The sequence below is a fragment of the Rudaea sp. 3F27F6 genome, from assembly GCF_005503555.1.
Taxonomy (GTDB): Bacteria; Pseudomonadota; Gammaproteobacteria; order Xanthomonadales; family Rhodanobacteraceae; genus Rudaea.
Window position 1 is genome coordinate 57672 of record NZ_SCNG01000004.1, and the last position, 230018, is coordinate 287689.

Here is a 230018-nt window from a genome sequence, read left to right on the forward strand (position 1 = left end):
CCTCTTCCGCAGGCTGGCCGATAAACATCAAGGTGCCGTGCCAGCGATCCTTCATCGCGAGCAGCGCCCTCGCCGTGCCGACCCAGGTAGCCATATGCGTGTCGTGGCCGCAGCCGTGGAAGACGAAGGACTCCCTGCCGGTGCGCGTGATCTGCTTGACGTGGCTTGCGTACGGCAAGCCGGTTTCTTCCTGGATCGGCAGCGCGTCAATGTCGGTGCGCACGAGCACGACCGGACCCGCGCCGTTCTTGTAAAGCGCCACGATACCGGTTTTGCCGACGCCCTCAGTGACGGTGAAGCCGAGCGCGCGCATTTCCTTGGCCAGCAGCGCCGCGGTGCGTTTTTCCTGATAGCCGAGTTCGGGATGTTCGTGCAGGTCTTTGTACAGAGCGAACAATTGCGATGCGTCCTTGTTCGCCTGCGCTTCGGCCGCGGCCCGCGTCGCCGCGACGTCGAACGCGAAACCGAGACACGGCGCCAGGCCGGCCGCGAGCGTGGCGAAGAACAGGGTGAGAGGTTTTTTGCGAATCATTCGGTATCTCCAGATGGACGGTCGGGCCGGCGCAGGCTCAGAAGCGGTAGTGGACCTTGCCGTAGACGTAGCGGCCGTTGGAGCCGAACGGCGAGAGCGCGGAATACGGAATGCCGAACGAGCCCAATTCGTGCGAGTTGGTGACGGCGTTCTTCTGCGGATACACATTGGTCAGGTTGTCCGCGCCGACGATGAACTTCCACGCGTTCCAGTCGTAGCTCGCGGACACGTCGAGCAGCCAGCGCGCCGCGTAGGTCTGGTCGGCCTTGCCCACCGCGAGTTCCTCCGGATTCATCAGATCGGCGACCGAGCCGTAGCGCGTGAGATTGGCATGCAGGCCGAGCCCTGCGCGCGACCAGTCGCCGCTGAGGATGTATTTCTGGTGCGGCGTCGCCACGGTGAAATTGCCCGAGGCATTGCGGCCAAACGCCGACTTGACGACGCCGCCGGAAACATAAGTCGGCGGGTTCAGCGACAGGAAGGTCGTCGAGTTCCAGTTGGCATTGAGGCCAAGCTTCAATTCACCGTAGTCGCCGAGGTCCAGGTTGTAACTGTTGACCCAGTCCACGCCGCGCGTGCGCGTCGTCGCGCCGTTGAAGAAGTACTGCACCGAGGTGATGCCGCGGCTCAAATCGGTCAGCGGCAGCGGACTTGAATAGAGAATGCGATTGCCGATGCGGATTTGATAGGCATCGATGGTCGAAGTGAAGTTGTCGATCGGATTCCAGACCAGGCCGAGACCGAAGTTCGTCGACTTCTCCGGCTTCAGCGGCTTCGCGCCGAGCGCCTGCGCGACCGCGCTGGTCGGCGGGAACGTGCCGGTGTAGAGCAGTTGTCCGCTCGACACGATCGAGCTGACCGAGGTGAAATATTCCTGCGCGAGCGCCGGCGCACGGAAGCCGTTGGACACGGTGCCGCGCAAGGCCAGCGTATCGGTCAGCTTGTAGCGCGCGGAGAATTTTCCGGCGAGCGCTGAGCCCGCGTCGCTGTAGTCTTCGTAGCGCGCGGTGAAACCCGTCGAGAGGCGGTCGGACAGATTGGTTTCAATGCCCGCGTACACGGCATGGTCGTGGCGGCTCCAGTCACCCGCCGAGGCCGGCTGGATACCCGTGGTGCCCTGGGAGGAACCGGGCGGCGTCGCGCCGCTCGGCGTTCTGGCCTTCGGATCGTAGTAATACGACGCCGCATCGCCCGGCGAGATCGAGTAGGTCTCGCGGCGGAATTCGTAACCCCACGACACCGTCGCGGCATTCGGCAAAAAGCCGAACTGGAAATCCTTCGACATGTCGAAGTTGATCACCTGCTGCGTATATTCGTACGCACCCGCATAGAACCGCGTCGGCGAACGGCCGAGCGAGTAGTACATATTGGTGTTGAGCGTGTCGATCGAGTCGTAGCTGAGACGGCTTTTGCCGTAGTCCACGGACGCGTCCCAGTGCCAGCCGCCCTCGGTCGTGCCGCGCAGCCCGAACACGCCGTTGAGATCGTTCGGATGCGACACCGACTGCGGCAGGAATCCGTTCGGATACAGCGCCGGCACGTTCTTGGCATCGTTGTACGTGCGGTAGAGCGAACTCGTGATGCCTTTGCGCCGGCTCGCGGTGAGATAGCCGTAGGCCTCGACCGCGGGCGAGAAGGTGTAGCCGAAACTGACCAAGCCCTGGTAGCTGACGATCGCCGGCAAGCCGTAGCGCTGATACGAAAACTTTCCGGCCGGCAGTGCGCCGGGCGCCGTCGTCGCGCGATCGGTGTTGTAGGCGCGGTTGGTCTTCATCGCGTTCTGATAGTCGAGCGACACGCGCACCCAACCCGGCGCCTTGCCGTCTTCGTCTCTCGCGCCGAACGAGAATCCGTACGAACCACCGAGGCCGTTCTGCGCGCCGTCGCCCTTGCTGCGCTGGCCCGCGTTGACGCTGATACCGTTGCTGCCTTCGCGCGCGCCGTGCTTGAGCACGATATTGATCACGCCGGCGATCGCGTCGGAGCCGTATTGCGCCGAAGCGCCGTCGCGCAGCACTTCGATATGGTCGATCGCCGACATCGGAATCGAATTGATGTCGACCGGTGCGGAGCCGTAGGTCGGGCCGCCGTTGAGCTGGATGTACGACGAGGTGTGATAGCGCTTGCCGTCGACGAGAATCATGACCTGGTCGGGCGACAAGCCGCGCAGCACCACCGGACGGATCGTCGCGGCGCTGCCGCCGATCGGCGTGATCGGAAAGTCGAGCGAAGGCAGCAGCGAACTCAGCGCGCTGCCGAGATCGCTGCTGCCGGTCGAATCGAGATCTTTCGGCGTGAGCACATCGATCGGCGACAGCGATTCGGCTTCGGTGCGATTCACTGCACGCGTGCCGGTCACGATCACCGTGTCGAGACTCGACGCCGGCTGCTGAGATTTTTCGGCGCTCTGCGCCGCCGCCAGCGTGGAAACGCCGGCGGCGACGGCGGCAGCGAGCCAATGCACTCCCCGTTGTTTGTTGCAAATCATCCAACTCCCCTTTTTCATTGGACCCCCGATTGGAAAAACGACTCGCTGCCCCCGAGTCAGAAGCGGAAATTCACCTTGCCGTACATGTAGCGGCCGTTGAAGCCGAACGGCGAGATCGGCGCATACGGAATGCCGAGGAAGCCGAGTTCGTGTGGATTGGTCGCCGCGTTCTTGGTCGGATAGACATTGGTCACGTTGTCCACGCCGACGGTGAAGTTCCAGGCCTTGTAGTTGTAGCTCGCCGACAGATTGAGCAACCAACGCGCGGCGTAAGTCTGGTCCTCGTTGCCCGGCGTGCCGATTTCGCTCACGTCGAGCAGATCGCCGACCGAACCGTAGCGGGTCAGGTTCGCGTGCAGATCGAAACCGCTGTAGACCCAGTCGCCGCCGAGGATGTACTTGGTGCGCGGCACGTTGTTGGTGAACATGCCCATCGCGTTGCGGCCGAACGTGGTCTTGACCTGACCGTTGGAGACGTAGGTCGGCGGATACAGCGAGAGGAACGTGGTCGCATTCCAGTTCGCGCTCAGGGTGAGCTTGAGTTCGCCGTAGTTGCCGAGATCCATGTTGTAGGCATTGATCCAGTCCACGCCGCGTGTGCGCGTGTCGGCGCCGTTGAAGAAGTAGCTCACGCCGGTGATGCCCTTGCTCGGGATGTTGGCCGGGATCGTGCTCGAATAAAGAATGCGGTCGTCGATGCGGATCTGGTACGCGTCGAGCGTCGAGGTGAAGTTGTCGGTCGGATTCCAGACCAGGCCGAGGCTGAAGTTGGTCGATTTCTCCGGCTTGAGGGGCTTGGCACCGTAGGCCGCGGCGATGTCGCTCGTCGCCGGGAAAGTGCCGCTGTAGGCGAGCTGGCGGTTCTGCACGATTGCGCTGACTGCGGTGTAGTACTCCTGCGCGAGCGAAGGCGCACGGAAGCCGTTCGACAAGGTGCCGCGCAGCGCCAACGTATCGGTCAGCTTGTAGCGCAGCGAGAGCTTGCCGGAGAGCACGGAGCCTGCATCGCTGTAGTCCTCGTAGCGCGCGGCGATACCGCCCGAGAGACGATCGCTGAGATCGGTTTCGAAGTCCGCATAGAGGGCGTAGTTGTGACGGCTCCAGTCGCCGGCCGATTGCGGCGCGAGGCCCGGGAACACCTGGGAACCGCCCGGACGCGCGCTGCCGTTCGCATCGACCGTGTTCGGATTGAAGTAGTACGAGGCCGGCTCGCCGGGCTGGATCGAATACGTCTCGCGGCGGAATTCCGCGCCCCAGGCGAAGGTGCCCGAGTTCGGCAGGAAATCGAACTTGATGTCCTTCGACATATCGAAGTTTACCGCCTGCTGCGAATAGGCGAACGTGCCCGCGTAGAAATACGTCGGCGAATAGCCGAGCGAGTAATACATGTTGACGTTGAACGAGTTGTTGACGTCGAACACGAGATGGTTCTTGCCGTAGTTGACCGACGCATCCCAGTGCCAGCCGCCTTCGGTCGTGCCGCGCAGGCCGACGACCGTATTGATGTCGTTGGTGTGGTTCTTGATCTGCGGCAGATATCCGTTCGGATTGATCGAGGTGACGTTGCGCGAGTCGTCCCACTTGCGATAGAAGCCGTTCGAGGTGGCGTCGCGGCGCGTCGCGGTGATGTAGCCGTAAGCTTCCACCGCCGGCGAAAACGTGTAGCCGAAATTGAGCAGGCCCTGATAAGTGACGACGGCGGGGTCGCCGTAGCGCTGATAGCCCCACGCGCCCGGCGGCAGCGCACCCGGCGCCGTCGTCGAGCGATCGGTGTTGTAGGCGCGGTTCGTGTTCATCTCGTTCTGGTAGTTCAACGACAGGCGCACCCAGCCCGGCGACTTGCCGTTCTCGTCCTGCGCACCGAAGGCGTAGCCGTAGGAGCCTGAGGCCGAGTTCTGCGCGCCGTCACCCTTGCTGTACTTGCCGCCGCCGAGAGTGACTTCGTTGCTGCCTTCCTTCGCACCGTGCTTGAGCACGATGTTGATCACGCCGGCAATCGCGTCCGAGCCGTATTGCGCCGAAGCGCCGTCGCGCAGCACTTCGATGTGGTCGATCGCCGACATCGGCAGCGAATTCAGATCGACCGGCGAAGAGCCGAACGCCGGACCCGCGTTGTAGTTGAGCAGCGCCGAGGTGTGATAGCGCTTGCCGTCGACGAGCACGAGCACCTGGTCGGGCGAGAGGCCGCGCAGAATCGCCGGACGCACGGCGTCATTGCCGTCGTTGATCGCCGGGCGCGGGAAATCCAGCGACGGCAGCAGCGTGTTCAGCGCGCTGCCGAGATCGTTGTAGCCCGACGCACCGAGATCCTTCGGGCTCAGCACGTCGATCGGCGACAACGATTCGGCCTCGGTGCGGTTGGTGGCGCGCGTGCCGGTGACGATCACCGCATTCAGAGTCTGCTGGTCCGACTTGGATTTCGTCGTGGCGTCCGTGCCTGCCTGGGGTTCGTCCGCGGACGCCATGAGCGGAATGCTCACGGCGATGAGCGCGGCCAACAGATTCGGAACGCAACGCAAACGGTTCGACATGTCTTGTAGTCTCCGGTAATGGATTGAGCGTGACTTGCGGACGAAAGCGGGATGAAGCGGGTGCGCAGTGCGGCGGCCGGCTACTCGAATTTTCGATCGCGCACGCGGCGCGCAACGAAGGCGTAGAGAACCGCCGCGAGCCCGGTGCACAGGCAGTACAAGGTGACGATGCCGTAGCGCAGTGCATGCGGATCGTCGCCGTAGAGATGCGCGAGCAGGGTCGCCATGGTCGGCCCGATCGCAAGGCCGAGCAGGTTCTGCACGAGGAAGAACACCGAAGTGAGGCGGCCCATGAGCCGGCTCGGCGTGATCTGCGCCATCGTCGCGCCGGCCGAGGACGGCACCGGGCTGGCGAAAAAGGCGTGGCAGGCATACAGCGCCGCGGCGGTGAGCTGGTCGCCGATGAAAGCGAGTGCGAGCGTGGCGACATTGGCGACGATCACCGTCACCATCGCGACTTCGAGCGGCGCTGCGTTGCGTCCGCGCTTGGACATACGGTCCATGACCGCGCCGAACACGAACAGGCCGAGCGGCACCGACGCCATCATCAGCGGACCGAGGCTGCGGCCGACGCTCGACAAAGGCATCTGCCAGGTCTGCGCGACCACGGTCGGCGCCCAGGCATTGAAGCCGGAGATCGCCATTGCGTACAGCGTCGCCGCGCCCCACAAGGGCGCATACAGACGCCATTCCTTGCCGACGAAACCGAGCGCTTCACGATACGCCGACCAGCCGCCGGTCGGCGCGCTCTTTTGCGCAGCGACGCGCGCAGGCTCGCGCAGGCTCAGCATCAGTGCCGCGAACGGCAGGCCGATCAATCCCGGCACGACGATGACGAACTGCCACGGCTTGAGCGTACCGAGCCACGGCAAGCCGGCGACCGCGCCGCTTTCCGAAAGCTGCAGCAGCCAGCCGCCGATGAACAGCGAGAAGCCGACGCCGACCATCGGCCCCATCTGGTAAATACCGAAGGCGCGGCCACGGCGGTCGGGCGGGAACGCGTCGCGGATCATCGAGTACGCCGCGGGCTGCAGCGCGGCTTCGCCGATGCCGATGCCGGCACGGCAGAGGAACAGTTGCACGTAGTTCTTCGCCACGCCGCAGAGCACGGTCATGGCCGACCAGGCGAACACGGCCCAGCCGATCACGCCGCGCCGGCTGAAACGGTCGACGAGGTAACCGGCCGGAATGCTGATCGTGCTGTAGAACAGCACGAACGACACGCCGAGCAGCAGGCTCATCTGGAAATCGCCGACGCCGAACTCGCGCTTGATCGGACCAACGACAAGCGACAGCGACGAGCGGTCGATGAACGAAAGCACGAAGATCGCGGTAAGGATCGCGAGCATGTACCAGGCATGCGGCGCGACTTCGCCGCGCACGGCTGGAGCCGCGTCGGCGGGTGCCTGCACGGCCTGCGTCGTTAGCTCCGCGCGCGCTGCCGGTTGCGCGCCATCGCTGTGTGATGGATTCACTTGTCCTCCCGCGCGTCCTTCTCCCTGGACGACTTTTTGTTTGCGCCGTTCGCTGCGCTTGCGCGGCGATTTCGGCTTCGTCGCCGGTCACTGCCAGCGTGGACATATAACGCGCATACAATATGTTCTTTGTCAATAGCCGTTCGTCATTGACAGAAAAAATCCTTGGATTTATAACACGCATACTGTTATTCAGATTCGATCTGCGCTCGCCCGATGCGCGCGCTGATCGCCACGCATCGCTCGGGCGGCACGCAGCCGCGAAGGAGTTTCGGATGGCAACCTTGGTCGGCGCTTTCGCCTGCTCGCATGGCCCGATGCTGGCGACGCCGCCGGACATGTGGCACTTGCGCGCCGGCGCGGACCGCAACAATCCGCGCCACTGGTTCCGCGGCGAAGCGCTGTCCTACCACGCGCTGATCGCCAAGCGTGCCGGCGACGTCGCGGCGTTCACCGCGGCGATCAGCGACGCCGAGAAGCAGGCGCGCCACGCCGCCTGCCAGCGCGCGCTCGACCAACTCGCCGAGCGCTTCGCCGCGGCGCGCGCCGACCTCGTGATCCTGCTCGGCAACGATCAGCGCGAGGTGTTCCAGGACGACCTCACGCCGATGCTCACGGTCTACGCGGGCGAGCGCATCGAGAACGTGCCGCTCAACGAGGCGCAGGTCGCGCGCCTGCCGCCCGGCGTGGCGATCGCGGAGAACGGCCACTGCCCGCCCGGCGGCGCGACCTATGCGGGCGCGCCCGAGATCGCCGACGCGCTCGTCACTGCGCTCGCCGATGCGCAGTTCGACGTCGCGCGCTCGGCGCGCCTGCCCGGCGGCGACGACCGCCAGCACGGCATCCCGCACGCGTTCGGTTTTCTCTACCGCCGCATCATGCGCGACGCACCGCCGCCGAGCGTGCCGATTTTCCTCAACGTCGGCGTCGCGCCGAACCAGATCCGCGCAGCGCGCAGTCTCGCTTTCGGTCATGCCTTGCGCAAGGCGATCGAGTCGCTGCCCGCCGGGCTGCGCGTGGCCGTGCTCGCTTCGGGCGGCATGACCCATTTCGTCATCGACGAGGCGCTCGACCGGCGCGTGCTCGATGCGATGGCCGCGCACGACGAAGCCGCGCTGGCCGGAGAACCCGAAAATTTTTTCAACGGCAACACGGCCGAGATCAAGAGCTGGTATCCGCTCGCCGCGATGATGGCCGATCTCGGCTGGAAGATGGACTTGATCGATTACGTGCCGTGCTACCGCACCGAAGCCGGCACGGGCAATGCGATGGCGTTTGCGTCGTGGGCGCCGCACGAACCGCGTACGGACTGAGTACCCGATCCGTTCGCGGTGAGGTAACGAACCACGAACGGTATAGCAATTGTGCCGCTCGCCCTTCGATACCTCGGGGCGAACGGGTTTGAGTTTCGACTGAAGAAATTTCCTGTGCCAAGGAAACCGGAAAGGAGCAACGCGATGAGTGGAGTACATGACTACGTTGAACGCCTGCGCAAGCTCGATGCCTGCGCCGTGTCCGACGCACTCGACAAGCTCGGCCTCGCCGGCGCGGTGAACGGCTTGCCGCAACGCGCGTCGGCGCGCCGCATCGCCGGCCGCGCCGTCACGGTGAAGCTGGTCAAGGCGGGTGACGCGCCCGCAGCCGCCGGACCGCCGCGCCACCTCGGCACGACCGCGGTCGAAACCGCGGGGCCGGACGACGTGATCGTCGTCGAGCAGCGCACGGGTATCGAGGCTGGCAGTTGGGGCGGCATCCTTTCGCTCGGCGCAAAACTGCGCGGCATCGCCGGCGTCGTCGCCGACGGCCCGGTGCGCGATATCGACGAAGCGCGCCAATACGACCTGCCGGTGTTCTGCGCGGCGCTGACTGCGCGCACCGCGCGCGGCCGCGTCGCCGAAGCGGGCACGAACGTGCCGGTGACGATCCGCGACCATGCCGTAGCGCCGGGCGACTACGTCATTGCCGACAACAGTGCGGTGGTGTTTATCGCGGCGGCCGACATCGAGCGCGTGCTCGCCGCGGCCGAACAGGTCGCCGCACGCGAGGCCGCGATGGCGAAGGCGCTGCAAGCCGGCAAGCCGATCACCGAGGTGATGGGCGCCAACTACGAAAACATGCTGCGCGATCGAGGGGAGCGGGGCAGCGGTGAGCGGTGAGCGGAAAGAGCTTTTCCCGCTCACCGCTTACCGCTAACGCTTTCCAAACGCTTCGCACTGACACTCCCCTCACTCTCTCCGAGACCTCCCATGACTGAAGCACTTCAAGACAAGAACGTCGCCCGCGCGGGCGCGCTCGATACCGCAACGCTCAGCGACGCGCTCGACCGCCTCGGCATCGCCGGACAATGCCACCGCATCAAGGGCCGCGACCCGGGCATGCATCTCGCCGGCCGCGCCTACACGATCAAGTACGGCCCGGCCTCGACGCCGCCCGGCACAGTCGGCGACTACATCGACGACATCGCGCCGGGCACCGTGCTCGTGCTCGACAACGACGGCCGCGAGGACTGCACCGTGTGGGGCGACATCCTCACCGAGATCGCGCATCGGCGCGAGATCGGCGGCACGGTGATCGACGGCATCTGCCGCGACGTCGCCCTCGCCTTGAAACTCGGCTACCCGATCTTCAGCCGCGACCACTGGATGCGCACCGGCAAGGATCGCGTGCAGGTCGAAGCGGTGCAGGTCACGGTCAACATCGGCCAAGCGCGCGTGCAGCCGGGCGACATCCTGCGCGGCGATACCGACGGCGTCATCGTGATTCCGGCGGCGCAAGAAAACGCCGTGCTCGATGCCGCCGAGGAAATCCATGCGGCCGAGATGCACATCCGCGACGCCGTGCGCAGCGGCAAGCGCCTCGACGAAGCGCGGCGCGAACTCGGCTATCACCAGTTGCAGACGCGCCGGCGCTGAAAGGAATCGATGAGATGACCACCGCAAGCTATCCGTTCCTCGACCTGCCGACCGTGCGCGCCGACTTCGAGCGCCCGGCCGCCGCACTCGTCGCCGCAGCCGCCGCCATTCCGGTCGCGACCCTGCATGAAGCTGCCGGCAAGATCGGCGCCCTCCCCGCCGCGATCAAGCCGGTCGCACTGTCGTTCAAGATCTGCGGCCCGGCGCTGACCGTGCAGTCGCCGCCCGCGGACAATCTCTGGCTGCATCGCGCACTCGTCGTCGCCAAACCCGGCGACGTGCTCGTCGTCAGCGTCAGCGGCCACTACGACGCCGGCTACTGGGGTGAGGTGATGTCGACGATGGGGCGCGTGCGCGGCCTCGGCGGCCTGGTCATCGACGGCTGCGTACGCGACGGCGCGATCCTCGAACAGTTCGGCTTCCCGGTATTCGCACGCGGCCTCTGCATCCGCGGCACCGGCAAGGACTTCGCCGCACGCGGCTGGATCAACCATCCGCTGATGCTCGACGACCTCGTCGTGCACGCCGGCGACCTGATCGTCGGTGACACCGACGGCGTCGTCGCCCTGCCACGCACGCGCATCGGCGAGATCGTCACCGCATCGCACGACCGCGAAGCCAAGGAACAGGAAATCATCCGCCGCCTCGAAGCCGGCGAGGCCTCGCTCGATATCTACGGCTGGAATCGCGGCTGAGCGTTGCGACGGAGCTTTGTTGAAGTCCCGCGCACTGGATTCGCAGCGCATACGTTGTCGGTCGGCGCTGTAGTAATGGACCGCCGCGAGTAGAGCCGAGCGCGAACGGTTTCAACCGCTTTCGCGCGAGACGCGCGAAATTTTCGCGCCCTACAAACGCAGAGTGCCTGCGCGCCAGCGCTGGCCCCGGCGCGCACGATGCGCGCTGCTCCGGCTCTTCCGGGTCCCCATTACATTGCGGCGGCAGCGGACGAAAAGGCCCGCAGGGTGCGCGCGATGGATCGCGCGCATTCCGCTATTGCACATGGATGTGCAATTAGCGGAACCCGGCCGCTGACGCGGACCCTTCGGGCAGGATGCCCGAAGGGCGCAATGTTCTGGGGCGGCGTTTCTTTGGTTACTTTCTTGTCGCTGCTGACAAGAAAGTGACCCGCTCGCCCGCAGGGCGAGTGGAAGCTCTGCTCTACAAGTCAGACGTCAAACGTCGATTCCATACCATCGAATCGACAACAGCAAACGACTCGCCCACGATCGAATGCCAAAGACAAGCCACGTCTCGGCAACGTCTCAGTCAAACAAACCCCAATAGACAAACCGTCAGCGACTACGCGCCGGCACTGCGCGCTTAGCCGCCTTCGCCGGCTTGGCCGACGCCTTGGCCGCTTCGTCGCGCGCCGCGAGATACTTTTTGCGCAACAGCATATTGTTCTGGCGCACCACGTCCTGCGCGGCGTCGGCGTTGCCGTCGCGGATCGCCTCGTACAGCGCACGGTGACGGCTGATCACGCTCTTCGCCACGGCGCCGGTCGTGTACGGCGACAGCGAGCGGTAGAGCACGTGCACGACGGCCTGCATCATCGCTTCGAGGAAATGGTTGTGCGAGGCGCGCGCGACGGCGTTGCGGAAGGTCATCGACGCCTGGGTGAATTCCTGCTGCGTGCCGACCAGGCCTTCGGCCTTTTCCAGCGCCGCTTCGAGCGCGACCAGATCTTCGGGCGTGGCCGCCTGGGCGGCGAATCCCGCGACTGCGGTCTCGACCGTAAGCAGCGCGTCGAAGATTTCCTCCTCGCGCACGCCGATCAGCTTGAGCTGGATCGCCAGCGCTTCGGAGAAGCGTTCGGGATTGCCCTGGGCGATGCGTGCGCCGCCGCCTGCACCCGTGCGGATGTCGACCACGCCGAGCGCTTCGAGCCGGCCCAGCGCTTCGCGGATCGGCAGGCGGCTGACCCCGAACTGCTGGGTCAGGTCGCTTTCCGAACCGAGGAAATCGCCGGCGACGAAATGCCCGTCGAGCAAAGCCTCCTTGATCTGTCGCTCGACGCGAATCGCGGTCGATTCAGAACGGCCTAGCTTCCATACCGGCGTTTCGCTTTTCTGGCGCTGCATATCGTCTCCTGACAGGGGCTCTCGGCTATCGCACTGCCGCGGTATCGGCAAAAGCGGACGCTGCGATCGAGGCACGTCCATTCTTAGACAAATCCGGCGGATCGGCAACGTGGGCGTCGGCGGGGTCGCCGCTGCGCGCTTCGAATTGGGCTGCGGCGAGCGCATCGGTCAACGCGGCGCGCGGCAGGTCGCGCACGATGAAGACGAAGCGCGAACCGCGGTCGGCGTCGGGCCACGCCGGCAGCGGCTCGGCCTCGTGCAGCCAGCGCTGCACGCCGTGCATCGCCACGGGCAGGGCTTCGCCACGCACGTGGACGACGGCCTTGAGTCGCAGCAGTTTGTCGCCGTGATGGTAGGCGACGCTGCCGAGCCAGCTGCTCAGCACGTCCCAGTCCATCGGCGTCTCGACGCGGATGCAATGCGCGCGGATGCCGCCGTCGTGCGCTGGCCGCGCACAGTCCGGGCCGTGCCGATGATCCGCATCGCAATGCGTGTGATCGTGGTCGTGCGCAGTCGAAGAGCGCGCATGCCAATGCGCAACGTCAACCGAAGCGTCCGCCGCGGCGCGGTCGCGCAGGCCGATCAGTTCGGCCGCATCGATCTCGCCGTAATGACAGTTCAGGCGCGCCGCGGCCGGGTTGAGCGCATGCAGGCGCGCGGCGAGTTTCCAGTAGTCGTCCTCGCCGATCAGGTCGGTCTTGGTCAGCAGCAGGCGATCGGCGAGCATGACCTGACGCACCGCTTCGGCCTGTGTATCGAGCTGACTCGACGCGTGCAGGGCGTCGACCGTGACGATGACCGCGTCGAGCGCGAAGCGCTTGGCCAACGCCGCATCGCGCAGCAGCAGCGCGGCAATCGCGGTCGGATCGGCCAGCCCGCTCGTTTCGATAACGACGCGGTTGAAGGCCGGGATGTCGCCGCGCGCGCGCCGCGCATGCAGCGCGAGTAAGGTCGCGGCGAGATCGTCACGCACCGCACAGCAGACACAGCCGCCATCGAGCAGCACGGTCTGCGCATCGACCGCGGCGACAAGCAGATGGTCGAGCGCGATCTCGCCGAACTCGTTGATGACGACGGCCGTGTCACGCATACGCTCCTGGCGCAGCAGGCGCGACAGCAAGGTGGTCTTGCCGCTGCCTAGGAAGCCGCTGATCAGAGTGACGGGCAGCCGTGCCGCGGCGCGCTCGGCGCTGCCGGCGTCGCGTCCGTCGGGATTCGCTGTGGGGGACATGCTGCCTGCGATCTATCCGGGAAGGGCCGCGCGGGAATGGCGAAGAGGCGCACGGATTTGCGTTTGCTCTAATTGACATACAGTATGTCATTCAATTCGGACGCGTCAAGGCGCCTTCTCCCCGTGCCGAACGCATGCGGCAAAGTGCCGCCCGCATCTTGACAATCCGTTATATCGCATACAGTATGCGTGATGTTGATTCCGATAACACGACAAACGACGGAAGTACGGGAGGCCTATGCTCGCCGAGGCAAAGAACAGCCTGCTGACCCAGGTATCCGCGGGTACGCCGATGGGCGACCTGCTGCGTCGCTACTGGCACCCGATCGGCGCCGCGACCGAATTCGACAAAATGCCGGTGCGCGCGGTGCGCGTGCTCGGCGAGGATCTCGTCCTTTATAAGGACCTGTCCGGCAACTTCGGCCTGGTCGATCGCCAGTGCCCGCATCGCCGCGCCGATCTGTCCTACGGCTTCGTCGAGCAATGCGGCCTGCGCTGCAACTATCACGGCTGGCTCTACGACGAGAACGGCAACTGCATCGAGCAGCCTTACGAAGACATCGCCAATCCGCAGGCCAAGCTCAAGGACCGGATCAAGATCAAGTCGTATCCGGTGCAGGTGCACGCCGGCATGATCTGGGCCTATCTCGGCCCGGCGCCCGCGCCGCTCGTGCCGAACTGGGAACCGTTCACCTGGCAGAACGGCTTCCGCCAGATCGTCATCTCCGAAGTGCCGTGCAACTGGTTCCAGTGCCAGGAGAACTCGATCGATCCCGTGCATTTCGAGTGGATGCACTCGAACTGGAGCGTGCGCCTGCGCGGCCAGACCGGCCCGTACGGCCCGACGCATACGCGGCTGAACTTCGAAGAATTCGAATACGGCCTGATCTACAAGCGCATCCGCAGCGATACCGACGAGAAGCATCCGCTGTGGACGACGGGCCGCCTCGCGCTGTGGCCGAACGTGTTCTGCCTCGGCGATCATTTCGAATGGCGCGTGCCGATCGACGACGAGAACACGCTCAGCGTGACCTGGGCGTTCAACCGCGTGCCACGCGAGCGCGAACCCTACGTACAGGAACGCATCCCGGCATGGCGCGGCCCGGTCAAAGACGAAACCACCGGACGCTGGATCACGAGCCATGTGATGAACCAGGACTTCGTCGCCTGGGTCGGCCAGGGCCGCGTCGCCGATCGCACTCAGGAGAACCTCGGCAGTAGCGACCGCGGCATCGCCATGCTGCGCCGGCATTTCTTCGACGATCTCGACGCGATCGCCCAAGGCAAAGACCCGAAGGGCCTCGTGCGCGATCCGGACAAGAACGCCTGCCTCGCCCTGCCCGTAGCCGGCCGCCATCTTTTCGTCGACGGCCTGACCCGCGAACAGCTCAAGGCGCACCCGATCCTCGGCCGCCACTTGAACGACTACGCGTTCCAGTACGGACAGCCCGACAGCGTCAAGGCGGAGTTCCGCGACGCGATGGGCATCCGCATCGACGAGCAGGGCAACGTCGTCGATCTCTGACGTATTCAGCTCGTTCCGGCACGCTGCGGCAACAGCCGCGGCGGCCATGAAGCGCCTCGCTTGCGACGAGCGTCGCCAAAGCACGATGCGGATTCCACTCCGCTCAGTCTAGCCACTATGATCCGCGTCGATGCCTGAGAACGGCTTCCGGTAGCGGATCATTGATGACCTCTCCCCTGCTCTCTTCCGTCGGCTCACTGGCCCCCGGCCTTTGCCTGCTGCTGGCGTTGTTCCTGCTCGCCGCGGGCGGCCCGCTGCAACACGCGAATCGCTACCTCGCCGGCTTTCTGCTCGTGCTCGCCGTTGATATGGCCGGCTGGGCCGCGGATCTGTTGCCGGCGCCGCTGCGCGAGATCCTGATCTTCCGCCTGCCACTGTGCTTTCTCGAAGCGCCGCTTTTATATGTGTATGCCTCGAAGCTGTGTTTCCCAACCCGGCGCGCGAGGCCTCACGTCGCGGCGGCGCTCGCGACGGTTGCGTTCAGCGCGATCTCGTTGCTGCCGCGCGCAGGCGCCTGGTGGTCCGGCGCGGCACCCGCACTGGATTCGCTGTCGAGCCGCGAAGTCGATCTCGTCGTCAACGCGGCCGCACTGCACGTCCAGCACTATGTTTATCTCGCCCTGATGATCCATCTTCTATGGACCTATCGACGCGCCTACCGCGCCGCATATTCCAATCCCGACGGCATCACCTTCGCCTGGCTCGCGACGGTGGTCGGTGTTTCGTTGCTGTCCCACATCTTCGCTCTGCTCAAAAGCCTCGCCTGGATCAGCGATCACGCGGCGACCTATTACGCGCTCGAACGGATCATCGCGGTGATCGCCGCGTTGGTGATCTGTGCCCTTACCCTCGCCGCGCTGCTGCGCCAGCACTTATTTCTCGGCGTGACGATCGATGCTAGCGGCGCCGATGACTCCGCCGCACCGGCCTTGGCCGCAGAGCGAGAAAAAACCTTTGCCGAACAGGCCCCCGCGCTCAATGAGGCGGCGCTCGCAAAACTCAAGGCGTACATGGAACGCGAACGGCCGTTCCTCGACCCGGGACTGACCATCCGCAGCCTCGCGCGCCGCATGGGCATGGGGCAGCGCGAGCTGTCACAGCTCGTCAACCGGCAACTCGGCGTGCATTTCTTCGACTTCGTCAATCGCCACCGCGTCGAGACGGCGGCGGCCTTGCTGGCCGATCCCGCGCACCGCGACACCACCATTCTCGACATCGCCCATCGTTCGGGCTTCAACACGAAATCGTCGTTCAACGCGGCTTTCGCCAAGCATCTCGGCGTGACGCCGACTGCGTTGCGCGTGCGTGCGGCTGCCGCAACAGTGCCGGCCTAAGAGGCCGCGCTGCTTCCCTCTCTCGGCTGTGCGCGATGAAATGCTTCGGGCAAGCTGGTCGCATCAAGGGAAATGCCTCTTGGCGAGCACAACCAAATCAATGGCCATGTGCTCCCATGCAAAAATCGAGGCGCCGCCCTGACTAATCGCCAGACAGTTCGGCCAGTTCGCGCACCCGGTTATTCGCTCAAGCGAATCCCCGCAATGGCTTGCGGTATGCTGACGCCCTCGCGGCAACGACCGCTTAGCTCAAGCGTCAGGAGTCTGCATCTTGTCAGAATCGGACAGTCATAAGACCGAATCCATGGGCGGCTTCGCGTACGTCGTTGGTGGCCTTGCGTTTATCCCCTTGATTGGAGTGCTTTTTGGGATAGCAGCCATCGTATGGGGCCTAACAACAGACAAATCTGGTCGCAAGCTGCTGATTGCTCTTGGCGCAAGTGGCATCGCCTTCACGGTGATCCTGTATGGATCTCTCTTCTACTTTGCGTTTGGGCAGCGAGGCGGTGTCTACGACGACCTACGAGCCAAGCTTGCTCAAACCTCGTTAAACTCGCTTGTTCCAATGGTTGAGTTTTACAAAATCCAGAACGGCCGCTATCCCGAGTCCCTGGACGAGCTGCAGAAGTCTCTTCCTAAAGAAAGCTTCGTGTCGGTATACGACCCAAGTGTAGGAGCGTTCGGCACTCAACCTCCGCAGTTCTACTACCAACGCACCGATGCTGACCACTACTACCTAAGGTCTGTCGGCCCGGACGGAAAACCTTTCACACAGGACGACATCGTTCCGCAGATTGCTCCGACTCCCGGCGGCAAAATTGGACTACTCGTCAAACAGCCACCCGGCTCCTAGCCATTTGCTCAAGCGGACCGCTGTGGTGGATTGCGGTATTCTGACCTGCGTCGCAGCCGCGGCCACCCAATCCAAGCGCTAGGCTGTATGTCGAAGACGTCCCAAGAACTCCGAGAAGATTCACCTGCATTTCTTATCGTGTTTTGGTGCGATCGTTGCGCATGCGCAATCAACTCGAACAACGAACGCGATCACTTTCACCACGAACAATGTGGCGGCTGCCTCAAATTCAAAGCGATCGACGGCGATTGGGGTTACTGTCGCAGTCACGAGTCAGTCTATAGCGGCCGCAAGATGTTCGAGCACGACACATGCTCCAAATGGGTCGAAGGCAGATGGTAGGGCATGCCGCCTAACTCTTCGCTCAAGCGGATCGCTGTGACGGCTTGCGGTATCCTGCTGCCCCCAGCGGCAGTGGCCGCCTAGCTCAAGCACCAGCCACTATCTGATGGACACGAAAATAGTCGACGGGGATCTGCTTGACCAACAGGTCGAGGTTATCGTCAACACCTGGAACCGCAACATCATTCCTTGGTGGCTTCTCATACCCCAGGGTGTTTCGGGAGCCATCAAGCGGCGAAGTGGCTACAGACCTTTTCAAGAAGTTGGCAGGTTGGGTGCCATTCCTCTAGGCGGAGCCGCCCTAACTTCAGCGGGCCGGCTGCCATACAAGGGCACCATCCATGTCGCCGGCATCAACATGCTGTGGCGTGCGTCAGCAATGTCCATTCAAGGCTCGGTACGCTCTGCCATGGCTCTCGCCGCCAAGCATGAGTTTCGTTCCGTGGCATTCCCGGTTATCGGCGCAGGTTCCGGTGGGTTTAAGGAGCCTGCCGCTTTCGCGCTCATGCTGGAGGCCCTCAAAGATATCCGCAGCACCGCACACGTTGTCATTGTTCGCTATCGGCGCAATGGTGGCTAGCTATTTGCTCAACCGGATCGCTGTGACGGATTGCGATATGCTGGTACTGATGCAGTAGTGGCCGCTTAGCTCAAGCAGTAAATCGCTTTGGAGACCTTCACGTTGCCAAGAATCCTTTATTCCGGAACCAAGAACGCCTCCAGCTGGGCCTTTCGCGCATGGTTGGCACTAAAAGAAGCCAATGCTGAATTTGAGGAAATCGTCGTCGACATCCGGCCTCCTCAAAGATTCTCAAACCTGAAAAAAATTGCCGAATTTTCTCCGCCTGGAGCGGTGCCCGTGCTTGTGGATGGGGCAACCGTCATTTTCGACTCATTGGCAATCATGGAATACGCGAATGAGCTCTGTGATGGGGCTTTGCTTCCTCAAGAAGTTCTGACCCGGGCAAGAGCTCGCTCATTTGTATCGTGGCAACATGCCGGACTCTCATCCATATGTCCCCGCCTCTCATTTGAAAGCTTCTTCTACCCCGATAAGCGTGCCATGTCGCTCGATGAGCGCCATCAAGCAACTGGAATTTTCTCAGTGTGGGAGCAGCAACTTGAGTCCAGCGGTGGCCCATACTTGTTTGGAGCCCTCTCTCTGGCAGATCTGGCTATGCTGCCGTCTGCGTTGCGTTTGACTTCGCATATGGAAGACCTGAAGCAGTGGCCCGGTGTTTCCGCATGGACTGCTGCTCTGCTTTCAAGAAGCACAGTAAAGGAATGGCTCTTGGACGCCAAACAACAACCTGTCGTGCCACTAGGCGACTACATGCCCTAAGACCTGAGCGGTCCAACCGCTCGACCAAGCGGACCACGGCGGAGAGGTTGTGACATGCTACTCAACGCGGCAACGGCCGCTTACCTAAAGCGTTAGAACTTATGGGCAGCACTGAAAATTTGGAGGTTCAATCCTTACTCATCGAGGCACTCCAAGGGTTGCTCGACTCTCGGATCGGCATTGTTGAGGCAGCTCGCGCAATTTCCCGAGCCTGCTTCGCACTGCGACAAGACAAGAATCCTTTGTTCATTCCGTTCATCCGCATCGATTCGGAGACGGACAAGTTTCCGGTTGGCAAAGTGCGTGAATTGTGGGCAGCTGAAGCTCTCGCTCACTACGATCAAGAGCGAGCTCTCACAGAACAGCGCTACAGCTCTCTTGCCATGCAATCGGCCACAGCGTTGCTTGATTGGGCACGTTCGCAAGAGTACTAACTATTCACTTAATCGAACTACTGCGAGAGATTGCGGTATCTTGACGCTCATCGCGATAGCTACTGCTTACCGCAGAATGATCTGACGCCCGCTGTGGCAGCGACCTCCTATCTCCAGCGATACACACCTATGCCGACGAGATCAGCATATTCCTTTTTTCTAACGTCGCTCTTCTTGGTGAGTCATGCAGCCGAGGCACAAAGCATGAACGCTCGAGACAGCACGTGCCGAAACATTGTCGTAACCGCAGAACTGGTCCAGTGCTTGAACCAGGCGTTGAAAGCATCCGACACCAAGCTCAATCAGACCTATGCTCAAGTGAAAAGCTTGCTGTCCCCGGAAGACAGAAGAGCGCTGACGCATGCACAACAACTGTGGATTCAGTACCGCGATGCCAACTGCAAAGCGGAGTACAACCTCTATGGGGGTGGCTCTGGCGGACCGCCGACGCACCTAGCCTGTCTCGAAGCAGAGACTCGCGCCAGAGATGCTAGCTTGAAACGCTCATTTGGTTGGCTTCAGGAGAAAGCTGGCAGTTGAGGCGACGCCCAACTATTCGACCAAGTGGATCGCGGCGACATGTCGCGGTAACCTGGCACGCGCCGTGGCAGCCGCCATTTACCTCATGTGTTACCCGTCATGTTCACGCGTCATGCCAACTCGCTGGAAATCAACGTCAGTGATGTGCGCTCGCCCGAAGAGCTCCACGAGCTTTTGTATCAAGCCTTCGAGTTCCCCGAATACTACGGCCGAAACTGGGACGCCTTCGACGAGTGCATGCGTAACGTCGTTGCACCTCGCGCAATTCGCGTATCAGGCTTGATGAATATGCGTTTCCGTATGCCAAAAGAGGCAAAACTTTTCGTCGCGTGCTTGCAAGATTTCGTCGCCAAGGACACCGAGCATCGAATACCCTTGCATGTCGACTAGCTATTCGCTCCAGCAGACCGCTATGGCCGGCTGAGGTTGCATAGTAGTCATCGTGGTAGCGGCCGCTCAGCTCAAGTATTAGCTTGCAATGAAACTCATTCCTAAGCTTTCGACACTATTCCACTTTTCAGACGCATTCGCGTGGCTGATATTTATCGTCGCTACGGGCGCGGCTCTAGCTATGCCATTGGTAGAATTTGCACCCCGATCAGGGATTGGGCGCGCCACAGAAATTCCCTTATATTTCCCCTTGCTTTTCGCCCTCGTAGCCTTCGGTGCGCTCAGCCTTACGCGGCGTCATTTGCTTGGGTTGCCGCTAGTTATGCTACTACCCTTCGCTTTCGATTTCTTCACCGACTGGTTCGCCGCAGTTTCATATTCGCTGTTCGCGTCGTTAGTCTTCGGCGCACCATTCATGCTCGCGTTCGTTGAAGCTCGCCGAAAAGTCCGTCAGGTAGCAAGCTAACTATTCGCTCGAGCGGATTGCCCCGACAGATTTCAGCATCCTGACACTCACCGCGGTCGCAGGCACTTAGCTCAAGGGTTAGATCGCATATGCCATGGACACAATCTTCATTTCGACACCAAATAACGTAGCAACATTGAAGGCCGTTGCGTCCATCGTTTTTGCTAGCCTCGGCCTCACTGAAACCGAAGAACGCTTCAGCGCAAACCATCCTCCCGACGAGCACTACTTTGTTGGCTATGCTGCAAATGTCGCCGTAGTGGTTTCAGACATAGACGATGATCGCTTGCTCAATTATCCATTCGCTCTCACGCTCAAACGTCCAACCTATCGCAAGGGCAGCACGCCTATCAGCACAGAAGTCGGCGCCATCGCTACAACATTGTCGCGCGCGGGCTTACGAGCCTTTGTTCCAACTGGTGCCTGGCATCTCGAGGGCTGGAATGGGCAGGGTGTTGAATATGCAGGCTAATTATTCGCTCAAGCGAACCGCCGTGACGGCTTCCGGTATCCTGATACTCCTCGCGGCAACCGCCGCCTAGCCTAAGCGTTGAACCCTGTAACGGATTTTGCACATGCTTCGATTTTTCGAGGAATACGCCAAACACTTCGCGCTCAATGGCGGGCAAGCCCTGCAAGGTGTACGTTATTTATTGTCGCACCCGGACTTTGACCGTGTGGCATCACGGGGCACGGCAAAGCATATGTACCTCTCTTTAGCGCTTCGTTCTAAGCGTGTTCTCAACGACACGTTTTTTGCTTTGATGCCGCCACACTGGCATCACTCCAAGGCTGAGCTGGCTCAGATGACACGCGTCCCGTTTTCGCGTTGGTTTCAGTACGGCTACTGCGCATGGCGGTTCACCGATACAGGGGAGCCGAAAGCCTGCTTACCTCCCGACATTGATCGGCGATGGGATCCGCGATGCAAAGAGTAGGGTCTATTCAACCGCTCAGCGCGATTTTTTTGCTTTCGCCCCGCCACGACAAGTCCGTGGTTGAGTTTCGGCGTTTGCCGAAATGAGAACAATGCGCTCGTGTTTAACCGCCATTTTTTTGCTTTTGTTGGCTTCCTGCATGCGAAGCGCTTCGCCGGAACAATCCGTGTATGAAGCAATCTGGTCGGGGATATCGGTAAACCGTCCAACGAAGCCCATAGCCGCAACGACAGACAGTCGTTGGTTCCTGGAGAACGAGCTGAGCAACGTTGTAGCCAACGGTATGCAAGCACGTGGCGGCGAAGAGGCTTGGCTGAAACCAGAGTACGTGCCTCTCCTTGAGGAACTGTATCGCGTAAATAAGAGAAATGAGCCACTCGGCTGGCGCCCGACCGATAAATCCGCAACAGTTCTTGAAGGAAATTTTCTTTCTAAACCACGCGATGAGGAAGTCCAGGCGATGTGCCTAGTCCCCACTGGAAAGAAGACAGTTGGTGTCGCTGACGCGAGCCTTAGTCGGTCTTATAGACCATACTACAGTTTCTCCCGAGTAGCTTTTAGCCGTGATGGATCACTTGCCATGGTGAAGTATGGGCTTGCTTGCGCGCCACTATCGGGTGGTCATGAGGCATTCGCAATACTCAAGCATGTAGGAGATGATTGGGTGCTTGTTGTGAGCCGACTGCTCTGGATCTCGTGACGTCTAACTATTCAATCAGGCGGTTCGCTATGACGAGTTGCTGCACCCTTACATTTTTCGCTGCAGCGACCGCCGAACTCAAGCGTTAGGTTGAAAATGCGTAAAACGCTGGCCCTCATCATTGCCTGGACAGCAATCGCTCCCCCGCTAGGCGGCTGTCAATTTCTCGACAGCTGCGGACCATCCAGCAGCGCTATTTCTGGCGCAAAGAAATTTGGCCGAGAATACTGGTCCAATCTCTTCGAAGAAGTCGAGCACACCAGTTGCGAGTTCAATTGCTTCTTACCTAGCTTCAAGCAATTGGAATCTATCGCGACAAGAAGGCCTGTCATCCCTCACCTTCCCAAAGGCGCATCGGACGTTGCCGTGGTACTGCGCTTTTGCTTTGACCATGGCATTAAGCTCATCCTGAGAGACCTGCATACTCCGCAAGGAAAGATTTATATCGCCTGGGGTTTTGATCCACCACAGTATGGCGAAGTGCTTTTGTGGTCACGAAACTGACGTTAGCTTGGCAATTCATGCCTGGACTCCTTTGGGAAGCAGTCGGGCAGGAGGCTGATTGGCAATAAGCGAGGTGCAGTCGAGCACACGACCTTTCGGCGAGCTGCACATGTTGCCGCCGGGATGTTCACGCGAAGCACGTTTCAGAGGCTAGCGAACAGCCGCCGGCGAGCGAACCGATACCATCCACAGATCAAGACATTCAATGTAGCGACATTGATGAGGCCAATGCGGCCTGCACACTGTAGTCGCTCGGCGCGCAAATCCACCAGGCATCTCCAAGTCCGCGGTATTTCGGCCAGAATGGGTCCCGGAATGAATCGAATTAAGCATCCAACGACCGACTTCGCGTAGTCGGTCGCCGGCTGCCCGGCGTTCAGCGATTCTGCCGCGATCGTCCTCGACCGCATGCCGGAGCAAGCCGTGACTTTTGAAGAAATGCAGAAAGATTTCATCGTGCGCCGCAAGGGTTCGCTCGCACTGCCGCTTACCGGCGTGATCGTCTATTCGACCGCCGCCCTGCTCAGTCTGTGCGTCGATCCCGTGCGCCACAATCTGGTCCTCGCGCTGTGCTTCTGGGCGATCATGCCGGTCGGGCTGTTCGTCGGCCGGTTGCGCGGCGAGGAGATGCGCAACGTCGAGACCAATCCACTGTTCGACCTTTCGGCGAAAGCGCGCGTGATGGCGCTGGCGACCTGGGCGATTCATATCCCGGTGTGGATTTACGCGCCGACGCTGTTTCCGATTACGGTCGGAATCGGCTTCGCGCTGCACTGGATCGTCTTTTCGTGGACGACGGGGCACCCGGTCGGATTCATCCATCTCGGCATGCGCATCGTTTTCGTGTTGTGTACATGGCATCTGTTCCCGGCGAACCGAATGGGCGCAGTCGCGGCCGGCGTCGCCTTGGCCTATGCGATCTCGCTCGCCCAGCTCTGCACGATCGACTGGCGCGTACGTTTCAACTTGGATCGCGATCCGCGCTGGGCATAGGCACCCCTGCGCACATGCACAGACGCCCGCCCGGATTAGCGAGCGGGGCGTCGATACGCGTGAATCGGAAGCGGCGCGGTGCGCCGCGTCCGCCTACTTGCGCATCGCGGTGACTTCGATCTCGACCAGCCAGCCCGGATTGGCAAGACCTGCGACTTTGACGACCGAGCGCGCAGGCAGGTTCGGCTGTTCCTTCGTACCGAAGAACTGGCGGTAGCCTTCCATCATGCCGCCGAAGTCCATCTTGCCTTCGTGCGCGGGATCGCCGACGAGGAAGATCTGCATCTTCACCACGTCGCCCATGCCGAGGTTCATCGACTTCAGCGACGCTTCGATCTTTTTCAGAATGCTGACCGTCTGCGTCTTGGTGTCGCCGTACGACTGCAGGCTGTCCTTCGGCGCGGCCTTGTCGGCGACGTCGGGCACCGAGCCGCTGAGGAAGACGATGGCCTGGCCGGCCGGCACTTCGACCGCCTGTGCGATCGGCATGCCCGGGGGTCCGTTGTAGCGGATCGCGTCCTTCGCGGTCGCTGCGGACGCACCGAGAACCGCGGCGGCGGCGAGCACGGGCGCGGCGATCTTTTCGTGGATTTTCTTCATGCTGGTTTCTCCTCTATGACCCCGTACGAATGATGCAGATTTGCGCTTTCCGCGCTCAGCGGAATTTCGCGATGTCGGCGGCGCTGAGCGCGTCGCTGTACTGATTGCCGAAATGCGTGCGCACGTAGTTGACGATCGCCGCGACCTGCGCGTCGGAAAGGAACGTCCCGAACTCGGGCATCGCCTTGCGGCCCTTGAGCACGGTCAGCGCGATGTAGAGCGAACTCGCCAGCTTCGGATCGGCGGCGAGCGCAGGATAGTGTCCTGCGCCTTCGGCGCCCTTTGCGTCCGGCATGTGGCAGCCTTGACAGACGGCATGGTAGAGCACCGCCCCGTCTTCGCCGACGAACTTGCCGCCGCTGACCAGTTTCTCGGGCGGAGGAACCTTGTCGGTGTCGGCCGCCGACGCGAATCCGCTCGCGCAGAGCGCAATCACAGCGACGACGGCGGCAACGCGTCGCGAGAGACGAAACAGAATTTCCTTAGCCATTCTTCTTCTCCGATGCGTTGGAAACGATGCGCGCGTGCAGACGCGAGATCGCATCGAGCGAAGACAGAATCGCGCCTTCCTGCCAGGCCGGCAGGCGCGAGGCATGTTCGCCGGCGAGCGCGATGCGGCCGTCGATCTGGCACAGATTGTCGTAGTGTTTGTCGCGCGTATCGCCGCGCCACGGCGCAAAGCAGCCGAGCGTGAACGGCGACCGGTGCCAGGCGACGGATACGCCGTTTTCGAATTCTTTCGTGTACTGCGGATGGATCTGCGCGCCGAGGCGCACCGCCTCGCGCACGCGCTCGGCCGGATCGAGCGAGGCGAACGTGTAGGAGTTCGGTCCGAACGCATAGGCGCCGAGCAGCACGCCCTTGCCGGGCAGGTTCTGTCCCTGCATCGGATAGCTGATCATCGTGATCGGCAGATCGGTATAGGTCACGCCGCCGTAGATGCGCTCGTCCTCTTCCCAGAAGCGGCGCTTGAACTGCAGGCCGACCTTGGTCGATGCGACGTAGGCCGCCGCCGCGCTGATCGCCGAGAGCATCGGCTCGCCCGCGCGCATGGGAATCTGCGAGAGGATAGACAGCGGAATCGTGCACAGGCACCAGTCGGCTTTGGCCACGACCGGATCGCCGCCCTTGGCCGCGTCGATGTAAGACACGGCCACGCCGTGGTCGTCCTGATCGATCTTCACCACCTTGGCGCCGAACTGCACGAGCGGCTTGATCTCGCTATAGATCGCCTGCGGGATGCGGTCCATGCCACCGGCTGGCTCGAACATCGCCTGACCCATCTCGTAGTCGTGATCGGTCACGAGGTATTTCCACAGGCCCGAATCGACCAGCGTCTTCGGATCGATCGGCGTCGACGACTCGGGCTTGGCCATCAGGCCGCCGCCCGGATCGATCTGGTAGCCGCGGCTGCCGTCGACTGCGTGCGAGGCGACGTAACGGTACTGCTTGTCGAGCACGCCCCAGCTGCGCATCGCCGCAAGCATTTTTTCTCGGTCCTCGCCGGTCAGCTCGGCATCGAGGCCGCCCTGGTTGAGCGATTTCGCGAGCAGCTCGGCAACGTGGCCCTTGAAGTCGCTGCGCACGTGGCGAAAGCGCTGCGGCTTGCCGTCGAACGCCTTGGTCGAATGCAGATAAGCATTCTCGTTGACCTGGTTGAACGACTGCATCGGCACCTTGAAGCGGCGCGCATAATCGAGGATGCCGTGATGATGGTACGGAATACGCCACGCGCCCGGATTGAAATGCAGGCCGGCGTCGAATTCGCATTTCTGCTTGAAGCCGCCGAGTTCGGTGAATTCATCGCCGCCGCGCAGAGTCCAGGCGCGGCCGCCGACGCGATGACTGTATTCGAGCACTTTGACCTTGTAGCCGGCGCGGCTCAGCTCGTACGCGGCGACGAGGCCGGCATAGCCGGCACCGAGGATGAGCACCGAGGTACCGCGCGGCGCGCCTTTGAGTTCGATCGGACCGGCATAGCTCGACTCGGCGGCGAAGCCGAGCGCGCTCATGGCCTGGTACATCACGGCCGCGCCGGACACGGCGCCGATGCGACCGAGGAATGCGCGTCGGGTGATCGATGACGTTGGGTTGTCGGACATTCTTTCTCTCGCTTTCTTTGCTCGTCATCCCCGCTCAGTCGGGGTGATTACAGTCGTGGGACTGGTACGGGTCATCCAGTTGTTTTTCTTGGCTCGTCATTCCCGCGTGCTTTTGGCGGGAATCCAGCGCCTTTGCTTTTGATGTCGCTGATTTATTCTGACCATACCCCTTCGCTCTCCTGTCGCAAGAGCTTCCACTCGTCCTACGGACGAGCGGGTTACTTTCTTTGCTTGCCCAAAGAAAGTAACCAAAGAAATGCCCCCCGGGAGCCGCGCCCTCCGCGCTGCGCGCTGCGGGTTCGCGAGGGCATGCCGGGGTTTGCTCGATGGACATCCTGTCCATTCGCAAACTCGCGCGCTTCCTGCGCGCGATCCTGCGGACAGTTCCGTCATGCCCTCGCCGCGACTGACGGGGACCCGACGATCAAGGGCCGAAGCAGAAGCGAGAGCGAAAGATGTCCGCAGGTGCTGGCACATCACAAAAACTTCGTCGGCCAAATGATCGTGCGCCACATATGCGCAACGGGTGAACCGTCGAAACCCAGGCCCTCTTTCGGCTGCTTGAAGTGGCGGCCGATGATGTCGACGAACGGGTCCCAGGTCACCTGCGCGTTCGGGTCGAACGAATAGATGTCGTTGAGCGTGATAAGGCGGCTGGTCATGTACCACTTGTGGTTGCGCGCGTACTCGTAGTCGGCGCGGATGTAGTCGTCGACCTGGTAGTCCGGGCCGAAGTAGCGGATGTACGCGTCGGGATATTTGTAGCCGACCGATTCGTCCGGGAAGAAACGCAGCGCCTGGTGGTAGCGGATCGCCCAGCTCACCTGTTCGTCCACGTAAGGCGCGATCAATTGCGCGCCCCAGTAGCCGTGATCGGAGCGGATGAAGCCGCCGACGGCGATGTCGTGCAGCAGGCAGGCGAGCACGGTCTTCTCGTCGTGACCGCCCTTGAGCGCATGCGTCGCGCTCTGCAGTACGTGGTTCGGCGAGCCGAAACGGTTGCGGAAGAAATCGAGCAGGGTCGGCGCTTCCGGCATCTTCGGCAGGCGCGGGTCGTCGCCCATGAGGAACTTGCGCTTGTCCGGCTTGCTGCCCGGCGGCGGCGGCTGGTTCATCGTGCGCGGGTCTTTGTCGCCCGAGACGAACAGTACCGATTTGACGATGCGCTGTTCGAGTTCGTCGATCATGCGGTGTTCGAGTTCGTCGGCGCGCTCGGATAGGCTTTTCGCGGGCTGCCCCGCGGCTTGCGGATTCGGCGTACTCATGGCTTTGCTCCGGGCGCCGCGGCAGGGCGCGGCGGAATATTCGGTTTGCTGACCGCGCGGATCTCGGTGTAGTGCCGGAGTCCGTCGACGCCGTACTCGCGGCCGATGCCCGATTCCTTGAAGCCGCCGAACGGCACGTCGGGCTCGACGCCGAGATGATGGTTGATCCAGGCCGTGCCGACTTCGAGCTGCTCGGCCGCGGCCTTCGCGCGCGCCGGATCGGCGCTCCACACCGAACCGGCGAGGCCGAAGCGCGAATCGTTGGCGCGACGGATCGCGTCGTCGACGTGGCTGAAACGGATCACCGGCAGCACCGGGCCGAACGGTTCTTCGTCGACCAGGCGCGTACCTTCGGCGATGTCGGCGACGATCGTCGGCGCGATGAAATAGCCGGGCCGGGGCAGCGCGTCGCCGCCGCAGAGGATGCGCACGCCGTTCTGTTTCTTCGTGTCGGCAAGCAGTTCGAGTACGCGCTCGTACTGCATCTTGTTCTGCACCGGGCCGACCAGCACGCCTTCCTCGAAGCCTTCGCCGACCTTGACCGTGTTCGCGACCGCGACGAGCGCCGCGCACAGTTCCTCGTAGATGCTGTCGTGCACGTACAGCCGCTTGATCGCCTGGCAGATCTGGCCGCTGTTGCCGAAACTCGCCCAGAACAGTTTCGGCGCGACCGCCTTGACGTCGACGTCGTCGAGCACGATCGCCGCGTCGTTGCCGCCGAGTTCCAGGGTGACGCGCTTGAGCGTGTTCGCCGCACTCGCCATCACGCGCTTGCCGGTGGCGACCGAGCCGGTGAACGAAATCTTGTCGATACCCGGATGCTCGGTCATCCAAGCGCCGAGCGCATTGCCGCCGGCGACGATGTTGACCACGCCGGGCGGGAAATGCGCGCGCGCGATCTCGCCGAGCAACAGCGTGGTCAGCGGCGTGTACGGCGACGGCTTAAGCACGATCGTGTTGCCCGTGTAGAGCGCCTGCGCGATTTTCGGCATCGCTAGCAGTACCGGCACGTTCCACGGCGTGATCGCGCCGATCACGCCAAGCGGATGATGCTGCAGCTCGACGCGGCCGCGCGCGTCGTCGCGCAGCAGTTCGGTTTCGAGTTTGGTCGCGAGGATGCCGTCGAGATTGACCAGTGCGCGCTGGATTTCCTCCCGCGCGCGCTGCAGCGGCTTGCCCTGCTCGCGCGTCAGCAGCGTCGCGATCTCTTCCGTGCGCGCCTTGACCGCGTCGCCGAACGCACGCAGCGCCTCGCGGCGCCGGTCCTGCGGCGTGCGCCGCCATTCGGGAAACGCGCGCCGCGCCGCGGCGACGGCGCGGTCGAGCTGTTCGCGCGTCGCATCGGGGCACAGCGCGAACGCCTCGCCCGAGGCCGGATTGATCACTTCGAACGCCGTTGCGCCGGCTTCGGCCTTGCCGTCGATCGTGTGCGTGAAACCTTGCTGCATATTCTTCTCCGAACTCATCGCGGCCTTGCCGCAAGCACTGTGCAACGAACGCCGGCACGTTCGCGAAAACGGCACTTCCGTGTGCCGGAGCGGACTCCGATGCCGCTCTGTCCCGAACCGGAATGCCGCGCTCCTGCGACGCAAGCCGCCTACATATCCAGAACCAGTTTTTTGCCCTTGCAACCCGACACGCAGATCATCATGACCTTGCCCGATTCGTGCTCGGACTTGCTCAGCACGAGATCGCGATGATCGGGAACGCCTTCGAGCACACGCGTCTCGCACGTGCCGCACACGCCTTCATGGCAGGAGTACGGTGCATCGACGCCGGCTTCGAGCAGGGCGTCGAGAATGGACTTTCCCGCGGGCACGGTCACGCTGCGCTGCGCCTTGGCAAGTACGACTTCATACCCTCCGTCGGTCGCGGCCTCCTGCGTGTTGGCGAAATATTCGACATGGCCGACGCAGTCGGGCCGGCGCTGCACGGCGCGCTCGAACGCGGCGAGCATCGGCGTCGGCCCGCAGCAGTACAGATGCGTGCCGGCCTCGGCGCCGGCGGCGAGCGCGTCGAGATCGAGCATGACCGCTCCGGGCTCCTGATCGAAACGCAGGATCACTTCGCCGTGCCTGAATGCGCCGGGCGCACTCAGATAGTCGAGGAACGCGGCATGCGCGCGCGTGCGCGTGCAGTAGTGCAAGGTCCATGCGCGGCCGAGCGCTTCGAGGCGCCGCGTCATCGACAGGATCGGCGTGATGCCGATGCCGCCGGCGACGAAGACCGAGCGCGACGCGTTTTCGTCGAGCTCGAAGTTGTTGCGCGGATGGCCGATCGTCAGCACCGTGCCGGCCTGCACGTGATCGTGCACGTACTGCGAGCCGCCGCGGCTGGCCGCGTCGCGGCTCACTCCGATCGCGTAACGGTCGCGCTCGTTCTGGTCGTTGATCAGCGAGTAGCTGCGCACCAGACCGTTCGGCAGATACAGATCGACGTGCGCGCCGGCCGTGAACGGCGGCAGTTCGCCGCCGTCTTGCGCACGCAGCTCGAACGTCGCGATCGCCTCCGTTTCGCGGCGGCGTGCGCTGACGATCGCTTGCAGAGTCTGGGTCATGGCGGCGGCGGCTCGCGTTACCGGATCAGGCTGCTTTCTTCGCCGGCAGGCGGAAGACCTTGCGCGCGTTGTCTTCGTAAATCTTCTGCTTGTCTTCGGCGCTGAGGAAATCGAGTTTGTCGATCAGCGATTTTACGTCGTCCATCGAACGGCCGCTCTTCGGATCGACTGCCGAGCCGACGCCCGGGCATTCGGTGCCGAACAGGCAGCGGTCGACGCCCACGGTCTTGATCAGCAAACGCAGCGCTTCCTCGGTGTAGAGCACGGTGTCGAAGTACAGCTTCGACATGCGCTCGGAGAAGCGCTGCCCAGCAGGACGGCGCAGCGACGGCGCCTCGAAGCGGCCGAGCTGATACGGGATCGCGCCGCCGCCGTGGCTGACCACGACCTTGAGATTCGGGAAGTCTTTGTACACTTCGGAATTGAGCAGGCCGTAGACGGCGACGGTCTCTTCGTTGATGAAATGCAGCGAGTACGGCACGCGCTCCGAGCGCGAGCCGGTGCCGTGGATATGCGCCGGCACATCGAGTTCGCAGAGCTTCTCGTAGAGCGGGTACCAGTAGCGGTCGCCGAGCGGCGGCGCTTCGACCCCGCCGTTTTCGTACGGATCGGGATTGAGCAGGCAGCCGGCGAAGCCGAGTTCCTTGATGCAGCGCTCCAGTTCCGGCAGCGCGCGCTCGATCGGATCGCCCGCGGTCTGCGGCAGCCCGGCGATGCCGGCGAACGTGTCGGGGAAAAGCTGGGTCTGCCGGTAGATGATGTTGTTGCACTCTTCGGTGAACCAGTGAACGATCTTCGCCGGCTTCTCCGACTGCATGAGCTGGAACGGACGCGGCGAGACGAGCTGCAGGTCGGTGCCGTGATCGCGAACGTAGTCGAGATGGCCCTTCGGCCAGGTCTCGGCCTTGTTCGCCGCGGCGCGGATCTCGTCGTCCGTCACCTTGACGCCGCCGCGCCCGTGCGAGCCGCGGCTGGCGATCAGGGAGGCTTTATACGCCCACAGCTCGGTCGGTGCGCTGACGTGGGCATGGCAATCGATGATCATGCAAAACTCCAGGAAAGATTCGAAACGGAACGAGCGGTAAGAGTCACGGCGCAGCCCCGGCGAGCAGTGGTGCCGCGCCCGTGGCGACGGGCATATCGTCGGGAAGCAGCAGCGAGGCCGAGCGCACGTTGTAGAAACTGCCGTCGCCCGCGCAGGCCGGCGCCTTGCCTTCTTCAAGCTCGCGCGCAAGGCGCAGCATCAGCCTGCGGAACTGGACGACGCCGCGGTCGGACGCACCGAGGCGCTCCTTGGTGCGGTCGACGATCGGCCCCATGCTTTCCTGCACCGCGGCGTCCTGATTCGGGATGCCGTCGATGCCGGTGAAGTTCGCCGCGCGCTGGCGCACGCGGTCGATCTGGTAATCGTTGTCACGGTTGAGCAGCGGTTTGTATTCGTGATCGACCGGACCCCAGAAACCGTCGCGGCCACCGCGGAAAGCCAGTTCCTTGTCGTCGTAGGCGCGCGCAGGGCTTGCGCTGAACGACCAGGTCCAGGTGTTCTCGTCGTCGATCGGCACCCAGGCGTGGCCGTCGTACGGCTCCCTGCTCGACTCGGCGAAATCGCCGACTGGCGGAATCATCGAGTAGAACGGCAGCAGAAACTGAGTGACGCGCCAGTAGTACGTGCCCGGTTCGGCATTGCGCCGCGCCGCGATCAGCAGGCCGTAGCCGGTTTCCTGCACTTCGAATACCGGATGTTTGTCGGACGCGTGGTACTTGTTGCTCGGGCCGCCCGACTTTTCGCTGCGGCTGTGCAGAAACGAAATGTGGCTCGAATCGATGCCGCCCTCGACCGCCTGCGCCCAGTTGCACTGCTGCAGACGCTTGGTCGAGGTGTGCTGGCGTTCGGGCAGGCGCGACCACTCGAAATCGGGCAGCGCGGGTTCGTGCTCGGGCGCGCCCATGTAGACCCAGATCACGCCGTTGCGCTCGGCCGTCTTGTACGCCTTGATGCGCACCTTGGTCGCCGCCGACATGCCCTGCGGTTCGGCCGGCATGTCGACGCAGATGCCGTCGACGTCGAATTTCCAGCCGTGATAGACGCAGCGCAGACCACAGTCCTCGTTGCGGCCGAAGAACAACCCCGCGCGCCGGTGTGCGCAATAAGCATCGACGATGCCGACGCGGCCTTGCGTGTCGCGGAACGCGACGAGATCTTCGCCGAGCAGACGCAGACGCACGGGCGCGCCGTCGCGTTCGGCGATTTCTTCCGAGAGCAGCGCGGGCATCCAGAAGCGGCGAAACAGCTCGCCCATCGGCGTTCCCGGTCCCACGCGGGTCAGTTTCTCGTTGTCGGCCTTCGACAGCATGCTTTCTCGTTTCCTTCTAGAACATCTAAAAAATGCTCGTCATTCCCGCGCGCTTTTGGCGGGAATCCAGCGCCTTTGCTTCATTCAAACCATTCGAAAGGCACTGGATTCCCGCTTTCGCGGGAATGACAAGGCATGTTCTTCATCCATCTTCATTCCGCTGAAAACTCCTCAAACTTCCTGCGTATCGACAAGTCGATGCGCGCGCTGTGGCTGCCAGACGACGAAGCCCATCGCGTTGCCCGTGCCCGCCTCTGAGCGGTAGCACGGCACGTAGTCGACGACGCGCATCGCCATGCCTGCGGCGCTTGCCGCGGCGATCACCGGCAACCAGTTCTTCACTTCCGACGTGCCCGACTGCAACTGCGCTTCGTCGATCGCGCGCAGCCACGCGAGGTCGCGTTTCTGCGCGGCGTCGATCAGCGCATGGTCGAACGCCTCGTCGATGACGAAATGGCTCAAGCCGCCCGACGCGATCAGTACGACGCGCAGATCTTCGGGCCACGCCGCGATCGCTTCGCACAGCGCGAGACCGAGATCGACGCAGCGCGTCGCGCGCGGCTGGTTCGGCGGATAGAACGTGTTGAGCATGATCGGCACGTGCGGCGGCACCTTGCCGGCCATCAGACGCTGATAAACGAAGCCGAACGCGTGCGGCATGCCGGTCGGGCCATCGCTGCCGCGCTGCGGCACTTCGGTCGACACGGTGACGTCGTGGCCTTTGCCGACGAACGCTTCGATCAAATGACGCGCGAGCGGCGCGTGCACCGGATAGACCGCGTGCTCGGCCGGCTTGATCGCCACCGAAGAAATCGAAATTCCCGGCGGCATCTTCGCCAGACGTTCCGCACTGACCGGCTCGTCGAACACCGCTTCGCCGCCGAACACCCATAGCGCCGGCGTGATCGCTGGGCCGAATACTTCGCGCTGGTCGTTGCCGACGATAACGACGACGTCGGCCTTCGCCTCGTCGAGTACGCGCGTGAGTTCGTTCAGCGCGGCCGTGCAGCGCTCGGCGCGTACGCCGCGTTCGTCGAGCGTGTTCTGCGCGGCGAGATTTTCCGCGGCGCGCAGCGTGACGAGTTCGTCGAATGTGTAGGTGCGGCCGCGGAACGGATGCGCCGGATCGGCGCGGTCGGCGCGCACGCGCAGATCCCACTTTTCCGGCGGGGTCGACAGCATCGGCCCGTGCGAGGTGCCGATCGCGAGCACGATCTCAGCCACGCCGACCCGCTCCGTCGCCGGCGCAAAGGTGTTGCGGTTTTCCGCTCCGAATCGATGCCGCGGTCTGCATAACGCGCCTCCCGTCGCCCCGGTCGTTTGCCGGTGCCTTGTTCGAATTTAATCATACTGTATGCGTGTTATGCGACAAAAGTCAACACAGGCGAAAACCGCCGAATCGGCGCGGCGCAACCGCGCTGCGGCCGTGCGCCACGAGCGCCTCGGCACAGCGAAATGCACACCGCCGTTTTGCCGCAGCCGGCGCAGCCGCTACCATGCCGGACAAGCCCCAGCCGACCAAGTCCATGACGCTTTCCGCAAAACCTCATACCCTGCGCGAAACCCCGTCCGCGGCGCGCGGCCACCGTTCCGCCTGAGGCGCCACGCGGCGACCGGAGCGAATATGCATCTGCTGCTCGTCGAGGATGAGGCCGACACGGCGCGCTATATCCGCAACGGCCTCAAGGAAAGCGGCTACACGGTGACGTGGTCCGGGCAGGCCGCCGAGGGCCGCCATCTCGCGCTCAACGAGCGTTGGGACCTGATCATCCTCGACCGCATGCTCGCCGACGGCGCCGACGGTTTGTCGATCGTCGCCGCGGTGCGCGAGGCCGGCGTGAAGACGCCGGTGCTGATCCTCAGCGCGCTCGCCACGCTCGACGAGCGCGTGCGCGGCCTGCGCGGCGGCGGCGACGACTATCTGACCAAACCGTTCGCTTTTTCCGAACTGATGGCGCGCATCGAAGCGCTGCTGCGCCGCTCGGGCCTGCGCGATGACGCGCGCCAGCTCGCCGTCGCTGACCTGAAACTCGACCTGAGCACGCGCCGCGTCGAGCGCGCCGGCCAGCCGATCGCTCTGCAGCCGCGCGAGTTCCGCCTGCTCGAATATCTTGTCCGCCATCAGGAACAAGTCGTCACGCGCACCATGCTGCTCGAAGCGGTATGGGACTATCACTTCGCTCCGCAGACCAATGTCATCGACGTGCAGATCAGCCGCCTGCGCAACAAGATCGACAAGGGCCATACGCTGTCGCTGCTGCGCACCGTGCGCGGCGCCGGCTACATGATCAGCGCGCATGATTAGGCTCTCGCGCTCGGTCGCGTTCCGCCTCGCGCTGACCAGCGGCCTGCTCGTCGTCGGCGCGATCGTCGTCGTCAGCGTCGTCTTCTACTTCGGCACGGTCGGCATCGAGGCGCGGCGCATCGACCGCAAGATCGCGCTCATCGCCGACCGCTTCAGCGACTCGGCCAAGACGAATGCCCTCGCCGCTCTCGCCCAGCGCGTCGACCAGGCGCTGACCGACGGCATCGATTCGGATACCGAGATCTACTATCTCGCCGATGCCGACGGGCATCGGCTGACCGGCAACATCGCCGTCACCGACGCCGACACGCGCACGCTCGACAAGATCGTCAACCGCACCGTGGTGCGCGCCGGCCGCCCGTCGTTCGCGCGCCTGCTTATGCGCCGCCTGCCCGACGGCGCCCTGCTCATCATCGGCCGCGACATGGGCGACCTCAACGAGGTGCGCAATCTCGCCTGGCGCTCGATCATCACGGGCAGCCTGCTCGCGATCCTGCTCGCAATCGGCGGCAGCCTGCTGTTCCGGCGCCAGATCGAACGGCGCATCTTCGCCATCCGCCACACCGCCGCGGACATCGAAGCCGGCAATCTGAGCCGGCGCATTCCGCTTTCGGGCGACAGCGACGAGTTCACGCGTCTGGCGCAGGACATCAATCGCATGCTCGACCGCATCGAGCATCTGATGGACGGCGTACGCCACGTCTCCAACACCATCGCGCACAATCTGCGCACGCCACTCGGCCGCATCCGCGGCCAGCTCGACGAAGCACTGCGCGGGCTGAGCACGGAATCGGGATTCGCCGCGGTCGGCGGCTCGGCGATCCGCCAGATCGACGATCTGATCGTCGTGCTGGAAAAGCTCCTGCAGATCGCCGAGGCCGAATCGGGTACGCGCCGCCAGCCGTTCGAGCCGGTGTCGCTCAAGGACGTGATCGTCGACGTGGTCGAACTCTACGATGCCGCGGCGGAGTCCGAAGGCGCCACGCTGACCTGGCATGCGGACGAAGAAGCGATCGTGCTCGGCGACAGGGACCTGCTCGGCAGCGTGCTCGCCAACCTGCTCGACAACGCGCTCAAGTACGCCGGCAAGCCGGCGCACATCGAAGTGACCGCCGAAAGCACAGCCGATGCAGTCGTCCTCAGCGTCGGCGACGACGGCCCCGGCATTCCGGCCACGGAACGCACGCGCGTGCTCGAGCGTTTCTACCGCTCGCACCACGGCGAATCGGGCAGCGGCCTCGGCCTGTCGATCGTTGCCGCGATCGCCTACCTGCACGGCGCCAGCCTGCGCCTCGAAGACACCGCACCGGGCCTATGCGTGCGCCTGTCTTTTGCGCGCACCGAATCGGCAACCTTTCCGAATGGCAATGATTCGTCCATGTCGACGACAGGTGAGCGTATCTAAAGTCCGGGCAAAAGCGGACTTTGGATCATGCGCAATTCCTTATTCACCTGGCTCGCAACGGGAGCGATCGGCTCGCTCGCGTGCATACTCTGTGCCTGCGGCAGCGCCCACGATGCGCAGACCAAGACGGCCGGCGCACCCGCGGCGGCCGACGGCTGCGTCGTCCTGACGCCCGCGCAGGCCAAGCAGGTCGCCGTCCACGCCGCCGCGCTGCATGAGTTCGTCGCCCATGTCGACGCAGTCGGCTACGTCGATTTCGATCAAGACGCGACCGTGCAGGTGTTCACGCCGTATCAGGGCCGCGTGCGCCAGGTTTTCGCCGCGCTCGGCGACAAGGTGAAGAAAGGCCAGCCGCTGTTTTCCGTGGACAGCCCCGATCTGGTCCAGGCGCAATCGAGCTTGATCACTGCGGCAGGCGTGCTCGCACTGACCACGCGCACGCTCGAACGCGCCAAGCAGATGCTCGGCGTGCAGGCGAGCGCGCAGAAGGACGTCGAGCAGGCCACGTCCGATCAGCAGACCGCCGAAGGCAATTTCAAGGCCGCGCGCAATGCCCTGCGCATCTTCGGCAAGACCGATGCACAGATCGACGCCGTCGTCGCCTCGCGCAAGACCGACGGCGAGCTGGTCGTGGCGAGTCCATTCGACGGCGAGGTCACCGCGCGCAACGCCGCGGTCGGCCTGCTGCTGCAACCAGGCAGCGCGCCCGCGCCATTCACGATTTCGCGCACGTCGGTCGTCTGGCTCACTGCGAACGCGCAGGAAACCGATCTGCCCGCGCTGCGCGTCGGCCAAGCGGTGACCGCGCGCGTCAATGCGTTTCGCGATCGCGCTTTCGAGGGCAAGGTCGCCGCGATCGGCGCGTCGCTCGACCCGAACACGCACCGCGCCTCGGTACGCGTGCAGATCGACAACCCGCAGAACGAACTGCGCCCGCAGATGCTTGCGACCTTCGTTATCCGCACGGGCGAGCCGCTGCAGGCGGTCGCGGTGCCGTCGGCGGGCCTCGTGCGCGAAGGCGACGGCACGATGACCGTATTCGTCACCGAGGACGGCAAGCGCTTCAGCCGGCGCGCGGTCGTGCTCGGCATGGACGACGGCAGCCTGCACCAGGTGATCTCGGGCCTAGCACCGGGCGAAAAGGTCGCGAGCGAAGGTGCGCTGTTCGTCAGCAATGCGCTGGCGGTGCAGACGCGGTGAGCGGTGAGCGGTGAGCGGTGAGCGGTGAGCGGTGAGCGGTGAGCGGTGAGCGGTGAGCGGTGAGCGGTGAGCGGTGAGCGGTGAAAGCATTTGCATCGGCTGCTTCTTGTCAAGCTCTTTCCGCTGACCGCTCCCCGCTCCCCGCTCCCCGCTCCCCGCTCCCCGCTGCCCGCTGCCCGCTGCCCGCTCCCCGCTGACATATTCAGATTCTTACGGACGAACACAGGTGTTCAGAGGACTCATCGCATTCGCGCTCACACGCAGGCCGATCATTCTGCTCGGCCTCGTCGTCTTCGTCGTCGCCGGCCTGCTCGCATTCTCCAAGCTCAATATCGAGGCGTATCCGAATCCGGCGCCGGTGATTCTCGAAATCACCGCGCAGGCGCCCGGCCTGTCGGCCGAGGAGATGGAGCGTTACTACACGCGGCCGATGGAAGTCGGGCTGGCGACGACGCCGGGCGTTGAGAACATCCGCTCGACCTCGTTCTACGGCCTCTCGTTCGTGCGCGTCACATTCAAGTACGGCGTCGATTACTACTTCGCCTACACCCAGGCCGCGCTGAGCTTGCAGCAGAACGTCAGCCTGCCGAACGCCGTGCAGCCGCAGATCCAGGCGTCGAGTCTGGTCGGCGAAATCCTGCGCTACCAGTTGAAAGCGCCGCCGCATTTCGGCCTGACCAATCTGCGCACGCTGCAGGACTGGACCGTGGAGCGGCGCCTGCTGACCGTACCCGGCGTGCTCCAGGTCGTCACCTGGGGCGGGACGACCAAGGACTATGAAGTCAACGTCGATCCGGCCAAGCTGGAAAGCCGTGGCGTCACCCTGCCGCAGCTGATCACCGCGATCGGCAACGCCAATTCGAACGTCGGCGGGCGCACGGTCAACTTCGGCCAGCAGTCGATCAATATTCGCGGCGTCGGCCTGATCCGCGACGGCACGGACATCGGCAACATCGTGCTGTCGCAGACCAACGCCACGCCAGTACTGGTCAAAGACGTCGCCGAGGTGACGGTCGGCAATCTGCCGCGCCTCGGCAAGGCCGGACGCGATGACGAGAACGACGTCGTCACCGCGATCGTGGTGATGAACCGCACCCTGCAGACCAACGAAGTGCTCGCGCGGGTCAAGGCCGAGATCAACAAGATCAACCACGACGGCAGCCTGCCCCCGGGCGTGCACCTTGATCCGTTCTACGATCGCTCGACCCTGGTCAACACGACCACGCACACGGTCGTGCACAACCTGATCTTCGGCTGCCTGCTGGTGTTCTTGATCCAGTGGATCTTCCTCGGCGACCTGCGCAGCGCGATCATCGTCAGCGCCAACATTCCGGTCGCGCTGTTCTTCAGCATCATCGTCCTCGTCGCGATGGGCGACTCGGCCAACCTGCTCTCGGTCGGCGCGGTCGATTTCGGCATCATCGTCGACTCGGCCGTGATCCTGGTCGAGAACATCTTCCGCAACTTCCAGCGCGCCGAGCACGAGCAGCGCGAGATGCTCGAAGTGCACAACGCGTCGACGACCGAAGTGCATCTGCGCAGCAAGGCCAGCGGCTGGACCGACCGCATGCGCCTGCTGCTGCTCAGCGCAAGCCAGGTCGATCGCGCCGTGCTGTTCTCCTCGGCGATCACGGTCGCCGCATTCACTCCGCTGTTCACCATGCAGGGTGTCGAAGGCCAGATCTTCAGCCCGATGGCGCGCACCTATGCCTATGCGCTGACCGGCGCGCTGCTCGCGACCTTCACGATCACGCCGGTGCTCGCTTCCTTGCTGCTGCCGGCGCACATCGACGAAACCGAAACCCTCCTCGTGCGCCATATCCGCAGGCTGTACACGCCGCTGCTGCAATGGGCGCTCGCACGGCGCCGCATCACCGTGGCGATCGGCGTCGCCTTCCTCGCCGTCGCCGCGCTGCTGTTGCCGCGCATCGGCACCGAGTTCCTGCCGGCGCTCGAAGAAGGCAATCTGTGGATCCGCGCGACGATGCCGACGACCATTTCGCTCGATGCGGGCATGGAGAAGGTCGATCGCGTGCGCCGCATCCTCAAGTCGCATCCGGAAGTGCTCACCGTCGTCTCGCAGCACGGCCGCCCGGACGACGGCAGCGACGCGTCGGGCTTCTACAACGCCGAGTTCTTCGTCCCGCTCAAGCCGTTCAACCAATGGCCGAGCGGCTATACCAAGGACAAGCTCATCGAAGATCTGCAGAAGGAATTTTCCGACGAGTTCGCCGGCATCGAATTCAATTTCTCGCAGTACATCCAGGACAACGTCGAGGAAGGCCTGTCGGGCGTCAAAGGCGCGAATTCGGTGAAGATCGTCGGCCCCGATCTCGCCAAGCTCGAAACCCTCGCCGACCAGGTGCTGCACGAGATGAACCAGGTCAAGGGCGTGACCGACCTCGGCGTGTTCCGCGTGCTCGGCCAGCCCAACCTCAACATCACCGTCGATCGTGCCAAGGCCGCGCGCTACGGACTCAATACCGGCGACGTCAATGCCGTCGTACAGGCCGCGGGTGCCGGCACGACGGCGACGACTGTGCTCGAAGACGACCGCCAGTTCGCGCTCAACGTGCGTCTCGCCCCGGCCTACCGCTCCGATCTCGAAGCGATCCGGCGCATCAAGGTCGGCTACGTCAGCGCGAGCGGCGCGGCCGCATACATTCCGCTGAGCGAGGTGGCGAACATCTCTCTCGATACCGGCGCGTCGTACATCTATCACGAGCGCAACCAGCGCTATATCCCGGTCAAGTTCAGCGTGCGCGGACGCGACCTCGGCGGCACTGTCGCCGAAGCGCAGGAACGCATCGCGAAGAACGTCGAACTGCCGCCGGGCTACCGCATCGACTGGGCCGGCGAGTTCGAGGAACTGCAGCAGGCCAAGGACCGCATGGCCGTGATCCTGCCGATCACGCTCGGCATCATCCTCGTCCTGCTCTATATCCTGTTCGGCTCGCTGCGCGACAGCCTGCTTTCGCTCGCGGCGATTCCGTTCTCGATCGCCGGCGGCATCATCGCGCTGTACGTGTCGGGCCAGGTGATGAGCGTTTCGGCAGCGATCGGTTTCGTTTCGCTGTTCGGCGTCTCGGTGATGAACGGCATCCTCATCATCACGTACTTCAACCATCTCGTCGTCGAAGGCCACGAGCCGCTCGAAGCGATGCTGCTCGCCGCCGAGCAGCGCATGCGCCCGCTGCTGATGACCGCGTTCTCCGCCTGCATCGGCCTGCTGCCCGCAGCCATATCGACCGGCATCGGCAGCCAGGTGCAGCGCCCGCTCGCCACGGTCGTGGTCGGCGGCATGCTGCTCGGCCCGATCATGCTGCTCGTCGTCGCGCCGGCGCTGCAGGTGATGGCGATGGGGCGTTCGCGCGGCGCCGTAGCAAAACCGTCCGCACTGGAGCGCGCACCATGATGCCGTGGAAAAACGCAGCGCTGCGCGAAGACGCAAAGAGTGTTCTCGCCCGCGCCTATGCGCGTTCGCGCGAAAGTCTGCTGTGCTGCACGCTCGCCGCGATCGCCGGCTGCGCCGCCGGACCCGACTACCGTCGGCCGGAGCTGCATACGCCGCAGCGGGTCACGCGCGAAACCCTGACCGAAACCGTCGCCTCGCAGGGTGCGCAAGGCAACGCGCAGCACTTCGATGCGGAAGCGACGATCGCGCGCGAATGGTGGTCGGCGTTCGGCTCGCCCACGCTCGATGCCCTGATCAAAGAAGCGTTCGAGCACAATCCGAATATCGACGCCGCGGCCGCAGCCCTGCGCGCGGCGCAGGAGAACGTTGCCGCCCAGCGCAGCACGTTCTTCCCGAGCGCGCAGCTCAATTACTCGCCGAGCCGCCAGCAGAATGCGGTCGGCACGATCTCGCCGACGCTGACCTCGGGCGCGCCGCAATACACTCTGCACACCGCACAGTTGTCGATCGCCTACGTGCCGGATGTGTTCGGCCTCAACCGGCGCACGGTCGAATCGCTCGCGGCGCAGGAAGACCAGCAGCGCTACGAACTCGACGCCGTCTATCTCACCCTGGCTTCGAATGTCGTCGCCGCGAGCGTGCAGGAAGCCTCGCTGCGCGCGCAGGTCGACGCGACCAACGAGATCATCGCGGCCGAGACCAAGGCGCTCGAACTGCTGCGCTTCCAGGCCAAGGCCGGTTATGCCAACGGCCTCGATGTCGCCGCGCAGGACAGCGCGCTCGCCGCGGTGCAGGCAAGCCTGCCGCCGCTGCAGAAGCAGCTCGAACAGACGCGCGACCTGATCGCGATACTCGCCGGAAAATATCCCGCCGAGGCCGGCGCGGACCGCTTCGATCTCGATGAGCTGCGGCTGCCTTCGACCCTGCCGCCGGCACTGCCCGCGCAAATCGTCGAGCGTCGTCCCGACGTGCGCGCGGCCGAGGCGCAGGTGCGCAGTGCGAGCGCGCAGGTCGGCGTCGCCGTCGCCAATCGCCTGCCGCAGTTTTCCCTGAGCGCCAACTACGGCGGCAGCTCCGAGAAATTCACCAAGATGTTCTCCGACCACAACGTGTTCTGGGCCGTCGTCGGCAGCGCCACCCAGACCGTGTTCGACTTCGGCGCGCTCAAGCACAAGCAGAAATCTGCCGAAGCCGCGCTCGACCAGGCCGCGGCGCAATATCGCGGCGTCGTGCTCAGCGCATTCCAGAACGTCGCCGACGCGCTCTATGCGCTCGATGCGGATGCCAAGGCGCTCGCGGCCGCGGAACGCGCCGAGGCGAGCGCAAAGAAAACACTTGACCTCACGCGCAAGCAACTCGACGCCGGCTTCATCAACGCCATCGCGCTGCTCGGCGCGCAGCAGTCGTACCAGCAGGCGCGGATCGCGCTGATCCAAGCGCGCGCCGCACGTCTCAACGATACGGCGGCGCTGTTCCAGGCACTCGGCGGAAGCTGGCTCGACAAGTAGCTCGGGCGCGCGCACCCCGCTCGGCTTTGCAACGAAGATTCGGTGGCGCAGGCGCTTCGTGCCTCGCGCGGTGCTCACCGAATTCCGATACGGAATCGCTTAGCGTTGCGCGCGCCCGAGGCCGGAATTCCATTTCCGCGCCGCGCATCAGATCAATAAATCTTCGTAGAACGCGCCGAATGATTTGCTCGGATGAGCGATCTGGATTTCGAGTATCCACACGCCCGGTGTCGGAATGCCGTCGAACTTGCCGAGATCCCCGGCCTTGTAAATCGAATGCGGGAAGTCGCTGACGCGATGGCCCTGGATATCGAGATTGAGCACCCAGCCCATTTCTTTGGCGCGGCGATCGGCGTAGTCGTACAACGCGGGGCCGGTGAGCTTGTCATCGCGCCACACACGACTCACGTCCTCGAACAAGGTCTTGGCCGCTACGGCACAAGCGGCCTTTTCCGGATCGCCGCCGGTCGTGTACGTCGCGCCGACGTCGCCTTCGTGTCCGCCAAACACCGGACCGATGTCGATGAAGAAGATGTCGTCGTCGCCGAGTTCGACATCGCCTTCGGATTGCTCGTTGAATTTCTTCGTCGTGTTCGTGCCGAAACGAATATGCAGTGGATGCCAAATCCGTTCCATGCCGAGATCGTCGAGAATCTTGCGGCCGAGCGCGGTCGCTTCGGATTCACGCATGCCCGGCTTGAACGCCGCGACCATCTGTTCGACGCCGCGCCAGGATTGTTTGCTCGCGTAGCGCATCGCTTCGAGATCGAAGGCGGCGCCGACGGCTTCTTTCGCATACTGCATAAATTTCCCTCAAGTGGATGGACATGTGGCGCCTCGTTGCACGGCGCCGAAGGTCCGGGTCATCGACGGCGCTCGGCATGGGCCGGCGCAGGGCGTCGATTGCGATTCTGCGTATAAAGCGGGAATGAAGTTAGCGAGTTGGGGCGATGGGCATTCCAAATCCTCCGAGAACGGAGGGCGCCCTTGCCTTGATGATCGAAAGCGAGCGTGGCGGATAAGATCCGTCGCAGCACCCCTCGTTCTCGATTGTGCGATGACTTGCATTCACACACTGGGACGCCATCCAATCGATGGCGCACGAAGAGTCTTCCCGATGCACCGCCTTCGTGTCAACACCTTGTCCGCGAGCCCGATCGAATCGCCACGATGCGCGCCGCGCCGAAGCGAATGATCAAAGATTCTCGCCGCTGAACTCGCTACGAGCGATCAGCGCAACACTCGCCGCCCGCTACCGTGCCCAGGTGCGCGACGTCTTCGTCGACGGCTGGAATTCCTCGACGCGGTGATTGCCCGTATCGACAAGCAGTATGCGATCGGGCGTGGCGACCGCAATGCCGGCCGGCTCACGCGTCGGATAGCAGATCGGATCGGTGCATGTGTACTTTCCGCCGTCGAATTCGCTGACCGTCTTTTGTTTGAGATCGAGTGTACGCACGCGGCTGTTGTAGGTGTCCGCGACGAGCAGACGCTCGCCGTCGACGGCGACGCCGAGCGGGTGTTGCAGACGCGCAATGCTGAACGCACCGTCGACGCGGCCGAAGTCGAACAGGCCGGTGCCGACCACGGTCCAGGTGCGATCCCTCGCTTCGAGGTTTATCGCGCGAATCGCCGAGCTTTCCGCATCGGCGACATAGAGCGTCGCGCCGTCCTTGCTCAGCGCCAGCCCGCTCGGCTGCGCGAAGGCGGCCTCGGCGGGCAGCCCGGTTTGCAACGCTTCATCGCCGCTGCCGGCAAAGCGCGCGACCGTGCCGCCGGCGAGATCGACTACGCCGATTTGATGCGTGCCGGCATTGGCGAAGAACAGTTGATCGCCCTTCTTTTCCAGATCCCACGGCGAAGCCAGCGCGCTCGTCTTGCCCGATTGCGCGGAGGTCGGCAACAGACTGCCGCGTTTGCCGGTGCCGGCAAGCGTGGTCACCGCGCCGGTTTTCAGATCGATGCGGCGAATCGCATGATTGCCGGTGTCGGCGACGAAGATCGCCTCGTTCGACGCGATCAGTCCCTGCGGATGATCGAAGCTTGCAACATCCGCCGCACCGTCTTTGAAACCGGCTTGACCGCTGCCGAAACGGCGCAGATCGCGGCCGGCATCGTCGAGCAACACGATTTGGTTGTGGCCGGCGTCGGCCAGTGCCCACTGCGCGTTCGCGCCCCGCACGCTCTTGAGCTTGCCCGGAAAAAGAAAGCGGCCTTTCGTCGTTTCTTCGAGCTGCAGCGCAAGCTTCGCCGGCTTCAGATCGCCGGATTGGCTGGCCTGCGCGACGAGATCGCCGATCGCCTTGCCGAAACGTTCCGGATCGGGCTCGCCAGGAATCCGCCCGAGGATGCTGCCGTCCGGCCCGATGATCGCGAGCGTCGGCCACGCCTTCACGTCATAGGCGTTCCAGATCGTCATCTTCGGATCGTGCACGATCGGATGGCGGATTTCGTAGCGGGCGATCGCGTCCTTCACGCTCGACGCGTCCTTCTCTTCCGCGAACTTGGGCGAATGCACGCCGATCACCACGACTTGCTCGGGATACTTCTGCTCGATGCTGCGCAGGATCGGAATGATGTGGATGCAGTTGATGCAGCCCTCGGTCCAGAAGTCGAGAATCACGACGCGCCCGCGCAAGGACGCGATCGGTAGCGGATTGGCGACGTTGAACCACTGCAGGCCGGGCCGCGCGATTTCCGGCGCCGATGCGCCGCTCGCCGCATGCACGGCGCGCAGATGCGCGAGGCCGGCAACCGCGATAAGGGCAAGACCAGCCACGCTGGCGAATAGGCGGCGATACGAAAATGTCTGCATTTGTATACTTCTATGTTGGTTTACGCGGCCGGTTTGAAATTCAACGCAACGCCGTTCATGCAATAGCGCAAGCCGGTCGGCGCGGGACCGTCGTCGAAAACGTGGCCGAGGTGGCCGCCGCAGCGCCGGCAATGCACTTCGTCACGCTGCATCCCGAGAGAATAGTCCTTGCGCTCACCGACCGCGTTGGGCAGTGGGCGGAAAAAACTCGGCCAGCCGGTGCCGCTGTCGAACTTCGTCGCCGAAGAGAATAGATCGAGATCGCAGCCGGCGCAGGCGAAAACCCCGCGGCGCTTCTCATGATCAAGGGGACTGGAGAACGGGCGCTCGGTGCCTTCGCGGCGCAGCACGTCATACTGCGCCGGAGTCAGCAACGACCGCCACTCGCTGTCGCTGTGATTTATCTCGAACGATTCATGCTCCGCCGCATGGGCGTCGCTCACACCAGAAAAACGCAAGCGCGCCCACAGCGCGGCAACGCCGAACATACCCGCGGCGGTAAGGAATGCCCGTCGACTGAACGTACCCGATTCGCCTTTGCTCATTGCACCCTCCGCAATCCGCATCGTCGGCGCGCCGGCAAATCGTCGCGCCTGCCATAAAGACGGGCGCCGGCGCTGAAACCTTACACGGCGAAGTGCGCAGGAGGGTTTGGCGGAGGGCTGAACGTCGGCTATCGAACCGAAGCCGCCGGTCGCAAAGGCCCGCTATCGAGTTCAATAATGCTTGAGCTAAACGGCCGCTGTCGCGAGGCAACCGTCTTCGCGCCTAGCGCTTTTTCCCTCCGACACCGGGCACGGCCGCGATCTGAATCATCCATGCGGCGATTTGGCGTTCGTCGAGGTCGTCCACCGATTTAAGCTCCACGCCCCGAGTAGATTTGCCCATTGCTACCGGCGTCACTGGCGGTACCGGCTGGAGCGTTGCACCGTTCACGAACATCAGCTTGACGTGGTCCGCGAATCCGCCGCAACAGAAGCACCAGCCGTCGCCAACGCCGTAGTACGACATGCCCCATTTCACGGAGCGCTGCAGGCCGGGAAGCGTCCCGGCCGCAAGAGCATCGACGCGTTCCGCAATGCTGCGCTGCGGCTGCGGCAGACTGGCAATGTATGCGAGGACCGGCTTGTCGCCGACCGCAGCCTTTGCAGGGCTGGCCTTGCCGGTCACCATGGAGTCGGGCAGAGCCGTAGCAGCGTTGCCTTTTGCCGCTGCGCGCTTGGCCGGCTTCTGGTCTATGAGCTTGGGAGTCTTATCCGTCTTAGGGGCGGGCATGTCGGTCACCTTAGCGCAGAAGTGTCGATGTAACGCTTGAGCTGAGCGGCCGCTGCCGCGAGGACTAAGAGCTTACCGTAACCGCCAGCCAGCGGCCCGCTTGAGCGAACAGTCAGGTAGGTCCACGAGCTGGCTGCGCTTACTTGGCAAGGCCAGGCCCAGACAGTTCGCGTCCATTGGTTTTGAAAAAGCCAATCCAGGTGAATCCAAGCGGGATGGCCACGGCATCTAAGGGATCAATGCGGCCGCATCGGCCGGCGACCCAGAGACCATCCTCCATGATCAACCGCACCTCCATCTTCACGACCACGGCTCACGCGTTCCGGCGCGTCTCATTGTGGGCCTCCATTTCGCTGCTTTGTGCCACGACGTCGTCCATGGCCGCTGCCCCTATGCAGACACAATTGCCCGACACGCCGGTGGGCCGGCTTGGCGGCGAACTGATCCGCCATGCCAATGCCGACGGTCCCGAGCGAATCCGGCAATGGGCGCCCAGCGTACTGTCGGCATCCATCGCCGCCGACGACAAGGCCGCATTCATCACCGACTTGGCCTCGGCGGCACGCGACAGCGGCGGCTTGGACGTGTTCGACGTGCGCAACGATCCGCACCAGCCGGGGCTGCTCGAAGTCGCCGTCAAGGGACGTCGCAATGGGCAGGCCGCACTGTTCTGGCTGACCGCCGAACCCGCGAGTCCCGATCGGCTCGCGCAGGCGACGCTGGTCCCGATGGACAATCCGCTTTATGCCGACTGGCCCAAGGGGGCGGTGTCGCATGCGGAGCTGGCGAAGCAGATACGCATCGTACTGGACCGGCTGGTAAGCGTGTCCGACTTCTCCGGCTGCGTAACGATTGTCGACGGCAGCGAAACCGTGTTCGACGAATGCCGCGGCATGGCCGACCGCAGTTTCAACGTGCCGATCGATCACGAGACGAAGTTCCGCATCGCTTCGGTCGGCAAGATGTTCACCGCGGTGGCCGTGGCGCAGTTGATCGAGGCCGGCAAGCTGTCGTGGAACGACACGCTGGCGAAGAGAGTCCCGGAATATCCCGATCAGGCGACGGCGAAGAAGATCACCGTGTGGGACCTCCTGCACCATACTGCAGGCCTCGGCGATTTCATGGTGCCGGAATACTTCGAGCACTCCGAGCGCTACGTCAATCCGATGGACTATCTGCAACTGATCGCTCGCCAGCCGAAGGTCGCCGAACCGGGCAAGGGGTTGAACTACAGCAATGCCGGCTATGTCTTGCTTGGCCGCATCATCGAGAACGTTTCTGGTGAAAATTACTTCGACTATATCCAGCACCACATCTTCGAACCCGCGCAGATGACGTCCAGCGGCTTCCGCAGTGAGGACGAGATCGTGCCCGGGCTTGCGGTCGGCTACTACCACGACGACGGGGTGTTCTCTCGTACCTGGAAGGCAAACTGGCTGAGGGGCATCTACAAGGGCAGCCCCGCAGGCGGCGGTTACTCCACCAACACCGATCTGCTGAGATTCGCCGCCGCCTTGAACGGGAACAAGCTGCTCAAGTCTGCAACACTGGCGAAGATGTTCGACGGCGGAGTGCCGGCCGGTCCCGGTTTCATCGGCGCCGGAATCGATGAGCGGCTCTCACACGGTCGCCACATTCGCGGCCATCAAGGAGGCATAGAGGGCACCACAGCCAACCTGCAGATGGTTTGGGAAACCGGCGCGGCCGTAGCGCTGACCAGCAACCAAGGGCCGTCGCAACACTGGTTGCTGGCCGAGCACATCGCCGACTTGCTTGCCGCCGAAGGGGCCAAAAATTGAGCCGCGGCAGGCGCATTGCCTCTTCTTCTGTTACCAAAGCCTTTCGGCTCGACACTTCTTCTGGAGCAAAACCATGGAATACCTTTTCCTAGTCATTCCTTTCCTAGTGATGTCGGCCCCGGTGGCCATCGTGCTGATCGTGATGCGCTACGGTTATCGACGGACACAGGCCCGTTACAACGTCTTGCTGCAACTCGCCGACAAGGGCGTGGAGCTGCCGCCGCAATTGCTGTTGGAACCGCAGGTGGCCTACTCCGAGCGACGTCGGGCGCTGGTATTGATCGGTGCCGGCCTGGGGCTGATCACGATGTTCCTGACCTTGCCGGGTCAGCTCGACAACGGCCTCGGCATCGACCGCCTGTGGGGCATCGGCTTGCTGCCGCTGATGACCGGCTTGGGCTATCTCGCCAGTTGGTGGTTGAACCGGCGAGGCGATCTGCGTGACTGATAGCGCCGCCGAGGCGCGCATCGATCGGGCTTTGGTCACACGCATACGATTGAACGGCGACCGCCGGGCCTTCGAGCAACTGGTGCGTCGGAATCAAGGCATGGTGCGCGCGCAACTGCGTCGACTGCTGCACGGCGATGAGTCTGCGGCGGACGACCTGGCGCAAGAAACTTTTATCTTGGCCTGGCGGAATCTGGCTCAGTTTCGCGGCGAAGCGCGGTTTTCCAGTTGGCTGTATCGAATCGCCTATACCTGTTTTCTTCAGGCACGCCGTATTCCCGCACGATATGACGATGTCGACGACGAAACGATGGGGCAACTGCCGGCACCGAACCGTGCGATCGATCTGCAGCTTGATCTTGAACACGCAATGCAACGATTGTCGGTGGCCGAGCAGGCAGTGCTATTGCATTGCATACAACTCGGCCTCAGCCACGAGGAGGCGTCCTATGTATTGGGGATGCCGCTCGGCACAGTGAAGACTCATGCAATGCGGGGCAAGGCAAAATTGAAGGCGTGGCTGACCGACTGGCAAGATGGCGGCACGGAGAAGACATCATGAATGAATCGAACGACGACACAATCGAGACGCTGCTTCGGCGACAGTTCGAAGGTCCCGTGCTGGACGATGGTTTCAGCGAACGCGTGATGCGGCATTTGCCGTTGCGTCGCCGACGCATCGCTTGGCCGATATGGTTGGGTGTCCTGATCGGGGCGGCAGCATGCTGGATCTGCCTGACCAATGTGCCTCTGCTGTATGTCGGCTGGAGAGACAGCCTGGCCGGAGTTCTGTCGCCGGCCGTGATCGGTTTGTGGCTGGCGATGGCCGCGTTGTCGTTGCTGGCTTTAGGGTGGGGCTTGGTGGAAAGCAGAGATCGCTAAAGCGTTTCTTTGCATGGCAAGGTAGCTTTTCCGGCGGAATCAGCCGTCCAGAATTGGCTGAATACAGTCGTCCGGAAGAGACCCAAAGTCATCAGTGCAGAAACACGGGGACGATGATCGTCCCGCCAACCATGGCAGCCGCGATACGCGGCATGATTTCACAGCCGGCCGCCATCCCAAACATGATCGACGCTAGGCTGACTACGAGGCAGCGACGACTGTGGCTATCTGTATTTTCTCGTGCAAAGGCAGGGATCAGCGTTTCGTCGCAGAATCCCAATGCTCCACAATCCTCCCATTCTCGATACGAAACATGTCGAACCAAGTGGTCGTATATTTCTTGGTCGGGTCTTTCGGGTCCGTATTTTCGTGCACAAAGGCAAGGATGACCATATCACCCTCGCCGACAATAGCGACCAGCGGTGCCTTGATTCTCGATTCGATCGTTTTCTGCTTGGCTAGTTTGCCGAAGAATTCGACAAACCCTGCACGCCCCGTTGGCACGTTGGGGTTGTGCTGAATATACGATACGGCCAAGTACTTATCGGCCAACTCCAAGTGTCCACCTTCGAGCACCTCACGCCAGAAGTCATAAACTAGCCGTTTGTTCGTGACCACCTTAGCGTCCTGGCCTGCAAGCATTTGTTCGTGATTTGGGTTTGCCATCACCGGCAACTGCGCCCAGAGCGACGAGGCCACGAACAGCATGGATAGGAATAGCAACGGACGGAACATTGACTTCACGTGCGATCTCCAAAAATTGTTGGGGCGCCCCGCATGAGGCACAAAGCCGGGCAGCGGAAAAGTGGGGCTTTGCCCGGTGGTTTCACAACCAATTTGTTCTCTCTGCCCAACGTGGCCGCGGCGCACCCAAAGAGCCGTCCTCGAAGTGGGACGGGATATACGTCGCACAAATAGTGACCCGACATGCCGGCATGTTCTTTCAGCAGCGAAAAGGAGACGCTCCCATTCTGCTTGAGCAGGTCAGCGAACGCGCCATTGGTGAACCGCCGGCCAAGTCGGTGTCGAGTAGCTCAGCAGCCTGAAGACACTCCCATAGCGGCTATCGAATGGCCGCAAGGAAGCAGACTGCCCAAATGATTGTGAGTCTGCTTTTGGCCGAACTCGGCCGCCGGGAAACGACCCCAAGCCGTCATTCGCCCATATCCGTGCGAGCGAGCAGTTGAGCAGCGCTTTGAAACTCTACTCGTTGACGCTGATGATTGTGAGAGCGACCGATTCGCAGAACAAGTTGATTACCGCCTTTCGACGAGCGCCCACACAGCCGCGATCGTAAAGGCGATCGTGCGCACCAAATGGAATGTCTGGAGTTGTCGATATGCCGCTTCGGTATATCCGTGTGCCTGCATGTCGTCGTGCGCGAATGCGGCCCACGGAGTGCTGAGAATCGAAACGACGCACAGCGTTGCAATCCCCCAGACGGCCCATCGTGAAATTCGCACCGGTGTGCCCCACAGTGCGAGAGTCCACGCCAAGCAAGCGGCGCCGAACGGCAGTACGACGATCGGCAGGCGTCGCGTGTATCCGCGACTGAAAGCCTGGAGCGCGGCGTCCCCTACCGCGCTCATGTCGACGTGGATGCGATAGACATTGAAGAACAATAGCCAGGCGATGCCGACGCTGAACCAGAGCAAGGCCAGTCCGGCCGCCTGCAGCCAGACCATCGCATGCTCGGGAATGAAAGCCGAAGCCGGCTTGCGCGTGAACGCCGCCTGCGCGGTGGCTCCCAGATAGAGCAGCAGCGCGGCAACCAGCGTACCGAGGAAGATCATGAAATAGAGCGGCATGACGGCAGAATATGGCCTAGAAAGGAAGGTGACCGACTCCAGCGTTCGTCGCGAACGCCGCGCGGAAGCTCATTCGCCGCGCTTCCCGTTCGCGCGGTAACGGATTCGCCAAACCGTCGCCATCATGCAAACGCCCAGCAATAGCAAGGCCCATGCACTGAGCGCGGGTGCCGGCGTCGCCGGAGTCGAGGGAGGCGCCGCATTGACGGTGACGACAATACTGGTGCTGCTGCCGCTGTAAGTCGTATCGCCGGAATAAGTCGCGGTGATCGCGTGGGTGCCTGCACTCAGGCCGGCGGACGCAAACGTGGCGACGCTGCCGTTCAACGCGACGTTGCTGGCGAGAGAGGCTGCCCCTTCGCTGAAACTCACCGTGCCGGTCGGCGAAGCGGAAGGCAACTGCAATGCGGATTGCGTCGCCGCAGCGCCAACGGAATCGGGAAGGCGGTCGACGCTCACCGCGGCCGAGAACGTAATGAGCTGGCCGACGAAGGCGGGGTTGGGTGACGCGTCCAATGTCGTCGTCGTGCCGATCGACTGCACCCCACCGACAGAGCCGTTCACCGTCAGCCCCTGCCCCGAGCCGCCGGTGCCGCGGATACCTCGCTGCAATGGGTTGGTGGCACCGGAATTGTTGAATGTATAAATGCGGAACTGGGTCGTTCCGCTTTGTACACCGAGCGCACTGACGTCGGCCGTAATCAGTTGCCCGCCAAAAAAAATTCCCGAGAACGTCCCCGAACTCAGCGTGGCCGCATAGTTGTCGACGCTGGAACGGATTTCCCAGTTTCCGCTTCCGTCATAGTTGTTGTAGAGAGAGAAAGCGACGGACGAATAAGTGACGTTGGTGCCCGTCATCGAGAAGGCGAGATAGTCGGTCGCGTCGAAAGCGCCGCCGCTCCAGTTGTCGAATTCGTAGGCGTTGGCGAACGGGCCCGGACTCGTCAAGCCGGGACCGCCGCTCAAGTTTCCTGCAGAAGCGAGGTTGGGCGATACGCTCGTCGGCGGCAGCGGCACGCTGCTGTCGACGGTTCCCGACGGATTCCAATACGCGAGAACCTCGGCGCAAGCCGGCGCCGAGACAGTGGCGATCAGCACGAAGGCGAGGCCGCTGCAGAGCAAGCGCAGATTTTGGATACGGGATTTGAGCAAGCAGATCATGGAGGTCTCCGGCATCGTGGCGAATCGACGCCACGTCGTTTGTGGCATTCAGAACACGAGCAGGTAGTACGCCTCGTCTTCGTCCTTGTCGTTGTCTATGTAGTACGTCGATACGCTCACCGACGTGTTCGATGCGCTGAAGACGCTGACGGCGCTTCGATAACTTCCGTCGATCGTCGCGGACAGGAATCGGCTGCTCACGGGAAAACCGAAATCGATCCGAGTGTCTCCTGCGCCCTGGCGCGAATAGCCGAAACCGCATGGCGGGGCGGACGCTGCGCTTGCGCCAAGTTGCGAGTTGAAGCAACGCACGATGCCGCCGCCTCCGGGGATGACGTATGCCATTGCCTTGACCCAACCGCCCTGGTTGGGATTCTGCTGCGCCGCCCCGTCGGCGACGAAGGCGTAGTTCGAGTCACTATGACCGAACACGCCGAAGCCGCTCGTGCTGATTCCGCTCGCCCCCGTGCCGGAGGTGCTGACGCCGGCCACGCCCGAGCCGGCCTTGCCGACGCCGAGCACGCCCGATGAATTGCCCTGGTCGGCGAAGCCGGCGACACCGACTGCCGACGTGCTGCTGGTGTAGCCGTGCACACCGTCGAACGAAGCACTTTCGCCGAGCACGCCGGCGGCGCCTTTCGCACCGGTACTCTTGCCGTAGACGCCGGTGAAGCTGACGCTGAAACCCTGCACGCCATCTCCATTCGCGCTTTCCGCGTGAACGGCGGCGCCGGTGCCGCTGACGGCCTGCACGCCATAGCCGCTGAAACTCGTGCCGAGCACCCCGGTGCCGCCGGTGCTGGCGCCCTGCACGCCGGAGTTCCGCGCGCTCGTGCCAAGCACTCCGACCGCATCGGTCGATTCGCCCCAGACCCCGGAAGCGGGAACATTCGGATTGGTGCTGGTGCCGTTGATGCCGTGCACGCCGGCGTTGCCCGAGGTGTTCGCGACCGAAAACGCTGCGTTCGGTGTCGCCGTGCTGCCGGTATAAGGCAAGGTAAAGCTGCCGGTGCCGGCGGAACCTTGTGGACCGGTTGCGCCGGCGGGTCCGGTGGCGCCGGTCGGTCCGACCGGGCCTTGCGGACCGACGCTGCCGACCGCACCGGGCGCGCACGGACCGAGCTGTCCGGTCGCGCTCACACAAGCCGGCAAGTTGCGCGCCGCGCCGTTCACGAGCACCGGAATGATGACTTCGCCGTCTTCGTTGACGCGCAGGCGAATCTGCGATCCGCTTGCGTCGGTCACGACGAGGCCGTTGCCCGCGTTCGGTTGAACGACGACGTCGGCAGCGCTCGCGGACGTCACGCCAAGACTGAGCGAGGCAAGTGCCGATGCGATTGCCCGCATCATGCGGGTATGGCGAATAGTCACGAAAATTTCCTGTTGCGTCGAAATAAGCTGTATGCGGCGACAAACAGCATGGCGGCCAGCAGCACCCAGCGGCCCGCTCCGAGCATCGGCGCAGGCACCGTGCCGCCGGAGACATCGAGAAACCAGTTGACGAGATTGCCGCCGTCAACCGAGTTGAATTGCGTGGGCAATCCCGGTGCGATATGCGCGATGCTGGCGTTGTTGTCGCGTGCGTGCACATAGGCGATCGTTTGCGCCGCGCCTTCGGCGAGGGCAAGCGCGCCGCGCTGGCCGGCAACGCTGCTGCGGACATCGAGCAGATGCCCCGCGGCACCTTGCAAAGTCAGCGAGTGCGCGACGCTTTGCGCCGCGGCGACGGGAAAGAGGATTTGCTTTCCGGAAACGGTGGCGACGACGAAATCGTAGAAATTCGTCGCGCCGGACATCTCGCTCGTACCGTTGCCGCAGGCATCGACGATCGCGACGCGGCTGGCGCCGGGGTCGAAGTTGCCGGCATTGGCGAAGTTGCCGCCAAGCGAGATCCGACTCGCACCGGCAGCGAAACTGCTGCCGCCGCTGAGATCGAGATTCGCGATCGAAGTGAGGTTGGCGGCACTCGCCATGAGCGAGCCCGCAACCGTCAAATCCGAGCAGCCTAGATCGACGTTGTTGTCGGCGACATTCAGCGACGAGCCTGCGCCGACGATGATCGTCGCGAAGGCGTTTCGCATCGCCAGGATCAGCAGCGCGCAGCCGAGTAAGCGTAATGCTCTCGGCGCGCCCATCGACCTCGCGCGAACGAATATCGTGACTGGCATGCGTGCTACCCAAAGAAAACGTTTCTTCCGCGCCAAAGCCGCCGTGCGGCTGGAGCGCCAATCTGGACGAAAAACTAACGAAGAAACGCGGGCGTCGCCATGACATGATCATGCCGTTGCGGCATGTACGCTGCGCGAGATTTTCTTTCCCGCGTCCCTGCAGAAAGCGGCTCTACACCAAGCCGTGCCGCAATGCGTAGCTCACCGCCTCGGCGACGTTGTGCACTTGCAGGGTGGAATAGATTTGGCGGATATGGTTGCGCACCGTGTCGGTGGCGATGCCGTGGCGCTCGCCGATTTCGCGGTAGGACAGTCCGTCGACCAGGCCGCGCAGCACATCGAGTTGGCGCACACTCAAGCCGAGATCGCGCGGCAAGCCCGCGTTGCCGAACGCGCCCCTGTGGCTTTCGCGCACAAGGCGCATGAGGGTGCCGGCAAGAGCGCTGCTCAGCGGCGATCGTCCCTCGCGTATCTGCTCCAGCTTGGCGATCATTTCGTCGCCGGTGACGCCTTTGAGCAGATAGCCGTCGGCGCCCGCACAAATGGCGGCGAGGACGTTGGCCGGGTCCTCGAATACCGATAATACGACCACGCGCAGTTGCGGGAAGAGAGTTTTGAGTTCGCGCGTGAGATCGATGCCGCTGATCTCCGGCAGGCCAAGATCGGTGATGACCAGATCCCAGGGCATCGGCATGCTCAGTTCGCGGACTTTCCGCGCAGCGGAAAGCAAGGGCGCCGCACTCGCGTAGCTCGCCACCAGCGTAAAGCCGGGGAGACTGCTCAAGAGCAGAGCAAGACTGCGGCGAAAACGGGGATCGTCTTCGACCGTAGCGAGACGCATCGCGGCAATGTCGTTCATTCGCGCACGCTGCACGGCTTTGCCGATGCTGGCAATGACATGTTCATGCGTGCGGCGAGATATCGGGCCAGGTCAGTTCTATCTGGGTGCCCGCCGCCGCCGCACTCGCGATATCAAACCGCGCGCCGATCGCTTTGGCCCGGCGCCGCATGCTTTCGATGCCATTGCCCGGCGTATCCCGACGGGGATCGAAGCCGATGCCGTCGTCGCGGATGCCCAAGGAAAATCCCTTGCCGACGTTCGCCTGCAGACGGACCTCGACCGACCGAGCACGAGCATGGCGCGACGCGTTGTGGAGCGCTTCGAGCGCGAACAGCAGTACATGCCGGCGCACCTCGACGGGCAACGAAATCTCCTGCGCTGGCGTGGACAGCTTCAACGACAGACGCGGCTCTTCGTCCGGGAAGAGACGGCGGGCATGATCGGCAATCTGCTCGCCGAGTTCGGCAAGCCCGGCCTTGCCGCTGCGCAGCGACCACACCAGGGAGCGCAAACCGTTGCTGAGCAGGCCGGCGACGCTGCCGATCTCGCGCACGATGCGCGTCTGCTCGGCGGCATCGGTTCGCGCCGCGGCGCCGGCAAGCATGCCGATGCTGCCGAGACCGGCGCCGATCTCGTCGTGCAGGTCGAGCGCGATGCGCGTGCGCTCCGATTCCACGCGCAACAACGCCGCAACGCGCAGGCGGTAGATCAGCACGAGCAGCGCCAAAGCCGCAAGGCCGAACAGAGTCTGCGCCCAACCGGTTCGGTACCACGGCGGGAGTACGCTGAATTCGACGCTCGCGGGAGGATCGGACCAGTGCTCGCCGTCGAGGCTCGCGCTCATTTCGACGCGATAACCCCCAGGTTCCAGCGCGGCGAACTGCAGCCTCGGGTCGCGCATCGGCAGCGACCAATCGCCTTCGCCGCCGATGCGCGAACGGTATCGCAAGAGATTGCGATCGCGATAGCTCAAGCTGGCGAATTCGAGTTCCAAACGACGATCGCCCGGTTTGAGCTGGAGCGGCGCACCCGGATCGCGGAGTTCGGCATCGACCTGGCTGCGCACGAGTACGGTTTTAGGGATGCCGAGAGCTTGGCTGCGCACCGCCTTGGGCACGCGCCAGATGCCGTGGAAACCGGACGTCCACAGATCACCCTCGGCGGTTTCGAGCGTGTAGTTGGTGCTGTTGCCGGGCAAGCCGTGCCATGCGCTGAGACGTTCTGTGATTCTCCAGCCGTCCTCGCAATCGGCGCACGCCTGCACGCGCACCGGCTGTCCGTGACTGAGCCAAATCTGTCCGTTTTGCGCAGGCGCGGTGCTGCTGATTTCGCCGCCGCCGATACTGCGATTGCCCGGCAGAAGGCGAAGCTCGTTATGTCCATCGAGGGCATATAGACCGCCGACCGCGACGAGCCAGATGTGCTCGGCATCGACGCGTTGCACGGATTGGACGGTGCGCAAACCGTCGCCGGCGACGCAGTCTTCCGCCGTCGCGTGGTCGTCGGGAAAAACGTGCAATCGGCATACGCGCCCATCGACCCAGGCCAGCGGACGATCGTCGCGATCGTCGAACCAAAGAACCGCCACATGCTGCGCGCCGGCCGTGCGGATCGGCACCGGGCGGGACGCGCCCGGCGCGAGGCGGAGCAGATCTTTCTCCGTATAAATCCACACCGCACCGGTACCGTCGGTGCGGCAGGTGTTCACGAATTCCGTCCCCGCGGGCATGTCGGCCACCGGCTCGAATGCTCCGTCCTTGAACGTGCTGCCGCGCCATGCGTACACCTTGGACTCGGAAACGGCCCATATGTGCTGTGGCGGCTGGATGCACAGATCGGCATCAAGCTGTTCCTTGGCGACGACACCGGTCGCGGTTTCGATGCGAAGGATGTTTCTCGGATCGCCCTGCACCCAAGTGGTGTCGCCGGCCTGCCAAAACCTTTTCAGATTGTTCTTGGAAAACCAATTCCACGTATCCGGTTCGGGAAATTGAATGAGACCAACGGAGGTGCCCAGCCAAACACTGCCTTCGCGATCGACCAAGATCGGGCCGCCGGTCGGAAGTATGGTGGCGTCGACGTTCAAATTGCGGAGGTGTCCATTTGCTTCGAGCGCGGTCAGTCCCTGGGTCACGATCCACAACGTCGAACCGCGCTGGGTCATGTCGCGCACGTACTGGTATCTGCCGAGACTTACGATCTGCTTCGCGCCATGCGCATCGACTCGCCATATGTCGACGTCGGTGCCGGTGCGCTTGCTCAACCACAGTACGTCGTCGTCGCCGGCGACTCTGTCGAACACGCCTCCGCGCAGCACGAGTTCTGCGGCCGTGTTGTCTCGCAAGCGCCAGACTGCTTCGTCGGTTACCGCGACCATCGATTGTCCCGCCGCACGCAGGCCTCGGAACTTTTCCGTTGCCGGCATGCCTTGCCCGGCGCGCTGCCATTGCATCGCGCGGTCGCGCCGCCACAATTCTTTGCCGAGCACGATCCACAGATTGCCTCGTGCGTCGAAAGCCAGCGCAACCGAATTGTCGATCGGCTTGCCTTCGGGGCCGAGCACAGGCTCGACGGCATCGCGCGTACGCCGCCACAAGCGTCCGGAACGCGCGCTTCGCGTTCGGATCAGCAACTCGTCGTCTGCGCCGACAACGAGACCGAGAGTGGCGACCGGATCGTTGAGCTGGTTCGCAGCCCATGGGACGAAATTGCTCCCGTCGAAACGAACCAGACCGCGTTGCGTACCGATCCAGATGAAACCCGCTTTGTCCTGTGCGAGCGCTTTGGTTTCGCCGGAACTGAATCCGACGTTTTCATCGTAGATGCGGAAATAACTCTCTTGCGATTGCACCGCCTTGAACGGCGCAATGAGTAGAAAAAGAAACGGGAAGTAGCGGCAGATATTGGCCATGAGCGGATTACTCGATCTGTCCGTCACCGTCGGCGTTGATGCGCGCAAGCTGCATTTTTCGCAAGCACCCGGGTGCGGGCACCGTCCCGTTTCTTCTTCACAAGAATATTGCGCTCGACCAATTGACTGCGCTCTCCCTGATGGAGAAGCAGAAGCAACAGGCCCGTCGGCAATCGATCCTATCCTCGCCGCCGACGTCGATGCAATCTCTCACGATGACGGCGAAAGCTCTTGCCGCGAGTTTCCATTGGCGCACGCAGCTCAACCTGCTTTCAGATGGAGTCTTCGAATTTGAGTTTGCCAGAAGCAGTGCGTTGGGAGATGCCTGAAGCCTAGGTTCCACGCCACGGAGCGCTTATCGCGCGGATGAAGAACATCCATCGGTCCGCGGCAAGCGCTCGCGAGCGATGCTTGAGGGAATTTCGCTGCAGCGAAATTTCAGGTAAGACGTCCCTTCAAGACTTCCGTGATCCAGTTCATCACGAGCCGCACATGCCGCGGCACGCTTCGTCCGTGGGCATGCACGATAGAGACGGGCATCGGTTGGCAGGTGTGCTGCGGCAGGATTTCGACCAGGTCGCCGGCCATCACGCTGGGCATCAGGCCGATGCGCGGCGATTGGACGATACCGAGTCCCGCCAGGCATGCCGCGTTGTACGAGTCGGTGCTGTTCACCGTGATCAAGCTGCGCATGGGGTATTCGCGATACACGTTTCCGTCGCGATATTCGAAACCCGGCGTGTCGGCGCCGAAGCCGATCGAATAGTGGACGACGAGATGGTCCTTGAGATCCTCGAGCGTCCGCGGAGTCCCGTGTTTGCGCAAATAAGCGGGACTCGCGCAATTGATCATCGAGAATTCGCCGAGCCGGCGCGCGACCAGGGCCGAGTCCTGCAGATTGCCGACGCGCAGGACGCAATCGAAGCCTTCGCGAATGACGTCGACGCGGCGGTCGGTCGTCGATAGCTGCACTTCGATATTCGGGTGCGCCGCGAGCCACTCGGGCAGGCGCGGAATGAAGGTCGATCGCGCAAGGCTCTGCGGCATGTCCACGCGCACGCGTCCGCGCAACGAGGTCGGCGTCTGAAACAACGAGGCGAGTTCATCGGCATCGTTGACGAGTTGGCGCGCGCGCAAAAGGAATGTTTCGCCGTCCGGCGTCAAGCGCACGGCGCGCGTGGAACGCTGCAGGAGATGACTGCCGACATCGGCCTCCAAAGCACGCACGGCCATCGACACGCGCGCCTTGGACAAACCGAGATGCTCGGCGGCACGAGTGAAGCTGCCGAGTTCGGCAACCTTGACGAACATTTTCAGCGTATCGGTTTCCACGATGCCATTGTTCAGTAATAGTTGACGGTATGTCGAGCCTTCACGGGCTTTTCTCCGCGCTCGGTCGCCATTATCGTTTCGATCACCTAAACAATACCAGCCAGGAGACAACCATGACGACTTCCCGCAACAACCCGATCGCGCTGATCACCGGCGGCAGCCGCGGCCTCGGCCGCAGCATGGCCTTGCACCTCGCCGAGCGCGGCACCGACATCCTCTTCACGTACCGCGCCGCGGTGGCCGAAGCGAACGATCTGATTGGACGCATCCACGCGCTTGGCCGCAAAGCCGTTGCGCTGCAGCTCGACGTCGCCGACTCCGCGTCATTCGACGCGTTCGGCCACGCTGTTGCGACGGAACTCGAGCGCAGTTTCGGCAGGAAGAATTTCGATTACCTCGTCAACAATGCGGGAACCTCGCTGCATGCGAGCATCGCCGAAACCACGGCAGCCCAACTCGACGAGATCTATAGCGTGCATTTCAAGGCGCCGTTCCTGTTGACCCAGCGCCTGTTGCCGCTGATCGCCGACGGCGGCCGCATCGTCAATATTTCCAGCGGGCTCGCGCGCATGACGCTGCCGGGCTCATCGGCCTACGGCGCGATGAAAGCCGCCGTCGAAACGCTGACGCGGTACATGGCAAAAGAGCTGGGCGAGCGCCGGATCACCGCGAATGTGATTGCCCCCGGCGCGATCGAGACCGACTTCAGCGGCGGCATGGTCCGCGACAATCCCGAGGTGAACCAACGGATCGCATCGATGACCGCACTCGGCCGCGTTGGCTTGCCCGACGATGTCGGCGGCGCGGTAGCGATGCTGCTTGCCCCCGAAAGCGGTTGGATCAATGCGCAGAGGATCGAAGTTTCCGGCGGCATGGGTTTGTAAGCGAATCCTAAAGCGTGAGGGTCGACACTGCCGACCCTCACGCGATTGATCGCTCTGACTCTGACGATATGCGGTCCGAAAGGGCTTCTTATGCCTTGGCTATTGCTAGCCGAGGAACCAAAAGACAGCCAAGCAAATTCCGTCCACAGCAGGCCAATTCGGCAACGTCGCGCAGAAGCGAATAGTCGGTACCCGGACTATCGAAATGCTCCGTCGAGCATGAGAAATACGACAAACAGGATAAGAAACGGTGCCGCGAAGAATAGAAGTTTTCGCGCGACACCAACTAATTGCGCGCCACGCTCCTGAAGCTTTTCGGCCCGCCCCTGAATGCGTTCCGCTTTTTCCATATTCTTTTGAAAGGCGGTGAATTGCACTCGCTGCATCTGAAGCGCTTCCTCTTGATGAGCGAGCTGTTTTTTTCCCTTCACGAATTTCCGTGAGAATTCGGACTACCAATTCGTCATTCATAAGTGCCGACGCCTGAGCTAAGCGAGCGCTGCCGCCAAGGCCGTCAGAATATCGCAAGCCGTCACTGCGATCCGCTTGAGCGAATAGTCCGACCTCGTCGATTCACATCCCAAGCGCAGCCCCTGCGAGCAACGATCACGCCGCGGCCCGCAATTCGGCAACCGGGTTACCGGGTAGACGCGGCGGTTCGGCAGCGCTGGAGTCCCGAACAGATCGTCGGATTGTCCCGAGCCCAAGGCCTGCTCGCCCCCAGCCGCTAAACCCTCTACGACCGTTTGCGGCACGACAAACGCAATGGAGAAGCTTGCGGCGATTCACCCGAATCCTGCCGAAGATGGGCCGCAAACGCCGTCAGATGCCCCTCGCACACTGAGAAAGCCCTGCGCGAGCCACTTTTCAAGCATAAGAGGCCGCGGTATCCACTGTAAGCATCCAAACGCACTGCTTGCGCGTTTCCACCTACGACCCGACATGACAATCCCTTGACATGGAGTCTGCCGCCCCAACCAAGTATAATGCGAACCATTCTTATTTAGATGCGAATCGGCGTGCTGCTTTCGGAACTGGCGATGGGTGCATCGGCCACAGTCATTGAGGTCACGGACAACGGAACGAACGACGTGATCGCGCGACGTCTGCGCGATCTCGGCTTCGTCGCCGGAGAGCCGGTGCGCCTCGTTGCGCGCGGGCCGCTCGGCGCCGATCCGCTGCTCGTGCAGATCGGCTATACGCGCTTCGCCCTGCGCCGCGCCGAAGCCGCGCGCGTGACGATTACCGTGGACTCGACGCCATGACCGGCGCGGCCGACACCTTGCAGATCGCCCTCGTCGGCAATCCGAACTGCGGCAAGACGGCGCTGTTCAATCTGCTGACCGGCACGCGCCAAAAAGTGGCGAACTACGCCGGCGTGACGATCGAGCGCAAGGAAGGCCATTACATTGCGCCGTCCGGACGCAGCGTGCGCGTGCTCGACCTGCCCGGCGCGTACAGTCTCGCCGCGACGAGTCCCGACGAGGCGATCACGCGCGACGTCATTACCGGCCGCTATCCGGGCGAGGCCGTGCCCGATCTGATCGTCTGCGTCGCCGATGCGACCAATCTGCGCCTGCATCTGCGCTTCGTGCTCGAAATCGCCAGGCTCGGCCGACCGATGCTGCTCGCACTCAATATGATGGACGCGGCCAAGCGCCGCGGCATCCGCATCGACACAGCGGCACTCGCGCAGAAGCTCGGCATGCCCGTGGTGGAAACCGTGGCGATCAAGCACGGCGGCGCGAAGGCGCTGATCGAACACATCGACGCCGCGCCGCAAGTCCATCCCTATCCGCCATCGTCTGAGCCGGCCGCGGATTTGCACGCCGAAGTTCGCGCGATCCTCGCCGCCACGGTGAGCATTCCGCGCCGCACCGCCGCCGTCGACGACGCCATCGACCGCGTCGTGCTGCATCCCGTGCTTGGGCTCGCGATCCTCGCGCTGGTGATGTTCCTGATCTTCCAGGCGGTGTTCTCGTGGGCGACGCCGCTGCACGACGGCATCGATGCCGGCATCAACGCCGCCGGCGAATGGCTCGGCGCGAGCCTGCCCGACGGCGCGCTGCGCAGCCTCGTTGTCGACGGCGTATTCGCCGGCCTAGGCACGGTGCTCGCCTTCCTGCCGCAGATTCTGATCCTGTTCCTGTTCATTCTTTGCCTCGAAGAGTCGGGCTATCTGCCGCGCGCGGCGTTCCTGCTCGACCGCATGATGCTCGCCGCGGGACTTACAGGCCGCTCGTTCATTCCGCTGCTGTCGAGTTTCGCCTGCGCGATTCCGGGAATCATGGCGACGCGCAGCATCCCCGATCCGCGCGACCGGTTGACTACGATTCTGATCGCGCCGCTGATGACCTGCTCGGCCCGCCTGCCGGTCTACGCGCTGCTGATTGCGGCGTTCATTCCGCAGCGTACCGTCGCCGGCATATTCAATCTGCAGGGCATCGTGCTGTTCACGCTCTATGTCGCCGGCATCGTCAGCGCGCTGCTCGTCGCCTGGGTGATCAAGCGCATCCGCAAGGACAAGAGCGAACATGCGCTGATGATGGAATTGCCGTCGTATCGCATGCCGCATCCGCGCGACATCCTGATCGGCCTCTATGAGCGCGGCATGATCTTCGTCAAGCGCGTCGGCGGCATCATCCTCGCCCTGACCGTGCTGCTGTGGTTCCTCTCGAGTTTCCCAGGCGCACCGGCCGGCGCGACCGATCCGGCGATCGACTACAGCCTCGCCGGCATGATCGGCCGCATGCTGCATACTGTGTTCGCCCCGCTCGGCTTCAACTGGCAGATCTGCATCGCCCTGGTTCCGGGACTTGCCGCGCGCGAAGTCGCGGTGTCGTCGCTCGCTACGGTCTACGCACTCGCCGGCAATGAAGACGGTTTGCAGGCGATCGTCGCTTCGCAATGGTCGCTGGCGACGGCGCTGTCGCTGCTCGCCTGGTATGTGTTCGCGCCAATGTGCATCTCCACGCTCGCCACGGTCAAGCGCGAAACAGGCTCCGTGCGCAACGTCGTCGTGCTCGCTGGCTATCTGTTCGGCCTCGCCTATCTCGCGTCGTTCGCGACCTATCAGATCGCCAAGGCGCTGTCGTGAGCTACGCGATCTTCCAGACCGCGGTGATCGCGCTCCTCGTCGCCTGGAGTCTCTGGTTCGCGTTCCTGCGCCTGTTCCCGCGCAGCTACCGCGCCGTGCAGGCGCAAATCGCGCATCGGCTTTCGGCTTCGTCCAACGCCACGCTGCGCACGCTCGGCGCGAAGTTCGCACCGCAGCAAGTTACGAGCGGTGCCGGCTGCGGCAGCGGCGGCGGCTGTTCGAGCTGCGGCACCTGCGCGCCGTCACCGCCGCCGGCCGACGACGTGCATCCACTCGTCTTCCATCCGCGCGCAAAACGCTAGTCTTTTCCGCGCTGCAAGGTGCGCGGACCGCGCAGACTCATTTCCCGACGGCGCCCGGTTCTCGCGCCTGCGCGAATCTGCGAAGATGCGGAGGTGCGCACCCAGGCGGACAATCAGGTCGACGTACTCGTCGTCGGCGGCGGCATCAACGGCGCGGCGATCGCGCGCGATGCAGCCGGGCGCGGCCTGTCCGTTCTGCTCGTCGAGCAGGACGATCTCGCCGCGCACACGTCCAGCGCAAGCAGCAAGCTGATCCACGGCGGCCTGCGCTATCTCGAACAATACGAAATCTCGCTCGTCGCCAAAGCACTCGCCGAGCGCGACGTCGTTCTCAATTCGGCGCCGCACAACGTCAAACCGCTGCGCTTCGTACTGCCGCACGAGCCGCATCTGCGCCCCGCGTGGATGATCCGCGCCGGCCTGATGATGTACGACCGCCTCGGCAAGCGCCGCGCACACACCTTCCCGCACTCGCGCCGCGCCAAGCTGCGCGACCACGTTGCCGGCCGCGCGCTGCAGCCGCAGTTCGACACGGGCTTCATCTATTCCGACGCCTGGTGCGACGACGCGCGCCTTGTCGTGCTCAATGCACTCGACGCGCAGCAACGCGGTGCCGAGATCGCGACTCGCACGCGCTGCGAAGCGGCACAGCGCAGCGCGCAAACTTGGACGGCGCAACTGCGCGGCACCGACGGCGCAGCGCGGCAGGTCGAAGCGCGCGTTCTCGTCAACGCAGCCGGGCCGTGGGCGGTCAGCTTTCTCGACGGCATCGCACGCGTGACGCATTCGCATACGCTGCGCCTGGTCAAAGGCAGCCACATCGTCGTGCCGAAGCTCTACGACCACACCTACGCCTACACCTTCCAGCAAGTCGACCGGCGCATCGTGTTCGCGATCCCGTTCGAGCGCGACTACACCCTGATCGGCACGACCGACCTCGAATTCGCCGGTGCGCCCGGTACGCCGCGCATCGACGCCGACGAGATCGTCTATCTCTGCGCCGCCGCCAACCGCTACTTCGCGCGCTCGATCGCGCCGAGCGACGTGGTCTGGAGCTATTCGGGCGTGCGCCCGCTGCTCGAAGAAGCCGGCGTGTCGGCGTCCGAGGTGACGCGCGACTATCTGCTCGACTTCGACAACGGCGAGGCCGACAAAGACCGGCGTGCACCGCTGCTCAACGTGTTCGGCGGCAAGATCACCACACACCGCAAGCTCGGCGAGGAAGCGCTCGACTTGATCGCACCCGCGCTCGGCAACACGCACGGCGCGTGGACCGCGGATGAGCATGCGCGCCTGCCCGGCGGCGAGTTCGCCGAGGACGCGCACGAAGGCGAGAACCCGTTCGACAAATTCCTGCATGCGACCGTGCTGCGCTATCCGTGGCTCAATGCCGGCCAGGCGCTGCGCTATGCGCGCGCCTACGGTTCGCGCATCGACCGCGTGATCGGCAGCGCGCGCAGTCTCGGCGAACTCGGCGAGAATTTCGGCGCCGACCTGTACGCGGCGGAAATCGATTATCTGCTGCGCGAGGAATGGGCGCGTTCGAGCGACGACATACTCTGGCGCCGCAGCAAGCTCGGCCTGCGCTTGAACGCAGACCAGCGCGCGCGGCTCGACACCTATATGGCAACCAAGGTGAATGGATGAATCCTTATCTCGGCGAATTCGTCGGCACGGCGACCTTGATGCTGCTCGGTAGCGGCGTGGTCGCGGGCGTGCTGCTGCCGCAGTCGAAATCGCAGAACGGCGGCTGGCTCGTGATCGCCGTCGCCTGGGGTTTCGCCGTGTTGTTCGGTATCTACGCCGCAGCGCCGAGCGGCAGCGGCGCGCATATGAATCCCGCACTGACGATCGGCCTCGCCACCCTCGGCAAGTTTTCCTGGGCGCAGGTGCCGGGCTATGTCGCCGCGCAAATTTCCGGCGCGGCGCTCGGTTCCACACTCGCCTATCTCGCTTACTTGCCGCATTGGAAGCTCGATCTCGATCCGCTCGCCAAGCGCGCGGTGTTCTGCACGGCGCCGGCAATCCGCGACTTTCCTGCGGCGATCCTCTGCGAAGCGATCGGCAGCTTCGTCCTCATGTTCGGCGTGCTGATCATCGGCGCGAACAAGATGACCGAAGGGCTGGCGCCGTTCGCGGTCGCCGGCCTCGTCGTTGCGATCGGCCTTTCGCTCGGCGGTCCGACCGGTTATGCGATCAATCCGGCGCGCGACCTCGGCCCGCGCATCGCGCATGCGCTGCTGCCGATCCCGGGCAAGGCCGGCTCGGACTGGAGCTACGCCTGGGTGCCGGTGTTCGCGCCGATCGCCGGCATGCTGCTCGCGGCCGCCTGCTATCGCGCGCTGTACGGCTAAGCCGCCGCCGCGCGCAACGAACGACGCAATCATCGGGAGCAAGATCATGAGTCAGTCCTACGTTCTCGCGATCGATCAAGGCACGACGAGTTCGCGCGCGCTGCTGTTCGACCATGCCGGCAACATCGCCGCGAGCGCGCAGCGCGAGTTCGCGCAGAAGTTTCCGCAGCCCGGCTGGGTCGAGCACGATCCGGTGGAGATACTCGCCAGCGTCGAGGCCACGGTCGCCCAGGCGATCGCGACCGAACGCAAGCTCGGCCAGATCGACATCGCCGCGATCGGCATCACCAACCAGCGCGAGACCACGGTGGTGTGGGAGCGCGCGACCGGTAAGCCGATCCACAATGCGATCGTCTGGCAGTCGCGGCAGACGCGCGCGATCTGCGACGAACTGATCGCCGCCGGCCACGACGCGCTCGTGCGCGCACGCACCGGCCTGCTGATCGACGCGTACTTTTCCGCGACCAAGGTGAAGTGGATTCTCGACCACGTCGACGGTGCGCGCGAGCGCGCGAGCCGCGGCGAGCTACTGTTCGGCACGATCGATACCTGGCTGATCTGGAACCTGACCGACGGCAAGGTTCACGTCACCGATGCAAGCAACGCCTCGCGCACGCTGCTGTACAACATCCACGAGCAGCGCTGGGACGACGACCTGCTCGCGCTGTTCGACGTGCCGCGCGCGATGCTGCCCGAGGTGCGCGCGTCGAGCGAGGTCTACGGCCACACGACGCATTTCGCGCGCGGCAAGTCGATCCCGATCGCGGGTGTTGCCGGCGATCAGCAGGCCGCGCTGTTCGGCCAGGCATGCTTCGCCGGAGGCATGGCGAAGAACACCTACGGCACCGGCTGCTTCATGCTGATGAATACGGGCGCCAAACCGGTCGCTTCGAAGAACGGCCTGCTGACGACAGTCGCGTGGAATTTCGGCGGCAAGACCGAATATGCGCTCGAAGGCTCGATCTTCGTCGCGGGCTCGGTGATCCAGTGGCTACGCGACGGGCTGCGCCTGATCGACGCGGCCGCCGATTCCGAAGCCTATGCGCGCCGCGCGAAGTCGAACGACGGCGTCTATCTCGTGCCGGCCTTCGTCGGCCTCGGTGCGCCGTACTGGCGCAGCGACGTGCGCGGCGCCATGTTCGGACTCACGCGCGGCACACGCAAGGAGCATCTCGTGCGCGCCGCACTCGAATCGATGGCCTACCAGACCCGCGACGTGCTCGCCGCGATGCAGGCCGATTCGGGCCTGCAGCTCAAGTCGCTGCGCGTCGACGGCGGCGCGATCGCGAACGATTTCCTCGCCCAGTTCCAGGCCGACATCCTCGGCGTGCCGGTACAGCGCCCGCGCCAGCTCGAAACCACGGCGCTTGGCGCGGCCTACCTCGCTGGCCTTGCGGTCGGCTACTGGCAGAGCCGCGAGGAGATCGCTCAGCACTGGGGCGTCGGCCGCGAATTCACCGTCGAGCTGGACGGCACCGAACGCGAGCGGCTCTACGCCGAGTGGCAGCGCGCGGTCGGCGCGACACTCGAATTCCGCATCGCGCCGGGCGGCTGAGCGGCACCGGTACATCGCCGCGAGGGCGCCTGCGATGAGCGGAAAAATTCACATCGAAACGCATGCCTTCGAAGTCGAAGACGAGCACGGCCTGCGCACGATCCTGATCCATACTCAGCCGGTCAGCGTTGACGACCACGGCAATGCGAGCGAGCTCCCGCTCGGCGCGGAATGGCGTCTGCGCAACGGCGAATCGGTCGTACCGCTGTCCGGCGTCGAATTCGAAACCGCGCACCGTAAACGCTGGCGCAAGGTCGGCTGAGTGCGAAGAGCGCCTATTGCGGTTCTTCGACGACGTAACCCTTCTTGCGCATCGTCGCCAAGCGGCCGTCCGCATTGACGAGCTCGGATATCGGCAGCACCGCAAACGTGCTCGGGTTGTCCCAGAGCGCCGCCTCGGCGGCTTCGATCCATTCGGTCTGCAAGCGTTTGCGCGCATCGGCGAGCTTCTCGCGCAAATTCGCATTCGCCGCAAGCGCATTGAGGCACACGCTACGCTGATCCGGATACGGCAGGCTCTTCAGTTTTTCGAGATCGCCGATCGCCCAGGCGTTCGCGCGCGCGCGCATCGCGCCGAGGTCGGTCTCCAGGCGCTGGATCGTCGTCGCCAGGCAATCGATGTCGAGCTGGCCCGCGGTGCTCTTGAAGTCGTCGATCGCCTGGCGCGCGTTGTCGACCGGGATCTCGACTTCGATCTCGCGGATCGACACGCGATGCTGTTTCGCGATCTTCTCGATTACCGGCCACAACGCGTTCTTGTTGGTCATGCCCGACTTGCCGATCGCCTTGCTGTACAGCTCGTTCGCGGCGAGGATCGGGCGCAGGCGCTCGACGCCGTCATCCTTGCCGAGGTAGCGCTCCTTGAGCGGGAGCCAACGCGCGTACAAATCGGGCGGCAGCACTTGCTTGAGCGTCGCGCCGTCGGCGTTTTTCTTCGCGCTCAATGCCGCAGGCAGCAGGAACATAGTGCGGAAGAATCCGATCTTCACGTCGGCCTGCGCATCGGTCAGCACTTCCTGCGATTGCGCGATGATTTTTTCGACTTCGTCGGAACGCCAGCTCAGCGTCTTCGGCAGCGGCGCCTGGGTGCCGAGGATCCACAGCACGTGGTCGCTGTCGCGGCGCGTCACCTTCCACAATCCCGGACCGGGCTGCTCGCCGGCGACGAGCACGGTATCGAGCGTCGGCGGCGACGCGTTCGACGGCGCCGCTGGAGGCGGCGACGGCGCCTGCGTCTCGGGCGGCGTTTGCGCCGCGGCGGCCGCGCAGACCGGCAACAGAATGAGCGAAAGCAGGATGGCGCGCATGAAGCCCGTCGCGGAAACGTGGGGCGGCCAGACTAAGCCGCGGGCGATGAATTCCGCATGAAAAAAGCCGGCCATCGGGCCGGCTTTTCTACGTTCGTCCGCAAACGCGGAGAACTATCGCTTCATCGAATTGAAGAACTCGTCGTTCGACTTGGTGTTCTTCATCTTGTCGAGCATGAATTCCATCGCGGCAAGCTCGTCCATCGGGTGCAGGAGCTTGCGCAGAATCCAGATCTTCTGCAGCACGTCGGGTTCGATCAACAGGTCTTCGCGGCGCGTGCCGGAACGGTTGATGTTGATCGACGGATAGACGCGCTTCTCGCTGATGCGGCGGTCGAGGTGCACTTCCATGTTGCCGGTGCCCTTGAACTCTTCATAGATCACTTCGTCCATCTTCGAGCCGGTTTCCACCAGCGCGGTCGCGACGATCGTGAGCGATCCGCCTTCCTCGACGTTGCGCGCCGCGCCGAAGAAGCGCTTCGGGCGCTGCAGCGCGTTCGCGTCGACGCCGCCCGTAAGCACCTTGCCGCTCGACGGCACGACGGTATTGTAGGCGCGCGCGAGGCGCGTGATCGAGTCGAGCAGGATGACCACGTCTTTCTTGTGCTCGACCAAGCGCTTGGCGCGTTCGATCACCATTTCGGCGACCTGGACGTGGCGCAGCGCGGGTTCGTCGAAGGTCGAAGAGACCACTTCGGCGCGCACGGTGCGCTGCATTTCGGTGACTTCCTCGGGACGCTCGTCGATCAGGAGGATGATCAGATGCACGTCGGGATAGTTGTGCACGATCGCCTGGGCGACATTCTGCAGCATCATCGTCTTACCGGCCTTGGGCTGGCTGACGATCATGCCGCGCTGGCCGCGGCCGATCGGTGAGACGAGATCGAGGATGCGGCCGGTGATGTCTTCGCTCGAACCGTTGCCGCGCTCGAGGTGGTACATCTTGCGCGGGAACAGCGGCGTGAGGTTCTCGAACAGGACCTTGTTCTTCGATGCTTCGGGCGGCTCGCCGTTGATCGTGTCGACCTTGAGCAGGGCGAAGTAGCGCTCGCCTTCCTTCGGTGGCCGCACGCGGCCGTTCAGATTGTCGCCGGTGCGTAGGTTGAAGCGGCGGATCTGCGAGGGCGAGATGTAGATGTCGTCGGGGCCGGCGAGATAGCTTTCGTCCGGCGTGCGCAGAAAGCCGAAGCCGTCCTGCAGGATTTCGAGCACGCCTTCGGAGTAGATGCTGCCGCCACTGCGCGCGTGCGCCTTGAGGATCAGGAACACGATGTCCTGCTTGCGGGCGCGGGCGGCGCCTTCCTGGATGCCGAGGTCCTCGGCCATCTTCAGGAGCTTGTACGCGGGCTGGCGCTTCAGGTCGTTGAGATCGATGGTGACGCCGGTATTCGGGCCCTGGATCTCGACGAACTCTTCGTCGGCGTCGTTGTTGTTGTTGCCACCGCCGCCGCGGTTGTTCGGATTGCCGTTGCCGCGCTGCTGATTGCGGTGACGGTTGCGCCCGCGGCCACGGCGATCGTCGCGGCCGCCCTGCTGCTTCGACGCATCGCCCTCGTTGCCGCCGGCTTGGGCGGGAGCGGGAGGCGCGGTGTTGCCTTCGGATTGGGGATTGCGGCTCTCGCCGCCGTTTTCTTTGGATTCGGTTTCGGACACGGGCTGACCTTCTTCGGTGCCGTTGAGAATGATGATCGGAATGATGGCGCGGCTCTCGTTTCGCGCGCAGCGCCTTTCGATACGCCGCGCGGCCAAGACCGAGAACTGCGCGGACGAGCCTCGAGAATTTCCCTGGAGTTCGATGCCGCCTGCCGCATCAGGCGGGCAGGCGATTCAATCGTGGGGGAGTTACTGCATGGGCGGGGCTTTCGAGCCCCTTGATGAAATATACCTTAGCACTTCGAATTACGGGCGTCCAGCCGGCAGACCTGGCTCAATCGCTACTGCTGCTGCCGGAATCGCTGCCGCCGCAGTCCGAACTGGAACTGTCGTTGCTGCTGCCGGCGTCGCAATTTGCGCTGTCGCCGCCGGACCATCGCGAGCCGTCGTCGCTCGATCCGCTGTCACCGGACGACCAGAAGACCGAACCGCTGTCGCTGCTGCTCGAGTAAACGTCCGCACTGCCCGCGTCACGTCCGTCGGCGGCTGCCGGGGAGGTGCGGCGACGCGCACCGGCACGGGCGATCGCAATCACGATCGCCGTCAGCATACCGCCCACGAGAAACATCCAGATCATCGCGCCCCCGCTGATCTTCGCCGCCGGACTCGATCCGGCGAGGTATTTCAGCCTTGGCGGGCCAGGCTGTCCTGGCGGTCGATCGCCTTATCGATCAGCTGCTCGAGCTGCTTCTTGCCGACCGCGCCGATCTGCGTGGCCTGCACCTTGCCGTCCTTGAAGATCATCAAGGTCGGGATGCCGCGCACGTTGTAATTGCGCGGGGTTTTCTGATTGTGGTCGATGTTGATCTTCTTGATCTTGATCTTGCCCGCATAGCTGTCGGCGAGCTGGTCGAGGATCGGCGCGATCATTTTGCACGGGCCGCACCATTCGGCCCAGAAGTCGACGAGCACGGGCTCCGCGGACTTCAGTACTTCGGCATCGAACTGGTCGTCGCTGACATGGGTGATGGCTTGATGGCTCACGGGTGGCTCCGGCGGAAACGTGGTAAAGGGCGCGCTAATGCGGCGGAAGGGGCTGGCTTGCGATACAATCGGACGCCAAGCGATCGCTGGGTCGGATGAAATCAAGGAATTCGTTCCCATTTCAGCCGAAGCGCGAACGCATTTCAAGCGGCACTACGCAAAGCACGAGGTTGGCAGGAGTTGGGGACGATTCCGCCGGATTTCAAGCACCAGGCGCCGCTGCTCGCGCGAGCTTTCGCGTGACCACCGATACGAATCCATGCCCGCCCAGACCCTTACCGACACCTTTTTCGACAGCTTCGACCTGCACCCCAGCGTGATCGCCGGACTGCACGCCGCTGGCTTCACCCGCTGCACGCCGATCCAGGCGCTGACCCTGCCGGTCGCGCTGACCGGCCGCGACATCGCCGGCCAGGCGCAGACCGGTACGGGCAAGACCGCAGCCTTCCTCGTCGCGACGATGCAGCGCCTGCTCACGCGTCCGGCCATTGCCGAACGCGGCCCGACCGATCCGCGCGCCGTCATCGTGGCGCCGACGCGCGAACTCGCGATCCAGATCGAGAAGGATTTCCAGCACATCGGCCGCGGCACCGGGCTCAAGTCCGCGCTGATCTACGGCGGCGTCGACTACGACAAGCAGCGCGATATCCTGCGCGCCGGCGTCGACATCATCATCGCCACGCCGGGCCGCCTGATCGACTATTTCAAGCAGCACGTGTTCTCGTTCAAGGCAGTCGAGGTGTTCGTGCTCGACGAAGCCGACCGCATGTTCGACCTCGGCTTCATCAAGGACGTGCGCTTCCTCATGCGCCGCCTGCCCGAGCGCGACCAGCGCCAGTGCCTGCTGTTCTCGGCGACCTTGAGCCATCGCGTGCTCGAACTCGCCTACGAGAACATGAACGAGGCCGAGCAGCTCACCGTCGAAACCGAAAACGTCACCGCCGACCGCGTGCGCCAGGTCATGTATTTCCCGGCGAGCGAAGAGAAGATTCCGCTGCTGATCGGCCTGCTCTCGAAGAACGAGGCCAAGCGCAGCATGATCTTCGTCAATATGAAGGTCGCCGCGGAGAAGGTCGCCCGCCGCCTTGAGAAGCAAGGCTTCCTCGTCGGCATGTTGTCGGGCGACGTGCCGCAGAAGAAGCGCCAGAGTTTGCTCGGCAAGTTCCAGCGCGGCGAAATCGAAATCCTTATCGCCACCGACGTGGCCGCGCGCGGCCTGCATATCGACGGCGTCAGCCACGTCTACAACTATGACCTGCCGCAGGACGCCGAAGACTACGTGCACCGCATCGGCCGCACCGCGCGCCTTGGCGCCGAAGGCGATGCGATCAGCTTCGCCTGCGACATGTACGCGCAGAGCCTGCCCGACATCGAGGCCTATATCGGGCAGAAGATTCCGACCGCCGCGATCGATCCGTCCCTACTCGTGCTGCCGCCGCCGCGACCGCGGCCGGAAGGCGCGAAGCCGCTGACCGACGACGAAGACGACGATGGCAGCGTGCCGACCAAGGGTCCGCCGCAACGCCAGCGCGGACCGCGCTCGCGTCATGGCTCGGGTGAACCGCGCCGCGAAGGCCGCCCGCGCACGCATGCGCCGTCGCCGCGCCCCGCGCCGGCAGCGGCAGTGAACGAAAAAGCAGCCGCAGCGCCGTCGTCCGCGAACGGCAGCGAAGCGAATGCCGGCGATCCGAACCGGCGCCGTCGGCGCCGCGGCGGCCGTGGACGCCGCAGCGGCGAACGCATGGAAACACCGAATGTCGCCGGCATCGACGTAGCCGTCGCGCCGAAGGGCAAGCCCGCGACGATCGCGACCGCACCCGCAACGGCCGCAGTGGCCGTCGCCGCCGAGGCGAAGCCGGCGAAGAAGGCCGGTTTCTTCCATCGCGTCGCGCGGCTGTTCAAGCGTTCCTGATCGTCCGCGTAGCGACCGCCGACGCATGATCCGCGACGCGACGCCCGGCGACTTTGCGGCGATCCTCGCCCTCAACGCCGAGTCGGTGCATTTCCTCAGCCCTCTCGACGAGGGCCGCCTGCAGCGTCTGCACGCCCAGGCCGCCTACCATCGCGTCGTCGACATCGACGGCACGGCCGCCGCTTTTCTGCTCGTGCTGCGCGAGGGCGCCGACTACGACAGCCCGAACTATCTCTGGTTCGCCGCGCACTACGCGCAATTCCTCTATATCGACCGCATCGTCGTCGACGTACGCCGGCACGGCCGCGGACTCGCCGCCGAGCTGTACGACGATCTCGTTCGATTCGCGCAGGACTCCGGGGTCTCGCAACTGACCTGCGAATTCGATCTCGATCCGCCCAATCCCGCGTCCGCGAAATTCCACGCGCGCTATGGTTTCCGCGAAGTCGGTACACAATGGCTCGGCGGCGGCAAGAAACAGGTGTCGCTGCAAATCCGCAGCGTCGCCGAATAGGCGAGCAAACCCGCTCAGCAAACCGCGCCCCTCGGGTATCATCCCGTTCAAATAATCCGGGGAGGTTGCATGGGTCTGTTAGACACCGTCACACGACACAAATCGATCGAAGCGCTGCAGGCCGAAGCCGGCACGCGCGGCGATTTCCGCCGCGTCCTCGGCCTGTGGCAGCTCACGGCGATCGGCATCGGCGGCATCATCGGCGTCGGCGTCTTCGTCCTCGCCGGCCAACAGGCGGCGCTGAACGCAGGCCCTGCGGTCGCCCTCGCCTTCGTCATCGCCGGCATCGCCAGCGCCGCAGCGGCACTCTGCTACGCCGAGTTCGCCGGCATGATCCCGGTGACCGGCAGCGCCTACACCTACGGCTACGCCGTGCTCGGCGAGCTGCCCGCCTGGCTGATCGGCTGGGATCTGCTGCTCGAATACGCGCTGATCGTGGCGGTCGTCGCAATCGGCTGGTCGGGCTACGTGCAGTCCTTTCTCGCCAGCATCGGCATCGTGCTGCCGGTGTGGGCGCAGGGTGCGCTCGGCACGGGCGACGGCCGCGTATTCAACGTGATCGCCGCGCTGGTGACGCTAGGGGTCGCCGCCCTGCTCGTGTTCCGCACGGAGTGGGGCGCGCGCTTCAACACCTTCGTCGTCGCGATAAAGGTCGCCGCAGTCGCGCTCGTGATCGGCGTCGGCGTGTTCTATGTGAATCCGGAGAACTGGCATCCGTTCATACCGGAACGCGTGGTCGGCACCGACGGCGTCGGCCATTTCGGCTGGCGCGGCATCGCCACCGCGGCCGCGGTCGTGTTCTTCGCGGTGTTCGGCTACGACACACTGACCACGGCAGCGGAAGAGTCGAAGAACCCGCAGCGCGACCTGCCGCGCGCGGTGCTGCTTTCGCTCGGCATTTCGATGGCCATGTACCTGGCCGTATCGCTCGTGCTGACCGGCATCGCCAAGTACCCCACACTCAACACCGAGGCGCCCGTCGCCGACGCGTTCAAGAACATCGGACTTGGCGGACTCGCCGCGGCGATTTCCGCCTCGGCGGTGTTCGGGCTGGTGAGCGTCCTGTTCGCTTTCATGCTCGGCGCAGCGCGCATCTGGTTCGCGCTCGCGCGCGACGGGCTGCTGCCCGCTTGGTTCGCGCACGTGCATCCGCGCCACGGCACGCCGCACCGGCCGACCATCGTGCTCGGCGTATTTACCGCTCTCGTCGCCGGACTGTTCCCACTCGACGAAGTGGCCAAGCTCGTCAACATCGGCGTGCTCTCGGCCTTCATCGTGATCTGCGCGTCGGTGATCGTGCTGCGCATCCGCAAGCCGGAGCTGCCGCGCTCGTTCCGCACGCCTTTCGTGCCGCTGATACCGTTGATCGGCATCGCCTTCTCGATCTGGCTGCTATCCGAATTAGCCGCGGTCACCTGGCTCGTGTTCGTGGTCTGGGTCAGTCTCGGCCTAGTCGTCTACTTCGGCTACGGCATGCGCCACAGCAAACTGGCGCGGTGAGCGGGCGTGATTCGTTTCGACCAAGTCAGCAAGAAATATCCGTCCGGGCAGGAGGCGCTCACCGATCTCTCGTTCGAACTCGACGCCGGCGAGATGGCCTTCATCGCCGGTCACTCGGGTGCGGGCAAAAGCACCCTGCTGCGTCTCGTCGCGTTGATGGACCGGCCGACGCGCGGACAGATCACGGTCAACGGACAGAACCTGGTCAAAACGCGGGCGCGCAAGGTACCGCAGGTGCGCCGCGGCGTCGGCATGGTGTTCCAGGACCATCGCCTGCTGATGGACCGCAGCGTGTTCGACAACGTCGCCCTGCCGCTCGAAATCGCCGGCTGCACGCGCGAAGAGATCGGCCGCCGCGTGCGCGCCGCACTCGACAAGGTCGGCTTGCTCGCGCGCGAAGCCTCGCCGCCGGTGACGCTATCGACCGGCGAGCAGCAGCGCGTCGGCATCGCGCGCGCGATCGTCGGCAAGCCGCCGGTGCTGATCGCCGACGAGCCGACGGGCAATCTCGACCCGATGCTTTCGGCTGAAATCATGAAGCTCTTCGCCGAGTTCGAGCAGGTCGGCACGACCGTGCTCGTCGCGAGCCACGATCTCAATCTGATCAAGCGCATGAACAAGCGCGTGCTCGTGCTCGATCACGGCAAGCTCATCGACGACTTCCGCCCCGTTGCGGCGAGAAGCGAGGTTCACGCATGAACCGCCGCGTCACGCCCGCCCAGGGCCGGCCCGAGAGGCTCGTCGCGGCACCGCCCGCCGCGCGCGCGCCGACGCGTGCGCGGCCCGGCATGGGCGCATGGCGCGAGCATCACTCGCGCAGCTTTCGCACGAGCCTAGCCCGCCTCGCCGAGCGCCCCGGCGCCACCGTGCTGACTCTGCTCGTGATGAGCCTCGCGCTGTGCCTGCCGTTCTTGCTCTGGCTCCTGCTCGACAATGCGCGCACGCTCGGTGGACATCTCGACGACGCGCGCGGCATCGGCGTGTTTCTCAAGCCCGAAATCGATGCGGCCGCGGCGAAGACGCTCGCGGAAACTCTGCGCGCACGCGCCGACGTCGCCGACGTGGTAATCAAGACGCCCGAACAGGGCCTCGCCGAATTCCGCAGCCAGTCGGGATTCGCCGACGCACTCAAGGTCCTGCAGAACAATCCGCTGCCGACCGTATTGATCGTGACGCCGAAAGCCGCGGCGTCGCCGGGCCACGGTGCGCCGGCACTCGTCGACGAACTCGCGCACGATCGCCAGGTCGACCAAGTGCAGTACGACGCGCTCTGGCGCCAGCGCCTCGATGCAATCCTCGCCTTCACCGCGCGGCTCGCCGGCGTACTCGCGATCCTGCTCGGACTCGCCGCCCTGCTCGTGGTCGGCAATACGGTGCGCAGCGACATCGCCGGCCGCGCCGAAGAAATCTCGGTGATGCAGTTGCTCGGTGCCGATCGGGCCTTCGTGCGCCGTCCGTTCCTGTACGTCGGGCTTTGGTACGGCGCGCTCGCGGGACTCGTCGCACTCATCCTGATCGGCGCGGTCGAGATCGCGCTGTCCGGTCCGCTGAACCAGCTCACCGCGAGTTACGGCGAACGCTTTTCTATTCACGGATTGTCGATCGTGCAAGCACTGGCCCTTCTCGGCGCGAGCGTCGTGCTCGGCTGGCTCGGCGCGTGGATTGCCACGGCACGGCAATTGACGCTGGGACATCCGCAATGAGCGAAGACCGCGTTCAACTCGAAGCCTCGTGGAAAGCCCGCGTCGGCGATTACCTGCAGCGCCCCGACATGCTAGCGCTCAGCGAATTTCTGCGCAGCGAACTGCGTCGCGGCAAGATCATCTATCCACCGCCCAAGCGCATTTTCACCGCACTCAACACGACGCCGTTCGATCAAGTCAAAGTCGTCATCCTCGGCCAGGATCCGTACCACGGGCCAAACCAGGCCCACGGCCTGTGCTTCTCAGTGCTGCCCGGCGTGGACGTGCCGCCGTCGCTGAACAACATCTTTGCCGAGATCGAACGCGATCTGCATATCCCGCGTCCCGATCACGGCTGTCTGCTGCCGTGGGCGCGGCAGGGCGTGCTGCTGCTCAACGCGACCCTGACCGTGCAAGCGCATCAGGCCGGCTCGCATCAGGGTAAAGGCTGGGAAGGTTTCACCGATGCCGTCGTCGATCATCTCAATCGCGAGCGCGAGAGCCTCGTGTTCCTGCTCTGGGGCAGCTATGCGCAGGCCAAGGGCAAGCTGATCGACACGCACCGCCATCTCGTGCTCAAGGCACCGCATCCGTCGCCGCTTTCCGCCTACCGCGGCTTTATCGGCTGCGGGCATTTTTCGCGCGCGAATACCTATCTGCACGAGTACGGGCAGACGGAGATCGACTGGCGTCTGCCGCCTGCGAGCGAGATCGTGTTCGACTGAAAGCGCGTCGCTACATCTGCCGGAACAGATGCAAATAGCTCCGGCTGACCGGCAGCACTTCGTCACGATGCTTCAAATGAATGTCCGCGGTTTCGTTGTCGCCACGTGTGACGTGGCTGATCGCGCGCAGGTTGACGACGACCGAACGGTGCACCTGGGCGAACTGCGCGGGATCGAGTTGTGGGATCAGTTCCTTGAGAGTCGCGCCGACCAGCGCCTCCACAACATGGCCGGTGTCGTTGCGCCAGGCGACGCGCGTGTATTTCGCGTCCGAACGCATGTAGTCGATGTCGTCGACCGCGATCAGCCGCAGCGTCTGGCCGACCTGCGCGCGCAACCAACGCAACGGCGCGGGCGCCGTTTGCCGCTGCAGTTGCGCAGCGAGTTCGCGCAATAGCGTCTCGGTATTGCGCGCGGGCTGCGCGGCGGCCAAACGTTCCTTGAGCCGCGTGACCGTTTCGACGAGCCGCGCCGCCTCGACCGGTTTGACCAAGTAATCGAGCACGCCTTGGGCAAATGCCTGCACGGCGTAGTGATCGTAAGCCGTGACAAAGACCAGGTGCGCTCGGCGCCCGATCGCATGCGCGGCGTCGATGCCAGAAAGTCCGGGCATTTGCACGTCGAGAAAGCAGATATCCGGACTCGCCGCCTCGAATGATTCGATCGCCTCGCGGCCATTGCGCGCCTGCGCGACGATCTCGAGTTCGGGCCAGACCTGACCGAGCTGGCGCGCGAGCGCTTCGCGCAACAACGGCTCGTCGTCGGCGATCAGGGCGGTCGGCCGCGCGCTCACGCGGGCGCCGCTGCGGCAGGCAGGTCGAGTTCGGCGCAGACGCCGTGTGGCGGACGTTCGGTCACCGAGAGACTCGCGCGTGTGCCGAAGATCAGGCGCAGGCGCTCGCGCAGGTTCGACAAACCCGTACCGAGTCCGCTGCTCGTGGAGTGCAGCCCAACGCCGGTATCGCGCACGCGCACGAGACAATGTTCACCGCGGTGGCGCACTTCGATGTCAATGCGTCCGCCGTCCTCGGCCGGATCGATGCCGTGGCGCACCGCGTTCTCGACCAGGGTCAAAAGTGTGATCGGCGGGCAAGTCAGCGCGCGCGCCGATTCGTCGGCATGCAGCGAATAGGTCAGGCGATCGGGCATGCGCATATGCATGAGTTCCAGGTACGCCTGAACCAGATCGAGTTCCTGCCCCAGCGTGGTCGACGCCTCGTGCAGACGCGGAACGGCCGCACGCAGATACGCGATCAGCGCACGCAGTACCGCAGGTGCTTGAGGCGATCCGGCATCGACGAGTGCCTGCACGTTCGCCAGGGTGTTGAACAGGAAATGCGGTGCGACTTGAGCCTGCAGCAGATGCAGCCGGGTGTCGAGTGCTTTGCGTTCAAGTTCGCTGCGCTCCAGCTCGAAGCGCAGGGCTTGATCGCGTGCAAACGCTTCTTTCTGCCGGACCAGGGCGCCGAGTGCGATCCAAGGACCGACCAGGAGACCGGCAACGTTGATCCCCATGAAACAGCCACGCAGGTGCTCGACTTCCCAGAACGGCTGGCCTTCCACGTTCGGCAGCCAACTGAACACGGCGAATGCCGTCAACGGTATCGCGACCGCGACACCAAGTACCTGTAGCACCCAGCGCGCGAGCCATGGCGGTAGACGGCGCGGCCATTGTTCGAGCAGCCCGAATCCGAGCACGGCACCGAGGCCGATCAACAGAACATGGCCGCCCAGTTCGGAAGCCGGCGGACAGCCAAAGACCAGCGCGCGCCACAATATGATCGCAACACACAACGCAAGCGTCAGGCGCCGCCAGCCCAGCAATAGGGCGAGGCCGCGCGGTTTGGCGGAAATCAGGGTCGTGGACATGGAAATAGCATAGTCCAGTTCCGCATCAGGCGGTGCCGGCCGGCATCGCTCGCATACGTCCATTCCACTTCGGCACATCCACGCCTTTGATCAGAAGCCACAAGCACAGCGACAGCTCGGCGACGAAGCACGGAAGCAGGATCGCCGGAAACATCGCATCGGCGAGCTTCGGCGCGAGGATCAAGGAAAAGCTGTTGATCAAGTAGCACACACCGGCGATCGGCATCAGCACGCCGAGGAACTTCGGCAGATATCCGCTGCGGAAAATCAGCCAGCCGAGCACGATGCACTCGCAGCCGAAGAAGATCAGGCCGATGCCGAACCCGTACCCGTGTGTGCGCACCGCCACGTAGGACAGGGCCTGCAATTGCTCGGGCGTAAACGCCCCCAAATATTTGGCGTCGTCGAGCAGGAACATCGGCAGCATCAGATTCAACTTGTTCGCCACGAACACCGACATCGCGACGAGATCGAACAGCAGGGCAAGCAAGGCGATGTTGCGGTTGACCGGCCGCAGCAGCACGTAGAGCACCATTGCCAGGCCGACGTCGCATACATGTTGGAGCAGATCGCCCGCGACACCGATGCGCCATAGCGCGGACGAAGCCATGAGACTGTGTGCCGTCGCTGCCGCATCGCCCGTGACGACCAGCCCGTTGCGCACGAACATTTCGCCGAGGCCGCCGGCGACGATGATGACGAGATACATTGCCCCGCCGGCGCGGGCGTAGATCTGCGGAGAGCGGAGGAAGTCAGTGTCCGTCATGGCGTTTCCTCACAAACGCGGCAGCCACATGATCGCGGTCGCCGCCGCGATGCCGACCGCCATCATCAGACTGAGCGCCGTCAGACCACCGGCCATCACGACCTTTGCGCTCGGGCTGCGGCTCTGTTGCGCACGCAAGTACAGTTCGACCACGCCTTGCGGAAGGAAGTACGCCACCAGACCCAGGACGGTCAGCGCGGGGCCGATAAAGGAGTCGGGATCGAACCCGACCGGGCCCTGGTTGACGACAATCCAGAACATCAGTCCGACGCGGAAGAACCAGACGCCGCTGACGGCGAGAAACAGGCGCAAGGCCCACTGCCGGTGCAAGTCGAACCGATGCGCACGTGCGCGACGCCAGGCCACGGTCGCGCAGGTCAGAATCAGCAGCGCGTTGAAGCTGATGATGACGTGGCTGGCGAAATCGCCGACCGTGCCGCGCATCCAAATCACCACCAGGCCGCTCACGCTCATGATCACCGCCGCAACGAGGTAGGCGCGGCCGGTCCAGCGATGAAAGGCGGGCAGCCGGCGCCGCAGTGGCGGGATCAATTGCAGCAAGCCGCCGATGGTAATCACGACAGCAAACAACAGATGCATGCCGAGCACCAGGTTGAGCCCCGGCTCGCCGGCGACGTAGCCGTGCGGCAGGACCTTGTTCCACAGTTCCGGCCGCCCTTGCGCGGCGGCACGGCCATAGAAACCGGCGACGTAGGCGGCGAAGATCAGTTGGCCGAGGGCCGCCACGCAGAACCAGAACCCCGCCGCATAGCGCAGCAGACGGCCGGCCGTGCGGCCCCGGTCGGCATCCGATCGGGAGGTCCCCAATGCCCCCTGGGGCTGGCCGGCTGCAATCGCGGCCGTAGTGGAAGACGCGCTCATCGTCTTGTTTCCTCAAGATTTTCCAGCGCGCAGTGTCGCGAGCGGAAATTCCTTGGAACAGGGGCAAGCCGACGAAGGACGCCGCCGGGGGCACGGAATACGCGGGCCAGGGATGAGCAGCGCGGCAGCCATCTTCGCCCTGGCGCAACGGCTGCAACGCACCGTCCCACCGGTGCGTCTCTAGGGTGAAGGAAATTTAACCCCCGGCCAGTTTGGTTAGAGTACTATGCGGTTCAGGAAATATGTTACCGTTCGGTCACGGAACTTTTTGCATCGTTTAGCACTCTCAAGGCGCGAGTGCTAAACTGCCCTCCCTAGGAGACCCGCATGTCGTCCACCGCTACAGCTCTGGTTTCGAACAACCTGCCGATTCCCAACGCGCTCGGCAGCCTGGATTCTTATATCACTGCCGTGCACCGCTTCCCGGTGCTCACGGTCGAGGAAGAGCAGTCCCTCGCCAAGAACTTCCGCTCCAACGACGATCTCGAAGCGGCGCGCAAGCTCGTCATGGCGCACCTGCGCTTCGTCGTCCACGTCGCCCGCGGTTATTCGGGCTACGGCCTGCAGATCGGCGACCTGATCCAGGAAGGCAATATCGGCCTGATGAAGGCGGTCAAGCGCTTCGATCCGGACATGGGCGTGCGCCTGGTCTCGTTCGCGGTGCATTGGATTCGTGCTGAAATGCACGAGTTCATCCTGCGTAACTGGCGCATCGTCAAGGTCGCCACGACCAAGGCGCAACGCAAGCTGTTCTTCAACCTGCGCAAGTCAAAGAAGCGCCTTGGTTGGATGAACAATGCCGAAGTGCAGGCCGTGGCGAAGGATCTCGGCGTGCCGGTATCCGACGTGCTCGAGATGGAAGCCCGCCTGTCGGGTCACGATATGGCCTTCGACGCGCCGACCGATGCGGACGACGAAGCCAAACCAGCACCGGTCGCTTATCTCGTCGATGACGGCGCCGATCCGTACCATACGCTCGAAAACGAGAGTCAGGAGGAATCCGACCTCGGCACGCTCAAGGCCGGCATGGCCAAGCTCGATGCGCGTTCGCGCGACATCATCCAGCGCCGCTGGCTGAGGGACGGCGAGAAGGCGACGCTGCAGGAGCTGGCCGACGAGTACAAGGTCTCGGCCGAGCGTATCCGTCAGATCGAAGTCAACGCGATGAAGAAGATGCGCACGTTGTTTGCGTAAGTTCTTCAGATAGGAACGTTGAAGCAAAAGCAGGGCCCGGGCGACCGGGCCTTTTCTTTTGGGATTGCGCTCTCTGCGCTATCCCGCTTCGGTATCTTTTTCGTCCGCGGACGTATCGTCCTTGTGGCCGATAATGATCCGCGCCGCGCGCTGATAGCTCCAGTAAGCGACGGCCCAATTGAGCAGCACGACAAGGCGGTTGCGGAAGCCGATCAAAAAGAACACGTGCGCGGCGAGCCAGAACCACCAGGCGATCAGGCCCGAGAAGTGCAGTCCATGCAGATCGACGACCGCCGCCATGCGTCCGATCGTGGCGAGATTGCCGAAGTCGCGATAGCGAAACGGCCGCGGCGCCCGTCCCGCGAGACGATCGCGAATGGACTGCGCCACATGCTTGCCCATCTGCTTCGCGGCCGGGGCGACGCCGGGCACGGGCTTGCCGTCCTGGGTGAGTGCGGCGAGATCGCCCGCGATGAAGATCTCGGGATGTCCCGGCACGGAAAGATCGGGCGCGACACGCACGCGCCCGGCACGATCGAGTTCGACGCCAAGCGAGCGCGCCAGAGGCGAGGCCGCGACGCCCGCCGCCCAGACCACGGTGCGCGCAGGGACGAAAACTCCGCCCGATCGATAACCCTGACCGTCGATCGCTTCCACCGGCGAACCGGTGACGACCTCGACGCCGAGGCGTTCGAGCTGCTTCTGCGCCTTGGCCGACAGCGATTCGGGGAAGCTCGACAGGATGCGCGGCCCGGCCTCGATCAAGCGCACGCGCGCCGAGGCCGGATCGATGTGGCGGAACTCGCGCTTCAATGTGTGCCGCGCGATCTCGGCGAGAGTGCCGGCCAGTTCGACGCCGGTCGGACCACCGCCGACGATGGCGAAGTTCAGCCAGGCCCGGCGTTTTTCCGCATCCGTCTCGGCCTCGGCATGCTCGAATGCGAGCAGCAGGCGCCGGCGCAGCAGCAGTGCATCGTCGAGCGTCTTGAGGCCGGGCGCGTGCGGCGCCCAGCTGTCGTGACCGAAATAGGCGTGCGTCGCGCCGGTGGAAAGCAGCAGGGTGTCGTAGCCGACGACATTGCCGTCGTCGAGCACGACGCGCCGCGCGGCCGGTTCGATGCGCTCGACGCTGGCGAGGCGCACCTCGACATTTTTCTGCCCGCGCAGAATGTGGCGCAGCGGCGCGGCGATATCCGGCGAGGACAGGCCGGCGGTCGCGACTTGATACAGCAGGGGTTGGAACAGGTGATGGTTCGCGCGGTCGATGAGGAGAATCTCGACCGGTGCCTTGCTCAATGCGCGCGTAGCCCAGAGTCCGGCAAAGCCGCCGCCGACGATGACGATGCGATGAGGTGCCATACCTGCATCGTATCCATTTGCTGCGCTGCAAGAAAGCGCTATCGCTCAGTACAAATCGACCGGATCGACGTCGAGCGACCAGCGCACGCGACGGGCCTCGCGCAGAGCGCGCAGTGCGGCAATCCAATCGGGCAGGAACGCATGCAATCGCGCGCGTTCGTCCGCATTGAGCAGGAGCTGCCCGCGCTGCAAGCCGGCGCGGCGCGGCATCGGCGCCGGCATCGGCCCGAGCAGGCTGACACCTTCGGGCTGCATGGCCAGAGCCGCGGCGGCTTGCAGAAATTCCTGCACGTGGCTTTCTTGCGGCGCGTCGGCGCGCAACAGAGCGAGATGCGTGTACGGCGGCAAATCCGCCTCGCGCCGCTCGCGCAGCAGGCGCTGCGCGGCGGCCGCGTAACCGTGGCCGAGCAGGGTGCGCAGCAAGGGATGATCGGGATGATGCGTCTGCAGCCAGACCTGTCCGGGCTTGCGCGCGCGACCGGCGCGGCCTGCGACCTGCACGACCAGTTGCGCCAGACGCTCTTCGGCGCGGAAGTCGATGCTGAACAAACCTTCGTCGACGCCAACGATGACGACAAGGGTCAGGTTCGGCAGATCATGGCCCTTCGCGAGCATCTGCGTACCGACGACCAAGGCCGCAGCCTCGGGTGCAAGCTCGTCGAGCAGATCGTCGAGCGCATTCTTGCGCCGCGTGGTTTCGCGATCGACGCGCACGAGCTTGGTCTGCGGAAAAATTTCCGCGAGCGATTCTTCCAATCGCTCGGTACCGAGCCCCTGCGGCGCCAGATGTTCGTTGCCGCATTGCGGACACGCGTGCGGCACGCGTTGTTCGGCGCCGCAATGATGGCAGCGCAGCCGCGCGGCACCGCGATGCCAGGTCAGCGGCTTGTCGCAGCGCGCGCAGGCCGCATGCCAGCCGCATTGGCGGCAGGTCAGCACGGGCGCATAGCCGCGCCGGTTGCGAAACACCAGAGCCTGCTCGCCGCGTTCGATGCAGGCGCGCACGGCGGCGATCGTTTCATCCGCCAGCCCGTGGCGTAACGGCTTGCCGCGCAGATCGACAAGGCGGAACTGCGGCAAGCGCGCCGCGCCGGGCCGCGCCGACAGATGCCGTTTGCGATAGCGGCCAGCTTCGACGTTCGCCAGTGTTTCCAGCGACGGCGTCGCCGTGCCGAGCAACACCGGCACGTCGAGCGCGCGTCCGCGCACCAGGGCGAGATCGCGCGCCGAATAGCGCCAGCCTTCCTGCTGCTTGTACGACGCGTCGTGCTCTTCGTCGACGATAACGATCCCCGCGCGCGGCAGTGGTGCGAACACGGCCGAGCGCGTGCCGATGACGACATCGGCCTCGCCGCGCGCGGCGGCCAGCCAGGCGCGCGTGCGCTCGCCGTCGGAAAGCCCCGAGTGCATCACCTCAATGCGCGCGGCGAGGCGTTCGCGGAAGCGGCGCAAAGTCTGCGGCGTCAATCCGATCTCGGGCACGAGCACGAGCGCCTGACCGCCGCGCGCGACGACCCGCTCGATCAGGGCCAGATAGACCTCGGTCTTGCCGCTGCCGGTAATGCCTTCGAGCAAGGTCGGCGCGAAACGGCCCAGCTCCGCGGCGATCTCGTCGACCGCGGATCGTTGTCCATCGGTCAGCGGCGGCCCGTCGATCCGCGCACGCATCGGCGCACGCAGCGCGAGCTGCGTCGTCGCGATCAGGCCGCGCTGGCGCAGATTCGCCGCGGCGCTGCGCCAGCCCGGCAACTGCTCGTCGAGTTCGGAGTAATGACGCGGTCCGAGCGCGAGAAGCTCGAACAGCATGGCCGCGCGCGAGCCTGTACGCGGCAGATTTTCCGGCGTCGCTTCGCCGGCCGCGCGAACCAGAGCGCGTTCGCCCGCAGCGGGCGCCATCGGTGCGGGCCTGCGCAAACCGACCGGCAGCGCGGTCTCGAGCACTTCGCCGAGCGGGTGCTGGTAATAGCGCGCCGCCCAGGCCAGGGTCGCCGACAGTTCGGCGGAGATCAGCGGCGTCTCGTCGAGCACGCTCTCGGCGCGCTTGAGCTTGCGCAGGTCGACCGCGCTCTCCCGCGCGTGGCCGATCACCACGCCGACGCGCAGCTTGCCGGCAAAAGGTACGGCGACGCGCACGCCCGCTGCGATCGCATCGGCCTCGATGCCGCTCGGCGGCAGATAGTCGAAACCCTGCGCGAGCGGTACCGGTATGGCTACCTGCAGGACGGCGGACACGGGGGCCTTCCGGACAGCTGAGACGGGGGCTTTGGCTCAAGAATCATCGGTTGCGAGAGAATTGTGATCGAAACCTCAACTTTGAGCTGCAACCTGCCGCCGTTGTTGAGCTTTTTCGCTTATCCACAAGCAATGTGGATAAGTCTGTGGACGAGGGCATGAACGAAGCCGCAGAAAGCGCATGGTAGCGCGCCCCCGCTCGCCTTGGTGAATCTTTAACCAGTTTGAAATATAAGCACGGGATCAATAGCTTGCGATCGTTTTTTTGCCGCCTTCCGGCGCCGGCGCTAACCGGTCTGCGGCCTCCGCGTCAAGCGCCTCGGCTTGTGTACAGACGCCGCGGAGGAGGCACAGAAGGGCACCGAGGTCAACCGCATGCGAGGCCGCGCGTTGAAGAATGCGAAGCAAGCCGCAAAGTGGAAATCATGGCCCCGATCGCTGGCACAATAGCAACCCCCACCTCCGATTATGCCCGACGCGTGGACGCGGTCAGCACGAATCAGCGCGCACTCGATCAATTCCTGCGCGGCGTAGAACGGCGCGCACTGCGCATGGCCGAACTCGCCTGTGGCAGCCGCGACGATGCGCTCGATCTGGTTCAGGACGCGATGTGCGCGTTCGTGAAGAACTATTCGGCCAAGCCGGAAAGCGACTGGGCGCCGCTGTTTCATCGCGTGCTCGACAGCCGGCTCAACGATTTCCACCGCCGCCGCACGGTGCGCAGCCGCTGGCTCGCGGTGTTCGACCGCAAGACCGACGACGACGACGCGTACGACCCGATCGAACAGGCCGAAGACACCCAGAACCCAGGTCCGCTGCTGCGCCTTGCCGGCAGCGAAGCGGGCAAAGCGCTCGATGCGGCTTTGAAAGCGCTACCATTACGCCAACGTCAGGCGTTTCTACTGCGTATGTGGGAAGGTTTCGACGTGGCCACGACCGCGCAGGTCATGCAATGCAGCGAGGGCAGCGTGAAAACGCATCTGTCGCGAGCACTGACCGCCCTGCGCCGCGCGCTGGAGGACCATCAATGAACCGCCAAGAACAACATCTGACCGAACAACCCGCCTGGATCGACCAGGCCAAGACCGTACTCGACGACTCGGCCCGCGATCTCGATGCGACGACGCTGTCACGCCTCAATCGCGCGCGGCAGACCGCACTCGCGGCGTATCGCCCGCGTCCGCCACGCGTGTGGCTGCTGCCGGCCGGGCTCGCCAGCGCCGCCTGCGCGTTGCTGCTCGCCTTCGCGGTATGGCAGCCGCATCGCCATGCCGGCGATACGGGAACGTCGCCGACCTCGACCGCCACCGCGGCCAAGTCCGGCGAGACCGACGCCACCGACGAAGCCTCCCCCGAGTTCTATCAGAACCTCGAGTTCTACGCTTGGCTCGACGCGCAAAACAAAGGCGGCGACGGTTGAATACGCTTCGTCCTCTCGCCTTCGCGGCAGCAACTCTGCTTGCTGCCGTCGAGGCTCATGCTGCGCAGCCAGCGGCCACGACGGTCCAGGCGGAAGCGCCGCTGCCGCCTAAATTCTGGTCGGACTTGAACGGCCAGCAGCAGCAGGTGCTCGCGCCCGCGCGTGAGATTTGGGACGAACTCGCACCCGACGTGCAGGAACATCTCGCGCAAACCGCGCAGCGTTGGCCGAAGCTGACCCAGCCGCAGCGCGAACAGCTCAGCAAGCGCATCGAGAAGTGGACGAGCATGACCCCGGTGCAGCGCACCAAGTTGCGTGAGCGCTATCAGCAATTCCACCAGCTTCCGCCCGAGCAGCAGACGCGCATGATCAATGCGTTCAAGCGCTTCGACGCTCTGCCCGAAGCCGAACGCGCGCAGTTGCGCGAACAGTTCGAGCGCATGAGCCCGGGCGAGCGCAACGCCTTCCTCGCCGGCGCCGGCATGCAAGGCCACGTCGGCATCGTGCGCGAAGTGCTCGATACGGTGCCCCAGCCCGAGCGGCGCGCAACGCGCGAGATGTTCGACACGTTCACGCCCGAACAACGCCAAGCCTTCGCCAAGGCGTGGCACGCATTGCCCGAAGACCAGCGCGACGGCTATCGCCGGCAGATGGTGACGATGTCGCCCGAGCAGCGCAGTCAGGCGCTGTCAGCCAAACCCTGATCCGCGGTGGCCGCGTGTGCGACCGTCGAAACAACCTTATTCATGCGGCTTCGCTCGAAGCCGATGCGCAATTCACGTGGATCACACGGTCGCCAAGCTGACCAGGAACGCCGCCGCCGCGCAGAACGCAATCAACACCGTGTAGCAGGTGCCGATCAGGCCGTACTTGAGCGTCGTCATGAACCAGCCTTGTTTGTATACTTTTCTCTGCATGAGAAAAAGGTAGATCGGCAGCCACCAAGCCATCACGAAAAACAGCAGGTTCAACGGCGTCACGAGCCACGTCGCCGCACTTTCGGCCCAGATCTTCGCCATGCCCACGAGGGTGAGCAGGAACAGCGACTGGAAGATGAAGGCGTGACTGTGCAGCGCGACGATGATGTGCTCCATGTACAGCCTGCGTTTGAACACGTAGACGATCTTAAGCAGCAGCGCGAACAGCGGCATCAACACGAACAATACCTGCGGCAGCGAACCGATCGCGCCGATGATCAACGGCTTCGGATCTTTGCCGAGCTTGCTGAGATTCTCCTTCGCGCGTTCGAGCAGTTGGTTGGCCCTATCGTCGAAAAATTTCGGCCCGCCCAGATGCACGGGGTTGTCTTTCGGATTCCAGGCGTTGCCGGCGATGGTGAAATTCAGATCGTCGCTGTCGGGATCGGGCGGCGGCGCGATGCCCTTGGCCTTGGCGTCTTCGGCCTTCTTCAGATACGCCAGGCGCTTCTCGGCTTTCCTTTCGATCTGCCGCGTCTGCTTTTCGATGCCCTTGCTCGTCGCCTCCGGCGCCGCGGACCCGGTCTTGTGCAAGGCGGCGAGCGCGGCGTCGCGCTGCTTCACCACGTCGTCGGCGGTCGCCGCTTTGCCGATCGCGTCGGTCGCGTCTTCCTCCGGACTGTTACTGAAATTGGTGTCGCCGATCGCGAACTGCATCAGAAAGAACGCGAGAATGCTGAGGAAAAAGTACAAACGAAACGGCGTGACGTAGCGCACGCGGCGCCCCTCGAAATACTCGTTGGTCAGGTATCCGGGGCGGAAGTAGAGCGGCAGGATCGTGCGGAAAATGCGCGAGTCGATGTTGAGGATCGTGTCGACGATATCCGAGAGGATGCTGGAAAGATGCCGCACCATGCCCTTGACCGGCTGGCCACAGGCATAGCAGTGAGGGCCGAGCAGCGTCGTGCCGCAGTTCGCGCAGGCCGCCTGCACCGGCGCAGGCTCGGTGTGACTGGAATGTGCAGAAAATTCCGCGTCCTGCGGCGCCGATTCGGGCGGCATCAGCGGTGCGGGCGGCAGCGGATCGAGAGGCGCTTTGTCGTCGGCGGTCGTGGTCATGGCGCGCATGCTAACGCGGATTGCCTCCGCCGTAGCGCACCCGCGCGAGGCCGCGTTTCGCGCACGCATCGGCTAAACTGTGCAGCCGCAATTCGCCAGCACCCTCCCATGCTTCCCCTTCCTGCCACTTCCGGCGCGGCAGGCCCCGTGCGGCTCACCTTTGGACGCGAGCTGCGCGAGACTTTCGTCCTCGCCCTGCCGCTGATCCTGAGCCAGCTTATGGCGGTCGGCATGAACGCGATTGACGCGATGCTGGCCGGCCATCACAGCGCGGTCACGCTCGGCTCGGTCGCCGTCGGCGCGGGCATCTGGTCGATCGCCATCGTCGTCGCGATCGGCGTGACCATGGCCGTGCCGCCGTCGGTCTCGCAGTTGCACGGCGCCGGCCGTCTGCCCGAAGTCGGCACGGTGTTCCGCCAGGCGCTGTGGCTCGCGCTCGCACTCGGCCTGCTGTGCTGGGCCGGCGTGCGCGCGAGTGCGCCGCTCGTGCGCCTGATCGGCGTCGATCCGCAGTTGTATACGGAAGTCGATGGCTTTCTGCGCGGCGTGTCCTGGGGTGCGCCCGCGATCGCGGTTTTCTTCACCATCCGCGGCGCGAGCGCCGGCGTCGGCATCACGCGGCCGACCATGTACTTCAGCCTGATGTCGCTGCTCCTGCTTGGTCCGATCGCCTACGTGTTGCTGCACGGCAAGCTCGGCTTCCCGGAGATGGGCGCCGGCGGCATCGGGCTGGCGACCGCGATCGTGCTGTGGCTGGAGACGTTCGCGTTTCTCATCTACCTGGTCGCGCACCGCGGCTATGCGCCGTACGCCTTGTTCGCCAAGTTCGAGTGGCCGAATCTGCGCGCGATCGGCGAACTGTTGCGCATCGGCGTACCGATGGGCGTGACCGTGTTCATGGAGGCGAGCCTGTTCATCGCGACGACGCTGGCGATGGGCACGCTCGGCACCGACACGGTCGCCAGCCATCAGGTCGCGCTCAACGTCGCCTCGCTGTTCTTCATGATTCCGCTCGGCATCGCGATGGCGACGACCGTGCGCGTCGGCAACGCGGTCGGCCGCGGCGATGCGGCCGGAGTGCGCTCGGCCGGAATTGCCGGCTTCGTTCTCGCGCTGGCGACGCAGACCTTGTCGGGTGGCGCGATGGCCCTGCTGCCGACGACGATCGCCGGCTGGTACTCGAACGACGCGACGGTGATCTCGCTCGCCGCGCAGCTTCTGCTGCTCGCGGCGATATTCCAGTTCTCCGACGGCATCCAGGTGGTCGCGAACGGCGCGCTGCGCGGACTCAAGGACACGACGATGCCGATGATCATCACCACGCTCGCCTACTGGGCGATCGGCATGCCGGTCGGCTACTGGCTCGCGTTCAAACAAGGGCTCAGCGCACGCGGCATGTGGATGGGCTTGATCGCCGGCCTGACCGCCGCCGCCGTGTTGCTGACTCTACGCTTTCTGCGCGCGAGTAAGCCGCGCGCGGCATGACTTAAGGCGTATGCTCGCGATCGGCAATTCAGGTAGGCTGCAAGTGTGATGCAGTTTGGAAACCCGTTCGGTCCGCGCGCGGATTGAACCGCCAATTTAACGAGGACGTTTTCGAGGATCATATGGCAGAGAAAAGCCGCGGCGTGTTCGCCACCCTGTTCTTCTGGGCTTGGAGCCTGTTCAATTTCGTGCGCCGGCTCGTGTTCGGCGTGATCGCGGTGATTCTGCTGCTCGGCTTCCTCATCGCGCTGCGCGCTGGCGGCGGCGGCGGACCCGCGCTGCAGGAACGCACGGCCCTCGTGCTGAACCCGCAAGGCAGCATCGTCGAGCAGTACAGCTCCGACCCTATGCAGCGCGCGTTCGCCGGCGTGTTCGGACAAAGAATCAAGGAAGTGCAACTGCGCGACATCGTCAAGGCGATCGACGCCGCAGCCGCCGACAAGCGCATCGAACGCCTGGTCATCGAACCGGACGAAATGAGCTCGGCCGGCATGTCGACGCTGCACGAAATCGGCGCGGCGATCGACCGCTTCAAAGCCGCCGGCAAGGACGTCGTCGCGGTGTCGAACTCGATGAGCCAGGGCCAGTATCTGATCGCGGCGCACGCCAACCAGATCCTGCTGCATCCCGACGGCGACCTGTTGCTCGAAGGTCTCGGCCGCTATCGCACCTACTACAAAGACGCACTCGATTGGCTCGGCGTCGACGTGCATCTGTTCCGCGTCGGCGAGTACAAGTCCTACGCCGAACCGTACATCCGCAACGACGCGTCGCCCGAATCGAAGGAAGCCGATCTGTTCTGGATGAACGGCGTGTGGAACGACTATCTCAAGGAAATCGGCGCCGCACGCAAGATCGATCCGGCGGCGATCTCCGCGCAGATCGAAAACTACTCGAGCGCGATCAAGGCCGTCAACGGCGACCTCGCCAAGCTCGCGCTCGACGGCAAGCTGATCGACAAGCTCGCCACGCGCGACGAAGCCGAGGCCTACCTGATCCAGAAAGGTGTCAAGGAAGAGAACAGCTATCGCAAGATCGACTTCCAGGACTACGCCGCGCTCGTGCAGCGCGAAAATCCGATCGACACGCGTCCGCAGGTCGGCGTCGTCGTCGCCCAGGGCGAAATCTCCGACGGCGATCAGCCGGCCGGTTCGGTCGGCGGCGAGTCGACCGCCAAGCTCGTGCGCCAGGCGCGCGAGAACAAGAACATCAAGGCCGTGGTGCTGCGCGTGAATTCGCCCGGCGGCAGCGCGTTCGCTTCCGAGCTGATCCGCCGCGAGGTCGAACTGACCAAGGCCGCGGGCAAGCCGGTCATCGTTTCGATGGGCGACGTCGCCGCGTCGGGCGGCTACTGGATTTCGATGAACGGCGACCAGATTTTTGCCGAGCCAACCACGATCACCGGCTCGATCGGCATCTTCGGCCTGTTCATGAATTTCCCGAAGACGCTCGCGAAGATCAACGTGCACACCGACGGCGTCGGCACGACCCCGCTCGCCGGCGCACTCGATCCGCGCCGCGCGCTCGACCCGAAAGTCGGCGACATCATCCAGAGCATCATCGACAAGGGTTATCAGAACTTTATCACCAAGGTCGCCGCGGCGCGCAAGAAGAAGCCCGAGGAAATCGACGCGATCGCGCGCGGCCGCGTATGGAGCGGCACCCAGGCGAAGGAGCGCGGTCTCGTCGACCAGCTCGGCGGCCTGCGCGAAGCGGCCGCGGCCGCGGCCCAGGCGGCCAAGCTCGGCGACAACTACCAGGTGCGCTACGTCGAGAAATCGATGTCGACCTGGGAGCGCTTCGTCGTCAGCTTGTCCAACGATGCGACGGCGCATATCGCCCAGGGTCTCGTCCCCGAATCCATGCGCACCCTGCTCGCACAGCCCGACGTGCAAAGTCAGCTCAAGCTGCTGCGCTCGCTCGACAGCAACAAGGTCGGCGTGTTCGCCTACTGCTTCTGCGAGATCAAATAATCTTGAGAGAGTACGTCTCGCGACGGCCAGGGATGGCCGTCGATACGTGATCCGGTTTTGGCCTGTTTGGCGGAATCCGTGTTCGCGGCAGGGATGTGATTGGTCGAGCACAGTGCTCGTTTCTGCAGCTCACGCGTGAGCCCGCTCGCCGGCAACCACGTTTCGGTTTGCCCGACTCCTTGAGGCCTAGCCGCCAGCCTCTTCCAACTTTTTGTCCATGTCTTTTTTCTGCTGATCGACCGTGTCCTGCACGGCCTTGGCCTGGTCGATCGCCTTGAGCTGCGCGTCGATCACGGTCTTCTGCTTTTCGGCCGGGGCCGCCTGCGCAGCCGCCGCCGGCGGAGGGGGGCTGTTCGAGCAAGAAACGGAGAGCGTGGCAAGAACGAGCAGCGATAGCATGGCGAAGCGCATGGCGAACTCCCGACGGTGCCGCTAAAGTCTGCGCCGTGACGCTTTGCATCTCAAGCGAAGCCGTCGCATTTTGAGCAATCGACGCGGAAGCCTCACCATGACGACAAATGCGGCGCGCTGGCGCCTCGACGGACAGGTCGCGCTGATTACCGGCGCCAGCCGTGGCATCGGCTTCGCCACGGCGCGCGAACTCGCCCTGCTCGGTGCCGATGTGCTGATGGTTGCGCGCGACGAAGCGCATCTCGAATCGGTGCGCGCGGAACTCGCCGAAGAATTTCCCGACAGCGACATCGTCTGCTTCGCCGCCGACGTCGCCGATGCCGAGCAGCGCCTCGAAGTGTTCGACTGGGTCGCCGACCTCGAACTGCCGCTGTCGATCCTCGTCAACAACGCCGGCGGCAACACGAGCAAACCGACGCTCGACTACGACGAACACGAAGTGCGCGCGCTAATCGAACTGAACGTGATGAGCGCGTTCGAGATGTGCCGCCTCGCTCATCCTCAACTCGCCGAGCACGGTAACGCCGCGATCGTCAACATCAGTTCGGTGTCGGGCCTGACCCACGTGCGCACCGGTTCGCCGTACGGCCTGACCAAAGCCGCGCTCGCGCAACTGACCAAGAACCTCGCCTGCGAGTGGGCCGAGGACGGCATCCGCGTCAATGCCGTGGCGCCGTGGTACATCCGCACGCAGCGCACCGCGGTCAAACTCGCCAACGAGGAATATCTCGACGAAGTGCTGGAACGCACGCCGATGGGCCGCGTCGGTGAACCCGAGGAAGTCGCCGCCGCGATTGCTTTCCTTTGTTTGCCGGCTGCCTCTTATGTCACCGGCGAGTGCATTGCGGTGGACGGCGGCTTCCTGCGCTATGGCTTTTAGAAAAACAAAAAAACGATTGACCTCGGATCAACACGCAAGGGCACGGATAAAGATACAAGGCTCCATTTACTTGCTCTGATCCGTGTTCTTCCGTGTTGATCCGTGTCAAACAAAGTTCTCTATGACGCACACACTCCGCCTCGAATACCGGCCGCCCTACGACTTCGCCAATCTGCTCGGCTTTTTCACCAAGCGTGCGATTCCGGGCGTCGAGCGCGTCGATGCGGAAAGTTATCAGCGCCTATTCACCCTCGATGGCCGCGTCGGCGAATTCCGCGTCACCGCGGCCGGTGATACGGCGCTCGACCTGCACGTCGATTTCGCCGACGAGGCGCAGCTCGCCGACATCGTCGCGCGCGTGCGCCGCATGTTCGATCTCGACGCCGACATCGCGGCGGTCAACACGCATCTCGGCAGCCGGCGCCACCTCAAGGCGTGCATCGCGCGCCATCCGGGCCAGCGCCTGCCGGGCGGCTGGGACGGCTTCGAGATCGCCATCCGCGCCGTGCTCGGCCAGCAGGTCACCGTTGCCGCAGCGCGCACGCTGACCGAGCGCGTCGTGCGCAAATTCGGCCACGAAGCGGTGACGCCGCGCGGCGAGAGCGTGTATCTGTTCCCGACGCCGTCCGCGCTCGCCGACGCCGACCTGAGCGGCCTAGGCATCACCGGCGCGCGTATCGCCACCCTGCGCGCGATCGCCGCAGCGGTGCGCGATGGCGACGTCGATTTTCGCGCCGACCGGCCGCTCGCCGAATTCGTGCGCATGTGGACCGCGCTGCCCGGCATCGGCGAATGGACGGCGCATTACCTCGCGATGCGCGGCCTCGCCCATGCCGATGCGTTTCCGGCCGCCGACATCATTCTGCGCAAGGCCGTCGCGCGCGACGGCAAACCGGTCGCAACCAAGGCGCTCGAAGAAATGTCGCAGGCCTGGCGGCCGTACCGCGCCTACGCCGTGCTGCATCTATGGCGCTCGACCATGGTTTGACCGCTTCGCCCCACCCGGACTGCTGCGGCGGCCCTTGCGCCGACCGTACGGCGCGGTATGCTGCTCGCGAGCGATACTTCCACGAGGCCGCCATGAACGAAGCTGCTCTGCATCCTCACGATACGCGCCGCGAAGTCGACCGCTGGCTCGGCGACTACAGCGAAGACCACCGCAACCCGACCAATATCACGATCCACTGGATTTGCGTGCCGGCGATCCTATGGACCGTCGTCGCCCTGCTCTGGGTCGTGCCGGTGCCGGCCATGCTCGGTCGTGCGGGGCTCTGGGCCGCCGCGGCGATGGTACTCGCGATCGCGTTCTATCTGCGCCTGTCGCGGCCACTCGCATTCTGCATGCTCGCGGTCTTCGTCGTCTTCGGCCTGATCACCGAAGCCCTGTACCGCGCGATCGGGCCTTCACAGCTAATGTGGCTCGCGATCGGCGTGTTCGTCGTCGCCTGGGTCGGCCAATTCATCGGCCACAAGATCGAAGGCAAGAAGCCGTCGTTCCTGACTGACCTCGCCTATCTCTTGATCGGCCCGGCCTGGATCGTCGCCAAGCTGATGCGGCGGATCGGCATCGCGTATTGAGGCCCGCATTTGCGGACAGCGGAATCGAGAAACGGACTGGCAGCCCATGCCCAAAAAGAAAGGCCGGCGCGAGCGCCGGCCTTTTTGTTTCGTCAAGCGGCGTATCCGCCGCCTGCATTCTCAGAACGTGTACTGACCGCCGACTGACAGCACATTGCCCTTGACGTTGAACGCGCCGACCAGCGTGCTCTTCGAGGGCGAAATGTCGTTGATCTTGGCGTCGTCGACGAACAGGTGCACGAAGGCCGCATCGAAGCGCAGATTCTCGCTGTACTGGTAGCCCGCGCCGACCGACAGCCAGACGCGCGAGTTGTCCGGCACCTTCGGATCGCGCGTCGCATCGCGCGTCGGCGTCTGATCGTAGGCGAGGCCTCCGCGCAGCGTCCAGCGCTCGTCGAGCTTGTAGTCGCCGCCGATCGAAGTGAACCAGGTGCTCTTGTAGCTGAAGTCTTCCGTGCTGCTCGGCTGCGCCGGGTTGGCATAGATGATCTGCAGGTTCTTGAAGCTCGACCAGTGCGTGTAGTTCGCGGTCACGCCGAAACTGAAGCGGTCGTTGACGGTGTGCCACCAGCCGACGTTCGCGTACCAGGGCGTGCTGAAAGCCGCTTTGCCGGGACCGCTGACGAAAGCGGGATTCAGCAGCGGCGCCAGGTTCGAAGGAACCAGGAACGTCGCCGTGCCGTCGATCGTGTTGTTGACCTGCGTGCGCAGGTTGAAACCGATGCGGTCGGCCGAGGTCGGCTTCCACAGCACACCCAGGCCCGCGCCCCAGCCCCAGGCAAAGCCCTTGAGGCCGGCCTGGCCGTCGGCTTCCTGCGGCAACACCGCGCCGCCGGTCGGCTTTGCGAGCAGCGCGCCGATGTCCACGTCCTGGACGATTTCTGCGGAAGTGCGCTGAGCGAAGATGCTCGCGCCGATCGACAGCTCGTCGGAAAGTTTCCACGACCCCGCGATGGTGATCGCGGGCGACTGCAGCTTCGTCTTGACCGAGTTGTAGCGGCCGATCCAGCGGTCGTCGTACTGGGTCTGGAAACCGAACGGCACCGACACGCCGAGGCCGAGCGCAAAGCGGTCGCTCAGCGGACGGATGTAATACGCCGACGGCACCGGAATCGTGTCGCCGCCGTCGCCGCCGTTGCCGCCGGTCATCGGCTGACCGAACGCATCGGCGCCGGTGCCGTGGAATTTGGCGCTGAAATTGATTGCCGAAACGATGCCGGCGACGCACGACGTGGTGAAGTCGCTCATCGCCGCGGGGTTGTTGACCACAGCCGAGCAGTCGCCCGGCGCGGCCGGGCCGCCACCCTGCGCACGGCCGAGGCCTTGCGCGGAGTTCTCGGTGAGCTGGAAGGCGCTCGCGTAGGCGCCCTGGCTGGCGATCGTGGCGGCGACGGCGAGGCTCAGCGCGGTCAGGGCCGGAACGATTCGCTTGTGTTGCTGGATTTTAGTCATGGCGAGATGTCCTTGAAGGTTCCGGGGTTATTGCTTGACGACGGCGCTGTTCGTGACCTGCACGGCCATGCCGTTGGAGCCGAAGAAGCTGGCGGCCTGGGTCTGCATTTCCACCGTGGCCTGCGGCGAGTAGCTCGGATCGAGCAACGAGCTGTGCGCGCCGGTGACGAACTGCACCGAGTTGCGGATGCCCGTCGCCGACTGCGTGCTCGCGCTGATCCGCGGCAGGCCGAGCACGGCGATGATCGGCAGGCCGCCGGACAGCGGCGAGGTCGCGACGGTATTCGGAATCACCTGGTCGGGCAGCCAATTGCCGTTCGCGTCGAAGTACTTCGGATTCGTCGCGTCGCCCTGCAGCGGCGGACTGCCGCCGACCACGGCCTGAGCGAGCAGGTTCTTCTTCGCCAGCACCGCGCCGGTGCCCGCGTCGCCCGCGTAATTGATCGGGTCGCCCGAGTCGATCACGCTCTGCGTCGCGACGACGAAGGTATTGAACTGCGGGGTGCCCGGCTGAATCCCGGCCGCGGCGAGGCCGGAGAGAATGACCGGACCGAACGTCGGCGAAGCGACGAGCAGATTGGTAATGCCGCCGCCCGGCACGTTGAGCACGGCGTTCTGCACGGCGGTGTTCGGCGTGTTCGCGAGCGCCATGAACGTGGTGCCCTCGATGCTGCCGAGCGAGATGCCGAGGAAGGCGACGCGCGAGGCGTCGAACAACGGCGTGCCGTCGAGACCGACGACCGAAGGAATCGCCGTGCGCAATTGGAGCAGGTCGGACACGCCCTGGCGCAGGTTGTCGCGCGAAGTGCGCAGGCTGGTCAGATTGATGAAGTACGAACCCGACGAAGCGACCGTGCCCGGGATGGGCTGGTTGGTCGTCGGATCGATCTGCGGCAGATCGAAGGTACGCTCACCCGTGATCAGGCCGGCCGCCGGGGACCCGGCGAGCAGATTGTTGCGGTAGAACGGATTGGTCGGATCGACGCCGTGCAGCGGCAGATCGATCGCGATCGCGGCGAAGCCGGCCTGGGTCAGCGCAGCAACCGCGGCGAGCATCGTCGTGCGGTTGCTCGTGATGCCGTGCTGGTAGATCACCACCGGCCAGCCGGCCGCGGGCTTGGTCTTGCCCGAGTTCGCGTTCGGCACGCTCATGATGACCGGTACGGTCTGGTTCGAAGTCGCGACCGGCAGCGGGTTGGCCGCGGTCACGTGCGTCGAAGTCGGATCGAGGCCGAGAGCGTTACATGAGGCAACCGTGCCGCACGGCGGAGCCGACCAATATCCGGTCAGCGGGCCGGTCGGATTGCTCTGGGTCGGCGCCGACAGGTAATACGGAACGGTCAAGGCGCCGACATAGATATCGGCGATCGGCGGCTGGGTCGGAATCAAGTCGGCCAGGGTCTTGCCGATCGGCACGACGGCGATGTTCTGGTTCGGCTGCGCGTCGACGACGCCGGTCATGGCCTGCAGGCTGACCGTCGTCGCCTGCGTCGTCGCCGTCCAAGACAGCACGATGCTGGCCGGGTCGACGCCCGCGCCCTTCGCCGCCGCTTCCTGCAGATTGGTCAGCTGGCGCAGCGGTTCGAGCTGGCAGGCCGAATTGTCGTCCAGCGCGATCAGCGTCGATTTGCCGCCCGTGCAGAGCGGATTGGGACGCTTGGCGAAACCGTAGATCAGCGATGAGCGCACCGGCGTGCCGCCCGCGTCGGTGATGCCATTGGTCAGCACCGCCATGTACGACGTCAGCTGCTTGAGCGGCTTGGTCGGCACAAGAGCAAGCGTCGCACCGCTGGCGCCATTGGCGGCCAGCGTGGCGACGTATTCCTGCGGCGAGGCGAGTTCGCGCACGACGCCGGTGACGGCGCCAGACGCTTTATCGGTCTTCACCTCATAAAGATGCACGCTCTTGGTGGCGGCAACGCTGGCCGGCGTCAGCGGCCCGGCGAAGGTCGTGCTCCACGGCGCGATCGTGCTGAATCCGTCGAGCGAATTCAGCGCGTTGTATACAGCAGCCTGCGCGGCCGGCGTGCCGGGCGCGATCGGGATATTGAGAGTCAGGTCCTTCGAACCCTGGCGCAGCAGGTCGGTCGGGAACGGCACGGTGCTCGTGGTCGGATCGAACTGCGCGGTTACGCGCAGCGGCACGGGTGCGGTGTAGTCGTAGGCTTGCGCGCTCTGGCCGGCAAGCGCCGCCAGCAGCAGGGACGGCAAAATCAGGGGGCTGAAGCTGGGTCTGCGCATGGTTTTCTCCTCCGCGCGGGGCGGCATGCTGGTGGAAAATCAAGAATTCAAACGCTTGTTTCGAGCGATTATGCCGAGAAGTCGACGGCTCGGCTCGCTGCATCGCAACACTGGCTGCGTCATCGTGACCGCGCATAGCCGCAGCCGGATGAGAGCCATCCGTCCGCTGGTCATTCGTGGAGTCGCGCCGGTCATCCGCATTCCCCGTGTTCTTCGCGATCTTCTGCCTTGCCTCCGCCGCAGTCAATCGCGGCCGGAGGAATCTGCGGAACCGAGCACGTCCTGCGCGCGGAACGGGCGCGGCGCATACGCGAAGTCGCGCATCGCGGCGGCATTGTCTGCAATCAGCGGCTCCGTCAGGCGCGCAAGCGCGCCCGCGCCGATGCGTCCGCGCGCGAGGCGCACGCCGACGCGCAACAGAGTCAGAGGAACCGGCAAGGCCAGCGCCAACCGCGGTGGTCCGATCGCGATGCGCCGGAGCATCGCGTCGAAGCGCAGGCGCTCGCCGCCACCGAGCGGGTATATTTTTGCAAAAGTGGATTCATTGCCAAGCGCGGCCAAGCAGGCCTCGGCCAGATCGGCCGCGTGCACCGGCTGACGCAATCCGTCGGCGCCGAGCGGAATCGGCAGCATGCGCCAGCGCCGCGCGAAACGCGCGATCGGTGCGAGGCTGCGGTCGCGGCCCGTTCCGTAAATCAGGGTCGGGCGGAAGATCGTGGCGTCGATCTCGTGCTCACGCGCGTCGCCCATCAGCAGCGTTTCGGCATCGCGCAGGCGCACGCTCAAAGCGCGTTCGGCCGCATCGATCGAATCGCGCTTGCTCTCCGCGCTCATCGAGCTGAGCGCAATGACGCGCCTTGTCTCGGCGCCGAGCGCATGCGTCGAGACCGCGCGCGCAAACCAGGCCGCGAACGCATCGAGCGGACCGAAACTCAGAACGATATTCACCGGCGGTGGCGGCGGCACCTCGCCGCAGAGATCGCCGCGCAGCCATTCGATCTTCGCCGTCGCGCGCGCGTCCGTGGGAATACTACGGCTGACGGCGAGCACGCGATCGCCGCGCGCGGCGAGCTTCGGCAGCAGGAATTGTCCGACCACGCCGCTCGCACCGAACACCAAAATCGTCGCCACCTTGCCGCTCCGAGAACGCATCGCGGCAAGTTTACCGTCGCGCCGTGCGCCCGCACCGCCACGGTCGCGACGCAACGTAAATTTCGCAAGTCGCGACAAGGCTTGCGCTATGCTTCCGCCTCCCCGACACAACGGCGCGGAGTCAGCATGATCGCTCGCATCTGGCGCGGAATCACGCCGAAGGAAAAGGCCGACGACTACCTCGCCTACCTCGACCAGACCGGCCTTGCCGACTACGCGAAGACACCGGGCAACCGTGGCGTCACGGTTCTGCGCCGCGACCAGGGCGAGCATTGCGAAATCGTACTGATGTCACTATGGGATTCGATGAGCGCCGTGCGCGAGTTCGCCGGCGAGAACCCCGAGAAGGCGGTCTACTACCCCGAAGACGAACAGTATCTGCTGCAGATGGAGCCGCTCGTGCGGCACTACGAAGTGGCGCGGCAGATCGCGCCGGGAGAAGCCCTGCCGTAGATTGCAAACTGGGTACGCGGCCCAGTTTGCAATGCGCGGCTTAGGTCATTGCGGCGCGTTGGCTTTTTTCGCCGACTTTTCTTCTTCGACGTGCGGCGGCACGGGCTGGCCTTCTTTTTCGTCGCGCCGATCGAAGACAAGAGCCCTGCCAAACACCAGCTGCAGCCAGCCGGGGTAGGTACACGCATGATCGACTACCGCGCCTATGCCGCCGCCGATAAGAATGTTCCCGAACATTCCCGCATTGACGCGGGATATCGCAGTGCCCTTCGCATCCGCCGTATCCGGATACTTGCACACCACTTCGACACTGAGCTGTAAACGCTACCTACTTTTTCTTCGGAATGTACAAATCCGTAATCGTGCCTTCGTAAACCTCCGCCGCCATGCCGACCGATTCGCTCAGGGTCGGATGCGGATGCACGGTCGCGCCGATGTCGGCCGCTTCGCAGCCCATTTCGATCGCGAGCGCGAGTTCGGTGATCAGTTCGCCTGCATTCACGCCGGTAATGCCCGCGCCGATGATCTTGTGTGTGGCCTCATCGAAGATCAGCTTGGTGAAGCCCTCGGTGCGCGCGATGCCGATCGCGCGGCCCGAAGCGACCCACGGGAACTTGCCGATACCGTAGTGGATGCCCTTGGCTTTCGCCTCGGTCTCGGTGACGCCGACCCAGGCCACTTCGGGATCGGTATAGGCGACGCTCGGAATCACACGCGCGACGAACTCGCTCTTCTGCCCCGCGCAGACTTCCGCCGCGACTTTGCCTTCGTGCGTCGCCTTGTGCGCGAGCATCGGCTGGCCGACGAGATCGCCGATCGCGAAGATGTGCGGCACGTTGGTGCGCATCTGCTTGTCGACCGGAATGAAGCCGCGGTCGGTGACCTGCACGCCGGCCTTGTCCGCGTCGATCTTCTTGCCGTTCGGTGAGCGGCCGATGGCGACGAGCACGCGGTCGTAGACCTGTGGTTCGGGTGCCTTCTCGCCTTCGAACGTCGCCTTCAGCCCTTCCTTGTTCGATTCGATCTTGGCGACCTTCACCTTGAGATGGATACCGGCGTAGCGTTTGGACAAACGCGTTGCGAGCGGCTTGACCAGATCGGGATCGGCGCCCGGCATCAGTTGGTCCATCAACTCGACCACGGTCACCTGCGCGCCGAGCGCTTCGTACACGCACGCCATTTCAAGGCCGATGATGCCGCCGCCGACGACGAGCAGTTTCTTCGGCACGTCCTGCAGCAGCAGCGCATCGGTCGAATCCATCATGCGCGGGTCTTCCCACGGGAAGCCCGGCAGCTTCACCGCCTGCGAGCCCGCGGCGATGATGCACTTTTCAAAACGGACGAGCTTGCTGCCGTCCTTGGTTTCGACTTCGATCTCGTTCGGCGAAACGAACTTGCCGACGCCCTGCACGACCGTGACCTTGCGCTGCTTGGCCATGCCGGCAAGGCCGCCGGTGAGCTGCGCGACGACCTTGTTCTTGAACGCGCCGAGCTTGGCGATGTCGATTTTCGGTGCGCCGAAGTCGATGCCGATTTCGCCGGCGTGACTCGCTTCGTCGATCACCTTGGCCGCGTGCAGCAACGCCTTCGACGGAATGCAGCCGACGTTGAGGCAGACGCCGCCGAGTGCCGCATAGCGCTCGATCAGCACGGTGTTCATGCCGAGATCGGCGCTGCGGAACGCGGCCGTGTAGCCGCCGGGACCCGAGCCGAGCACGACGACCTGACACTCGACGTCGGCCTTGCGTCCCGATGCGCCCGCGGCCTTCGGTGCCGGCGCCGCAGCGGCCGGGGTCGGTGCGGCAGCGGGAGCAGCGGCAGGCGCGGCTTTCGGCGCTTCGGCCTTCGCCGGCGCGGCACCCGCGCCTTCGCTTTCAATGATCGCGACGACATGCCCCTCGGAAATCTCGTCGCCGAGTTTGACCTTGATTTCCTTGACCACGCCGGCCGACGATGCAGGCACTTCCATCGTCGCCTTGTCCGATTCGAGCGTGACGAGGCCCTGGTCCTTGCTCACCGTGTCGCCCGGTTTGACCAGGATTTCGATGACGGGAATGTTGGTGTAGTCGCCGATATCGGGGACTTTGACTTCCGTGATAGCCATATTCTTCTTTCTTCAAATGGAGGAGTGCTACTTGGTCTCAGACTGACTGGCAGCCGATTTGCAAGCCGCGGCTATTTTTTGCCCGTAGCTCTGACCCAGTTTTTGCAACTCCGGCGTAACTGCATGTACTCGGGCCTGCGCGATTTGCATCGACTTCTGCGTCAGTTGAGGCATGCGTTCGAGCAATTTCTTACCAAGCGGAGATTGGTAGAACTCGATGATCTGATGCAGTTCGTCTTCGCTGAACACTTCGGCATAGACCGCAGCCACATCCACCTTGAAATCGTTAGAAGACAGCACGCCCGTCATAAGGTCCGCCGTCTTGCCGCCAAACTCGCCGACGATGGGTTTGGCAGCCTCACATTTGGCGGTTGACTCAAGCTGTTTTTCCATAATTGCGCGCGTTTGCGTCTGCACGCTTTGCATCATCTTGTCGAACTGTACGACTTGAACCAGTTCCAAAGCGAGTTTGGTTTTGTTGTCGGTTGGAGCAGGATTCTGCTCTGCGCCAAAAACCGCCGGCGCCACCGCGACAAATACGAGAGCAAGGAATTTGTTCAACACGATGTTCTCCCTTTAATCATCAGAGCAAACTGCGGCGCATATCGGCCAACAGCTGAGCCAGATAAGCGGTGAACCGCGCCGCCAGTGCACCGTCGATCACGCGGTGGTCGTAGCTGAGCGACAGCGGCAGGATCAGGCGCGGCTGGAAGGCCTTGCCGTCCCACACCGGCTTCATCGCCGACTTGGTCACGCCGAGGATGGCGACTTCGGGCGCGTTGACGATCGGCGTGAACGAAGTGCCGCCGATGCCGCCGAGCGAGGAGATCGAGAAGCAGCCGCCGGACATTTCCGCCGGGCCAAGCTTGCCTTCGCGCGCCTTCGCCGCGAGCGCCGAGATTTCCTTCGCGCTGTCGACGATGCCTTTCTTGTCGGCATCCTTGAGCACCGGCACGACGAGGCCGTTCGGCGTATCCGCAGCGAAGCCGATGTGGAAGTATTTCTTCAGCACGAGGTTCTCGCCGGTCGCATCGAGCGAGGCGTTGAACTGCGGAAATTTCTTCAGCGCCGCGACCACGGCCTTGATCAGGAAGCCGAGCATGGTGAACTTGACCCCGGCCTTCTCGTATTCCTTGTTCAGGGCGACGCGCAGCGCTTCGAGTTCGGTGATGTCGGCATCGTCGTTGTGAGTGACGTGCGGAATCATCACCCAGTTGCGCGCGAGGTTGGCGCCGGAAATCTTCTGGATGCGCGAGAGCGGCTTGGTCTCCACTTCGCCGAACTTGGCGAAGTCGACCTTCGGCCACGGCAGCAGATCGAGACCGACGCCACCGCCGGCCGCAGCCTTCGGCGCCGCGGTCGCGCCTGAGAGCGCGGCCTTGACGTACTTCTGCACGTCTTCCTTGGAGATGCGTCCCTTGCGTTCGCTGCCGGAGACCTTGCTCAGATCGACGCCAAGCTCGCGCGCGAACAGGCGCACGGCGGGACTCGCGTACGGCACCTTGTCGGGCATCACCGTGTCGGCGCCGAAATTGATCGGCGGCGAACTCGGGCTGCCGGCCGCGACGACCGGAGCCGCCGCAGGTGCGGGCGCCGGAGCGGATGCGGACGGCGCGGGCGCAGCGGCCTTCGCCGCGGACGCTGCGGAAGCTGCAGCCGGCGCAGGCGCGGCACCGGCCGCTTCGATCAATGCGACGACATGGCCTTCGGCGACTTCATCGCCGACCTTGACCTTGAGTTCCTTGACCACGCCGGCGACCGACGACGGTACTTCCATCGTCGCCTTGTCCGATTCGAGAGTAACGAGACCCTGGTCTTTCGCCACCGTATCGCCGACTTTTACTAGCACTTCGATGACCGGCACGCCGCTGTAGTCGCCGATGTCGGGAACCTTGGCTTCCTGCACGCCACCGCCCGAGGCGGCCGGCGCAGGCGCCGGGGCGGGCGCTTCGGCCTTGGCTGCAGGAGCGGGAGCCGGCGCGGCCTTGGCCGCGGCGGGTGCCGGAGCCGGCGCGGCGGCGCCGCTTTCGATCAGCGCGACCACATGGCCTTCGGAAATCTCGTCGCCGAGCTTGACCTTGATTTCTTTCACTACGCCGGCCACGGACGACGGCACTTCCATCGTCGCCTTGTCCGACTCGAGCGTGACCAAGCCTTGGTCCTTCGTTACGGTGTCGCCCGGTTTGACCAGGATCTCGATCACCGGCACGTTGGTGTAATCGCCGATATCCGGCACCTTGGCTTCTACGACTTCGGCCATGCTCCCTCCTCAAAGGCGCGTCGGCCGCCGTAGGCGTCGCGCCGGGTCTGATCAAACCTCGAATCTGCTGCGAAACGGGGCGCGGCGAGGCCGCCTCTCCATCATAATCCGATCCGCCGATTACGCCTATTCGATTTTCCTCGTGACTTTCGATATTGGCATGCGCTTTCGGTGCGCACTACCCTCGCTCAGTTTCGACCGCCTCGCCAACCCAGCCGCAAGGACCCGTCATGCTCGCGATCCGCAACCTGTCGAAAACCTATGCCAACGGCGTGCAGGCGCTGAAGGACATCACCCTCGATATCCCGAACGGCATGTTCGGCCTGCTCGGCCCGAACGGCGCGGGCAAGTCGACGCTGATGCGCACGATCGCGACCTTGCAGGACCCCGATGCGGGCACGATCCATCTCGACGGACTCGACGTGCTCGCCGACAAACAGGCCGCGCGGCAGACGCTCGGTTATCTGCCGCAGGAATTCGGCGTCTATCCGAAAGTCACCGCCGAAGTGATGCTCGATCATTTCGCCGTGCTCAAGGGCGTGACCGACAAGAAGGAACGCAAGGGGCTCGTCGAAGCCCTGCTGCGTCAGGTCAATCTCTGGGAGAAGCGCTACTACAAGCTCGGCACGTTTTCCGGCGGCATGCGCCAGCGTTTCGGCATCGCCCAGGCACTGATCGGCCAGCCGCGCCTGATCATCGTCGACGAGCCGACCGCGGGCCTCGATCCGGAAGAGCGCAATCGCTTTCTCAACCTGCTCGCCGAAGTCGGCGAACAAGTCGTCGTGATCCTGTCCACCCACATTGTCGACGACGTGACCGACCTGTGCCCGCGCATGGCGATCATCGCGCAGGGCCAGCTACGCCTGGTCGGCGAGCCGCGCGAGGCGATCCGCTCACTCGACGGACGCGTGTGGCGCAAGACCCTGACGAAAGACGAACTCGCCCAGGTACGCGAGCGCATGAACGTGCTGTCGTCGCGCCTGATCGCCGGCCAGCCGGTCGTGCACGTGCTTGCCGACACAAGTCCCGGCGACGGCTTCGTCGCGGTGCCGCCGAATCTCGAAGACGTCTACTTCGGCGAGCTGCGCCGCGCCGCCGCTCCCGTCGCGCAAGCGGCCTGAAGGGACTCACATCATGTTAGGAAAAATCCTCGCGTTCGAGCGCAGGCTGATCCTGCGCAGCCCGCTGTTCTGGATCGTCGCGCTCGTGTTCGGCGCAATCGCCTTCGGTTCGATGGCCTCCGACAACGTCAGCTTCGGCGGCGGCATCGGCAATGTGCACCGCAATGCGCCGCTGGTCGTGATCAACCTGCTCGCCGCGTTCAGCCTGTTGTCGATCCTGCTCGTGACGATCTTCATCGCCGGCGCCGCGCTGCGCGATTTCGAGCAGAACACGGCCGAACTGTTCTTCACCACGCCGATCAAGAAGCGCGACTACCTGCTCGGCCGTTTCGGCGGCGGCTTCATCGCCGCGTTCGGCGTGATGGTCGTCGCCGCGCTCGGCCTCTGGCTCGGCAGCACGATGCCGTGGCTCGATCCGGCGCGGCTCGGTCCGACCTCGTTCGCCGCGTACCTGTGGTCGTTCGGCATCCTCGTGATCCCGAATCTGCTGTTCATCGCCGCCCTGATGTTCGCCTTCGCGACGCTGACGCGCTCGATGCTCTACACCTACCTCGGCGCGATCGCGTTCATCGTGCTGCATACGGTCGCCGAGAGCATGACGTCGAATCTCGATGCGCGCTGGGTCGGCGCCCTGCTCGATCCGTTCGGTGGCAACGCGCTCAACGAGATCACGCGCTACTGGTCGGCCAACGACAACAACTCGCGCCTGCCACCGCTGTCGGGCTGGCTGCTCGCCAACCGTGCGCTCTGGCTCGCAGTCAGCGCAGCGCTGCTGTTCGGCGCCTTCAGATTGTTCCGTGCCGACCGTGAAGGCCTGCGCCTGTTCCGGCGCAAGGCCGCGGCAAGCGCAGCGCCGGCAAGCGGCACATCCACGCCGAGCGGCACGATCGCACTGCCCGCCGTGCGCCTGCAGAGTTCGTTCGGCGCGCAGTGGCGCCAGTTCCTGCATCAGACCTGGTTCGACCTGCGCAGCGTGCTCGCCGGCGCGCCGTTCCTCGTCATGCTCGTGCTCGGCCTGCTGGTCATGTTCACTGTGCTCAGCTTCGGCGGCGAGTTATACGGCACCAAGGTGCTGCCGGTCACCGCGAACATGAGCCGCGTGCTCGCCGGCGGCATGGGACTGTTCCTGACCCTCGTGCTCGCGGTCTACGCGGGTGAGCTGATCTGGCGCGAGCGCACGCTGCGCGTCGCCGAAGTCAGCGACGCCTGCGCCGCACCGAACTGGGTGCCGCTCGCGGCCAAGCTCGTCGCCCTCGTCGGCATGATCGCGGCCTTCGTCATTGTCTGTGTCGTGTTCTGCATCGGCTGGCAACTGACGCACGGCTACACCCACCTGCAGCTCGACCTGTACGCCAAGATCGCCGTACTCGCGGCGCTGCCGTTCGTGCTGACCGCGGCGCTGTTCGTGTTCCTGCAGACGATCAGCGAGAACAAGTTCTTCGGTTATCTGCTCGTTGTCGCCTTCCTCGTCGCCCAGTTCGCCCTGCCGATGCTCGGCTGGAACCATCCGCTCTACAACTTCGGCAAAGCCCCGCCGCTGCCGCTGTCGGACATGAACGGCTACGGCCATTTCCTCGCCCCGAACCTGATCTTCCGCGCCTACTGGGGCGCACTCGCCGCGGCGCTGCTCGTCGTCGCCGCGGCGTTCTGGCCGCGCGGCACCGGCGCGAGCTTCGGCGAACGCACGCGGCGCGCGTTCGCCCGGCTGCGCGGCGGCAGGCCGTTGTATGCCATAGCCGCACTGCTCGTCGTCTTCATCGGACTCGGCGCGTGGATCTTCTACAACACGAACATCCTCAACACATACCGTTCCGAGGACGCCGGCAAGGAGCGCCTCGCCAACTACGAAAAAACCTATCGCGCCGCATGGAAGGACCGCGCGCAGCCGCGCATCACCGCGGTCAAGGCCGACGTCGACATTTATCCCGACGAACTGCGCGTTATCGTGCGCGGGCATTACCGCCTGGAGAACAAGACCGCCGCGCCGATCGACGAACTGTTCGTTCACTTCGAACATACGGACAAGGTGAAGAAGCTCGACTTCGCGCCGCACAGCGTGGTCAAGCGCGACCAGGACTACGAGCTGGAAATCTACAAACTCGCCACACCGATGGCGCCCGGCGCCGCAATGGATTTCGATTTCGAAATCGAACTCGGCCAGGACGGTTTTTCCGTCGACGGCGGTGAGAAGCAGATCGTCTACAACGGCACCTTCTTCAACAGCGGCGAGCTGCCGCAGTTCGGCTACCGCGAACGCGGGCAGTTGTCCGACCGCAACGACCGGCGCAAGTACGGCCTGCCCGAGCTGCCGCGCATGGCGCCGATCGACGACATGAAGGCGCGCGGCGACACCTACATCTCTCGCGATGCCGACTGGGTCGACTTCGAGACCACCGTATCCACCGTGCCTGACCAGATCGCGCTCGCACCGGGCTATCTGCAGCGCGAATGGACGGCAAAAGACGCCGCCGGCCGCGAGCGCCGCTATTTCCAGTACAAGTCGGACACGAAGATCCTCAACTTCTTCTCCTGGCTGTCGGCGCGCTGGGCGGTGAAGAAGGATCGCTGGAACGACGTCGCGATCGAGATCTATTACGACCCGCAGCACGCCTACAACATCGACCGCATGATCGAGTCGGTGAAGAAGTCACTCGATTACTACACGAAGAACTTCTCGCCGTACCAGTTCCGCCAGGTGCGCATCCTCGAGTTCCCAAACTACGCGGCCTTCGCGCAGAGCTTCGCCAACACGATTCCGTATTCCGAATCGATCGGCTTCATCGCCGACCTGTCCGACAAAGACGCGGTCGACTACGTGTTCTATGTCACCGCGCACGAAGTCGCGCACCAGTGGTGGGCGCACCAGGTGATCGGCGCCAACGTGCAGGGCGCGACCATGCTGTCGGAATCGTTCGCCCAGTACTCCGCGCTCATGGTCATGGAGCACGAGTACGGCGCCGGCCAGATGCGCAAGTTCCTCAAGTACGAGCTCGACCGCTATCTCGCGACGCGCGCGACCGAGCGGGTCAAGGAAAACCCGCTCGCGCTCAACGAGAACCAGCAGTACATCCACTACAACAAGGCCTCGGTCGTGCTCTACGCGCTCAAGGACTACATCGGCGAAGACACGCTGAATGCCGCGCTCGCCGCGTTCATCAAGGCCAAGGCGTTCCAGCAGCCGCCGTACACGACGTCGTACGAGTTCCTCGACACCCTGCGCGCCGGCACCGACCCGGAGTGGGCCGGCCTGATCGACGATCTGTTCAACAAGATCACCTTCTTCGACAACCGCGTGACCCGCGCAACGGCAAAGAAACGCGCCGACGGCAAGTACGATCTGACCCTCGAACTGCACGCCGAGAAAAAGTATACCGACGGCATCGGCAAGGAAAGCGACGGCAAGATCGACCTGCCGATCGACATCGGCGTGTTCGCCAAGGCGGCCGACGGCAAGGAGGCAAACCAGAAAGTGCTGTACCTGGAAAAGCGCGAGATCAAGGACGGCGACAGCACGATCACGCTCACCGTCGACGGCGAACCCTACGAGGCCGGCATCGATCCGTACAACAAGCTCGTCGATCGCAACTCGAACGACAACCGCAAGAAGGTGACGGTGGAGTAAGCGTTGCCCTCCCCGCGATGGCGGGGAGGCGCGCATCGCCAAGCGCGGCTAAGCGGCGGCGAGTTTTCGCTCGCGATCCAGTTTGAACTTCAACCCGTTCGCGCTGCGTGCGGCTCGCACAGCGAGCGAAGTCAAAACACTTAGCCCTTCGACTTCGCCGCCGCGGGCCTGCGCTTGCGGCGAATTTCAAACGGGATCATTTCGATTCCGCCCGCGCATATCCGCAGCGCGGCTTCCCGCGCTGACGCAAAGCAAACGCCTTATTTCTTCGCCGGCATGGAATCGAGCAGCTTCTTGTACGCCGGCACATCGACCGGCACGCCGTCGGCATTGCAGCTGCCGAGCGCGCAGAGCTGTTTGCGGATCGGCTCGTTCGCCTGCGCGACGAGATGGAACAACGCGTTCTGTTCGAGGGAGCCGCGCACCGCCGCCGCGCCGGGGCCGCGCGCGAACACGGCGACATCTTCGCCGCTGTGCGTTTCCGCGCCGAGAGGGACGACCGCTTCCTGCATGTAGTCCGGCGCTTCGGTATCGACGTGATCGAGATCGGGCCGGCCGTGCTTCGCCGGGAAGAATGCGGTCGCATTGTGCGGATAGGTCTTCGGACCTTCGGCCTCGCGGTCGCTCGCGCCCGCATAACCCGGGCCGTTGGCGTAGCCGATCGTCGTGATCGCGCGGCCGGTCGCGTCGCGCGCGAGGTCCTTCGACGGTGCGCCTTCGCCGCTCGATCCGCGCAGCTTGCCGAGAATCGGGTTGCCGCGATTCGCGTAGCCCGCAAATGTCATCGTGTGCGAGTGGTCGGCGGTGACGAGGATCAAGGTGTCGTCGGCCGAGGTCAGTTCGGCCGCCGCGCGGATCGCATCGGAGAACGCAATCGTTTCGGTCAGCGCGCGATACGCGTTGCCGGCATGGTGGCCGTGATCGATGCGGCCGCCTTCGACCATGAGGAAAAATCCGTTCGGATTGTTCTTCAGCACGCCGATCGCGGCGCGCGTCATCTCGGCGAGACTCGGCTCGACCGCGGGCTTGGCCTGGGTGCGTTCGTACTCGTACAGCATGTGCTCGGGATTGAACAGGCCGAGCAGGTGCGTGGTCTTGGCCGGATCGAGCGCGGCGAGCTGCTGCGCATTCCACACGTAGGCCGCACCGGGCTTGGCCTGCCACTGCTTGATCAGGTCGTGCTTGTCGAGGCGCTTGCCGATCAGGCCGTCGTACTGCGGATCGGGCTGCGGCGCGAGCATGAATTCGGTGCGGCCGCCGCCGAGCGCGACGTTGAGGCCGCCGCCGAACGGAAACTCGACGAGCTGGCGCGCGAAGTCGACGCAGCCCTGCTCGCGCGCGTCGTCGGGCATCGCCATGTCGTATTCCCAGTCGCGTTCGGGCAGATGGCCGTAGGTCGCCGCCGGCGTCGCGTGGGTGATGCGCGTCGTCGTCACCGCGCCGGTCGCCATGCCGGCGCGCGCAGCGAGTTCGAGCGCGGTCACCGCTTCGTTGCCTTGCGCGGCCTTGCAGTCGCCGCGCTTGCCGATCTGGTTGACGCCGATCACGCCCGAGCGCGTCTTCACGCCGGTCATGATCGCGGTCATCGTGCCGGCCGAATCGGGTGTCTGGAAATCCGTCGTGTAAGTGCGCGACAGCGCCGTGTACGGGAACGTCTCGAAGCTCAGGCGGTTCTCTTCGCCCGAGGCGCCTTTGCGCTGGCCTTCGAGAATGCGCGCCGCGGCGATCGTGCCGGTGCTCATGCCGTCGCCGAGAAAGACGATGACGTTCTTCGCTTTCGCTTTTGCCGCCGGCAGATCGGCGCGGTTTGCAGCCGCCGCCGCCGCGCCGGCGCGGAACCACCAGGCCGGCGTCTCGCCGTCGGGATGTTTCACCGCGGCGACGTCGATCGTCGCGGCGACAGAAGGTTTCGTCGTCGCCGACGGTGCGGCGCAGGCGCCGAGGATGCCGCACAGCGCAGCGCAAAGCGGAACGAGCGCACGGTCGCGCAGCATCGTCGTCATCGTTGTCTCCCCAGTTCAGAACCCCAACGATTATCGACAAAATTGTGACGGCTTGACGAAATCGCCCCGTCCGCCGCGCGCCGGCGCGTGGCGGACGGGGCGATTGTCTCGATTACGGCGTGCGTTCCTTGTCGTTGTGCTTCTTGTCGTAAATGCGCGCGCTCTGGCGGTTTTCCTTGCGCTGGATGCGCGCCTGCTCGCCTGCGCCGACGTGGCCATTGGCGCCGGCATGCGCCTCGGAACGGTCGACGTGCGCCTGGCCGCGTTCGAGCGAGCCGGCTTCGCGATTGGTCAACTGGCCCGAGCGGATGCCCTGGTTGATGCGCGCTTCCTGATTGACGTTGCGCTGCACGTCGGCCTGCATGCGCTGCGAGGACACGGAGTTCGGATTGCCGGTGACGCCGTTGTGCTTGTCCTTGTAGATGTCGGCGCTGACATGGTTCTGCTCGCGCTGGATCTGCGCTTTCTCGCCGGCGGTCAGCGGCCCGTTCTTCATGTCGCGCGCCTCGGTGGCATCGACGCGCTTTTCCTGGTTTTCCAGACTCGCGGCTTCCCTGGTCGAGAGTTGGCCCGACTGCAGGCCCTGCTCGATGCGTTTCTGCTGGTCGGTGTCGCGCGCGGTTTCGGTCGCGGCGTTTTGTGCGTGCGCGCCGAGCGAAAACAGCACGGCGGCGGCGATGGCGATCAATTGACGTTGCATATTCATTCTCCCTTTTCGGTTGGGCGCACGAAGACTGCGCGCAGACCGCAAAAACGGCCCTCGCCGTGCCGCGTTGACAGCGAATATGAAGCGATGCCGAACGGCAAAAGCGCAAGCGTGCGTTGTCATCCGATCGGCAACTCGTCCGTTAAATGGCGGTACCACACCCCCGCCGATCCGCACGGATATGAAACGATCACGAATTCTTCACCTCGCAGTGCTGCTCGCCGCCGGCAGCGGCGCCGCGCAGGCCAGCGGCCCCGCCGCGACCCTGAGCCGCGAAGACGCGCTCTGGCTCGACCGCGTCACCTACGGCCTCGACAGCACGACCGTCGCGCGCTTCCGCGAACTCGGCAAGCGGCGTTTTCTCGAAGAGCAGCTCGCCGGCAAGAACGATGCCCTGCCCGCGCCGGTGAAGGCGCAGGTCGACCAGCTCGACATCGCCCACGACTCCGCCGCGAAACTCGTCGTCGACGAGATCGCCGAGCAGAAGCGCATCAACGCGCTCGGCGATGAAGAATTGAAGAAGACCGCGCGCAAAGATCGCAACGATATGGGCAACAAGATGGCCTACGAGGCCACCCGCAGAGAGCTGCTGCGCGCGATCTACTCGCCCGACCAGCTCAAGGAACAACTCGTCTGGTTCTGGCTCAACCATTTCAGCGTGTTTTCGCAGAAGGGCTATGTGCGCTTCCTCGCCGGCGACTATGTCGATCACTCGATCCGCCCGTACGCGCTCGGCCACTTCCGCGACCTTGTCATGGCGACGCTCAAGTCACCGGCGATGCTGCAGTATCTCGACAACGCGCAGAACGGCGCGAACCACGTCAACGAGAATTACGCGCGCGAACTGATGGAGCTGCACACGCTCGGCGTCGGCTCGGGTTATACGCAGGGCGACGTGCAGGAACTCGCAAAGATCCTGACCGGCGTCGGCATCGACCCGAACCACGACGATCCGAAAGTGCGCCCCGCGCTGCGCCACTACCTCGTGCGCGAGGGCTTGTTCACGTTCAATCCCGAACGCCACGATTTCGGCGACCGCGTCCTGCTCGGGCAGAAGATCAAGGGCGGCGGCTTCGACGAAGTCGAACGCGCGGTCGACCTGCTCGTGAAGCAGCCCGCGTGCGCGCAGTTCGTTTCGCGCAAGCTCGCCACCTATTTCGTTTCCGACGATCCGCCGCCGAAGCTGATCGAGAAGATGGCGCGCACGTTCCAGCACAGCGACGGTGATATCGCCGACGTGCTCAGGACGATGTTCGAGTCCGACGAATTCGCCGCCTCGCTCGGCAGGAAGTTCAAGGACCCGATGCACTACGTCGTGTCGTCGGTGCGCCTTGCCTACGACGGCAAGACGATTACCAACATGCACCCGATCGTCACCTGGCTCAACAACCAGGGCCAGTCGATGTTCGGCCACTCGACGCCGGACGGCTACGCACTGACCGAGAACGCCTGGGCCAGTTCGGGCCAGATGAGCCGGCGCTTCGAGATCGCACGCATCATCGGCAACGGCAATGCCGGCCTGTTCGATGCGGCCGACGGCACCAAGAGCGCCGATGTCGGTTTCCCGCAGCTTTCGTCGAAGCTCTACTACGACGGCATCCAGCCGTATCTGTCGAAGACCACGCTCGCCGCGCTAGACAAGTCGGCTTCACAGCAGGAGTGGAATGCGTTCCTGCTTTCGTCCCCCGAATTCAATACTCGGTGATTTCTCGTGCTCGTCATTCCAGCGAAAACGGGAATCCAGTTTCTTCTTCTCGTGATTTTTCGAGCAAAGGCTGGATTCCGGCTTTCGCTGGAATGACAGAAAACCAAGAGGTACCGTTATGAACCGCCGCCACTTCCTCCAACTTGCCGCCACCGCCTCTGCCCTGCCCGCGCTGACCGCAGCCGGGCGCGTGTTCGCCGCGCCGCCGTCTTCGCCGCGCTTCTTGCTCGTGTTCCTGCGCGGCGGCTACGACTGCGCGAACATGCTCGTGCCGTACTCGAGCGACTTCTATTACCAGTCGCGGCCGAACATCGCCGTGCCGCGACCTGATGCGAAATCCGGCACGGGCGCACTCGCGCTCGACAGCGAATGGGCACTCGCGCCGGCGCTGCGCGACTCGATCGGCGAGATGTACAAGAACCGGCAGGTCGCCTTCGTGCCGTTCGCCGGCACCGATGATATGTCGCGCAGCCACTTCGAGACGCAGGACAATATCGAACGCGGCGAGCCGACTCAGGCCCACGTCGATTTCAACTCGGGCTTTATGGCCAGGCTGTCCGGCACCCTGAGCGGCAAGGCGCCACCGATCGCGTTCACCGACGCGCTGCCGCTGACCTTCCGCGGTGCCAACGACATCCCGAACATCTCGCTCAAGTACGTCGGCAAACCGGCCTACGACGACCGCCAGAGCGCGATTCTCACCTCGATGTACCAGGGCAACCGCCTGCAAGCCGCGGTCAACGACGGCCTCGAACTGCGCGCGCACGTCGCCAAGGAATTCGAGACCGAGATGAACCAGGCCAACCGCGGCGCCGTCAATGCGCAGGGCTTCGCGCTTGAAGCGCAACGCATCGCCAAACTGATGCGCGACCAGTACCGCCTCGGCTTCCTCGACATCGGCGGCTGGGATACCCACGTCAACGAGGGCGGCGCGCAGGGTCAGCTTGCGAACAATCTCGCCAATCTCGGCAACGGCCTCAAAGCCTTCGCCCAGGAACTCGGCCCGGAGTGGAAGAACACCGTCGTCGTCGTCGTTTCCGAATTCGGCCGCACCTTCCGCGAGAACGGCAACCACGGCACCGACCACGGCCACGGTTCGGTCTACTGGGTGCTCGGCGGCGGCATCGACGGCGGCCGCATCGCCGGCGAACAGGTCAAGGTTCAGCAGTCGACCCTGCTGCAGAACCGCGACTACCCGGTGCTCAACAACTACCGCAGCCTGTTGGCCGGCATGTACCTGCGCATGTGGGGACTGTCGCCGGCGCAGCTCGCCAAGGTGTTCCCCGACACCAAGACCGCCGATTTGCGCTTGGTGTAACCCGCACGGAGCCGATCGATGCAGTGATCGATCGACTGCGCGTCAGTTCTTGAACATGCCGCGCAGCACCGCGCCGGCGATGCCGCCGGCCACGCCGGTTTCGACATTCTCCGCCACGCTCTCGCCGCCGAGATAGGGCGCGAGCGCATGCGCAAGGTTCGGTACGGTCAGGGTCTGCAGCCAGACCTTGCCCGGCCCGGTCAGGCGCGCGATAAAAAGACCGTCGCCGCCGAAGACCGCGTTGGCAAATCCGCGCATCAAGGTCACGTCGAAGCCGACCGTGCCGGCGATCATGCCGACGTGGCCCGGATGCACCTTGATGCTTTCGCCGGGCGCGAGGTCGTAGATGACCGCTTCGCCGCCGAGTTCGACCCAGGCCGTGCACGGGCCGCTGAGTTTCTGCATGACGAAGCCGTTGCCGCCGAAGATGCCGGCGCCGAGCGAGCGCTGGAATCCGGTCGCGAGCGTCGCGCCCTCGGTCGCGCAGAGAAAGCCGTGACGATGGATCAGATACGATTCGCCCGCGCGCACGTCGACCTGCTGAATCGTGCCCGGTACTTTCGCGGCAAAGGCGATCACGCCCTGCGCGCCGGGCGCGGAGTATTCGGTCATGAACACGCCGCCGCCCGAGAACGCGCGGCCGAGTGCGCCCCAGATGCCTTTCGCGCCGGCGGTGAACGCGGTCGTGCGCATCTGCACGGCGTCGGTCATCCAGGAAAACTCGCCCGGTTCGGCGACGATCTTGTCGTTGCCTTCGAGGCCGATTTCCAGCACCGGCATCGTGGTGCCCGTGATCTTCGCTTTCATGCTCGAGTCTCCGTTGATGGATACAAGTGCTGCGCGCTATTGCGCCGCAGAATCGCCGACGACGAGAATCTTGAAACTGCCTTCGAGCACCGGCGCGCGCGGATGCGGTTGCTCGGGCGTCGCCGCGGGCTTGGCGCCAAACTTGGCCGCGGCGAGATAAACACGATGACTTTCGGGATCGAGCGCCAGGGTGCGCGCGCTGGTCTCGGTCGGCAGCGTCTGCGCAACGGTGTAATGATCCGCATCGATCTGCTTCACCACGGTCAGCGAGCCGTCTTCGCCATTCGAGCTGAAGACGATGCCGCGCTCCGCATCGTAGGCCGCCGCGTCGGGGCCGTTGCCGATCGCCACGCTCGCGACGAATTTGCCGGAAGCCGCGTCGGTCACGACCATGCGCCGGTTCTGGCAGACGGAAAACACGCGCCGATGTGCGGCATCGAGCGCGAGACCGGACGGATCTTCGCAGTCCTTGAGCTTCCATTTCGCCACGAGCGTATTGCTGCGCGTATCGATCACGCCGAGTTCACTCGTGTCCTCGATATTGAAATAAACGCGGCCGTTTTCGTCGCTCGCGGCGAATTCGGGCTTGCCGCCGACGGCGATCGTGGCGAGAACTTTCTGCGTCTGCGGGTCGATCACGCTGACGTCCTTGCTGCGGCCATTGAACGTAAACAGATGCTTCGATGCGTGGTCGTACAAGATCGCATCGGGATTGCGCCCACCGACGGCGATCGTGCCGACCGGCTTGAGTGTGGCGAGATCGAACACAGTCACGCTGTCGGCGCGGCCGTTGCTCGTATAGCCTTGGCCGAGTTCGGGCGCGAGGGCGAAACCGTGGATGCCTTCGGTACCCGCTATCGTCGCAGCAAGCGTGCCGTCGGCCATGTTGACCACGAGGGCGCGGTCGCCGCGGCTGACGAACAGATGCCCCGACTTCGCATCGGCGAGAAGATAGTCCCAGCCGCCGAGCCCGCCGACGTCGTATTTCTTGAGCAAACTGTACGCAGGCGTCGCCGCCTTCGCCGGCGGCCCCGCATGCACGGTGGAAACGGCTGCGAGCAAGCTCGCCAGACAGAACAGTGTGGGGAACGTGCGCATGCAGCGACCTCGGCTAGTGGAATCCGGCGGCGCGGAGTGTCGCCCACCGCTTGTTGGATTTTCCCTAACGCTCAGCCGCTTTTGGCGTAGCGCCGCAGCACGCTCCAGCGCTCGAACTTGGCTGCGCGCGAGACGGACGCATTCGCCGGGCTCGTCGAGGGCAGCGCGAGCACGTCAACGCGCTCGCGTAACGCAGGCTGCAGTTGCGGTTCGATATGCCGGCGGAACCCTTCGGCCGCCTTGCCGCCGTTGAGCGCGATCGCGCGGATCGTCGGATAGCGCACGAGCAGTTGCGGAATCGCGTTCGGCACTTCGCTCGCCTTGACGATGCTGCTGTCGAGGCTGCCGGGCCGTTCGACCTGTTCGTACACGTCCCAGATGCCGATACCGCGCGCGTGCAGGCGGGCGATGCGCTGCGCATACGGCAATTCACGGCCCGCGTCGAACAGCTCGCCCATGAAAGTCCAGAACAGATTCTGGTTGTGCGCGTACGACTGCTGCAGTTCGAGCGAACGCAGCGACGGTACGGTGCCGAGCACAAGCACGCGGCAGTCCTCGCCGACCTGGGGCGGAAAACTCTTCACATGGTGCGACGCGTCCGGGCTCATGCGCTTAGGCGACAATAAAAGTATAGTTTTATCTTTTTATCAAATGCAGCATACAGGCTTCATTTACATGAACCCAACACCAACGCGCGAACGCGATAACCGACAGTTAACTTCGATCTAATCGCGTTTTCACTTCCGCGGCGTAGGCTTGTTCGCGTGCCGCAGCGGTCAGAGAGCGCGGCGCTTCTTCCCTCTCCAGGAAACCACCATGAATCAAGACATCATCCAGGGCAAGTGGCAGCAGATCAAAGGTTCGTTGAAATCGCAGTGGGGCAAACTCACCGACGACGATCTCGCGCGCTTCGACGGCAATCGCGAATATCTGATCGGGCGGCTACAGGAACGTTACGGCTGGCAGAAGGACAAGGCCGAGCAGGAAATCCACCACTACGAGCAGGCGCTGCACGGCGCGAAAAACAAGGCGAAGGCGGCCTGATCATCTCGACCTGGGCCGAAGCGGCCCTCGCGATCCGGTGCGGAAGCCGCGTCAACAGGGCTTGCGCGGTTACCGCACCGGATTTGGCGGAAATCCTCAGGATTCTTTCTTGAGCGAGGCCAGATCGGCCAGCACCTGACCCGAATTCTCTTTCGGATCGACGCCCACGTAATGCTTGGCGACCTTGCCTTCCGGGTCGATCAAAAACGTCTCGCGCTTGGCATAGGCGCCGATCACCGGATGCTTGCTCAGCACGCCGTAGGCTTTCGCGGTCGCCTGCGTGTTGTCGGACAGCAGCGGGAACGGCACGTGGTACTTCTCGGCGAACGCCGCATGCGATTTCACGTCATCGAGGCTGACGCCGAGCACTTCGGCGCCGGCCTTGCGCAGTTTTAGTACGTCGTCGCGGAACGTGCAGACTTCGGTCGTGCAGCCCGGCGTGTCGTCCTTCGGATAAAAGTACAGAACGACCCACTTACCCTTGTATTGATCCAGCGCGCGCCAGTCGCCCTTCTGGTCCTGCAGCTTGAACGTCGGTGCCGCGGCGCCGACGGCCGGCGCGGCGGCGTCCTGGGCGTGGACTTGGAACGCGAACGCCGCGGCGGCGATCAGGGCGGCAAAGCGCAATACGATTTTCATGACTGTCTCCGGAGGAAAGGCAAGGACGATAGACCGGAGAGTACGACTATTTATTGCGCGGCGCCTTCTTCGCCCGTTTTACCCTGCACGAGAGGCAGTTCGGCCGCCTAGATTTTGAGGCTCGTTGGCTTGCGGTGTGACGTGGCGGACTTTCGTTCTTCTTTTCTCGCGCTCTTCTTTGCTCGTCATTCCGGCGAACGCCGGAATCCAGTACCTTCAGCTCTCTTGTGCGAGGCAAAGTCGCTGGATTCAGGCTTGACCAGCCCTTCGGCTGTTGAAAACCGCCGGAATGAAAGTGCTGCTCAGCCCTCTATTTCATCTGCAACAAATCCCACTTATTTCCATACAAATCCTCGAACACGGCGACCGTGCCATAGGCCTCATACCGCGGCGCCTCGTGGAACTTCACGCCTGCGGTAAGCATGCGCGCGTGGTCGCGCGCGAAGTCGTCGGTGTGCAGGAACAGGAAAACGCGGCCGCCGGTCTGCTCGCCGACGCGCGCCGTCTGCTCGGGCCCCGAAGCCTGGGCAAGCAACAGCGGCGTCGCCGCGTCACGCGCGGGCGCCACGAGTACCCAGCGCTTGCCGCCACCGAGGTCGGTGTCGGCCAGCACTGCGAAGTCGAGGCAACGGACGTACCATGCGATCGCCTCGTCGTAGTCGCGCACGACGAGGCTGACGGCGCCGATCTTGCGTGTCATAGCCGCCTCCCCGAACTATTTTTTCTTGGTCGTATTCGGTAGATGCGACATGTCGAGGCCGCCCGTCTCGAACACCAGGGTCTTCTTGCCCTCGTCGGCAAGCACGACGTCGATCGCCACCTTCTTCGTCTTCAGCACGCGCGCGATAAAGGCTTTGTCTTCGTCGATGAACAGCGCGGGTTCGCCGGTCGGCGGGATCGTCGCCTTCCACGGCTTCGCCGGCTCGCCGTCGAAGCTGACCGGCAAGGTCTTGCAGCCGGACTTGCAGTTGAACTTCTCGTTGTCGAGGATCAGGTAAACCGTCTGCCCCCACTCGGGATGCTGGCGCAGGATCAGGTGCACACGCTTGGCGTCCTTGCCTGTTGCGGCCGGCGGCGACAGCGGCGGGTTGTTCTCGATTGAACCGGCGTACTGCGTGCCGCCCTTGACCGGCGTGACCGTGTACGCCCACAGCCTCGCGAGGCGGCGCGCTTCGCCTTCTTCTTTCGCCTTCGTGGTGACGTCGGCGAGCGTCTCCTTGATCTTCGCCGCGGCCGCGCTGTCGGGATATTTCGCCACGGTTTCCGCGCCGATCTGCGCGGCGATGTCGAGGCTGCCGCTGCTGCGCATCTGGTCGTAAAGCTTCAGGCCCTTGTCGGCCTGCGCGTCCGCATTCGCCTTCGCCGCGGCGGCGGCATCCTGTGCGGCCGGGGCCGACGTGGGCGCTGACGGCGGATTCGACCCCGACGAACACGCCGCGACGAGCATCGCGCTCAAGGGAACGATCTTGAAAAGCGGCCGCAGCACCATGACGAACCTCGTTGCCGAACGATGCGGCAACGATACCCGATTTGCCTGCGCGTGCCGAATCGGCACGGCGGCGTGTTTATGGATTTTCGCGCTTGAGCACTTCGGACAGCCATTCCGCGTAGACATGCGCCGTTTCGAGCGAGGCGCTGCGCAGGCCGCGCGTGGCGAGGTCGAACGCATGCTGCAGTTGCTGCTTCTGCGCCGGCGTCTGCGCTTCGTCGTGCAGCGCGCCGCCGCCCGAGCCCATGCCGGCGCAGGGATTGTCCGCGCGCGCGTCGAAAGACCTGCTTTCGGGGCTGACCAAGCAGTTGATCACGTGCTGGAAATGCGAGCGTGCGCCGGGCAGGCGGTCCGCTGCGCGCGCCATTTCTGCATGCACCTGCGCGGTGATGGTTTCGATGCGCTGCGCGGGCGCGGCGAATGCGCCGAGCGGCGCGGCGCCGAGCAAGATCGCGGCGGCGAGTGTATTGCTGCGTATCATTCGGAATCCCCCTGTCGAAGCGCTGCCGACGGCAGCTCGCAGTTTCGACCGGAGTACGCGCGTTTTCCTTACGCCGGCCGCGTCAGCGGCACGGATCGCGGCCGAGATTCTTGTCGTAGCTCGATGCGTCCTGATCGTGGTCGCGGCCTTTGCGCCCGGCCGCGCCGGCGCGGCGCAGCTGGTAGCAGGCGTCCTCGCGCGAGATGCGCGTGGAAGTGACCGCGACTGTCTTCGGAGCCGCCTCGCGTGCGCGTTTCGCGCCCGGCTTGGCCGCGGCGGGAACCGAGTGCGGGCAAGCGCTATGCCGATAGAACACCTGGCCGTCGGCCGTGCGGCATTCGTAGGAGTTCGCGGCCGGCGCGGCGCGAGGCACCGTCGTCTTGCCTTGCGTGCGGCGCGCTGCGGATTTGTTTTCGACCGCGTATTTCGGCGACGCGGCGGGACTCGGCGCAGGCGCCAGGGCGACGAGCGACTGATCGGCGCCTGCCGCGCACGGCCGATCCTGGAACGTCGCCGCTCCGTGTGCATCGACGCATTGATAGACCGAACCGGCGCGTGCGCCGGCCGCGTAGCCGGCGAGCAGAAGTATCGCCAGCCATTCGTACCAGCGCAGCGGCCGCGGATCGCGATGCAGATCGATCATGTTCCCCTCCCTTTCGTGGCTCGCATCGTGCGCCGCGCCGTTCCGTGTCGCCATGTGCAAACAACCCGGCGTCATGTAGGAAATGACCAATGGCGGACGCATTTAACTGCGACCGCCCTACAATCCCGCTTTCGCTACGCACCGGGAGTATTCGCATGAAGTTCAAGATCGCGCTGCGCGTCGCACCGCTGGCCCTGCTCGCCGCATCCGCCGTCGCCTCGGCGCACGAGAATCCGCCGACGATCGACGCCGCGCTCAAGCTTGCCAAGGAACAGCACCTGCCGGTGTTCATCGACTTCCAGGCGCAGTGGTGCTACTCGTGCTATTTCATGGCTTCGCATGTGCTGACCGGCAAGGAATGGCAAGCGGCCGAGAAGCGCTTCGTCTTCGTCGAGACCGACGCCGACTCGCCCGACGGTGCGGCGTGGATGGAGAAGCTCAAGGTCAAGGCACTGCCGAGCTACGTTGTGCTCGACGCCGACGGCGCCGAGCAGGGCCGCATCCTTGCCGAGCAGCCGCGCGAGAAGTTCTATCCCGCACTGAACAAAATTCTCGGCGGCGGCGATGCACTCGACACGCTCAAGGCCGAAGCGGCCAAGGGTTCGACCACGGCGCTCGCCGACGCGTTGTCGAGCTATTACGCGCGCGGCCAGGTCGGCGACGGCTTGACTTGGTATGCGAGCTTGCCGGCTGCATTGCAGAAGAAAGCCGAAGGCGAAGCGAAGCCGGCAACCTGGGTCGCGCGCCTGCAGATGGAGAAGGCGGCGAAGGACAAGAACGCGGCGCAATGCATCGCCGCCGCGCAGAAAGTGCTCGCGGGCGATCCGGGCTGCGATCGCTACTACGTGGTCGACACACTCAATTCCTGCAGCGAAAAACTGCCCGAGGCGGAGCGCAAGACCCTGCTGTCGGCGCAGCGTCCCGCGCTCAACACGCTGCTCGACCGCCAGGTCTTCGTGCCTGCGCCGACCTGTGCCGACCAGCGCAGCGCGGTGTTCGCCGCGGCCGATCTCGACCAGGCGATCGGCGACGGCGCCGCGGAGAAAGCCGTGCTCGAACGCGGCATCGCCGCCGCAGAGAACGCGCTCGGCGGCGCCGCACATCTCGATCTCAAGCGCGACCGCAACGCTGCCGACAATCTGCGCGTCTATCTGTCGCGGGCGAACCGCATCGGCGACGTCGACGCGCTGATGCCGAAACTGATCGCCGCTTATCCCGACGATTATGTCTATCCGTACCGCTACGGCCGCAGCCTGCTCGAGCGCGGCAAGGCAGCGGAGGCCCTGCCGTATCTCGAACAGGCGTCGGAGAAAGCATTCGGCGTCAACCGCCTCGGCGTTGCCGGGCTGCGCGCAAAAGCCTTGATCGCGCTCAACCGCCGCGCCGACGCGGAGAAGGTCGTCGCCGAGGCGCTGCAGGCGAACGGCCCGTGGTTTCCCGAGGCCGCGGCGAAGCTGAAGGCGACGCTGAAATCCTAGTTGTCGCCGGAACGGCGCGTCTTCCGCACGCCGTTCCGGCTGTCGCTCAAGGAATCCCTGCCGCTGTCGCGAAGCGCCGCACGGCCGCGGCATCGCGGTAGTCGAGTTCGATAATCTCGCGCAGCGCCTGGGTCTTGTCGGCGGCGCGCGCGTGGTAGTCGCGCATGATCGTGTAGCCGACGTAATAGCCGAGATCGCCGACGCCATAGCGATTGTCGGGCGCGTTGTACAGCCAACCGCTCCACGAAGGATTGTCCTTCTCGGCGAGGAAGTCGCGCCTCAGTTCGGCTTCGTGCTCGCGGCCGTATTGCATGTACGGCAGCGGCGGCGTGCGTCCGGTTACGCGCTCGGCGACGAAATCCGCGGCGCCTTCGTACATCACCTGGGCGAGCAGGCTCGTGCCGGGGCCGTGCTCCTGCGTGTGCACGTATTCGTGCACGTTGAGCAGGACGAGCTGATCGGCCGGACGGCCGTGAAAGTACACCCCGAGGCGCCGGCGCAGCTTGTCCGGCAGCTCGGAGAGATCGACGGTTTCATCGCCTGCGGCCAGCTCGGCACCGATCAATACCTTGTCGTCGAGCGTCGTTCCGCTCGAACGCAGACAGCCGACGGTGAAGTAGATCTTGGCCGGGCGCAGCGGCGGATACAGTTCGCGGAATTTGGCGATCGCCGGCTCGAACTCTGCGCCGCGCCGCTTCAGCGCAAAGGTTTTCGCGCGCATTGATGCCCAGAACTTCGGATAGTTGCGGATCGCGTCAACGTAGCAGCCGGCATCGTAACCCTTGGCCTGCATGAAAGCCTTGAGGCCTTCGGTGCCCGGATCGAGAAACGTTTTCTGCAGCAGTTCGCGCTGGCGCGACGGTTCTTGCTCCGCGCGGACTTGATCATAGGCCTGCCAGAACCGGTCGATATCCGAAGAAATCACCGGGCTCGCGGCCGGTGCCGCGCATGCCGCGGTCGCGGCCAGTATCACAGCCAGCCATCCCGCCGCCTTCTCCCATCGCATCGCGAACATCGCAACCCCTGCTTGAACGAAAGTCCGGGTTCGATGCGGCCAGATGGAGTAGGGGTTTAAGCGCTGCTTGTTCGAGGCTTTGGCAAGACAAGAGCAGAACAAAGCCTCAAGCATGGAGAACGCAGAGCACACGGAGAGAAAACACAATCGATGTGCAAGCTCTTCTCCGTGTTCTCCACGTTTCAATCGTCGGCTTTTCTCAGTTTGCCGTGCGTCGCCCAATCGAAGAAGCGCGACTCATGCGAGCGCCGCGGATTCGACCGCAAGCGCTCGCGGCCCTGTCTCGCTTCAGGGTTTGACGATCTCCGACTCGACCACCATGTCGAGTACGTAGATCTGCGACGGCGCGTCTGCCGGCGCGTTCTTGATCGCGAAGCGTTTGACGCGCAGCACGTTGCGCGTGCCCGCCTCGTGTGTGTAGCCCTCGATATCCTGATACAGCGACTGCCACTCGCCCGGGGTTCCGACGGCGAGGCCGTTGGCGTCGTAGCGGCGCTCGCGCACGCGTAGACAGAGCTTGTTCGGGATCAGCGGATGCGAGCACGGCTGAGTCTGTGCGTCGACTTCGAGGAACAAGGTTTCGCCTTCGCCGCCGTAGCGCGTCTCGGCGGTCGGTTCGCCGACGAAGTCGAGCGTGTCGCCCGAATCGGTCACCAGGCGCAGGCGGAAACCGTCGCTCGCCGTGCGGATGTCGATGCGCGGCTTGGCCTGCAGGCGTCGGCCGATCTCATCGTCGAGCTTGGTCAACGCGGGATCGGCACAGGCCATCAAGGTCTGCGCCATGCGCGCGACTTCGAGCCGGCCGTTGTCGATGCGATAGCCGCCGCCGAGACGGTTGCAGGCATTCGACACGCCGAGCCGTCCGCCGCGGAAATCGAGTTGCAGCGGCAGCTTCGGCCGTGCGAACAGCGCGTCGATGCGCGCGCCCTTGGCATCGTTCGCGTCGTGCAGCAGCCAGTGATAGGCCGACAGCGTGGCGCTGTCGACCGGCGCGGCGATGGCGGCCGGTTTCGGCGCCGGCGTGGAACAGGCTGCCAGGATCGGCAACAAGAGCAGGGCGTATTTCATCGCGTTCCTCCCATGGAATCCGAAAACAGAGCGGAGATAGCTCAGGATCCGATTCTACGGGAGGAACGGGCGAACGGAACCCCGGCCGTTCCCGCATGGCGGGCACGGCCGGCGATTTCGGCCTACAGCTTCGCCGAGAACGTCACGAAGAACTGGCGCGGAGGAATCGGATAGGTGTTGTACGTGGCGGACGGCGCGCCGACGATGACCTCGTACACGCCCTTGCGGTCGGCCAGATTGCTCACGTTGAGGCTGACCTTGGCGTCGTGCACCCAGTTCCAATCGTTCGGCAGCGCGTAGCTCGCCTGCAGGCCGAGCAGGAAGTAGCTCGGCACCGAGAGGTCGTTCGTGTACGTCGCGTAGCGCTTGCCGACGTAGTCGCCGCTGAGTTGCGCGCTGAAGCCGCCGAAGTTCGTGCTGAAAACGAATTTGTTGAGCCAGTTCGGGCTCGCCGGCACGCTCTTGCCCGAGGTATGCACGATGCTCGGCACGTTCTGACCGGTGACCGGGTCCTTGGTGAATCCGCCCACGTAATCGTCGTCGTACTTGGAGCGGTTGTAGGACAGCGCATCGTAAAAACTGAAGTGCTCGCCGAAGTGAAAGGTCGCCGAGAGATCGATGCCGTCGGTGGTCACGCTGCCGACGTTGTTGATGATCACCGCGCCCGGGTTGATCGTGGTAAATCCCGCCGAGGCGCCCACCGCCAACAGGCGGTTGGAGAAATCGACGTGGTACGCGCTGACCTGGCCGTCGATGCCGCTGATCGGTCCGAACTCCAGCTCGTGCTGGAAGCGCCAGCCGCCTTCGTAGGCCCATGCCGTTTCCGGCGCGATGTTCTGCTTGAACGTGTTGAACAAATCCTGGCTGCCCAGACTCCACGGCGACAGACCGCCCGCGCCGTAGGTGATGAACTGGCGCATGTTCTTCTGCACGTTGACGAAGAGCTGGTCTTCGGGCGTGACCTCCCACAGCGCACCGATCTGCGGCAGGAACTTCTGCCGCGTGTAGATGCGTCCGCTCGGCAATTCGAGGAAACCCGCCGTCGAATTCGGCAGCGGTGAGATCGGCGCCCAGCCGTGCGCGAACTGATAGCTCGCCTTGAACCCGGCCTGCAAGCGGATGTTGTCGCTAAGCTTCCATTGGTCCTGCAGGTAGGGCTGCACGACTTCGTTCTTGATCTCGCTGTTGTACTGCGTGATCAGCGGCTTGAGCGTGTCGCCCGGGCGCTCATACGGGCTGGTCGGATGATTGACGTCGAGCGCGTACCAGCGGCGGTTGGTCGAGGAACGGTTCATCTCGTACCAAAGACCCGCGTCGATCTGGTGATCGCCGAACTGCCAGTCGAAACTCGTCAGCCAGCCGCGGCGATTGATGTCATATTCGGTCGTGCGCGTCGCATAGCCGGAGCCGCCGAACACGGTTTTCAGATCCTGCCCCGGGAAATACGCGCCGAACAGCTTGGGCAGGCCGGCGACCTGGATCGGGCCCGCGACGACGCCGACGCCGTCGTCGTGGTGATAGTAGACCTGATTGGTCCAGGTCATCGCGTCGTTCAAGCGCCACTCGTACTTGGCGTAGCTCAAATAGTCGGTGCGCTGCGCGTCGCTGTAGTAGTTGAGATAGTTGTTGCCGGCTGACGCGGGCGGGGCGCCGTTCGCGCCCAGGTAGGCGAGCGCACGCTGAAAGTCCGGATACATGAACGGGCGGTTGTAGGGCCGCGGCGTGCCTTCGCCGGCACCGGTCGCCGAACGGTAGATGCTGTCTTCGTTCGGCTCGATCTTGTCCGAATAGGCGACGTAGACGGTGAGCTTGCCGTTCTCGTCGTCGTGGACGAACTTGCCGTTGGCCTGCCAGCCGCGCTGATGGCCGGCGAAGTCCCAGGCGCGCTGGTCCTGGTGCATGATCGACGCGTAAGCTGAATTGCCGCCGGCGAATTCGCCCGTGTCGTAGCGCAGGAAGGTGCGCGTGGTCGCGTTGCTGCCGAAGGTCTGGTTGATCTGGCCGCCCATCTTCTTCAGCGGATCGGACGAGAACGTCGCCACCGTGCCGCCGAGGTTCGAGGTCGAAGCGGTCGACAAGTCGCCCGCGCCCGAGGCCAGGGTCACCGCCGACACGTTCTCGCTGATCACCGCGCGCTGCGGCGACAGGCCGTTGTAGTTGCCGTACTGCTGGTCGCCGAGCGGCACGCCGTCGAGCGTGTAGCCGAGCTGCTGGGTCGAGAAGCCGTGAATGAACAGCAGCGTGTTCTGCTCGTTGTTGCCCCACGGATCGGCGGTCTGATAGAGCACGCCAGGCAGCGTCTGGATCGCCTTGAGCGGGCTCGCACCGGGCTGGATTTTCTGGATCTCGGCGCCGCTCAACGACACGGCCGAGCGCGTCGAGTTTTTAGCGCTGACGACGACCGAATCGAGCTGGTTCGCGCCGTCGGCTGAGGCCGCGGCGACGTCCGCCGCATCGGCAGGGGCGGCCGCCGTTTCGGCAGCGCCGGCCTGCATCGCGACGAGCGCGCAGAACACGGCCGCCGACAACACGCACACTCGCTGACCTCGCGCGCTCGCGCGCGATGAATTCGTTTTCAACATGGAAGATTCCTCTTGGCGTAGCCGTTACGAAGGCGCGCGGCAAATCCGGCATGCCGCGCCGCACCATCGGGCGAATCGTAGGCAGGCTCTGTGTCAGAGCGATTGCAGGTGCAAGGCAGATGCGGACTCGGACGAGATCGCGCACGGCGACGCGATGCCGCCGTTCGATCTTCGCCGCCGCGCTGCGCCCGTGTTCAGCGGTATGCGTCCTCGCGCAAAATAGGCGCGTGAGAAAAATCGTCCACATCGACATGGACGCGTTCTATGCCTCGGTCGAACAGCGCGACGACGCAAGCCTGCGCGGCAAGCCGGTCGTCGTCGCCTGGCGCGGCGCGCGTTCGGTGGTCTGCGCCGCATCGTACGAGGCGCGCAAGTTCGGCGTGCGCTCGGCGATGCCGGCGCTGCGTGCGGCGCGGCTGTGCCCGCACGCGATCTTCGTGCCACCCGATTTCAGCCGCTACCGCTCCGTCTCCAAGCAGGTGCGCGAGATTTTCTTCAAGCACACCGACCTCGTCGAACCGCTGTCGCTCGACGAGGCGTATCTCGACGTGACCGAACCGAAAACGGATTTTTCTTCCGCGACCGCGATCGCCAAGGCGATTCGCGCGGAGATTTTCGAGACGACGCAATTGACCGCCTCGGCCGGCGTCGCGCCGAACAAGTTTCTCGCCAAGATCGCCTCCGACTGGCGCAAGCCGAACGGCCTGTTCGTGATCAAGCCGGAACAGGCCGAAGCGTTTCTCGCGCCGCTCGACGTCGGCAAGATTCCGGGCGTCGGCAAAGTGATGAACGCGAAACTCGAATCGCTCGGCGTGCACACCTGCGCCGACTTGCGCGCGTTCGACCTGCGCGAACTCGAACGCCGCTTCGGCCGCTACGGCGTGCGCCTGCGCGAACTGAGTCTCGGCATCGACGAGCGCCGCGTGAATCCCGACCAGAGCGTGCATTCGATCTCGAGCGAAGACACGTTCGCCCACGACGTGCTGCTCAGCGAAATCGAACCGATGATCCGCGAACTCGCGGCAAGAACCTGGACGGCGACGCGCAAGACCGATCGCGTCGGTCGCACCGTCGTGCTGAAACTGAAGACCGCGGATTTCCACATCATCACGCGCAGCCATACTCCGCCCGCGCCGCCGCAAACTGAAGAGGCCTTCGTCGCACTCGCGGTCGGCCTGCGCGAACGCGTCGATCTGCCGCCGCGCACGCGCTACCGCCTGGTCGGCGTGGGCCTCGCCAATTTCCGCGACGAACACGAGTTGCCGCCGCAGGCCGAACTGTTCGACGAATCGGCATAGTCCGCATGCGCGCCCGTCGTGCGCCGCCATCGAGGCGCACGCAAATCGGCAATGAAACTGGACGAAGTATAAATGTGGATTCTTCGTGAATTCAGGCGATGCTAACGGCATTGCGGCCGCGAAATCGCTAGTCTGACTGCGCCGAACGACACCACCGCCGTCCCGGAGTCGCAAGGCAATCGTCGCGCCGATGCGGTAATCAGGCACCGGCCGATCGAGAGGCGGACCGGCGAGCTCGCGCCGGTCCGGCAGCACCTCGCTGTCGACCTTGCCGACGCCTCGGCGCGACGACTTCCTCCCCATTCCCGAGGTTCATATTATGAAAACAAAACTGCTCTCCCTGCCGATCGCGCTGTCCGTCGTCATGGTCGGACAAACTTCCGCACAGACCGCAACGGCGGCCGCCGTGCCCGCAGCGGTAACGACCGCGGCCACCACCGCCCAGGCTGCCTGTACCCAGGTGCAGGCGGACGAACTGCAGCATCGGATCAATGTCACGCTCGGCAACGCCAGCGCCGTCTCCTCGTCGCAGACGACACTCGAAGCCGACCGCGCCACGCTGCGCACCGCCGAACAGGCCCTGCACACGGCGATCCAGGCGTATCTCTCTGCGGACGAAACCACGCTGAAGAACGCGCACACTCAGTTGCAGGACGACTTCGTCCAGCTCAAGGCCGATGTGACCGCGGGCAACAGCGGCAATCTCAGCGCCGACCAGACCAAGATCACCACCGACGCGGCGGCGCTGCAGGCGGCCGAAGCGCAACTCGGCGCCGATCACCTCGCGCTGGCCAACGCCAATGCCCTGCCGCGTTGCGGTGGTCCCGGCGGCCCGGGCGGACCCGGCGGCTTCCACCACGGCGGCGAGCATCGCGACGGCCGCGGCGGCGGACGTTGAAATCCGCTTGCTCTTGCATAGAACGGAGCGGGCGCAAGGCCCGCTCCGCATTCATTCGATGATGTGCGGAACGAAGCGCGCGGTGTCGCGCGTGATCAGCGTCGCGTCCTCGCGGATGCCGATGCCCGACGGCCGATCGGCCACGACCCAACTGCCGATCAGCGGATAACCGCCGGAAAAGTGCGGCAGCGGGTGCACGGCCTGGCGGATCGTCGGCGCATCGTCGTACGGACCTTCGCTTGCATCGACAGAACCGTCGGCGAGATGCAATTCGATGTTCGCGCCTTCGCGCGAGAAGTACGGCTTGCGCACCCAGCCGGCGGACAGCGGCGCGGGGGCCTCGTCCTCGAAGAATGCCGGCAACAAATTCGGATGGCCCTCGTGACGCTGCCAGAGCAAAGGCAGGATGCCCTTGTTCGACAGGATCGCCTTCCACGGCGGCTCGATCAGATGGATGCCCGAGGTCGGCAACGCCTTGCCGAATTCTTCAGCGAACATGAATTCGAGCGGATAGAGTTTGAACAGCGTGCCGATCACATAGTCGTCGGTGTCGGTGAAGCGCCCGTCTTCGGACAAGCCGATGTCTTCGACCGCGATCGAGTTCGTCGCGATGCCGGCCTGCTCGGCGCAATCGCGCAGATAGGTGATCGTGGCTTGGTCTTCGACCGATTCGCGCACGGCGGAAAAATAGAACGGTCGCGGCAGGCGCTTGGCGATGACGCCGAAGGCCTCGATGAGATTTTCCTGGATCAGGTTGTACTGGTCGGTGTGCGCCGGCAACACGCCGCGCTTGCGCTGTTCTTCGAACCAGTGCCACTGAAAGAACGCCGCTTCGTAGAGCGAGGTCGGCGTGTCGTAGTTGAACTCGTAGAGCTTCGCCGGGCCCGCGCCGTCGTAGGCGAGATCCATGCGGCCGTAAACATGCGGGGCGGCGCTGCGCCAGGAATCGGCGATCCAGTTCCAGTAGGGTTCGGGGATCGCAAGCCGTTTCAGCAGCGCTTCGTCGCGCACGCATTCGGCGACCAGATCCATCGCCATCTCGTGCAGCTCGCCGGTCGGCGCTTCGAGATCGCGCTCGATTTCTTCGAGCGTGAACGCGTAGTAGGCGCGCTCGTCCCAATACGTGTCGCCGGCGATCGTGTGGAAACGAAAGCCGAGCGCTTCGGCGCTCGCGCGCCAGTCCGGGCGCTCGGCGATCTCGACGCGGCGCATCGGTCAGCCTCCGGATGAACCGCCGCGCGCGCTGGTGCTCGTACCGCCCCAGCCGCTGCGCGCCGCGGCGACCGAACCGAAGCCCGAACGCGAGACGGTGACGGCGCGGTTCGGCGTGATGTCGACCGAACGATACGAACGCGCAGTGGAGCTACCGCTCGAACCGTAGCTGCCGGAGTAACCGCCGCTGCTGCCGTAGCCGTCGCGGCGATCGTCGAACTGCGCGTACTGACCCGAGCGCAGGCGGTAGACCGGCGAGGCGTCGAAATAGCTCGGCCGTCCCGGCGAAAGCATTTGCGAAATCAGGAAGCCGGTCATCAGCGGCGACCAGAAGCCCGACTCGTTGGAGCGCTCGCGGCAGAGTTCGCCGAACTCGGCGATGCACTCTTCCTTGGTCTTGAACTTCGGCGCGTTCGCGACGTTGGCCTTCTCCGCGCCGTCGTGCGCGCGCTGGCAGACGTCGGCCGCGTTGCCGTCGGCAGTGCAGGCCGCGACGTCGGTGTAGAAGCCCTTGCGCATCTGGTCATCGGGGGTGTTGTCGCAGCCGGCGACGAGCAGCGGCGCGGGCGCCATCAAGACCAGGGTCAAGGCACGGGAACGTTTCATCGTGTCTTCCTTCAGATTGCTATGTCTAACGAGAGCGGGAGATCGAACTGCGCAGAACACGGCGGGAAAAACACCAGACCGGATCGCGGTCTTGGCTTTTCTGCGCGTGCCGGATGTTCTGCGCGGTTCAGTCTGGTTCCGTCCGTCGTGTTCAGTACGTCATGCTCGCCGCGTTGAGAATGCCGACGCCGATCGACAGGCCGGCGAGGAAAATCGCGGGCGCGCGTTCGTTGTTGGTGATCTCCTCTGAGATGCGCGGCAGAAACCAGTGCACGGCGAAGAACGTCAGCGTCTGCACGACGAGCGCGACCACGCTCCAGACGAGGCAGTCGAACCAGCTCACCGACTGCGCGATGGCGGTCGCCACTGGAATGATGAAGCCGAGCAGGCCGCCGACGAATGAAATCGCGGCGGCTTCGTTGTTCTCGCGGATCAGGCGTATTTCGTCGTGCGGCGTCACGCGCAGGTAGACGAAGATGAAGACGCCAGCCATCAGGATCGCAAGACCGAAATAGGCAAGAAACGCGGGCAGCGTGCTCAGCGAGCGGAAGACATCGGACGACATGACTCACTCCTTCAGGTGATCTCGAATTCTGCGGTCGACAACGCGATGCCGACCGCCTGGCTGATGACGAAATCCTCGGGCCCGGAATCCTCGCCGGCGACGAGCAGCAGTTCGTTGCGCTGCATGCCCGGCAGTTCGCGCGAATAGAGCATCGAATACAGGGTCAGATCGTATTCGGGCGTGTCGAGGTCTTTCTTGTAGATGCGCTCTTCGAGCGGCACCGGCTGCGCCATGCCCTCGCCTTCGCCCCAGACGCGCGTATAGCTGCGCTCACCGAGCGTGTAGTCGGGCAGGCGGCCCGAGGTGACCCAGCGCTCGAACGCGTCCTTGCTCGAAGGATTGATCGACTCGGCATAGACGAACAGATTGACGTCGCCCGGCGCACCGTCGACCGTCGCGATCTGCAGAAACGCATCGTCGGTCAAATACAGGCGGTAGAGGCGACTGCCTGCGCCGAGGTCGATGTCGCCGATCGCCTCGATCGTTTGCGGACTCGACGGCCAGTCGAAATTGAACGCGTCGGCACCGAGCTTGGCGAGCAGGTCGTCGAAGCTCACCGCGCCGCGCAGGCGCGCGCCATAGGGCAAGGTCGTGCCCGGTTTCGCGCCGTTTTGTTTGTTGCCGAACCAATCCATCGCAACCACCCTCGCTATTTGTATCGACGCTCTGCGCCGTCATTCCCGCGCGGGCGGGAATGACGGCATTATCGGTTTGCCGCAGCGATCAGCTGGTTTTTACCTGCTCTGCGGGCACGGCCTGCGCCGGCGTCGCCACGGGCGCGCCCAACTGCGCAGGCGGTTCCACCGTCGCAGTCACTTTCTGGTAGCGCGCGAGCACGTCGTCCGCACTGACGCTGCCGGAAACCAGGCCCGCCTTGGCCAGACGCGTTTCCAGGTCGCCGTCGCCGTCGCTCTTGGCGAGCGTCTCGGCCGCTTCGATCTGCGCACCGCGTTCGAGCTGCTGAGCCTTGACCCGCTCGAGCGAATCGAGCGCGGTGCGCAGCTTGGCGTTCTGACCGCTGTGGCGCGCGGCGATCGCGGACTGCGAACGCAGCACGCTTTCGTTGACCTTGACCTGATCGACCTGCTGCTGCAAGCCGGTGATGCGGCGGTCGGCGGTCTTGATCGCGACGTGCATTTTCTCGACCGCAGCGGCGAGCGAGTCGTAGTCCTTCTGCTCGCCGGCCAGTTCGCTTTCAAGTTGGGCGACCTTGGTCGCGACGTCGCGCGCGAGGTTCTGGTCGTTGGTCGCGAGCAGGCGTGCGATGTGGCCTTCGTACTCGGCCTTCTTCGCCTGCTTGGCCTGCAGCTTGTCGCCGGCGAGTTTCTGCTGGGCCATCAGGCGCGCCAGCTCATCCTTGGCACGCACGCTTTCGTTCTGCGCATCGCGGATCTCCTGGTCGAGGATGCGCACGGCGTTCTTGTCGACAATGGATTGGCCGGCCTCGGTCGCCGCGCCGCGGAACAGGGTGAGGATTTTTTCGAGAATATTCATCGGATTTTCCTTGGCTCAGCTTTTGTGAGAAGTGCGACCCGGGAGGGTCGCTTTTTGATTTGCGCGTTCACGCATGAACGCTAATGTATTCCTGCAGTGCGTGCGCAGCCTGCAAGGTATTGTCGGCCAGCGTCGTCACTTCCTCGACGATGTTGGCAATCGGCGAGCGCGTCGAGAGTTCGCCGAACACGGTGTAGACGTCTTCGCCGTCAAGGGTCTGCAGGCCGATATTCGACAAGGGATTGAGCGGATTCAAGCGCAGGCAGGCGTCGTTGAACGCGGCGCGGTCGCGCACCTGCGAGCCGAGGCACAGCGGCGTCGAGACGAACAGTTGCTGGCCGGAAGCGGCGAGGTGGATGTCGAGATCGCCGTGCTCGGGCAGCGAAATCGCGATGGTCGGCTCAGCGCCGGCTTCCAGGCGCATGTGCAGAGGCAGATGCTCACGGGCGATGTAGGCTTCGAGCGCATCGAACAAGGTCGGGGTGGTCCAAGGGTGCGTCATGGCGGCGTAATCCTTGATGGTTACGAGTGGCGGGGAAAGCGAGGGTTCGCGCAGGGCAAGCTCCAGCTGAGCCAGCACCGAGGCATGCTCGGCGCGGACGTAGACCTGGCGCGCGACAAGGCCTTTGGCCCGCATTCGCTCGCGGAAGGCTTGCTGGCGCTTGGATTCTGCAGAACGGGATTTGATGATCGGCTGGGTCGTGGCGATTGTTATTAGTAACGTTACGTGTAACGTCGGTCGCCGTCAATATGACTTCCGACCTACTCGCCGAACGTATGGGCTGTGGAATGCAGGCGCGAAGGCGGCGCAGCACACGGCACCCGCCCCCACTTCGCGTCCGCGCAATCGCGTAGCGAGTCCGGTTTCCTACAAATCCCGGAGCGCATGCGCTATTCTCGATGTAATCGTTTCCAACGCAGTCAACACCAAGGATGCAGGCATGTCGCAACGTGTGCAGTTCCCCGCGAATTTTCTTTGGGGCGCGGCAACGAGCGCGTATCAGATAGAAGGCTCGCCGCTCGCCGACGGCGCGGGGCCGAGCATCTGGCAACGCTTCACCCGCACGCCGGGCATGATGGCGAACGGGGATACCGGCGACGTCGCCTGCGATCACTACCACCGCTGGAAGGATGACGTCGCGCTGATGAAGCGGCTCGGGCTGCAGGCCTACCGTTTCAGCATCGCCTGGGCGCGCGTGCTGCCTGACGGGCGTGGCCGGGTCAACGACAAGGGACTGGATTTCTACAGCGGCCTCGTCGACGAATTGCTGCGCAACGACATCGTGCCGCTGCCGACCCTGTTTCACTGGGATCTGCCCGCCGCGCTCGACGATCGCGGCGGCTGGCTCAATCCCGACATCGCCGCCTGGTTCGCCGAGTATGCGCAAGTGATGTACGCGAAGCTCGACGACCGCGTGCAGCAATGGGCGACGCTCAACGAACCCTGGGTGGTCAGCGACGGCGGCTATCTGCACGGCGCGCTCGCGCCGGGCCATCGCAGCAAGTGCGAGGCGCCGATCGCGAGCCACAACCTGCTGCGCGCGCACGGTGCGGCGGTACAGGCGTACCGCGCGATCGGCAAGCATCGCATCGGCGTCGTGGTCAACATCGAACCGAAGTACGCGGCGACGCAAAACCCGGCAGATCTCGCCGCGGTCAAGCGCGCCGACGCGTATATGAACCGGCAATACCTCGACCCGCTGCTGCTCGGCACCTATCCCGAGGAACTCGCCGACATCTTCGGCGAAGCGTGGCCGTCGTGGCCGGCAGAAGACATGGCGCTGATCAAGCAGCCGATCGACTGGCTCGGGGTCAACTACTACACGCGCAACGTCACCCGCTTCGACGCGGACAGCTATCCGCTCCAGGCCACGCCGGTGAAGCAGAACGCGACCTACACCGAGACCGGCTGGGAAGTGTATGCGCAGGGACTCACCGACACGCTGACCTGGATCCAGCAGCGTTACGGAAACCCGCCGGTCTACGTCACCGAAAACGGCGCGGCGTTCTACGATCCGCCGCAGGCCGAGAACGGCGCGATCGACGATCCGTTGCGCGTGAGCTATTTCAAAAAACATCTCGCGGCGGTCTCCGACGCGATCGCGCAGGGCTGCGATATACGCGGCTACATGGCTTGGTCGCTGCTCGACAATCTCGAATGGTCGCTCGGTTTCTCCAAGCGTTTCGGCATCGTGCACGTCGACTTCGCCACGCAGCAGCGCACGATCAAGGCCAGCGGCAAGCTCTATGCGGACGTGATCGCGAGCAACGGCGCGGTGTTGAACGAGGCGTCATAGACGCCCGCGGACTCAAGGCAGCTTGCCCGACGCCGGCCGCTTGCCGTTGTCCACCCAATCGACGAGCTGATCGAACGCGCGCGCGATTTCCGCCGGCTTGAACACGCAGTGGCCTTCACGGTTGACGTACTGCTGGACGAAATTGTCGCCGTAGCCTGCGCGCTGCGCGCTCAATGCGTATTCGAAGACACTCGCCGCCGGCACGAGCGGATCGCCGACGTCGTGCACGGCGAGCATCGGCCGCGTGAGTTTGCCGCTCGGCGTATACCAGCGCGCGAGCCACGCGCTCGCCTTCGGATCGGCGCGATAGCGGCGCACGCCGTCGTTGAGTGCAGCGTCGTCGCCCGAGTTCACGTAGATGAGATCGGCATTGCCGAGCGGGTTGCCGTGCGCACGCTGCTGGGCGTCGCGGAAATCGCTCAGCGTGTCGGCGATCACGTCGGGCAACGACTTGGCGTCGGCCGTCCCGTACCAACGCAGCAGTGCAGCCCGCGCCGTGGGTTTGGTTGCGAGCGCGCCCGCGATCTTGTGCGTGACGGTCTTGTCGGCAACGTAGTCGGCCGGCACCGGAACGAGCGGCGGCAGTACGCCGGGAAAGTAGAAATCGAAAGCCGCGGCAAGCGCGAATTCGCGCTGCATGAGTCTGTCACTCGGCTCGATCGCGCCGCACAGCGACAGCGCACCGGCGTAAATTTGCGGCTGGGTTTCGATCGTCAGCGCCGTCAGCGTGCCGCCCATGGACATGCCCATCACGAGAAACTGAGCCGCCTCGCCATGCTGCGCAACGAAGTGCTGGCGCAATTGCTCGGTTTCTTTCGCGGCTTCTTCTATCGCCCAGCCGCCGGCGGAATAGCCTGACTGGATCACCGCATACTTGCGCTGCAGCAGCGGCGCGAACATCGGCGACAGCGCCTCATCGGCGCGGAAAATTACGGGCGTTTCCGACGTGCCGTGAAAGAAGACGACGACGCGATGATTCCAGTCCGGTGGAACGTCGATGCGATACGAGGCGCCTGCGAGCGTGCCTATTTCGACGGTCTTGGTGTTTTCGCCGTGCGCCAGTGGAACGAGAAGGATCGCGACAAACACGACAAAAGCTCTGCTCGTCGTTCCAGCGAAAGCTGGAATCCAGCTTTTGTTCTTTTGCAAAAAGCAGGATGAGAAAAAACTGGATTCCAGCTTTCGCTGGAATGACGACAGGGAAAATCTCATCCTTTCACGCTCCCGAGCAACAAACCTTGCAGATATTGGCGCTGCAGCACGAGGAACAGCAGCAGCACCGGCAATACCGTCACGACCGAACCGGCCATCATGAATTCATAGTCCTGCACGTGCTCGCGCGACACGGCGAGGCTGGCGAGACCGACCGGCGCCGTCTGCCGGGCTTGGTCGCTCAGCACGATCAAAGGCCACATGAAATCGTTCCAGCTCGCGAGAAACGTCAGCACGGCAAGCGTAGCGATCATCGGCTTGAGCAGCGGCAGCACGATAGAGAGAAAAATTGTCCATTCGCCGGCGCCGTCGATGCGTGCCGCCTCGATCAAATCGTCGGGAATCGAACGTGCGTACTGGCGCACGAGGTAGATGCCGAGCGCAGTCGCGAGCGCCGGCGCGATCACGCCGCCGTAGCTATTGACCAAGTGCAGCCACTTCATCAGCAGGAACAGCGGAATCATCGCGATCTGCAGCGGGATCAGCAGCGCGGCGAGCACGAGTTGGAACAGACGGTCGCGGCCGGCAAAACGCAGTTTCGCGAAGGCGTAGCCCGCGCTCAAATTGAAGGCGAGCGAAAGCACGGTGACCGTGCCCGCGATCAGCAAACTATTGAGCAGGTAGCCGCCCATGCCGCCGCGCTCGAACAGATCGCGGTAGTTGGCCAGCGTGGCCTTGGCCGGCAGCAGCGGCGGTGGATAGTGGCTCGCCTCGCCGGGCTGCATGAAGGACACCGACAGCATCCACAGCAGCGGCAGCAGGGTCAGCACGGCGCCGCCGATCAACAGCCCGTTGACGATCCATATCGCCGCGCGCGAATTCGTGCCGGCGCTCATGCGGTCTCGCCCCTGGCGCGCGCGAGGCGCAGCAGCAGGCGCGTGATCGCGAAGATCAGCGCGAACAGAATGAAGGCGATCGCGCTGGCGCGGCCGAGGTTCCACCATTTGAAGCCCTCCTCGTACATGAGGTAGAGCACGCTGACCGTGGACTGCAGCGGGTCGCCACGCGTCATCACGTACGGTTCGGCGAACAACTGGAAATAGCCCGCCATCGTGATGATCGCGACGAGCAGCAACACCGGACGCAGGCCGGGAAGAGTGATATGCCAGAACTGGCGCCGGCGCGAGGCGCCATCGATGCACGCGGCCTCGTACAAGTCCTGCGGAATCGCCTGCAAGCCGGCGAGCAGGATGATCATGTTGTAGCCGAAATTTTTCCATACCGCGAACAGCGCGAGCGCGGGCATCGCCCAATGCGGATCGCCGAGCCAGTCGATCGGGCCGATGCCGAGGAAACTCAGGCCATAGTTGATCAGGCCGTAGCGTGTATGGAACAGATAGCGCCAGATCACCGCGACCGCAACGACCGTGGTCACCACGGGCGCGAACAACGCGGTGCGGTGGAAGCCCTTGAACCGCGCGAGCGGCGAATTGAGCAGCAGCGCCGCGCCGAGCGAGGCCGCGAGCGACAGCGGCAGCGAGAGCACGACGAACCAGACCGTATTGCCGAGCGCTTTCCAGAACAGCGGCGTGTTGAAGATATCGAGATAGTTGCCAAAGCCGACGAAGCGCATGTTGTCGAGATTCGCAAGCGCGTAGAGGTCGAAGTCCGTCAGACTCAACAGCAACGCAGCGCACACGGGCAGCACGAGGAATACGCCGAGCACGAACAGCGCGGGCGCGACGAAAGTCCAGGCGCTGCGCTGCGAGTTCATAGCTTTATCTTCCCTTCTCCCATCGGGAGAAGGTGCCCCGAAGGGGCGGATGAGGGAAGAGCCTTACATAACCGAATTGAATTGAAGAAGTCCAACTCCCTCCCCTCATTCGGCGCTGTGGACATCGCAAGTTTGCTCAGCGAGAGAAGGTAGGCACGCACACTCATGGCTTCGCCCCCTTCGCCAACAGCGACCGTCTCTTAGCAAGAATCACGTCGTCGATTTTCGCATCGAGCGCGCGCAACGCGCTGTCCGCGCTTTCACCGCCACGCACGACGCGCTCGGCGGCAAGCTGCATCTCGTTGGCGATGCGTTCCCACTCGGGCACCTTCGGCGTCGGCTTAACCCGTTCGAGCTGGTCGCGGAATGCGTGCGTATATTCGTCGGTTTCCAGCTCCTCGAAATCCCAGGCGCTACGCCGCGCGGGCAGGTCGCCGGTCAGCGAGTAGAAGCGCTGCTGCTGCTCCACTTCGGAAAGAAACTCGACCAGTTCCCAGGCGAGCTGTTTATGTTTCGACGCGCGGAAGATCGCGAAGCTCGATCCGCCGGCTGCGCCGCCGCCCGGTCCGTCCGCGCCGGGCAGCGGCGCCGTGCCCCAATGGCCCTGCACGTCGGTCGGCAGGCGCCGCTTGAATTCGCCGATGTTCCACGGGCCGGTGATGTAGAAGGCGAAGTAGCCTTTGCCGAATTCGTCCCAGACGTTGGCGATCTGCGTGTTGCTCATCGGCGGCGCCCAGTTCTCGCGGAACGCCTCGACATAGAAGTCGAGTGCGCGGCGGAATCCCGCGCTTTCGAAGTTGCCGCGCGTGCCGTCGTCGACCAGCAGCGGATCGGGCTGTTGGATGGCGAGATTGAGCAACGGCTCGAATTCGTTGAGCGGCAGGAAGATCGCGTACTTGTCCGCGCCCTGGCTGCGCTTGATCGCGGCCATCGCGCGGCGCCATTCATCCCAGTCGCGCGGCGGATCTTCAAAACCCGCCGCAGCGAGCAGATCTTTGCGATAGAAGAGCAGACGCGTATCGACGTACCACGACACGCCGTAGAGGCCGCCGTCGACGACGTTCGTGTCCCAGATGCCGGCGAAATAATCGTCGCGGCGCACGACGTTCGATTTGTCCACATAGGTCTGCAACGGCTCCAACGCGCCGAGCGCGGCGAACTCGGGAATCCAGGTGTTGCCAAGCTGACACAGGTCCGGCAAGGCATCGCCGGCGAACGCGGTCAACAGCTTTTCGTGCGCGGCCGTGAGCGGCATGTTCTGCACGACCAAGTGTACGCCGGGATGCGCACGCTCGAACTCGACGAGCAGTTCGCCGACGACCTCCCCCTCGCGGCCGAACGTCCAGAACTTGAGCGTCGTTTCCTGCTTCGCGGGCGCGCATGCGCAGAGGGCGGCCAACGCCGCCCACGTCGCGATTCGCGCAAACCTCCCCGCCCCGCTTTTTGCCACGACACCTCCCCAATCAACGGTTGCCGCGGATGCCGCCGCGCCCGTTTACTTTTTCGCCGTCTCGTCGAGCCAGCCGCCGGTGAAGCCGGCGCGCTTCAGGCCTTCGCGAATATACGGATTCTTGCGCATCGTTTTCCAGATGAAGTCGCTGCGGTAGTTCTCGATCATCGTGACGATCGGGCCCTGGTCGATGCCGATATAAAGCGTATCGAACCAGCCCTTGCCCGGCACGACGCGGCCGGTGCGCAGCGGTCGGTCGGTGAAGGTGAAACTCGGATTGAATCCATCGACGAAACCGTACTTGGTGTACAGGTCGTCGCCGTAGCGCTTCTGCATTTCCTCGATCGCGGGGATGACGATTTCCGGCGCGAACGCGATCGAGCCGATCGCCGCGGTCGGCGCGATCGTGCCGTCGTCGACCGAATAGCCGAGACCGGCGCCGCGCGCGATGTAGCCGTAGAACGGCTTCGGATCGTTCGCGTAGCGGTCGGGCTCGCCTTTGCGGCTGGCGCCGCGCGGGCCGTTGCCCGCGGTGAGGCCCCAGACGTTTGCGCCATAGTCTTTCCACTGCATCGGGTTATGGATGGCATATTCGCGCTGTGACAATGCGGCGCGCTTGCCGTTCTCGAAATAATCGATGCCCTTGTCACGCATGTAGTCGTCCTTGAGGCCGCGGAAATCGATCCAGGTGTGCGTGTACTGATGCCAGAACGCGGGACCGGCGCCGAGATGAGTCTGTCCTTGGAATTCGCCCCAGGTCTTGCCGTAGGTCTGCGTCCAGCGCGTCCAGGATTCCGGGCCTAGTGCGTGCGTCGGCGAGCCGAGCGCGAGGATGTACAAACCGAACGCTTCGCTGTAGCCGCGGTAGTAGTTGTAGTCGAACCCGTTTTCGGGCGTCCAGCCGCCCTGCACGAGCGGATTGCCGTCACTGAACCAGCGCCAGTCGACGCGGCGGAAAAGCTCGTCGGCCAGGCGGCGGATTTCTTCTTCGTCCTTGGTGTTGCGATCGTAGTAGGACTGCGCGAAGAGCACACCGTACATGAGCCAAGCGGTATCGACGGAAGACAGCTCGACCCAACGCGATGAATTGAAGCGCTTGCCCGTCTCCATGTCGAGGAAGTGGTAGAAGAAGCCGTGATAGCCCGCCGCATCCGCCGCATCGCTCTGCGGCGCGTCGTGGAAGAAGCGCAACGCTGCCAAGGTGCGCTTGACCGCCTCGCCACGCTTCATCCAGCCGCGCTCGACGCCGATCCCGTACGCGGTCAGACCGAAACCGACCGAAGCGATCGAGGCGAAGTAGTCGTTGCCCGGCACCTGCGGCCAGTGATCCGGCATGAGCCCGTTCTTCGTATTCGCGCCGTCGACGAAGTATTCGAACGTGCGCTTCTCCACATCGTCGAGCATCGCCTGCTGCGCCTTCGGCAGCGCGGCGAATCCGCTCGGCGGTGCCTTGGCGAGCGCGGCATCCTGCCAGCCCGCGGCAAGCACTAGCAAGGCGATGAAAACGTTTACATTCAACATTCGAACGTAGTTGCTGAAGCTCATGCAGTCCTCAATCTCATTGGGCAGGTGGTTTTGGCGCGCGGCAACGGAAGCGGGCCGATTCGGCGATTCGACAGTACGCGCGGCGATTCGTTCCCTTATTCACGAAGATGCCCGCACTGCTCAGGTGAGTCAACTCTCACGCTCCTCGGCGACGATCAATGACTGCAATACGTCTGCATCACGAGAACCGCCTTTTCGTTCGCGGCACTCAGTTGCTGCGGCGTCAGTTGCTTGCCTTGATCGGCGAGAAACGCATCGAACTCGGAAAGTGCATCGGGATCTCCGCCCTGGGAAGATATCTTCTTTCTCAAATACTGCTGAAGGCTAAGCCGATACGCGTATGACTGTACCGCATCGGGCACGGCCCACTGCAGCTCGTTCAAAGCGCTGCAGTCCCCTTGCGCGAGGAGGTCGGAGGCAAACTGCGCGACAAGATCGCGGCGCCTTAGTGCTTCGTCCAAGTCCGCCGGTTGCAAGCCTTGTGTGCGGTATTCGTCGTAAGCCCAATGGGTGTAGTCGCGCTTGGCCTGTGCATCGCCTGCGAGGGCAGCGCGTTCGAGCCATTGCGGCCAAGAATCGATCTGCCCGCGCTCGAGTTTTGCACAGGACTCGTCGAGGGCTTTTCTGTTTTGCATGGCTTTCGCGACATTCTTGATCTGATCATCGGAAGAAGGGCGGCCTCCCCGGTTTTTCATTGCTGCTTCAACTTGCAATTGCACATCGATTTGTGCGGTCTCGTAGTCGGCGTCGCTGCGCTTGTCGCGGCGAGCGCATGCAGCCAGCGCCTGGCCCATCTCACGCATGGCATCCGGCACTCCGCGTGACGCGTCTTCCCGCCTGGCATCGACGACATGGTCAGGCAACGAATCACCCGGCGACAAGAAAGATCGCAGCTGATTCGAATCGATCGCGCTTTGTGCGCGCTCGTGCGGAACGACAATCGCCGCATCGAATTGTTTTGAGTTATCCACGTTCCTCGCGAGACCACTGACCGTATTTCCCGATGACCCGGACCCGCGGTGGTGAATGATCTCAACGCCAATCAAAATTCCTCCGGCCACCACGACGGCGCCAAGGATGGATTTCCAGAATATCGATCTCATAAAGCGCGAACGAATCGGCCGGGCTGCGGATGAGCTGCACCAATGCAGCCCACCCGCAGTTGTCCAGCTACGGCCCTACGGTGAGGTTGTAAGCCTGAGTATTCCAATAAGAATCACCGCCAAATCCATACGGCGTCGTCGTAACGGGATAGGTGCCAGCCGGCAGGTTCACCGGTCCGGTACATGTCCAGTGCGGCGTGAGGAAGGCACCGGGCGTGGTGCAGACGAACTGTCCGCCCACGTAGACGCTGTAGTAAGACGCGCCCGGAGCAGTCCGTCCCGCCCAGATATCGAACTGGACGGCCGTTTTCGGCCCCGTGGCGACAATGTTTGCAGCGTGACCCATGCCTGTTCCGACAAGAAGCAAAGCCAACGCAGCGGCAATCTGTTTCGCTTTCATCTCATAACCTCCGTCGTTCTGAAACACCGCGGCAACCCTTCCCAAGATTGCAGCCGGCAAGTGAGGCTCATCGTGAAGCAGCCCCGCGAATGGCATCTCGACGCCCAGCGCCTCAATGCGAGCAGCCCGTCCGGGCTGCAAACTCAATTCTGAAAATGATCCGACTAGAAACTCTCGCCTGCGTCGAATGGATGCGCAGATGTCGCACGCCACTGCAATACCAGATCATGGCGCCGGCGCCTTGCAATAGCGATCGATGAATGCCTGGTGGGGAGGCATAAGGTCGACACAGTTGGCGATCACTTTCTTGATGCCACCGACAAATTCTTCGAGTTCGGCCTGGGGCATCTGGTCGACCATCGGATGCCAGCGCTCGGGGATGATGCGTTGCCCGATCATCACTTCGACCCAACTGGGTTGGGCGAACATTTCTTCGGCGTTGCGATAGAAGCGCCCGCTATCGCGGAACAAGCGGATGTTGTCGGCCAGTTCCTTCGGTATCGACATCGTGCGGCAATAGTTCCAGAACGGCGAGTCGTCGCGTTCGGTCGCGCAGTAATGCAGGATGATGAAATCGCGAATGCGTTCGATCTCGAACGCCGCCTGCGCGTTGTAGCGATCGCGAATCACATCGCTGAAACCACGATCTGGGAACAGATTAATCAAACGAGCAATCGCCGACTGGATCAGAAAAATGCTCGTCGATTCGAGCGGCTCGAGAAAACCGCTGGCCAAGCCGATCGCGACGACGTTCTTGTCCCAGCATTTCTTGCGCTGGCCCGGCACAAAACGCAGGACGCGCGGCGACCCGAGCGCGCGGCCGTCAATCCATTTCGTCAGATTGGCCGCCGCCTCGTCATCGCTGATATATTTGCTCGAATAGACGTAGCCGTTGCCGGTGCGGTGCTGCAGCGGGATGCGCCAGGTCCAGCCTGCTTCGCGCGCCGTGCAACGCACGAACGGCGTCGGCGGCCCAACGTTCTCGCACGGCATCGCCACTGCGCGATCGCAAGGCAGCCAGTGCGACCAATCTTCGTAGCCGGCCTTCAGGGTCTGCTCGATCAGCAATCCGCGAAACCCAGAGCAATCGATGAATAGATCGCCGGAAATCCTTTCGCCGTTCTCCATCACGACCGCATCGATATAGCCGTCGCCCGGGCGCTGGATCACCCGGGTGACCTTGCCCTCGGTACGGCGCACACCGTGCTTTTCGGCGAACGTGCGCAAAAACTTGGCATACAGCCCCGCGTCGAAGTGGTAAGCGTAGGCGATATTCGCGAGGGGCGAGGCTTCATTGACGTCACCCGCCGAAGTCATGAACTTGCCTTTTACCGAAGCAAGCGTATTGAGTGAATAGTCGCCGATTTCGCTGGCGTTGCCTTGCTTGTGAGCCTTGAGCCAGTACTGATGGAACGGCACTGACGCGTAGTCATGCCCGATTTGCCCGAAGCCGTGTACGTAGGAGTCGCCGATGCGCGCCCAATCGACAAATTCGATGCCGAGCTTAAACGTGCCCTGAGTCTGCTTGATGAAATCGACTTCGATAATGCCAAGCGTGTGGTTGTAAGCCTTCAGGTGCGGAACAGTTGCCTCACCCACGCCTATAGTCCCTATTTCCTCAGACTCGATTAGTCGGATCGAATAATCCCTGCCCATGATCTTGGCCAATCCGGCGGCAGCCATCCATCCGGCACTACCTCCGCCGACGACAACAATGCTCTTGATGCGATTGTCAGTCATGCTTTGTTTTCACCCATTGGATGAAACGAGTGCGGATTCGTGAAAATCCACCCAGATCATCCTTTATGAAATTTTCATTAAAAATCGCATAAATCTTCTTGCCTGCTATAGACTGAATATGCCGTGACAAAAGACAGCAATATTTTTAATACATCCGTTTATTTCATGGAGTCATGCAGATGAAAAAAACTTTTTCGAGTTTCATACTCTTCGCATTATCTATAACGAATGCCACGGCGGCAGCGATTTGCCTATCAGGCGAAGGCGCTTATTATTTCGTTGCCCCGTGCGCTCATGATGGCTATCGAACTTCGTACATGTATTTTCATGTCTCAGGAAGTCAAATCGGCTGGTGGGGTGGATCGGAAGCCTATTCCGCTCCGGTTGCAGCTGTAGGCTACAAAATAGAAGGAGATGAAGCATCTTTTGACTGGAGTACCCTGCGACAATTTATCCACGATAAAGATATCAATCAAGATAACATTTATATTTGTGTAACCCCTCAGATTCAAACTACACCAGTTGCGCTATGTACTCCGCAAAATAACGTGCCTCCAGGTACGTATATAATTGAAGCCCGTCCGCAAGGAACAGATATTAACGTAAGTTTTAGTGTTGGCGTAGCCACATTTCCTTTGCCGTCCGGCTAAACCTCGAAGACGAAATCAGAGTTCGGCGCAATACCTGAAAAATCAGAACTGGGGCGATGGCACGTCCATCGCCCCCTCTACCCCAACGGACACGTGCCGGGCCACATCCAGACCAGAAGTTCGAGCATTTGAGGTTGCAGGCGTACCTCGAATGAACGATGTTGCTTATAGCAACCCCCGACCTCGAACATCTTCGGCACTTGAGGCTATGTTCTTCCCTAGATAAGGAAATAGCTTTCACCTCAATCCAGGTGACGCCCTAAGACAAAGCCCGCCGAAGCGGGCTTTGTCTCGAAACAGACGAGCGCATCGTCAGAAGCGGAAACCTGCGGTCAGCTTGACCGTGCGTACAGGAGTCCACGTGTCCCCATTGGTGTTGAAGAGTGCGATGGGGTGATACACACCGTTGCTGCCCCAGTTGATCAGGTAGTCCTTGTAGTTGATGAAGTTGAAAATATTGATCGCGTCGAGACGGACATAGAACGTCATACCGCGGGTCAAATCGAAATTCTTGTTCACCGAAAGATCGATCTGGCGCACGCCGAAGATCGGCCCTCCGACCAAGAAACTCTTTCCCGGCGGATTGACTGCCGCATAGAACCGAGCAGGGATTCCGTTGGGCGGCCCGCCAATATCCCCCTGACTTTTGACATCGTTATATGGAGAGGTCGTCTCCAACGTCAACTTGCCGGTAAAAGTCATGTCCCACCAGCCATCGTAGGTGCCAGTTGCCACGAAGCGGTGCTTGGGCACCGCTGCAAGCGGAATAAATGGGTAATCGTGGATCGTCGCTCCGTCGAACGCGTAGTGTTCGTCGCCGCCACGATTACCTCTTGCGTGCGAGTAGGTATACGCAAAGGTGGCGCCCCAGCCCGAATCTCTGGTGTACGGCTTTTCAGCCGACAGCAACAGCTGAGCCGTCTTGGTTTCAATGCCGTTGTCACCCAGGATCAGCGCACCCAGGCCGGGAGGAGAGTTACCCCACGGCTGGCCGCCGTCCTTGAAGAACGAACCGTCCGGGTAGCGATTACCAAGAGTGAATGCGAACCCGTCCTTGCTATGGAGATACGCCAGCGTGGCGCTCGTGTTCCAGTCACCAACTTTGTTGCGCATGCCAATGCTGAACTGATCCGTGTACGGCACTTTTAGGTTGTTGTTGAGCAGATCAACTTCCGAATTGCGCCCTTTCGCCGTAACCAAAGACGCCAAGGCGCCCATACCGCCGAGATACTTCGGATCCCAATTCACACAGGTATTAGACGGGTTGCATCCGGCCACGGGATTGAAGAAAACATCGGTCTCGGTCAACGCACCTTTGACCGGCTCCAGCCCCATGTAGTCGAACAAGTTGCGATCGTAGCTTCGTCCAGCGCCGCCGTAGATCACATGTTCCTGGTCACCATTGAGGTCGTAGGAGAAGCCCAGGCGAGGAGCAAACGAATCCTTCGGCGTCTTGCGGTTGTGGCCGTTGCTGATGTAGTCGTTGATGTTGATGCCGCCCTTGGCCAACGACTGTGCGTAGGTCTGACCTGCCGGCGCGTTGGGATCCTGCGCATTGAATGCCGCGATCGCTTCCGGGAAAGTGACGAAGTTTTCGTACGAGGGAATTTTCTCGTAGTCCCAGCGCACGCCGAGATTGAGCTGAAGTTTGTCGTTGACGTCCCAGTCATCTTGGATGTACAGGCCGTACTGCTTGTTCTTGGAAGTTATGATCGGCGACGTGCCGGGGAATGGGGTGCTGAACTTGACCAAGTACGGCGGCAAGTTGGCCGGAAAGTTTGGGCCGATGGCGTAGAAGAACTGCGGATTGATCGCCGCATTCTCCGACTGGGTCAGCTCGACCTGCTTGATCTTGAAGCCCATCTTGATGGTGTGGTCGCCCATCCAGTTGAGGTTGTTGAAGGTCAGGTCGTCCTGGATTGCTGGGCCCTTCTGTCCCTTGTCTTGGATCGACAGGCCCGAGGTCGCGTCGGTCCGCAACACCAGTTTGTTCTGGTCAGTGCCGTTGGTGTAGTTGTTCTGATTACCGAAGGTGTAGGCCGTCGGATTGTAGAACGCGCTTTCATAGGTGAGCTTCAGGTCGTTGTACCAAGAGTCAGCCGTGTGCTCCCAACGCAGGTCGTAGCGTTTGTCATTGTTGGCCAGCTTCTTCGATGCCGATGCCGCCGTTTGATCGCCTACGTCGTCGCGGCCAGCCTCGTTGCGATATTTCGCGCTCACCTCGATGCGGTCCCGATCACCGATCTCCCAGTCGATCTTGCCGAAATAGAGATCCTCGAAGAACGGTTTGTTGGTCGGGCCCAACTGTGCGCGTGCCGCGGGCGGGAGGTATTGATCGAGGCCGACCAGGTCGCCCGGCTTCACCGTTTGTGGTGTGGAGAAATTTTTTCCTTCATAGGAGAAGAAAAAATGCATCTTGTCCTGGATGATCGGGCCGCCGATGGCAAAGCCGAACTCGTCCGTATAGGTGGGAACCTTACCGTTGGCATTGGCCTCGGCTGGTGTGCGCGCACGCCAATCTTGATCGCTGTGCGTGCCGAAGACTTCACCGTGAAACTCATTCGTTCCCGACTTGGTCTGCGCAACGATCGCCGCGCTGCCGATCTGATCGAACTCAGCCTTGTAGTTCGAGGTGATAACCTTGTATTCGCCGATCGCAAGCTGCGGAAACGGATTACCTTGGCTCTGATCCTGGCCTGACACGCCGCCGGTCAGCACGTAGCCCTTCTGGCCGACGCCATCGATGTAAACATTGATCGCACTCGTCGTCTGAGCACCTCCGCGCAACTGCGTATGACCGTCGCTGTCGACCTGGAATTTCATGCCGGGGACGGTGTCGGCGAATTCGAGGAAGTTGCGCGTGATCTGCGGAATCCGGCGAATCTGCTCAAGCGATACGTTGGTCCCAATTTCCGAGGTCTTCACTTCGGTTAACGCCGTCCCTGTAACGGTAATGCCTTCGAGCGTCGCCGCCCCGGTAGAAGGTGCGGTCGCTCCCGTCGGCGCAGCAAAGTCGAGCGTGCCCGTGGTCGCCACGGCGAGGATGACGACTTTTTCCGTACCGGGACCGGCGTCGACTTGATATCGGCCAGGCGGTAGGCCGACCAGGGCATAGCTGCCGTCGGCAGCGCTCGTCGTAGTGCGGCGTAAGCCGGTGTCGAGATTTTTCGCGGTGACCTGCATCTGCGGCGGCGCCTTGCCGCGTAAACCGGCATCCGACGATTGCGCCCAACTCATCGCCGGCATCGCCACAGTGGCAATGACGGCGCTGCGAATCAGTGAGGCGAGGATTTTCTTCTTAAAGGGCAGTGGCTTTCTCATGAGTTCTCCTCCCAAGGCGAACATTTCTAAGTGGCTGTGTTACTACGTTTCTTGATTGCGGCGATGTTGCGATTCTTCTCCCGGTTTCAGTGGCCGCCGGAGCTGGCACGCACAACGACCTCGCAGGCCAGGGTCGGTGCGGCACGGCGTTGTTGATTCGGCTTCTCGATCGCGATGGCGACGCGTTCGAGTGCATTGCGACCAAGATCGGCGATGCGTACGCGCACGGTGGTCAGAGCCGGCGTGACGTAGCGCGCGATCGGGATGTCGTCAAAGCCCGCGAGCGCGACGTCCTGCGGCACAGAAAGGCCGGCCTCGGTGAATGCACGCAGGCAACCGACGGCCATCATGTCGTTCGCCGCGAATACGGCGCGCGGCGACTTGCCGCCTTTCGCGAGTGCGCGGCCGGCGGCATAGCCGGAGTCTTCGCTGAAATCGCCTTTCACGACTTTCACGGCGGCCTTCGGCGCGAATGCGGTCATCGCTTCGCGATAGCCGCGCTCGCGCTGCTGCGCGTCGAAGTTGTCTTCGGGGCCGCTGATGAAGGCGACGCTCGTGTGGCCCGCATCGAGCAGATGCCGGGTCATCGCGTGTGCGCCGCCGTAGTTGTCGATATTGAGCACGTCGAACTGCGGGCTCTTGAGCGCGGAGTTGAGCAGCACGGCGGGCGTGGATTCCGGCAGGTTCGCGCGCAGAAACGCAGCGTCGACGTGCGGGGAGAGGATCAGCATGCCGTCGACGCGGCCCTGCATCGCGCGCAGCGCGGTAGCGGCCTCGTCGGTATCGCCATGCGAAGAGGAGACGAGCAGGTGCAGACCTCGCGCGCGCGCGGCGAGATCGATGCCGCGAATCAGCTCGGAGAAGAATTCGCCGTACAGGTCAGGCAGCAGCGCGCCGATCGTCTGCGTGCGCTTGGTGATCAGGCTGCGCGCGGCGCTGTGGGGCACGTAGCGCAGGCGCGCGGCGATACTGGTGATGCGCTGGCGCGTCTCGTCGGTGACGGAGGTGTGGCCGTTGAGTGCGCGCGACACCGAAGCCACGGACACCCGTGCCTCGCGCGCGACATCACGTATGGTTACCGCCATGCCTTCCGCCCTCCCGCGTAGTGCATATGACGTTGTTTACGGCTCGTGCCAGCAAGCTTGCCTATCGTTATTTCTGCAAACGTTTACACGACACGCGGTGCGCAATGTAAACGTTTCCAAGGGATATTGCAAAGGCGGTGCAACAAACTGCACTGCCGGCGGGAATTTCGCTTGCCGAGAGCGCTTGGCGGCGAGTTCTTGTCGATGAGGTGCGGACGGATGCGTCGAATGGCACGGCCGCACAGTTCGAAACGACGGCCGTACGAGAGGCCGAGAAACCCTGCTCAAAAGAAAGTGGCGTCATCGGATTGCGGCGCCCGTGCCAGCACCGCAATCCCGAGAAATAAACCGGCTCACTTCGCGCACGTACCGTCGTCGCGTTGCGCGACATGGGTGCGTGCGCCAACGCACTTACTTCAGCAAATCGTGAAACTTCTTGCGGAACTTCGCCACCTTCGGTGCAACGACGAGCTGGCAGTAGGGCTGTTCGCCGTGCAACTTGAAGTATTCCTGGTGATAGTTTTCGGCCTTGTAGAACACAGTGAACGGCACGACTTCGGTGACGATGGTGCCGCTCCATTCGTGGCTGTCGGCCGTCTCCTTGATCGCCTTCTCGATCGCCGCCTTCTGCGCGTCGTTGCGGTAGAACGCGACCGAGCGGTATTGCGGGCCGACGTCGTTGCCCTGGCGATTGAGCGTGGTCGGATCGTGAATAGTGAAGTAGGCACGCAGGATCGTATCGAGCGTCACCACGTTCGGATCGAAGCTGATCTGCACGACTTCGGCGTGGCCGGTGTTGCCGTCGGACACTTGCGCATAAGTCGGATTGGCGACATGGCCGCCGGCGTAGCCGGACTCGACCTTGGTCACGCCTTTCAGTTCGGTGAACACGGCCTCGAGGCACCAGAAGCAGCCGCCGCCGAGGGTGACCGTATCGGCAGCAGCATCGGTTTTGGCCGGCGCAGCGCCGACGGCAATCGCAGTAGTCATGATCGCTCCAAGCAATAGCGAGAACAAACGTAGCATGGCGTTTTTTTCCAGAGGGGGATGCTGGATTGGATCGCGCATCGGCGCGAAACCTTACGCCACGACGAGGCCGGGCTTGGATAAATGAGGCTGCGCCCCGCCGGTGGCAAGCCTCGCGCGGGCGCGGGCGCGGGCAACCGGGCGCAGCGGGGCGAGCTGCGTCACGCAGCCCGCCCATCATTGCGACGATTACGGCAGCAACTGGACCGTCGAGCCGAACGTCTTCGATGCCGCCTGCGCGAAGAGATCGCGCCACGGCAGGATGTTGACTCCGGCCACGCAGCCGGTTCCATCCTGCCAGCCGGTGAGCATGCGGTTCTGCGAGAAAATCTGCCGGCTGTAGCAGGCGCCGTACGGATTGGAGTAAGCGTACAACTGGGTCGACGATGCCGGCGCGCTGGTCAGCGCGTGGCTCGCATCGTAGTTGCGCGTCACCGTCGACAGCACGTGGTTGTCGCGCCAGGCCGTCGCCGGAATTCCCCACTGCGTCGGCGCGGTGAGGCTTTGCGCGAACTCCTGATCGGCATAGGTAAACAGTGTGAAGCTGCCGTCACCCGCCGCGGTCGGCACCTGCTCCTGCTTGAAGGTCAGCGGGTAGCTGCGCTGCTCGTGCACGACCAGCGTATTGTCGCCGTCGTTGCGCGTGGTCGTCAGATCGATCTGGGTGTTCTGCAGCGTGCCCTGCTTGAACGTCGTGCTTGTCTGCAGCAGGGTCTGGTTGCTCGAGAAAGCGATGTTCGCGGCAACCTGGGTCGTCACCGTGCCGTGCGACGTGTTCGCCGTGCCGGAAATCGCGTAGCTGCGATTCGACGTCACCAGAACCGTGCCCGAACCGCTCGAGCCGTCCGCCGACACGTTGACGTTTTCGGTCACAGTCACCGGCGGCAGCGCGACGAGATTGTTCGCGGTCACGGCACCGGTCACCTGCGTGCCGCCGTGGTCGAGATAGAGCAGCAGGTTGCCGGCGACGTTGAAGTAGCTGGTCGAGTTGTACACGCTCAGCGCAAGCGCATGCGGCTTGCCGTTGCTCAGCACGCCGACGAACGGAGTCAGGTCGACGCGATACGCCTCGAACGCCAGCGTCTGCACGCCCGGCGTCGGCCGCCAGAGGATCGGATCGGCGCCGCCGGTGAACACCCACGGGAAAATCGGCGCGATGCCGGCCGGCTGGCCGTCGATCGTCACCAGAGTTTCGCGCAGGGCCGTGCCGGTGTTGTCGCCGAACACGCCGGCGATGTCGTCCGGCAGATTGAAGAACCAGAACTCGTCGCTGCTCTGCCCCTGCGCATAGACGTCGAGGAAGGCGCGCTCGATGTTCGTCGGCAGCGCGGCGAAGTTGGCGACGTATTGATCGCCAGGCTTGTTCAACGTACCCGTGCCGGCGGTCGCCGTGGCATTGAGCGACAGCACTGAGTCCGGCCGCGGCGCAGGCGATCCCTCGCGTACGCCGCCGACCATCGGGTAGAAATTCAGCGTCGCCGTGCCGGTGATGACGCCGTCGTAAGTAACGCCGCTGTCGACGCCGACGAAGTTGCCGAGGTCCGCATGGCCGACCTGGCTCGCGCCGAACAGCGCGCTGTAGTCGGTCAGATCGCGCTCGATGTGCCACGACGTGGCCGCGGGCGGGGCGATCGACGGTTCCTGCGTCGTACCGAAATAGATGATCGCGCCGCCGAGCCAGATTTCCGCCGTGCGATCGTACTGGCGCGTGCCGACGATGTTGTAGTCGATGCTCAGCACGACCTTCTGCCACGGACCCGCGCACCCGCTCGGCGGCGTGTAGCTGATCGGCTTCGCGTTGTAATCGACGAACTGCTGGTCCGAAAACAGGGTGACGGTGCACGGCGCAGTCGGCGGACGCGGCACAAGCGGATCGGCCACCGCAACGTCTCTCGATCCCACGGTCAACGTCTGCGCTTGAACCGCCGCGCCCGAAGCGAGCGATGCGGCCAAAAAGACAAAGCAAGCCCCGAGCCTACTGCGTTTGGAAAACATAATGCCCCCAATGCGATTGGTTTCCCTCTGTGCAACGAGGTTTAACAGAGAAACCGTAAGATTCCCTGAAATTTGAATCGATGCAACGCAGCAAAAACGCAGCCTACGTCGCACTGTTCGCGACATGCCAAATAGCGCGCAATTTCGGGGCTACGGAGATACCGATCGAGATGAGGCGAAAGGAGCGGCAACCGCCCTGGCGGCGGTGCCAGGAACGGACTGTTACAGCACCTGCTCGACCATCTGCACGAGCTGGGACTTCGATACCGAGCCAATCCGGGTCGACGCGACAGTGCCGTTCTTGAACAGAAGCAGGGTCGGCGCCGAGCGCACGCGCCAGGTGATCGCGGTGCGCTGGTTCTTGTCCACGTCGACTTTCACGACTTTCACCCTGCCCGCGTAGTCACGCGCCACGTCTTCAAGCATCGGTGCGATCATCTTGCACGACGCACACCATTCGCCCCAGAAATCGACGAGCACGGGTACGCCGGACTGCAATACTTGCGCGGCGAAGTCCGCATCGGTGGCATGGGCGACGGAAGTCATGGCAGGGAGGCCTCAACCGTGCGTTAGCCGCACTTCGAGTAGCCGCAATTGAGGCAAGTCGCGCAGCCGTCCATAAGGATCACCGCTTGCGTGTTGCACTTGTTGCACAGGGTCGCGCCGGCCGGGAAGCCGCTCGCGGTAGGTTCGACGAGTTCGATCTCGGCAGTCTTGCGCGCGGATTCGCCGCCGACGCCGGCGAGATCGGCGCTCAGATCCTGCGGGGCGGCGGGCTTTGCCTCGGCCTTGCTTTCGACGCTTAGTTCAGGCTTTTTTTTTGCGTCGTTGCCGGCCGCACGCGCTTCGTACGCGGCGCGCTTCTCGGCGATCAGACGGCGCTGCTCGGGGTCGAGTTCGGGATCGTGCAGCAGGCCGATCATCTTGAGGTGCTGCTCGACGATCGCGCCAAGCTCGGCGACGATCGAAGGCATGTAGACGCCGCCGGCCTTGAAGTAGCCGCCGCGCGGATCGAACACGGCCTTCAATTCTTCGACGATGAAGGTGACGTCGCCGCCCTTGCGGAACACGGCGGACATGATGCGCGTCAACGCCACGATCCACTGGAAGTGGTCCATGTTCTTCGAGTTGATGAAGATCTCGAACGGGCGGCGCAGCTCGTGCTCGGTGCCCTCGTTGAGCACGATGTCGTTGATCGTCACGTAGAGCGCGTGCTCGAACAACGGCGATTTGATCTTGTAGGTGGAGCCGACCAGCATGTCCGGCCGCTCGACCTTCTCGTGCATCTGGATCACTTCGGCCTTCGGCGGCACCTCGATCGCATCGCGCGGATCGGGGCCGACGGTGGGGATCGTGCCGTCGTCGGGCTTGCCTACGCTGTAGCCTTTGATTTTCTTCGTGATCTTGATTGCCATGATGATCCGGCTCTTTCCTGTGAGGTCGTCATCGACCGATTTCTGTTCCCGTTACTACCCAGCAAACGGCGAAGCCGCGTGACGGCCCCGCCGTCTGCGCTCAGCGCTTCTTCGCCTTCTTCGCGACTTTCTTCGGCGCCTTCTTGGCGACTTTCTTTGCTACCTTCTTGGCCGCTTTCTTCGGCACTGCCTTCTTCACGGCGCGACGGATCGCCTTCTTGCCCGCCGCAACCTTCTTCGCGACTTTCTTTGCGACTTTCTTGGCCGCCTTCTTGACCTTGGCCTTGTCGGCAACGGCCTTCTTCGCGACTTTCTTCTCGACCTTCTTGACCGTCTTCTTGGCCTTCGCCTTGTCGGCCGAGGCTCTCTTGGCGACTTTCTTCGCGGCAGCCTTGACCGTCTTCGCAGCGGCGGCGGCCTTCTTCGCCACGGCCTTCTTCACTGCGACGGCTTTCTTCACGACCGCATCTTTCGCCGCAACCGCGGTGTTGCCCGCAGCCGTTGCCGTGTTGACCACAGCGGTTTTCACTTCGGCCATGACCGCGCCGGTCTTCTCGACCGCAGCCTGACCGACTTCCTGCGCTTTCTCTACGACGACGCCGACCGCATTGCTCGCGGCCTCGCCGATGGACTCAACGCTCTGCATAAATATCCCTCCGGTTCTCTAAGGCAATAGATCAAAATTCCTGACGGCAACAACCCCGAACGGCGAGACGCGATTCGGTGTTGCGAATTTACCCTTTGCGCAGCGCCGCGCAAGTGCTTTTTCTTGGTTACCGCGAAGAGGCAGAACATCGCCCGATGTTTGCCGCGATTCACCGGCGCGAAGTGCGCCGTCGATCTCGAAAATTGCCTTAGTTTCTCCTCCGGATCGCGCTCATCGCGCCTGTGTACCACGACACAAAATATGGCACATTTCCGAGAACAAAACCACTACCTATTGTGATTGAGGCCGACCACGCCCTGTAGACCCGAGGCAATCGTCCGGACTGCCCGAAAACGCCGTCACGAGACGGTATATTTGTATAAAAATAAATTAGTGGACGCGCCTTGTGAAGCGGTCCTGCGCTTCACGCATGCGCATGATCGTCGCCGCACGGCGAAGATTCGATCTGCAAGGTCGCGTGATCCACATCGAAACGCCGCGCCAGCATTTCCGCCAGCGCGCGGCGTACCTGATCGGCATCCGCACCCGCCTGCAGCACGACATGAGCGGTCAGCAGAGACTGGCGCGAACCGAGCGTCCAGGCATGCAGATCGTGCACCTGCTCCACGCCCGCCGTCGCGAGCATCTCGCGTCGCACTGCCGCAATGTCCATGCCTTCCGGCACGCCTTCCATAAGGACGTGGCCCGCCTGACGCAGCAGAGTCCAGGTACGCGGCAATATCCACAGGCCGATCAGCACGGCGATGATCGGATCGACCAGGGTCCAACCGGTGAACTGGATCACCACGGCGGCGACGATCACGCCGACCGAGCCGAGCATGTCGCTCCACACTTCGAGATAGGCGCCGCGCACGTTGAGGCTGGTGCCGCTGCCGGCACTGAGCAGGCGCATCGAGATCAGATTGACGACGAGGCCGAGCACGGCGATGACGAGCATGCCGGTCGAGGCGACTTCGGCGACTTGTCGAAAGCGGCCGGCCGCCTCCCACAGGATATAGCCGGCGACGAGAAACAGCAGGCCGCCGTTGACCAGCGCGCCGATCGCTTCCATGCGCGCGTAGCCGTAGCTGCGCCGCGCATCGGCAGGCCGCCGGCCGAGACGCACGGCAACGAGCGAGATCGCCAGCGCGATCACGTCGGTCAGCATATGCGCCGCGTCCGAGAGCAACGCCAGACTGTTGGTCATGATGCCGCCGACCACCTCGGCGACCAGGAACGTCGCCGTCAACCCGAACGCCCACCACAGCGGCCGCTCGTGCCGGATCTCGCCGGCACCATGATCGTGTCCTGCACTCATCGCTCGTCTCCTGAACTCGTGATCGCGTGGCGCCCGGCGTGCGCCTACAGGTTATCGCCGACGGCAAAGGTCTGCTCGATCGGGCTGACGTAAATCCAGCCCGCATCGGCATGCCCGGTTCGCGCGACGCGGCGGACGATCTCCACCGCGCGCGACACTTCGCCATCGTCGCAGCACACCTCGACCTGGACTTCGTTGATGACCTTGCCGCCGAGATCGACCGAATAGTCCTGCTCGCGTGCGCGCAGCGCATGCAGGAAACCTTTGACCTCGAACAGGCTGATCCGGTGGAAGTCGGCTTCCTCCAGAGCGCGGACCAGATCGCCGACGCGGTTGTGGTGCACGAATGCCTTGATCTGCTTCATGGCGTTTCTCCTTGCGTGTTGCGTTCGGCCCGCAGTTCGAGCCATTCGTAGAGCACCGGCAGCAAGATCAGGGTCAGCAGAGTCGAACTGATCAGGCCGCCGACGACAACCGTGGCGAGCGGGCGCTGGGTTTCCGCACCGACGCCGCTCGACAGCAGCATCGGCACTAGGCCGAGGATCGCCACGCTCGCGGTCATCAGCACCGGACGCAGGCGCAGCGCCGTGCCCTGCACGACGGCATCGCGCACCGACAGGCCCTTGTCGCGCAGTTCGTTGAGGAAGCTCACCAGCACGATGCCGTTGAGCATGGCCACGCCGAACACGGCGATGAAGCCGATCGCCGAAGGCACCGACAGATACTGCCCGGTCACGAACAGCGCGATCAGGCCGCCGATGGTCGCGAACGGCACGTTGGCGATGATCAAGGTCGCGTACTTCACCGAATTGAACGCGGTGTAGAGCAGCACGAAGATGAAGAAGATCGTGATCGGCACGATCACCGCCAATTTGGCCAAGGCGCGCTGCTGATTCTCGAACGCGCCGCCCCACTCGACCCAATAACCCGGCGGCAGCTTGACCTGCTGGGCGATGGCCGCGTCGGCCTCCTTGACGAAGCCGTCCACGTCGCGGCCGCGCACGTCCATCTGCACCACGGCATAGCGCTGCAACTGCTCGCGGCGCACGAAGGAAAATCCCTCGGCGACGCTGACTTCGGCCACTTCTGCCAGGGTCACGATCGCGCCGCCCGACGTGCGCAGCGGTATGCGGCGCAGAGCTTCGACCGAATCACGCGTGGCCTCGTCGAGACGCACCGCGATATCGAAGCGCTTGACCCCGTCGAGCAGGACGCTGACCGGCTCGCCGCCGAGGCCGTTGCGCACCAGGGTCAGCACGTCTTCGGCATTCATGCCGTGCCGCGCCAGTTCCTCGCGATTCACCGCGATGCGAATCTGCGGCTTGCCGACGTTGGCTTCGAGCGACAAATCGGCCACGCCGGGCACCTTGCCGAGCGCGGCCTTGATCTGCGCGCTGAGCTTGTCCAACTGGGCGAGGTCTTCGCCGTAGAGTTTCAGCGCGAGAGTGGCGCGCACGCCGGAAATCAGCTCCTCCACGCGCATCTGGATCGGCTGCGTATAGCTCGGCACCACGTTCGGCACGACGCGTTCGAGCGTCTCCTGCATGTCGCTCTCGAGTTTCTTGAGGCTGCGGCCGCTGGTCCACTCGGCTTCGGGCTTGAGCGCGGTGTAGATCTCCATGTAGTTGACGTCTGCGGTCTCGCCTTTTTCGGCGCGGCCGATCATCGCCAGCGTGGTTTCCACTTCGGGGAACTGCTTGAACGCCTGCGCGATGACGTTGCTCGTGCGGATCGACTCGTTGAGCGACGTCGACGGAATGCCGGTCACGCGCCACATGATCGAGCCTTCCTGCAACTGCGGCATGAACTCCTTGCCGAGGAACGGAAAGATCGCCAGGCTCGCCACGAGCGCAGCGATCGCGCTGACCACGACCGTCTTCTTTTTCGCCAGTGCCTTGTCGAGCAGCGGCCGGTAGACGCGCTTCACGCGTGCGACGAGCCAGGTGTCGCGCTCTTCCTTCGGCTTGAGGATCAACGAGGCCAGCACCGGTATCAGGGTCAGGCTCAGGATCAGCGAACCGGCCATGGCGAAGGCGATGTTGAACGCCATCGGCTTGAACATCTTGCCTTCGAGGCCCTCCAGCGAGAACAGCGGCAGGAACACGACGATGATGATGATGATCGCGAAAGCGATCGGGTTGGCGACTTCCTTCGCCGCAGCGAGCACCGCGGCGGTGCGGTCGACCTTTTCGCCGTGTTCGAGTCGTTCGGCCATGATGCGGAAAGCGTTCTCCACCATGACCACAGCACCGTCGACCATCATGCCGATGCCGATAGCAAGGCCCGCGAGCGACATCAGGTTCGCCGAGAGGCCGAACTCGCCCATACCGATGAAGGCGATCAGCATCGCCAGCGGCAAGGTCACAATGACGACGACGGCCGAGCGCACTTCGCCGAGGAACAGAAACAGAATCACGGCAACGAGGATCGAGCCTTCGATCAACGCACGCACCGCGGTTCCAACCGCCTTGTTGACCAGATCGGTGCGCTCGTAGATCGGCTTGAGCACCATCGTGTTCGGCAAGGCAGCCCGCACCGTGTCGAGCTTGCTCTTCACCGCCTCGACCACGCTCTTCGCGTTTTCGCCGATGCGCGCGAGCGCCTGACCCATGACGACTTCCTCGCCGTCGCGAGTCACCGCGCCGAAGCGCGGCGCCGGTGCTTCGGTCACCGTTGCCACGTCGCGCACATAGACCGGCGCACCGTCTTCGGACTTGAGCACGATCGCGCCGATGTCCTGCGCCGACTTCAGCAGACCCAGGCCGCGGACAAGAAACTGTTCGCGGCCCACGTCCATGACGTTGCCGCCGACCTGACCGTTGTTCGCCGGAATCGCGCTGATGACATCGTCGAAGCCGAGGCCGCGCGCGTACAGGCGCTGCGGATCGATGCGCACCTGGAACTGGCGCTCGCCGCCGCCCCATGAAGTCACGTCGTCGACGCCCGGCGCGGTGCGCAGGATCAGGCGGATCGTCCATTCCTGCCAGGTGCGCAGGTCCATGTCGGTGACCTGCTCCTTGCTTACACCCGGCGCGCGTTCCACCGTGTACCAATAAACCTGGCCGAGGCCGGACGTGTTCGGGCCCATGCCCGGCTTGCCGTAGCCCTGCGGCAGGCGGTCGCCGATTTCCTGCAGGCGCTCGTTGACCAGCTGCCGGGCGAAGTAGATGTTCATGTCGTCCTCGAAATAGACCGACACGTACGACAGACCGAACAAGCTGACCGAGCGGATCTCCTGCACTTTCGGCAAGCCGGCGAGAGCCGATTCGACTGGCGTGGTCAGCAGCCGCTCCACGTCTTCGGCCGCGAGTCCTGCCGACTCGGTATAGACGTTGACCTGGACCGGCGTCACGTCCGGGAACGCATCGATCGGCACGGTGTGCACGGCGCGGAAGCCGAGGAAGGCGACGACCGCGAAGGCGATCACCACGAGAAATTTGTAGCGCAACGAAAGTTCGACCAGGCGGTTCAGCATGACGCACCTCCACGGCGACGGCGGTTGTCAGTGACCATCGCCTTCTCCCAGTTGTGCCTTGAGCAACTGCGCCTTCAGCGCGAACGCGCCCGCGACAACGACCGCGTCGCCAGGACTGATGCCTTCGGCGACGATCGTGGTGTCGCCGATCACCGCACCGGTGCGCACCGGCACCGCCTCGATGACACCGCCGGCGTTCTTGCGGAACACCACGCTGTCGCCCTGAAACTGCACGAGCGCGGCAGTCGGCACCGCAAGCGCGCCGCGCGAGCCGGCGCCGGCTTCCGCGTCCAGATAGACGTCGACGAAATCGCCGCCGTGCAGGCGGTCGTCGGGATTCGGCACTTCGATGCGCACCACTGCGTTGCGCGTGGCTTCGGAAGTGCGATGCGCGGTGCGCAACACCTTGCCGCTGATGCGCCGGTCGCCGATCACGATCGTCGCCGGGCTGCCGACGACGATGCGCGGCGCGGCGCCCGCCGGCAGCTTGGCGTCGACCCAGACGATCGACTCATCGACCAAGCGATAGAGCGTGCGGCCCGGTTCGATGCGCTCGCCGACAACGAAATTGTCCTCGGTGATGCGGCCTTCGTGCGGGGCGCTCAAAGTGAACTGGCCGTTGACCGTGCCGGCCGAAGCGCCCGGCAGGCCGTACGCCTGCGCCTTGGCGCGTGCGCGGTCGAGCGCCACTTTGGCCTCGCCGATGCGGCGGCCGGACACGGCCTCGGGGCCGAGTTCGGAAACGCGCCGCCATTCCTGTTCGGCAACACGCAACTCGGCCTGTGCGTCGGAAACCGCCACGCTGGCCAGAGTGACCAGCGGCGTGCCGGCGCGCACTTCGTCGCCGAGCTTGGCTTCGCGGCGCACGACGAGCGCCTCCACGCGCGGAGTGATCAGCGTGGTGCCGTAGGCGTTGTCGAGCACTTCGCCCGGCGCGCGCAATTGCTCGCCGGCAACCGAAGGCTGTACGACGGCGACGCGGATTCCGGCCGCGTCGAGCGCCGCGTCGCTCATCTTTACGCTGCGCGCATTTTCATTTTCCTCATGTGCCTCGCCTTTGCCCGCCTGCTCGGCAGTTTTACCGTTGCTCGCCGCAGCAGGTTGGGCGGAAGAGTTTTGCGGCGCCTTGGAACAAGCACCGAGGGCGAGCAGCGCGGCCGCGGTCAGCGGCCGCCATATCGATCGGGAATTCATCGTCGGGGTTCTCATAGGTTGCGCTCCAGTCCGGCCCACTCTTCGAGCTGGCCGGTCGCGGACAGATAGTCGGTATAGGTGCGCCAGAGCCGCGCCTGCAGCTTGGCGCCGGCCAATTGCGTGTCGAGGGTCTGCTTCAGCTGCAGCAGGTAGTCGGTCGTCGACAATTCGCCCTGGCGCCAGGAACGTTCGAGAAGATCGGCGCGGCGCGTCACGTCGGTGCCGCGGCTGCGCTGCCAGCCGGACCAGGCGCCGCGCGCTGCAGCGTAGCTGTCGACCGCGCGGCGGCGCTCGGCCTCCAGTTCCAACCGCACGCGCTGCAATTCGGCTTGGGCGGCGTCGGCCTCGGCTTGCGCGGCAACGACTTCGGCGCGGTAGGAATTGCGCACGAACAGCGGAATCGTCAGCGTCACTCCGTACACCCGGTCGGCCGGACCGCCCGCGCGATATTCCTTGCGCCCGCCGTACACGCCGACGGTGGGATCGGCGACGCGGTTGCGCCGCGCGACTTCGACTTCGCGGTCGCTTGCTGTTGCCATCGCCTGCGCAACCTGCCAGTCCGGCAGAGTCTGCAGATCGTCCGTCGCGGGTTGCGCCGGCGGAAATCCGTCGGCGGCCATATCGGACGATACGACCTCTTCGGCGACACCGCCGACGCTGCGGAACTTCGCCTCGGCTTCGGCCTGGTCGGCGAGCAACTGCGCCTGTTCGGCCTGCGCTTCGTCGCGGGCCAATAGAGCAAGATCGCGTTCCAGTCCGGAGATATCGCCGGCGGTGAACTGCTTTTCGGCCAAGGTCGAGAAGCGTGTGATCAAGGCGAGCCGGCGGTCCCCCGTGGCGACTTGCTGCTGCGCAGCCTGCAGATCGGCCCAGCCGGTCAGCCATTGCCTGGCGAAGTCGCGCCGACGCACGTGCGCTTCCGCGCTGGCGAGATCGAGCTTGGCGTTTGCCGCATCGCTGCGCACGCGCCGCTTGCCACTCAAATCCAAAGTCAGGTTCAAGCCTGCGCTGAGCGTTTTCTCTTCGCCGCCGTTGTCGCGGGTCAGTTGCAGTTCGGGGTTGTAGAGCGGTTGGCCGGCGGCGTCGAGCCGCGCGCGCGCGGCGGCGATTTGCGCTTCGGTCGCGCGGTAGCTCGGGTGTTGCTGCCATGCGCCGCGCAGGGCTTGGCGCAGCGGCGCCATGACACTGGCTTCAGCAGCGAACGCCGCCTGCGCAGCAAAGGTGAAGACCGCCACGGCCATGGCGGATCGCGCGACGAGGCGTCGCGCCAGTAAAAACAGGAACATGGAAAAATCCTCTGAGTCGACCAAGACCTTCCGCTCAGAGCGGAAGGCGCCTGCAGTGCGACGTCAGACGATTGGAGGGCGCAGTACGGATTCGCGCGGTGAGAGCGGCGGCGAGGCTGCCGTCATCGGCAAGGCAACGCCGGAGAAAACCAGCGACGGCAGCGCCACGACCGGCGTGGACAAGGCGGACCCGTGCAGGCATCCACAATGACAGCCGCCGGAATTCGCATGCCAGCAGGCGGCGCCAACGGCGTCGTCGCCGCTATCGGCGACGGCCACGCTGACGGTGGCGGTCGCATTCGGCTTTGCACCGGCGTCCATCTGGCTACCGTCGCTCAAGCACGCCATCGCCACGCCGACCTTGAACAGGATCGCGACCACGCCGAACCACGCCACCGCGAAAAGGCGGCGGCGCAGGCGCGTAATCAGCGGCGGCAGGGAGCGATCCATGCGGCGCACTCTAGCCGCTGCACGCAGGGTTATACAATTTCAAAGCACGGACAAACTTGCGTTGCCGCACATTCTTGGCGGCGTGCGCAGCGTGCATCCATGCCTTTCGGCCTATATGCCGGCTTGGCGGCGGGCATAGAATCGGCGCCACTTCATTGCCGGAGCGCCGCCATGTCGATACGACCGAAAGTGCTGTTCCTTGCCTGTGCCGCGTTCTCGGTATCGGCTTATGCGCAGCACGGTATCGATGCGGGTGACATCAATCGCAACGGCGCGGCGTGCAACGATTTCTTCGACTACGCCAACGGCGCCTGGCGCACCGCGCATCCGATCCCCGACTACATGGACCGCTGGAGCCGGCGTTGGGAATCGGGCGAAATCAACAAGGAGCACGTGCGCGACATCCTTACCGACGTGTCGAAGAAGACCGATTGGTCCAAGGGCAGCGCGGAGCAGTTGTCGGGCGACTTTTATGCCGCGTGCATGGACGACGCGCGCATCGATGCACTCGGCGCCAAGCCGGTGCAGCCGCTGCTCGACGAAGTGCGCGCGTTGAAGACGCCGGCCGATGTGCAGCGCACGATCGCTCATCTGCACGACATCGGCATCGCCGTGCCGTTCGGCCTGATGCCGGCGCAGGATTTGCACGATCCGACCCAGATGATCGCCCACCTGACCGCGGGCGGCCTCGGCCTGCCCGATCGCGACTATTACCTGAAGCCGGAAAAGCGTTTCGCCGAAGCGCGCGAGAAATATCTCGTGCACGTGGCGAAGATGTTCGAACTCGCCGGCGAAAAACCCGCGGCAGCGAAATCAGATGCGGCGACCGTGTTCGCGTTCGAGAAGCGCCTCGCCGAAGCCTCGCTCGACAATGTTGCCCTGCGCGACCCGACGCAGCAGGATCACAAGACCCGCTTCGCCGATCTCGGCAGACTCGCGCCGAGTTTCGACTGGGCCGCGTACTTCGACGCGGGCAAGCTGGCGCATGCGGACCTCAATGTCACCCAGCCGAAGTTTCTGCAGCAGTTCGACAAAGAGCTGAAATCGACGCCGGTCGCGCAATGGCGCAGCTATCTCGAATGGCAGGTGCTCAACGCCGCGGCCGATTCGCTGTCGGCAGCGTTCGTCGAGCAGAATTTCGCCTTCAACGGCAAATATCTCAGCGGTGCGAAGGAGATGAAGCCGCGCTGGAAGCGCTGCGCCGAATCCGCCGACAACCAGCTCGGCGAGGCGCTCGGCAAGAAATACGTCGAGAAATATTTCCCGCCCGAAGCCAAGGCGCGCACGCAGGAGATGACGAAGTACATCCTGCTCGCGATGGGCGACGTGATCCGCGATCTCGACTGGATGAGCGCGGAGACCAAGAAGAAGGCGCAGGAGAAACTCGCCTCATTCACCGTTAAGGTCGGCTATCCCGACAAGTGGAAAGACTACGCCGGCGTGCAAATTTCGCGCGGCTCGTACTGGGACGACGTGGTCGCCGCGTCGCGCTGGAACGTGGACGACGGCCGCGGCCAGATCGGCAAGCCAGTCGACCGCGCGCGCTGGGGCATGACGCCGCCAACCTCGAACGCGTACTACAACCCGCTGCTCAACGAGATCGTTTTCCCGGCCGGCATTCTGCAACCGCCCGCGTTCGACGTGAAGGCGAACGACGCGGTGAACTATGGCGCGATCGGCGTGGTGATCGGCCACGAGATCACCCACGGCTTCGACGATGAAGGTTCGCAGTTCGACGCGAAGGGCGCGCTGAGCAACTGGTGGACGCCGCAGGACAAAGAAAAATTCAACGCGCGCGCGCAGTGCGTGGTGAAGCAGTTCGACGGTTACTTTATCGAGCCGAACATCCACCACAACGGCAAGCTCGTGCTCGGCGAATCGATCGCCGATCTCGGCGGCGCCAAGCTCGCCTTCCTCGCTTACAAGAAATCGCGCGAAGGTAAAGCGCCGGAGCCGACCCTCGACGGCTTCACCCCGGAACAGCAGTTCTTTATCGCTTGGGGCCAGTGGCGCGGCGACGAGATCCGTCCCGAAGCGCAGCGCAAGATGGTGCAAGGCGACCCGCATCCGATCGCCAAGTACCGCGTGAACGGTCCGCTGTCGAACCTGCCCGCGTTCAAGGACACCTTCCAGTGCAAGGCCGACGCGGCCATGGTTCGCCCCGCGGCCGATCGCTGCGAGGTCTGGTAACGCACTGCATCGCCGCCGCCCGCCTGGGAATGATTCACCGGCGGGCGGTGTGGATGCCGCTCAGGAAAACACGCTCAGATTTTTCGCGATGTCCTTGCCGGCATACGGCGGGAACACGTCGAGTTCGAGATCGGGATTGCCGATCAGCATCGCCTTGGTATTGCTCAGCGCGTCGAATCCCGCTTTGCCGTAGTACTTGCCCATGCCGCTGTAGCCGACGCCGCCGAACGGCAGGCTGTCGATCCAGCAATGCAGGTTGGTCTGATTGACGCAGCCGCCGCCGAACGAGAGGCTGCCGAGCACGTAGTCGATGTTCGCCTGATTCTTGCTGAAGACATAGGCGGCGAGCGATTTCGGCTTGCGCTTGATGATGCCGACGATGTCCTTGAGATCGCGGTAGGCCATCACCGGCAGCACCGGGCCGAATACTTCCTGCTGCAGCGCCGGATCGCTCCATTCCGACGGATACAGCACGGTCGGCTCGACATAGCGCGCCTCGATGTCGCAGCGTCCGCCATGCACCACCTTGTGCGGCAGGATGTATCCGGCGACGCGCTCGGCGTCGTGTTTGCTGATCATGCGCGCGAAGTCGGGGCTCTGCTGCGGGTCCTCGCCGTACATCTTGACGATGGCCGCCTTGAGCTTGCGGATGAATTCATCGGCGACGCTCTCGTGCACGTAGACGTAGCCCGGCGCGATGCACCATTGCCCCGAGATGGCGTTGTGGCCCCAGGCGATGCGGTCCGCGGCGATGTCGAGATTCGCCGTCTCGTCGACGATGGTCGGATTCTGCCCGCCGAGTTCGAGCAGGACCGGCGTGAGATTTTCCGCGGCCGCGCGCATGACGATCTTGCCAACCGCGGAACTGCCGGTGAAGAAGATGAAGTCGAACGGCAGTTGCAGCAGCTCGGCGATTTCCTCGCGGCCGCCCGTCACCACGGCGACGTTCTCGGGGGCGAAGTACTGCGGAATGATTTTCTCGAACAACGCCGCCGTCGCCGGCGTGGTGTTCGCCGGCTTGAGGATCACCGTGTTGCCGGCCGCGAGCGCGGCGATGGCCGGATCGAGCAGCAACAGGATCGGCGCGTTGAACGGACCGATCACGAGGGTGACGCCGTACGGTTCCTTGTAGATGACGCCGCGATTGCCGGTGGCTTCGAGCCCGGCCGGGATCGGCACCGGCTGCGGCGTCATCAGTTCCTTGAGATGTTCGCGGTAATAGCGGATCACGCCGGTCGGCACGGTGATCTCGAACAACTGCTCGAACGGCGGCTTGCCGAAGTCCTGATACAGCGCGGCGCAGAATTCGTCCTGATGTTCGCGCAGCATGCGTTCCATGCGTTCGAGCTGGTCGATGCGCCACGCGTACGGCTTCGTCGCGTCGCTGAGGAAATGCTCGCGCTGCGCATCGAGCAGCGCCTGGAATCGGTTCGCCATGACCCGCGCTCCCGCTACTTGGTCGTGTAGCCGCCGTTGATCAGGATCGTCTGCCCGGTGATCCACCAGCCGTCCGAAACTAGGAAACGGATGAACGGCACGACGTCCTGGATATCGGTCAGGCCGGTCTTGGAAAACTTCGACAGCGCCGCGGCCGTCTTGTGGTAAGCCACCGCATCGGCGCCTTCGGCCGGATAGAAGAACGGCGTGTCCATCGGGCCCGGGCCGACCGCGGTCACCGAAATACCGCGCTCGCCAAACTCCTTCGACGCGGCGCGCGTGAAGTGCTCTACCGGCGCCTTGGTGCCTTCGTAAGCCGCGTAGAACGGTGTGTACGCGCCGAGCAGCGAAGTCACCAGGGTGACGACCTTGCCGTTGTCGTTGACGTGCTTGCCGGCTTCCTTGAGAAAGAAGAACGCCGACTTCGAATTCACCGCGGTCATCTCGTCGTACTCGGCTTCGCTGATTTCGACCATCGGCTTCTTCAGCACCTTGCCGACCGTATTGATCGCGATGTCGGGCCGGCCGACCGCGGCAACCGTGTCGGCAAACAACTTTTCGACCGCGGCCGCGCTGGTCAGATCGGCCTGGAACGCCACGGCCTTGGCGCCGGCGGCCTGGATGGCGGCGACGGTCGCTTCGGCTTCAGCCTTCGACGACGCGCTGTTGTAGTGCACCGCGATCGCCTTCACGCCGTTCGCGGCGAGGTCGCGCGCGATAAGGCCGCCGAGGTTTTTCGCGCCGCCCGCGATCAGCGCGACTTTGCCCTTGATGGAATGGTCTGCCATGAGAATCTCCGTTCGATGGGTGGGAACGTGATTCTAGGCAAGGCGCGCACGCGGATTGGACAGCGCGGCCTGGATGGATTGTCCAGAATATCCGCCCAATCCCGTATGTCGCGCAGGCGAAACTTTCGCTACGGGCTACTTATCGATGGGGCGCAAACTAGTATTCATTCGTTCGGACTGAGCGTAGCGCTGAAGACATGGAGGCGAAGCCTCCTGCATAAACCCGTTCGGGCTGAGCGTAGCGCCGAAGGCGCGGAGTCGAAGCCCGTCGCGACGGCACTTCGACTTCGCCGCTGCGCGGCTACGCTCAGTGCGAACGGTTAAAACCTCATCGCATCGAGTCAACAGGCAGACGCCGCGGATGCGGATGCGGATGCGGAAGCGCGCATCGTGTCGGACAGTCTGCGCAGGCGCGCATCGAGCACCGGAAACGGCACGATGCCGGCCGAGAGCACCGCGTCGTGATAGCGGCGCACGTCGAAGTCGCGGCCGACTGCAGCTTGCGTACTCCGGCGCAGATGCTTGAACTCCTCGCCGCCGCCCCAGTAACACGCGGCCAAGCCCGGGAAATCCGCGGCATAGGCCAGGGCCAAGCGCCGGCGCAGTTGCGGCCGCGTGATCGCGTCGCGCGCGAAGTATTGCTCGGCCCGGTCAAGCGTCCAGCGCTTCACATGCATGCCGGTGTCGACCACGGTACTGATCGCCATACGCCGGTCCATCAGGCGGTGAGCGTAGAGACCGAGCGCATCGTCGTCGTAGACGCCGGCTTCGACGGCGAGGCTGCGCGCGTACTCCGCCCAGCCTTCCGGATAGCCGGAGATGATGAAAGCCTTGCGATAAGGCGACAGCGCGGCGTTCGCCTGGATGCTGTCGATCTGCAAGTGATGGCCCGGCACGAGTTCGTGGTAGATCAGCGGCGACGCCCAAAACCAGGACGCGTCCTTGAGATTGCCGCCGTTGAAGAAGTAGGTACCGCGCGGCGTGGTCTCGCTGGCCGGGCCGTAGTAGCCGTTGACCATGAGCGCTTCGAGTTCCGGCGCTTCGGGCGCCACGTCGTACGGCTTCGACGGCGGGCGCAGAAAGAAGCGCGACAGATGCGGCTCGAACCGCGCGAGCGCAGCGCGGAAGCGCGCGGCGACCTCGTCGGTGTTCGCGGCTTTCCAGCGCGCGCCGTCGAGCAGTTCCTGGTGGAAGGCCTGCGCCGATCCGCTGAAGCCGAGTTTGCGCCGCATTCCGGCCAGCTCGCTGTCGATCTCGGCGACGGTCTGCAGGGCGCGTTCGTGCACTTCTTTCGGATCGTGCTGCCGAGACAGGCGCACGCCGCAGAGAAAACGGTAGTACTCCGGTCCGTCGGCGAATTGCCAGAGCCCAACCGCCGGTTTCGCCTTCGGCAGATAGCTTTGCTTGAGTGTCGCAGCCAGTTGCTGCAATGCCGGGACGACACGGCGGTCCAGGGTTTTTCCGGCACGTGCGCTGAAATCGTCGGCACGCGCGCCAGCAACGTCTTTCAGGCGTGCGCGCGCCGGCACAAAAGTCGCGGCCGGCTGGCCGAGAAGCTCGTCGAGGTAGCGCACGATGCCGACGACTTCCTCGCGCGGATAGACAATGCCGCGCGCGATCTGACCGCGCAGCTTCGCGTCGATCTGGCCGATGTAGGCCGGCGAGGCGTCGAGCAGGGCCAGGTAGCGGTCCTGTGCTTCGTTCGTCGCCAGTGACGCCGCGGCGAGGCGATCGGTCAACACGGACAACACCGACGTATACGGACCGAGCGGAAAGTCGAGCCAGTAGTAGCGATGCCAGCCGAGGCTCGCTTCGAGATCCCAGCGCAAGACGTCGGCCGTTTCGCGATCGTCGTCGCTCAGCGCCGTGGCACGTAACCGCTCCAGGCGTACTAGCCAGGCCTCGGTTCTGCGCGCGGATGCCTGCGAATAGTCGAATGACAAATCGGGCAGCGGCGCATCGGCATGTGCGTAGGGCAACCAGCCCGAGGCATTCGGCCGTGGTTGGCGCGCAGTCTCGTCGAGGATCGCGTCGAGCGTGTCGCGCGCGGGCGCAGCCGTTGGTGCGGCCGCCACCGCAGTGAACGAAGGCATCGCGCCGGCGATGCCGGCCGCAGTTAGGCTGCGCAGGAACTCGCGGCGGTTGAACACGGGCATGATCGATACTCCCCTGATTGATCTTGATTGAGCGGAAAAGCCGCGCGCGGATCGCCCCGACTCCATCGACGCCTTAACCGGCGTTCTGCGAACGAGGTCGGGCGATCCGGCTTTTTTTTATTGTTCGACGCTTGCCGGACTCCTCCTCTTCCAGTCTATCCAAGAGCCGAGGCACGAACTGTGCAGCGAGTATGAACGGGGCGGTTGCACCCTGCTAAACCGGCGGCCGAATCGCCGGATTTTTGCGGGCTGCCCGACAGCGACCTCCCGGTTAGGCCCACACAATCTCATCGGCGGCGTCGGCGCGTTGCCGCAAGCGTTATCGATTTCATTGACGGAGAGCACAAAACTTCGCACAGTTATGCCAAAGCGCTCGTGCGGATCGGTTTGCATCGAACGGCGCCCGTGAGTTCGCCATTCCGAAACCAAAGGGTATCCCGCATGGGCAGCCGTCAACCGAACGCCATCGCCGATCCCGTCGGCGGCTGGGCGTCGATTCGTCGATTCCTGTTCGATCACAGCGTGGTGCTGCTTGCGGTGCTGCTCGCCGCGATGCTGGCCGTCGCATTCTGGTACCTGCGCACCCAGCAGGAGGTCATGGTCTCCAGCCTTACCGAGGAAGGCACGCGGCTGCAGGCGGAAACCTTGGAAACGGTGCGCTCCCTCTACACCGCCGAGGTCGTCGAAAAAATCCGGGATCACGGCGTCGTCGTCACCCACGATCACCTCGACAAGGAAAACGCAATCCCGCTGCCGGCCACGCTGACGATCGAACTCGGCGAGCGCCTGAGCAAACGCAATTCGGGACTGCACGTTCGGCTGTATAGCGATTATCCGTTCCCCTGGCGCAAGGACGGAGGCGCGCGCGACGCGTTCGAACGCGAGGCGCTCACCGAACTGACGCGCTCACCCGACAAGCCGTTCTTCCGCTTCGAAGAACAGCAAGGCCAACGCGTGCTGCGTTACGCGGTCGCCGACGTCATGCAGCCGGCCTGCATCGGCTGCCACAACACGCATCCGTCGAGCCCGAAGACCGACTGGAAAGTCGGCGACGTCCGCGGCGTGCTCGAAATCACGCGTTCGATCACGCCCTCGGCTTTTGTCGCGCAGGCGGAACAGACGCGCGCGCTCGCCGCGATCGGCGGCATGGGCTTGCTGAGCCTGATCGGCCTCGGCCTGGTACTCGGCAAGCAGCGTCGGGACGCCGACATGATGCGCCAGGTGGCCGCCAACCTGTCGGCGATGGACGACGCTTCGCCGGTCGGCACCTTCGTCACCGACGCGCAGGGTTACTGCACGCACCTCAACCAGGAATCCTTGCGCATCACCGGCTATACGTCCGAGACGCAGACGAGAACGCTGTGGAGCGCGGGCGTCCATGCCGACGACCGCGAGCGCGTCGAAAGCGAGTGGCGCGACGCCGTGCAGCGCCGCGAGAACTTCGCCGCGGAATGCCGTTTCCAGCGCGGCGACGGCGCGATCACCTGGGTGAGCTGCAAGGCCGCACCGATGGTCAGCGGCGGCCGTCTGATCGGCTATGCGGGCACGCTCGAAGACATCGCGAACCGCAAACAAGTGGAGCAGATGAAGAACGAATTCGTCTCCACCGTCAGCCACGAATTGCGCACGCCGCTGACTTCGATCATGGGCGCGCTCGGGTTGCTCGCCGGCGGCGTCGGCGGCTCGCTGTCCACCGAATCGAAAACGCTCGTGGACATCGCGCACAAGAACAGCGAGCGCCTGGTTCGTCTCATCAACGACATCCTCGACATCGAAAAGATCGAATCCGGGCGCATGCATTTCGATCTGCGTCCGGTCGAATTGTCGCCGCTGGTCGAGCAGGCGATCGCCGCGAATCAGGTGTATGCGAAGCAGCTCGGCGTGACGTTCGCCTTCGACACGCAGTATCCGCATGCACGCGCCAACATCGATTCGGACCGGCTCATGCAGGTGCTGACCAATCTGATGGGCAATGCGGCCAAGTTTTCGTCGCAGGGAAGCTCCGTGGAGATTCGGCTCTCCAAAGAACAGAACATGGTGCGCTTCGAGATCACCGACCACGGGTCGGGCATTCCCGAATCGTTCCGCGACAAGATCTTTTCCAAGTTCTCGCAGGCGGATTCCTCGGACGCGCGCCAGAAAGGCGGCACCGGGCTCGGCCTGTCGATTTCCAAGGCGATCATCGAGGCGATGGGCGGCTCGATCGGCTTCAGCTCGCAGCAAGGTAAGGGCACCACGTTCTACTTCCGCCTGCCCGAGTGGACCGAAAGCGAGGCGGCAGAGCAACCCGCGGTGCCGATCTCCGACCAACGTCCGCGCATCCTCGTCGTCGAGGACGATCGCGACATCGCGACTCTGTTGACGATGATGTTGGAGCGCGCCGGCTACGCAGTCGTGTCGGCCTACAACGCCGCTTCGGCGCGGAAGCATCTCGCCGAGGGCGGCTTCGCCGCGATGACCCTCGACCTCAAGCTGCCCGATCTGGACGGCCGCGCCTTCCTCCAGGAAATCCGCGCGAATCCGATGACGCGCGATCTCGCCGTCGTCGTGGTCTCCGGTCAGCTCGGCCAGTCCCGCCAGGCCGACGGCAGCGAAACGAACTTGGTCCTCGACTGGATTGCCAAACCGATCGACGAGAACCGCCTGCTCGACGCGATGAAGCGCGGCATTCATACCGAAGCCAACGGCCGGGCACGCGTACTGCACGTCGAGGACGACGCCGATCTGCGCCACGTCGTCAGCTCGCTCTGCCGCGACGTTGCCGACTTCGATTTCGCTTCGACGTTCGAGGAAGCCGCCGGCCTGCTCTCGGCGCAGAGGTACGGTCTGGTCATTCTCGATCTGGAGTTGCCCGATCGTTCCGGCTGGGACTTGCTGCCGTTCGTCGACCGGCAAACGCCGCGGCCGGCCGTGCTCGTTTTCTCGGGGACTGAACTATCCGGCGAGGATTTGAGTCGAGTAACCGCGGCGCTGGTGAAGTCGCATGTATCCAATCTCGAATTGTTTGAAGCCGTGCGCGCGCTGACCGGACGCGTCAAACCGGATGGACCGGAAACCACTTAAGGAGGAAATCATGACCAAGAAGTCTCTTCAACGCATACTCTGCGTGGAAGACGAGGTCGACATTCAATCGATCGTGCGCATCGCCCTGGAAACCATCGGAGGCTTTGACGTCATGATCTTCGGCTCGGGCCACGACGCGCTGCGCGCCGGCCCCGCCTTTCGCCCCGACCTGATTCTGCTCGATGTGATGATGCCCGGCATCGACGGTCCCGCGACGCTCGCAGCGATGCGCGCGACCGCGGACTTCAAGGACACGCCGGTCGTCTTCATGACGGCCAAGGTTCAGGCGCACGAGATCGACCTCTATCGAAAAATGGGCGTGATGGAAGTCATCGCCAAGCCGTTCGATCCGATGACGCTGTCGGAAACGCTGCGCAAATTCTGGGCCGCACACGAAGAAGCCTAGAGTGAGCAAATCGATCAACATCGAAGAACGTCTGCGTCTGGTGCGTTCCCAGTATGCGGTGCAGCTTCCGCATAAGTTGGCGAGCCTGCGCAGCGCGTTCGAGAAGTGCGACGACAGCGAAGTTCTACGCTCGCTGCGATTCCAGGCGCACGGGCTCGCCGGCTCGGGCGCCACGTTCGGATTTCCGCGCGTATCCGAACTCGCGCGGCAGCTCGAAGCGCTGTTCTCCGAAGCGCTCGAACAGGATCGGCTCCTGCTCGAACAGGAGCAGAAGGCGGCCACATCCTTGCTTGCGGCGCTCGATCGGGCGGCGCAGAACTCCACTGCGGCCGTACCGATTCTCGCGCCGCTGCCGTCTTCCTCGCGCAGAGTCGTGTACCTGGTGGACGACGACACGGCCTCGGCGGAAGACCTCGCCAGGCAGCTCGGCTATTTCGGCTATCAGGTGAAAACCTTCGCGACGACGCGGGCTTTTTCGGAGACCGTCGCCGACCCCGCACTCGTCGCCGTGCTGATGGACGTCATGTTCTCGGAAGGCGATCTGGCCGGCACCGACGTTATCGCCGAAATGGTTGCCGCCAAGCGCTTGCGCGTCCCCGTCGTCTTCATATCGGCGCGCGGCGATCTGACCGCACGGCTCGCCGCCGCGCGCGCCGGCTGCGCCGCCTATCTCGAAAAGCCGGTCGACGTGCGCACCATGGTTGGCACGCTCGACCATCTGCTGCCTGCCACGTCGGAGCCCGAGCGCGTGCTCATCGTCGACGACACCGAAGAACTGGCCCAGCACTACGCTTACACGCTGCAGTCGGTCGGCTTGATGACGGACGTCGTGACCCATCCGACCGACGTCCTGTCGCACCTCGCCAACTTCCGTCCCGACCTCGTGCTGATGGACATGTACATGCCCGGCTGCACGGGTGCAGAACTCGCGAGTGTGATCCGCCAGTTCGAGGGATATCTCTCGGTGCCGATCGTGTTCCTTTCGACCGAGCGCGACACCAGCCGGCAGCTCAACGCGATCAAACTCGGCGGCGACGATTTCCTGACCAAGCCGATATCGCCCGAGCATCTGATCGCCTCCGTGCAATCGCGCCTCTCGCGCTACCGCGCGATGCGCATGTACATGACCAAGGACGGTCTGACCGGGGTGCTCAACCACACCGCCGTACGCGAGCGCCTCGAAGTCGAGATCGCGCGCGCGATCCGCGCGCTTCAGCCGCTTTGCTTCGCCATCATCGACCTCGACCGGTTCAAGTCGGTCAACGATACCTACGGCCACCAGACCGGCGACCGCGTCCTGCGCACGCTGACCAATCTGCTTCGGCAACGACTGCGCAAGACCGATGTGATCGGCCGGCTCGGCGGTGACGAATTCGGCGTGATCCTGCCGAACACGCAGGCGGACGAGGCGATCCGCATCTTGAACGAAGTCAGCGACGCGTTCTCCAACGTGCGCCAATATGCGGGAACGAGATATTTTTCCACGTGCTTCAGTTGCGGAATTGCGCAGTACGAGATCGGCACGACGGTCGAAGATCTGATCGAGGTGGCCGATCGCGCGCTCTATCGCGCCAAGACGGCGGGACGCGCGCGCGTGATGCCGAGCTCGGGGCACAACTGAAACATCCGCCTTGGCGCTCAAACGAAAATGCCCGGCCCGGCGAGAGAAGATTTCTCGCCGGGCCGGGCATCAAGACCGATACGAATTTCTGCGATGGATCGGAAGCGCGAGCTAATCCGATCCGAGCGCATCAGAACTTGCCGTAGTAACCCTCTTTCAGCGCATCGAACAGATTGGCGGCGGTGTGGGTCTCGCCGTCGTATTCGATCTCTTCGTTGCCCTTCGCTTCGACCACCGTGCCGTCGTCGAGCTCGAAACGGTACAACGTGTTTTCGAGGTCCGACTCTTTCACGAGCACGCCCTGGAACGCGGCCGGGTTGAAGCGGAAGGTCGTGCAGCCCTTCAAACCCTGCTTGTGCGCGTAGCGGTAGATGTCCTTGAAATCCTCGTAGGGATAATCGGTCGGCACGTTCGCCGTCTTCGAGATCGAGGAATCGACCCAACGCTGCGCGGCGGCCTGGATGTCGACATGCTCGGTCGGCGTCACTTGGTCCGCGGCGATGAAGTAGTCCGGCAGCTTGGCCTCCGCGTCGTCGGTGAACGGCATCGCCTTCGCGTTGATCAGCTCGCGGTAGGCGAGCAGCTCATAGCTGTAGACCTCGACCTTCTCCTTGCTCTTCTTGCCTTCGCGGATCACGTTGCGGCTGTAGTGATGGGCGAAGCTCGGCTCGATGCCGTTGCTCGCATTGTTTGCCAGCGACAACGAGATCGTGCCGGTCGGCGCGATCGAAGAATGGTGGGTGAAACGCGCACCGGTTTCAGCCAGTTCATTGACCAGTTCGGGCGCCACTTCGGCGACGCGCTGCATGTAGTGGCTGTACTTCGCATGCAGCACGCGGCCCGGGATTTTGTCGCCGGCCTTGTAGCCGTCGCGCACCATTTCCGGACGCTGGCGCAGCATCTTCGCCGTGACCTCGAACTCCCGCGTCATGATCGGCGCCGGGCCTTTTTCCTTGGCCAATGAAGCCGCGACTTCCCAACCGGCAATCGCCATGTCACGCGCGATCTGTTCGGTGAACTCACACGACTCCTTCGAGCCGTACTTCATCTTGAGCATCGTGATCGTCGAACCGAGGCCGAGGAAGCCCATGCCGTGACGGCGCTTCGACAGAATCTCTTCGCGCTGCTGAGCAAGCGGCAGGCCGTTGATCTCGACGACGTTGTCGAGCATGCGCGTGAACACGCGCACGACTTCCTTGTACTCGTCCCAGTCGAAACGCGCCTTCGGCCCGAACGGATCGCGCACGAAACTGGTGAGGTTGACCGAACCGAGCAGGCACGAGCCGTACGGCGGCAACGGCTGCTCGCCGCACGGATTGGTCGCGCGGATGTTCTCGCACCACCAGTTGTTGTTCATCTCGTTGACGCGGTCGATCAGGATGAAGCCCGGCTCGGCGTAGTCGTACGTCGAGGTCATGATCATGTCCCACAGATGCTTCGCGCGGATATGACCGTAAATCTTGCATGCGACCTGACCGTCCTCGCGCGTGATGTAGTTGCGCGTCGTCGGCCAGTCGCGCCAAACCACCTTGGCCGGATCGTTCAGATCGATCTCGTCCTTTTCCTTGATGTTGACCGGAAACACGAGCGGCCAATCGGCGTCGCTCTCGACCGCCTGCATGAAGCCATCGGTGATCAGCAGCGAGAGGTTGAACTGGCGCAGGCGGCCGTCCTCGCGCTTGGCGCGGACGAAATCCTTGACGTCGGGATGGCCGATCTCGAACGTGCCCATCTGCGCACCGCGACGACCGCCGGCCGAAGACACGGTGAAGCACATCTTGTCGTAGATATCCATGAAGGACATCGGACCCGAGGTGTACGCGCCCGCGCCCGACACGTACGCGCCACGCGGGCGCAGAGTCGAGAATTCATAGCCGATACCGCAGCCGGCCTTGAGGGTCAGGCCCGCTTCGTGGACTTTTTCGAGGATGCCATCCATCGAATCCTCGATCGTGCCCGAGACGGTGCAGTTGATCGTGGACGTCGCCGGCTTGTGCTCGAGCGCGCCCGCGTTGGAGGTAACGCGCCCGGCCGGAATCGCACCGCGGCGCAGCGCCCAGAGGAAGCGCTCGTACCAGTATTTCTGTTTTTCGGGATTCGCTTCCGGCTCGGCCAGCGCACGCGCGACACGTTGATAGGTGCCGTCGATGCTCGCGTCCACCGCTTCGCCCTTCTTGGACTTCAGGCGGTATTTCTTGTCCCAGATATCGTAGGAAGCCGGTTGCAGCGGGATCGTCGCTTCGCCGCGATCCAAGGCTTCAACACGTACGGTGCTCATCGTTCGTTCTCTCCCAGCTTTTTATGGTTGCGGCATCCTGCGTGGCGGCGATTGTTCTACAACTTATACGGACCGCACCGCCACGCTTTCATTGCCAAACTTCTGAGGAAAACTCCCCCTACGGCGCCTTTCCGGTCGTCCCGGCCAGGCACTCAGTTTCACTCGTTTGAATTGTCGCGTCTGTTGCCCCGTCCAGCGCCCGATGCGCTGTCTTACACTTTCGTTTCCGCCATCTCGAACCCAAGCTCTTGGGGATACTTTGCTCAAAAGTACACAAGATGTTGTGGGCCGCGAGATGAATGCAACCGTACGCCTTCACATTTTGCTTGTCAAAGGATTTTTTTAATCCCGATTAATCAATAATTTATAGCGCTCAATTGTGACAAAACACGAGCTTGATTCCGGACCGCGCGGAAACTGCGAAGGAGTTGATGTCCGCGCCCATCTCCGCGCCGCGAAAATGGCCGCTGTCAAGTTTTTTTCTGCAATGCCGACGCGCGAAAAAACTCAAACTACACAAAGAATTAAACGCGATTGCAGCGCGAGCGCCGTTGGCGCTCACTGAGTCGGAAGGTCAATGAGGCGATACGAAGTTGGACTAGAGAGCCGTCCGACGGACGCCGATCCGTTTGCAACTTGGAGCTAGACCGTTTCAGAACGACATCCACTTGACCAGGAATCGTCGCCCCACAGGTCATATCGGGTTGAGTGGTAGGTCGTCGGTTGTTGGCTCCTGCAAGACCTACACCAGCTCTCCGCATCCGCTTTCGTCACACGCCGGGCAGCTCGTCGGCCACGAGATGCCCGGCTTGAACCTGGCGGCCTGGGCTTGGGAGGCGTGGCGCGTCCGGCGAGGCGACCGATATTTACCCGGATAATATTGATTACTCATTTTGACCCGGGTAAAATTTGCATGGACTCATCACTCCTACCCCGTCATGCAGGTTGCAAGCTCCAGCTCGTACACGACTTTCGATGGCCCTCGGCGCATTGCAACGGGGTCTCTGCAGGCGAATGCTTTGGCCGCCAAGAAAGCGCTTGAAGGCACGTCGGCCGGCCCTGTTCTGATCTTCGATGACGCGACCGGCCGCTGTGTCGATGTGGATACGCGGGGAACGCACGACGAAGTCGCCGCACGCTTCGCTGCCGAAGCGCGCGCCGCGGCAGAGCCTGCTGGCGGAAATGAGGCTCTTGAAGCGGCCAGTCCGAAGGGCCGGGGTCGCCCCAAGTTGGGAGTGGTTCCGCGCGAAGTGACCCTGCTTCCCCGACATTGGGAATGGCTCGCCACGCAGCCCGGGGGCGCCTCGGTGGCCCTCAGGAAACTGGTCGAGGAAGCCCGCCGCATCGGCGCCGACAAAGACAGGCGCCGCCTGGCGCATGAGCGGGCCTATCACTTCATGCAGGCGATCGGCGGCGATCTGCCCGGCTTCGAGGAAGCCACTCGGGCGCTATTCGCCAACGACGCAAACCGGGTCGACGAGCTTCTTGCCGTTTGGCCTCGCGATGTGCGCGATCAGGTCATGCGGCTTGCATTCGATGACGAGAGTCCGAGCCTTTCTTCCGACATCTGATCGAACAGGAAAATTTTGAAGATGACATCGACCACGCAATTCGTTCGCTACCTGGAACCCACGCAGCAATCCGGCCGCGCATTCGTCATGAGAAGAATGCAGGGCAAGGTCGTCATGCTGAACCTGCTGCGCTTGCGCGAGACCGCCGACTATTCCGGGAATCCGGAGTTGGCGCCGGAAAACCCCATCAGCGGCGCAGAAGCATTCGATCGCTATATCCAGCACACGCTGCCGTTTCTGCGTGAAAGCGGAGGAGACCTCCTGTTCCTCGGCTCAGGAGGCCCGCTTTTGATCGGCCCCGAAAACGAGCGGTGGGATCTCGCGATGATGGTCGAGCAAAGCAGCGCCGATTCCTTCCTCGCTTTTGCCGACAACGCGGAGTATCTCGCCGGCATCGGCCATAGAACGGCGGCAATTGAAGACGCGCGCCTGCTTCCGCTGACCCAAATCGAAGCGGCGGGCTGAAGAGAAAAAATGAAATTTCTGAAAGCCAACGGCATCCACATCGGCTACGACAGCTTAGGCAACGAAAACGACGAGGCCATCCTGCTCATTTCGGGTCTTGGCGCCCAGATGATCCGCTGGACCACACCGTTCTGCGAAAGCCTGGCGGATGAAGGTTTTCGCGTCGTCCGCTTCGACAATCGGGACGCGGGCCTGTCGACGCATTTCACGGACTCGCCCGTGCCGGATTTTTCCGCCTTGGCTAACGCCGTTGCGGCTGGGCGCAGGCCGGATGTGCCTTACACGCTCGATGACATGGCGGCAGATGCGATAGGACTGCTGGATGCCTTGTCCATCGATCGGGCGCACGTGGTCGGGCGGTCGATGGGCGGCATGATCGCGCAATTGATGGCGAGCGATTACCCGCAGCGCGTATTGTCGCTGACGTCGATCATGTCCAGCACGGGCAATCCCGATCTGCCTTCTGCCGCGCCCGATGTCATGGCAATGCTGACGAAGCGCGCGCCCGATCCCATCGAAGACGAAAACGGATTCGTCGCGCACGGCCTTGCGTTTGCAAAGCGCATTGCCGGTCATGGCTTCGGCTTTGACGAAGAAGCGCATCGGGCCATCGTTTTGCAAGAACTCCGCCGCGCTTACGACCCGGCCGGTTTCGCCCGGCAGATCGGCGCCATCGCCGCGACCGGCGACATCCGGTCGCGATTGGCCCACATCCTTGCGCCGACCTTGGTCGTGCATGGCGCGGATGATCCATTGATACTCCCGGCATGCGGCAAGGACACGGCAGCATCCATCCGAGGTGCGGAATTTCTGCTTATCGACGGCATGGGCCATGATTTGCCGATTGCGCTCTATCCGACGCTCGTGAAGGCGATCTGCCGGAACATGAGCCGGCAGAGCCGCGAAAGTGTCGGCACCGGCGGAATTCGCCCAAGTCCTTGATAAAATTGCTGTATCGAACCTCGGCACAGTACAGCCAAGTTCGGTCCCGGAATCATCGTGAAATGAAAAAAGGAACGCGCGGTTAAGTTTGCGGTCTGTCAAGCCGCTCGATAATTGAAAAACGCGGCTACCCGGACCGCAGCCGCGTCATCCCGCGATCAACGACGAACGCCAGCACGAAGGAAACCATGCGCCCATTCTTTTCCCCCGCACGCCGCAACGCGACCGCCCTCGCCCTGCTCCTGGGCTTCGCCGGCCTGAACAGCATCACGGCCGCATATGCCGCCCTGCCCGTCGCCGTCGACGGTCAGCCGCTGCCATCGCTCGCGCCGATGCTCGAGCGCGTCGTGCCGGCGGTCGTCAACATCAACTCGAAGACGCATGTACGGGTCAACAATCCGTTCATGAACGATCCGTTCTTCCGCCAATTCTTCGGCATGCAGAACATGCCGCGTGAACGCGTCGAACAGTCGCTCGGCTCGGGTGTGATCATCGATGCGAGCAAGGGCTACGTGCTGACCAACAACCATGTGATCGACGGCGCCGACGACATCTCCGTGACCCTGCACGACGGCCGCACGCTCAAGGCCAAGCTGATCGGTAGCGACCGCGATACCGACATCGCGGTGATCCAGATCCCCGCCGAGAATCTGACCGCGCTGAATCTCATGGACTCCGCGCAACTGCGCGTCGGCGACTTCGTCGTCGCTCTCGGCAATCCGTTCGGCGTCGGCCAAACCGCGACCTCGGGCATCGTCTCCGGTCTCAACCGCACCGGCCTGCGCGGCCTTGGCATCCAGAACTTTATCCAGACCGACGCCTCGATCAACCCGGGCAATTCGGGCGGCGCGCTGGTCAATCTCAAAGGCGAGCTGGTCGGCATCAACTCGGCAATCTTTTCGCCTTCGGGCGGCAACGTCGGCATCGGTTTCGCGATTCCGTCGAACCTTGCCAGCAATGTGATGAACCAGATCATCACCACGGGCAGCGTGCGCCACGGCTCGCTCGGCGCGCAGGTGCAAAGCGTCACTCCGGAAATCGCGCGCATGCTCGGCGTCAAGGAAGATCAGCAAGGCGCGGTGGTCACCCAGGTCCGCGACGACTCGCCCGCGGCGAACGCGGGCCTGCAGTCGGGCGATGTCATCGTCGCAGCGAATGGCCGCCCGGTACAGAACGAAAGCGATCTCTACAATGCCGAAGGCCTCGCCGCGATCGGCTCGACGATCGACCTCAAACTGCTACGCGACGGCAAGCCGGTGACGGTAAACGCACGCATCGAGGCCGAAAAAGTCGCGTCGAGCGAAGGCGCGAAGCTCGACGCACGGCTCACCGGCGCGACCCTGGCCGACGTGAGCGACCGCGCGCGCGCCGACGGCAAGAGCGGCGTCAGCGTGGTCAGCGTCGCAGCGGGCAGCCGCGCCGCGCAGATCGGCCTCAAGGCCGGCGATGTGATCTTCGGCATCGGCAATCGGCGCATCGGCACGCTGGCCGATTTCACCCAGCTCATGAAACGCGTACAGCGTCTGCAGGTTCAGCTCGCGGTCGTACGCGGAGGCGATACCTTCTTGGTCACCTTGCAATAATGCATCGTTCGCGAAACTTGGGCGATAATGCGCACCTGTTCCCGAATCCGCAGATAGCCGCAAAGTGAAAAACGCACATAAATATACTTTCACCGTTCTTGCCTGCGCTCTCGGCGTAGCCCTCGGTTTCGGCATTGCCTCGCCCGCCGCGGCCCAGGCTCCAGCCGCGGCGAAGCCTGCGGCCAAGCCGGCAGCGAAGAAGGCCGCTCCGGTCGCGGCCAAGGCCAAGGCGCCTCCGGGCATCATCTGGCGCGGCGACCGCGCGACCGAACGCGGCTTCGTCGCCGACCTCGCCAAGCAGTACGAGCTGTCGCGGCTCGGCAAGGTGACGATGCAGCCGTTCAGCACGATCTCGGGCATCGACGCGGTCAACGACGGCACCGCCGACGTCGCCGGCAGCGCCCGTCCGGCCATGCCGGGGCGCGCCGAGGAAACGAATCTCACGTTCTACCCGGTTGCCTGGGAAGCGATGGTGCCGATCACCTCGCCGAAGAATCCGACCGACAGCGTCACCCTCAAGCAGCTTTACGACATCTATCTCGGCCAGGTGAAGAACTGGAAGGACCTCGGCGGACCGGACTCCGAGATCAATCTCTACGCGATCGCCGCGCCGCTCGACGGCGTCGATTACGTGCTGCGCAAATACATCTACAACAAGGGCGACCAGGCAATCGCAGCACCGCGCGTGTACATGAACACGATGAAGCTCGAAGAAGGCGTGACCATCGACCCGCGCGGCCTCGGCTTCACCACGTTGTCATCGGTCTACGGCAATCCGAAGATCAAGGTGCTCAAGGTCGAAGGCGTGCCGGCGACCTCGGCGACGATCAAGGACGGCAGCTATCCGCTGTATGCGCCGCTGTATCTGGCCCTGCGCAAGGACAGCAAGAATTTCGAAGCGGCCGAGAAGTTCGTCAATTACGCGAGCTCGGATGCGGGCAAGGCGATCATTCGCAAGCATCAGCTCGTGCCGATCGACGACGCGCCGGCACTGACGGCCGAACTCGACAAGAACTCGGTCTGGGTCGCCGAGCGCGCCCAAGGCAAGGGTGAAGCGCGGCCGGTATCGGCGCCCGTCGCGACGGCCGACTATCTCATACGCACCCAGCCGAACTCGGTCGAGGCGCAGGAAGCCAAGCAGCGCGCGGCCGAAGCGCTGGCGCAGAAGAAGGCTGCGGCGAGCAAGCCGTAAGGCCTCGGGCACTCGCATGCGCATCCGCGCGATTACGTTCGATCTCGACGATACGCTCTGGCCGATCGAGCCTGTGATGCTGCGCGCCGAGCGGCAGCTCGACGCATGGCTGCGGACGAACTGCCCGCGCACCGCGGCGGCCTATCCGGTCGAGGCGATGCGCGCATTGCGCAACCGCGTCGCCGACGAGAACCCGCAGATCGCGCATGATTTCAGCGCGCAGCGCCGCTTGTCGCTGCGCGCGGCGCTGCTGCCACACGGCTACTGCGACGATCACGTCGATGCCGCCTTCGCCGCGTTCTACGCCGAGCGCAACCGCGTCGAGTGCTATACCGACGCGCTACCCGCGCTCACGCAGCTCGGCACGCGCTATCCGCTCGCGGTGATCACCAACGGCAACGCCGACCTCGGTGCGATCGGTCTCGCGGCGCATTTCCGCTTCACCCTGCATGCGAGCGCGTTCGGCACGGCCAAACCGGCCGCGGATATTTTCCACGCCGCCTGCGAACGGCTCGAACTCGCTCCCGACGAAGTGCTGCACGTCGGCGACGACGCCGAACTCGACGTGATCGGCGCACATCGTGCCGGACTGCGCAGCGTATGGCTGCATCGCGGCGCAACGAGCTGGACCGAGGCGTCGCGGCAGTCCGAAGTTCATCCCGACCTGATCGTGCGCAATCTAGCCGAACTCGTCGATGCGCTCGAAGAGCCGGTGGTACGCGCTGCCGCGAGATAAGCCGGCAGCGGCAAGCTACTTCTTCGTCGTCTTGGCCGGCGCCGGCAGTTGGTCGAGCATGAATGCGTAGGCTTCGGCCGTCTCGCGCCAGTGCGTATAGCGGCCGCTCTTGCCACCATGGCCGGCCTCCATGTTGATCTTGAACAACAGCGGATTTTTGTCCGTCTTCGTCGCGCGCAGCTTCGCCACCCATTTGCTCGGCTCGTAGTACTGCACCTGCGAATCGTTGAGGCCCGTGGTGACGAGCATCGCCGGGTAGTTCTGCGCCTTGACGTTGTCGTACGGCGAATACGCGAGCATGTACTCGTAGAACTTCGTGTCCTGCGGATTGCCCCACTCGTCGTATTCGTTCGTCGTCAGCGGAATCGAATCGTCGAGCATGGTCGTGACCACGTCGACGAAAGGCACCTGAGTGAAGATGCCGCGATAGTCCTGCGGCGCCATGTTCGCGATCGCGCCCATAAGCAAGCCGCCCGCGCTGCGACCGAAGGCGAACACCTTGTCCTTCGCCGCGTATTTTTGCGCGACGAGATATTCGGTCGTGTCGATGAAGTCGGTAAACGTGTTCTTCTTCTTCAGCAGCTTGCCGTCTTCGTACCAACTGCGGCCGAGTTCGCCGCCGCCGCGGATATGCGCGAGCGAGACGACGAAGCCGCGATCGAGCAGAGACACGTAAGCGGGGCTGAAACGCGGATCGTTCTGCGCGCCGTAAGAGCCGTAGCCGATCTGCAGCATCGGCGCGCTGCCGTCGCGTTTCAGGTCTTTGCGCCAAGCCACCGACACCGGCACCTTGACGCCGTCGCGCGCGACGGCCCAGACGCGCTCAGTCGTGTAGTTCGCCGCGTCATAGCCGACCACGGCTTCGCGCTTTCTCTCTTCGCGCTTGCCGGTGCGCATGTCGAGGTCGTAGACCGTGTTCGGCGTGACCAGCGAGGTGACGTTGTAGCGCAGCACGTCGGTGTTCGGCTCCCGGTTGTCGCCGATAGTCGCCGCATAATCGGCTTCGGCCACGTCGACGAGACGCGACGCACCTTCGCGCCACGGTTTGATGCGCACGCGTGCGAGGCCTTCGCTGTGCTCGCCGATGACGAGGTAGTCGCGGAACAGGGCGATGCGGTCGACCGTCGCGTCATTGCGCGCCGGCACGATCTCGCGCCAGCGCTTCTTGTCGCCGGCCTGGGCGTCGTCGACCTGCATCACGCGATAGTTCTTCGCTTGCCAGTTGGTGCGGATCACCCAGCGCCGATCGATGTGCTCGGCGTGGTATTCGAGATCGTGCTCGCGCGGAGCGAGCACTTTGAAGCGCGCCTTGGGCTGGCTCGCCGGGATAAAGCGGATTTCGCTCGACAGCGTCGACTGCGATTCGATCGCGATGAACTTGTCGTCGCCCGTGCGCGCGATGTCGAGGTAGTAGCTGTGGTCGCGCTCCTCGTAGACGACGGTGTCCTTCTTCGGGTCGGTGCCGAGCGTATGTTTTTTCACGCGCACGGTGAGCAGGGTGATCGGATCGTTCTCGACGTAGAACAGCGTGCGGTTGTCGTCGGCCCAGGCCATTGCACCGGGCGTGTTTTTCAATTCGTCGGGTAGAATCTTGCCGCTGACCAGATCCTTGATGCGGATCGTGAACTGCTGACGCCCCGCGGTATCCTCGGCGTAGGCAGCCAGCTTCTCGTTCGGGCTGATTTCGTATTGGCCGATCTGGAAAAAGTCGTGGCCCTTGGCGAGCACGGGTCCGTCGAGCATCACTTCCTCGTGCCCATCCGGCTTGCCGCAGCGACGCAGATAGACCGGGTATTCCGCACCCTGCGCGTAGCGCGTCTGGTACCAGCAATGACGGTACTTCACCGGCACGCTGGCGTCGTCGGGCGCGAGACGCGCGGCGATTTCCTTGTACAGCGTCTCCTGCAGCGCCTGCGTATGCTGGGTCATCTGCGCGTAATAAGCGTTTTCGGCCTTGAGGTAATTGAGTACCTCGGGCTTGCTGCGCGTGTCGTCACGCAGCCAGTAATAGTTGTCGATGCGCGTGCCGCTCGGCGAAGACACCGGATACGGATGCACCGCGGCGACCGGCGGCTGCGGCACCGGCTGCACCGGCTCGCGCGGCTGGGTCGCGCAGCCGGCAAACAGCAATCCCGCCAGCAGCGGCGCGGCGCGCAGACGAAGTCGGAAGAAGACAGGCACTGACATTTCCGGTATCCCGATTGCTATGCGATGCGCGATGGTAGACAGGCCGGGCGGACGAAACAATCCGACCGCGGCCTCATAACGGAATACAAACATTCGGCGGCTACAATCGGCGGCCTTTGGGTCGTATTACGGGGTAGTCCATGTCATCGAATTCGCCGCAGCGAGGTATGCCGCCGCTGCCATTGCTGATCTTCTCCTCGCGCTGGCTGCAGCTGCCGCTCTACCTCGGCCTGATCGTCGCGCAAGCCGTCTACGTCGTGCTGTTCGTCAAGGAGTTGCTGCACCTGATCAAGGGCGCGATGAACTTCAGCGAGCAGGAAATCATGCTGATCGTGCTCGGCCTGATCGACGTGGTGATGATCTCCAACTTGCTCGTCATGGTCATCGTCGGCGGCTACGAGACCTTCGTCTCGCGCTTGCGCCTGGAAAACCATCCCGACCAGCCCGAGTGGCTCAGTCACGTCAACGCCTCGGTGCTCAAGGTCAAACTGGCGATGGCGATCATCGGCATCTCCTCGATCCATCTGCTCAAGACCTTTATCGCCGCAGGCACGCTGGACGGCCTGCCGATGTGTACCGCCGACGACTACATACTGATCAAGGCCACCGACGTGGCCGCGCCGCGCTGCAATACCCTAACGCCGACCGGCGTGATGTGGCAGACCATCATCCACTGCGTCTTCATTCTTTCCGCGATCGGCATCGCTTACACCGACCGCATCATGAATGAAGTGGCGGCACGCAAGGCAGCGAACGGACACTGACGCGCCGCACGAGCAGCGGTACTTCCATGCGAGCGGGCTGCGCGGTACCGCCCGCTACAGATGCAGTTCGAGATTGCGCGGCGTCTTGGACAAATCCTCTTTCGCCTTTGGCACGTCGGCCGCCGTCGCCGGCGTGCTCGCGTCGACGACTTCGAGGCGGAACGCTGCGGCCTTGACCTTGCCTTCGCCGGCCAGCAGATAGCCGAACTGGATCACGGCGCTTTCCACGGGAATATCGAGGACTACGTCGTATCCGGTCCACGACGTCGTGCCATTGACCGGGCGCGAACCCATGTCGTCGAACTTCAGCACTTTGCCGTTCTCGCCATCGACACGCATCCATAGTCCGGCCTGCCCAACGACCTCGACAGAGCTGAGCTGCGCGGAGAAGCGCACGCGCTTGCCGCGATAATCCTGCGCCGAAATGGCCTGCATCACAGTGGCGAACTGATTCGCCGGGACATCCGGCGAACGAAGGTGTGTTCCGGTCGAAGAATGCCACATCGCCTCGATGATCGAACAGCGACCGCCACCCGACAGGCCTTGCGCGATGTCCGTCCAGGTGCGGTAACGATTTACCGCATTGCCACCGAACGTCCAATCCTTAGGCGGCCCCACCATCGAGGTAGTCGAACTGCTGATATTGAAGCTCGAGGTATCCTGGGCGGACACTCCATGGCAGAACAAGGCCATCGTGAGAGCCAGTGAGATCGCACTAATACTCGGTAATCGCCACATTGCGTGGTCCTCCATCAAATCAGGGAACATCGTTTGCCTCGGCATCCGAAGCGGATGGGGGGGTCGAATCGAGCAGAAAATCCGCCACCGTGGACCGTGCAGTCGACCGCGGCTGCAGGCGCATCAATTCCGCCGTCACCCGATCGGCGCCGCTCGCTACCTGCACGCGCGACGCCTCGGACACGGACATTCCGTGCATGCGCTGAGCGGACACCACGACCAAGGCCAGCGACGCCGCAGCAGCCAGCGAAACTAGATAACGCCCATAGCGCCGCCGCGATGCTTGTATCCTAGCCTCACGCAGAATTCGCTCATCGATCGCGGGCGCAGGCCGTTCGTCGACCGCGGCAAGGTATGCCTTAAGCAAAGCGGTATCGAATTCCTCGCGGCTCATCGGGCTTCCTCCAGATCACGGCGCAGGCGCGCGTACGCGTAGCGCAGTCGACTCTTTACCGTCTCGCGCCCGGTCTGCGTCGCTTCGGCGATTTCTTCGAGCGTCATTCCGCTTTCAGCTTGCATGAGGAAGGCTTCGCGCTGCATCAGCGGCAATCTCGACACCGCGGCATTCATCGCGTCGCGATGCTCGACGCGCAAGGCGATTTCCAGTGGCTGCTGCGAGACCTCGTCCGCGATCCGCTCCAGGTTCTCGTCGGCCACGGAATCTTCCCAACGCCGCCCTCGGCGACGCAGGGAATCGATCATGCGCCGATGCGCGATGGAGAACAGATAGGTGACGAAACTCGCCGTCGGGCGATAACGGACGCGACCGTGAACCACCGCAAGCCACACTTCCTGAAAAATTTCGTCCGCCTCGGCCGGACTGGCGGCAAGGCGCAAGGCGTAGCGATACAGTCGGTCGCGGTGACGCAGATACAAGGACCGGAATGCCTCGGCGTCGCCGTTGCCGAAGCGCTGCATCAGCTGCGCATCGGAAACCCCGTCCATGCCACCGGCTCGCGCTTCGCCGATATCCTGCGGCGGCGCGGAGCCGTGCAAAGTCCCATCATAAAAAGACGCCGCCCATGCCGTCATGCCTGCACCCGTCGCGCTGTTGTCCAGCTCATTGATCGCCACCGCGGGGCGAATGGGGTTAACGCGTATCAATCCGCGTCTAGCGCAGAGAACTTATCCGATAACTTTTTGATAACGCCAGGCGTCCGCGCCGTCTTCGTAGAAGCCGTGCTTCTCGCCGAAACGCTGGAAGCCGAGGCGTTCGTACAGCGCAATCGCCGCAGCATTGTCTTTGCGCACTTCCAGACGCAGGCGCGAGCAATCGCGTTGGTGTGCCGCCGTTTCGACCGCAGCGAGCAACGACTTGGCGATGCCGCGCCCGCGCGCGCGTTCCGCTACGGCGATCGAATAAAGACGTGCGATATCGCTGCCCTGGCGATAGAACACCACGGCTTTTCCGAGCAGTCCGTCTGCGTCGACTGCGGCGAGTACCGTCGCCGTCGCGCTATGCAGGTGCTGCCGGTATTGCCTCAGCGACAAGTGGTCGGTCGTGAACGAGGCACGTTCGAGCGCAAGCAGCGCGCCGAGATCGGCGTCGACGGCGGGGCGGATCGAAATATCGGTGTGTGAGGAGGACATGCGCGACGCCTAAACCAAGGCCACAGGCCGCGACAACGAAGCCGCGGACCCGACGTGAATTTCAAGTGAATTGTTGGATTTCGCTGAATCCCGAGCGGCGCAATTGTGTCAAACTGCGCGCCTCGTAACTACGGCGCAGGCCGCCATGTCCGAACCCCCGTCCATATTCTCGGGTGCTCTCCTCTCCGTTTCAGAGCGGCCGGCGCAATTGCATTCTTCGATTCCGCGCGCTGACCACGCATGAGCAGACTGGTCATCGTCGTGGAAAAAGCCTCGGACTGGGGCTCGTACTATCCCTCGGATAACGTCGTCGCGGCTCAGGATTATTTGAAGGAGTCGATCGACGTCGACGACGAGCGCGTGCAGGTCATCAATCTTTGCCGCAGCTACAAATATCTCGGCATCGGCTACTACGTTTCTCTGCTCGCCGAGGCACGCGGGCACAAGGTCATTCCCTCGGTGCGCACGATCAACGATCTGCGCAAGCGCGCGCTGTACGGCCTCGACATCGAAGATCTCAACCAGAAGCTGATCAAGTTCCTGCCCGAAGGCGGGCGCGACACAACCGATTTCGGCGTACTCGTGTATTTCGGCGAGACCAGCTACGCGGCCCTGTCCGATCTCGCGCGTCAGGTCTTCGAGAGTTTCCCGTGCCCGATCCTGCGCCTGGAATTCGAGCGCGAGAAGGTCTGGCAGATCAGCGCGATCAAACCGGCCGGTCTGCATACGCTGACCGACCAGCAGGAAGACTCTTTCGCCGCCGCGCTCGACAAATTCTCGAAGAAGCTCTGGCGCAAGCCGCGTGCGCGCAAGGCCTACCGTTACGACATCGCGATGCTCGCCGACCCGAACGAGGCGATGCCGCCGTCGAACAAGCGCGCGCTGAAGTCCTTTATCGAAGCCGGCAAGGAGATCGGCATCGAGGTCGAGATCATCGGCAAGAACGACTACACGCGTCTGGCCGAATACGACGGCCTGTTCATCCGCGAGACCACCGCGCTCGACAACCACACCTACCGCTTCGCCAACAAGGCGGAGAAGGAAGGCATGGTGGTGATCGACGATCCGGGCTCGATCCTCAAGTGCACGAACAAGATCTATCTGCACGATCTGCTTAAGTCGCGCAAACTGGCTACGCCGAAAACCGAAATCCTCTACCGCGACGACGCGAAAAAGCTCGCCGAGCTACCCGACTTGCTCGGCTTTCCGATCGTGCTGAAGATCCCGGACGGCTCGTTCTCGCGCGGTATCGTCAAGGTGGAGACGCCCGAGCAGCTCAAGACCGCAGCCGACGATCTGTTTCAGCACACCGCCCTCGTGCTCGCTCAGGAATTCATGTTCACCGAATTCGACTGGCGCATCGGCGTGCTCGACGGCCAGGCGCTGTACGCGTGCCAGTACTTTATGTCGCGCGGGCATTGGCAGATTTACAACCATGGCGCGAACGCGTCGCAGAAGTCCGGTGGCTTCAAGACCTTGCCCGTGCGCGACGCACCGAGCGACGTCGTCAAGCTCGCCCTGAAAGCGACCTCCTCGATCGGCGACGGCCTCTACGGCGTCGACTTGAAGCAGAACGGCGACCGCATCGTCGTCATCGAAGTCAACGACAACCCTTCGATCGACGCCGGCGTCGAGGACGATTACCTCGGCGAAGACCTTTATCGCCGCATCATGGAAGAATTCCTGCGCCGGCTCGAACGCAAGCGGCTCGGCATCACCGATTGAGCGGAGCGCTCCGCGTCTCGAAATAAGTCTCTTCGGCGCACGTGCCCGCTCTTACCTGAGAAGCAACGCGGCCAGCAAGGCGCTGCTGCGACTCTCGGCACGCGCTCGCCGCCGCACGGCAGGCTTGCGCGAACGATGTGCGCGGCGCGAAGCGGGTTTTGCGCCGTGACGATGCAGCCGCGCCCAGGCCGAGTGCGACGCAGCGAACAGCGCGCGCCAACGCAGGATCAGCAACTGTGCCGCAGGCACGACCACGAGCCAGAGCGGCAGCCAGCCGATCCATTCGCTGCGACCGCGCAATGCCGGCAAGCACAACAGCGCAAGGCAGCCGAGCGCCAGCCAAGCCTGCGCGATGCGCACGGCGATTGCCGGTTCTTTCACGCCCATCGAGGGAATCGCACTTGAATACAAGAACGTCGCACGCATGATCTACTCCTCGCCAGATTGCGGACGAGCTTGCCGCGCGACCATCTCAGCGCCTGAGATTGCGCGGGCTCGCATCCGTAGCGTCGACGCGGCGCGTCAAATTCCGCGGCACCGGCACATTCGGTGTCTATAATGCAGACAGGACTCGAGGACTCGTGATGGAAGGTTCGCACTTCCTTCAGTACATGGTGATGTTTCTCGCCGCAGCGGTGATCGCGGTGGCGTTGTCGAAACGTGCGGGGCTCGGCGCCGTACTCGGTTATCTCGGCGCGGGCGCGCTGATCGGACCGAGCTTCCTCGATTTCGCACCGGACATGAGCCAGGCCAACGAGTTGTCCGAACTCGGCGTGATCCTGCTGCTGTTCGTGATCGGTCTCGAACTGTCCCCCGCCCGCCTTTGGCTTATGCGCAAGGCCGTGTTCGGTGCCGGCCTGATCCAGGTCGTCCTTTCCGCGCTGATCCTCGGCGGCATCGCGGTCACCGTCGGCGTGACGATGTCGAGCGCGGTCATCGTCGGCCTCGCCCTCGCTCTGTCCTCGACGGCAATCGGCTTGCAGATCCTTGCCGAGCGCAAGGAAATCGGCGAACCGCACGGCCGCCTCGCCTTCGCCATCCTGCTGTTCCAGGACTTGGCCGCGATCCCGATCCTGGCCCTCGTGCCCTTGCTCGGCGTCCACGGCACGCCCGAAGCCGGCGGCAATACGTGGATCGCGGCCGCGGAGGCAATCGGCGTGATCGCGGTCGTCGCGGTCGGCGGCCGCTATCTTCTGCGCCCGGTCTTCCGCGCGGTGGCCGCAACGCAGATTCCCGAAGTGTTCACCGCGATGGCTCTGCTCGTGGTGTTCGGCGCGGCGTGGCTTATGGAACTGGCCGGCATGCAGATGTCGCTCGGCGCGTTTCTCGCCGGCGTGCTCCTCGCCGATTCGGAATTCCGTCACGAGATCGAAGCGCAGATCGAGCCGTTCAAAGGCCTGCTGCTCGGCCTGTTCTTCGTCGGTGTCGGCGTCTCGCTCGACCTGCATCTGGTCAAACAGCAGCCTGTCGCCATCGGCCTGATCGTGATCAGCCTGCTCGCGGTCAAGGCACTCGTGCTGCTTGCGCTCGGCAAGGTGTCCGGCAGGCTCGATTTCAACGAGTCGGCCAGGCTCGCGCTCGTGCTCGCCGGCGGCGGCGAGTTCGCCTTCGTCGTACTCAACCTCGCCCGCGACCATCGTCTGCTCGAGTCGGGCCAACACAGTTTGCTCGTCGTCGCGGTCACTTTGTCGATGGCACTGACGCCGTTGCTCGTGATCGGCGGCAGCAAGTGGCTGACCGAGCGAAAAAAGAAACCGCAGCCCGAATTCGACGTCATTCCCGACCAGCATCCGCGCGTCATCATCGCCGGCTATGGCCGCGTCGGCCAGATCATTGCGCGCGTGCTGCGCGCGCAGAAGATTCCGTTCACCGCACTGGAAAGTTCGGTCGAGCAGGTCGAACTGGTCCGCCGCTTCAATCAGAACATTTACTTCGGCGATTCGAGTCGGCCGGAGCTTCTGCGTGCCGCCGGCATCGAGAAGGCCGAGATCTTCGTCCTTACGACCGACGATCCGGAACTCAATATCCGTACCGCGCGCATCGTCAAACGCCTTTATCCGCACATCAAAATCATCGCGCGCGCGCGCAATCGCCAGCACGTGTGGCGGCTCATGGATCTGAGCATCGACGGCATCGTGCGTGACACGTTCTATTCGAGTCTGGTCATGGCCAAGGGCGTGCTCGTCGATCTCGGCATTGCGCCCGAGATCGCAAAGGCGCGCATCGATATCTTCCGCAAGCGCGACGAACAATTGCTGCGCGACCAGCACCTCGTCTACGACGACGATGCGGCGCTGTTGCAGACGGCCAAGGACGCGCTGGCCGACCTGGACCGGCTGTTCGAGGCCGACGAGCGCCCCGCGGAAATCGAAGCCAGCACTGAGGAAGAAGACGAGAAAGCGATGATTCCGGGCACTCCTTAGCGGAATCCTGTCGTCTCCGTCGCTACCCAGACAACGCCAGGATGAACCGGTGCGCAACCGTGCCGTTCGGCACTCCCGCGCACGCTTGCGCCGGCGTAGAGTGGCCCCACGTTGGCCGTGTTCCCCGGCTATCGAGAGATCGACAATGCTGACCTTTATCCTCTGGCTGCTGCTCTTCGTGTTTTGCTGGCCGATCGCGCTGGCCGCACTGATCCTTTATCCGATCTTCTGGCTCGTGCTGCTGCCGTTCCGCCTCCTCGGCATCGCCGTCGAAGGCGTCTTCGAGTTTCTGCGCGCACTGCTGATGCTGCCGGCCCGCGTGCTCGGTGGAAAGCCCGCGGCGCGCTGAGCGCTCCGCTACTGGATCGAGCTAGCCGAAAAACCAGTAGCAGACCAAGATCGACGCGAGGATGCCGGCCAGGTCGGCGACGACCGCGCAGCCGACCGCGTGCCGTGCGCGCTTGATGCCCACCGAACCGAAGTAGACGGCGAGCACGTAGAACGTGGTCTCGGTGCTGCCCTGCACGGTTGCGGCGACGAGCGCGGGGAAACTGTCGACGCCCTGAGTCTTCATCGTCTCGATCAGCAGCGCGCGCGCTGCGCTGCCGGAAAACGGCTTGGCCAAAGCGGTCGGCAGCGCATCGACGAAGCGCGTGTCGAGCCCCACGCCCTGCACGGCGAGGCGCACCCCCTCGAGCAGGAAGTCCATCGCGCCCGATGCGCGCAGCACGCCGATCGCGCAAAGCATCGCGACGAGATACGGCAGCACGTCTTTGGCCACGTCGAATCCCTGTTTGGCGCCTTCGATAAAGCTCTCGTAGACCGGCACCTTCTTCACCGCGCCGACGACAAGGAACAGCAGAATGATCGCGAACATCGCGAGATTGCCCGCAAGCGATGAGAACGCGGCAAGCGCGGCCGGCGCAAGCGAGGCGAGCGTCGTGATGAAGATCGCCATCAGCACGGCGAAGCTGCCGAGATAGGCCAGCACGACAGGTGTGAACAGTTTCAGCTTCTGCACAAAGGCAACGGCAAGCAGCCCGGTCAAAGCCGAAGCGCAGGTCGCAAGCAGAATCGGCAGGAACACCGTCGTCGGATCGTGCGCGCCCTGCTGCGCGCGATACATGAAGATCGTCACCGGCAGCAGCACGAGTGAAGACGAGTGCAGCACGAGGAACAGAATCTGGGCATTGCTTGCGGTATCGGGCTTCGGATTCAGCGTCTGCAGTTCGCGCATCGCGCGCAAGCCCATCGGCGTCGCCGCGTTGTCGAGGCCGAGCATGTTGGCGGCGAAATTGAGCGTAATCAGGCCGATCGCGGGATGGCCGCGCGGCACCTCGGGCATCAGCCGAGCGAACAACGGTCCAAGAGCACGCGCGAGCAGATCGATCAGGCCAGCCTGCTCGGCGATGCGCAGAAAGCCGAGCCACAAGGTCAGTGTGCCGAACAGCAGGATCACGACTTCGACCGAGAGCTTGGCCATGTCGAACAACGCGGCGATCATCGCAGCGAACACGGCCGCATCGCCGCCCAGGGTCCAGCGCGCAAGCGCCGAGGCGGCCGCGACGAGGAAAAAACCGAGCCAGAGTTTGTTGAGCATCGCGCAAGAATAGCGGTTCGGCGCGCGAAGAGCGGCTTGCAGCGCGAGATCGAGGCCAATCGGAAACGATCGAAGCGGAGACAGCCGCTTCTGAAACTACCCTAGCCGCAGTTAGTGCGCCTCGTTACGCCCCGATCTGCGTCAGGCCGTCTTTTCCGACGGCGGCTCGTCGTTCCACTCGAAGCGATAGCCGAGTCCGTAGATCGAGGCGATCGGATCGACGCCGACGTCGGCAAGCTTGCGACGCAAATTCTTGATATGACTGTCCACCGTGCGGTCACTGACCACGCGATGATCGCTGTAGAGCGCATCCATCAATTGCTGGCGCGAATAGACACGACCGGGCTGAGCGGAGAGTTTGCGCAGCAGACGGAACTCGACCGGAGTCAGCGCCAGCGGCTGACCACGCACACGCGCTTCGAAACGTTCGTCGTCGAGATCGATCGGCGGCTGCGGCGCATTCGCTCCGAGCGCCACGCGTCGCAGCACGGCCTTGACCCGGGCGACGACCTCGCGCGGACTGAACGGTTTGCAGATGTAGTCGTCGGCACCGAGTTCGAGGCCGAGCAGTCGGTCGATCTCTTCGACGCGCGCGGTCAGCATGAGAATCGGCACATCGGCCGCGCGCTTGTCTGGCAGCCCGCGCAAGGTGCGGCAGATCGTGAGCCCGTCGACGCCGGGCAACATCAGGTCGAGAATGACCGCGTCCGGAGCATGCTGCTGAATCCACTCGACCGTGCCTTCGCCCGTTTCGCGCACACTGACCTGGAAGGCCGATACGGCGAGGTAGTCGCGCAGCAAGGCGGCAATCTTCGGCTCGTCCTCGACGACGAGGACATGTTTGGGCGCATCGGATTTGGTCGAATCGTTCGCTGAAGTCGTCATGCGAGAGTCTCCGTGCTGCGCGGCAGATCGATGAGGATGCGCAATCCGCCGAGGGGCGAGGTTTCGGCGCTTATCGTACCGCTATGCGCCTCGACGATGGCGCGGCAAATAGCGAGCCCCAGGCCGGCGCCGCCGCTGTTGCGCGCGCGCGAGTTGTCGACGCGATACAGGCGCTCGAACAACATCGGCAGCGATTCGGCCGGTACGCCGGGCGGGGTGTCGTCGAGGATCAGGCGCACCGTCTCTTTGACGCGCGTCAATTCGATGCGGATTCGCCCCGGCGCGTCTGTGTAGCGCCGCGCGTTGGCGATAAGGTTGTCGAGCAACTGGCCGAGACGCCGCATATCGCCGCGGACGGCGAGGCCCTCGCCCGGCAGATTGAGTTCGAGCGCGAGGCCCGCGTCGGCACAGGCGCGCTTCTGCAGTTGCGCAGCGTCGCGCACCACTTCGACCAAGTCGAGCGTCTCGAAACGGTATTCGAGCGCGCCGGCGTCGGCGAGCGCGAGTTGATACAAATCCTCGATCAAACCCGACAAGCGATGGCCTTCAACGGCGAGCGAGTCGAACGCGGCCGGCGTCGGCGCGCGCACGCCGTCCTGCAGCGCGGAAATCTCGCCGCGCAATACGCTGAGCGGCGTGCGCAGTTCGTGCGCGATGTCGGCGCCCCAGCGCCGCCGTGCCTCGCGATGCGATTCGAGCGTCTGCGCGAGACGGTTGAAGTCGCGCGCCAGCGCACCGAGTTCCGCGCTGCCAGCCGGCGCGACGCGTTGTTTGTAGTCTCCCGCGGTCAGCGCATGCACACCTTGGGTCAGCGCGCGCACCGGCGCGAGCAGCCAGCGCGCGATCGCGAACGCGAAGCCGAGTGCGACGAGCAATGCGACCGCGCCGGCGATGATAGCGCCGTGCCGCTGTGCCATCGCGAAGGCGAGATCGGGGCCGCCGAAGGTGCGCGCGGGAATCTTGCGCATCAGCAGGTGGCCGACTTTTTTACCATCGGATTCGATCGCGACGCGCAAGATCTCGGTCTCGTCGGCGATGCGTGGGTCGCCGATGACGGGTTGCTCCGCCGCGTCGATCAGCAATACCCGGCTGGCCACGCCCATACGCATGCCCGGGCCTTCGCGCGGAGGCCCGTCGGGCGGCGGCGGACCCGGCGGAGGCACCGCGTCCGGTGGCGGCGGCTCGACGCGCGGCGGTTCAGGCGATACGGCTCGCGGCTGATTCTCCGCCGCGAGGCGGTGCTTCATGCGGAACGGATCGACATACCCCTCGAATGCGCGCACGTCGTTGCGCAGGAAATCCCAAGAGTTGTGATCGGCATAGGCGTCGGCCAGGCGCTCGCCGGCCGATTGCAGACGCTGCCGCGCGACTTCGTTGAGGTAGGTCGAAAAGCCCTCGCGGAAATTGCGCTGCTGCCAGACGACAAAGCCGGCAATGATCGCCACGGTCAGCACGGCGAAGGCGAGAAACAGGCGATGCCACAAACGCAGGCGCATTGAGAACGAGGAAAATAATGAGTAGGCGGCCACGATAACGCGGCGCAGACGCCTGCGGAACATGGGCATTCGAGCTTTCAAGATTTCTCCATAGTTTCTGCGCGCTGACTGCGATATCCGCATGGAAGATAGCCTACGTCGAGATTAACGGACTCCCCACCGCAATCACGACAGGACGGGAACAGGTGTTGCGGCGGAAGCCGCTCGCGGAGCCGCCGTATCCGGCAAACCTACGGCGGTTCCGCGAATTTCCCCGCCCCCGGCGGCGCCGATCTAGCGCTCCGAATGCCCTGAATCGTAATAGTCCCGACGGCCGAACATGTCCGGCTTGATCAGGTCGATGAATGCGCGCGCCTGTTCGGACAGATACTTGCCCTTGCGCATGACGACACCATAGCTTCGCTGCGGAAAATATCGCCGCATATTGCGCGCGACCAGCCGCTCCTGGTCCGCCGGCTTGACGCAGATGCCGGTGACGATCGAGATCCCCTGCCCCATCGCAACGTATTGCTTGATCACCTCCCAGCCGCCGACCTCGATCGCGACGTGGTACGGCACCTTGCGCTGCTGGAAGACAAGATCGACCATGCGATACGTCGTGAGACGCTGCGGCGGCAGGATCAGCCCATACGGCGAAATGTCTTCGAGCGCGATGTCGGCCTTCTCAGCGAGTGCATGGCCGTGCGGCACGATCAGCATCGGATCGAACCAGCGCACCGCTTCGTAGTCGAGATCGTGCGGCACGTCGAGCATCGAGCCGACCGCGAAATCGACCTTGTCCGAACGCAGCAAGGCCAGGCCATCGATGCCGGTGACGTTGGCCAGATCGAGGCGCACGTCGGGAAACTTCTCGCGATAGGCGCGCACCCATTCGGGCAGCAAATACTGGATCGTCGAGTTGCCGCAGGCGATGTGGATCTCGCGTGCCGGCGTGCCCGTGCGGCGGCTACGGAACTGATGGTCGAGATTCTCCATGCCCTCGACGAGCGGCCGTGCCAGTTCGTAAAGCACCTGACCGTCTGCAGTCAACACGAGACGCGGGCGCGTGCGTTCGAGCAGGCGCGCGCCGAATTCGGATTCGAGCGCCGACAACTGCAGGCTGACCGAAGACGGCGAGAGGAACAGCGATTCCGCCGCACGCACGACGCTGCCGAACTTCACCGCATAACAGAACGCGCGCAGCTGCTTGAGGCGGCTGCCTTTGTAATAGAACCGCGCCGACTCGGCATCGCCTGCGCGCTTCGCCGCCGGCGCGGCCTTGCCGCGGCGACGCCCTCGCGCGCTCGATTTCGCTCCCGTTGTATCCGAATTGCGCATGAAATCCGTTTTGAAATCAAAATATTAGTTATTATTTGATTTTTTCAAAATATTTCATTGAAACATTCGATTTGTCAAATAGTTTTTCCAAGCCTAGTGTGCTGCTACGCAACATAGTGGGTACGGAGCGCGATTCATGAGCTTGAGTGCGACCTCGACCGATGACTGGACTTGCCAGCAGCAGAGCCGGACTGCGCTCGCCGCACGCATGGCCGACGCGCCGGCAACCCGAGCGGAATTCGCCGCCAGCATCGATCGCTGCGTGCACGCGCTGATTTGCGCCACGCCCGTTGCGACCGCTTTGACCGAACTGCGCCGTTGGCTGCGCGACGACGCGGTCACCCTCGCCGACGGCACACCGGTCGATTTCGCCCTGTTCGACGACGCGATCCTCAGCATCGACGAACGCATCGCGCAGACCGGAGCACGCAGCCAGACGCAGCTTCTGCACGCCTCGCGCCAGCTCGCCGAGTCGATCTACGCGAAAACCTGATTCCGCGCGAGCGGACCCGCCGACGGGAGATGTCTCCCGCCTTTTCCATCCTCCACCCCCGAAGACCAAGGAACGCAGCATGAAACCGACTCTTCCCTCCGCCGAACAGATCAAGCTGGACTGGGCGAACAATCCGCGCTGGACCGGGATCAAGCGCAACTACACGGCCGAAGACGTCGTACGCCTGCGCGGCACCGTGCACGTCGAGCATTCGCTCGCGCGCCTCGGCGCCGAGAAGCTGTGGAAATCGCTGCACACCGACGACTTCGTCAACGCGCTCGGCGCGCTGACCGGCAACCAGGCGATGCAGCAGGTCAAGGCCGGCCTCAAGGCGATCTATCTTTCCGGCTGGCAGGTCGCGGCCGACGCGAACCTTGCCGGACAGATGTACCCGGACCAGTCGCTGTACCCGGCGGACTCCGTGCCGGCCGTGGTCAAGCGCATCAACAATGCGCTGCTGCGCGCCGACCAGCTCTATCACGCCGAAGGCGACGACTCGATCGACTTCCTTCAGCCGATCGTCGCCGACGCCGAAGCCGGCTTCGGCGGCGTGCTCAACGCGTTCGAGCTGATGAAGGCGATGATCGAGGCCGGCGCCGCGGGCGTGCACTTCGAAGACCAGCTCGCCAGCGTGAAGAAGTGCGGCCATATGGGCGGCAAGGTGCTCGTGCCGACGCGCGAAGCCGTCGAGAAGCTCAATGCCGCGCGCCTCGCCGCCGACGTACTCGGCGTGCCGACCTTGCTCGTCGCGCGCACCGACGCGGAAGCCGCCGACCTGCTGACCAGCGACGTCGACGCGAACGACCAGCCGTTCACCACCGGCGAGCGCACGGTCGAAGGCTTCTACAAGACGCGCAACGGCCTCGACCAGGCAATCAGCCGCGGCCTCGCCTACGCGCCCTACGCCGACCTGGTCTGGTGCGAAACCGGCAAGCCCGACCTGAAGTTCGCCAAGGCGTTTGCCGATGCGATCCACAAGCAGTTCCCGGGCAAGCTGCTCGCCTACAACTGCTCGCCGTCGTTCAACTGGAAGAAGAATCTCGACGACGCGACGATCGCCAAGTTCCAAAAGGAAATCGCCAGCTACGGCTACAAGTTCCAGTTCATCACGCTGGCCGGCTTCCATGCGCTCAACTACTCGATGTTCAACCTCGCGCACGGCTACGCGCGCCGTCAGATGAGCGCCTTCGTCGAACTGCAGGAAGCCGAGTTCGCCGCGGCCGAGCGCGGCTTTACCGCGGTCAAGCATCAGCGCGAAGTCGGCACGGGCTATTTCGACGCGGTTACGCAAACGATCCAGCAAGGTCAGTCGTCGACGACCGCGCTCAAGGGTTCGACCGAAGAAGAACAGTTCCACGGCGAAAAAGCGGCGTAAGTCTTCCATACGCCCGATAAGAAAGGGCGGCTGGCAATCACGCCTCGGCAAAAAAAAGCGCGACTCGATGGAGTCGCGCTTTTTTGTTTATGCAGGCATCCACAACAGATTGAGCAGACCGACTCTCGGCCCGCGTGTGTGGCGGACCGCCTATTGAGCCGCTGAAGCAGGAGCAGGGCTCGGTACGTCGGGCTGGAGGGAAGGAGACGGCTCGCGCACCTGCGCCACGACTTTGCGCACCGCGGCGATCACCGCGTCGGGACGATCGAACTGAATATAGTGCGTCGCGTCGTTGAGCACTTCATGCTCGCCGCGCGAAGACCAGGTCGCTTCGTCATTGTGCAGTTCCAGCCACACGGCCACCATCCTGTTGACTTGTTCGCGGGTCATGCCGATCAGCTTCATCATTTCCTCGCTGTACGGCCTGGCGCCCGTGAGCACTACCAGGGGTCGATCGCCGAGCCGGCGCAATTTACCGGCCTCGGCGAACGTATCCGGCAGCGCGCTCATCTCCTTGGCCGCCGCGTCGAGTGAGATCGGGAAGAAATCCAGCATTTCCTTGTGCACCGAATCCAACAAAGGCGTCGGCCGCACGTTCGGCAAAGACAGCATGCTCGCCGCGGCGATGCGCACCAGTCCGCTCCAGGCGAGTTTCGCCCCTATCGACATCACCCTCGCTTGGTTCTCCTCCGCGGCTCTCTCTTTTTCGCCCTTGGGATTCACCGCCTGGAAACGCTGCAGTTGATCCGGATGCGAGGCATCGACGAAGACGAGGCCGGCAACCTGATCGCCGTAGTTTTTCGTGTAGGTCATGACGTAGGGGCCGCCGAGCGAATGTCCGACCAGCACGAACGGTGGCTTCTCGCCGGCGTTTGCGAGCAGCGCATGCAGGTCGGCGACGACCGTGGTGCCGTTCTGCGGCCCCGCGTGAGGATCGCTCCACATGATGCCCGCGCGGCTGTAGGCGCAGGCGCGCGTGGTCTTGGCGACGTCATCCTGCACGGCGGCCCAGCTCAGCGAGCCGTGCGTGTCGAGGCCGGCCTCGAATACGACCGTCGGCGACCCGCTACCGCGGCAGTCGATCTGCAATCGACGCCCGCCGATGTCGACGAGTTTTCCCGGCACCGGATATTCGCGTGCGGCGCGCATGCGGCTGACGAATTCGTAGACCGTGCCGCACAGCGGTATGAACACGACGAGGCCGACGACGCCCCACAACAGCCATTTCAACCAGCGCCAGCGCGAGCGCTGCGGGCGACTCGGACGATCCGTAACGGGAGAGACATTGATGGACATGATGACCTCGGCGGCGCGCCTGTCGTTGACTAAGGTTCGTGTGGTTTCGAGTCGAACGAATCGCCGGCCCATGTCAACGGTTCCGACGCTGGAGCAGGCGCGGTTACGACCAAAAACTTATCCCAATCAGGACAAATAGAATACATCTTATCCTGATCAGGACAATAACGACCTAAAAGGGAACGACGATTACGACTGCGTCCGGGCCAGCTAGCCGATGAGAACCGAGCTCGTACGACCGTGCAGGGCATCCTCGAGAGGGAAGCGCCTGCGACGGCGGAGATCACCGGAGCAAACACAAGGAAATTTGCGCAAGTGCCGCCCGCCGCGACGAACATCGGATTCACCTCGACCGATGCAATCGGCGGTGTGTCGGGTTCGCCGGAGCCACCATCCGCGTTGCTCGCCCCTGGAAAGACGAGCATCAGAGGATTGAGAAATTCGGCCCGCGAATACGCGGCGCGAATCGGACCCTCAGGAAAGATGATGCAGATCGCCCGGAAGATCGATGTCGAACGCGAGCGCTTCGTTCGCGACGGCATCGATGCGATCGGAGCGCCGGACCAGCAGATCGCGCATGCCGCGGTCCGATTCGGCATCGATCGCACCGAACCAGGCACGCGGCAGCAGAGCCGGCGCACCGAGCTGCCCGGCGTAGAAAGAAGCAGCCGCGCGATTGGGCGCGTTGCGCCAGCGATCGCGCAACGCGCGCAGATGCAAGGCATCGAGACGCGGCTGGTCGCATAGAACGACGAGAACACCTGAGCAACTCGGCGAGAGCGCATCGACTCCGGCGCGCAGCGAAGCGCCGAGTCCTTGCCGCCAATCGCCGCAATCGACCGGGCGAATCGGCAGATCCGTCAGTTGCGGGTAAATCCGATCGGCGTCGAATCCGAGCACGACCACCGCTTCGTGCGGCCGTGTCTCCAGCGCGAGCCGCGCGGCGCGGTGCACCAGTGTTTCATCGCGAAAAATCAAAAGCTGCTTGGACTGACCGAGCCGCGTCGATGCGCCCGCGGCGAGCACGACGACACCATGCTTGGCAAAATTCTCAGGCATCGACATTGGCGACGCGCTGCGCAACGACCAGACGCCTGCGCGCAGAAAAATACTGTTGCAATTGCGCGGCGATCGCGAGCGCAACCGCTTCGCCGCCGTGGCCGCCGAGATCGAGCCCGATCGGTGCGCGCAGGCGCGAAGCGAGGCGCTCGCGCGCACCGGCATCGAGTTCGCTGAGCAGCGCCTCGCGACGTGCGGCCGGACCGAGCAGGCCGACATAAGCCGTTTCGGCCGCAGCGCAGAAGCGCAGCCAGGCCAAGTCGATCGAGTAGTTGTGGCTCATGACCAGCATCGCGTCGTAGCGATCGCCGGCCACGGCCTCAATGGCCGCTTCGGGCGCGAGATCGACCAGGCGATCGATCGCCGCATCCTTGGCGAAGGCGGCCCAGCGTCCGCGATGTTCAACGACATCGACAAACCAGCCGAGCCGGCGCGCGAAAAGCGCGAGCGGCGCGGTTTCCGGACCGGCGCCGAGCAACAGTAGGCGCGGCGGCGCGGCGATCTCGACGTGCAGCGCGGTCTCGATCGGCACGTCGCTCGCATCGCCCTCGCGATTCCACTGCACCGCGATCGATCGCAGGCTCGCGGCGTCCGAATTCGATCTGCCTGCGCCGAGCTCGTTTTCGTCCATCGCGAAGGCCAATTGCAAGTCCAGGCCGCGATCGAGCGCGGCGAACAGCGCGCGCGCCAACGGTGCACGCGGCGGCAACGGCAACAGCAGCATGTTCACGCGGCCGCGGCAGCCAATGCCGCTGCCGAACAGCAGGTCTTCGTCGCTGCGTGTGTCGAAGTCGACCGTCGCGGCGCGGCCGCCGCGATGCACCCGCGCCGCCGCGTCTTCGAGCGCGGGTTCGAGACAACCGCCGCTGATCACGCCATGCTTGAGTCCCTTGCCGTCGAGCAACACAAGCGCGCCGGGCTTCTGATAGGTCGAGCCTTCCGTCGCCGTCACGATGCCGAGCACCGCGGTCTCGTTGCGCGCATGAATGCGCCACAGCGCATCGAGCAGACCGCGCAGACCACCGGCGCTCGTATTCGTTTCGTCTTTGCCCATGCGCTCATGGTAGCGCAGCAGAGAAAGCATCCGATCAGGCGGTTGGGCGCACAGAAACATCGAGAGCCGTGCCAGATGAATCGAACTTCCACGTGAAGCGACTCATATTCAACGCCGCTCGCTTCATGTGCGCGGCGCCAGCCGCCGATACTGGATCGCCTCGCTCAGATGAGGCGTGGCGATCGCTTCGCTACCGGCGAGATCGGCGACTGTGCGCGCGACGCGCAGGATACGATGGTAGGCCCGTGCCGACAGACCGAGCTTGTCGAGTGCGCGTTCGAGCAAGGCGCGGTCGCTTGCCGACAGCGCGCAATCGCGCCGCAACTCATGCGAGCCGAGCAGCGTATTCGGCTTGCCGGCGCGCTGCATCTGCCGCGCACGTGCGGCGACCACGCGCTCGCGCACGACCGCGCTCGACTCACCCAACGGCGCGGCATCGCCGAGTTCGGACAGCGGCACGCGTGGCACTTCGACTTGCAGATCGATGCGATCGAGCAGCGGACCGGAAATGCGCGCGCGATAACGGCGGATCGCCTCGGGCGTACACGCGCAACGACCCGACGGGTCGCCTGCATAGCCGCACGGGCACGGGTTCATCGCCGCGACGAGCTGAAACGCTGCCGGAAACTCGGCCTGCCGCGCCGCACGCGAAATCGCGACACGCCCCGACTCGAGCGGCTCGCGCAGCACTTCGAGCACATGACGGTCGAATTCGGGCAGTTCGTCGAGGAACAGAACGCCGTGATGCGCCAGCGAAATCTCGCCCGGTCGCGGGATCGAGCCCCCGCCGACGAGCGCGACCGCGGACGCCGTGTGATGCGGTTGTCTGAACGGCCGGAGCTTCCAGGTACGCAGATCCATGCTTTGCCCGGCGACCGAGCGAACGGCGGCCGATTCCAGCGCCTCACGCTCGGTCAACGGCGGCAGGATGCCGGGCAAGCGGCTCGCGAGCATCGTCTTGCCCGTGCCCGGCGGCCCGGAGAGCAACAGATGATGCGCCCCGGCAGCGGCCACTTCGAGCGCGCGGCGCGCCTGCGCCTGTCCGCGCACCTCGGCGAGATCGGGATAGTTGTGGTCGTCCCCGGCCGTATTCGCCCCCAACAAGACAGCGCCGTCCGCGAGGCCACCCGCGCCGCGCAGGAAGGCAAGCACGTCGAGCAGGGTGTCGGCGCCGCGCACCTCCGCGCCGGAGACGAGCGCAGCCTCGGCCGCGTTGATTCGTGGCACGATCAGCGCGCGACCGGCGTGGGCGGTTTTCAACGCCGCGGGCAGCACGCCCGTGACCGCGCGCAGTTCGCCGGAAAGTGCGAGTTCACCGAGGAATTCGTACGCGGTCAGGGTCTCCTTGGGTATGTGGCCCGCGGCGGCGAGAATGCCGAGTGCGATCGGCAGGTCGAACCGGCCCCCGTCCTTCGGCAGATCGGCCGGCGCCAAACTGACGGTCACGCGCCGGGCGGGATATTCAAACTGCGCATTCTGAATCGCCACGCGCACGCGGTCGCGTGCTTCTTTCACCGCGGCCTCGGGCAGGCCGACGATCGAGGTGCCGGGCAGGCCGCCCGACAGATGCACTTCAACCGTCACCGCGGGCGCGGCGACACCGTCCTGCGCCCGGCTATGGACGGTGGCGAGACTCAAGGAAACCCGGCCGGCAACGCGGAAAACCGGCGCCGATCGGCACGGTTACGGAGGAAAGTCGCTTGGCGATCGCCGCGCTTGGCAGTGGCAATCAGAGTTCGAACATCCGTGTTCGGCTGCCGATCCCGGCAGTGTTCCCAAGCGCCCATCCATGATTGGGCTTGCATCCAAGATTCCGCGTGCGGCCGTGCCGGTTCCACTTGCTGTCCGTGCAAAGAGGGTTGCATTGCATGCAAACCAGACGACGAGCCGTGATCGTCGCAACCATCGGCGCAGAGCGCCGACCTTGATTCACGGCCGTCCGCGGAAAACTCTGGTCTTATCGGCTCCATGCCGATCGACCGTCATTCAGTGAGACGCCGCCTTGCCGGCCAGCAGCACTTCGAGTTCGGCGACGCGGTGCTCGAGCGATTCGACCATTTCGCGCGTGCGCAGCAGGACGCAGCGTTGCACGTCGAATTCCTCGCGCGTGACGAGATCGAGCCGGCGCAGGCCGGAACGCAGCGCGTCCTTGAAATTCGCGGACAGATCTTCGCGTGCCTCGTTCGAAGATGCGCCGAGGCGCTCGCGCGCTTCTTTCAAATCGGGTGGGACGAGATCGACCAGGCGGCGGGCCAGGTCGTCGAGGGTGGAGACGGCAATCACGGCGATACCTCTCAAACAACGATGTGCAGCGGACGGGGAAAGCCTAGCCGAAGGGTTTCGGCCGGGCAGTGGCAGTTTACTGATTCGCTTGTAGGAATTTTCCTACACGCTAGACAGAAACAGGTGAACGTACGTCACGCAAAAGCGAAAGCGCACGGGTACGACTTTTTCGGTATAGTCGGGCCACACGAGACTCTTTCGACAAGCATGAAACTGGTCACCGCCATCATCAAACCGTTCAAGCTCGACGACGTGCGCCAAGCACTCGCCGAAGTGGGCGTGCAAGGCATCACGGTGACCGAAGTCAAGGGTTTCGGCCGGCAAAAAGGCCATACCGAGTTGTATCGCGGCGCGGAGTACGTCGTCGATTTCCTACCCAAGATCAAGATCGAGATCGCGGTCGCCGAGAACATCGTCGAACGCGTCGTCGAAACGATCCTTGCCTCCGCGAACAGCGGCAAGATCGGCGACGGCAAGATTTTCGTGCACGATCTCGAGCAGGTGATCCGCATCCGCACGGGCGAAACCGGGGCCGATGCGTTATAGATGCGAGCGTAGTCACGGGCGCGGGCGATTTCCGAATCGCGCGATGGATTTGCGCCTCGCATCGACTACTCGTATAGGCGTTTAGGCGTCTATTCGCGACAACCTTTGACGCGACGCAGCATTTGTGCTTTAGTCGTGCGAATGGAATAACGCATTAGTACACGCGGCGCCCGGATGCGCCGCCTTTGTCGTCGCCAGATGCCGGCGGGCCGGAACGTTTCCGCCGCATCAAGCAAGATCGGGAAACACCATGTCGCAAGCCGTTGCCAGCTCGCTTTACCACCCTTCGTTTGAACACGACAGTTGCGGTTTCGGACTGATCGCGAACATCGATGGCAAAGCGAGCAAATGGCTCATCGACCAGGCGTTCTCGACCCTGGCGAAGATGTCGCATCGCGGCGGCATCGGTGCCGACGGCATCACCGGCGACGGCTGCGGCATCCTGCTTTACCGTCCGTTCGGCTGGCTGCGCGTGCTCGCCGCCGAGGCCGGCATCCGCCTCGGCGACCGCTTCGCGTCGGGACACGTCTTTCTCGACCGCAAGGACGCCGCGCGTGCCGCGGCGCAGAAAGCCGAGCTGGAAAAGCATCTGCGTGCGGAAGGTCTGAACGTCGCCGGCTGGCGCGAAGTGCCCGTCGACGCGCGCGCCTGCGGGCCACTCGGCGAAGCACACCGGCCACGCGTCGAGCAGATCTTCGTCGACGCGCCGGCCGGTCTGGCCGAGGCCGCGTTCGACCGCGCCCTGTTTCGCGCGCGCCGCCTCGCCGAGAAAACCTTCGCCGACGACGTGCATTTCTACGTCGTCACTCTGTCGGCGACGACTTTCGCAGCCAAGGCGATGGTCGCACCAGGCCAGTTGCGCGCGGCCTTCCCCGATTTCTCCCATCCGAGCGTCGAGGCGAGCGCCGCGGTGTTCCACCAACGCTTCTCGACCAACACGATGCCGCATTGGCGTCTGGCCCAGCCGTTCCGCCTGCTCGCTCACAACGGCGAGATCAATACGATCAAGGCCAACCGCAACTGGGCGACGGCGCGCGCGGCCAAGTACAAGTCGCCGCTCGTGGACTTCTCCGACCTCGGCGAACTCGTCACGACCAAGGGTTCCGATTCGCAAAGCCTCGACAATATGCTCGAAGTGCTCGTCGCCGGCGGCCTCGACGTGCTGGTGGCGATGCGCGTGCTGATTCCGCCGGCGTGGTCGTCGCGCGAGGATCTCGACGAGGATCTCGAAGCGTTCTACGAGTACTACGCGCTGCACAGCGAGCCCTGGGACGGCCCGGCCGGCATCGTGCTCTGCGACGGGCGCCATGCGGCCTGCGCGCTCGACCGCAACGGCCTGCGCCCCGCGCGCTGGGCGCGTTCGGACGACAACCACGTCATCGTCGCCTCGGAAGCCGGCCTGTGGGACGTGCCCGACTCGCGTATCGTCGCCAAGGGCCGCCTCGGGCCGGGCGAGATGATCGCGGTCGACCTGATCGAGCACAAACTGCTGAACAGCGCCGCGATCGATGCGGTCAATCGCGCGCGCGCGCCGTACAAGAAGTGGCTGCGCCAGGAGCTGATGTATCTCGAATCGCACCTGATCGACCCGGCGCTTGCCGCCGAGCCGTTCTCGCCCGAGGTACTCGCGCGCTACCAGAAGCAGTTCGCGCTGACGCGCGAGGAACGCGACGTCATCCTCAAGACGCTGGCCGAAGACGAAGCCGAAGCGACCGGTTCGATGGGCGACGACACGCCGATCGCGGTGCTCTCGCAGAAATCGCGCCCGCTCTACGAATACTTTCGCCAGTCGTTCGCGCAGGTGACGAATCCGCCGATCGATCCGCTGCGCGAGCGCCTGGTCATGTCGCTGACCACCCAAATCGGCCTCGAGCGCAACGTTTTTGACCTGTCGCCCGACAATGCGAAACAGGTGCTGCTCAATTCGCCGATCCTCTCGCAGCGCAAGCTGCGCCAGATCCTCGCCCTGCCGCACATCGCGCCGGCGAACATCAAGCTCGATCTTTACTACGACGAAAAGATCGGCCTCAAGGCCGCGATCGAAGATCTCTGCGACCGCGCCGAAGAAGCGGTGCGCAACGGCACGATGCTGATTCTGCTGTCCGACCGTTATCCGGTACCGGGCCTGCTGCCGATCCACTCGCTACTCGCAACCGGCGCCGTACACGCGCGCCTGACCCGCAAGCAGCTGCGCTGCGACTGCAACATCCTCGTCGAGACCGCGAACGCGCGCGACGCGCACCACTTCGCCTGCCTGATCGGCTTCGGCGCGACCGCGGTGTATCCGTACCTGTCGTATCAGACCCTGTTCGACATGAACCGGCGCGGCGAACTCAAGGGCCGCCAGGGCGAGCCGCCAAGCGAGATCGGGCGCAGCTATCGCCGCGGCATCCAGAAAGGCCTGCTCAAGATCATCTCGAAGATGGGCATCGCGACGATCGCGGGCTACCGCGGCGCGCAATTGTTCGAGATCGTCGGTCTCGCCGACGAAGTCGTCGAGCTGTGCTTCCCGGGCACGCCGTCGCGCATCGGCGGCGCCGGCTTCGCCGACATTCAGAACGAGTACAAGGCGCAGTCGATCGCCGCGCGCGACCCGAATTATGCGCTGCCCGCGGGCGGCCTTATGAAAGCGCTGCCGGGTGGTGAATTCCACATGTACAACCCCGAAGTCGTCGGCGCGCTGCAGCTCGCGGTACGCACTGGCGACGCGAAGCTGTATCGCCGTTACGCCGACGCGATCGACGGTCGCGTGCCGGCCGCACTGCGCGACCTGCTTGACGTGCACGCGGTCGGTACAGCGGTACCGCTCGACGAAGTCGAGCCGATCGAGACCATCTTGAAGCGCTTCGACTCGGCCGGCATGTCGCTCGGCGCGTTGTCGCCCGAGGCGCACGAATCGCTCGCGATCGCGATGAACCGCCTCGGCGCGCGCAGCAATTCGGGCGAGGGCGGCGAAGACCCGGTGCGCTACGGCACCGAAAAGATGTCGAAGATCAAACAGGTCGCCTCCGGCCGTTTCGGCGTCACGCCCGCCTATCTGGTCAATGCCGAAGTTCTGCAGATCAAGGTCGCGCAGGGCGCAAAACCCGGCGAAGGCGGCCAGTTGCCGGGGCACAAGGTCAACGCCCTGATCGCACGGCTGCGCTATGCGCGGCCCGGCATCGGCCTGATTTCGCCGCCGCCGCATCACGACATCTATTCGATCGAGGACCTCGCCCAGCTGATTTACGACCTGAAGGAAGTGAATCCTTCGGCGCTCGTCTCGGTCAAGCTCGTCGCCAACGCGGGCGTCGGCACCATCGCCGCAGGCGTGGCCAAGGCCAACGCTGACCTGATCACGATCTCCGGCCACGACGGCGGCACGGGTGCCAGTCCGTTGACTTCGATCCGCTACGCCGGTTCGCCGTGGGAACTCGGCCTCTCGGAAACGCAGCAGACCTTGGTGCGCAACGGCTTGCGTCAGCGCGTGATCGTGCAGACCGACGGTGGCCTCAAGACCGGCCTCGACGTGATCAAGGCGGCAATGCTCGGCGCGCAGTCGTTCGGCTTCGGTACCGCGCCGATGGTCGCACTCGGCTGCAAGTATCTGCGCATCTGCCATTTGAATTCCTGCGCGACCGGCGTGGCGACGCAGAACGACGAGCTGCGCAAGAAACACTATGACGGCCCGCCCGAGCAAGTGGAGAATTTCTTCCGCTTCGTCGCCGACGATGTGCGCCGGCACATGGCGCGTCTCGGCGTGCGCAAGCTCGATGAAATCATCGGCCGCACCGACTTGCTCAAGCAGCGCGTCGGCGCGACGGTCAAACAGAACAAACTGAATCTCTCCCCGCTGCTCGACAATGGCCTGAGCGGCGAAGCACCCGGCTGCGCTGCCGCGCCGATCCCGCAAAGCGATCTGGCCAAGCGCATCGCTGCCGACACGAAGGCCGCGGTCGAGAACGCGTCGGGCGGCGAATTCCAGTACGCCGTCATCAACACGGACCGCTCGATCGGTGCGCGCCTCTCCGGCGACGTCGCGCGCCGGCACGGCGACCAGGGCATGGCGGCGAATCCGATCACGCTGCGCCTCACCGGCGCCGCGGGTCAGAGCCTCGGCGCCTGGAACGCGGGCGGCGTGCACATCGTCCTCGACGGCGAAGCCAACGACGGCGTCGGCAAGGGCATGGCCGGTGGCCGCATCGTCGTGCGTCCGCCGAAGAACGCGGGCTTTTCGAGCCACGAGTCGTCGATCGTCGGTAACACCTGCCTGTACGGCGCCACGGGCGGCGAGTTTTATGCCGCGGGCCGCGCGGGCGAGCGCTTCGCCGTGCGCAACTCGGGCGCGCTCGCCGTCGTCGAAGGCGTCGGCGACCACTGCTGCGAATACATGACCGGCGGCACCGTGGTCGTGCTCGGCCGCTGCGGCGTCAACTTCGGCGCGGGCATGACCGGCGGCTACGCTTTCGTCCTCGACGAAGCGCGCGACTTCGTCGACCGCTACAACCACGAACTCGTCGACATCACGCGCATCTCGCACGAAGGCATGGAGAACTACTGGCAGCATCTGCGCACCCTGCTGCTGCGCTACGTCGAGGCGACCGAAAGCGCGTGGGGCCATCGCATCGTCGAGGAATTCCGCGAGCTGGTGCACAAGTTCTGGCTGGTCAAACCGAAGGCCGCCAGCCTCGACTCGCTCGCCGACGAACTGCGCCGCGCAGCGTAAGAAAAGAAATTGTTTGCCACGGATTGCACGGATGAACACGGATAGAGAACAAAATTTCGATTTTTATCCGTGCTTATCCGTGCAATCCGTGGCCAAAACCGCTCTTGTTTCTGGTGAATTGTGAAAAAAGATAACTTTCCATTTTTGCGCTTCCCCCGCGAGCTGCCGCGCGAACTGAACGTGCCCGTGCGCGTACTCGGCTATGGCGAAATCCACACAACGTTTACCGGCGAGCAAATCACCGAACAAGCCTCGCGCTGCATCGACTGCGGCAATCCGTATTGCTCGTGGGGCTGCCCGTTGCACAACCACATTCCGCGTTGGCTCGAACTCGCACGCGAGGGCCGCGTCGAAGATGCTGCCGCGCTGATGCACGAAACCAATCCGCTGCCCGAGATCTGCGGCCGCATCTGCCCGCAGGATCGCCTCTGCGAGCAGGCCTGCACGCTCGAAACCGGCTTCGGCGCGGTAACCATCGGCGCGATCGAGCGCTCGATCACCGACGAAGCATTCAAGCGCGGCTGGCGGCCGAAGCTCGACCACGTCGAGCCGACCGGCAAACGCGTCGCCATCGTCGGCGCCGGGCCTGCCGGTCTCGCCGCTGCCGACGTGCTCGCCCGCTCGGGCGTTGCTGTCGAGGTGTTCGACCGCTACGAGGAGATCGGCGGCCTGCTCACGTTCGGCATTCCGCCGTTCAAGCTCGACAAGAAAATCGTCGACACGCGCCGCGACGTGCTCGAAGGCATGGGCGTGAAATTCCGCCTCAAGACGGAAATCGGCAAGGACATCGAATTCGCGATGCTGGTGAAGGATTACGATGCCGTCTTCCTCGGCACCGGCGCGTACAAATTCGTCGACGGTCAGCTGCACGGCCAGACCTTGCCCGGCGTGCACGCCGCGCTGCCGTTCCTGATCGCCAATATGCGCCGCCTGCTTGGCACCGCGACAGCCGAGGACGTGATGCCGGAGCTGCTCGGCAAGCGCGTCGTCGTGCTCGGCGGCGGCGACACTTCGATGGACTGCGTGCGCACCAGCGTGCGCCACGACGCCGAGAGCGTGACTCTGGTCTACCGCCGCGACGAAGCCAACATGCCCGGCTCACGCCGCGAAGTGAAGTACAGCCGCGACGAAGGCGTCGATTTTCTGTTCCAGCGCCAGCCGCTCGAAATCCTCGGCGACGCCAACGGCGTGACCGGCGTGCGCGTCGTCGAAACGCGCCTCGTCGACGACGGCAGCGGCCGCGCGCGCGCCGAGGCCGTGCCGGGCAGCGAAGAAGTCCTGCCCGCCGACGTGGTCATTCTCGCTTTCGGCTTCCTGCCCGAACCACCCGCCTGGGCGACGGCGAGCGGAATCCAGTTTGCGCAAAATGGAAAAATTATACTCGGCGGCGCCGATACGGATGGCAACATGCGGCTGCCGTTGCAGACGACGAATCCGAAAGTCTTCGCCGGCGGCGACATGTGGCGCGGCGCCGACCTCGTCGTGCGCGCGGTGCTCGACGGCCGCGAAGCAGCGAAGGCGATCAAGCAGATGTTCGCCGAACAGGCGGAGAGCGGAGAGCCGGCGATCGCGTGAGAATGTAGACCAGCATCGCGCGCAAACGAATCTCATCCGCCGCGAGAACACATGTTGCAGACAAGGCATAACAAGAGCCTTGTCACGCTTCCACTCGAATGCGAATCGATATTTTCGGATTTCGTGTAGCTCTTACCTCATCGTCAGGCTTTTGTAAGCTACCTGCGACTATCGTACGCCTCGTAATGCAGGACTCCCCAGGTCGCTACCCCCGACCTCTGCATTGCGACCCCGAACGGCCCGCTCTCCCCAGCGGGCCGTTTTTATTTCCGGTCGCGAAAAAAAACGCCGCCCCGGAGGGCGGCGTCGGACTCCTTTCGGTGGATCAACGTTCCCAGCGGCCGGGCACGTAATGCCAACGCGGACCGCGCGGCTCCCATGCCGGCGCGACCCAGTGATAGCCGCGGCGCTCGGACATCCAGTAGCCGCTGTGCCAGACGTGGCGGCTGCCGTTCCAGTACCAGTAGCCCGGCGCCCAGACGTAGCCTGCGCGCGGCGGCGGTACGGCGACGACGCGCGGCGGCGGCGGCGCAACACCGATGTCGACATAGACGCGCGCTTCGCCGGTCGACGGCGCGAGTGCGGCACCGGCTGCAAGCGTGGAGACAAGAAGAATGGCGGGCAAGCGCATGACGATCTCCTGTTTGAGTGGTCGGCCCGGGCGCGGTCTGCGCCGCGGTGCCTTGTGCTCATTAATGCGCGGAGAAGATGAAAGCCGACCGAACGCGCGCCACCCGTTCAGGCGGCATTGCGGCGGAAACGCTCAGCGCCGCACCGGCACCTGCCAGTCGAGCAGCGCCTTGCGCGCCTGTTCGCGGCCGAGTTCGATCACTTCGGCCGCGCGATGGAATTCGTAGAACGCGCAGACATCGCGCGGCACGCTGATGATCAAATCGGGCGGTTGCGCCGCAAGTTTGTAGCGCGTGACGGTCTGCTGCACCACGTCGAGCGTGCGTCCGAACAATTCGAGCACGCCGGGATCGGCGGTGATTTCCGCGTGCTTCTTCTCGCGCTTTTCGAGCAGGCCGTCGATGAAACTGGCGATCTTGCGCCGCGGCGCCGCATGGGCGTGCTCCGTTTCGCCCGCGGCGACCGGCTGAATCGAGCCATGCTCGTCGGCGGCGGGCACCTCGTCCGTCATATCGCCGAACGTGGAGTCGGCGGCCGGCGAAGCGCCTCCGTCCGAATCGTCGGGGCCGTTGACGTCGATCGCGATGGTGCAGTCGGTCAGGTCGCGCAGGGTCGGCGTGATCGGCACCGGATTGAGCAGGCCGCCGTCGACGAGCGTGCGGCCCTCATAATGATGCGGGCGGAACACGGTCGGAATCGAGATCGAAGCGCGGATCGCGTCGAACAGCGGCCCGCGCGAGAACCAGACCTCGCGCTGCGCGTAGAGATCGACCGCTACGGCGGTGTAGCTGATCGGCAATTCCTCGATGCGGATGTCGCCGATCAAGGTCTTGATCTGCTCGATGATGCGATCGCCCTTGATGAAACCGCCGCCGGAGAACGTCCAGTCGAGCAGGCGCAGCACGTCGAGCCGCTGCAGGGTGCGCGACCAGTCGCGATACTCGTCGAGCTTGCCCGCGGCATAGATACCGCCGATCAGCGCACCCATCGAACAGCCGGCGATGCTGCGGATGTCGAAACCCTGCGCGCGCAGCTCTTCGATCGCGCCGATGTGCGCATAACCACGCGCACCACCCGAACCAAGCACGAGCGAGACGGTCGGTGCCGCACGCGAAACACTCACGCAGGCGCCCCGGCGTAGCCGCTGATCGTGAGCTGCAGCAGGATCTTCATTTCCTCGCGCAGACTCAGCGGCGAGAGAATCTCGGCATCGGGGCCGTACTTCAGCACATCCATGAGCAATTCTTTGGAATTGCTGTACGGCAGTTTCAACTCGTAGCGCCCATCCTTGAGCCACGTGCCCTGCTGTTGCGAATGCCAGTGCTCATCGGCGACCCAGCGCGCGGCGTGCGCGGAGAAGCGCACCGTCGCCCAGTTCTTCGGCGCACCGGAGAAAATGCCGTAGCTCGAGGCGAGATGCTTGTTCAACTCGTCTTCGGCACGATCGAGCGCAGGCGCATCGAGCACCTGCGCATCCTTGATGCGGTCGACGGCAAAGCTGCGCAGCGCTTCGCGGCTCTCATCCCAGGCGTCGAGATACCAGTTGTCGCGATAATGGCTCAGGCGCTGTGGCGACACTTCGCGCTGCGTCGCCTGGTCGGTCGAGCGCGCGCGATAGCTGAACTTCAGGCGCTTGCGTTCGAGCACGCTGCTCGCCACGTGGCGGAACGTCGCTTCGTCGATTTTGCGCGTGCCATAGCCGATCACGCGGATGCGTTCAAGCGGCGCCTTGCGGGCGCCGCCGTCGGCCTGACTCGTCAATAGCTTGTCGATGCGCGTGCGGAACGGCGCGAGCGCCGAGGCGAGCACGCCCGGGCCGGTGCGCCCGATCAATTCGTTCAGCGCGAGGAGGGCCTGCAGTTCCTCGCTCGTCAGCCACAGGCCGGGCAGCTCGAAACGGTCGGCTTCGTCGGCCGCGTAGCGGAACGCCGCCTCGCCCTCGCCTTCGATCGGCGCGCCGAGCGCGTCACGCAGGAAGGCGATGTCGCGGTAGGCCGTCGCGCGCGAACATTCGAGCTCGTCAAGCAGGCGCGCCAGCGGCACCGGATAGCGCGAGGCCTTGAGGATGCGATGCAGGGTGAGTATGCGTTCGTAACGGTCCATGCGGCTATTGTGCCCGCTCCCGCGCCGGCGGTCATGCGCGGGATGATGACAGGCGGCCCGACCGGCTCCGAGGGGCAGATTCGGCTTCGCAACCGCCATAACGACCCCGTGACTCGTCCGCCTCGCCGCGCGTCCGTTTCGGCAGGCATTCGCCGATTGTGCCGAAGCGGCGGCATGCCCTGCCGTCCGCAACCGGTTCATACGACCATCGCCAAGAAATCGCGCGACCCTTTTCTGCCGTGAATGCGGGCTCGTTCCGCTCACTGCACGTCGCAGCCGTTTGAAACATCGATCAAGAAAGACAAAGGATAAAAAGTTACTTATGTAAATTGTATATTTGTACGAAAGAATACAAATTAACGTTTTCCTGATGTATACCTGAATGAACGGCAGCCAAATCGGGGGCTTTCGCGCATTGCAGGGGCATAATGCGCGCCGTTTTGCGAACCCCCATCGCAACGACAACAAGGAGACCTGACATGAACAAGAAGATCCTCGCCGGCGCGCTGGCGCTGGCCCTCCCCTTCGGCGCTTACGCGGCCGATACGAACACCAACGACGGCAACTGGCACGGCAGCGGCGAAGCCGGCCTCGCTCTCGCGAGCGGCAATGCCAAGTCGCAGAACCTCAACGCCAAGCTGACGCTGAAGAAAGAAGACGAGCAGTGGAAGTACGACTTCTTCCTCGAAGCGCTGCGCAACAAGGCGAATGTCACTTCGACCACGATCGGCTATGTAAACGGCCAGCCGGTCCCTCAGACCACGAGCAAGTACGATCTGACCGCGAACCGCTACGACGCAGGCGCGTCGGCCGGTTACAAGTTCGACGAGCGCAGCTATATCGTCGGCGCGCTGCGTTACGAGCACGACGGATTCTCGCCGTACCAGTACCAGTACACCGCGTCGGTCGGCTATGGTTACCAGGTGCTGAAGACCGCCGCGGACGAACTCTCGTTCGAAGTCGGCCCCGGTTACAAGGTGCAGCAGCCGAAGGGCGCCTACGACTACACGATCAATCCGCCGCAGTATCACAAGGACGATTCCGACAAGTACATCGTCGGCCGCGGACTGGTGAACTACAAGCACAACTTCAACGACACGACCTCGCTGGTCGAGACGTTCCTCGTCGAAGGCGGTAGCGACAACACCTACATCCAGAACGACATCGGCCTGCAGGTGAAGATGAGCGACAAGCTCGCCCTCAAGGCCGGCTATCAGATCCGCCACAACACGGAAATCCCGGCGTTCTCCGGCTACACGAAGAAGACCGACCAGTTGCTGACGACGAATCTCGTCTACGGCTTCTGATCGACAGCGCTGTTCGATTCCAGTAAAACGGGCTCCTCGCGAGCCCGTTTTTTTATGTCCCGGATACTGGTCTTCCAACACGTCGCGGCCGAACCGCTCGGCACGCTCGATCCGCTGATCCGCCGGCGCGGGCATCGGGTCAAGTTCGTCAACTTTGAACGCCAACCCGAGGCGAAGCCGCGGCTCGACCGCTACAAGGGCCTGATCGTCCTCGGCGGACCTATGAACGTGGAGGACCGCGCGCAGCGTGCGCACCTGCAGACCGAAATCGACGTGATCGGCGAGGCCGTCGCGCAGGGCAAGCCGGTGCTCGGTATCTGCCTCGGTGCGCAACTGCTTGCGCACGTGCTCGGCGGCGAAGTGCGCCGCCACCGGGTCAGCGAAATCGGCTGGTACGATCTGGCCACGACCGACGCGGGCCGCGGCGATCCGGTATTCGCGCCGCTCGGCGAAGCCTCGCCGATCTTCCAGTGGCACGGCTACACCTTCGACCTGCCCGCGGGAGCCACGCATCTCGCCCGCACTGCGACCTGCGAGAACCAGGCCTTCCGCCACGGCACGAACGCCTATGGTTTCCAATTCCATCTGGAAATGGACAAGCCGCTGATCGAACGCTGGCTCAACCTGCCGAGCTACCGCGACGAGCTGATCGCCGCCGGCCTCGGCCGCGACGCGGAGACAATCCGCGCCGACACCTTTGCGCGCATCGATGCGATGCAAGGCAAAGCGCACGAGGTGTTCAACAATTTTCTCGACCTGATCGGTACGCCGGCGCGACGGCGCAAGCTCGCCACCACTTAGGTCGCTAGCGAGGCCAGGATTTACTCAAATCCGCACCTGCACATCGCGCATCGGCGTGGCTGTCTGCAGAGAACAAGGTCATAAATCCGTTCTGCCGCGTTTCGACTTGGAAAAAAGTCGCAAACCGCTGCTCCGAACCGGCTTCCGCATCGATTTCGACCTGTAGGTGCCTCGCACCGTCCGAGCAGGACCGCACGGGACCATATGAGAAAGCGAGTGCCGTCTTTGCGCTCTCTTGTGATGGCGAAAGTTTCTCGTGCAGCTCTTTCAGCTTGGCGATTGCGTTGCGCGAAGTCCAGTTCGCGGCTTCGTCCCACCGAGACTGAATCCATTCGTCCACGAAGTCGCGCACATTGACCGCCACGGGCTGCACTCGGCGCATCGTCCTGTCGGCTCGCTCGTAACGATAAATATGCGCGCGCGTCATCATCTCGGCCTCGATGGTTGCGCCCTCCACGCGCAATTCGAATCCGCCGCCGACAGCCTTCAAGGTCGGCTCGGGCAAAAAGCGCGTATAGCCATTTTCTTTGTGCCAGAGAACCGCCGGCTTGTCCTCGTCCGAAGTGGGTTCGAGCACGTCGACGGCGAATTTGCTCCAACGTGACGTGCACCAAGGTGTGCCATGCGCGGCGACGATACGCCAGCCGGGCGTGCGATCTGCCGAAACGAAGACGTACTTGAAGAAATCCCCGAAAGCGCCTTTCACCTCATCGTAGGGAGCGCTTTGCCACCGCAACTTCCGCTTCCAACCATTCGAGTCAAACGCATAGACCAGAAGCATTTCGTCGTAGCCACAACCGATCTCGAAACTCGCCATAATCGCGATCAATTGGGACGTACCATTCGGCCGTTCCACGCGAAACCGCAAATGGGCTCCGTAGAAGAAATCGCTCTCGGATGCCGATTTCGGCTGCGAAGCACGAAGCAGGCCATCCAGTTCGGACTGAAGCGACTTCGGGTTCGCATCCCTGCCCTGACAGCGCATCGCCGCATCCGCCGTCTTAGCGAGCGCTTGCTTGAGCTGCGAAATCTTGCCCCGCATTTCTGCGGGCACGAGGTATCTCTCCTCTTCGGAAATTTGCGCTGCGGCCAATTGCCGCCGCAACGGAGCAAGGCTATTTGCCTGACTTTCCACCTGGAGCAGACAGGGCTGAGCAGCCAGCGTCATAACCGGCAATCCCAGCAAGAGAAACAGCACAAAGCTTCGCATCAGCATGGAAGCGCCCTAAAGACGATGCGACCGACGATGAAAGAGCATGCTCGACTCACGATGCGCCATACCGTCACGTGCGAAAGTGTTATTTTCATGGAGAGCGCATGGCCGATTCCGTTCGGATTTGACGATATACGGAGATATTGCCGGTCGCGCCGCAGCCGTCGAGACTGAGCGTGATGCAAGCAATCGATGTGTACGCTCACTCCGCGCGTATCGCCGCAATCGGATCGAGCAGGGCCGCCTGACGCGCCGGATAGATCGCGAACGCAAGGCCGATCGCCGCGCAGAGCGCGACCGACAGCAGAATGAGGATCGGCGACCAGGCCACCTGCCAGCCAGCGAACGCGGCAATCAGGTAGGCGAGCAGCGCGCCGAAAGCGAGGCCGATCAGCGCGCCTGCGGCGCAGATCACGACCGCTTCGCGCAGGAAACGCACGACGATGTCGCGCCGCCTCGCGCCGAGTGCACGCAGCAGGCCGATTTCGCGGCGGCGTTCGAGCACGTTTGCGAGCATGATGTTCATGATGCCGATGCCGCCGACGAGCAGGCTCACGCCGGCGATCGAGCCCATGACGATCGAGAAGATGCGCTGGGTTTTCTGATTCTGCTGATAGAGCTGCTGCGGCACGATCAAACTGTAGTCGCTCGCGCCGGCGTGGCGCTGATCGAGCACCTGGGTCATCACACGCGCGCCGGCGGCGAGACCGTCGGGATTCTTCACGCTGACAAGGATGCGGTCGACTTCGTCCTCGAGCGGCGTGAAGCGGAACCGCGCCAGCGCGCTCGCGAGCGGCAGGTAGATGCGATTGCTTTCGACACCGAGAGCAACGCCCTCGAACTTGTCCGCGCCGAGATCGCGGTCGGCGAGCACGCCGACCACGCGCAGCCAGACATGGTTGACCTTGATCATGCGACCGATCGCGCCGCCGCTAGGGAACAGCGTGCGTGCCGCCTGCCAGCCGAGTACGGCGACCGCAGCGAGCGCCTGGTCGTCCTCGTTGGTCAACGCGCGCCCTTCGGCGAGATGCAGCGCGGCGAGAGAAAAATAGTTGGCGCTGACGCCGCTCGCCTGCACTTCGCCTGCGCCCTCGTCACTGAACACGGCGTAGCTGCGGACTTTTTTCTCGGCCGCGTAAAGCTCGGCATTCGGCACGACCTGCAGCGCTGAACGTGCGTCGGCAAGGGTGAGGCCGAGACTGCGCGCACGCGTTTCCTTGAGCGTCTCGGAATCCTGCTCTTTGCGCTCGGCGATCAGATTATGCAGGCCGAGGCTTTCGACCAGGCGCAGCGCTTCGCGCCGGCTGCCCTCGCCGACGCCCTGCATCGCGACGATCGCGCCGACGCCGAAGATCAGACCGAGCAGGGTCAGCAGGGTACGCAGTTTGCGCCGGGTCAGCTCGTCGATCGCCTCGCGCCATGCAGACGGCATCCGCTGCAGCAAGGCATTGGGATGCTTCGCGGCATTCATGGCGCGGCCGCCGCCTTCGTCGCCGCGGCTGCGGTCGCCGGCTTCTTCTCCACGCCGGGGGCAGCGCCCTGCGTTTGCGGTGCGGCGAGCACGATCTCGTCGCCGCTGCTGAGGCCGTCGAGCACCTGCGAACGCGCGGGCCCGCGCACGCCGAGCTTGACCGGGCGCGTCGCCGTGCCGCCGCCCGTGCGCACCGATACTTCGCTGGTCTCGCCGCTCGCACGCACGGCGATGTTCGGCACTGTGATCGCGTCCTTCGCATCGAGCAGGACGATGTCCGCGCGGAATCTCTGGCCGGGCGTCCACGCGTATTTCGCCACCGCGGCGGCATCGACTTTCGCCTTGAACGACAAATACTTCACCGGCGAATCGCGGCCGCGCGGCGCCGCGGCCGCGGCGATCCAGGCGATCTCGCTCACGACCTTCTGCTCCGGCGCGCCGAGCGGCGCGAGTTCGACGCGCTGGCCTTCCTTGAGGCCGCCGGCTTCGCTCTGCGGCAGCGCAAGTTCGACTTCCATGTTTTGCGTGTCGGGCAGCGTCGCGAAGTTGTTGCCGGCCCACATGCTCGCGCCGACACGCGGCTTCTCGCCCGACCAGTCGGCTTCGAGCACGACGAGGCCGTCGTGCGGCGCTTTGAGTTCAAGCGCGGCGAGATCGCTGCGGCGGTCGCTGGCCAGTTTGTCGTTGGCTGCACGCTGTGCGTCGATCAAAGCGAACTCGGCCTTGCCGCGTGTCGTCGCCATCGATTTCTGCCAGTTGAGCGTGCCTTCTTTGACGCCGAGGAAATGTTCGTCCTGCACCGCGTCGAGAATGGTGTTGCGCGCGAGCAGACCGTCGCTCGCACCGGCATAGCGGCGCGCGATCGCGAGCAGACCTTCGACCTGGGAGAGATCGACTTCGAGCTTGCCGGTCGCGCCGTCGAGCTCGCCTTCCTTCGCCGCACGCGCGAGCGTATTGCGCTGCAGATCGACGAGCGCCGTCGCCAGCTGCAGCTTGCTCGACTCCGCGGCGAAGCGCGCGACGAGGTCGCCCTGCTTGACCCGGCTGCCGTCGGGCAGCGCCCAGGCGAGCTGGCGCTGCGACCATTGCTGGCCCGGCACGGTCAGCGGCGTCGCCTTGGCCGACTTGAGTACGCCCTCCGCCTCGATCGTGATGCGCGCCGGCGCATGGACTACGCGCTCGGTAACGGTCAAATCCGTCGGTGCCTTCGCACAGGCACCGAGCAGGAGAACGGCGGCGAGCAGCGGACGCGCGTTCATTTCGCCGCCACCTCGGTCGGTTTGCCGGAAAACTCCACGCGCACCGCCTGACCCGGTTTGAGCTTGATCCCGGTCGGATCGAGAGCGATGCGCACGTCGATCACCGGCACCGGCTCGACGCGCGACTTGCTGTGTATCGACAGGCCGATGTCGTCGACGCGGCCGCCGAGACTTTGTCCGGCACCGCCTTCGAGCAACACGCGCACCGCGTCGCCGCGATGCACGCGCGTCAGATCACGCTCGGCGAGGCCGACGCGCACGGCCAGCGAAGTCACGTCGGGAATTTCGCCGACCGACTGGCCGCGCCAGATCTGCTTGCCGATGTCGATCTTCTCGCCGTTCCAGCTCGTGCCATGCAGAAAAATGCCGTCGCGCGGCGCGGCCACGCTGAGCGAGGCGATCGCCGCCTGCATGCGTGCGACGTCTTCTTTCAGGCGCGCCGCACTGACGTCGACCAGGCGCTGCTCGGCGGTACGCCCAACCGCCGCCGCCTCGGCGCGCTTGTGGCTCGCCGCGGCTTTCTGCTCGGCCTTGCGCTTGGCGATCAGCAGTTTCTTGAATTCAACGCCGGGCACGTAGGCTTCGGGCTGGCTCGCCTTGCGCTGCGCCTTGGTCGCGTCGGCTTCGGCCTCAGCCACGGTCAGATCCTCGGTGCGCGCGCGTTCGACGAGTTCGAGACGCAACTTCTCCTGCTCGCGCAGCTTGGCTTCGAGTTCGCCCTGTTTGGTCGAAAGCGTCTTCATCGTTTCGCCGCCGTCGAACGAGACGAGCGGCTGGCCCTGCTTCACCGCCTCACCGTCGCCAGCCATCTGGGTGATCGTCAGCTGCCACAGATCCTCGACCTGCGGCGGCGAAATCGCCGCGGTCACCTGCGCATAGATTTCGCCGTTGGCGCGCACCGGTTCGCTGCGCACCGTGGCCGCCGCCGCGAGCGGTTTCGCCTGCGCCTGCTCACTGTCGACGCGCACGCTCATGCCCGGCTTAAGGGCGAGGCCGAGATTCGCCGGCAGGTCGAGTTCGACGAGGAAGTACTTGCCCTCGCCCCACTGCGCGCGGCTTTCCGGCGCGCCGGAAATCGATGCGATCTTGCTCGCCACCGACGCGCCGGGCAGAGCATCGAAGCTCAGCTGCACGTTCTGCCCCGATGCAAGTCCGGCGCGGTCGGATTCGAGCACCCAGGCGCGCACGCCCATGCGCCCGCCGGCGTCGACGATCTGGCCGACTTCGTTGCCCGGAAAGGCGGACGAGCCTTCTTCGTAGCGGCCCGTGCCGAACCAGCGGCTGAAACCGTGCACGACGGTGCCAGCGCGGTCCGCACGCACTTCCGCCTCGTCGACCTGGACCTGGTCGTAGTCGTGCTGCAGCTTCGATTTGCCGATTTCGAGTTTGCCGTCGTCGCGGCGCCGCGTGACCGCGTCCTGCGCGGCGGTGAGTTGCTGCTGCTTGAGCTGCAGGTCGTGTTCGGCGCGCTGCAACTCGGCGCGATAGCGGTCGTAGTCGAGCGCCGATACCAGCGTTTTCGGCAGCGCCGCGTCGATCTTCGCCGTATCGAGCGCGGCCTGTGCGTCGATCAGCGCGAGCTCCGCATCGGCGGCCTTGAGTTCGAGTTCGCTCGCTTCCTTGTCGATCTTCGCCGCGGTCTGTTCGGCCTGCGCGTCGAGCGTGCGCATCTCGGCGGCAGCCTGGCCCGCGTCGATGCGCAGGATCACGTCGCCTTTCTTCACCTGCGCACCCTCGGCCGTGTAATAGCGCAACACGACCGGCGAGGACATCGACGGCGGACAGAAAATCGGCTGCGCATCGAGCGCGCGCACTTCGCCGGAAAACACCACGGCCACCGCCGGGCGTGCGGCGACGGCGAGCGCAGCCAGCAGCACGATCGAACTAGGTCGCGCGATCAAATTCGATCCTCCCGTCGCGCAGATGCACCTGGCGCTGCGCGCGAGCGGCGACGTCGGCATCATGAGTCACGAGCACGACGGTCTGGCCCTGCGCATGCACTTCTTCGATCAGGCCGAGTACGTCGGCGGCGCTCTTCGAATCGAGATTGCCGGTCGGCTCGTCGGCGAGCAACAGAGCCGGCTGCATCAGCAATGCGCGCGCGATCGCCACGCGCTGCATCTGGCCGCCGGATAGCTGGTCGGGCCGGTGGTCGAGGCGCTGCGACAGGCCCATGCGTTCGAGCAGGCTGTGCGCGCGCGCTTCGAGTTGCGGTGCCGGCTCGCGCAGAAAGCGCTGCGGCAGCAGCACGTTTTCGAGCACGGTCAGGCGCGGCAACAGATGGAACGACTGAAAAACGAAGCCGATGCGGCGATTGCGGAAATCGCTCGCGCGCTCGTCGTCGAAGGTCGATACGTCGGTCGCGTCGAGGTGGTAGCGGCCCGAACTCGGGCTGTCGAGACAACCGAGGATATTCAGCAGGGTCGACTTGCCCGAGCCCGACGGGCCAACGATCGCGACGAACTGCCCCTGCGGGATATCGAGATCGACGCCGGCCAAGGCATGCACCTTCTGGCCACCGACCTGATAGCGCCGCGTCACCCCTTCGAGATTGACCATTCCGCGCCCGACTCCCGCCTGTCCGTCATGGCAAGACTACGCGGCGCGGGAAATGTTCCGCAATGGCGGCAACTGCGTGGCGTCCGCTCGGTATCGATGCAGCAGGGCCGGCGAACGCCGGCGTGTCCGGCAAAGCGAGAACGGCAGTCGGCGCGTGGGCTCCCGCAGCCTTCAGTCAGTCAGCGGCGCGCCGCGGCCGGCGCACAACGCGCACCTTGGCGCTGCTGCCGCCGCCGCAGAAGAACCGCTCGCCGCCGTCAGATTCGAGTCCCGACACGCCGACGCCCGGTGGCATGTCGATCGTCTCCAGCACCTCGCCGGTCTGCGGGTCGATGCGGCGCAGGTCGCTCTTGTCGCCTTCCCAGGTGCCGTGCCAGAGATCGCCGTCGACCCAGGTGACGCCGGTGACGAAACGCTGCGCATCGATGGTGCGCAGGATTTTTCCGGTTTCGGGATCGATGCGATGGATCTTGCGTTCGCGGTACTGGCCGACCCAGAGCGAGCCTTCGGCCCAGGCCAGCCCGGAATCGCCGCCGTTGCCGGGCGCCGGGATCGTGGCGAGCACACGCCCGCTCTGCGGGTCGATTTTGTGGATGCGATCCTCGGCGATCTGGAACAGATGGCGGCCATCGAAGGCCGTGCCGGCGTGCGCGGCCATATCGATGGAGCGCAGTGTCTTGCCACTCTCCGGGTCGAAGGTGCTGAGCCGGTCACGCGCGGCGAACCATACGTGCTGCCCGTCGTAGGTGACGCCGCCAACGTCTTCGGCACCCGAGAAGGGGCCGTACTCACGAATGATGTCTGCGTTTGATCGTTTCATGCGCTCATCCTAGCCGTTCGGCAGCGGCACGGAGAGTAACAAGGTCGTCGCGATTCCGGGCAGCGGCGCGGCCATCCAGCGCCGCGCGCGTCCGCGCCCGAGCGCCTGCACTTTACCGCCCGCCGCGAGTGCATCGAGTGCGCGTTGCACGTTGCGCTGGCTCGCACCGAGCGCGAGAGCGAGCGCCGAGCTCGACCACGACTCGCCGTCGGCGAGAAAGGCGATCACCGCGGCGTGCACGTCTTCGACCGGCGGAGCGAGGACGACGACCTCGCGCGCGCGGCGCGGCTGCAGCACGAAGCCGCCTGCGGTCGCACTGATCTCGGCGAGTTCGGCCAGCGCCTTGCGCAGGCGGCCGATTTCGACGCGCAGGCGTGCGCGGTAGGATTCGTCGGCGCGCTTTGCGCGGAACGCACGCGCGACAAGCGCATCGCGCGCGACGTCCTCGGGCCACGCTTCGGCGAGCGCACGCGCGAGCGCGAACAACACCGGCCGCGTCGCCAATGGGACTACCGTACCACCGACGCGGACGGCACGACGGCAGGCATCGACGACCAGCGCTTTCGAAGCGAGCAGGGCTTCGACGTCGGCGAGCACGAGCAACCGCTCCTCGCCACGCGCGATGCGGCGCGCCGCGGGCGTAGCGAGAACGCGGGCGGCCTGCTCGACTTCCACCGCGAGCGCGGGAATGCCGGCCTCGCGCGCCGCGAGCGTGGCGCGCGCGAGCGCCGCCTGCGCGGTTTTCGTGCGCAGGCGGCGCAGGGCAATGCCTGCGGCGATCAATTCGTGCGTCGCGCGCAGTGCAGCCGGCAGCGAGGCGGAGTCGAGTTCGGCAAGCCGGCGCTCTGCCTCGTCGAGACGACCGATCAGCAGCAGGCGGCGGATTTCGAGGCAGCGCGCATGCGCCGCATTGGCGTCATCGCCATGCGCTTCCAAGGTCGCACGCGCCGTATCGAGCGTGCGCGCAGCCCAAGCCAGGTCGCGCGCGGCCAGCGCGACCTCGGCTTCGGCGACGACGCAGCGTGCACGCGCCACGGCTTCCTTCGCACCGAACGCGCGTGCCGCACTGCGCAATAGCGCCTTGGCGCGCGCCCATTCGCCGAGCTGCGCCATCGCAATGCCGCGCAAGGCCAGCGCAGGCGCGTCGTCGCGCAGGGCGATTCGCTTCAATGCGCCGAGCGGATCCCCCGCGGCGAGCGCGTGCGCCGCGGCGCTGATCAGCGAATCCATTTGAGCGAACCGGTCAATCGCGCCACACTTGTCACTCCCGCCGTTTCGATTCGCCGTTCTACGCTCTCTGCGACCGTCAACCCGCACGCCGCGACGCATACCCACGTCCGGCCTGCGCCATCCAGAGGAGAGAATACGATGACCACGCACACGACCGGAACACGCGAACAATGGCGTGCCGCCAGGCTCGACCTGCTCGCCGCGGAGAAAGAGCATACGCGGCGCGGCGACGAACTCGCACGGCGGCGCCAGGCGCTGCCATGGGTACGCATCGACAAGGCATACCGATTCGACACCGAGGCCGGCCCGGCGACGCTCGCCGACCTGTTCCGCGGGCGCTCGCAGCTTCTCATCTATCACTTCATGTTCGGCCCCGATTTCAAAGCGGGCTGCCCGTCGTGCTCGGCGATCGCCGACGGATTCAACGGCGTCGCCGTGCACCTGGCGAATCACGACGTCGCCTTCACCGCGGTGTCGCGCGCGCCGCTCGCAACCCTGCTCGGCTACCGGCGGCGCATGGGCTGGAGTTTCCCGTGGGCGTCCTCGGGCGGCAGCGATTTCAATTTCGATCTCAACGTCTCCTTCAGCGAGGAACAGCAGCGCAACGGCGGCATCGAATACAACTACGAGGACGACCGTTATCCAGTGGATGAGGCCAACCCGCCGGAAATCGTCGTGCGTCTTGCAGCGGGCTGCGGAACCAACGCCGCCGCGTACACGCGCGACCGGCCCGGCGTGAGCGCGTTCGCGCTCGAAGACGGCGTCGTCTATCACACCTATTCGGCCTACGCGCGCGGCGTCGACGGCATCTGGGGCATGTACCAGTGGCTCGACCGCGCACCGAAGGGACGCAACGAGAGCGGCATCTGGTGGCGGCGCAACGACGAATACGCCGAGCCGGCTAAAACTGCGGGCGAGTCGTGCTGCGCCTGAGTCCATCAGGCTGCACCGCGATCGAAGCGGGCGAGGCTGCTCCGGCCTCGCCCGCACGCGCCTCGCGCCACCTCCACTTCGGCGTCTGCGCCCTGCTCTTCGTTGCTGCGACGGCGATCACGGTCCGCGCCTGCCTCGCGATGTCGGCGATGGCCGACGCGCCGATGCCCGGCGGCTGGGCGATGTCGATGATGTGGGCTCCGATGTGCGGGCAGACCTGGGCCGGCCTCGCCGCGTGCTTCGCCGGCATGTGGTCGGCGATGACCGTCGCGATGATGCTGCCGGTGCTCGCGCCGGCGCTATGGTCCTACCGCACGGCGGTCGCCGGCACCGCGGCGACGCGCGCGGATCGGCTGACCGCGCTCGCCGGCCTCGGCTATTTCGCCGTGTGGACCGGATGCGGAGTCACCGTCTTCGCGCTCGGTATCGCGCTGACGCAGACGGCGCTGCGCTACGCGGCGTTTGCACACGCGGTTCCGATCGCGAGCGGCATCATCGTCATCATCGCCGGCGCGTTCCAGTTCTCGGCGTGGAAGGCACGGCTTCTGGCTTGCTGCTGCGCGATGCCGGAATGCCGCCGTCATGCGCCTGCGACTGCCGGTGCCGCGTGGCGCCACGGCCTGCGTCTCGGCCTGCACTGCATTGGCTGTTGCGCCAATCTGAGCGTGATTCTGCTCGTCGTCGGCGCGATGGATCTGCGTGCGATGGCGCTCGTCACCATCGCCATCGCCGCCGAACGTCTTGCCGCCGACGGCATCTACATGGCGCGCATCGTCGGCGCCGCCGCGATCGGCATGGGGCTGTCGCTCACCATCCAGGCCGTGCTCGGCGCGGCCTGAACGCTACGGCGACTTGATCTGCTGCGCGGCTTCGGCCACCGCGCGCGGCGCGGCGAACGTGTCGGTACGCGCGTTGCGCCAGAATGACTTGAACACGGCATGGTCGGGCATGCGGCCGTCCAACAGATCGCCCGGTTCGAGGTATTGATACAACGCAGCAAGCGAACGCACCTCGTCGGGCGATACGCGGCGGATGATGTGTTCGGGTCCCAGCTCACCCGGATGAGTCAAGCCGGCCGCGGCGATCAGTTCCTTGAGCGCGTGCAGAGTGTTGTCGTGGAAATTCTTCACCCGTGTGGATTTGTCCGGCACGTTGAGCTTCTTCCAACGCCCCGCGTTCTGCGTGGCGACACCGGTCGGGCAGCGGTCGGTGTGGCAGTTCTGCGACTGGATGCAGCCGAGCGCGAACATGAAGCCGCGCGCAGCGTTGCACCAGTCCGCGCCGAGCGCGAGCGTACGTGCGAGGTCGAACGCAGTGATCACCTTGCCGCTCGCGCCGATGCTGATCTTGTCGCGCAGGCCGAGCCCGATCAGCGTGTTGTGGATCAGCAGCAGCGCCTCGCGCAGCGGCACGCCGACGTGGTCGGTGAATTCGAGCGGCGCCGCGCCGGTGCCGCCTTCGCCGCCGTCGACGACGATGAAGTCGGGCAGGATGCCGGACTCGTGCATTGCCTTGGCGATGCCGAACCATTCCCAGGGATGACCGAGGGCGAGCTTGAAGCCGGTCGGCTTGCCGCCCGATTTTTCGCGCAGCATGGCGATGAACTGGAGCAGGCCGAGCGGCGTAGAGAATGCGCTGTGCGCGGCCGGCGACACGCAGTCCTGACCGATCGGCACGCCGCGCGCCTCAGCGATCTCGGGGCTGACCTTGACCCCTGGCAGCACGCCGCCGTGGCCGGGTTTGGCGCCCTGCGAGAGCTTGATCTCGATGAGCTTCACCTGCGCATTCGTCGCATTCTCGGCAAAGCGTTCGAGGCTGAAACTGCCGTCGTCGTTGCGGCAGCCAAAATAACCCGAGCCGATTTCCCAGCAGATGTCGCCGCCCATCTCGCGGTGGTAGCGCGACATCGAGCCTTCGCCGGTGTCGTGATAGAAACCGCCGAGGCGCGCGCCTTCGTTGAG

Annotated in this window: 204 protein-coding genes (2 of these 204 cut by a window edge); 87 read left to right on the forward strand and 117 right to left on the reverse strand. The window is 63.9% G+C overall.

Annotation, left to right across the window (positions count from 1 at the left end):
- The 4 genes from FFS30_RS15640 to FFS30_RS15655 all read right to left on the reverse strand — a co-directional run.
- Positions 1-532, reverse strand: partial view of an amidohydrolase gene (locus FFS30_RS15640; protein WP_137914119.1) — the 5' end (the start) only. The gene continues 797 nt to the left of window position 1, outside the view; the window shows 532 of its 1329 coding nt (coding positions 1-532); the start codon lies at positions 530-532; its stop codon lies off the left edge, out of view.
- A 37-nt stretch (positions 533-569) separates the two neighbouring features.
- A complete protein-coding gene (locus FFS30_RS15645) occupies positions 570-3020 on the reverse strand; it encodes a TonB-dependent receptor (RefSeq protein ID WP_137914120.1) in 2451 nt (816 codons plus the stop codon).
- A gap of 56 nt (positions 3021-3076) precedes the next feature.
- Complete coding sequence (locus tag FFS30_RS15650) at positions 3077-5551, reverse strand: TonB-dependent receptor (protein ID WP_137914121.1); 2475 nt, start codon at positions 5549-5551, stop codon at positions 3077-3079.
- 80 nt (positions 5552-5631) lie between these two features.
- Positions 5632-7026, reverse strand: coding sequence for an MFS transporter (locus tag FFS30_RS15655; protein WP_137914122.1), 1395 nt, complete (start codon positions 7024-7026; stop codon positions 5632-5634).
- Positions 7027-7301: 275 nt separating this feature from the next.
- On the opposite strand from FFS30_RS15655, the gene FFS30_RS15660 reads away from it, so the two are divergent.
- The 4 genes from FFS30_RS15660 (at position 7302) to FFS30_RS15675 (ending at position 10633) form a co-directional block, all read left to right on the forward strand.
- Positions 7302-8339, forward strand: coding sequence for a protocatechuate 3,4-dioxygenase (locus FFS30_RS15660; protein ID WP_171014662.1), 1038 nt, complete (start codon positions 7302-7304; stop codon positions 8337-8339).
- A gap of 144 nt (positions 8340-8483) precedes the next feature.
- On the forward strand, positions 8484-9182 hold the full coding sequence (locus FFS30_RS15665; protein WP_137914124.1) for an RraA family protein: 699 nt from the start codon (positions 8484-8486) through the stop codon (positions 9180-9182).
- Positions 9183-9272: 90 nt separating this feature from the next.
- Positions 9273-9938, forward strand: a complete 666-nt coding sequence (locus FFS30_RS15670; RefSeq protein ID WP_137914125.1) for an RraA family protein — start codon at positions 9273-9275, stop codon at positions 9936-9938.
- 14 nt (positions 9939-9952) lie between these two features.
- Positions 9953-10633 (forward strand): 4-carboxy-4-hydroxy-2-oxoadipate aldolase/oxaloacetate decarboxylase, encoded by a 681-nt coding sequence (locus tag FFS30_RS15675; RefSeq protein ID WP_137914126.1) that lies wholly within the window; start codon positions 9953-9955, stop codon positions 10631-10633.
- A gap of 597 nt (positions 10634-11230) precedes the next feature.
- On the opposite strand, the gene FFS30_RS15680 is transcribed toward FFS30_RS15675, so the two are convergent.
- Positions 11231-12019, reverse strand: a complete 789-nt coding sequence (locus tag FFS30_RS15680) for an FCD domain-containing protein (RefSeq protein WP_171014663.1) — start codon at positions 12017-12019, stop codon at positions 11231-11233.
- 25 nt (positions 12020-12044) lie between these two features.
- Positions 12045-13250, reverse strand: coding sequence for a GTP-binding protein (locus FFS30_RS15685; RefSeq protein WP_137914128.1), 1206 nt, complete (start codon positions 13248-13250; stop codon positions 12045-12047).
- Positions 13251-13488: 238 nt separating this feature from the next.
- Between FFS30_RS15685 and FFS30_RS15690 the strand changes: the two genes are divergently transcribed.
- From FFS30_RS15690 to FFS30_RS15740, 11 genes are all read left to right on the forward strand, one after another.
- Complete coding sequence (locus FFS30_RS15690) at positions 13489-14775, forward strand: aromatic ring-hydroxylating dioxygenase subunit alpha (RefSeq protein ID WP_137914129.1); 1287 nt, start codon at positions 13489-13491, stop codon at positions 14773-14775.
- 164 nt (positions 14776-14939) lie between these two features.
- Positions 14940-16109, forward strand: coding sequence for a helix-turn-helix domain-containing protein (locus FFS30_RS15695; protein WP_137914130.1), 1170 nt, complete (start codon positions 14940-14942; stop codon positions 16107-16109).
- Between the two features lie 271 nt (positions 16110-16380).
- The gene (locus tag FFS30_RS15700) at positions 16381-16962 is read left to right on the forward strand and encodes a type II secretion system protein GspG (RefSeq protein WP_249352510.1); all 582 of its coding nucleotides are present in this window, start codon (positions 16381-16383) and stop codon (positions 16960-16962) included.
- Positions 16963-17410: 448 nt separating this feature from the next.
- Positions 17411-17884 (forward strand): macro domain-containing protein, encoded by a 474-nt coding sequence (locus FFS30_RS15705; protein WP_137914131.1) that lies wholly within the window; start codon positions 17411-17413, stop codon positions 17882-17884.
- A gap of 87 nt (positions 17885-17971) precedes the next feature.
- A complete protein-coding gene (locus FFS30_RS15710; RefSeq protein ID WP_212742491.1) occupies positions 17972-18646 on the forward strand; it encodes a glutathione S-transferase family protein in 675 nt (224 codons plus the stop codon).
- A gap of 101 nt (positions 18647-18747) precedes the next feature.
- Entirely contained in the window at positions 18748-19080 is a 333-nt protein-coding gene (locus FFS30_RS15715; RefSeq protein ID WP_137914132.1) for a hypothetical protein, read from the forward strand.
- A gap of 204 nt (positions 19081-19284) precedes the next feature.
- On the forward strand, positions 19285-19620 hold the full coding sequence (locus FFS30_RS15720) for a lysozyme inhibitor LprI family protein (protein ID WP_171014664.1): 336 nt from the start codon (positions 19285-19287) through the stop codon (positions 19618-19620).
- Positions 19621-19719: 99 nt separating this feature from the next.
- A complete protein-coding gene (locus FFS30_RS15725) occupies positions 19720-20010 on the forward strand; it encodes a barstar family protein (RefSeq protein WP_137914134.1) in 291 nt (96 codons plus the stop codon).
- 88 nt (positions 20011-20098) lie between these two features.
- Positions 20099-20476 carry a hypothetical protein gene (locus tag FFS30_RS15730; RefSeq protein ID WP_137914135.1) on the forward strand — a complete coding sequence of 126 codons (378 nt, stop codon included), beginning with the start codon at positions 20099-20101 and terminating at the stop codon, positions 20474-20476.
- Positions 20477-20570: 94 nt separating this feature from the next.
- Positions 20571-20948, forward strand: a complete 378-nt coding sequence (locus FFS30_RS15735) for a hypothetical protein (RefSeq protein WP_137914136.1) — start codon at positions 20571-20573, stop codon at positions 20946-20948.
- A gap of 103 nt (positions 20949-21051) precedes the next feature.
- Positions 21052-21414: a hypothetical protein gene (locus tag FFS30_RS15740; RefSeq protein WP_137914137.1), complete on the forward strand. Its 363-nt coding sequence runs from the start codon at positions 21052-21054 to the stop codon at positions 21412-21414.
- A 15-nt stretch (positions 21415-21429) separates the two neighbouring features.
- Here the strand turns inward: FFS30_RS15740 and FFS30_RS24445 are convergent, their stop codons facing one another.
- Positions 21430-21555, reverse strand: coding sequence for a hypothetical protein (locus tag FFS30_RS24445; protein WP_283235222.1), 126 nt, complete (start codon positions 21553-21555; stop codon positions 21430-21432).
- A 25-nt stretch (positions 21556-21580) separates the two neighbouring features.
- On the opposite strand from FFS30_RS24445, the gene FFS30_RS15745 reads away from it, so the two are divergent.
- From FFS30_RS15745 to FFS30_RS15755, 3 genes are all read left to right on the forward strand, one after another.
- Positions 21581-22114: a hypothetical protein gene (locus FFS30_RS15745; protein WP_137914138.1), complete on the forward strand. Its 534-nt coding sequence runs from the start codon at positions 21581-21583 to the stop codon at positions 22112-22114.
- Between the two features lie 96 nt (positions 22115-22210).
- The gene (locus FFS30_RS15750; RefSeq protein ID WP_137914139.1) at positions 22211-22618 is read left to right on the forward strand and encodes an FAD-binding oxidoreductase; all 408 of its coding nucleotides are present in this window, start codon (positions 22211-22213) and stop codon (positions 22616-22618) included.
- Between the two features lie 423 nt (positions 22619-23041).
- Positions 23042-23611: a hypothetical protein gene (locus FFS30_RS15755; protein WP_137914140.1), complete on the forward strand. Its 570-nt coding sequence runs from the start codon at positions 23042-23044 to the stop codon at positions 23609-23611.
- A 93-nt stretch (positions 23612-23704) separates the two neighbouring features.
- On the opposite strand, the gene FFS30_RS15760 is transcribed toward FFS30_RS15755, so the two are convergent.
- From FFS30_RS15760 to FFS30_RS15800, 9 genes are all read right to left on the reverse strand, one after another.
- Positions 23705-24211, reverse strand: coding sequence for a RidA family protein (locus FFS30_RS15760; protein WP_137914141.1), 507 nt, complete (start codon positions 24209-24211; stop codon positions 23705-23707).
- Between the two features lie 55 nt (positions 24212-24266).
- Positions 24267-24701 (reverse strand): cytochrome c, encoded by a 435-nt coding sequence (locus tag FFS30_RS15765; protein WP_137914142.1) that lies wholly within the window; start codon positions 24699-24701, stop codon positions 24267-24269.
- Positions 24694-26313: a flavin monoamine oxidase family protein gene (locus tag FFS30_RS15770; protein ID WP_137914143.1), complete on the reverse strand. Its 1620-nt coding sequence runs from the start codon at positions 26311-26313 to the stop codon at positions 24694-24696. The genes FFS30_RS15765 and FFS30_RS15770 overlap by 8 nt, the downstream gene beginning before the upstream one ends.
- Positions 26314-26789: 476 nt before the next feature.
- The gene (locus tag FFS30_RS15775) at positions 26790-27578 is read right to left on the reverse strand and encodes an HD domain-containing protein (RefSeq protein WP_137914144.1); all 789 of its coding nucleotides are present in this window, start codon (positions 27576-27578) and stop codon (positions 26790-26792) included.
- Complete coding sequence (locus FFS30_RS15780; RefSeq protein WP_137914145.1) at positions 27575-29026, reverse strand: aldehyde dehydrogenase family protein; 1452 nt, start codon at positions 29024-29026, stop codon at positions 27575-27577. The genes FFS30_RS15775 and FFS30_RS15780 overlap by 4 nt, the downstream gene beginning before the upstream one ends.
- Before the next feature lie 149 nt (positions 29027-29175).
- Complete coding sequence (locus tag FFS30_RS15785; protein WP_137914146.1) at positions 29176-30135, reverse strand: PDR/VanB family oxidoreductase; 960 nt, start codon at positions 30133-30135, stop codon at positions 29176-29178.
- Positions 30136-30160: 25 nt separating this feature from the next.
- The gene (locus FFS30_RS15790; protein ID WP_137914147.1) at positions 30161-31180 is read right to left on the reverse strand and encodes an amidohydrolase family protein; all 1020 of its coding nucleotides are present in this window, start codon (positions 31178-31180) and stop codon (positions 30161-30163) included.
- A gap of 43 nt (positions 31181-31223) precedes the next feature.
- Complete coding sequence (locus FFS30_RS15795) at positions 31224-32489, reverse strand: Rieske 2Fe-2S domain-containing protein (protein WP_137914148.1); 1266 nt, start codon at positions 32487-32489, stop codon at positions 31224-31226.
- Between the two features lie 171 nt (positions 32490-32660).
- Positions 32661-33713 (reverse strand): protocatechuate 3,4-dioxygenase, encoded by a 1053-nt coding sequence (locus FFS30_RS15800; RefSeq protein WP_137914149.1) that lies wholly within the window; start codon positions 33711-33713, stop codon positions 32661-32663.
- Positions 33714-34113: 400 nt separating this feature from the next.
- Between FFS30_RS15800 and FFS30_RS15805 the strand changes: the two genes are divergently transcribed.
- From FFS30_RS15805 to FFS30_RS15825, 5 genes are all read left to right on the forward strand, one after another.
- Positions 34114-34794, forward strand: a complete 681-nt coding sequence (locus FFS30_RS15805; RefSeq protein ID WP_137914150.1) for a response regulator transcription factor — start codon at positions 34114-34116, stop codon at positions 34792-34794.
- On the forward strand, positions 34787-36199 hold the full coding sequence (locus FFS30_RS15810; RefSeq protein WP_137914151.1) for a HAMP domain-containing sensor histidine kinase: 1413 nt from the start codon (positions 34787-34789) through the stop codon (positions 36197-36199). Before FFS30_RS15805 ends, FFS30_RS15810 begins: the two co-directional genes overlap by 8 nt.
- Positions 36200-36226: 27 nt before the next feature.
- Positions 36227-37399, forward strand: a complete 1173-nt coding sequence (locus FFS30_RS15815; protein WP_137914152.1) for an efflux RND transporter periplasmic adaptor subunit — start codon at positions 36227-36229, stop codon at positions 37397-37399.
- A 226-nt stretch (positions 37400-37625) separates the two neighbouring features.
- A complete protein-coding gene (locus FFS30_RS15820; protein ID WP_137914153.1) occupies positions 37626-40814 on the forward strand; it encodes a CusA/CzcA family heavy metal efflux RND transporter in 3189 nt (1062 codons plus the stop codon).
- Positions 40811-42322 (forward strand): efflux transporter outer membrane subunit, encoded by a 1512-nt coding sequence (locus FFS30_RS15825; RefSeq protein WP_249352512.1) that lies wholly within the window; start codon positions 40811-40813, stop codon positions 42320-42322. The genes FFS30_RS15820 and FFS30_RS15825 overlap by 4 nt, the downstream gene beginning before the upstream one ends.
- Before the next feature lie 147 nt (positions 42323-42469).
- Here FFS30_RS15825 and FFS30_RS15830 read toward each other — a convergent pair whose 3' ends face one another.
- The 4 genes from FFS30_RS15830 to FFS30_RS15845 form a co-directional block, all read right to left on the reverse strand.
- Positions 42470-43126: a M24 family metallopeptidase gene (locus tag FFS30_RS15830; RefSeq protein WP_137914154.1), complete on the reverse strand. Its 657-nt coding sequence runs from the start codon at positions 43124-43126 to the stop codon at positions 42470-42472.
- A gap of 448 nt (positions 43127-43574) precedes the next feature.
- Positions 43575-45137, reverse strand: coding sequence for a thioredoxin-like domain-containing protein (locus tag FFS30_RS15835; protein ID WP_137914155.1), 1563 nt, complete (start codon positions 45135-45137; stop codon positions 43575-43577).
- Positions 45138-45157: 20 nt separating this feature from the next.
- Complete coding sequence (msrB, locus tag FFS30_RS15840) at positions 45158-45682, reverse strand: peptide-methionine (R)-S-oxide reductase MsrB (protein ID WP_137914156.1); 525 nt, start codon at positions 45680-45682, stop codon at positions 45158-45160.
- A 223-nt stretch (positions 45683-45905) separates the two neighbouring features.
- Positions 45906-46412 (reverse strand): DUF1801 domain-containing protein, encoded by a 507-nt coding sequence (locus tag FFS30_RS15845; protein WP_137914157.1) that lies wholly within the window; start codon positions 46410-46412, stop codon positions 45906-45908.
- Positions 46413-46690: 278 nt separating this feature from the next.
- Between FFS30_RS15845 and FFS30_RS15850 the strand changes: the two genes are divergently transcribed.
- The 4 genes from FFS30_RS15850 (at position 46691) to FFS30_RS15865 (ending at position 49541) form a co-directional block, all read left to right on the forward strand.
- Positions 46691-48211 (forward strand): serine hydrolase domain-containing protein, encoded by a 1521-nt coding sequence (locus FFS30_RS15850; RefSeq protein ID WP_249352514.1) that lies wholly within the window; start codon positions 46691-46693, stop codon positions 48209-48211.
- A 73-nt stretch (positions 48212-48284) separates the two neighbouring features.
- Complete coding sequence (locus tag FFS30_RS15855; protein ID WP_137914158.1) at positions 48285-48659, forward strand: DUF6249 domain-containing protein; 375 nt, start codon at positions 48285-48287, stop codon at positions 48657-48659.
- On the forward strand, positions 48652-49221 hold the full coding sequence (locus FFS30_RS15860) for an RNA polymerase sigma factor (RefSeq protein WP_137914159.1): 570 nt from the start codon (positions 48652-48654) through the stop codon (positions 49219-49221). Before FFS30_RS15855 ends, FFS30_RS15860 begins: the two co-directional genes overlap by 8 nt.
- A complete protein-coding gene (locus tag FFS30_RS15865) occupies positions 49218-49541 on the forward strand; it encodes a DUF5056 domain-containing protein (protein WP_137914160.1) in 324 nt (107 codons plus the stop codon). Before FFS30_RS15860 ends, FFS30_RS15865 begins: the two co-directional genes overlap by 4 nt.
- A gap of 255 nt (positions 49542-49796) precedes the next feature.
- On the opposite strand, the gene FFS30_RS15870 is transcribed toward FFS30_RS15865, so the two are convergent.
- The 5 genes from FFS30_RS15870 to FFS30_RS15890 all read right to left on the reverse strand — a co-directional run bounded on the left by FFS30_RS15870 (position 49797) and on the right by FFS30_RS15890 (position 54591).
- Positions 49797-50276 (reverse strand): nuclear transport factor 2 family protein, encoded by a 480-nt coding sequence (locus FFS30_RS15870; protein WP_171014697.1) that lies wholly within the window; start codon positions 50274-50276, stop codon positions 49797-49799.
- Between the two features lie 521 nt (positions 50277-50797).
- Positions 50798-51349: a hypothetical protein gene (locus FFS30_RS15875; RefSeq protein WP_137914162.1), complete on the reverse strand. Its 552-nt coding sequence runs from the start codon at positions 51347-51349 to the stop codon at positions 50798-50800.
- 69 nt (positions 51350-51418) lie between these two features.
- Complete coding sequence (locus tag FFS30_RS15880) at positions 51419-52510, reverse strand: Ig-like domain-containing protein (protein WP_171014665.1); 1092 nt, start codon at positions 52508-52510, stop codon at positions 51419-51421.
- Between the two features lie 48 nt (positions 52511-52558).
- Positions 52559-53881 carry a collagen-like protein gene (locus FFS30_RS15885; protein ID WP_137914164.1) on the reverse strand — a complete coding sequence of 441 codons (1323 nt, stop codon included), beginning with the start codon at positions 53879-53881 and terminating at the stop codon, positions 52559-52561.
- Positions 53878-54591 carry a hypothetical protein gene (locus tag FFS30_RS15890; protein WP_137914165.1) on the reverse strand — a complete coding sequence of 238 codons (714 nt, stop codon included), beginning with the start codon at positions 54589-54591 and terminating at the stop codon, positions 53878-53880. Before FFS30_RS15890 ends, FFS30_RS15885 begins: the two co-directional genes overlap by 4 nt.
- Here FFS30_RS15890 and FFS30_RS15895 point away from each other — a divergent pair.
- On the forward strand, positions 54566-54781 hold the full coding sequence (locus FFS30_RS15895; protein ID WP_137914166.1) for a hypothetical protein: 216 nt from the start codon (positions 54566-54568) through the stop codon (positions 54779-54781). The two genes, FFS30_RS15890 and FFS30_RS15895, sit on opposite strands and share 26 nt — an antisense overlap.
- 69 nt (positions 54782-54850) lie before the next feature.
- Here FFS30_RS15895 and FFS30_RS15900 read toward each other — a convergent pair whose 3' ends face one another.
- Together FFS30_RS15900 and FFS30_RS15905 are read right to left on the reverse strand one after the other, a co-directional pair.
- Positions 54851-55537, reverse strand: a complete 687-nt coding sequence (locus FFS30_RS15900; RefSeq protein ID WP_137914167.1) for a response regulator transcription factor — start codon at positions 55535-55537, stop codon at positions 54851-54853.
- A gap of 43 nt (positions 55538-55580) precedes the next feature.
- Complete coding sequence (locus FFS30_RS15905; RefSeq protein WP_137914168.1) at positions 55581-58430, reverse strand: sensor histidine kinase; 2850 nt, start codon at positions 58428-58430, stop codon at positions 55581-55583.
- Between the two features lie 38 nt (positions 58431-58468).
- Between FFS30_RS15905 and FFS30_RS15910 the strand changes: the two genes are divergently transcribed.
- Positions 58469-58759 (forward strand): hypothetical protein, encoded by a 291-nt coding sequence (locus FFS30_RS15910; RefSeq protein ID WP_137914169.1) that lies wholly within the window; start codon positions 58469-58471, stop codon positions 58757-58759.
- 109 nt (positions 58760-58868) lie between these two features.
- Here FFS30_RS15910 and FFS30_RS15915 read toward each other — a convergent pair whose 3' ends face one another.
- A complete protein-coding gene (locus FFS30_RS15915) occupies positions 58869-59765 on the reverse strand; it encodes a LysR family transcriptional regulator (protein ID WP_249352540.1) in 897 nt (298 codons plus the stop codon).
- 110 nt (positions 59766-59875) lie between these two features.
- Here FFS30_RS15915 and FFS30_RS15920 point away from each other — a divergent pair, with 110 nt between their 5' ends.
- Complete coding sequence (locus tag FFS30_RS15920; protein WP_137914170.1) at positions 59876-60646, forward strand: SDR family oxidoreductase; 771 nt, start codon at positions 59876-59878, stop codon at positions 60644-60646.
- A 197-nt stretch (positions 60647-60843) separates the two neighbouring features.
- On the opposite strand, the gene FFS30_RS15925 is transcribed toward FFS30_RS15920, so the two are convergent.
- Positions 60844-61077 carry a hypothetical protein gene (locus tag FFS30_RS15925; protein WP_137914171.1) on the reverse strand — a complete coding sequence of 78 codons (234 nt, stop codon included), beginning with the start codon at positions 61075-61077 and terminating at the stop codon, positions 60844-60846.
- 588 nt (positions 61078-61665) lie between these two features.
- Between FFS30_RS15925 and FFS30_RS15930 the strand changes: the two genes are divergently transcribed.
- The 7 genes from FFS30_RS15930 (at position 61666) to FFS30_RS15960 (ending at position 68216) form a co-directional block, all read left to right on the forward strand.
- A complete protein-coding gene (locus tag FFS30_RS15930) occupies positions 61666-61911 on the forward strand; it encodes a FeoA family protein (protein ID WP_137914172.1) in 246 nt (81 codons plus the stop codon).
- A complete protein-coding gene (feoB, locus tag FFS30_RS15935; RefSeq protein WP_137914173.1) occupies positions 61908-63743 on the forward strand; it encodes a ferrous iron transport protein B in 1836 nt (611 codons plus the stop codon). Before FFS30_RS15930 ends, feoB begins: the two co-directional genes overlap by 4 nt.
- Positions 63740-64045, forward strand: a complete 306-nt coding sequence (locus FFS30_RS15940) for a DUF6587 family protein (RefSeq protein WP_137914174.1) — start codon at positions 63740-63742, stop codon at positions 64043-64045. Before feoB ends, FFS30_RS15940 begins: the two co-directional genes overlap by 4 nt.
- Before the next feature lie 93 nt (positions 64046-64138).
- On the forward strand, positions 64139-65692 hold the full coding sequence (glpD, locus tag FFS30_RS15945) for a glycerol-3-phosphate dehydrogenase (protein WP_137914175.1): 1554 nt from the start codon (positions 64139-64141) through the stop codon (positions 65690-65692).
- On the forward strand, positions 65689-66399 hold the full coding sequence (locus tag FFS30_RS15950; protein WP_137914176.1) for an MIP/aquaporin family protein: 711 nt from the start codon (positions 65689-65691) through the stop codon (positions 66397-66399). Before glpD ends, FFS30_RS15950 begins: the two co-directional genes overlap by 4 nt.
- Positions 66400-66445: 46 nt before the next feature.
- Positions 66446-67954 carry a glycerol kinase GlpK gene (gene glpK / locus FFS30_RS15955; RefSeq protein WP_137914177.1) on the forward strand — a complete coding sequence of 503 codons (1509 nt, stop codon included), beginning with the start codon at positions 66446-66448 and terminating at the stop codon, positions 67952-67954.
- A 34-nt stretch (positions 67955-67988) separates the two neighbouring features.
- The gene (locus tag FFS30_RS15960) at positions 67989-68216 is read left to right on the forward strand and encodes a hypothetical protein (RefSeq protein WP_137914178.1); all 228 of its coding nucleotides are present in this window, start codon (positions 67989-67991) and stop codon (positions 68214-68216) included.
- Between the two features lie 13 nt (positions 68217-68229).
- Here FFS30_RS15960 and FFS30_RS15965 read toward each other — a convergent pair whose 3' ends face one another.
- Positions 68230-69261 carry a TraB/GumN family protein gene (locus FFS30_RS15965; RefSeq protein WP_171014667.1) on the reverse strand — a complete coding sequence of 344 codons (1032 nt, stop codon included), beginning with the start codon at positions 69259-69261 and terminating at the stop codon, positions 68230-68232.
- Positions 69262-69375: 114 nt separating this feature from the next.
- Positions 69376-70914 (reverse strand): transcription termination factor Rho, encoded by a 1539-nt coding sequence (gene rho / locus FFS30_RS15970; RefSeq protein ID WP_249352516.1) that lies wholly within the window; start codon positions 70912-70914, stop codon positions 69376-69378.
- Between the two features lie 218 nt (positions 70915-71132).
- On the opposite strand from rho, the gene FFS30_RS15975 reads away from it, so the two are divergent.
- Positions 71133-71366, forward strand: coding sequence for a hypothetical protein (locus FFS30_RS15975; protein ID WP_137914180.1), 234 nt, complete (start codon positions 71133-71135; stop codon positions 71364-71366).
- Positions 71367-71538: 172 nt separating this feature from the next.
- On the opposite strand, the gene trxA (FFS30_RS15980) is transcribed toward FFS30_RS15975, so the two are convergent.
- Entirely contained in the window at positions 71539-71898 is a 360-nt protein-coding gene (gene trxA, locus FFS30_RS15980) for a thioredoxin TrxA (RefSeq protein WP_137914181.1), read from the reverse strand.
- 259 nt (positions 71899-72157) lie between these two features.
- Here trxA (FFS30_RS15980) and FFS30_RS15985 point away from each other — a divergent pair, with 259 nt between their 5' ends.
- From FFS30_RS15985 to ung, 6 genes are all read left to right on the forward strand, one after another.
- The gene (locus FFS30_RS15985) at positions 72158-73810 is read left to right on the forward strand and encodes a DEAD/DEAH box helicase (protein WP_137914182.1); all 1653 of its coding nucleotides are present in this window, start codon (positions 72158-72160) and stop codon (positions 73808-73810) included.
- A 25-nt stretch (positions 73811-73835) separates the two neighbouring features.
- The gene (locus FFS30_RS15990) at positions 73836-74324 is read left to right on the forward strand and encodes a GNAT family N-acetyltransferase (RefSeq protein WP_137914183.1); all 489 of its coding nucleotides are present in this window, start codon (positions 73836-73838) and stop codon (positions 74322-74324) included.
- A 69-nt stretch (positions 74325-74393) separates the two neighbouring features.
- Positions 74394-75824 (forward strand): amino acid permease, encoded by a 1431-nt coding sequence (locus tag FFS30_RS15995; RefSeq protein WP_137914184.1) that lies wholly within the window; start codon positions 74394-74396, stop codon positions 75822-75824.
- Between the two features lie 6 nt (positions 75825-75830).
- On the forward strand, positions 75831-76523 hold the full coding sequence (gene ftsE, locus FFS30_RS16000; RefSeq protein ID WP_137914185.1) for a cell division ATP-binding protein FtsE: 693 nt from the start codon (positions 75831-75833) through the stop codon (positions 76521-76523).
- Positions 76520-77527, forward strand: a complete 1008-nt coding sequence (gene ftsX / locus FFS30_RS16005; RefSeq protein WP_137914186.1) for a permease-like cell division protein FtsX — start codon at positions 76520-76522, stop codon at positions 77525-77527. Before ftsE ends, ftsX begins: the two co-directional genes overlap by 4 nt.
- Positions 77524-78231: a uracil-DNA glycosylase gene (gene ung / locus FFS30_RS16010; RefSeq protein WP_137914187.1), complete on the forward strand. Its 708-nt coding sequence runs from the start codon at positions 77524-77526 to the stop codon at positions 78229-78231. Before ftsX ends, ung begins: the two co-directional genes overlap by 4 nt.
- Positions 78232-78241: 10 nt before the next feature.
- Here ung and FFS30_RS16015 read toward each other — a convergent pair whose 3' ends face one another.
- From FFS30_RS16015 to FFS30_RS16030, 4 genes are read right to left on the reverse strand one after another with little or no spacing between them, the layout of a single operon-like run.
- A complete protein-coding gene (locus FFS30_RS16015; protein ID WP_137914188.1) occupies positions 78242-79024 on the reverse strand; it encodes a LytTR family DNA-binding domain-containing protein in 783 nt (260 codons plus the stop codon).
- A complete protein-coding gene (locus FFS30_RS16020; protein ID WP_137914189.1) occupies positions 79021-80100 on the reverse strand; it encodes a histidine kinase in 1080 nt (359 codons plus the stop codon). Before FFS30_RS16020 ends, FFS30_RS16015 begins: the two co-directional genes overlap by 4 nt.
- A 25-nt stretch (positions 80101-80125) precedes the next feature.
- On the reverse strand, positions 80126-80866 hold the full coding sequence (locus FFS30_RS16025; RefSeq protein ID WP_137914190.1) for a DUF4386 domain-containing protein: 741 nt from the start codon (positions 80864-80866) through the stop codon (positions 80126-80128).
- A gap of 9 nt (positions 80867-80875) precedes the next feature.
- Complete coding sequence (locus FFS30_RS16030; protein WP_137914191.1) at positions 80876-81748, reverse strand: DUF2306 domain-containing protein; 873 nt, start codon at positions 81746-81748, stop codon at positions 80876-80878.
- A gap of 327 nt (positions 81749-82075) precedes the next feature.
- Here FFS30_RS16030 and rpoH point away from each other — a divergent pair, with 327 nt between their 5' ends.
- Positions 82076-82942, forward strand: coding sequence for an RNA polymerase sigma factor RpoH (rpoH, locus tag FFS30_RS16035; protein ID WP_137914192.1), 867 nt, complete (start codon positions 82076-82078; stop codon positions 82940-82942).
- Between the two features lie 78 nt (positions 82943-83020).
- Here rpoH and FFS30_RS16040 read toward each other — a convergent pair whose 3' ends face one another.
- Together FFS30_RS16040 and FFS30_RS16045 are read right to left on the reverse strand one after the other, a co-directional pair.
- Complete coding sequence (locus FFS30_RS16040; RefSeq protein WP_137914193.1) at positions 83021-84301, reverse strand: NAD(P)/FAD-dependent oxidoreductase; 1281 nt, start codon at positions 84299-84301, stop codon at positions 83021-83023.
- A 45-nt stretch (positions 84302-84346) separates the two neighbouring features.
- The gene (locus tag FFS30_RS16045) at positions 84347-86533 is read right to left on the reverse strand and encodes a primosomal protein N' (RefSeq protein WP_137914194.1); all 2187 of its coding nucleotides are present in this window, start codon (positions 86531-86533) and stop codon (positions 84347-84349) included.
- Between the two features lie 479 nt (positions 86534-87012).
- Here FFS30_RS16045 and FFS30_RS16050 point away from each other — a divergent pair, with 479 nt between their 5' ends.
- The 3 genes from FFS30_RS16050 to FFS30_RS16060 are packed head-to-tail and all read left to right on the forward strand — an operon-like array spanning position 87013 to position 88657.
- Positions 87013-87564: an RNA polymerase sigma factor gene (locus FFS30_RS16050; protein ID WP_171014668.1), complete on the forward strand. Its 552-nt coding sequence runs from the start codon at positions 87013-87015 to the stop codon at positions 87562-87564.
- Positions 87561-87953 (forward strand): hypothetical protein, encoded by a 393-nt coding sequence (locus FFS30_RS16055; RefSeq protein ID WP_137914196.1) that lies wholly within the window; start codon positions 87561-87563, stop codon positions 87951-87953. Before FFS30_RS16050 ends, FFS30_RS16055 begins: the two co-directional genes overlap by 4 nt.
- Positions 87950-88657, forward strand: a complete 708-nt coding sequence (locus tag FFS30_RS16060; protein WP_171014669.1) for a DUF3106 domain-containing protein — start codon at positions 87950-87952, stop codon at positions 88655-88657. Before FFS30_RS16055 ends, FFS30_RS16060 begins: the two co-directional genes overlap by 4 nt.
- Positions 88658-88738: 81 nt before the next feature.
- Here the strand turns inward: FFS30_RS16060 and FFS30_RS16065 are convergent, their stop codons facing one another.
- Positions 88739-89989: a DUF3667 domain-containing protein gene (locus FFS30_RS16065; RefSeq protein ID WP_171014670.1), complete on the reverse strand. Its 1251-nt coding sequence runs from the start codon at positions 89987-89989 to the stop codon at positions 88739-88741.
- Positions 89990-90097: 108 nt separating this feature from the next.
- On the opposite strand from FFS30_RS16065, the gene FFS30_RS16070 reads away from it, so the two are divergent.
- Together FFS30_RS16070 and sppA are read left to right on the forward strand one after the other, a co-directional pair.
- On the forward strand, positions 90098-91474 hold the full coding sequence (locus FFS30_RS16070; protein ID WP_137914199.1) for an MATE family efflux transporter: 1377 nt from the start codon (positions 90098-90100) through the stop codon (positions 91472-91474).
- Between the two features lie 122 nt (positions 91475-91596).
- Complete coding sequence (gene sppA / locus FFS30_RS16075) at positions 91597-93447, forward strand: signal peptide peptidase SppA (RefSeq protein ID WP_137914200.1); 1851 nt, start codon at positions 91597-91599, stop codon at positions 93445-93447.
- A 186-nt stretch (positions 93448-93633) separates the two neighbouring features.
- Here the strand turns inward: sppA and FFS30_RS16080 are convergent, their stop codons facing one another.
- Positions 93634-93858, reverse strand: a complete 225-nt coding sequence (locus tag FFS30_RS16080; protein WP_137914201.1) for a hypothetical protein — start codon at positions 93856-93858, stop codon at positions 93634-93636.
- A 97-nt stretch (positions 93859-93955) separates the two neighbouring features.
- On the opposite strand from FFS30_RS16080, the gene FFS30_RS16085 reads away from it, so the two are divergent.
- The 3 genes from FFS30_RS16085 to FFS30_RS16095 all read left to right on the forward strand — a co-directional run bounded on the left by FFS30_RS16085 (position 93956) and on the right by FFS30_RS16095 (position 96316).
- The gene (locus FFS30_RS16085) at positions 93956-94738 is read left to right on the forward strand and encodes an SDR family oxidoreductase (protein WP_137914202.1); all 783 of its coding nucleotides are present in this window, start codon (positions 93956-93958) and stop codon (positions 94736-94738) included.
- Positions 94739-94859: 121 nt separating this feature from the next.
- Positions 94860-95726, forward strand: a complete 867-nt coding sequence (locus FFS30_RS16090; RefSeq protein ID WP_137914203.1) for a DNA-3-methyladenine glycosylase — start codon at positions 94860-94862, stop codon at positions 95724-95726.
- A gap of 92 nt (positions 95727-95818) precedes the next feature.
- Positions 95819-96316 (forward strand): Mpo1-like protein, encoded by a 498-nt coding sequence (locus FFS30_RS16095; protein WP_137914204.1) that lies wholly within the window; start codon positions 95819-95821, stop codon positions 96314-96316.
- Between the two features lie 120 nt (positions 96317-96436).
- On the opposite strand, the gene FFS30_RS16100 is transcribed toward FFS30_RS16095, so the two are convergent.
- The 3 genes from FFS30_RS16100 to FFS30_RS16110 form a co-directional block, all read right to left on the reverse strand.
- Positions 96437-97768 carry an outer membrane protein transport protein gene (locus tag FFS30_RS16100; protein ID WP_137914205.1) on the reverse strand — a complete coding sequence of 444 codons (1332 nt, stop codon included), beginning with the start codon at positions 97766-97768 and terminating at the stop codon, positions 96437-96439.
- 27 nt (positions 97769-97795) lie between these two features.
- Positions 97796-100009: a lipase gene (locus FFS30_RS16105; protein WP_171014671.1), complete on the reverse strand. Its 2214-nt coding sequence runs from the start codon at positions 100007-100009 to the stop codon at positions 97796-97798.
- A gap of 243 nt (positions 100010-100252) precedes the next feature.
- Positions 100253-101140, reverse strand: a complete 888-nt coding sequence (locus tag FFS30_RS16110) for an NAD-dependent epimerase/dehydratase family protein (RefSeq protein ID WP_137914207.1) — start codon at positions 101138-101140, stop codon at positions 100253-100255.
- 147 nt (positions 101141-101287) lie between these two features.
- Here FFS30_RS16110 and FFS30_RS16115 point away from each other — a divergent pair, with 147 nt between their 5' ends.
- Positions 101288-101614 (forward strand): hypothetical protein, encoded by a 327-nt coding sequence (locus tag FFS30_RS16115; protein ID WP_137914208.1) that lies wholly within the window; start codon positions 101288-101290, stop codon positions 101612-101614.
- 45 nt (positions 101615-101659) lie between these two features.
- On the opposite strand, the gene FFS30_RS16120 is transcribed toward FFS30_RS16115, so the two are convergent.
- From FFS30_RS16120 to aceF, 4 genes are read right to left on the reverse strand one after another with little or no spacing between them, the layout of a single operon-like run.
- A complete protein-coding gene (locus tag FFS30_RS16120; protein ID WP_137914209.1) occupies positions 101660-101914 on the reverse strand; it encodes a hypothetical protein in 255 nt (84 codons plus the stop codon).
- A gap of 28 nt (positions 101915-101942) precedes the next feature.
- Positions 101943-103718 carry a dihydrolipoyl dehydrogenase gene (gene lpdA, locus FFS30_RS16125; protein WP_137914210.1) on the reverse strand — a complete coding sequence of 592 codons (1776 nt, stop codon included), beginning with the start codon at positions 103716-103718 and terminating at the stop codon, positions 101943-101945.
- A gap of 27 nt (positions 103719-103745) precedes the next feature.
- Entirely contained in the window at positions 103746-104282 is a 537-nt protein-coding gene (locus tag FFS30_RS16130) for a DUF2059 domain-containing protein (RefSeq protein WP_137914211.1), read from the reverse strand.
- A gap of 19 nt (positions 104283-104301) precedes the next feature.
- Positions 104302-105978: a dihydrolipoyllysine-residue acetyltransferase gene (gene aceF / locus FFS30_RS16135; protein ID WP_137914212.1), complete on the reverse strand. Its 1677-nt coding sequence runs from the start codon at positions 105976-105978 to the stop codon at positions 104302-104304.
- Positions 105979-106208: 230 nt separating this feature from the next.
- Here aceF and FFS30_RS16140 point away from each other — a divergent pair, with 230 nt between their 5' ends.
- Together FFS30_RS16140 and FFS30_RS16145 are read left to right on the forward strand one after the other, a co-directional pair.
- Entirely contained in the window at positions 106209-107099 is an 891-nt protein-coding gene (locus FFS30_RS16140) for an ABC transporter ATP-binding protein (protein ID WP_137914213.1), read from the forward strand.
- Positions 107100-107112: 13 nt separating this feature from the next.
- Positions 107113-110721 carry a M1 family aminopeptidase gene (locus FFS30_RS16145; RefSeq protein ID WP_137914214.1) on the forward strand — a complete coding sequence of 1203 codons (3609 nt, stop codon included), beginning with the start codon at positions 107113-107115 and terminating at the stop codon, positions 110719-110721.
- A gap of 260 nt (positions 110722-110981) precedes the next feature.
- Here FFS30_RS16145 and FFS30_RS16150 read toward each other — a convergent pair whose 3' ends face one another.
- Both FFS30_RS16150 and FFS30_RS16155 read right to left on the reverse strand, forming a co-directional pair.
- Positions 110982-112715 (reverse strand): alkaline phosphatase, encoded by a 1734-nt coding sequence (locus FFS30_RS16150; protein WP_137914491.1) that lies wholly within the window; start codon positions 112713-112715, stop codon positions 110982-110984.
- Between the two features lie 121 nt (positions 112716-112836).
- Complete coding sequence (locus FFS30_RS16155; protein ID WP_137914215.1) at positions 112837-113424, reverse strand: hypothetical protein; 588 nt, start codon at positions 113422-113424, stop codon at positions 112837-112839.
- Between the two features lie 187 nt (positions 113425-113611).
- Between FFS30_RS16155 and FFS30_RS16160 the strand changes: the two genes are divergently transcribed.
- Together FFS30_RS16160 and FFS30_RS16165 are read left to right on the forward strand one after the other, a co-directional pair.
- Positions 113612-115135 carry a DUF1800 domain-containing protein gene (locus FFS30_RS16160; protein WP_137914216.1) on the forward strand — a complete coding sequence of 508 codons (1524 nt, stop codon included), beginning with the start codon at positions 113612-113614 and terminating at the stop codon, positions 115133-115135.
- Between the two features lie 118 nt (positions 115136-115253).
- Complete coding sequence (locus tag FFS30_RS16165) at positions 115254-116453, forward strand: DUF1501 domain-containing protein (protein WP_137914217.1); 1200 nt, start codon at positions 115254-115256, stop codon at positions 116451-116453.
- A gap of 42 nt (positions 116454-116495) precedes the next feature.
- On the opposite strand, the gene FFS30_RS16170 is transcribed toward FFS30_RS16165, so the two are convergent.
- The 3 genes from FFS30_RS16170 to FFS30_RS16180 all read right to left on the reverse strand — a co-directional run bounded on the left by FFS30_RS16170 (position 116496) and on the right by FFS30_RS16180 (position 118966).
- Positions 116496-117260 carry an AIM24 family protein gene (locus FFS30_RS16170; protein ID WP_137914218.1) on the reverse strand — a complete coding sequence of 255 codons (765 nt, stop codon included), beginning with the start codon at positions 117258-117260 and terminating at the stop codon, positions 116496-116498.
- A 36-nt stretch (positions 117261-117296) separates the two neighbouring features.
- Complete coding sequence (locus FFS30_RS16175; protein ID WP_137914219.1) at positions 117297-118358, reverse strand: YncE family protein; 1062 nt, start codon at positions 118356-118358, stop codon at positions 117297-117299.
- A 71-nt stretch (positions 118359-118429) separates the two neighbouring features.
- A complete protein-coding gene (locus FFS30_RS16180) occupies positions 118430-118966 on the reverse strand; it encodes a DNA-deoxyinosine glycosylase (protein ID WP_137914220.1) in 537 nt (178 codons plus the stop codon).
- A gap of 208 nt (positions 118967-119174) precedes the next feature.
- Here FFS30_RS16180 and FFS30_RS16185 point away from each other — a divergent pair, with 208 nt between their 5' ends.
- The gene (locus FFS30_RS16185) at positions 119175-119402 is read left to right on the forward strand and encodes a CsbD family protein (RefSeq protein ID WP_137914221.1); all 228 of its coding nucleotides are present in this window, start codon (positions 119175-119177) and stop codon (positions 119400-119402) included.
- A gap of 96 nt (positions 119403-119498) precedes the next feature.
- On the opposite strand, the gene FFS30_RS16190 is transcribed toward FFS30_RS16185, so the two are convergent.
- The 5 genes from FFS30_RS16190 to FFS30_RS16210 form a co-directional block, all read right to left on the reverse strand.
- On the reverse strand, positions 119499-120041 hold the full coding sequence (locus FFS30_RS16190) for a peroxiredoxin (RefSeq protein WP_137914222.1): 543 nt from the start codon (positions 120039-120041) through the stop codon (positions 119499-119501).
- Positions 120042-120351: 310 nt separating this feature from the next.
- Entirely contained in the window at positions 120352-120741 is a 390-nt protein-coding gene (locus FFS30_RS16195) for a VOC family protein (RefSeq protein WP_137914223.1), read from the reverse strand.
- Between the two features lie 15 nt (positions 120742-120756).
- Positions 120757-121497, reverse strand: coding sequence for a hypothetical protein (locus tag FFS30_RS16200; protein ID WP_212742492.1), 741 nt, complete (start codon positions 121495-121497; stop codon positions 120757-120759).
- A gap of 109 nt (positions 121498-121606) precedes the next feature.
- Positions 121607-122011, reverse strand: a complete 405-nt coding sequence (locus tag FFS30_RS16205) for a hypothetical protein (RefSeq protein WP_137914225.1) — start codon at positions 122009-122011, stop codon at positions 121607-121609.
- A gap of 82 nt (positions 122012-122093) precedes the next feature.
- A complete protein-coding gene (locus FFS30_RS16210; protein ID WP_171014672.1) occupies positions 122094-122654 on the reverse strand; it encodes a DUF4124 domain-containing protein in 561 nt (186 codons plus the stop codon).
- A 155-nt stretch (positions 122655-122809) separates the two neighbouring features.
- Here FFS30_RS16210 and FFS30_RS16215 point away from each other — a divergent pair, with 155 nt between their 5' ends.
- Positions 122810-124132, forward strand: coding sequence for a thioredoxin family protein (locus tag FFS30_RS16215; protein WP_171014673.1), 1323 nt, complete (start codon positions 122810-122812; stop codon positions 124130-124132).
- Between the two features lie 46 nt (positions 124133-124178).
- Here FFS30_RS16215 and FFS30_RS16220 read toward each other — a convergent pair whose 3' ends face one another.
- From FFS30_RS16220 to FFS30_RS16230, 3 genes are all read right to left on the reverse strand, one after another.
- Complete coding sequence (locus FFS30_RS16220; RefSeq protein ID WP_212742493.1) at positions 124179-125147, reverse strand: hypothetical protein; 969 nt, start codon at positions 125145-125147, stop codon at positions 124179-124181.
- 288 nt (positions 125148-125435) lie between these two features.
- Positions 125436-126215 (reverse strand): META and DUF4377 domain-containing protein, encoded by a 780-nt coding sequence (locus FFS30_RS16225; protein WP_137914228.1) that lies wholly within the window; start codon positions 126213-126215, stop codon positions 125436-125438.
- Positions 126216-126337: 122 nt separating this feature from the next.
- Positions 126338-128797, reverse strand: coding sequence for a TonB-dependent receptor (locus FFS30_RS16230; protein WP_137914229.1), 2460 nt, complete (start codon positions 128795-128797; stop codon positions 126338-126340).
- A 227-nt stretch (positions 128798-129024) separates the two neighbouring features.
- Between FFS30_RS16230 and dinB the strand changes: the two genes are divergently transcribed.
- Both dinB and FFS30_RS16240 read left to right on the forward strand, forming a co-directional pair.
- A complete protein-coding gene (dinB, locus tag FFS30_RS16235; protein WP_137914230.1) occupies positions 129025-130095 on the forward strand; it encodes a DNA polymerase IV in 1071 nt (356 codons plus the stop codon).
- 319 nt (positions 130096-130414) lie between these two features.
- Positions 130415-130993: a hypothetical protein gene (locus tag FFS30_RS16240; RefSeq protein ID WP_137914231.1), complete on the forward strand. Its 579-nt coding sequence runs from the start codon at positions 130415-130417 to the stop codon at positions 130991-130993.
- 51 nt (positions 130994-131044) lie between these two features.
- Here FFS30_RS16240 and FFS30_RS16245 read toward each other — a convergent pair whose 3' ends face one another.
- The 6 genes from FFS30_RS16245 to FFS30_RS16270 form a co-directional block, all read right to left on the reverse strand.
- The gene (locus FFS30_RS16245) at positions 131045-132205 is read right to left on the reverse strand and encodes a glutathionylspermidine synthase family protein (protein ID WP_137914232.1); all 1161 of its coding nucleotides are present in this window, start codon (positions 132203-132205) and stop codon (positions 131045-131047) included.
- A 3-nt stretch (positions 132206-132208) separates the two neighbouring features.
- A complete protein-coding gene (locus FFS30_RS16250; RefSeq protein WP_137914233.1) occupies positions 132209-132811 on the reverse strand; it encodes a DUF1190 domain-containing protein in 603 nt (200 codons plus the stop codon).
- Positions 132812-132962: 151 nt separating this feature from the next.
- Entirely contained in the window at positions 132963-133376 is a 414-nt protein-coding gene (locus FFS30_RS16255) for a DUF350 domain-containing protein (RefSeq protein ID WP_137914234.1), read from the reverse strand.
- 11 nt (positions 133377-133387) lie between these two features.
- On the reverse strand, positions 133388-134011 hold the full coding sequence (locus FFS30_RS16260) for a DUF2491 family protein (RefSeq protein ID WP_137914235.1): 624 nt from the start codon (positions 134009-134011) through the stop codon (positions 133388-133390).
- A gap of 88 nt (positions 134012-134099) precedes the next feature.
- Complete coding sequence (locus FFS30_RS16265) at positions 134100-134870, reverse strand: PspA/IM30 family protein (protein ID WP_137914236.1); 771 nt, start codon at positions 134868-134870, stop codon at positions 134100-134102.
- 67 nt (positions 134871-134937) lie between these two features.
- A complete protein-coding gene (locus FFS30_RS16270) occupies positions 134938-135507 on the reverse strand; it encodes a YjfI family protein (protein ID WP_249352518.1) in 570 nt (189 codons plus the stop codon).
- A gap of 304 nt (positions 135508-135811) precedes the next feature.
- On the opposite strand from FFS30_RS16270, the gene FFS30_RS16275 reads away from it, so the two are divergent.
- Positions 135812-137167 carry a GH1 family beta-glucosidase gene (locus FFS30_RS16275; RefSeq protein ID WP_137914237.1) on the forward strand — a complete coding sequence of 452 codons (1356 nt, stop codon included), beginning with the start codon at positions 135812-135814 and terminating at the stop codon, positions 137165-137167.
- A 12-nt stretch (positions 137168-137179) separates the two neighbouring features.
- On the opposite strand, the gene FFS30_RS16280 is transcribed toward FFS30_RS16275, so the two are convergent.
- From FFS30_RS16280 to FFS30_RS16315, 8 genes are all read right to left on the reverse strand, one after another.
- Positions 137180-138256 (reverse strand): alpha/beta hydrolase, encoded by a 1077-nt coding sequence (locus FFS30_RS16280; RefSeq protein WP_212742494.1) that lies wholly within the window; start codon positions 138254-138256, stop codon positions 137180-137182.
- A 119-nt stretch (positions 138257-138375) separates the two neighbouring features.
- Complete coding sequence (locus FFS30_RS16285) at positions 138376-139215, reverse strand: carbohydrate ABC transporter permease (RefSeq protein ID WP_137914238.1); 840 nt, start codon at positions 139213-139215, stop codon at positions 138376-138378.
- Positions 139212-140093 carry a sugar ABC transporter permease gene (locus FFS30_RS16290; RefSeq protein WP_137914239.1) on the reverse strand — a complete coding sequence of 294 codons (882 nt, stop codon included), beginning with the start codon at positions 140091-140093 and terminating at the stop codon, positions 139212-139214. The genes FFS30_RS16285 and FFS30_RS16290 overlap by 4 nt, the downstream gene beginning before the upstream one ends.
- A gap of 163 nt (positions 140094-140256) precedes the next feature.
- Positions 140257-141492, reverse strand: a complete 1236-nt coding sequence (locus tag FFS30_RS16295; RefSeq protein ID WP_137914494.1) for a sugar ABC transporter substrate-binding protein — start codon at positions 141490-141492, stop codon at positions 140257-140259.
- Positions 141493-141588: 96 nt separating this feature from the next.
- Positions 141589-143064: a glucoamylase family protein gene (locus tag FFS30_RS16300; RefSeq protein ID WP_137914495.1), complete on the reverse strand. Its 1476-nt coding sequence runs from the start codon at positions 143062-143064 to the stop codon at positions 141589-141591.
- A gap of 179 nt (positions 143065-143243) precedes the next feature.
- Positions 143244-144191 carry a hypothetical protein gene (locus FFS30_RS16305; protein ID WP_137914240.1) on the reverse strand — a complete coding sequence of 316 codons (948 nt, stop codon included), beginning with the start codon at positions 144189-144191 and terminating at the stop codon, positions 143244-143246.
- Positions 144192-144258: 67 nt separating this feature from the next.
- The gene (locus FFS30_RS16310) at positions 144259-144537 is read right to left on the reverse strand and encodes a hypothetical protein (RefSeq protein WP_137914241.1); all 279 of its coding nucleotides are present in this window, start codon (positions 144535-144537) and stop codon (positions 144259-144261) included.
- 279 nt (positions 144538-144816) lie between these two features.
- On the reverse strand, positions 144817-146331 hold the full coding sequence (locus FFS30_RS16315; protein WP_137914242.1) for a tryptophan halogenase family protein: 1515 nt from the start codon (positions 146329-146331) through the stop codon (positions 144817-144819).
- 179 nt (positions 146332-146510) lie between these two features.
- On the opposite strand from FFS30_RS16315, the gene FFS30_RS16320 reads away from it, so the two are divergent.
- The gene (locus tag FFS30_RS16320; protein WP_137914243.1) at positions 146511-146981 is read left to right on the forward strand and encodes a hypothetical protein; all 471 of its coding nucleotides are present in this window, start codon (positions 146511-146513) and stop codon (positions 146979-146981) included.
- Between the two features lie 312 nt (positions 146982-147293).
- On the opposite strand, the gene FFS30_RS16325 is transcribed toward FFS30_RS16320, so the two are convergent.
- The 13 genes from FFS30_RS16325 to FFS30_RS23905 all read right to left on the reverse strand — a co-directional run bounded on the left by FFS30_RS16325 (position 147294) and on the right by FFS30_RS23905 (position 164192).
- Complete coding sequence (locus tag FFS30_RS16325) at positions 147294-150302, reverse strand: TonB-dependent receptor (RefSeq protein ID WP_137914244.1); 3009 nt, start codon at positions 150300-150302, stop codon at positions 147294-147296.
- 86 nt (positions 150303-150388) lie between these two features.
- A complete protein-coding gene (locus tag FFS30_RS16330; protein WP_137914245.1) occupies positions 150389-151387 on the reverse strand; it encodes a LacI family DNA-binding transcriptional regulator in 999 nt (332 codons plus the stop codon).
- Between the two features lie 411 nt (positions 151388-151798).
- On the reverse strand, positions 151799-152377 hold the full coding sequence (msrA, locus tag FFS30_RS16335) for a peptide-methionine (S)-S-oxide reductase MsrA (RefSeq protein WP_137914246.1): 579 nt from the start codon (positions 152375-152377) through the stop codon (positions 151799-151801).
- A 225-nt stretch (positions 152378-152602) separates the two neighbouring features.
- A complete protein-coding gene (locus FFS30_RS16340) occupies positions 152603-154294 on the reverse strand; it encodes a peptide-N4-asparagine amidase (protein ID WP_171014676.1) in 1692 nt (563 codons plus the stop codon).
- 336 nt (positions 154295-154630) lie between these two features.
- Complete coding sequence (trxA, locus tag FFS30_RS16345) at positions 154631-154954, reverse strand: thioredoxin (RefSeq protein WP_137914248.1); 324 nt, start codon at positions 154952-154954, stop codon at positions 154631-154633.
- A 23-nt stretch (positions 154955-154977) separates the two neighbouring features.
- Positions 154978-155823 (reverse strand): NrdJb, encoded by an 846-nt coding sequence (locus tag FFS30_RS16350; protein ID WP_137914249.1) that lies wholly within the window; start codon positions 155821-155823, stop codon positions 154978-154980.
- Positions 155824-155923: 100 nt separating this feature from the next.
- The gene (locus FFS30_RS16355; RefSeq protein ID WP_212742495.1) at positions 155924-156469 is read right to left on the reverse strand and encodes a hypothetical protein; all 546 of its coding nucleotides are present in this window, start codon (positions 156467-156469) and stop codon (positions 155924-155926) included.
- 424 nt (positions 156470-156893) lie between these two features.
- Positions 156894-157787 carry a cation diffusion facilitator family transporter gene (locus FFS30_RS16360; protein WP_137914250.1) on the reverse strand — a complete coding sequence of 298 codons (894 nt, stop codon included), beginning with the start codon at positions 157785-157787 and terminating at the stop codon, positions 156894-156896.
- A gap of 44 nt (positions 157788-157831) precedes the next feature.
- Positions 157832-158152, reverse strand: a complete 321-nt coding sequence (locus tag FFS30_RS16365; RefSeq protein WP_137914251.1) for a P-II family nitrogen regulator — start codon at positions 158150-158152, stop codon at positions 157832-157834.
- A complete protein-coding gene (locus FFS30_RS16370; protein WP_137914252.1) occupies positions 158149-161262 on the reverse strand; it encodes a CusA/CzcA family heavy metal efflux RND transporter in 3114 nt (1037 codons plus the stop codon). Before FFS30_RS16370 ends, FFS30_RS16365 begins: the two co-directional genes overlap by 4 nt.
- Positions 161263-161289: 27 nt before the next feature.
- Positions 161290-162456 (reverse strand): efflux RND transporter periplasmic adaptor subunit, encoded by a 1167-nt coding sequence (locus FFS30_RS16375; protein WP_171014677.1) that lies wholly within the window; start codon positions 162454-162456, stop codon positions 161290-161292.
- Positions 162457-162467: 11 nt separating this feature from the next.
- The gene (locus FFS30_RS16380) at positions 162468-163742 is read right to left on the reverse strand and encodes a TolC family protein (protein ID WP_137914254.1); all 1275 of its coding nucleotides are present in this window, start codon (positions 163740-163742) and stop codon (positions 162468-162470) included.
- Positions 163743-163805: 63 nt separating this feature from the next.
- On the reverse strand, positions 163806-164192 hold the full coding sequence (locus FFS30_RS23905; RefSeq protein WP_171014678.1) for a hypothetical protein: 387 nt from the start codon (positions 164190-164192) through the stop codon (positions 163806-163808).
- A 171-nt stretch (positions 164193-164363) separates the two neighbouring features.
- Between FFS30_RS23905 and FFS30_RS16385 the strand changes: the two genes are divergently transcribed.
- Positions 164364-166382, forward strand: a complete 2019-nt coding sequence (locus FFS30_RS16385) for a M13 family metallopeptidase (protein WP_171014679.1) — start codon at positions 164364-164366, stop codon at positions 166380-166382.
- 60 nt (positions 166383-166442) lie between these two features.
- Here FFS30_RS16385 and FFS30_RS16390 read toward each other — a convergent pair whose 3' ends face one another.
- The 3 genes from FFS30_RS16390 to FFS30_RS16400 all read right to left on the reverse strand — a co-directional run bounded on the left by FFS30_RS16390 (position 166443) and on the right by FFS30_RS16400 (position 170763).
- The gene (locus FFS30_RS16390; protein WP_137914256.1) at positions 166443-167819 is read right to left on the reverse strand and encodes an aldehyde dehydrogenase family protein; all 1377 of its coding nucleotides are present in this window, start codon (positions 167817-167819) and stop codon (positions 166443-166445) included.
- 14 nt (positions 167820-167833) lie between these two features.
- The gene (locus tag FFS30_RS16395; RefSeq protein ID WP_137914257.1) at positions 167834-168607 is read right to left on the reverse strand and encodes an SDR family oxidoreductase; all 774 of its coding nucleotides are present in this window, start codon (positions 168605-168607) and stop codon (positions 167834-167836) included.
- A gap of 341 nt (positions 168608-168948) precedes the next feature.
- Positions 168949-170763: a DUF885 domain-containing protein gene (locus FFS30_RS16400; RefSeq protein WP_171014680.1), complete on the reverse strand. Its 1815-nt coding sequence runs from the start codon at positions 170761-170763 to the stop codon at positions 168949-168951.
- Positions 170764-171204: 441 nt separating this feature from the next.
- Here FFS30_RS16400 and FFS30_RS16405 point away from each other — a divergent pair, with 441 nt between their 5' ends.
- From FFS30_RS16405 to FFS30_RS16415, 3 genes are read left to right on the forward strand one after another with little or no spacing between them, the layout of a single operon-like run.
- Positions 171205-173826 (forward strand): ATP-binding protein, encoded by a 2622-nt coding sequence (locus FFS30_RS16405; protein ID WP_137914259.1) that lies wholly within the window; start codon positions 171205-171207, stop codon positions 173824-173826.
- Positions 173827-173836: 10 nt separating this feature from the next.
- Positions 173837-174232, forward strand: a complete 396-nt coding sequence (locus FFS30_RS16410) for a response regulator (RefSeq protein WP_137914260.1) — start codon at positions 173837-173839, stop codon at positions 174230-174232.
- A 1-nt stretch (position 174233) separates the two neighbouring features.
- Positions 174234-175853: a diguanylate cyclase gene (locus FFS30_RS16415; protein WP_137914261.1), complete on the forward strand. Its 1620-nt coding sequence runs from the start codon at positions 174234-174236 to the stop codon at positions 175851-175853.
- Positions 175854-175983: 130 nt separating this feature from the next.
- On the opposite strand, the gene FFS30_RS16420 is transcribed toward FFS30_RS16415, so the two are convergent.
- A complete protein-coding gene (locus FFS30_RS16420; RefSeq protein WP_137914262.1) occupies positions 175984-178131 on the reverse strand; it encodes an adenosylcobalamin-dependent ribonucleoside-diphosphate reductase in 2148 nt (715 codons plus the stop codon).
- Positions 178132-179069: 938 nt separating this feature from the next.
- On the opposite strand from FFS30_RS16420, the gene FFS30_RS16425 reads away from it, so the two are divergent.
- From FFS30_RS16425 to FFS30_RS16450, 6 genes are all read left to right on the forward strand, one after another.
- Positions 179070-179702 (forward strand): DUF2239 family protein, encoded by a 633-nt coding sequence (locus FFS30_RS16425; protein ID WP_137914263.1) that lies wholly within the window; start codon positions 179070-179072, stop codon positions 179700-179702.
- A 21-nt stretch (positions 179703-179723) separates the two neighbouring features.
- A complete protein-coding gene (locus FFS30_RS16430; protein WP_137914264.1) occupies positions 179724-180167 on the forward strand; it encodes a DUF1330 domain-containing protein in 444 nt (147 codons plus the stop codon).
- A 9-nt stretch (positions 180168-180176) separates the two neighbouring features.
- Positions 180177-181109: an alpha/beta hydrolase gene (locus FFS30_RS16435; RefSeq protein ID WP_137914265.1), complete on the forward strand. Its 933-nt coding sequence runs from the start codon at positions 180177-180179 to the stop codon at positions 181107-181109.
- Positions 181110-181297: 188 nt separating this feature from the next.
- Positions 181298-182692, forward strand: coding sequence for a DegQ family serine endoprotease (locus FFS30_RS16440; protein WP_137914266.1), 1395 nt, complete (start codon positions 181298-181300; stop codon positions 182690-182692).
- A 64-nt stretch (positions 182693-182756) separates the two neighbouring features.
- Positions 182757-183884: a substrate-binding domain-containing protein gene (locus FFS30_RS16445; RefSeq protein ID WP_137914267.1), complete on the forward strand. Its 1128-nt coding sequence runs from the start codon at positions 182757-182759 to the stop codon at positions 183882-183884.
- A gap of 16 nt (positions 183885-183900) precedes the next feature.
- Entirely contained in the window at positions 183901-184620 is a 720-nt protein-coding gene (locus FFS30_RS16450; RefSeq protein WP_137914268.1) for an HAD-IA family hydrolase, read from the forward strand.
- Between the two features lie 15 nt (positions 184621-184635).
- Here the strand turns inward: FFS30_RS16450 and FFS30_RS16455 are convergent, their stop codons facing one another.
- Positions 184636-186807 (reverse strand): S9 family peptidase, encoded by a 2172-nt coding sequence (locus tag FFS30_RS16455; protein ID WP_137914269.1) that lies wholly within the window; start codon positions 186805-186807, stop codon positions 184636-184638.
- A gap of 140 nt (positions 186808-186947) precedes the next feature.
- Between FFS30_RS16455 and FFS30_RS16460 the strand changes: the two genes are divergently transcribed.
- Positions 186948-187571: a TIGR00645 family protein gene (locus FFS30_RS16460; RefSeq protein WP_137914270.1), complete on the forward strand. Its 624-nt coding sequence runs from the start codon at positions 186948-186950 to the stop codon at positions 187569-187571.
- Between the two features lie 54 nt (positions 187572-187625).
- On the opposite strand, the gene FFS30_RS16465 is transcribed toward FFS30_RS16460, so the two are convergent.
- From FFS30_RS16465 to FFS30_RS16480, 4 genes are all read right to left on the reverse strand, one after another.
- Positions 187626-188264 (reverse strand): hypothetical protein, encoded by a 639-nt coding sequence (locus FFS30_RS16465; RefSeq protein WP_137914271.1) that lies wholly within the window; start codon positions 188262-188264, stop codon positions 187626-187628.
- A 64-nt stretch (positions 188265-188328) separates the two neighbouring features.
- The gene (locus FFS30_RS16470) at positions 188329-188703 is read right to left on the reverse strand and encodes a hypothetical protein (RefSeq protein ID WP_137914272.1); all 375 of its coding nucleotides are present in this window, start codon (positions 188701-188703) and stop codon (positions 188329-188331) included.
- Positions 188700-189383, reverse strand: coding sequence for a sigma-70 family RNA polymerase sigma factor (locus FFS30_RS16475; RefSeq protein ID WP_137914273.1), 684 nt, complete (start codon positions 189381-189383; stop codon positions 188700-188702). The genes FFS30_RS16470 and FFS30_RS16475 overlap by 4 nt, the downstream gene beginning before the upstream one ends.
- 51 nt (positions 189384-189434) lie before the next feature.
- A complete protein-coding gene (locus FFS30_RS16480) occupies positions 189435-189899 on the reverse strand; it encodes an N-acetyltransferase (RefSeq protein ID WP_137914274.1) in 465 nt (154 codons plus the stop codon).
- A 240-nt stretch (positions 189900-190139) separates the two neighbouring features.
- Between FFS30_RS16480 and FFS30_RS16485 the strand changes: the two genes are divergently transcribed.
- Positions 190140-191624, forward strand: coding sequence for a RimK family protein (locus tag FFS30_RS16485; protein WP_137914275.1), 1485 nt, complete (start codon positions 190140-190142; stop codon positions 191622-191624).
- Between the two features lie 51 nt (positions 191625-191675).
- On the opposite strand, the gene FFS30_RS16490 is transcribed toward FFS30_RS16485, so the two are convergent.
- The gene (locus FFS30_RS16490; RefSeq protein WP_249352520.1) at positions 191676-192050 is read right to left on the reverse strand and encodes a hypothetical protein; all 375 of its coding nucleotides are present in this window, start codon (positions 192048-192050) and stop codon (positions 191676-191678) included.
- Positions 192051-192208: 158 nt separating this feature from the next.
- Here FFS30_RS16490 and FFS30_RS16495 point away from each other — a divergent pair, with 158 nt between their 5' ends.
- Entirely contained in the window at positions 192209-194047 is a 1839-nt protein-coding gene (locus FFS30_RS16495; RefSeq protein WP_137914276.1) for a monovalent cation:proton antiporter-2 (CPA2) family protein, read from the forward strand.
- Between the two features lie 145 nt (positions 194048-194192).
- A complete protein-coding gene (locus tag FFS30_RS16500) occupies positions 194193-194396 on the forward strand; it encodes a hypothetical protein (protein ID WP_137914277.1) in 204 nt (67 codons plus the stop codon).
- A 21-nt stretch (positions 194397-194417) separates the two neighbouring features.
- On the opposite strand, the gene FFS30_RS16505 is transcribed toward FFS30_RS16500, so the two are convergent.
- The 4 genes from FFS30_RS16505 to FFS30_RS16520 form a co-directional block, all read right to left on the reverse strand.
- A complete protein-coding gene (locus FFS30_RS16505) occupies positions 194418-195647 on the reverse strand; it encodes a spore maturation protein (RefSeq protein WP_137914278.1) in 1230 nt (409 codons plus the stop codon).
- A gap of 141 nt (positions 195648-195788) precedes the next feature.
- Positions 195789-196532: a response regulator gene (locus FFS30_RS16510; RefSeq protein WP_137914279.1), complete on the reverse strand. Its 744-nt coding sequence runs from the start codon at positions 196530-196532 to the stop codon at positions 195789-195791.
- Positions 196529-198091, reverse strand: coding sequence for an ATP-binding protein (locus FFS30_RS16515; RefSeq protein WP_212742496.1), 1563 nt, complete (start codon positions 198089-198091; stop codon positions 196529-196531). Before FFS30_RS16515 ends, FFS30_RS16510 begins: the two co-directional genes overlap by 4 nt.
- Before the next feature lie 210 nt (positions 198092-198301).
- Positions 198302-199345, reverse strand: a complete 1044-nt coding sequence (locus FFS30_RS16520; RefSeq protein ID WP_137914281.1) for a LysR family transcriptional regulator — start codon at positions 199343-199345, stop codon at positions 198302-198304.
- Positions 199346-199481: 136 nt separating this feature from the next.
- Here FFS30_RS16520 and FFS30_RS16525 point away from each other — a divergent pair, with 136 nt between their 5' ends.
- Positions 199482-199838: a hypothetical protein gene (locus FFS30_RS16525; protein ID WP_137914282.1), complete on the forward strand. Its 357-nt coding sequence runs from the start codon at positions 199482-199484 to the stop codon at positions 199836-199838.
- Between the two features lie 79 nt (positions 199839-199917).
- A complete protein-coding gene (aceA, locus tag FFS30_RS16530; RefSeq protein ID WP_137914283.1) occupies positions 199918-201213 on the forward strand; it encodes an isocitrate lyase in 1296 nt (431 codons plus the stop codon).
- Positions 201214-201363: 150 nt separating this feature from the next.
- Here aceA and FFS30_RS16535 read toward each other — a convergent pair whose 3' ends face one another.
- The 5 genes from FFS30_RS16535 to FFS30_RS16555 all read right to left on the reverse strand — a co-directional run bounded on the left by FFS30_RS16535 (position 201364) and on the right by FFS30_RS16555 (position 206905).
- Complete coding sequence (locus FFS30_RS16535; RefSeq protein WP_137914284.1) at positions 201364-202509, reverse strand: alpha/beta hydrolase; 1146 nt, start codon at positions 202507-202509, stop codon at positions 201364-201366.
- A 474-nt stretch (positions 202510-202983) separates the two neighbouring features.
- Positions 202984-203568 (reverse strand): nucleotidyltransferase family protein, encoded by a 585-nt coding sequence (locus FFS30_RS16540; RefSeq protein WP_171014682.1) that lies wholly within the window; start codon positions 203566-203568, stop codon positions 202984-202986.
- Complete coding sequence (locus FFS30_RS16545; protein WP_171014683.1) at positions 203561-204652, reverse strand: XdhC/CoxI family protein; 1092 nt, start codon at positions 204650-204652, stop codon at positions 203561-203563. Before FFS30_RS16545 ends, FFS30_RS16540 begins: the two co-directional genes overlap by 8 nt.
- 93 nt (positions 204653-204745) lie before the next feature.
- Complete coding sequence (locus FFS30_RS16550) at positions 204746-206260, reverse strand: YifB family Mg chelatase-like AAA ATPase (protein ID WP_137914287.1); 1515 nt, start codon at positions 206258-206260, stop codon at positions 204746-204748.
- Between the two features lie 348 nt (positions 206261-206608).
- Entirely contained in the window at positions 206609-206905 is a 297-nt protein-coding gene (locus FFS30_RS16555; RefSeq protein WP_137914288.1) for an accessory factor UbiK family protein, read from the reverse strand.
- A 207-nt stretch (positions 206906-207112) separates the two neighbouring features.
- On the opposite strand from FFS30_RS16555, the gene FFS30_RS16560 reads away from it, so the two are divergent.
- The 3 genes from FFS30_RS16560 (at position 207113) to FFS30_RS16570 (ending at position 213731) form a co-directional block, all read left to right on the forward strand.
- Positions 207113-207451, forward strand: coding sequence for a P-II family nitrogen regulator (locus tag FFS30_RS16560; protein ID WP_137914289.1), 339 nt, complete (start codon positions 207113-207115; stop codon positions 207449-207451).
- Positions 207452-207701: 250 nt separating this feature from the next.
- Positions 207702-212156 carry a glutamate synthase large subunit gene (gene gltB / locus FFS30_RS16565; protein ID WP_137914290.1) on the forward strand — a complete coding sequence of 1485 codons (4455 nt, stop codon included), beginning with the start codon at positions 207702-207704 and terminating at the stop codon, positions 212154-212156.
- A gap of 117 nt (positions 212157-212273) precedes the next feature.
- Positions 212274-213731: an FAD-dependent oxidoreductase gene (locus FFS30_RS16570; protein WP_137914291.1), complete on the forward strand. Its 1458-nt coding sequence runs from the start codon at positions 212274-212276 to the stop codon at positions 213729-213731.
- Between the two features lie 325 nt (positions 213732-214056).
- On the opposite strand, the gene FFS30_RS16575 is transcribed toward FFS30_RS16570, so the two are convergent.
- From FFS30_RS16575 to FFS30_RS16585, 3 genes are all read right to left on the reverse strand, one after another.
- Complete coding sequence (locus tag FFS30_RS16575) at positions 214057-214362, reverse strand: YXWGXW repeat-containing protein (RefSeq protein ID WP_137914292.1); 306 nt, start codon at positions 214360-214362, stop codon at positions 214057-214059.
- Between the two features lie 132 nt (positions 214363-214494).
- Positions 214495-215484, reverse strand: coding sequence for a patatin-like phospholipase family protein (locus FFS30_RS16580; RefSeq protein WP_137914293.1), 990 nt, complete (start codon positions 215482-215484; stop codon positions 214495-214497).
- Positions 215481-216464, reverse strand: a complete 984-nt coding sequence (locus FFS30_RS16585; RefSeq protein ID WP_137914294.1) for a YafY family protein — start codon at positions 216462-216464, stop codon at positions 215481-215483. The genes FFS30_RS16580 and FFS30_RS16585 overlap by 4 nt, the downstream gene beginning before the upstream one ends.
- A 479-nt stretch (positions 216465-216943) precedes the next feature.
- Here FFS30_RS16585 and FFS30_RS16590 point away from each other — a divergent pair, with 479 nt between their 5' ends.
- Both FFS30_RS16590 and FFS30_RS16595 read left to right on the forward strand, forming a co-directional pair.
- On the forward strand, positions 216944-217771 hold the full coding sequence (locus FFS30_RS16590) for a DUF481 domain-containing protein (protein ID WP_137914295.1): 828 nt from the start codon (positions 216944-216946) through the stop codon (positions 217769-217771).
- 54 nt (positions 217772-217825) lie between these two features.
- Positions 217826-218572, forward strand: coding sequence for a gamma-glutamyl-gamma-aminobutyrate hydrolase family protein (locus FFS30_RS16595; RefSeq protein ID WP_137914296.1), 747 nt, complete (start codon positions 217826-217828; stop codon positions 218570-218572).
- 4 nt (positions 218573-218576) lie between these two features.
- Here the strand turns inward: FFS30_RS16595 and FFS30_RS16600 are convergent, their stop codons facing one another.
- From FFS30_RS16600 to FFS30_RS16630, 7 genes are all read right to left on the reverse strand, one after another.
- Complete coding sequence (locus tag FFS30_RS16600; RefSeq protein WP_137914297.1) at positions 218577-219788, reverse strand: hypothetical protein; 1212 nt, start codon at positions 219786-219788, stop codon at positions 218577-218579.
- Positions 219789-219987: 199 nt separating this feature from the next.
- On the reverse strand, positions 219988-221256 hold the full coding sequence (locus FFS30_RS16605; RefSeq protein ID WP_249352524.1) for an ABC transporter permease: 1269 nt from the start codon (positions 221254-221256) through the stop codon (positions 219988-219990).
- Entirely contained in the window at positions 221253-222515 is a 1263-nt protein-coding gene (locus tag FFS30_RS16610; RefSeq protein ID WP_137914298.1) for an HlyD family efflux transporter periplasmic adaptor subunit, read from the reverse strand. Before FFS30_RS16610 ends, FFS30_RS16605 begins: the two co-directional genes overlap by 4 nt.
- A complete protein-coding gene (locus tag FFS30_RS16615; RefSeq protein ID WP_249352526.1) occupies positions 222512-224416 on the reverse strand; it encodes an efflux RND transporter periplasmic adaptor subunit in 1905 nt (634 codons plus the stop codon). Before FFS30_RS16615 ends, FFS30_RS16610 begins: the two co-directional genes overlap by 4 nt.
- Positions 224400-225074 (reverse strand): ABC transporter ATP-binding protein, encoded by a 675-nt coding sequence (locus tag FFS30_RS16620; protein WP_137914299.1) that lies wholly within the window; start codon positions 225072-225074, stop codon positions 224400-224402. Before FFS30_RS16620 ends, FFS30_RS16615 begins: the two co-directional genes overlap by 17 nt.
- A 175-nt stretch (positions 225075-225249) precedes the next feature.
- Entirely contained in the window at positions 225250-225894 is a 645-nt protein-coding gene (locus FFS30_RS16625; RefSeq protein ID WP_137914300.1) for a DUF5074 domain-containing protein, read from the reverse strand.
- A gap of 9 nt (positions 225895-225903) precedes the next feature.
- Positions 225904-227124: a helix-turn-helix domain-containing protein gene (locus FFS30_RS16630; RefSeq protein WP_137914301.1), complete on the reverse strand. Its 1221-nt coding sequence runs from the start codon at positions 227122-227124 to the stop codon at positions 225904-225906.
- A 138-nt stretch (positions 227125-227262) separates the two neighbouring features.
- Between FFS30_RS16630 and FFS30_RS16635 the strand changes: the two genes are divergently transcribed.
- Positions 227263-228057, forward strand: a complete 795-nt coding sequence (locus FFS30_RS16635) for a DUF899 domain-containing protein (protein ID WP_137914302.1) — start codon at positions 227263-227265, stop codon at positions 228055-228057.
- Positions 228045-228896: a DUF2182 domain-containing protein gene (locus tag FFS30_RS16640; protein ID WP_249352527.1), complete on the forward strand. Its 852-nt coding sequence runs from the start codon at positions 228045-228047 to the stop codon at positions 228894-228896. The genes FFS30_RS16635 and FFS30_RS16640 overlap by 13 nt, the downstream gene beginning before the upstream one ends.
- Before the next feature lie 3 nt (positions 228897-228899).
- Here the strand turns inward: FFS30_RS16640 and FFS30_RS16645 are convergent, their stop codons facing one another.
- Positions 228900-230018: the 3' portion of an FMN-binding glutamate synthase family protein gene (locus FFS30_RS16645; protein WP_137914303.1), read on the reverse strand. 519 nt of this gene lie beyond the right edge of the window; the window shows 1119 of its 1638 coding nt (coding positions 520-1638); the start codon falls outside the window, past its right edge; the stop codon is at positions 228900-228902.

Coding starts and splice junctions, on each gene's coding strand:
- FFS30_RS15910 (WP_137914169.1), top strand. CDS start 58,469: ATGCGCGCAAGCTGCATTTTTCGCAAGCACCCGGGTGCGGGCACCGTC.
- msrB (WP_137914156.1), bottom strand. CDS start 45,682: ATGAGCAAAGGCGAATCGGGTACGTTCAGTCGACGGGCATTCCTTACC.
- FFS30_RS16600 (WP_137914297.1), bottom strand. CDS start 219,788: ATGCTGATGCGAAGCTTTGTGCTGTTTCTCTTGCTGGGATTGCCGGTT.
- FFS30_RS15900 (WP_137914167.1), bottom strand. CDS start 55,537: ATGAACGACATTGCCGCGATGCGTCTCGCTACGGTCGAAGACGATCCC.
- FFS30_RS16185 (WP_137914221.1), top strand. CDS start 119,175: ATGAATCAAGACATCATCCAGGGCAAGTGGCAGCAGATCAAAGGTTCG.
- FFS30_RS15815 (WP_137914152.1), top strand. CDS start 36,227: ATGCGCAATTCCTTATTCACCTGGCTCGCAACGGGAGCGATCGGCTCG.
- FFS30_RS16425 (WP_137914263.1), top strand. CDS start 179,070: ATGCAGGTTGCAAGCTCCAGCTCGTACACGACTTTCGATGGCCCTCGG.
- FFS30_RS15650 (WP_137914121.1), bottom strand. CDS start 5,551: ATGTCGAACCGTTTGCGTTGCGTTCCGAATCTGTTGGCCGCGCTCATC.
- FFS30_RS16020 (WP_137914189.1), bottom strand. CDS start 80,100: ATGTCCACGACCCTGATTTCCGCCAAACCGCGCGGCCTCGCCCTATTG.
- FFS30_RS16365 (WP_137914251.1), bottom strand. CDS start 158,152: ATGAAGCAGATCAAGGCATTCGTGCACCACAACCGCGTCGGCGATCTG.
- FFS30_RS16450 (WP_137914268.1), top strand. CDS start 183,901: ATGCGCATCCGCGCGATTACGTTCGATCTCGACGATACGCTCTGGCCG.
- FFS30_RS16395 (WP_137914257.1), bottom strand. CDS start 168,607: ATGGCAGACCATTCCATCAAGGGCAAAGTCGCGCTGATCGCGGGCGGC.
- FFS30_RS16065 (WP_171014670.1), bottom strand. CDS start 89,989: ATGACCACGACCGCCGACGACAAAGCGCCTCTCGATCCGCTGCCGCCC.
- FFS30_RS15905 (WP_137914168.1), bottom strand. CDS start 58,430: ATGGCCAATATCTGCCGCTACTTCCCGTTTCTTTTTCTACTCATTGCG.
- gltB (WP_137914290.1), top strand. CDS start 207,702: ATGTCGCAAGCCGTTGCCAGCTCGCTTTACCACCCTTCGTTTGAACAC.
- FFS30_RS16455 (WP_137914269.1), bottom strand. CDS start 186,807: ATGTCAGTGCCTGTCTTCTTCCGACTTCGTCTGCGCGCCGCGCCGCTG.
- FFS30_RS15660 (WP_171014662.1), top strand. CDS start 7,302: ATGGCAACCTTGGTCGGCGCTTTCGCCTGCTCGCATGGCCCGATGCTG.
- FFS30_RS16460 (WP_137914270.1), top strand. CDS start 186,948: ATGTCATCGAATTCGCCGCAGCGAGGTATGCCGCCGCTGCCATTGCTG.
- FFS30_RS16040 (WP_137914193.1), bottom strand. CDS start 84,301: ATGGCACCTCATCGCATCGTCATCGTCGGCGGCGGCTTTGCCGGACTC.
- FFS30_RS16440 (WP_137914266.1), top strand. CDS start 181,298: ATGCGCCCATTCTTTTCCCCCGCACGCCGCAACGCGACCGCCCTCGCC.
- FFS30_RS16410 (WP_137914260.1), top strand. CDS start 173,837: ATGACCAAGAAGTCTCTTCAACGCATACTCTGCGTGGAAGACGAGGTC.
- FFS30_RS15875 (WP_137914162.1), bottom strand. CDS start 51,349: ATGCCGCTCTATTTCATGATCTTCCTCGGTACGCTGGTTGCCGCGCTG.
- FFS30_RS15705 (WP_137914131.1), top strand. CDS start 17,411: ATGGACACGAAAATAGTCGACGGGGATCTGCTTGACCAACAGGTCGAG.
- FFS30_RS16220 (WP_212742493.1), bottom strand. CDS start 125,147: ATGTTCGCGATGCGATGGGAGAAGGCGGCGGGATGGCTGGCTGTGATA.
- aceF (WP_137914212.1), bottom strand. CDS start 105,978: ATGGCCGAAGTCGTAGAAGCCAAGGTGCCGGATATCGGCGATTACACC.
- FFS30_RS16145 (WP_137914214.1), top strand. CDS start 107,113: ATGTTAGGAAAAATCCTCGCGTTCGAGCGCAGGCTGATCCTGCGCAGC.
- FFS30_RS16170 (WP_137914218.1), bottom strand. CDS start 117,260: ATGAAAGCGAAGATCACGGGCACCACGATGCCGGTGCTGGAAATCGGC.
- FFS30_RS15990 (WP_137914183.1), top strand. CDS start 73,836: ATGATCCGCGACGCGACGCCCGGCGACTTTGCGGCGATCCTCGCCCTC.
- FFS30_RS16575 (WP_137914292.1), bottom strand. CDS start 214,362: ATGCGCTTGCCCGCCATTCTTCTTGTCTCCACGCTTGCAGCCGGTGCC.
- FFS30_RS16030 (WP_137914191.1), bottom strand. CDS start 81,748: ATGAGCGCGTCTTCCACTACGGCCGCGATTGCAGCCGGCCAGCCCCAG.
- FFS30_RS15890 (WP_137914165.1), bottom strand. CDS start 54,591: ATGCGAAACGCCTTCGCGACGATCATCGTCGGCGCAGGCTCGTCGCTG.
- FFS30_RS15835 (WP_137914155.1), bottom strand. CDS start 45,137: ATGCAGACATTTTCGTATCGCCGCCTATTCGCCAGCGTGGCTGGTCTT.
- FFS30_RS15690 (WP_137914129.1), top strand. CDS start 13,489: ATGCTCGCCGAGGCAAAGAACAGCCTGCTGACCCAGGTATCCGCGGGT.
- FFS30_RS16500 (WP_137914277.1), top strand. CDS start 194,193: ATGCTGACCTTTATCCTCTGGCTGCTGCTCTTCGTGTTTTGCTGGCCG.
- FFS30_RS15950 (WP_137914176.1), top strand. CDS start 65,689: ATGAATCCTTATCTCGGCGAATTCGTCGGCACGGCGACCTTGATGCTG.
- FFS30_RS16420 (WP_137914262.1), bottom strand. CDS start 178,131: ATGAGCACCGTACGTGTTGAAGCCTTGGATCGCGGCGAAGCGACGATC.
- FFS30_RS16245 (WP_137914232.1), bottom strand. CDS start 132,205: ATGCGCCGCGTCGAGATCGCCGAGCGCCCGGACTGGCGCGCGAGCGCC.
- FFS30_RS15750 (WP_137914139.1), top strand. CDS start 22,211: ATGCGTAAAACGCTGGCCCTCATCATTGCCTGGACAGCAATCGCTCCC.
- FFS30_RS24445 (WP_283235222.1), bottom strand. CDS start 21,555: ATGCAGGAAGCCAACAAAAGCAAAAAAATGGCGGTTAAACACGAGCGC.
- FFS30_RS16540 (WP_171014682.1), bottom strand. CDS start 203,568: ATGCCTGAGAATTTTGCCAAGCATGGTGTCGTCGTGCTCGCCGCGGGC.
- FFS30_RS16385 (WP_171014679.1), top strand. CDS start 164,364: ATGTCGATACGACCGAAAGTGCTGTTCCTTGCCTGTGCCGCGTTCTCG.
- FFS30_RS16545 (WP_171014683.1), bottom strand. CDS start 204,652: ATGCTTTCTCTGCTGCGCTACCATGAGCGCATGGGCAAAGACGAAACG.
- FFS30_RS15735 (WP_137914136.1), top strand. CDS start 20,571: ATGGACACAATCTTCATTTCGACACCAAATAACGTAGCAACATTGAAG.
- FFS30_RS16100 (WP_137914205.1), bottom strand. CDS start 97,768: ATGACTAAAATCCAGCAACACAAGCGAATCGTTCCGGCCCTGACCGCG.
- FFS30_RS16155 (WP_137914215.1), bottom strand. CDS start 113,424: ATGCAACGTCAATTGATCGCCATCGCCGCCGCCGTGCTGTTTTCGCTC.
- FFS30_RS16520 (WP_137914281.1), bottom strand. CDS start 199,345: ATGCGCAATTCGGATACAACGGGAGCGAAATCGAGCGCGCGAGGGCGT.
- FFS30_RS15715 (WP_137914132.1), top strand. CDS start 18,748: ATGGGCAGCACTGAAAATTTGGAGGTTCAATCCTTACTCATCGAGGCA.
- FFS30_RS15730 (WP_137914135.1), top strand. CDS start 20,099: ATGAAACTCATTCCTAAGCTTTCGACACTATTCCACTTTTCAGACGCA.
- FFS30_RS16025 (WP_137914190.1), bottom strand. CDS start 80,866: ATGACGGACACTGACTTCCTCCGCTCTCCGCAGATCTACGCCCGCGCC.
- feoB (WP_137914173.1), top strand. CDS start 61,908: ATGACCGGCGCGGCCGACACCTTGCAGATCGCCCTCGTCGGCAATCCG.
- FFS30_RS15680 (WP_171014663.1), bottom strand. CDS start 12,019: ATGCAGCGCCAGAAAAGCGAAACGCCGGTATGGAAGCTAGGCCGTTCT.
- FFS30_RS16160 (WP_137914216.1), top strand. CDS start 113,612: ATGAAACGATCACGAATTCTTCACCTCGCAGTGCTGCTCGCCGCCGGC.
- FFS30_RS16510 (WP_137914279.1), bottom strand. CDS start 196,532: ATGACGACTTCAGCGAACGATTCGACCAAATCCGATGCGCCCAAACAT.
- FFS30_RS16485 (WP_137914275.1), top strand. CDS start 190,140: ATGAGCAGACTGGTCATCGTCGTGGAAAAAGCCTCGGACTGGGGCTCG.
- FFS30_RS16355 (WP_212742495.1), bottom strand. CDS start 156,469: ATGCAGAGCGTTGAGTCCATCGGCGAGGCCGCGAGCAATGCGGTCGGC.
- FFS30_RS15920 (WP_137914170.1), top strand. CDS start 59,876: ATGACGACTTCCCGCAACAACCCGATCGCGCTGATCACCGGCGGCAGC.
- FFS30_RS16255 (WP_137914234.1), bottom strand. CDS start 133,376: ATGTCGTCCGATGTCTTCCGCTCGCTGAGCACGCTGCCCGCGTTTCTT.
- FFS30_RS16115 (WP_137914208.1), top strand. CDS start 101,288: ATGATCGCTCGCATCTGGCGCGGAATCACGCCGAAGGAAAAGGCCGAC.
- FFS30_RS15985 (WP_137914182.1), top strand. CDS start 72,158: ATGCCCGCCCAGACCCTTACCGACACCTTTTTCGACAGCTTCGACCTG.
- FFS30_RS15780 (WP_137914145.1), bottom strand. CDS start 29,026: ATGCAGCAAGGTTTCACGCACACGATCGACGGCAAGGCCGAAGCCGGC.
- FFS30_RS15665 (WP_137914124.1), top strand. CDS start 8,484: ATGAGTGGAGTACATGACTACGTTGAACGCCTGCGCAAGCTCGATGCC.
- FFS30_RS15775 (WP_137914144.1), bottom strand. CDS start 27,578: ATGAGTACGCCGAATCCGCAAGCCGCGGGGCAGCCCGCGAAAAGCCTA.
- FFS30_RS15845 (WP_137914157.1), bottom strand. CDS start 46,412: ATGCCCGCCCCTAAGACGGATAAGACTCCCAAGCTCATAGACCAGAAG.
- FFS30_RS16515 (WP_212742496.1), bottom strand. CDS start 198,091: ATGTTCCGCAGGCGTCTGCGCCGCGTTATCGTGGCCGCCTACTCATTA.
- trxA (WP_137914248.1), bottom strand. CDS start 154,954: ATGACTTCCGTCGCCCATGCCACCGATGCGGACTTCGCCGCGCAAGTA.
- FFS30_RS16225 (WP_137914228.1), bottom strand. CDS start 126,215: ATGAAATACGCCCTGCTCTTGTTGCCGATCCTGGCAGCCTGTTCCACG.
- FFS30_RS16405 (WP_137914259.1), top strand. CDS start 171,205: ATGGGCAGCCGTCAACCGAACGCCATCGCCGATCCCGTCGGCGGCTGG.
- FFS30_RS16610 (WP_137914298.1), bottom strand. CDS start 222,515: ATGAACGCGCGTCCGCTGCTCGCCGCCGTTCTCCTGCTCGGTGCCTGT.
- FFS30_RS16505 (WP_137914278.1), bottom strand. CDS start 195,647: ATGCTCAACAAACTCTGGCTCGGTTTTTTCCTCGTCGCGGCCGCCTCG.
- FFS30_RS15850 (WP_249352514.1), top strand. CDS start 46,691: ATGATCAACCGCACCTCCATCTTCACGACCACGGCTCACGCGTTCCGG.
- FFS30_RS16495 (WP_137914276.1), top strand. CDS start 192,209: ATGGAAGGTTCGCACTTCCTTCAGTACATGGTGATGTTTCTCGCCGCA.
- FFS30_RS15880 (WP_171014665.1), bottom strand. CDS start 52,510: ATGATCTGCTTGCTCAAATCCCGTATCCAAAATCTGCGCTTGCTCTGC.
- FFS30_RS16270 (WP_249352518.1), bottom strand. CDS start 135,507: ATGCGGGCCAAAGGCCTTGTCGCGCGCCAGGTCTACGTCCGCGCCGAG.
- FFS30_RS15960 (WP_137914178.1), top strand. CDS start 67,989: ATGAGCGGAAAAATTCACATCGAAACGCATGCCTTCGAAGTCGAAGAC.
- FFS30_RS16310 (WP_137914241.1), bottom strand. CDS start 144,537: ATGGGTCACGCTGCAAACATTGTCGCCACGGGGCCGAAAACGGCCGTC.
- FFS30_RS16350 (WP_137914249.1), bottom strand. CDS start 155,823: ATGGCAATCAAGATCACGAAGAAAATCAAAGGCTACAGCGTAGGCAAG.
- FFS30_RS16205 (WP_137914225.1), bottom strand. CDS start 122,011: ATGATACGCAGCAATACACTCGCCGCCGCGATCTTGCTCGGCGCCGCG.
- FFS30_RS15895 (WP_137914166.1), top strand. CDS start 54,566: ATGATCGTCGCGAAGGCGTTTCGCATCGCCAGGATCAGCAGCGCGCAG.
- FFS30_RS16290 (WP_137914239.1), bottom strand. CDS start 140,093: ATGAACTCGCAGCGCAGCGCCTGGACTTTCGTCGCGCCCGCGCTGTTC.
- FFS30_RS16175 (WP_137914219.1), bottom strand. CDS start 118,358: ATGCGCACGTTCCCCACACTGTTCTGTCTGGCGAGCTTGCTCGCAGCC.
- sppA (WP_137914200.1), top strand. CDS start 91,597: ATGGCAGAGAAAAGCCGCGGCGTGTTCGCCACCCTGTTCTTCTGGGCT.
- FFS30_RS16320 (WP_137914243.1), top strand. CDS start 146,511: ATGAAAAAAACTTTTTCGAGTTTCATACTCTTCGCATTATCTATAACG.
- FFS30_RS16180 (WP_137914220.1), bottom strand. CDS start 118,966: ATGAGCCCGGACGCGTCGCACCATGTGAAGAGTTTTCCGCCCCAGGTC.
- FFS30_RS16140 (WP_137914213.1), top strand. CDS start 106,209: ATGCTCGCGATCCGCAACCTGTCGAAAACCTATGCCAACGGCGTGCAG.
- FFS30_RS16195 (WP_137914223.1), bottom strand. CDS start 120,741: ATGACACGCAAGATCGGCGCCGTCAGCCTCGTCGTGCGCGACTACGAC.
- FFS30_RS15685 (WP_137914128.1), bottom strand. CDS start 13,250: ATGTCCCCCACAGCGAATCCCGACGGACGCGACGCCGGCAGCGCCGAG.
- FFS30_RS16300 (WP_137914495.1), bottom strand. CDS start 143,064: ATGTTGAATGTAAACGTTTTCATCGCCTTGCTAGTGCTTGCCGCGGGC.
- FFS30_RS16375 (WP_171014677.1), bottom strand. CDS start 162,456: ATGAATTCCCGATCGATATGGCGGCCGCTGACCGCGGCCGCGCTGCTC.
- FFS30_RS16265 (WP_137914236.1), bottom strand. CDS start 134,870: ATGAATATTCTCGAAAAAATCCTCACCCTGTTCCGCGGCGCGGCGACC.
- aceA (WP_137914283.1), top strand. CDS start 199,918: ATGAAACCGACTCTTCCCTCCGCCGAACAGATCAAGCTGGACTGGGCG.
- FFS30_RS16080 (WP_137914201.1), bottom strand. CDS start 93,858: ATGCGCTTCGCCATGCTATCGCTGCTCGTTCTTGCCACGCTCTCCGTT.
- FFS30_RS16190 (WP_137914222.1), bottom strand. CDS start 120,041: ATGAAAATCGTATTGCGCTTTGCCGCCCTGATCGCCGCCGCGGCGTTC.
- FFS30_RS15795 (WP_137914148.1), bottom strand. CDS start 32,489: ATGCTGTCGAAGGCCGACAACGAGAAACTGACCCGCGTGGGACCGGGA.
- rpoH (WP_137914192.1), top strand. CDS start 82,076: ATGTCGTCCACCGCTACAGCTCTGGTTTCGAACAACCTGCCGATTCCC.
- FFS30_RS16165 (WP_137914217.1), top strand. CDS start 115,254: ATGAACCGCCGCCACTTCCTCCAACTTGCCGCCACCGCCTCTGCCCTG.
- FFS30_RS15865 (WP_137914160.1), top strand. CDS start 49,218: ATGAATGAATCGAACGACGACACAATCGAGACGCTGCTTCGGCGACAG.
- ung (WP_137914187.1), top strand. CDS start 77,524: ATGAGCGAAGACCGCGTTCAACTCGAAGCCTCGTGGAAAGCCCGCGTC.
- FFS30_RS16535 (WP_137914284.1), bottom strand. CDS start 202,509: ATGTCCATCAATGTCTCTCCCGTTACGGATCGTCCGAGTCGCCCGCAG.
- FFS30_RS15830 (WP_137914154.1), bottom strand. CDS start 43,126: ATGCAGTATGCGAAAGAAGCCGTCGGCGCCGCCTTCGATCTCGAAGCG.
- FFS30_RS16370 (WP_137914252.1), bottom strand. CDS start 161,262: ATGCTGAACCGCCTGGTCGAACTTTCGTTGCGCTACAAATTTCTCGTG.
- FFS30_RS16085 (WP_137914202.1), top strand. CDS start 93,956: ATGACGACAAATGCGGCGCGCTGGCGCCTCGACGGACAGGTCGCGCTG.
- FFS30_RS15765 (WP_137914142.1), bottom strand. CDS start 24,701: ATGGCTAAGGAAATTCTGTTTCGTCTCTCGCGACGCGTTGCCGCCGTC.
- FFS30_RS15740 (WP_137914137.1), top strand. CDS start 21,052: ATGCTTCGATTTTTCGAGGAATACGCCAAACACTTCGCGCTCAATGGC.
- FFS30_RS16240 (WP_137914231.1), top strand. CDS start 130,415: ATGAAAACAAAACTGCTCTCCCTGCCGATCGCGCTGTCCGTCGTCATG.
- FFS30_RS16095 (WP_137914204.1), top strand. CDS start 95,819: ATGAACGAAGCTGCTCTGCATCCTCACGATACGCGCCGCGAAGTCGAC.
- FFS30_RS16250 (WP_137914233.1), bottom strand. CDS start 132,811: ATGAAACGTTCCCGTGCCTTGACCCTGGTCTTGATGGCGCCCGCGCCG.
- lpdA (WP_137914210.1), bottom strand. CDS start 103,718: ATGGCTATCACGGAAGTCAAAGTCCCCGATATCGGCGACTACACCAAC.
- FFS30_RS15770 (WP_137914143.1), bottom strand. CDS start 26,313: ATGTCCGACAACCCAACGTCATCGATCACCCGACGCGCATTCCTCGGT.
- FFS30_RS16625 (WP_137914300.1), bottom strand. CDS start 225,894: ATGAAACGATCAAACGCAGACATCATTCGTGAGTACGGCCCCTTCTCG.
- FFS30_RS15670 (WP_137914125.1), top strand. CDS start 9,273: ATGACTGAAGCACTTCAAGACAAGAACGTCGCCCGCGCGGGCGCGCTC.
- FFS30_RS16480 (WP_137914274.1), bottom strand. CDS start 189,899: ATGTCCTCCTCACACACCGATATTTCGATCCGCCCCGCCGTCGACGCC.
- FFS30_RS15825 (WP_249352512.1), top strand. CDS start 40,811: ATGATGCCGTGGAAAAACGCAGCGCTGCGCGAAGACGCAAAGAGTGTT.
- FFS30_RS16305 (WP_137914240.1), bottom strand. CDS start 144,191: ATGAGATCGATATTCTGGAAATCCATCCTTGGCGCCGTCGTGGTGGCC.
- FFS30_RS15645 (WP_137914120.1), bottom strand. CDS start 3,020: ATGATTTGCAACAAACAACGGGGAGTGCATTGGCTCGCTGCCGCCGTC.
- FFS30_RS16275 (WP_137914237.1), top strand. CDS start 135,812: ATGTCGCAACGTGTGCAGTTCCCCGCGAATTTTCTTTGGGGCGCGGCA.
- FFS30_RS16490 (WP_249352520.1), bottom strand. CDS start 192,050: ATGCGTGCGACGTTCTTGTATTCAAGTGCGATTCCCTCGATGGGCGTG.
- FFS30_RS16215 (WP_171014673.1), top strand. CDS start 122,810: ATGAAGTTCAAGATCGCGCTGCGCGTCGCACCGCTGGCCCTGCTCGCC.
- FFS30_RS15810 (WP_137914151.1), top strand. CDS start 34,787: ATGATTAGGCTCTCGCGCTCGGTCGCGTTCCGCCTCGCGCTGACCAGC.
- FFS30_RS16315 (WP_137914242.1), bottom strand. CDS start 146,331: ATGACTGACAATCGCATCAAGAGCATTGTTGTCGTCGGCGGAGGTAGT.
- FFS30_RS15760 (WP_137914141.1), bottom strand. CDS start 24,211: ATGAAGAAAATCCACGAAAAGATCGCCGCGCCCGTGCTCGCCGCCGCC.
- FFS30_RS16090 (WP_137914203.1), top strand. CDS start 94,860: ATGACGCACACACTCCGCCTCGAATACCGGCCGCCCTACGACTTCGCC.
- FFS30_RS16380 (WP_137914254.1), bottom strand. CDS start 163,742: ATGTTCCTGTTTTTACTGGCGCGACGCCTCGTCGCGCGATCCGCCATG.
- msrA (WP_137914246.1), bottom strand. CDS start 152,377: ATGACTACTGCGATTGCCGTCGGCGCTGCGCCGGCCAAAACCGATGCT.
- FFS30_RS16620 (WP_137914299.1), bottom strand. CDS start 225,074: ATGGTCAATCTCGAAGGGGTGACGCGGCGCTATCAGGTCGGTGGCCAG.
- FFS30_RS15965 (WP_171014667.1), bottom strand. CDS start 69,261: ATGCGCGCCATCCTGCTTTCGCTCATTCTGTTGCCGGTCTGCGCGGCC.
- FFS30_RS16325 (WP_137914244.1), bottom strand. CDS start 150,302: ATGAGAAAGCCACTGCCCTTTAAGAAGAAAATCCTCGCCTCACTGATT.
- FFS30_RS16605 (WP_249352524.1), bottom strand. CDS start 221,256: ATGAATGCCGCGAAGCATCCCAATGCCTTGCTGCAGCGGATGCCGTCT.
- FFS30_RS15855 (WP_137914158.1), top strand. CDS start 48,285: ATGGAATACCTTTTCCTAGTCATTCCTTTCCTAGTGATGTCGGCCCCG.
- FFS30_RS16330 (WP_137914245.1), bottom strand. CDS start 151,387: ATGGCGGTAACCATACGTGATGTCGCGCGCGAGGCACGGGTGTCCGTG.
- FFS30_RS16585 (WP_137914294.1), bottom strand. CDS start 216,464: ATGGACCGTTACGAACGCATACTCACCCTGCATCGCATCCTCAAGGCC.
- FFS30_RS15720 (WP_171014664.1), top strand. CDS start 19,285: ATGAACGCTCGAGACAGCACGTGCCGAAACATTGTCGTAACCGCAGAA.
- FFS30_RS16525 (WP_137914282.1), top strand. CDS start 199,482: ATGAGCTTGAGTGCGACCTCGACCGATGACTGGACTTGCCAGCAGCAG.
- FFS30_RS15805 (WP_137914150.1), top strand. CDS start 34,114: ATGCATCTGCTGCTCGTCGAGGATGAGGCCGACACGGCGCGCTATATC.
- FFS30_RS16465 (WP_137914271.1), bottom strand. CDS start 188,264: ATGGCCTTGTTCTGCCATGGAGTGTCCGCCCAGGATACCTCGAGCTTC.
- FFS30_RS15725 (WP_137914134.1), top strand. CDS start 19,720: ATGTTCACGCGTCATGCCAACTCGCTGGAAATCAACGTCAGTGATGTG.
- FFS30_RS16070 (WP_137914199.1), top strand. CDS start 90,098: ATGCTTCCCCTTCCTGCCACTTCCGGCGCGGCAGGCCCCGTGCGGCTC.
- FFS30_RS16150 (WP_137914491.1), bottom strand. CDS start 112,715: ATGCTGCGCGACCGTGCGCTCGTTCCGCTTTGCGCTGCGCTGTGCGGC.
- FFS30_RS16230 (WP_137914229.1), bottom strand. CDS start 128,797: ATGTTGAAAACGAATTCATCGCGCGCGAGCGCGCGAGGTCAGCGAGTG.
- FFS30_RS16260 (WP_137914235.1), bottom strand. CDS start 134,011: ATGGATTGGTTCGGCAACAAACAAAACGGCGCGAAACCGGGCACGACC.
- FFS30_RS15785 (WP_137914146.1), bottom strand. CDS start 30,135: ATGACCCAGACTCTGCAAGCGATCGTCAGCGCACGCCGCCGCGAAACG.
- FFS30_RS16435 (WP_137914265.1), top strand. CDS start 180,177: ATGAAATTTCTGAAAGCCAACGGCATCCACATCGGCTACGACAGCTTA.
- FFS30_RS16430 (WP_137914264.1), top strand. CDS start 179,724: ATGACATCGACCACGCAATTCGTTCGCTACCTGGAACCCACGCAGCAA.
- FFS30_RS15995 (WP_137914184.1), top strand. CDS start 74,394: ATGGGTCTGTTAGACACCGTCACACGACACAAATCGATCGAAGCGCTG.
- FFS30_RS16470 (WP_137914272.1), bottom strand. CDS start 188,703: ATGAGCCGCGAGGAATTCGATACCGCTTTGCTTAAGGCATACCTTGCC.
- FFS30_RS16590 (WP_137914295.1), top strand. CDS start 216,944: ATGAACAAGAAGATCCTCGCCGGCGCGCTGGCGCTGGCCCTCCCCTTC.
- FFS30_RS16630 (WP_137914301.1), bottom strand. CDS start 227,124: ATGGATTCGCTGATCAGCGCCGCGGCGCACGCGCTCGCCGCGGGGGAT.
- FFS30_RS16210 (WP_171014672.1), bottom strand. CDS start 122,654: ATGATCGATCTGCATCGCGATCCGCGGCCGCTGCGCTGGTACGAATGG.
- glpK (WP_137914177.1), top strand. CDS start 66,446: ATGAGTCAGTCCTACGTTCTCGCGATCGATCAAGGCACGACGAGTTCG.
- FFS30_RS16390 (WP_137914256.1), bottom strand. CDS start 167,819: ATGGCGAACCGATTCCAGGCGCTGCTCGATGCGCAGCGCGAGCATTTC.
- FFS30_RS16285 (WP_137914238.1), bottom strand. CDS start 139,215: ATGAGCGCCGGCACGAATTCGCGCGCGGCGATATGGATCGTCAACGGG.
- FFS30_RS16560 (WP_137914289.1), top strand. CDS start 207,113: ATGAAACTGGTCACCGCCATCATCAAACCGTTCAAGCTCGACGACGTG.
- FFS30_RS16635 (WP_137914302.1), top strand. CDS start 227,263: ATGACCACGCACACGACCGGAACACGCGAACAATGGCGTGCCGCCAGG.
- FFS30_RS16105 (WP_171014671.1), bottom strand. CDS start 100,009: ATGCGCAGACCCAGCTTCAGCCCCCTGATTTTGCCGTCCCTGCTGCTG.
- FFS30_RS16400 (WP_171014680.1), bottom strand. CDS start 170,763: ATGCCCGTGTTCAACCGCCGCGAGTTCCTGCGCAGCCTAACTGCGGCC.
- FFS30_RS15870 (WP_171014697.1), bottom strand. CDS start 50,276: ATGTTCCGTCCGTTGCTATTCCTATCCATGCTGTTCGTGGCCTCGTCG.
- FFS30_RS23905 (WP_171014678.1), bottom strand. CDS start 164,192: ATGGATCGCTCCCTGCCGCCGCTGATTACGCGCCTGCGCCGCCGCCTT.
- FFS30_RS15695 (WP_137914130.1), top strand. CDS start 14,940: ATGACCTCTCCCCTGCTCTCTTCCGTCGGCTCACTGGCCCCCGGCCTT.
- FFS30_RS16055 (WP_137914196.1), top strand. CDS start 87,561: ATGAACCGCCAAGAACAACATCTGACCGAACAACCCGCCTGGATCGAC.
- FFS30_RS16595 (WP_137914296.1), top strand. CDS start 217,826: ATGTCCCGGATACTGGTCTTCCAACACGTCGCGGCCGAACCGCTCGGC.
- ftsX (WP_137914186.1), top strand. CDS start 76,520: ATGAACCGCCGCGTCACGCCCGCCCAGGGCCGGCCCGAGAGGCTCGTC.
- FFS30_RS16360 (WP_137914250.1), bottom strand. CDS start 157,787: ATGAGTGCAGGACACGATCATGGTGCCGGCGAGATCCGGCACGAGCGG.
- FFS30_RS15790 (WP_137914147.1), bottom strand. CDS start 31,180: ATGATCATCGATTGCCATGCCCACGTCAGCGCACCGACCGAGCTGTGG.
- FFS30_RS15675 (WP_137914126.1), top strand. CDS start 9,953: ATGACCACCGCAAGCTATCCGTTCCTCGACCTGCCGACCGTGCGCGCC.